This is a genomic window from Halomonas sp. MCCC 1A11062, from assembly GCF_021404355.1.
In the GTDB taxonomy this organism is placed as follows: Bacteria; Pseudomonadota; Gammaproteobacteria; order Pseudomonadales; family Halomonadaceae; genus Halomonas; species Halomonas aerodenitrificans.
This window is the reverse complement of record NZ_JABFTW010000005.1, coordinates 57546-271027: the sequence shown is the minus strand read 5'-3', so window position 1 is coordinate 271027 and position 213482 is coordinate 57546. Positions and strand designations below refer to the sequence as shown.

Sequence of the window (213482 nt, the reverse complement as noted above, 5' to 3'; positions counted from 1 at the left end):
CTTTCCTTGTTCGTGCAGCCTCACTCCGATTGGGGAGGGGCTTGGATACCATTCAAGCTATCGAGATAGTAGGCATCAGGGGGCATAATCTAAGTCCCAGGCTGTAGCGCCTCAGGCTCTGTGGATGCTCACCCTGATGCCAAGGCCTGCTGGTAGCTAATCAACAAGCCCGGAGAGACACAAGGCTATGTCTGAAAACTGTCTGCGCTTGGCCATACGGCGTTAAAAATCAGCTCAAAATACTCATTTACACACTACGTAAACTCCGTCTTTTCGCTGATTTTTGCCTTGTCTGGCCTTCGCTCGCCGACTTTTCAGACACAGCCTGTCTTTGCTTGTTGTTGTCTATATGGCGGCGATACTTCTGGCGGCTACAGGGTCAGCTGCATGCCGTCGTGGGCCACCTCGATGCCACGCCGGTTCAGCACGGCGCGCTCCGGGGAGGCCTCGTCGAGCACGGGATTGGTGTTGTTGATGTGAATCAGAATGCGCCGCGTTGTCTCCGGCAGCGCATCGAGCTCGGCGATCATGCCCGCTTCGCCGGCCAGCGCCAGATGCCCCATGTCGCGCCCGGTGGCATGGCCGATGCCGAGGCGAATCATCTCGTCGTCGTGCCACAGGGTGCCGTCCACCAGCACGCAGTCGGCCTGCTGCATCAGCTCCCGTGCCGCCTCGCTCGGCTCGCCCAGGCCCGGCCCGTAGAACAGCACGCCGCCCGTCAGCGTGTCGCGCAGCAGCAGCCCCAGGTTGTCGCCGGTGGCCGGTGCGCCGCGGCGCGGCGAATAAGGCGGCGCATTGGAGCTCAACGAGAGTGCGGTGATCTCGAGCCCGGGGCAGCTCGGCACCTGGAAGGTGCAGCGCTCACGCTCCCCTGCCAGCGGGATCTCGCGCCAGTTGAGTCCACCGTTCCAGTGGCGCAGCATGGGGAACAGCGGAAAGCCGCTGGAAAGGTCGTCATGCACGCTGGGCGTGCACCAGACGTCGAGCGGGCACCCCTCACGTAGTGACAGCAGCCCACTCACGTGATCGATCTGCGCATCCACCAGCAGCACCTCGGCAATGCCGGTGTGACGCAGGCCGCGCCTGGGAAAGAGCCCCGGAGAGACACCGAGCTGGGCACGGATGTCGGGCGAGGCGTTGCACAGCAGCCAGCGCTCGCCGTCTATGCTCACCGCTATCGACGACTGGGTTCTCGCCACGAAGCCGGGTTGGCCGAGACGCACGTCGCGGCAGTTGCGACAGTTGCAATTCCACTGCGGGAATCCACCGCCCGCCGCCGAGCCGAGTATCAGCACCTGCATGGCACTCTCCTGAAGCTGAAACACGGGACCTCTCGGCCCCGTGACGTCGGTCTATCAGCGGTTGGCAATGTACAGGGTGACTTCGAAGCCGAGGCGCAGGTCACGAAAGCTGGGCTTGGTCCACATGGCGGTTCCTCCAAGGTTGTTGTCGTGTCGAGTGGCACCGCGCCGATGGGCGACGGCAACCTCAGTAAAGCACTGGAGAGGTCTCGCCAAGACGGTACTTTGGAGGGAGAAACGCCCCTTCATTGGGCCCAGGTCCAACTTGAGGAGCCCGCTGGGTTTTCCTACGCTGGCAAGGGACCGGCGCTTCACGGCGTCTCTCCCTCATCTCGCCTGCAAGGAGCACCGCGATATGCAGTTCCATGGATTCTCATCCCATCCGCGCTTTACGCGCACCCCGCTCGCCCTCGCCGTAACCGGCGGCATGGCATTCGCCGGACTCGCCCACGCCGACGTCCAGGTCACCAATGAAGAGGTGGCCTCCGGCGTGGAGAGCGAAGAAGCCACCCTGACCGTGACTCAGGTGGTGGGCGGTATCGAACACCCCTGGGCCGTCGCCTGGCTGCCGGACGAGCGAATGCTGATCACCGCACGCCCGGGCAACCTGTATCTAGTCGACGGCGATGAGGTGACCGAGGTCGGCAATCTGCCAAAGATCGACACCGACGAAGATCAGAAGCCCGCCCCCGAAGGTGGCAACCAGGGCGGCCTGCTGGATGTCGTCGTACATCCCGATTACGACGACAACGGCTGGATCTACTTCACCTACTCCAGCCCCGGTGACGACGACTCGGTCATGGGCGACGACGAGTACGGCACAGGCACGGCGCTGGCCCGCGCCCGCCTGAGCGACGACGGCAGCGAGCTGACCGATCTCGAGACGATCTATGCCCAGGTGCCGCGCACCGCACCCGGCCGTCACTACGGTTCGCGCATCGTCTTTCCCGGCGACGGCAGCGTGATGTTCTCCATCGGCGACCGCGGCATTCGCTACCCTTCCCAGGATCTCACCGATCCGGGTGGCTCGATCATTCGCCTGCATGAGGATGGCGGCGCCTTCGAGGGCAATCCCTTCATCGAGGCGGAACCGGGCAACCTGCGTCCCGAGATCTTCTCCTACGGCCACCGCAACAATCAGGGGCTGGCACTGCACCCCGAGACCGGCGAGCTGTGGGCCATCGATCACGGTCCTTCGGGCGGCGGCGAGCAACTCTACGTCGCCGAGGCCGGCAGCAACCACGGCTGGCCACAGGTCTCCTTCGGACGGGAATACGACACCGACGAGTTCATCGGCATCGGCGAGGTGGCGCCCGGCGTCAAGCCTCCGGTACACGTCTGGGAAGACACCCTGGCGCCCTCGGGGCTGACGTTCTACACCGGGGATGAGTTCCCGGGCTGGCAAGGCAATCTCTTCATCGGTGCGCTCTATGCCGAGCGCCTCCATCGCGTGGTGCTGGACGGCGAAACCATCGCCCATGAAGAGATCCTGCTGGAGAACGAGCTGGGCCGTATTCGCGACGTGCGCCAGGGCCCCGATGGCATGCTCTATGTGCTCACCGACGAGAGCGATGGCGGGCTCTATCGCATCGAACCCGAGGCCTGACACTCGCTAGAGAGAGGTCACATCAGTCTTGGCAGGCACTCAGCCAGCTCTCCAGCGCCTCGAGGGTGACGGGAATGCTGGCCTGCAGGACCCTGAGCTCGACGGCCGCTTCGTCTTGCCGCTCATGCCGCGCGGCAAGCTCAAGGCGCCGGGCCGAGTCGGCTAACCTGCGCCCGCCAAGACTGCCCGACTCCCCTTTGAGCCGGTGTGCACGCGCGGCAAGAGCCGCTAGATCCCCCTGCTCGAAGGCCTGCTCCAGGCTCTCGGTGTGTTGCTGCAGCTGTTCACGATGCACCGCAAACAAGGCCGCCAGCGCCTCCAGTCCCAGCGACTCGCGCAACTCCCCGAGCACACCCTCATCCAGCATGTCGGCACCTACGCTTTCTTCCGCCCCCTCGGCCCGCTCCTTCCCGGACAGACCCTGGCGCAGCGCAGCTGCCAGTTCGGCGCGTCGCAGCGGCTTCGCGAGGTAACCGCTCATGCCAGTAACCAGACAGCGCTCGCGCTCGGCTCCCGGTCCCCCTGCCGTCATCGCCACGATAGGCACTTCGGCAAGCCAGCCCCCTCTCGAGCGCAGGCGACGAGTCGTTTCCAGACCGTCCATGCCGGGCATCTGTACGTCCATGAAGATCATGTCGAAACTCTCACGACCCGCCACTTCCAGGGCCTTCTCTCCGCTGTCTGCAACGCTGACCGTACAGCCGTGGCGTTCCAGCATCGCCACGGCCACCTGCTGGTTGACCGGGTTGTCTTCGACCAGCAGCACCTTCCCGCCTGCAGCGGGTTCCAGAATCGGTTGGAACACCGGTGATTCAGGCTCATTGGAAACCACCGTCTCCAGCGGCATCACGACCCAGAAGCGACTGCCCTGGCCGGGGGCGCTGTCGACCCCGATTCTGCCGCCCATGGCTTCCGTCAGGCGACGACAAATGGCGAGGCCCAGCCCGGTACCTCCGTAGCGCCTGGCCGTCGAGGCGTCTGCCTGTCTAAAGGGTTCGAAAAGCCAATCCTGCTTCTCCAGCGCAACCCCGGGCCCCGTATCTCTCACGGCGAGTACCAGCTCGCCCTGCTCGCTCAACGCCGCCTCGACACGGACCTCACCGTGTTCGGTGAACTTGATGGCGTTGGAGAGCAGGTTGAGCAGCACCTGACGCAACCGTGCCGGATCGCCCATCACGTGCTCAGGCAACGCCGGTGATAGCGCCGTCGTCAGTTTGAGCCCCTTGGCCTCGGCATGCGGCCCGAACAACCGACAGGCCTCGCCGATCAGCGTGGTCAGGCGAATCGGGCGCCGTTCGAGCTCCAGCTTGCCCGATTCAATCTTGGAGAAATCGAGTATGTCGTTGATCAGTTCCAGCAACCGTGCGGCGCTGACATGCAGGGTGCGGGCGTACTCCCGCGATTTCGGATCGATCGGCTGGTCCAGGAGCAGGTCGCTCATGCCGATGACCCCGTTCAACGGCGTGCGAATCTCGTGGCTGACGGTGGCCAGGAACTCCGATTTGGCCTGACTGGCGGCCTCGGCGCGATGCGCGGTAGCCTGTAGTTCGCGACTCAGCGACTCCAGCGAACGCCGAGCCTCGGCATTGTCGCGCGCCTCCCGCACCAGGAACACTACCACCATCAGCGCCGCCAGACTCATGGCCATGATCAGTGCCAGCAGCAGCGCATACAGCGTCTGCAGCGCCTCCCGGTCGCGGGTGGCCGATTCGGCAAGGTGGCCATTGACGGCGATGATCAGCTGCTCGGTCAGCCCCCCGACCCGCTCCAGCCGGTCGGACAACACCCAGCGTTCTTCCTGCCCCAACTGGTCGATTTCATCGAGCAGACTGTCGATGTCGGCCATGAGCACGATCAGGTCCGGCAGCAGCCGCTTGGCCAAGGGGATTTGCTGCAGCAGTTGGTTGACATCGCCACGCTGCAGCAGGTTGACCCGGCTGTAGATCAGTTCGAACCGCAGCCGCAGGGCTTCCAGTGAACGGGCACTGCCGACCTGCTGCACCAGATCGCTGCGCAACTGGATGATGTCGCGATCGAGCTTGTAGGCATGCCAGGCAGCATCGCCGATGACGCTCTGATGCAGCTCCTCCTGACGCCATGCTGCCAACCCCACCACCACCAGGGCAGCAGCGAAGAACAGCAGGGCCGACACCGCTCCCAGCTTCAGTCGCAGCGGATAGCGCAACATGCTTCAGCGCCTCGAACTAAGGCTTCGCCACGAGACCTCACTGCACATCGACGGTACCCACGTGCCAGACGGAGCGATGGCGGATGGTTTCGTTGAGCAGTTCGGGGCGCTCATCGAACGGATAGAGCACCAGCACGGGTCCCAGGTCGCGCACCGCGATGGGCTCGCCATCTCGCATGACGGCGAGAATCACGTCGTAATCGTGCAGATCGGACCAGGGTATCTCGATTTCGTACTCGTTCAGGGACGTTACCCGGACCCGCTCACCTTCCGCACCAGCCGCTTCCAGCACGGCGCGAAACAGCGGTCCCTCGAAGCGTCCGACTCCCTCCGTCCAGGGTGTGGCCGTCTCTATCACGTGTGGAGAGAGCGTCATCAACTGGTCCAGGTCAAGCTGCAGCTCGCCGTCAACGTTCGGATACTCGATATTGCCCGTCACCCTGAGCAGTATCTCACCCTCGGGTGGCGGCAGCGGCGCTGCCTGTACGGGTTGGAAGGTCGAGGAAATCAGCAAAGCGGCTACCGCCATTACACAGCTTGGCCATGATCGAGGCATAGTGGACTGTCCGAGTCATTGGGATGGGCCAAGCGTACGCGAAACTGAAGAAAAGTTCAGTTAGGAAAAGCGTATTCTGGACTGGCAGGAGGCGCCGGCCTCCTGCCAGGGGGGATCACGACTTCAGTTGCTCTACCGGCTCACAGCGAACCAGATCCTCATAAGCGTGCCAGCTGGCATGCCCCAGTACCGGCAGGATCAGCGCCAGGCCGATGTAGAACGTCATCATGCCAATCAGCACGCTGCCGGTCAGAATGACTGCCCACAGCAGCATCGGCTTGAAGTTGCGCGCAACGGTGCGCACGCTCGCTTCGATGCCCTCCATGAAAGTCAGGTCCTGGTCCATCAGCGTCGGAATGGCGACCACACTGATGGAAAAGGCACCGAAGGCCAGCACCGCTCCCGCCGCGGTGCCAACCGCGATCAGTCCGAGCCCTTCCGGCGTGGTCAGCAGAGAAGCGTAGAGCTCCGCCACACCCGGCGCCTCGAAGCCGAAGAAGAGCGCGAAGAGCAGGGTTGCCAGACGAATCCAGGCCAGGAAGAAGATCATCATCATCACGCCCATCATTGCCAGCTGCCCGGCATGGGGCCGCCAGGCGCCGAAGGCGTCGCCGAGATGCGGTACGCGCCCCGCCTCGAGCGCCCGACTGATCCCGTAGGAACCTACCGCGACCAGCGGGCCGATGAACATGAAACCGGCCACCAGAGGCAGTAGCCAGTGCCACAGATCGAGGACGATGGCCCCGGCCGTGACGGCGATACTCAAGCCGACCCAGAACATGCCGTAAGCGAGACTGACGGCCGTGGCCCGGCGGAAATCCTCGAAACCCGCTGCCAGCCAGGCTCGCGGTCTGTCCATGCCAATGGGGTTGATGGTGATCTTGACGTTGGGTGCGGAGCTCTGCCCTGATCTGGTCGCTGCATTCATTGTCGTACCCCGTTTGGTCGCCTTGGTAGGGACTGGCAAGCGTCTTTCCGGTCGGGAGGTCCAGACGACGTCTTGTTGTCTTCGTAATTTCCACTCTAGTTGACCGCACACAAGAGTGCCGCGCAAAGTTGTCAACGCTGCGCGCGAAACCGCCGCGATCCTTCCACGCTGCTTCGCCCGGACGGGCATCGTGTCCCTTGCGGGGCTTGCTGGAGAGCTTCAGGAATAACAGCGGCCCATTGTTGTATATTCAGTCATAAGAGAATGCCGAAGTATTCCTTCTGAGCCTCTGCCGTTGGCTTTAACATCCGGCTTACGGACAGTTGAACAACAGATAACGCAATCAGGAGCCTGTCGATGAAACGGTTCTTTCGCAGGGCGGCCGCACCGGTGCTGGGGGTGCTGCTGTTCGGGGGCATCGCCGCCAAGGGACTCGCCGAACCCAGCTTCTCCTCCGAGCAGGTTGACCTCATGGCCGCCGCCTGCGCCAACTGCCACGGCACCGATGGCCGCCTGGTAGGCAGTGTGCCGACCATCGCCGGGCGGCCTGCCTCAGTCCTCGAGGCGCGGCTACTCGCGTTCAAGCACGAGGAACAGAGCGATACCACCATCATGGATCGGATCGCCAAGGGCTTCACCGACGAGGAGCTGGCCGCCCTGGCGGCCCACTTTGCCGCCATCGACCCAGACGGCGATGACGATTCGCAAGCAGAACAAGAACCGCAGGAGTGAGGCGCGCCATGACACAGCATTCCCAACGTTCCGGCATCAACCGCCGGCAACTGATCAAGGGCCTGGGTGCCGCCTCGCTGCTGCCCCTGGTGGGCGGCGTCACGCCCTTCGCCATCGGCGGACAGCACGCCGGCAAGGTCGTCGTCGTGGGCGGCGGCTTCGGTGGTGCCACGGCGGCCAAGTATCTCAAGCGGGCCAATCCGGCCATCGAGGTGATACTGGTCGAGCCGGCCGAGACCTTCTACACCTGCCCGTTCAGCAACCTGCATCTGGGCGGACTGCGCAGCATGGATGAGATCGCCCACGGCTATGACGAGCTGCAGGATCGCTATGGGGTCCGCGTGATCCATGCCATGGTCGAGGACGTCGACGCCGCCGCGCACAAGGTCACCCTCTCCACCGGCAGCGAGCTCGACTACGACAGGCTGGTGCTCTCCCCGGGGATCGACATCCGCTGGAACGCGCTCGAGGGTTACGACGAAGCGGCTGCCGAGAAAGCGCCCCATGCCTGGAAGGCCGGCAGTCAGACGGAGAAGCTGCGTGCCCAGTTGGAAGCGATGGAAGACGGCGGTACCTTCGTCATGGTGGCCCCGGAAAACCCCTTCCGCTGCCCGCCAGGCCCCTACGAGCGCGCCAGCCTCGTGGCCAACTATCTGGCCCAGTACAAGCCCAAGTCCAAGGTGCTGATCCTCGACGCCAAGGACAACTTCTCCAAGCAGGGGCTGTTCATGGAGGGCTGGGAGCAGCTCTACGGCGATCGTATCGAGTGGGTAGGCCTCTCCAACGACGGCCGCGTCACTCGGGTGGACGCCGAGCGTCTGGAGGTGGAAACCGAATTCGGCACCGTGCACAAGGCCGACGTGCTCAACGTCATCCCGCCGCAGAAGGCCGGCTGGATCGCCGAACGTGCCGGCGTCACCGACGACTCCGGCTGGGTGCCGGTCAAGCCCGAGACCTTCGAGTCGCGGCAGGTCGAGGACATCTACGTGATCGGCGATGCCACCGTTGCCGCGCCGATGCCCAAGTCGGGCTTCTGCGCCAACGCCCAGGCAAAGGTCGTGGCGGCTGCCATCGCCGCTTCGCTCGAGTCGCGCCCGGCGCCCGAGGCCTACTGGACCAACACCTGCTACAGCCTGGTGGGTCCCGAGTACGGTATCTCGGTGGCCGGAGTCTACCGCGTGGTGGACGGCGCGATTGCCGAAGTGGAAGGCTCCGGCGGCGTGAGCCCGACAGGCGCTCCCAGCACCACGCGGGCGCTGGAAGCCCAGTACGCCGTCGGCTGGTACAACGCCATCTGCCAGGACACCTGGGGCACGCAGACCTGAACTCCATCGCGGCAAGGCGCTATACTGCTCGGCCACCCAAGGTGGCGTCATCGAAGGGCCGCCTGCGGGCGGTCCTTTTCATTAACTTTTTCATTACATCGTATTTCTCGAGGAGCTGCGCACCATGAGTCATACCGAGCTGGTCGTTTGGGCGGGGTTGACGATCGGCCTTGTCTTCGGCGCCGTCGGTCAGCTCTCCGGCTTCTGCCTGCTGCGCGGTGTGGTCAACGCCACGACACAGGGCGACTCACGCAAGCTGCGGGCCTTCGCCGTGGCCATGGGCGTGGCCGTGCTGGGCAGTCAGGGTCTGGCCGCAATCGGGCTGGTCTCGCTCAATGCCTCGCTGTACGCCGTCGACAGGTTCTCCTGGCTCGCCGTGCCGCTGGGCGGCCTGCTCTTCGGCTACGGCATGGCCCTGGCCAACGGCTGCGGGGCTCGCGCTCTGGTACTGCTCGGCAGCGGCAACCTGCGCAGCTTCGTGGTGCTGGTGTGCCTGGGCCTGGCAGCCTTCATGGTGCTATCGGGCGTGCTGGCCCCGTTGCGGCTGTGGCTCGAGGGAGCTACCACGCTACGTCTTCCCGCAGCCACCCTGCCGAATCTGATCGGCCTGCCGGGCTGGCTGCCGGCGCTGTTGGTGGGTGGCGGCCTGTGCGCCTGGGCCTTCACCAGCCAGGCCTTTCGTAACACTCCGCGAGAGTGGGCCAGCGGCCTTGCCATCGGCGGCCTGGTGCCTGCCAGCTGGTACACCACCGGCGTGCTCGGCTTCGACGACTTCGAACCGGTGCGCCTGGCCAGCCTCACCTTCGTCGCACCCATCGGCGAGTCGCTGCAGTACCTGATGCTCTCCACCGGCACCCGCCTGGGCTTCGGCGTCAGCGTTGTGGGTGGCGTAGTGCTGGGTGCGCTGGCAATGGCGCTGCTGCGGCGGGACTTTCGCCTGCATTCGTTCGACTCGCCTGCCCATATGCTGCGCAGCATGGCGGGGGGCATCCTCATGGGCATAGGCGGCGTGATGTCCCTGGGCTGCTCCATCGGCCAGGGGCTGTCGGGCTTCTCGACGCTGTCGCTCGCCTCGTTCCTCGCCGTGGCCGGCATCGTGCTGGGTGCGCGGCTGGGAATCCGCGGGCCGCTGGCGCTGTCAAAGCATTGATCAACTGGAGGAGTCCATGCATCCGTTCCGTTACTCTCGTCACGACGCCTCTCGCCGCCGTCTGCTGCGCGGGCTGACCCTGGCCTGCGCCGGCATCGGTCTGGCCAGTTTCGCCATGCCCGGGCTCGCCAACGAGCCGTGGCAGCGCCTGGAAGCCGCTCAGAGCGTGCTGGGCGAGAGCGAGCCCCGCACCGAGGGACTGACGCTCGACCTGCCGCACGTATCCGAAGACGGCTCCGCCGTGCCGCTCACCGTCAACTTCGACGGCGAACTCGCCGAGGGCGATTACATCGAGCGCATCGATCTGTTCGCCAACGGCAACCCCTATCCCGAGGTGGCCACCTTCCGTCTGACCCAACTGAGTGCCAAACCGGAGATCTCCACCCGGGTACGGCTGAACGAAACCCAGCAGGTCATTGCCATCGCTACCAGCCACCAGGGCGAGCGCTTCGCCACCTCACGCGAGGTTCGCATCACCGTGAGCGGCTGTCTGATGCGTAACGGCAACGATGCCAACGACGCGCTCTCCAATCCGCGCGTCAGCGTTTCCTCGGGGCTGTCCGCCGGGGAACCTGCCGAGGTACGCACACTGATCAACCACCCCATGGAAACCGGGCTGCGCGAAGGCGATGACGGAGAAACCCTGCCCCGCCACATCGTCGAGCGTTTCAGCGTCTCCATCGATGGCGACGTGGTGTTCGAGGCCGACCTGCATCAGGCGGTTTCCGCCAACCCCTACCTGCGCTTCTTTCTCACTCCCGCGGAGAGTGCAGAGGCGGAGTTCACCTGGCAGGACGACACGGGGGAAACGGCCCACCATGTCGCCGAGCTGGATCTGTCCTGATACCGCTCGACATGTACGCCTGAACGCAGAGACCCGGCCGATGGCCGGGTCTCTGCGTTTCCTGCATGACGACTCACGCACTCAGCGCACGATCATCACCGACATCTTGGTGTGATGGACCACGTGCTCGGCGTTGGGACCCAGCACGTAGTCGGCGAACTTGCGCTTGTTGTGCGATGCCATGACGATCAGGTCGACCTCGAGCTTCTTGGCCGACTTGACGATCGCCTCCCAGGGCGAGCCGTCGACGATCACCGACTGCACCTTGATGTCATCGGGCACGTGCTCCTCGATGAAACGGTGCTGGGCCTGGGAAATTGCCTCGTGGGCCTTCTTGGCGAAATCACGCGGGAAGTAGGAACCCACCAACGGCATGTGGTAATCCGGCAGCACCGTGACCACGTGCAACGATGCACCGAAGGTGCGGCACAGGGTCACCGCCGTGGGCAACGCCTTGGCCCACGACGACTCCTCGTTGAGATCCACAGCCAGCAGAATCTTGTCGTACATCTCTGCACCCTCCTCAGGCGTGGGCGGTCGACGACGGCTGCTGAAGCTTACGCCGACGCTGCAACAGCACCACCAGGCCGAACAACAGGAAGCCGGGGATCCACATCCACTCCTTGGCCCAGCGATCCACCGGCGCCAGTACCTCGATGATCTCCTGATCGAAGTCGAAGCCGATGTCCGCCGCCAGGCTACCGAACTCGACGAAGTCGACCGTAGCCTGATCGCCATCGACCCACAGCTCCATGCCCAGCCGCTCCATGCGCTCCTCGGCGCTGTCACCGCGTGGCACCGGCACCAGCAGGTAGGTGGTCATGGGATCGCCGAAGGCGTCCTCGCCGGCGATCTGTACGCGCAGCTGGCTGCCATCCTCGACCTGGCCCAGCACCTGGGCGAACTCGGCCGGGGGGATCGACTGATAGGGATCGTGGATGCGATCCATCCAGTAAGCGGGGCGGAACAGGGTGAAGGCCACCAGCAGCAGCAGGACCGATTCGTACCAGCGGCTGCGTACCAGCAGATAGCCCTGGGTCCCGGCGGCGAATATCAACATGGCGATGGTCGCTATGATGAATATCACGATGCCCTGGAGCCAACCGACGTCGATCAACAGCAGGTCGGTGTTGAAGATGAACAGGAACGGCAGCGCCGCGGTACGCAGGCTGTAGTAGAACGCCTGGAAGCCGGTGCGCAGCGGATCGCCGCCCGATACCGCGGCCGCAGCGAACGAGGCCAGCCCCACCGGCGGCGTCACGTCGGCCATGATGCCGAAGTAGAACACGAACAGGTGCACCGCGATCAGCGGCACGATCAGGCCGTTCTGCTGCCCCAGCATCACGATGACCGGTGCCATCAGCGCCGATACCACGATGTAGTTGGCGGTGGTGGGCAGCCCCATGCCGAGGATCAGGCTGAGCACCGCGGTGAGCAGCAGGATCAGCATCAGGTTGCCCATGGCCAGGATCTCGACCACGTCGGCCAGCACCAGGCCGACACCGGTCTGCGAGACCGCACCTACCACGATGCCTGCGGTAGCCGTCGCGATACCGATGCCGATCATGTTGCGGGCACCGGCGACCAGACCGTCCCACAGATCGAGAAAACCCTCCTTGATGTCGGCAGCGAGACGGCTACGGCCGCGGAAGAAGGCGGTGATGGGACGCTGAGTGATCATGATGAAGATCATGAACACCGTGGCCCAGAAGGCCGACAGCCCGGGCGACAGACGCTCCACCATCAGGCACCACACCAGCACGATCACCGGCAGGATGTAGTGCAACCCCACCATCACCGTGGGCTTGGTACGGGGCAACGTGACGACCCTGGACGTGGGATCGTCGAGCTCGAGCTCAGGATAGAACGAACCGAGCTTCAGCAGACCCACGTAGATGGCGGCCAGCCCCAAGCCGACGACCCAGGGCGTGGCATCGCCCAGCACCGGCTTGAGCCAGCCCAGGCCGTAGTAGACGGCAAACGACAGCGCCATCAGCAGGATCAGGCCGGTCAGGAAGCCCAACACTTTGTTGAGTAGCGGCCGTACCGGGTTGCTGGAAGGCAGCCCCTTCATGTCGGCTTTGAGCGCTTCCAGATGCACGATGTAGATTAGCGCGATATAGGAGATTACCGCCGGCAGGAAGGCGTGCTTGATCACCTCCACGTAAGAAATGCCGACGTATTCGACCATCAGGAAGGCCGCAGCCCCCATGACCGGCGGCATGATCTGCCCGTTCACCGACGAGGAGACCTCGACCGCACCGGCCTTTTCTGCCGAGAAGCCCACTCGCTTCATCATGGGGATGGTGAAGGTGCCGGTGGTCACGGTATTGGCAATGGAAGAACCGGAAATCAGGCCTGTCATCCCCGACGCCACTACGGCGGCCTTGGCCGGCCCGCCCTTGAAGTGACCCAGCAGCGAGAAGGCGACCTTGATGAAATAGTTGCCGGCCCCGGCCTTGTCGAGCAGGGCGCCGAACAGCACGAAGAGGAAGACGAAGCTGGTCGACACCCCCAAGGCGATACCGAACACGCCCTGAGCCGTGAGCCACTGATGGTTGATCAGGCCATACAGGCTGACCCCGCGATGGGCCAGAATGCCCGGCATGTAGGGTCCGAACAGCGAGTAGAGAAGGAATATCGAAGCGACGATTGCCAGCGGCGGCCCCAGGGCGCGCCGGGTCGCCTCGAGCAGTACCAGAATACCGACCACACCAATGATCACGTCGCGCAGAATGGGCGACCCGGGGCGGTCGGAAAGCTCCGCATAAAAAAGAAAGGTGTAGGCGGCGCAGAAGGCCCCTACCAGCGCCAGCAGCCAGTCCTGCAGCGGTATGCGGTCGCGCGGCGAACGCTTCAGCGCCGGATAGGCCATAAAGGCCAGAAACATGGCAAATGCCAGGTGAATGGAGCGCGTTTCGGCGGCATTGAATAACCCGATGCGGAAAATATAGGGCAGCGGCGAGGCGATCCAGAGCTGGAACAGCGACCAGGCGGCAGCCACACCGACCAGCAGCTTGCCGGGCACCCCCAGCGGCTTGCGCGCCCCGGTATCGCTGGAGGCAATCATGTCCTCCAGGTCGACCTCGGGTTTTCGTGGATTCGTCTTTTCGTCAGTCATTACCGTCGTGCCCCATTGGCTTGACTCCTGAGTGCAGTCACCGTAGGTAATGTCTCAGCGACTGACCCAAACAGATGCGCGGACCCGCAGGGTCCGCGCATTTTACCGAAGGGAGTGTTCCCCCCTGCCTCTCACTCGATCCAGCCACGCTCACGATAGTAGCGAGCGGCGCCGTCATGCAGCGGTGCGGTCAGACCCTCGGAGATCATGTCCTCTTCGTTGAGGTTCTCGAAGGCCGGATGCAGACGCTTGAAGCGGTCGAAGTTCTCGAACACCGCCTTGACGGTTTCGTAGACGACTTCTTCATCTACGTCAGCGGAAGTCACGAAGGTGGCCGCGACGCCAAAGGTTTCGACGTCTTCGTCGTTGCCACGGTAGAGGCCGCCGGGGATCACCGAACGGGTGTAGTAGGGGTACTCCTCGATCAGGGCATCGATTTCATCGCCGGTCACCGGGATGATGCGCGCGTCGATGGTGGTGGTGGCTTCCTGGATGGAACCGTTGGGGTGACCGACCACATAGACCATGGCGTCGATGTTGTTGTCGGACAGAGCCGCGGCCTGCTCGGCGGCATCCAGCTGCGACGCCAGCGAGAAGGTACCGGTATCCCAGCCCATGGCCTCCATCACCACGTTCATGGTGTTGCGCTGGCCGGAGCCCGGGTTGCCGATGTTGACGCGCTTGCCGGGGAAATCGGAGAAGTGCTCGATACCGGAGTCGGCACGCGCGACCACGGTCAGCGGCTCGCCGTGCATGGTGAAGACGGCACGCATCTCTTCCCAGGCGCCATCGGACTCGAAGTTGGCCTCACCGTGGTAGGCGCGGTACTGCACGTCGGACTGCACCACGCCCATGTCGAGCTCACCGCTCTTCATGCCGTTGACGTTAGCCACGGAGCCACCGGTGGAGGGGGCGTTACAGCGGATGTTGTGCTCGTCGCTGCCGCGATTCACCATGCGGCATACCGACTGGCCCACCACGTAGTAGACCCCGGTCTGACCGCCGGTGCCGATGGTGATGAAACGGTCCTGCGCCACGGCCGGGGCAGAGAACATAGCAGCGCCCAACAGGGCTCCCGAGAAGGCGGCTGCGGAAAAAGCATGACGTTTCATTAACACACCTCTTTAGACGTTATTGGCTAGCCGGTTTTCACCAGCTGCTTTGGCTGAAGCAAGATCCCTGGTGTGGCCAAGGCGCATGAACCTTGGCCAGCGGTTTCTACCGCTCTCATCTACTTTAGCGAAAAAAACGCCGTCATGATGGTCTTTTTCAACTGACCTAATTCTAGTAGGGATTTACGTTAAGTGTACGTTAATTCCTAAATTGCATGACTCATGAAATAGGGGTCTGCTCCTTGCCAGGGGCAGCTTAGAAATGGCATGAGCAAACGGTCAGGTCGCACTGGCGATCAGTTCCCGCTTGGCACGCTTCATGGCGGCGAAATCCGCCTCATAGAAGAACTCGTTCGCGCCCAGCGCGGGCTCGAGATGATTGAGCCAGGTGGCACGCTCGTCGTACTTGGCGAAGAACGGCCGCTGCACCCAGCTGGCTTCCCGGCCCTGGATGAAGCGCAGCACGAAGACCTTTTCGCCGTGGATCTCGGTGACGCCTTGTATCTCCACCTTGCCCGGGTCGGCGGACATGGATGGCCCCCGGGCGGTGCGCGCCAGTCCCGGCACCTGCTGCATGGCCTCGCGGTAGATCTCCCAGGCACGCACCAGCGGCACCTCGAAGTAGTGGCGGGCGCCGGTGTCGCGCTCGACGAACATGTAGTAGGGAATCATCCCCAGGCGCACCTGCGTCGTCCACATCCTCGCCCACTGGTCGGCATCGTCGTTGATGTGGCGAAGCAGAGGCGCCTGGGTGCGGATCTCGGCGCCGGTGGCACGGATGCGGCGGATCGCCTCGCGGCAGATGGGGGTATCCATCTCCTTCCAGTGGTTGAAGTGCGCCATGAAGGCGACGTGCTTGCCGGCGGCGGTCAGCTCACGGAACAGCGCGAGGATATCCTCGGCGTCCGGGTCGGTGACGAAGCGGTAAGGCCAGAAGGTCAGGCTCTTGGAGCCGATGCGAATGTCCTGGACATGGTCAAGCTCGGGGGCCATCAAGCCCTCCAGGTACATGCGCAGGTGCTTGGCCTTCATCACCATGGGGTCGCCGCCGGTCATCAGCAGGTCGGTCACCTCGGTATGCTCGGCCAGATAGCGATGCAGCGAGTCGGCTTCGCTGGCGGCGAACTTGAGATCCTTGTCACCGACGAACTGCGCCCAGCGGAAGCAGAAGGTGCAGTAGCTGTGGCACACCTGCCCCTGACTGGGAAAGAACAGCACTGTCTCACGGTACTTGTGCTGCATGCCGGACAGCGGTTCGCCGTCGAGGAGCGGCAGGTTGAGATCCATCTGGCCCGCCGGATGCGGGTTGAGTTCGGCACGAATGCGCTCGATCACCGGCTTCATCTCGGCGGCGTCGGCGTCGCGACGAACCAGCTCGGCCACCGCGTCGTAGTGCGCCGGCCTGAGCATGCCGCGCTGGGGAAAGGTGAGCTGAAAGACGGGATCGGCCGGCACGTCGTCCCAGTCGATCAGTTCCTCGATGACGTACTCATTGACCCGAAACGGCAGCACCTGGCTGACGACCCGCATGTCGAAACGCAGGTCTTCAGGCAGATTCTGAATCGCCTCGATCTTGTCCAGCTGACGGTGGGTGTAGACCTTGAATTGGCGGGCCTCGATGACCTCGGCCCCTGCATCGCCGAGCTCGATGTTCACACGCTGGTTCATCGTCTCCTCCTGTTGTCGTGGGCCACGGCAGCGCCCTGCGCGACGGCGCAAACACGCCGTCACGCCGACCGGGGGTCGGCGAGCCGTGACTTATCGGGGGAGCACATTGGTACCGTTCAGGCGGGCGACTTGCAAGTTTTTGCGTCCATTTGCAACGAATGTCACGAAAACAGAGCGAATACGCAACGATCCATTCTTTTACGCCGAACAGCGTGGGAACTTGTCGGCTTGTGGCCCTTACCACCAGACTGGAATGACATAGCAGAGGAGATAGCGAACATGTCCGCTCGCCTGGAGTGCCAGCAGGGAGACATCGCCAATCAGCCGGATATCGACGTCGTGGTCAACGCCGCCAACGCCCAGCTGCGCACCGGCGGCGGCGTGGCCGGTGCGCTGCACCGGGCAGCCGGCCCGGAACTCGAGCGCGCCTGTCGGCCGCTGGCGCCGATCGCGCCCGGTCAGGCAGTGATCACCGAGGCCTTCGGCCTGCCCAACCGCCACGTCATCCACTGCCTGGGGCCGGTCTACGGTCACGACAGGCCGGAAGCGGAGCTGCTGGCGGACTGCTATCGCAACGCGCTGGAGCTGGCCGAGCGGCACGGCCTTGCCAGCATCGCCTTCCCTGCCCTTTCGGCCGGCGCCTTCGGCTACCCCCTCGCGGAGGCCGCCCAGGTCGCCCTCACCACGGTGCAGGAGACGTTGCCTCGCTGCCCCGGCATCGAACGGGTGCGCTTCGTGCTGTTCGACGCCGGTAGCGCCACGCTCTTCCAGGACACGCTGGAGAGCCTACAAACGGCCTAAGATCAGGAAAAGCTCTGATGCGCGTCGCGAGCGAAGAGAGGTTGGCCGCCGCCGGAACGCAGCGACCGGAGTTGACTGACTGCTCAATGAGGATCGCGAGTACCGCCGGCGGTCAAGATATTGAGCGCAGCAGGGCATCAGAGTTTTTCAGACGTTGTAGCCGAGGGTGCGCGGTAACCACAAGGCAATTTCCGGGAAGATCGCCACCAGCGCCAGGGCGCTGGCCATGGCCAGCACGAACAGCAGCGCCCAGCCCACGGTCTGCTCCAGCCGTATCCTGGCAATGTTGGTGGTCACCATCAGATTGACCGCCACCGGTGGCGTGAACTGGCCGATGGCGATGTTCATCGCCAGCAGGATGCCGAACCACACCGGGTTCCAGCCGAAGTGCTGCATTACCGGGAGCAGGATCGGCATCATGATCAGATAGATCGAGATGGCGTCGAGCAGCATGCCGGCCAGCAGCACCGCCAGCATGATCAGGATCAGCAGCAGCACGCCGTTGTCGGTGAGCCCGATGATCCACTCCGCCAGGTGGCGGAAGGTACCGAGCATGGTGCCGGCCCAGGCGAAGATACCGGCCAGGGCGATGATCAGCATGACCACACCGGAGATCACCGCTGCCTCACCGAGCAGGCTCCACAGATCGCGCCAGCCGATCTCGCGAGTCAGGAACAGCCCGACCAGGGCACCGTAGGCCACGGCCACCACGGCCGCCTCGGTGGGCGTGAACAGACCCGAGCGCAGCCCGCCCAGGATCAGCACCGGGGCGAACAGCGCCGGCAGCGCCTGCTTGAAGGTCTCGCCCACCTTGAGCCGTTCCGCTCCCTCCACCGGCGTGCCGCCCTCCCAACCATAGCGCTTCGAGACCAGCAGCGCCGGCACCAGCAGCGCCAGACCGGCCAGGATGCCGGGAAACAACCCGGCCGCGAACAGCGCCCGCAGGTCGACCCCGGGCACCACGATGGAATAGAGGATCAGCGCCACCGAGGGCGGGATCAGAATGGCAGTGGAGGCGGACGCAGCGATCAGCGTGGCCGAGAAGGGCTTGGGGTAGCCGGCCTTGGTCATGCTCGGCAGCATTACCATGGCCACTGCCGCGGCGTCTGCCGGCCCGGAGCCGCTCATGCCGCCCATGATCATGCACACCAGCACCGCCACCAGCGCCAGGCCGCCATGACGAGGGCCGATCAGCGCCTGAGCGAAACGCACCAGACGCAGCGCGACCCCGGCGCGCTCGAAGATCAAGCCGGTCATGATGAACAGCGGGATGGCGATCAGCGGGTACTTGGCGATGCTGTTGTAGGTGTTGGTACCGAGGGTGGCCAGCATTTCCGGGGTGAGGCCGACGAGGATACCCACCGCGCCGGCCAGTGCCAGGGAGAAGGCCACCGGCACGCCGGCGATCAGCAGCCCGGCGAAGGCCAGGATCATCCACAGGTCAGGGCTCATCGTCGAGCCTCCCGCGCAGACGATCGACGGTCTGCTGCACCAGACGCACCAGCATCGCCGCCGACAGCAGCGGCAGCCACAGCAGGTACCACCACTGCGGCAGGCCGAGCCCCGGCGACAGCGACTCCCACTGGTACTCCTCCCAGGTGAGCTTGGCGCCGAACCAGGTGATCAGCCCCAGCACGATGGCGCCGCAAAGCCCCTGAAAGAGGATAAGTGCACGCCGCGGCGCAGCCGGCAGGGCCCGCTCGAGCAGGCCGATACGAATGTGGCCGTTGCGCCGTAGCGCCACCGAGGCACCGGCGAAGGTGAGCACCACCAGCAGGAACACCGAGAACTCCTCGGTGAAGGCCAGCGAGCCACCAGTCACGTAGCGCGTGATGACGTTGCCCAGACTGATCAGTGAAATGATCGCCAGCGCCAGCGAGCCCAGCCAACGCTCGGGCCTGGCATCGGGAGAGAACTTCATGGAAGCCTCGCAATTGAAGGTCCGGCTCCGATAGAACCGGACCTAGGCTTTGATGGGGCTCAGCGAGCCTCGATGGCCTGACGCGCAGCTTCGACCAGCTCCGGGCCGATCCGCGGAATCCACTTGTCGTGCACGCTGCGGGTGGCATTGACGAAGGCGGCATGCTGCTCTTCGGTCAGCTCGGTGACCTGCACGCCGCGTTCCTGGATGTCGGCCAGCCGCTCGCTCTCCTGCTCGCGGGTCATGGCGATCTCCCACTCGCCGGCCTCGACGGCGGTCTCACGCAGGATCTCGCGATGCTCTTCCGAGAGCGAATCCCATACGCGCTGGTTGACGGCGAAGATCAGCGGGTCGTTCATGTAGTTCCACAGGGTCAGGTGCTCCTGGCCCACCTGATCGATGCGCGCCACGTCGAACACCGACAGCGGGTTCTCCTGACCGTCCACGGCACCGGTGGTCAGCGCCGGCTGGGCATCGGTCCAGCTCATCTGGGTGGGGTCGGCCCCCAGTGCGGTGAAGGTGTCCTGGAACAGCGGCGAGCCCACCACGCGGATCTTCAAGCCGTTCAGATCGCCCGGTTCGCTGATCGGACCGCGGGAATTGGAGAGCTGGCGGAAGCCGTTCTCGCCCCAGGCCAGCGGAACCACGCCGCGGGACTCGATGGCCTCGAAAACCATCTCGCCGGCCTCGCCGCCGGTCACCGCATCGACCGCCGCCTCGTCGGGCATGAAGAAGGGCAGCGAGAAGAGGTTGAGCTCGGGCACCTGGGGCGACCAGTTGATGGTCGAGCCCACGGCCATGTCGATCAGACCGGAGCGCATGGCGGAGAATTCACGCGTCTGGTCGCCGGCCACCAGCTGCGAATTGGGGTAGACGCGCAGGGTCAACTCACCCCCTGTACGCTCTTCCACCAGTTCGGCCCACTTCTCCGCCGCCTGGCCCCAGGGGAAGGCATCGGAAAGAACGGTGGAAACGGAAAGCTCCCGCGCCTGGGCCGAGAGCGAGGCCGTGAGCACGGCGGCACCGGCCAGGGCCGCGGCGATACGGGTGATACGACGTGGTGAATTCATGACGTGTCCTTGCAGCAGGGGCCAGCTCCGACAGGGCCAGCCGTGATTATCGTTCTGGCGGGCATCGACAATTTCGCCTCGCCTCGACATTCTACGATGTCGGGCGTTGAATGGTAGTCCGTTAACGATATCGGCGACGCACGGCATCGGGCTGCCATCCTCGCCGGGGCGAATACGACAAGGAGCCAGCCGTGCCACTGCGCGACCTGCTGTTGGGCCTCTCGATCGTGATGATCTGGGCCTTGAACATCATCGTCATCAAATGGGGGGTAACGGAACTACCGCCGCTGCTACTCACCACCCTGCGCTTCATTCTGGTGGCGGCGCTGCTGGTGCCCTTCCATCCGGTGGCGCGTCGTCATCTGCCCTTCCTGCTGCTGCTCTCGGCCACTTTCGGCACCCTGCACTTCGCCCTGCTGTTCATCGGTCTGGGTCAGGCGGAAGCCGGCACCGGCGCCCTGCTGGTGCAAATGGGCACGCCCTTCGCCACGCTGCTGGCGGTGCTGTTCCTGGGCGAGCGCCTGAGCGTCAAGCGCGTGGTCGGCCTCGCGCTGTCGTTTGGTGGGGTAGTGGTACTGGCCGGCGGCCCCAGCCTGCCCTCGGCGCTACCCATGACGCTGCTGCTGCTCAGCGCCTTCGGCTGGGCCGTGTCGCAGCTGCTGATCAAGATGGGACCCAATATCCCGCCGTTGGCACTGGCCGGCTGGACGGCCCTGCTCGCCGTACCCCAGGTGGCCATCGGTTCCTGGTGGTTCGAAAGCGGCCAGATGAGCGCCATGGCCACCGCCGGCTGGTTCGGCTGGGGCGCAGTGTTCTATACCGCGGTAATGTCGTCGATCGTCGCTTACGGCATCTGGTACGGCCTGCTGCGGCGCCATCCGGTGAGCCGGCTGGCCCCGCTGAGCCTGATGGTGCCGATGGGCGCGGTGGTGCTGGGCATCGTACTGCTGGGCGAGAGCCTCAACGCCCACGTGCTGATCGGCGGCGTCATGGTCATCGCCGGCGTGGCACTGATCGTGATTCGCTTCCGCGCCCTGCTCGGTCGCTGACGGTCGAGACGGCGGCCCTTTTCAATCCGTCTCCGGCGCCGCTTCCGCACCGGCACCGCCCGGCCTGCGCGTACTTCCTCGCAGCATCGGTGTCACCGGCAGCATGATGTGCTCGGGCTCGGTATCGGCGTGAGCGATCTGCTCGAGCAACAGCTCCGTGGCCTTGACCACCATCTGCTCGACCGGCTGCTGCAGCGTCGTCAGCGAATGGCTTGGCCAGGTCGACATGGGGATGTCGTCGAAACCGATGACCGACACCTCTTCCGGCACCGCGAGGCCGAGCTCGTGGCGCAGCGTCTCCATGGCCGCAATGGCCATGAGATCGTTGGCGGCAAACAGCGCGTCGGGCACGCTGGGCGCAGCGAACAGGCGCCGCGTGGCCTGGCTGGCGTCGAGGTAGCGATAGTTGCCGACCTCGACGGCATGGCACTCCTGCCCCCGCGACGCCAGGCCCGCCAAGAACCCTGCGTAGCGCTGCTGGTTGGTCGAGGAGTCCTCCAGACCGGCCAGGTAGGCGATGCGCCGATGCCCCAGGCTGGCCAGGTAGCTGCCCGCCCAGAACCCGCCGCGGTGATTGTCGCAGCCGACCTGGCTGATGCCGGCGTAGTTGACGGTACGGTTGACGATCACTACGGGAATGCCGAAGTCCGCCACCGTTTCTGCCTGCTCGGTATCCAGGGTGATGGCGAGCATGAGCACCCCCTCGACCTGGCTTCTGATGATCTCCTCGATCACCGAGTCGAAGCCCCGGTCGGAGGGAGCGAAGAACAGCAGCAGGTGATACCCCTGCTTCTGGAAGAAGCGCGACGCGCGCTCCAGCACGAAGGTATAGAACGGGTTCTCGAGGCTGTAGGTCACCACCGCGATGGTGCGGCTCGAGCGTGTGATGAGCGAGCGGGCGATGGTATTGGGGCGATAACCCAGCTCGCGCGCCGCTTCCATCACCTTCTTGCGGGTCTTGTCAGAAACACTGGCATTGGGCGAAAAGCTGCGACTGACGGCCGACTGCGACACGCCGGCCAGTCGGGCCACATCACGGGACGTTACGGATTTCCTTTTCATGCATGGAGCTCGCAGCGGGCGGATACCGAAATGACGGGAATCGTACCACTTTGCCACGGCAGACGCCGGTAGCGGCTCAGAAGCCGACCCGGTCGCCGCCTTTCAATTCCAGGATCTCGCGCGCCTCGTCCGCTGTGGCCACGGCCAGCGAGAGCCCTTCCAGCAGCTCGCGCACCTTGCGCACCTGGCTGGCGTTGCTTTCCGCCAGCCGGCCCGGCCCGAGCCACAGGGAGTCCTCCAGCCCCACCCGTACGTGCCCGCCCATGGCGGCAGCCTGGGCCGCGATGCGCATCTGACTGCTGCCCGCCCCCAGCACGGACCAGGCATAGCCGTCGCCGAACAGCCTGTCGGCGGTGCGGCGCATGTGCATGACGTCCTCGGCGTGGGGGCCGATGCCGCCCAGAATGCCGAACACGCTCTGCACGAAGAGCCGCCCGCCCACGACGCCGCGATCCACCAGGTTGCGCAGATTGTAGAGATGGCCGATGTCGTAGCACTCGCATTCGAAACGCGTGCCGTTGCGTGCCCCTAGAGTCATGGTCTTCTCGATGTCGGCAAAGGTGTTCTTGAACACCAGGTCGCGGCTGTTCTCCAGGTGCTCGCGCTCCCACTCGTGCTCGAACGCCTGGAAACGCTCCAGCATCGGGAACAGCCCGAAGTTCATCGAGCCCATGTTCATCGAGGCCAGCTCAGGCTGGAACTCGATGGCGGGGCGCATGCGCTCCTCCACCGTCATGTGCGGGCTGCCCCCCGTGGTGAGGTTGATCACTGCATCGGTGGAGGCCTTGATCCGCGGCAGGAACTTCTCGAACACCGCAGGATCCTGGGTCGGCCTGCCGGTGCGGGGGTCGCGGGCATGCAGGTGCAGAATGGCGGCACCCGCCTCGGCAGCAGCGATGGCCGCCTCGGCGATCTCCTCGGGCGTCACCGGCAGATGGGGCGACATGGAAGGCGTATGGATGGCGCCGGTGACGGCACAGGTGATGATGACTCTACGTTGCGTCGCCATGAAAGACCTCGCTGTTGTGATTCAGGAATTCGTGGAGCCGCGCCACGCGCCAAGCCCTTACAGCGACTCGACGTTGGCGCAGACGCTGAGCGCCTGACCGGAAATGTTGGCGCCCCCGGGAGAGGCCAGGAACAGGGCCATGGCCGCGATGTCGCTGGGCTCGACCATCTTGCGCATGGACACCTTGGCCAGGTTCTCCTGCTCCATCTCGTCGCGACCGATGCCGCGCTGCGCGGCGCGGTCGGCGATCACCTGCTCGATGCGCGGGCCGCGTACGATACCCGGCAGGATCGCGTTGACCCTGACCCCCGCCGGGCCGAGCTCGCAGGCCAGGCTCTTGGTCAGCCCCACCACGCCCCATTTGCTGGCGGCATAGGGCGTGCGATAGGCGAAGCCGAGGCGTCCCGCCACCGACGCCATGTTGAGCAGCACGCCTCGGCTCTCACGCAGTGCGCCGGCGGCCCGCTTAGCCACGTAATATTGGCCGTTGAGATTGATGTCGATGGTCTGGCGCCACGCTTCGCTCTCGATCTCGTCGATCCCGGCCGTCGGCCCGGCTATGCCGGCGTTGTTGACCACCACATCCAGCCCGCCCAGGCCGGCCGCCTCGTCGAACAGGCGCGCCACGTCCGCCTCGCGGCTGACGTCCGCCCGGGTTGCCGCGATGCCCTCGGGCAGCGCCGCCAGGGCGGCTTCGTCGACGTCGCACACATGCACGCGCGCCCCGGCCTCATGGAAGGCCTGGGCAATGGCCAGGCCGATGCCATTGGCGCCCGCCGTCACCAGTACTCTCAGGCCCTGCCGCGGAATCAGGCTGTCTACCACTTTCATTGTCGTGTCTCCCGGATGGGTGGAACGGTCGTTGCCTCGCTAGCGCAGCGAGGGCAGCCAGGTGGAGAGGAACGGCACCACGCTGATGATGAAGAGATTGACCAGCACGATGGCGACGAAGGGCAGGATCGACCAGGTCAGCCGGGCCACGCCGACCTTGGAAATCTGCGACGCCACGAACAGGTTGAGGCCCACCGGCGGCGTGAACATGCCCATGGCCAGGTTGACCACCATGATGATGCCGAAATGCACCGGGTCGAAGCCGAAGCTCACCGCTATCGGCAGCAGGATCGGCACGAAGATCAGGATCGCTGCAGCGGCTTCGATGAACATGCCGGCCATCAGCAGCAGAACGTTGACCAGCACGATGAACAGCAGCGGGCTGTCGATGGCACCGATGACGAAGTTGGACAGCATCGACGGCACCCGCAGGCTCTGCAGGATCCTGCCGTACAACCCGGCGGCGCCGATGATGCTGAGCACCACGGCGGTGGTGACGGCGGCCTCCTGAAGGATGCCGACGATGTCCTTGAGCGTGATTTCGCGGTAGATCACGAAGCCGACGAGAAAGGAGTAGACCACGGCGATCACCGCCGCTTCCGTCGGCGTGAAGATGCCGCCGTAGATGCCGCCGAGGATGATGACCGGCATCAGGATCGCCAGCAGTGCCTTGCGCCCGGCCGTGAACATCTCGCGCCAGGAGCTTCGCTCGCCGCCGCCGTGACCGTGATAGCGGGCGTAGCCGTAGGCGAAAAGCAGCAGGCTGAGGGTGATCATGAGACCCGGCAGGACGCCGGCGACGAACATGTCGCCCACCGAGACGTTGGCGGCGATACCGTAGAGGATCAGCGGTATGCTCGGCGGAATGATCACCCCCAGCGCCCCGGAAGCCGCCTGATTGGCCGCCGCGTAGCCGGAGGCATAGCCCTTGGCGATCATCGCCGGTATCAGGATCGAGCCGATGGCGGCCGTGGTGGCCGCCCCGGAGCCCGAGATGGCGGCGAAGAACAGCGAGGTGATGATGGCCACCATGGCCAGCCCGCCGGTCATGCTCCCCACCATGGTATTGGAGAAATCCACCAGCCGCCGGGAGATACCGCCGCTCTGCATCAGGTAGCCCGCCAGGATAAAGAACGGGATCGCCATCAGCGGGAAGGAGTTGACCGAGGTGATGTACTGCTGGGCCACGATCAGCATCGGCATCAGCTCGCCCTGCCATACCGTGATGGCCGAGGCCAGGCCCAGCGAGAAGGCGATGGGCACGCCGATGACGAACAACACGATCAGCAGCAGGAAAAGCAGCAGCGCCATCAGCTTCTCTCCTCTTTGTCGTTGCCTACGACCTCATCGATCAGCAGCGCCACCGAATTGACCAGGATGACGATCCCGCCCAGAGGTACGGCCAGGTAGGGCCACATCATCGACACCCGGGTACTGGGCGCCGTCTGATTGGAAACCCGGCCCACCATCTCGAAACCGTACTTGACCAAGATGAAGGCGAACAGCGCCGAGGCCAGCACGACCAGGACGCGCATGACTCGCGCCAGCCTCGGCCCGGCGAATTCGAGTACGATATCGACCGAGATCATCAGCCCTTTGCGATAGGCATAACCGGCACCGATGAAGGTGAGCCAGATCATGGCGAAGCGGGCGATCTCGTCCGAGAAATAAAGCGGTCTTCCCACCACGAATCGCGCGAAGACCTGCCAGAAGATCAGCACGGTCATGACCAGCAACAGCCCGGCGAGCCCCCAGCCGACCAGGCGATTGAACAGGTCGATGCCCCTGTTGGTTTGCCGCAGTAACGTCTTCATGACTGCCTCGTGTCGCTAGTTGACGGCGCGGGCGGCAGACCGCCGCCCGCGGGCCACATCAATACTCGAAATTGATGGCAGCCTCGACGAGGTCCTCGCCCACGGTGGGAGCCCACTTCTCGATGACCGGCTGCACCGCCTCGCGGAAGGGGTCCAGTTCGGGCTCGGTGACGGTCATGCCCAGCTCCGCCAGCTGGACCAGGTAGCGCTGCTCGAGCTCCTGGCTGGCCTCACGCTGCACTGGCAGGGCAAGCTGCGCCGCTTCCAGGATGATCGCCTGGTCCTCTTCGCTGAACGAATTGAACAGGTCCAGCCCCATCATCAGCGGTGCCGGCGAATAGACGTGCTGGGTCATGTTCAGGTAATCCTGAACCTCGTAGAAATTGACGTCGTAGATGGTCGGCAGCGGGTTCTCCTGGCTGTCCATGACCCCCTGCTGCAAGGCGGTGTAGACCTCGGTCCAGGCCATCGGCGTGGCATTGGCGCCCAGCGCCTCCCAGGTATCCACCTGGACGCGGCTCTCCTGGGTGCGGTGATTGATGCCGCGCAGATCGTCCGGGTGATTCAGCTCCCGCACCGAATTGGTGTTGTGGCGGAAGCCGTTCTCCATCCAGGCCAGGATCTTGACGTTCATGCCCTCCTCGGCCAGCTGAGCGAGATGCTCGCCGTGCTCGCTGTCGAGAAAGGCATAGGCGTGGTCGTGGTTCTCGAAAATGTAGGGGAGATCGAAGAGCAGGAACTCGTCGACGAAGCCGCCCATGGGCCCGGTCGAGGAGATGCCGGCGTCGACGATGCCGAACCCCATGCCCTCGACGACCTCGCGCTCGGCACCGAGGGCATTGTCATAGTGGGGGTCGATGGAGAGGCGACCCTCGGAGAGGCGCTCCAGCTCCTCACCGAACTTCAGCACGCCGATACCCTGCTGCGAGTCGGGCCCCAGGGGCAGGCTGACGTCGATGACGCGCTCCGTGCCGGCCTGGGCAGCGGCAGCCATGGCAAGCGACAGCGCCATCGCCAACGGCGCCTTGAGGAAAACGGGGTGGATATTGTGACTCATGTTGCGCTCCTTTCGAGTTGTCGTTGTGGTCATCCTGGAATTCGTATGCATCTCCTTTCGCTCCCGCTATCAAAAGCGAGCTGCGTAACGTTTAGATCAAAATAGACTACGTATGCAAACCAGTTGAATAAAATCCACCGAAACCAGGCCGCAAGTCTATGATCGAAAAGAAAATATACTTTAGTATTAGAAATAGAATACGTATGCCAAAAATTGCAGGCATCGTCGTGCCGCGAGTACTCGCGCAGGCGCAGCTCAGGCTCGCAGCGAGCGAGCACTGCCATGCAATGCGCTGCAACGATAGCGGCGGCGTAGCGATTGATGTCAGGGGGCGCGATCGATGTCAGGGGTCGCGAGGCCGGGCGCACTCCGAGGCGCTGCCTGGCCAGGTCACGCAGTCGCCCACTTCGATATCGTGTGCCTCGAAATAGCCGGCATTGACCTCCAGCGCCGCATGATAGGTCACGCCCGCCAGGGTGACCGGGCAGTCGTAGGGATTCTGCGAGAGGCAAGGCTGCATGGTGGCCTTGGCCGCGATACGCCCTTCGGCGTCGAGGAAGGCGATGTCCAGCGGGATGCGGGTGCGGTACATCCAGAAGCCGCCCTGGGGCGACTGGGGCTCCGTGTAGAGAAACAGCATGCCGGCGTCCGCCTCGAGATGGTCGCGATCCATCAGCCCCTTCTGGCGCTCGGCCGAGCTGCGAGCCAGCTCCACCTCGAGCCGATGGCGCTCGCCCTCGGTCACGATCTCCAGCGGCGCACGTTCGAGCGTGAACGACTCCCCGGCCCCGGCCGGCCACTGCCAGACGAGCAGCAAGCCGACAAGCAGGGCCAGAACGACAGCCTGGGTCCCGCGGGTGCCGAGCGTCAGGCCTGCCGGGCGTTTCAAGGCATCGCACCCTCGCGCTGACCGAGAATCGCCATCAGGTCGATGCGAGTCTCTCGTGTGCTGAGGTCCAGCAGCCCTTCGAGCGCCTGAAGGTGCTCGTGGATGCAGCGCCGTGCCGCCTCACCGTCGCCGTCACGCAGGTGCGAGAGCAGCGCCGGATGATCCTCGGCCAGGTAGCAGCTCGCCAGGCCGGCCCGCTTGTACAGGGCGATGACGATGGAAGTACGCAGGATCAGGTCGGTGAGCATGACGCCGAGCACCCGGTTGGGAGAATGCTCGGCAAGCAGGTGGTGGATCGCCAGGGAGTGCTCGATGCGGGCCGCCTCGTCGCCGCGGGCATGGGCCTCGGCCTCTCGCTCGACGCGCGTGGCAACTTCCCTCAGCAACTCGGCGTCGAGCCGGCCCGCCAACAGGGCCGCCACCTCGCCCTCCACCAGGCGCCGTGCAGCGAAGGTCTCGCGGGTCTCCTCGATGCTCGGTGCGCGCACCCGGGCCACCTGGTTGGGCTGCTGGCTGACGACGTGGTCGGCAGCCAGCCGGGTCAGCGCCTTGCGTACCACCGAGCGGCTGACGCCGAAGATCTCGCCCAGCGCCACCTCGGGCAGACGCGTGCCCGGCGGCAGGCGCTGAGTCAGCACCGCCGCGCGCACCTTGTCGACGATGAAACGATCACTGATCCTGCCGCCTGCCCGGGTTTCGGCGGCAACCTCGTCCTGCCAGGTGGTGCTCATGGCTTGCCCTCTCGCCTTGTCATGGGCTTACCTTCGCACGTTTCCTCCATTCTGGCCACAGGAAAGCAGGCTTTCTGTATACAAAACCAAGCCGTACAAAATCAAGCCTGATGCTTCTCGGAAACGTCGAGAATCTTCAGGGTATTGGTTCCACCGTGGGCGTTCATGTGATCGCCCCGGGTCAGGATGACATGATCCCCCGGTTCGGCAATCCCCTGTTGCACCAGCAGCGCCAGCGCCCGGTCGTTGAGTTCGCTGGCCGCCATCGCACTGGTGTCGAACGGCAGCGAGACCACCCCGCGGTAGAGCGCCATGCGCCGCTGGGCGATGGGGCTGTGGGCCAGCCCGACGATGGGCAGCCCCGAGCGGATGCGCGAGGCGATCAGCGGCGTGTAGCCGGTGGAGGTCATGCAGGCGATGGCGGCCACCCCGGTGAGGTGGTTGGCGGCGTACATCGCGGACAGCGCGATGGTCTCGTCGATGCGCGAGAAGCCCTCGTGGATGCGGTGCCCCGACTCCTGGGCCACACGCTCGCGCTCGGCACCGAGGCACACCCGACGTATCGCTTCGAGGGTCTCCACCGGGTAGTCGCCGGCGGCGGTCTCGGCGGAGAGCATCACCGCGTCGGTGCCGTCGAGCACGGCGTTGGCGACGTCGAACACCTCGGCCCGGGTGGGCAGCGGCGAGGTGATCATCGACTCCATCATCTGGGTGGCGGTGATCACCGCACGGTTGAGGGTGCGGGCGCGCTTGATGATGCGCTTCTGCATGCCGATCAGCTTCTCGTCGCCGATCTCCACGCCGAGATCGCCGCGCGCCACCATCACCGCCTCGCTGGCCTCGATGATACCGTTGAGCGTTTCGTCGTCGGCTACCGCCTCGGCGCGTTCGAGCTTGGCGACCAGGCCGATCTCCTTGCCCGCTTCGCCGAGCAGGCGACGGGCTTCGCGCATGTCTTCGGCGTGGCGCGGGAAGGAGACGGCCAGATAGTCGACGCCGATCTCGATGGCGGTTTCGAGATCGGCCTTGTCCTTGTCAGTGAGGGCCGGGGCCGAGAGCCCGCCGCCCTGCTTGTTGATGCCCTTGTTGTTGGAGAGCTTGCCGCCGGTGACCACGATGGTATGCACCTGCTGGCCCTCGATGCGCTCGACGTCGAGCACCAGGCGGCCGTCGTCGAGCAGCAGGCGGTCGCCGGGGGCGACGTCGTCGATCAGCTGCTTGTAGTCGCAGCCGACGCGGCTGGCGTCGCCGGCATCGCTCTCCAGCGCCATGTCGAGCACGAAGGGCTGGCCCACCTCGAGGGTCACGGCGCCGTCACGAAAGCGGGCGATGCGGATCTTGGGCCCCTGCAGGTCACCGAGGGCGGCCACGCTGCGCCCCAGGCGGTCGGCGATCTGACGCACGGCGATCAGCCGGCGGCGGTGGTCGGCGGCGCTGCCGTGGGAGAAGTTGAGGCGCACCACGTCGACGCCGGTGCGGATCATGGCTTCCAGCACACCCTCGCGGTCGCTGGCCGGGCCCAGGGTGGCGACGATCTTGGTGCGGCGGATGGGGGCATGAATGGGAGCGTGTGGCGGAAGCGTCATGGTGTCCTCGGCAAGACCAGGATGGCACGGAAGTCGTTGACATTGGTGCGGGTCGGACCGGTGACGATCAGTCGATCCAATGCCTGGAAGAAAGTATACGCGTCGTTGCGTGACAGGTAATCGGCCGGCTGCAGCCCCTGCTCACGGGCATGGGCCCAGTCGTCGGGCGAGAACAGCGCACCGGCGTTGTCCTCCGAGCCGTCGATACCGTCGGTGTCGATGGCCAGGGCATGAATCCCCTCGGCGCCGGCCAGGGCCTCGAACAGCCCCAGCAAGTACTCCACGTTGCGCCCACCGCGCCCGTCGCCGTGCACGGTGACGCTGGTCTCGCCGCCGGAGAGAATCAGCAACGGCGCTTCGATCTCATCGCGTGCCTCCAGCGCCAGGCGCGCCTGGGCACGGCCCAGCTCGCGGGCCTCGCCTTCCAGGTCGTCGCCCAGCACCTTCACCGTCACACCGGCCGCTTCCGCCGCGGCCCGAGCAGCTTCCAGAGCATCATGAGCGCGGGCCAGGGTCACGCTGTCGTCACGCGCGAAGGCCGCGTCGTCGGGGGAAGGCGCTCCCTGGGCCTGCTCCAGATGGCGGCGCACGTGGTCTGGTATCTCGATGGCGTAGCGCTCGAGCACCGCCAACGCATCGGCCGGGGTCGAGCGATCCGGCAGAGTCGGCCCTGAGGCGATCTGCGTGGCCACGTCGCCGGGAATGTCGGAGATCAGCCAGGTCACCACCTGGGCGGGGTGTGCCGCCGCCGCCAGGCGCCCGCCCTTGATCGCGGAAAGGTGGCGGCGCACGGTGTTCATCTGCCCGATCGGCGCGCCGCAACGCAACAGCTCGCGATTGATGGCCTGCTTGTCGGCAAGCGATATGCCCTCGGCGGGCAGCGTCATCAGCGCCGAGCCGCCGCCGGAGATCAAGGCGATCACGCGGTCGTCCTTGCCCAGCTCCGCGACCGCCTCGAGCATGCGCCGGGCCGCCTTCTCGCCCAGATCGTCGGGCATCGGGTGGGAGGCTTCGAGCACCTCGATCACCTCACACTCCTCAGCATGACCGTAGCGAGTGACCACCAGGCCGGTGAGCGGCGCATCGGGGCAACGCTCCTGCCAGGCGCGCTCCAGAGCCGCGGCCATGGAAGCCGCCGCCTTGCCGGCACCGACCACAACGGTGCGCCCGGGGGGTGGATCGGGCAGCAGATCGGCGACCAGAGAATCCGGATGCACGGCAGTCACGGCCACGTCGGCAAGCCGACGCAGCCATGTCGCCATGTCTGTCGTGTGGTCCAGGGAAGGAAGTTGTTGTGACATGGGCACACCTCGAACGGATGACAGCAACGACGGTAACAGCAGGGTAGGCAGGAAAAAAGCCCGGCGGCGGGCGGGTTCCAACTGGGGATCCCGCCGCCGGGTGCAAGGGCCGCTGGCGCGGCCGGTTGGCAGGCGACGGCCTGACGCCTGCCAGGAGGGAACACCGGCTCTCCGTCTGCGCGACTGGCTGGCAGGGTGCTGCCTCCTCAGGTGGGACGGATCAGCTGCCCACCTCGTGATCGGCCAGGGCCTCCAGGGCACGCAGGATGCCGGCGTGATCCCAGTCTTCACCGCCATGCGCAACACAGGCCTGGAACAGCTGCTGGGCATTGGCGGTGCCGGGCAGCGCCAGGTTGAGGCTGCGCGCGCCTTCCAGGGCCAGGTTGAGGTCCTTCTGGTGCAGCTTGATCTTGAAGCCCGGGTCGAAGGTGCGCTTGATCATGCGCTCGCCGTGCACGTCGAGGATCTTCGACTGGGCCAGGCCACCGAGCAGCGACTCGCGCACCTTGGCCACGTCGGCACCCGCCTTCGAGGCGAACAGCAGGCCTTCGGCCACCGCTTCGATGGTGAGCGCCACCACGATCTGGTTGGCCACCTTGCAGGTCTGGCCGGCGCCGTGGCCGCCGATGTGGGTAATGGTCTTGCCCATCACTTCGAGGATCGGGCGGGCGCGCTCGAAGCCTTCCTGAGTGGCACCGACCATGATGGTCAGCGCGGCGTTGATGGCACCGCCCTCGCCGCCGGAGACCGGCGCATCGACGTACTCGCCGCCAGCTCCATGGATGCGCTTGGCGAAGCCCTGGGTGGCGATGGGGGCGATGGAGCTCATGTCGATCACCAGGGTGCCCGGCTTGAGCCCTTCGACGACACCATTCTCACCGAACAGCACCAGTTCCACGTCGGGGGTGTCCGGCACCATGGTGATGACGACCTCTGCCTGCTCGGCCACCGCCTTGGGGTTGGCCGCCACCCGAGCGCCCTTGTCAGCCAGCTCGCGGGGAATGGCGCTGCCGTGCTCGACGGTGATGATCTCGTGGCCGGCATCCAGCAGATGTCCCGCCATGGGACGGCCCATGATGCCGAGGCCAATGAAACCGATCTTGCTCATGATGATTCTCCTTTCAGCTTGTCTTTGTCGTTGCAACCTTGCCCGGCGGCTGTCGCATATGACGTCGCCACTCGGGGCTGATCCGTCGACAGGCCTGCGAGGAGGCGCTGTGAACCCATCCCTGGGCGCTACTTTTGCCATCCCTGGCAAAAGACCTCCTCTTCGGCCTGTCCCCGGCGCCCCTCGTCAAAAGTGCTGCAGCAATTTTCAGCCGCGGGCCTGATCCAGCCAGCCCAGACCTTCACGGGTCGTCGTCTTGGGCTTGTACTCGCAGCCGATCCAGCCGTCGTAGCCCAGCCGGTCGAGATGGGCGAACAGGAACGGGTAGTGGATCTCGCCGGTGCCCGGCTCATGGCGACCCGGGTTATCGGCCAGCTGCACGTGAGCGATGCTATCCAGGTGTTTCTCGATGGTCGGCGCCAGATCGCCCTCCATGATCTGCATGTGATAGATGTCGTACTGAAGCTTGAGGTTGTTACTGCCCACCTCGTCGAAGATCGCCAGGGCCTGCTCGGTGCGGTTGAGGAAGAAGCCCGGAATGTCGCGAGTGTTGATCGGTTCGGCCAGCAGCAGGATGCCGGCGGCTTCGAGCTTCTCCGCAGCGTAGCGCAGGTTCTCCACCAGGGTGCGCCGCGCCTGCTCCAGGCTCACGCCCTGGGGCTGGATACCGGCCAGGCAGTTGACCTGCTTGCAGCCAAGCACCGTGGCGTAGTCGATGGCCTTCTCCACGCCGGCACGAAACTCCTCGATCCGATCCGGGTGACAGGCGATACCACGCTCACCGGCGCCCCAGTCGCCAGCGGGCAGGTTGTGCAGTACCTGGGTCAGGCCATGCTCGTCGAGCCGCGCCTTGAGCTCGACGGCGGAATAGTCGTAGGGAAAGAGGTACTCGACGCCCTTGAAACCGGCCTCGGCGGCGGCCTTGAAGCGGTCGAGGAAATCCTCCTCGGTGAACAGCATGCTGAGGTTGGCGGCAAACTTGGGCATGGTTGTCTCCTGAGACGGTTTCCTAAGTGAGCTGGGCGATCGAGGTCGGCGCATCCGCCCCCTCGTCGGCCAGCGCCTCGAACTCGTTGATGGCGTCGAGATCGGTCCCCATGGCGATGTTGGTCACCCGCTCAAGGATCACCTCCACCACCACCGGCACCCGGTATTGGGTCATCAGCTCCTTTGCTTCCTTGAGGGCGGGCACGATCTCGTCCGGCCGGGTGACGCGCAGGGCCTTGCAGCCGAGCCCCTCCACCACCGAGACGTGGTCGACGCCGTACTCGTTGATCTCCGGGCAGTTGACGTTCTCGAACGAGAGCTGCACGCAGTAGTCCATGTCGAAGCCGCGCTGGGCCTGGCGGATCAGCCCCAGGTAGGAGTTGTTCACCAGCACGTGGATGTAGGGCAGGTTGAACTGCGCCCCCACGGCCAGCTCTTCGATCATGAACTGGAAGTCGTAGTCGCCGGAGAGCGCCACCACTTCCGCACTGGGGTCGGCCTTGCACACGCCGAGCGCGGCGGGAATGGTCCAACCCAGCGGGCCGGCCTGGCCGCAGTTGATCCAGTGGCGCGGCTTGTACACGTGCAGGAACTGAGCGCCGGCGATCTGCGACAGGCCGATGGTGCTGATATAGCGGGTGTTCCTGCCGAAGACCTTGTTCATCTCCTCGTAGACCCGCTGCGGCTTCACCGGCACCTCGTCGAAGTGGGTCTTGCGCAGCAGGGTGCGCTTGCGCTCCTGGCACGATTCGGCCCAGGCGCTGCGATCCTTGAGCGTGCCCGCCGCCTTCCTCTCGCGGGCCAGCTCGACGAACAGCTCGAGCGCCGCCTTGGCGTCGGAAACGATGCCGTAGTCGGGACCGAAGATGCGCCCGATCTGAGTCGGCTCGATGTCGACGTGAACGAATTTCCGTCCCTTGGTGTAGGTCTCGAGGTTGCCGGTGTGGCGGTTGGCCCAGCGGTTGCCGATACCCATCACAAAATCGGATTCGAGCAGCGTGGCGTTGCCATAACGATGCGAGGTCTGCAGCCCGACCATGCCGGCCATCAGCGGGTGGTCGTCGGCGATGCTGCCCCAGCCCATCAGGGTGGGAATGACCGGCACGCCGGTGAGTTCGGCGAACTCCTGGAGCAGCTCGCTGGCGTCGGCGTTGATGATGCCGCCACCGGCGACGATCAACGGCCGCTCGGCCTCGTCGAGCATGGCCATGGCCTTCTCCGCCTGAGCGCGGGAAGCGCGCGGCTTGTAGGCCGGCAGCGGCTCGTAGGTGTCCGGGTCGAACTCGATCTCGCTCATCTGCACGTCGATGGGCAGGTCGATCAGCACCGGTCCCGGCCGCGACGAACGCATCAACTGGAAGGCCTGCTGGAAGGCGCGCGGCACCTGGGCCGGCTCGAGCACGGTGACTGCCCACTTGGTCACCGGCCCGGCGATGGCCTGGATGTCGACGGCCTGGAAGTCCTCCTTGTGCAGTCTGGAGCGAGGCGCCTGGCCGGTGATGCACAGGATCGGGATGGAGTCCGCGCTGGCCGAATAGAGTCCGGTGATCATGTCGGTACCGGCGGGGCCGGAGGTGCCGATGCAAACGCCGATGTTGCCGGCCTGGGTGCGGGTGTAGCCCTCGGCCATGTGCGAGGCGCCCTCGACGTGACGCGCCAGCACGTGATCGATACCGCCAACCTTGCGCAGTGCGGCGTAGAACGGGTTGATGGCGGCCCCCGGCACGCCGAAAGCGACATCGACGCCCTCCTTCCTGAGCACGTGAACGGCGGCTTCTGCTGCGGTCATTCGAGCCATGACGGTTCCTCCCGTGGGTGGCCTTGTTCTTGTGGAGAGTTGTTTTTGGAAAATATTTCTGTATTTAGAGATTAGAAGTCGGAAGCCGCCTCGTCAACACAACATGGAAAATATTTTCATAATTTTTCTTGGGCACAAAAAACCCAGGCTAAAACAGCAGCCTGGGTCATTCTTTTTCGTCGGGTCAGAGGGTGATGCGCAGCGCCAGCGGATGCTCGTCGCAGTTGTTGCCCTCACCGCCGCGATCCACCACCAGGAACTCCCCTTCGCGCTCCAGTACGGACTGAATGGCGTGCCAGGTGCCGGCGCGATAGTTCACCCCCTGGCGGCCGTCGGTGACGAAAGCGCGCACCTCGGTCGGGTCGATGCTGTCACCCGGCGGTGCCACCACGATCACGAAGCGCTCCTCGTGCAGCGGCATGAAGGCCTGGCTGCCCTGGGGGTGACGTTCGAGGAAGTCGAGTTCCAGCGGGATCGACACCGGCTGACTGACGAAGATGCTGATCAGCGCCCTCGCCTGCTCGCCCAGGGTCTCGACCTTGGCCAGGTCGTGGTAGCGCCGGGTGCGTCCGGCATTGATGTGAAAGTAGTCCGCCGTACGGGTGTCGATGACGTCACCGAAAGGCGCAAAGGCCTCAGGCGTCAGCGGCTCGGCTTTGAGTTCCAGCATGTTAGCCCCTCGATTCATTCGGCAATCAGCCTATTCACCGGGGCTGATCCGGCGGCAGGCCGGCGCCCCTAACGTCGCTGAGATCGGAAAACTCGGCGACGTTACTGCAAGCCCCCTGCGCCTCAGCGAGTACCCAGCCGCAGCGCCGCGTGACGATTCACGTCCTTATAGAGCAAATAGCGGAACGGCCCCGGCCCCCCGGCGTAGCACGCCTGCGGGCAGAAGGCGCGCAGCCACATGAAATCGCCCGCCTCGACCTCGACCCAGTCCTGGTTGAGATGGTAGACCGCCTTGCCCTCGAGCACGTAGAGGCCGTGCTCCATGACATGGGTCTCGTCGAAGGGGATCACCGCCCCGGGCTGGAAGGTGACGATGTTGACGTGCATGTCGTGGCGTACGTCGTTGGGATCGACGAAGCGGGTGGTGGCCCAGCGCCCCTCGGTGCCCGGCATGGGGTTGGGTTCGAGGTCGTTCTCGTTGACCACGAAGGCCTGCGGTACGTCGATGCCCTCGACGAATTCGTAGGCCTTGCGCACCCAGTGGAAGCGCACCGGCGCATCCGATTCGTTGCGCAGCTGCCAGTGGCAGCCCGGCGGCAGGAAGGCGTAGCCGCCCGGCACCAACTGGTGGCGCTCGCCGGCGATGGTCAGAGTCATCTCTCCTTCTACCACGAACAGCACACCCTCAGCGGCGGGGTCGAGCTCGGGCTTCTCGCTGCCGCCGCCCGGCCCCACTTCCATGATGTACTGGGAGAAGGTCTCGGCGAAGCCAGAGAGCGGACGCGCCAGCACCCACAGCCGGGTCTGCTCCCAGAACGGCAGGTTGCTGGTCACGATGTCGCCCATCACGCCCTTGGGAATGAAGGCGTAGGCCTCGGTGAACACCGCCCGGTCGGAGAGCAATTGGGTCTGGGGCGGATGCCCGCCGTGGGGGGCGTAATAGGTGCGGTTGGTCATGAGCGGCTCCTCATAGGCGAAATCGGCCTAGGCATAGGCCAAAAAAACGTCCTTTCATGACTTGTGAAACTAACGTCTCACAAGTAACGTGTCTAGCAACTTTCGTTTCATTCGACGGCACAAGAGGGCTATCGGCATGTCCTTCCCCCATGCCCACCCGCCGAAGGTTGCAACGGCTCGCAGCGTCCCTGCTTCCGAATCAGGAAGAGAGTTCGTCCAACCCCTGGTAGAGCTCGCTGACTGCATCGATGCGCGCGCGCCCCTGGGCCAGCCGTTGGTGCAGCAGACCGTTGGCCAGCAGGCTGATCAGGCTCATGGCGCTGGCATAGCTGTCGAAGGCCGAGATACTGTCCAGCGAACACTCCAGCCACCAGTCGGTCCGCTCGGCATGACTCGCCGCGGTGGCATCACCGATCAACAGCACCCGGCAGGGCAGTGTCACGAGGGTCTCCACCAGCTCCTCGAACAATCGCGGACGCCGACGGAAACCAAACAGGATCACCAGATCCTCCGCACCCAAACCGACCAGTTCCTCAGCCAGGGACTGATTGGGCTGAGGCGCGAGGCTCACTTCTGCACGAGCCTGAATCAGTTGCTGGCGGAAATGCATGGCCAGGGGATAGCTGTTGCGAAACCCCACCAGCAGCAGCCGTCGCGCCTGGTCCATTGCCTGCAGGATCGCCTCGAAGGTATGCGGCTCGATGGCACCGAGCGTTCTACGCAGGTTCTCCTGCTCCCGTGCCAGATGACGCTTGAAACGTTCGCCGTCTCCGCTCGCCGCCTGAGCATCGGTGACCAGCGGCATTCCCAGATTGCGCAGCTGGCGAGCATGGTACTTCACCGCCTGGAAGCTTTCGAAGCCAAGGCGCTTGAACAACCGGCTGACTGTCGATTTCGACACCCCGGTAACCCGCGCCAGATCGGCAGCGCTATATACCGCCAAGTCGTCGAAATGCTCGAGAATGAAGGCCGCAACACGCTGCTCCTGAGCGCTCAGCTCGGCATATTGGGCCGATATTCGCTGACCGATGTGAGGCGTCATGGCCGTCTGATGCGTCCGCAAAAAAGCTCTCCTCTAGCTCGGCCACAGCGCCGAGTGCGCGCCCTCAGGCGTCATTATTCTGTACCCACAATGAGCGGAAGGAATCGCCACCACACTCGGCCTTACCGTCTCCGCCATCTCCCCGCGACGCTCGCTTCTCGAAGCGAAGCAGCGCCGCATCACTATAGCGACATCATCAACAACAACGCGAGGTGCCCCCATGACGAAACCCACTCCCTCAAACAGCCCAACAGGAGCCCAAGGCTCCAGGCGGTCTCATTGGCAGATACCGCATATCTACGTCATTCTCTTCGTATTCATCGCCATGGCAGCCGTTGCGACCTATTTCGTGCCCGCCGGCCAGTACGAGAGAGTGCCCGGACCCGAAGGCCGCACCACCATCGACGCAGAATCGTTCCAATACGTCGAGCAGAACCCGACGAGCCTCGTCGATTTCATGCTGGCGATACCCAATGGCTTGATGAGTGCCGGTGAAGTGGTGTTCTTCACCTTCATGATCGGCGGCATGTTCATGGTGCTGCGCCGTACCGGCATTATCGAAATCGGCGTCGACAAACTCAGCCGACGCTTCGCCAATCAAAGCCTGTTGATGATTCCGGTCTTGATGACGGTCTTCGCTCTGGTCGCGACGATCATCGGTACCCAAGAGCTGGCCCTGGTTTACGTGCCAGTCATTCTGCCGTTGATGATTGCCCTGCGTTTCGATTCGGTAACCGCTGCGGCCGTCGCGCTCTGTGCCACCACCGCTGGGTTCGCTTCGGGTGTGCTCAATCCGATCAATACCGGGCTCGGTCAGCAGCTCTCCGACCTGCCGCTCTACTCCGGCTTCGGCCTGCGAGCGGCCGCCTTTGCCATCATCCTGGGCGCTGCCATCTACTTCGTCATGCGCTATGCGCGCCAGGTTCGCGACAATCCCGAAGCGAGCCTGATGGCAGGCGACGAAACGGAAGAGGAAAAGCGCTCGCTCTATCAACATGCCACCGATGAGGGAGCTCTGACCGCCAACGGTCGCCAGAAACTGGCGGCTCTCGCCACCTTCGCCTTCTTCGGTCTGCTGGTCTACGGCGTGCTGCGTCAGGGCTGGTTCATGATGGAGATGGCCGGACTGTTCATCATCATGGGTATCGTCGTCGGCCTCATCGCCGGCCTGAGCACCACGGCCATCAGCGAAGCCTTCAACAAGGGCTTCCGCGACGTTCTGGTGGGGGCCATGATTGCCGGCGTGGCCCGTGGCGTGGCCGTCGTGCTGGAAGATGGCCAGATCATGGATACCCTGGTCATGGGACTCGGCAGCCTGGTTGGCGAACTGCCGACCATGCTGTCGGCCATCGGCATGTACTTCGCACAGCTTGCCTTCAACTTCGTGGTGCCCTCGGGCAGCGGGCAGGCGCTGGTCACCATGCCCATCATGGCCCCTCTCTCCGATCTGATCGGCGTGACCCGCCAGACTGCAGTGCTGGCCTTCCAGCTCGGTGACGGCATGGGCAACATCCTCTATCCCACTTCCGGCTATTTCATGGCGACTCTCGCCATTGCCGGCGTTCCCTGGCAGAAGTGGGTGAAGTTCTTCTTCCCGCTGTTCTGTCTCTGGGTGGCAATCGCCATCGGCTTCCTGGCTTTCGCACAAGCCATCCAGTGGGCCGGCTGAGCCTCTTCGCTCTACCCACCCACTACCCTGCCAAGCCCTGTCCGACATTGTCGGGCAGGGTCTGGTCATGACAGCCGGCATCCTCACCGGAACCTCAGCATTCATGCCTCAGCGCTCGCCAGATGCTCAGCGCGTCGGCGCCGGATGATGCTCCACCCAATGCCGCGCGATGTCCACCCGTCGGGTGACCCACACCCGGTCATGGGCCTCGATATGATCGAGGAAGCGCTGCAGGGCGCGGAAGCGGCCGGGGCGGCCGAGCAGCCGACAGTGCATGCCCACCGAGAGCATCTTGGGCGACTCCTCGCCCTCGGCGTAGAGCACGTCGAAGGCGTCACGCAGGTAGGTGAAGAAGTGGTCGGCGGTGTTGAAGCCCTGGGGCGCGGCGAAGCGCATGTCGTTGCTGTCCAGGGTGTAGGGCACGATCAGATGGTCGTGCTCGACGCCCTGGCTGTCGGCTTCACGGGTCCAGAAGGGCAGATCGTCGCCGTAATAGTCGCTGTCGTAGAGGAAGCCGCCCTCGTCGAGGACCAGCCGTCGGGTGTTGGGGCTGTCGCGGCCGGTGTACCAGCCTTGGGGCTTCTCGTCGTAGAGGCGCTGGAATATCTCCATGGCACGCTGCAGATGCTCGCGCTCGACGTGCTCGGGCACTTCCTGGTAGTGAATCCAGCGGTAGCCATGACAGGCGATCTCGTGGCCCAGCTCCTTGAACGCCTGCGCCACCTCCGGGTGGCGCTCCAGGGCCATGGCCACGCCGAATACCGTGAGAGGTAGGCCGCGCCGTTCGAACTCCCGCAGGATGCGCCACACGCCGGCCCGTGAGCCGTACTCGTAGATCGACTCCATGCTCAGGTGACGATCGGGATAGGCGGCCGCGCCAATGATCTCGGAGAGAAACTGCTCGGAGCCGGCGTCGCCATGCAACACGCAGTTCTCGCCGCCCTCTTCGTAGTTGAGCACGAACTGCACGGCGATCTTCGCCCGCCCCGGCCAGTTGGCATGGGGTGGGTTACGGCCGTAGCCGACCAGGTCACGGGGGTAATTAATGCTCATCTAGCACCTTCCTCTTTGTTCTGTGTCGCGCAGATGCGTGTTGCGCAGTTCTATGCCGCTGTACGAATAACGGGCCAGGCGGCTCCGCGAGCAAAATGTATACAGAATAGAAAATAGACTGTATCCACCATGGTTGCAACCAGACATACCAACCCACGCAGGCTAGCGCGAGGCTCTTGAGCTCAAGGCCAGCAGCGACGCGCTTCCCAGCAGCAGGCATTGTCGGAGAGTTGGTGCGCTAGAACGCCACCGTCCTATTTTTGTATACAAAAAATGAGATAGTGGCAAGCCAAGTTCATTCGCCTCGAGCCCCTAATCTCCTCGTGCTCAATGCCAAGACATATCGCAGGCGAAGCTGGGAAAAACTCCAACATGTATACAATAATCGTCACCCTCAGTACTCACATCCTCAGTGGCCTTCGCTTTCTCAGACCTATGTCTAACCACCAAGCCGCCTAGCACTCCTCCTCGAGCGGCAGCCACTCCCTTGATGGAAAAGGAAAAAATCTTCATTGATCCCGGGGATGACAAATTTCTTGCGCTGAAGAATTGCAACGCCTATTTTGTGTACAAAGACATTTCTTATTGTTCACAAAGAGAGAGCTGCATGCGACTGCGCGTCATCAACCCCAACACCACAGCCGCCATGACCCGCAAGATCGGCGAAGCGGCACAGCGAATCGCCGCCCCCGGCACGACCGTCGTCGCCACTCAGCCCGCAGACGGACCGGTGTCCATCGAGAGTCACTTCGATGAAGCGATCAGCGCCGTGGGCGTGCTGGAAGAGGTACTGGCGGGAGAGCGGGAAGGCACCGATGCCTATGTGATCGCCTGCTTCGGCGATCCGGGCCTGCTGGCAGCTCGTGAGCTGACCCGCGCCCCGGTGATCGGCATCGCCGAGGCGGCCTTCCATGCAGCCAGCCTGATCAGCACCCGGTTCTCGGTCGTCACCACCCTGTCGCGTACCGGCATCATCGCCGAGCACCTGCTGGAGCAGTACGGCTTTCGCCATCACTGCCGCCGGGTGCGTGCCGCCGAGATACCGGTGCTCGATCTAGAAGAGGACGGCTCGGCGGCGCTGGGCCGCATCATCGACGAGTGCCGCCGCGCCCGCGACGAGGATGGCATCGGCGCCATCGTGCTCGGCTGCGGCGGCATGGCCGACCTGACCCAGAGCATTTCCGAGGAAGTCGGGCTGCCGGTGGTCGAGGGCGTCACGGCTGCCGTGAAGCTGGCCGAAGCTCTCGTGGGGCTGGGCCTGGGCACCAGCAAGCATGGCGACCTGGCTTTCCCACGCCCCAAACCCTTCACCGGCCGCTTCGAAAGGTATTCGCAGCTCTCCAACGACCGCTGAAACGCATCACGACTACGAATCACCGCAACGCACCGCACCTTGAGCACGTCACGCCAAGCCCGCTGGCAGCATTGGGCACAAACACAACAGAGCCATGACCTGCGAGGATAGACACATGCAAAACAATAACCCGCACAGCACGGCGGCTCCCGCCACTGCCCCGGCATCGCCATCTGCCGGAACGACCGCTGGTGCCACCAAGGCTCCGGGGGCCGAATCACTCGCCCCTCAGCAAACCCGCATCATGGGGCGAACCTCCTACTTTCTGGCCTGGTTCGGCGGCTGCGTCTCCATCGGCACCTTCGCCATGGGCTCCAGCGTGGTCGGCACGCTGAACCTGATCCAGGCGACTCTGGCCATCGCCATCGGCTGCTTCGTGATCGGTATCGCGCTGGCCATCAATGGCGCCGCCGGCTACAAGTACGGCATTCCCTTCATGGTTCAGGCCCGCAGCGCGTTCGGCTTCGCCGGCACGCGCATTCCCGGCCTGGTGCGCGCGGTGCCGGCGGTGGTGTGGTACGGCTTCCAGAGCTGGATCGGCGCCGGCGCCCTGAACATGGTGTCGGCCACCCTGTTCGGCTTCGACAATCTGATCTTCTACTTCATCGCCTTCCAGTTCCTGCAGATCGGCCTGTCGGTGATGGGCTTCCAGGGCATCAAGTGGCTGGAAAACATCGGTAGCGTGTTCATCCTCGCCTCGCTGACCTACATGTTCTATGCCACGGTGCAGCGCTACGGCGACGAACTCTCGGCTAATCTGCTGACCATGGAAGGCTCCTGGGGCATGCCGTTCTGGGGTGCCACCATGCTGTTCCTCGGCATCTACAGCACCATGATGCTCAACGTCAGCGACTATTCGCGGGAACACAAGCACGGCACCCGCCCGAGCATCCTGACCACCATCTATGCCATGTCGATCCTGCCCTGCACCCTGTTCATGGGCCTGATCGGCTACATGGTGTCCGAGGCCACCGGCACCGCCGACCCCATCCAGGTGTTCGCCAACGCGGTGGACAACACGCCGCTGCTGATGACCACGCTGCTGTTCATCGCCTTCGCTCAGGTCACCACCAACGTGCTCAACAACGTGGTGCCGCCGACCTACGTGCTGATGGACGTGTTCAAGCTCAAGTTCGCCACTTCCACGGTGATCGTCGGTCTGCTGGCCTTCGCCACCTTTCCCTGGAAGCTGGTGCAGCCCGAATCCGCCGCCGGCCTGCAGCTCTTCGTGCAGACCTACTCCGCCTTCCTCGGCCCGATCTTCGCCATCCTGGTGGTGGACTACTACCTGATCCGCCGCCGCACGCTGGATCTCGGCAAGCTGTATGACGAAACCGGCCCCTATCAGGGCGTCAACTACGCCGCGCTCATCGCCACCCTGGTGGGTATCGCCGCCGCCCTCACCTTCTCCGCCATCTCCTGGTACGCCAGCCTGATCCCGGCCGGCCTGACCTACTACCTGCTGATGAAGCACTGGGCACCCTGCCAGCGCTTCCGCCAGTGACTCCCCGCACGTCTTCCCGCCCCTCATGGGCGGGAAGGCCGTCCTGACACAACGACAACGGTGACGACGATGAAAGAGAGTGAGCTGGACATACAGCGCATCGACCCGACGCTCTATAACGAGGACCTGGCCCCGCTGAAGCACAAGGACCGCAACTGGGGCGCCTTCGAGATCTTCAACGTCTGGTCCAACGACATTCAGAGCCTCTTCGGCTATACCCTAGCGGCCTCGCTGTTCCTGGCTTACGGCCTCAACGGCTGGGCGGTGATGGCGGCGATCATTCTCGCCGGCTTCATCGTCATGTTCCTGGTCAACCTGACCGGTAAGCCCAGCGTCAAGTACGGCATTCCCTTCCCGGTGATGGTGCGCGCCAGCATGGGCGTGCGCGGCGCCAACCTGCCGGCCATGCTGCGCGCCATCATCGGCATCTTCTGGTATGGGGTGCAGACCTACTTTGCCTCCACCGCGGTGGCGCTGCTGCTCGTGGCGCTGTTCGGCGCCGGCAACGGCGCCACCTTCCTCGGCCTCTCCGGGGTGGCCTGGATCTCGTTCGTCATCGTCTGGCTGTTTCAGATCGCGATCTTCTGGCAGGGCATCGAACGCATCAAGCACTTCCTCAACTGGGCCGGCCCCTTGGTCTATGTGGTGATGGTGGTGCTGATGATCGTGGTCTGGTACCAGGCCGGCAGCGACCTGTTGCCCGCGGTGAGCACCATCTTCAGCGCCGACGGCGAACGCAGCGGCAGCGCCGTGGCAGCCTTCCTGGCAATCGTCGGCACCATGGTGGCCTACTTCGCCGCGGTGGTGATCAACTTCGGCGACTTCACCCGCTTCGTGAAGACCGAGCGCCAGATGAAGCTCGGCAATCTGCTGGGACTGCCGCTCAACGTGGCGTTCTTCTCCTTCATCGCGCTGATCATCACCGCCGGCACCCTGGTGCTGTTCGGCGATGCCCTGACCAACCCGGCCGACATCGTCGAGCGGGTCGATTCGCTGCCGCTGACCATCGTCGCCGCGCTGACCTTCTTCGCCGCCACCGTGGGCATCAATCTGGTGGCCAACTTCATCCCACCCGCCTACGACCTGGCCAACCTCTTTCCCAGCAAGATCAGCTTCCGCGTAGGCGGATTGATCACCGCCGTGGTGGCCTTCTTCGTCGGCGCGCTGTGGGTCTCGCTGATCAGCCAGATCGGCGTGCCGGGCTTCGTCAACGCCCTGGGTGCCATCATCGCGCCCTTCTACGGCATCATCGTGGTGGACTACTACCTGGTGAAGCGCCAGCACCTCGACATGCAGCAGCTGTTCTCCTCCGAGCCGGGAACCACCTATTACTACGTGAAGGGCTGGAACACCCGGGCGCTGATGGCATTCGGCGGTGCCGCCCTGTTCTCCATCTCCACCGTGATCGTGCCTGCGCTCTCCGGCCTGGACGGCTTCGGCTGGATGATGGGTGCCGCGCTCGGCGGGCTGTTCTACTACGGCCTGATGCACAGCTATCGCGCCGTACCGGCGGTACCGGCGGCCTGAGCCGGAACCGTCCACCACGCACGGAAATGCAAGCCGCCGGACGCCTGGGCGTCCGGCGGCTTGGTCGTCTGGCTTGGGTGTCCATACCGTGGTGACGAACCATCAGCTCGCCGTTTTCTCGAGCCGCCAGCAGGCCGCCCGGTGGCCGTCGCCCAGCTCGCTCATGCCAGGCAGGGACAGCGTGCATGTCTCGTCGGCATGGGGGCAGCGCGGGGCGAAGGCACAGCCGGGCGGCGGCGCCGACATGTCCGGCGGCGCCCCGGGAATGGCACTGAGACGCTGCCCGCGCAGCTCGCCGGAGGCGCGCGAGTGCATCAGCCCCAGGGTATAGGGGTGGCGCGGCTGGGCGATGACGGTATCGACAGCCCCGGTTTCCACCAGCCGTCCGGCGTACATCACGGCAATGCGATCCGATATCTCGTTGGCCACGCCCATGTCGTGGGTCACGAAGATCACCGACATACCCAGCTCCCGCTGCAGCTCCCGAAGCAGCAGCAGGATCTGGATCTGTACCGTGGCATCCAGCGCGGTGGTCGGCTCGTCGGCCAGCAGCAGCTTGGGCCGGCACGACAGGGCCAGGGCGATCATCGCCCGCTGGCTCATGCCGCCTGAGAGTTCGTGAGGGTAGTTGGCCAGCCGCCGCTTGGCCGAGGGGATGCGCACCCGGTCGAACAGCTCCAGGGCACGTGCCAGCCCCTCGCGCCGGCTCACGCCTTCGTGGCGACATACGGTCTCGGCGATCTGATCGCCCACGCTGAACACCGGGTCGAACGCCAGCATCGGCTCCTGGAAGATCATCGCCGCCGTGCGACCGCGAAAGCGGGACAGCTCACGCCGCGACATGGCCAGCACGTCCTGACCGTCGACGTGAACGCTTCCCGTCAGGCGTGTCTTGCGCTCCGGCAGCAGGCGCATGAGGCTGCGCAGCGTGACGCTCTTGCCCGAGCCGCTCTCGCCCAGGATGGTCAGCACTTCGCCGCGAGCCAGGGTCAGGTCGACCCCGTTGACCGCCTGCACCTGACGCCGGGGCGTGCCGAAGTGCACGTGCAGGTCACGAATCTCAACCAGGGGCTCGGCGGGTGCTGCCATCGGCACCTGAACGGCCGTTCGAGTCATGACATCGGATTTCATCGAACGCTCTCCTCGACGCTGGGCTGCGGGCTCGACACCGCGGCTTGCACCTCGTCGGCCCGGTGACAGGCCGACAGGTGCCCGCCGCCCGGCAGCGCCGCAAGCTCGGGTTCGGTGCCACGGCAGAGATCCACGGCCAGGGGGCAGCGCGGACAGAACCGGCAGCCCGGCGGCAGGTCGATGGGATTGGGGGGATCGCCGGCCAGCGGCGCCGTCTGGGTGCGCCGCCCCGGTTCCAGCGACGGCATGGCCGACATCAGTGCCCGGGTGTAGGGATGGGCCGGGGCGCGGTAGAGCGCCTCGCTGTCACCCACCTCGGCCACCTTGCCCAGGTACATCACCATGACCCGGTCGCTGATGTAGCGCACCACGTTGAGATCGTGGGAGATGAACAGGTAGGTCAGCCCGTACTCCTGCTTGAGATCGCCGAGCAGATTGAGCACCTGGGCTTCCACCGACTTGTCCAGCGCCGACACCGCCTCGTCGAGAATCAGCAGGCGCGGCTCGAGCGCCAGCGCCCGGGCGATGTTGACCCGCTGGCGCTGGCCGCCGGAGAGCTCGTGGGGATAACGCTGCGCGAAGCGCTCCGGCAGCAGGCCTACCTGATCGAGCAGCCGTCGGGCGCGCTGGCGCGACTCACGCCGCCCGACGCCGTGCACCTGCGGGCCGAAGGCAATCGACTCCTCGATGGTCATGCGCGGGTTGAGCGAGGCGTAGGAGTTCTGGAACACCATCTGCATCTGGCGGCGCATCTCGCGCAGCGACAGGCCGCCCCGCGTGCCGACCGGGTCGCCGTCGAAGATCACCTCGCCGCCGTCCGGCTGCAGCAGATGCATCAGCAGGCGCGCGGTGGTCGACTTGCCGCAGCCCGACTCGCCGACGATACCGAGGGTCTCGCCCTTGCGCACCTCGAAGTCGATGCCGTCCACCGCATGCACACGGCTCAGCGGCCGCCCCAGCAGGTCCCGCTTGATCACGAAGTGCTTGCGCAGCCCCTTGACCCGCAGCAGCGGCTGGGCCTTGCCGCCGCGGTCGCGGGGATCGCTCGTCACCATCGGCGCGGCATTCATGCTGTCGTCTTTCCTGGCTTGATGACTCATAGCTTGGTGACTCATAGCTTGACGTCCATGGCAGAGCGCAGCCCGTCGCTGAGCATGTTGAAGCAGATCGACACGGTGAAGATCATCATGCCGGGCAGCACCGTCACCCACGGATTGACGTAGATCGCATCGCGCATGGTGTTGAGCATCAGTCCCCACTCCGGCATCGGCGGGCGCGCACCGAGACCGAGGAAGGAGAGCCCCGAGGCAAGGATCATGCTGACGCTGATCAGCGAGGTCGCGTAGACGAAGATCGGCCCCAGCACGTTGCCCAGCACGTGACGCCGAATGATGGTCAGGCTGCGTGCGCCGCTGGCTCGCGCCGCTTCGATGTAGTCGACGTTGCGCACCTGGGTGGTCACGCTCTCGGCGACCCGGGCGATGGGCGGGATGAACACCACCGTGAGCGAGAACAGCGAGTTGACCAGCCCAGCCCCCAGGGCGCCGGCCAGGGCGATGGCCAGCAGCACGGCGGGAAAGGCGTAGAACACGTCGATCACGCGCATGATCACGGTATTGGTACGCCCACCGACGAAGCCGGCGACGATGCCGATGGCGCTGCCGATGACGAAGGCGTTGATCACCGGCATCACGCCGATCAGCAGCGACAGCCGCGCACCGTGGATCAAGCGCGACAGCACGTCGCGCCCCAGCTCGTCGCTGCCCAATGGGAATCCCGGTGAGCCGATGGGCTGAAGGCGGTGCAGCATGCTGGTGCTGTAAGGACTCTGCGGCGCCAGCCAGGGGGCGAAGATCGCCATCAGCACGATGGCCAGCAGGATCAGGCCGGCGACCATGGCCACCGGGTCGCGCCGCAAGCGGGCGAATACGCTGCGCCAGTAGCCTTGCTCCGCGGGTGGTGCCGCCATGGGCGACACGGCAGTATCGAGAGTGAGCGACATGGGCGTGTCTCCTTGCGATCAGCTGCGCTGAATGCGCGGGTCCAGCCTGGCCTGGGCCAGATCGACGATGAGGTTGAGCAGCACGAAGAACAGCGCCAGCACCAGGATGGTCCCCTGCAGGATCGGCAGGTCGCGCTGGAAGATGGCGTTGTTGAGCAGAAGCCCCGTACCCGGCCAGGAGAACACCGTCTCCACCAGGATCGAGCCGCCGAGCAGGTAACCCAGCTGCAGCCCCATCACCGCCAGCGCCGTGGGCGCCACGTTCTTGACCACGTGCAGGAACACGCGCTTCTCGGCCAGCCCCTTGGCCCGCAGCGCCTCGACGAACTCATGGGCCAGGATCTCGGCCACCATGGCACGCACGGTGCGGGTCACCACCCCCATGGGGATCACCGACAGGGTCACGGCCGGCAGGATCAAATGGCGCAGGTAGGCCCACTCGAAGGCCCAGTCGTTCGAGCTTCCCGGCCCCGCCCCGGAGGAGGGCAGCCAATTGAGCTCCACCGAGAACACGATCACCAGCAGCATGCCCAGCCAGTAATGGGGCACGCTGACCCCGCCCACGGCAAAACCGGTGACGAGACGGTCGAGCAGCGAACCCTGCCAGTAGCCGGCCAACAGGCCGAAGGTGCACCCCAGGGTGAAGCCGATCAGAGAGGCCGCCAGGGCCAGCAGCAGGGTGTTCTTGAGCGCGGCGAACACCTCCGTGGTAACCGCCCGCCCGTTGGCCGCCGACAGCCCCAGGTCGCCCTGCAACGCACGACTCACCCACAGGGCAAACTGCTCGGGCAGCGGACGATCGAAGCCGTAGGCGCGCTCCACCATGGCCACCACCTCACGCGGGGCATCGGCCGACACCACCGCATCCATGGGATCGCCAGGCGAAAGGTGCACCAGCGAGAAGCAGAAGAAGCTCACCGCCAGGGTGATCGGCACCACATAGAGAATGCGCTTGAGGAAATAGGTACTCATCTTGCCTCCAGGCCGGCGGCGGCAGGCAAACTCTCACCTGCCGCCGCTGCGACTCACTCCTCGATGTAGACCGGGGTCAGGTCCTGGAACCAGTTCTTGGCCTGGACGAAGCCCTTGACCCGCGGCTGCATGGCGCGGGGACCCACGTCATGGGCCACCCACAGCCAGGCGGCGTCGTCGACCATGCGGGTGTGGAACTCGGCCAGAATGGCGTCCTGCGCCTCCTGATCGAAGGTCACCCGTGCCTCATCGAGTAGGCGGTCGTACTCGGGGTCGTCCATGTAGCCCCAGTTGAAGCCGTTGGGCGGCGCCATGCTCGAATGCATGAAGCGATAGAAGGCGGCGAACGGATCGAGCCAGCCGAAGGTGATGTTGGTGGCATGGGCGCCGCGGCTGCTCGGGTCTTCCGCACCGCGCCGCCAGTTGGGGAACAGCGACTCCCAGTCGAGCACCTCGAAGTCGAGGGCGATGCCGACCTCGGCCAGGTTCTGCTGGATGTACTCGTTCATGGCCAGGGGCTGCATCTGGCCGGAACCGGAGGTGGAGATCAGCACCTTGATCTCAACCGGGTTGTCCGGGCCATAGCCGCTCTCCGCCAGCAGGCGCATGGCCTCCTCCGGGTCGTAGCGGGTCTCGAACTCGGGCTCGCCGTACCAGGGGTGATCCGGCGTGACGATACCCGCCGCGGGCACCATCAGACCGCCCAGCAGGGCCTCGAGCCCCTCCCGGTCCACCGCCAGGTTGGCCGCCTTGCGCACGTTGATGTCACGCCACGGGCTGCCCTCGAGCATGGAGAACTGGTAGGGCCAGGTGTGCGGATAGGGGTTGCTGGTGATGGTCATGCCCCGGGATTGCATGCGCGGAATCGCGTCGGGTGCCGGGGTCTCGATCCAGTCGACCTGGTCCGACAGCAGCGCCGAGGTGCGGGTGCTCGACTCGGGCATGGGGATCAGCTCGATACGCTCGATGCGCGGTACGCGGTCGGCGTCCCAGTAATCGGCGTTGGGTTCGAGCACGGCCCGCTCCCGCGGCACCAGACGCGTCAACCGGAACGGCCCGGTACCGGAAGGCTCGCGGGCGAAGGCATCCCAGTCGCCGCCGAGCGCCTCCCACTGCGTCGGGCTCGAGAAGAGCAGGAAGGTGAGCTGATACGGGAACCAGGCGTCCGCCTCCCGCGTGGTGAAGCGGATGGTATGGTCATCGACCTTCTCGTACTGGTCCATGGCCGGAATGCGGCCGCGCACGTTGCCCGCCTGACGAGCGTCGAACTGCGGCGAGTCCTCATCGTAGACTTTGTCGAGGTTCCAGATCGCGGCGTCGGCGTTCCACTCGCTGCCATCATGGAAACTCACGCCCTGGCGCAGGGTGAAAGTCCACACCCTCGTATCCTCCTCGTCGACCTCCCAGGACTCGGCCAGGCCGGGGGTCAAGCCGCTGATCTCATCGGCAGACGAAAGATCCCAGTTGATGAGCGCGTCGTAGACCGTATAGCCCAGGAAGCGATAACCCTCGAAGCCGCTATCAGGCTGGCCGGTGGTCAACGGAATGTCCGAGGCGGTCATGGCGATGCGCAGCACCTGACCGTCGGCCATGGCCGGCATGGAGAGTACCGTCAGACTGACGGTGACCGCTGCCGCACGGCGAGCCTGGCGCAGGGCTGCTGCGATTTTTTTGTATACCATTTTTCACGCTCCCCCTCTTCTTGGTCGAAATGCCGGGCATCGTCGATGCTCAGCTCATCCTGACCAATGCAATTACGAGGCCAAAGGAGGCGATATCGGCGGAAGAATACGAAGGTGCGCAGAAATCAAAAATACAAGCTACTGAAATTTAGTATACAAACATGGTGATGGAAATTTTCCGCTCGTTCGGGAGAACACGGCAAAACACCGTGCTGCGATCAAGCACGGTGCTGACAGGCAAGGAATGAGAGCATAGGGGCGCACCGAGTCGGTGCAGGCAAAATAACGAGACGCACCGGCAACGTGCATCAAAGATTGAATATCTGGTGCAGGTCGGGTGCCTCCTGCTCCTCCTCGATGATCGACAGCGAGGCCGCGATGGCCTTCAAGTGGCGTCCCATGAAGGCGGTAGCCCGCTCGCCATCGCCCGCTTCGAGAAAGCCGATGAGATCGTCGTGGTCGTGGGACTCGCAGCCCAGGTGCCCCGAGCTGCCGTAGACGGCGAGAATCAAGGAAGAGCGCGAGCATAGCTGGCCGACGAAGGCCGCCAGGGTGGCATTGCCCGACAGCTGGGCCAGACGCTCGTGGAAGGCGGCGGAGAGCTTGATCGCGCGGCTCTGCTCGCCCGACTTGAGCGCCTCGCGCTCACGCCGGGCCATGTCGCGCAGTTCGCGCACGTCGTCGGGTTTGATGCGACGGGCGACCTCCGGCATCAGACCGCACTCCACCATCTGACGGGCATCGAACACGTCCTTGGCTTCCTCGGCGGTGGGCCGGGTGACGCTGGCACCGCGACGTGGCGTGAGGGTCACCAGCTGCTCCAGGGCCAGGCGCTGGAGAATCTTGCGCACTCCGGTACGGCTGATGCCGAACACCTCGGCCAGGGCATCCTCGCGCAGGCGCGCTCCGGGCTTCAGGCGGTGCTCGATGATGGCATCGCTGATGGTGCGATAGATCGCCTCGTGGCGCTCCGCCCCGTCGCCGTTCTTGCCCAGGCGCCGAGGTTTGGCCCCGCCCGGCTCGCCGGCATCGGTCACGCCCTGCCGCTGGTTCATGATCACCCTCCTCGCAGCCCATTCTTGGTTGCCATTGTATACGTATCTTCCTGGAAGTATCGAACCGACGGCAACGCCCCCGGCACCGCAAGCGAGCGGCCCGGGGGCGCACACGGGTAGCGCTCAGGGCTACTCCGACCAGGCGGCGATCACCTCGCGCTCCTCGTCGGTCATCCCGGTCATGTTCCCGAGCGGCATGTACTTGCTGGCCACCACCTGCTGGATCTGGTTCTTCTGGCGCAGGATCTGGTCCCAGTTGTCATAGGCCACGCCGGCCGGGGGTGAGGCAAAGCCGGGCTGCGTCGGCTCCCGCGAATGGCAGGCGACACAGTGCTGGTCGATCATGGCATGCACCTCCTCCTGGCTGGGCGCTTCGGCCGTACCGTTGGCGGCAGTGGTCGCCCCACCCGGCATCGCCAGCCAGAACGCCACCAGGATCAGCGCCGTCCCGGCCGCCGGATAGGCCGGCTGGATCTTGCCCGCATGCATCAGCACGAAGAACTGGCGAATCAGCGCGCCGGCGAAGATGAACAGCGCCATCAGCACCCAGGCGTATTCGTGGTTGTAGACGAAGGAGTAGTGGTTGCTGATCATCAGCAGCACCACCGGCAGGGTGAAGTAGGTGTTATGTACCGAACGCTGCTTGCCGCGCTTCCCGTCGAGCGGATTGGGCTGCTCGCCGGCCTTCATCGCGTTGACCATTCGCCGCTGGCCGGGAATGATCCAGAAGAAAACATTGGCCGACATGGCAGTGGCCATCACCGCCCCGGTCAGCAGGAAGGCCGCGCGGCCGGAGAACATCTGCACGCTGAGATAGGCCACCACGATCATCAGCACGGCGACCGCAAGGCTGAGGATACCGTCCCGCTCCATGTTGGGGCTGATGCGCTTGCACATCTCGTTGTAGACCACCCAACCCGCCAGCAGGAACGCCAGCGCCAGCACGTTGGCCTGCCAGCCGCTCATGTTGGCGGCCCACTCCCAGTTGCTCTCGGGATTGACCAGATAGAATCCCGGATTGGTCATGTACATCAGCACGAACAGGGCGAAGCCCGACAGCCAGGTGGTGTAGGACTTCCAGAACGACCAGTGCAGGTCCTCGGGCAACTTGGCGGGTGCGGTGGCATATTTCTGGTTATGGTAGAAGCCGCCCCCATGCACGGCCCACATCTCGCCGAAGACGCCCTTCTCACGATCCTCGGCGGCCTTGGGCTTGCGCAGGCCATTGTCCAGCATGACGAAATAGATCGACTCGCCGATCCAGGCGATGGCCGCGATGACGTGCAGCCAGCGCAGCATGAAATTGACGAATTCGAGTAGGTAAGCTTGCATCTGAAGGGTCTCGGTCGGTGTTGTTGTTCAGGGGCCCGGGGGCATCGCAGCCTGTCGTTAACTACCGCGGTAAGTGGAATAACCGTACGGTGAAAGCAACAGCGGCACATGATAGTGCTGGCTGGCATCGGCCACGCCGAAGCGCAGCGGGATGACATCCAGGAAGCGCGGCTCGTCGGCCTGAACGCCCTGCTGACGCAGGTAGTCGCCGGCGTGGAAGACCAGCTCGTATTCGCCGGCCTGGAAGTCGTCGCCCTCGAGAATGGGCGCATCGCAACGGCCGTCGTCGTTAGTGGTGACCGTCTTGAGCGGCGTACGCTCGCCGCCGGACAGCCGAAAGACCTCGATACGGATGCCCTCGCCGGGGCGGCCCTGGGCGGTGTCCAGAACGTGGGTGGTGAGTCGTCCCATTGCATTACTCCCTTTTCGTTGGCCCGAGAGTCGTGGAGCGGGTCCGGGCTGGTCAGTGCTGGGCGGACGCAAGGACCGCCATCGTTATGAAGACAGTTTTAGCTCTTTTGGTAGTACATTTCAAAATTTTTTTGTATACACTTTTACAAGGCACGGCCCGACAAGCATCCTGACTACGGAGACCACCATGACAGACACCTTTCTGGAACCACGCCCCAGCACGCTGACACGCGACGAATTCGTTTCCCGCTTCGGCGACATCTACGAACACTCGCCCTGGGTGGCAGAGCTGACCTGGGAGCGCGGGCTGCAGCCGGACCAGGACACGCCGGCCGGGCTGGCGGAAGCCATGGGGCAAACGCTGCGTGAGGCTTCCGAGGAGCGCCAGCTGGAAGTCATCCGCGCCCACCCCGACCTGGCCGGCAAGGCCGCCATTGCCGGAGAACTGACGGACGACTCGACCCGTGAGCAGGCCGGCGCCGGGCTGGACCAGTGCACGCCGGAAGAGATGGAACGCTTCGAGCGGTTCAACGGCGCCTACAAGGAGAAGTTCGGCTTTCCCTTCATCATGGCCGTGAAGGGCAGCAACCGGCATGCCATTCTCGCCGCCTTCGAGACCCGCCTGGAGAACACGCCCGCCGAAGAGCGGCGCACCGCCGTCGAACAGATCAACCGCATCGCCCGCTTCCGCCTGGACGACCGCGCGTCACGGCCGTGACCGCCAATGACAGCGCCGGCCCGTTCGGCGCTGTCTCTCTGCCCTCTCCTTTACTCTCTCCTCTTATTCTCTCCGCCTTCTCTCTCCGCTTCCCTTTCTTTCCTTTTTCCTTCTGCTGCTCCTTAGCTGCCTAGCCTGGAAACATGACCAAACGGTCAGAACAATATGTGTAATCCATTGATATAAAATAAATTTCTAAAAAGGTGGACAAAAATAACTGGAAATTGTCTTTTAAAGATCTATCGATTGTGTACATTAATTTCGGAATGTGGTGCACAGATGTGCACCACTCAGACAACAACAACCGAGAGCCTGACCATGACCGATGCTGGACCCTCTCCTCAGCCAACCAAGCCCTCTCGCACCGTCAATCAGAACCCGGATGCCATGCCGCCGCTGGGCAAGGCGATTCCGCTGGGCATCCAACACATCATGGCGATGTTCGCCGGCAACGTGACGCCGCCGATCATCATCGCCGGCGTCATCGGCGCCACTACCGGCGAGCAGATCTTCCTGATTCAGGTCGCCCTGTTCGTGGCGGGGATCGCCACCCTGATCCAAACCATCGGCATGGGTCCCATCGGCGCCCGCCTGCCCATCGTCCAGGGCACCAGTTTCGGCTTCCTGCCGGTGGCGCTGCCCCTGGCCGGCACCTTCGGCCTACCCGCCGTGCTGGGCGCCTCCCTGGTGGCCGGCTTCCTGCAGGTGGGGCTGGGGGCCTTTCTGAAGAAGATTCGTCACTGGTTCTCGCCGGTGGTGACCGGCATCGTGGTGCTGCTGATCGGCATCACCCTGATGCCGGTGGGCCTCAACTATGCCGCTGGCGGTGTCGGCGCCGATGACTTCGCCTCACCCACCAACCTGGGTCTGGCGCTTTTCGTGCTGGTGGTGACCATCATCGTTCACCAGTTCGGCCGTGGCTTCCTCAAGGCCGCTTCCATCCTGGTGGGCCTGGTGAGCGGTTATCTGGTGGCCATCGCACTGGGCATGGTCGACTTCTCCAGCGTCGCCAATGCCGCCTGGTTCTCCATTCCCAGGCCGTTGCAGTACGGCATGGAGTTCCAGCTGACCGCGATCATCGGCATGACCCTGATCATGTTCGTGGTGGGCCTGGAAACCATCGGCAACATCTCCGCCATTACCATCGGCGGCGCCGGTCGTCAGGCCAAGGACCGCGAACTCTCCGGCGGCGTGATGGCCGATGGCGTGGCCACCTCCTTCGCCGCGGTGTTCAACACGCTGCCCAATACCGCCTATGCCCAGAACGTGGGCCTGATCACCCTGACCGGCGTGGTCAGCCGTCACGTGGTGACCATCGGCGGCATCCTGCTGATCTGCATGGGCCTGTTCCCCAAGCTGGGCGGCCTGGTCGCGGCCATGCCCCATGCCGTGCTGGGCGGCGCCGGGGTGGTGATGTTCGGCATGATTGCCTCGGCGGGACTCAAAATCATCCAGGAGTGCGAGCTCAACCAGCGCGCCATGCTGATCATCGCCGTGGCCATGAGCCTGGGCATCGGCCTGCCGGCGGTGGAAGCCATCGCCGAGACCATGCCCGGCCAGGCCGGCCTGCTGCTGAAGTCGGGCCTGGTCCCGGCGGCACTCGCCGCGCTGTTGCTGGACGCCGTGCTGCCGGGCAAGCCGCAGCGAAAAGCGCCTGAGGAAGTCACAGCCAAAGGCGAAGAGGCAAGCTCCACCCCCTGAACGAAGGGGTCGGTCAGACAGGTTCCGACCGGCCCTACCCGCCCGTGCCCCTCCGCACTTCTCCTGCCGCCGCGCCCGACCGATGGGCAGGTGGCATCTACACTGGTGACACCACCACCAATGCGGAGGATGCGACATGTTTCGTGACCGCCTGGACGCCGCCGAGCATCTCGCCGAGCGACTCTCCCATCTCAAGGGCTCCAACCCTCTCGTGTTGGCCATTCCTCGCGGTGGAGTACCCATGGGGCGCTATCTGGCCGACGCCTTGGAAGGTGAGCTCGACGTGGTGCTGGTGCGCAAGCTGCGCGCGCCGGGCAACCCTGAGTTCGCCATTGGGGCCATCAGCGAGGATGGCACCATGAAACTCGACGAGGCGGCGGCGCACTATTCGCAAGCAGCCATCGAGCGTGAAGCCGAGCAGCAGCGCACGCTGCTGCAACAGCGGCGCCAGCGATACGCTCCGGTGCGCCCGCCGATTGCACCGGAAGGCCGAACGGTGGTGATCGTGGATGACGGTAGCGCCACGGGTGCCACCATGGAGGCGGCCCTGAAGACCCTGCAAGGCCGAGCCGAGCGCCTGATTGCCGCGCTCGGTGTCGCCTCGACTAGCGCCTTCGACAGGCTGGCGGCGGTGGCCGACGAAGTGGTTTGCCTGGAAGTGCCGTCACGCTTCATGGCGGTCGGACAGTTCTATGTCGACTTCGGCCAGGTCGAGGAAGAGGAAGTGATGGAGCTGCTCGAGGAGTGAGTGAGGCCAGCGTACGAAAAAAAGGCCGCCGCCCTGATGGGCGGCGGCCTCTCTCGATGCCGGCGGCGACTTACTTGGTCGCGGCGCTGGCGGCCTTGGCGTTCTGCTCTGCCAGCTGCTGGCCCTTCTGCAGGAACTCCTGGCTCAGGTCGACCACCTTCTTGGTGTCGCCCTGCAGACGCTCACCCAGCTCCTTGGCAGCTTTCTGCTGGGTGTCGAGAACCTGCTTGAGGCTATCGGAGTCCTTGACGTCGATCCAGGCACGGGCCTGGGCCAGGCTGAGGTCGGAGTAGCTACGGAAGGCTTCCATCTGGGCCGACAGCAGCTTCTCGTAGTATTCCAGCGTCAGCGAGCCATAGGCACGCGCCGGGGTGATGAACAGGCTTTCGAACTGTTGGGTCGCCTTGTCTTGGGTCTTGCTCATGAGACACCTCCTACGTTGCGTTGCCAAGGCAGGAATGAGCCTTGTTGCAGTGCAACATAGCAGCTCGTTTTGTGCAGTGCAACATTTTTTGCTTGCCAAGTACTCCCTAGAGCGACCTCAACGATAGGCGCCTTCGATGTCGGTTACTCTCATGGCCTTTCGCCCCAGGCCGTCGTGCAGGTCCAGCATTCGCTCGACCCACCCGTAGACTGGATCGGCATTCGATACCAAGTCGGCGCTGGACACCACCCGCGCCCACATGAAGGCGCCGAATACCAGGTAGTCAGCGGCGGCCGGCGACTGGCCATCGATAAAGTCAGCGTCGTTCAAGCAGCCTCGCAGCGGCTCGAGCGCAGCATCCAATTTGGCCAGCCCCTTGGCCGGCGAATGGAACTCCTCCAACGTGCGACCGAAGCGCTTTTCCCGCGTCTCGCGGAAATAGTCACGATCCCGGGGAGCGATCGCATTGAGCAGATCCATGACGATGGTCTGCATGATCGCCGGCTGCAGGGCACGCTCGGCATAGTGCTTGAAGAAGCGCGCCCGAGCCTCGGCGACACCCTCTCCCAGCAGCGGCCCCTCAGGGTAGGCGTCATCGAGATAGCGCAGGATCGCATAGCTGTCGGTGACCGTCGTCTCACCGTCGACGAGTACCGGCACCTTGTCGTAGTCGGCAAAGGCCAGGGCCGCCTTGTCGGTGAAGTGCCAGGCCCGCGTCTCGAAATCGAGCCGCTTATGTGCCAGCGCATAGCGTACGCGCCAGCAATAAGGGGAGAAGCGAAGTCCTTCATCGATACCGCAGAGATCGTAGAGAACCCGTGCCATGCCGCCTCCGATGGATGTGTTTTGTCGTTCTCGGATGTTTCGCCGTTCTCGGATATTGCCAGCCTTGCCCCTGGGATGCCAATCGAGCCGGGCTCGACTACGCTGGAAGCGGAAGCCTGTCCATTAGTCTAATAACGAATTCATCCCCGGCGGCTATCGGAACCCGCTACTCAGGCACATACATATGTTTTCATTGAGAAAAAAATCCTAATTTTAATTTTCGCACCGCACCATAGATTGGTAAGACCAATGATCCATGGATGGCAACTTGCGCTCGCTCTTCGTATCGTTGCCTCCCTTGCCGTCGAAGACTCGGCAGTGGCCTTGTCGGGTATCGCTTGCCCGACAGCTCTAACAAGGAGAAATCCGAGGAAACGTCATGACCGATACGACCCTAGCGCTACTAGCCTTCACGCCGCTGATACTTGCCGGCGTGCTGCTCATCGGCTTTCGCATGGCGGCCAAGACGGCCATGCCGATCGTCTACCTGGTCACGGCCGTCATCGCCCTGTTCGCCTGGGAGATGAGCTTCAATCGGGTCCTGGCCTCGACCTTTCAGGGCCTGATACTCACCGCCTCGATCCTGTGGATCATCTTCGGCGCCATCCTGCTGCTCAATACCCTGAAGCACTCGGGCGGCATCACGGCGATCCGTAACGGTTTCTCGGGCATCAGCCCCGACCGCCGCGTACAGGCGATCATCGTCGCCTGGCTGTTCGGCTGCTTCATCGAGGGCGCCTCGGGCTTCGGCACGCCCGCGGCCGTGGCCGCACCACTGATGGTAGCGCTCGGCTTCCCCGCGTTGGCCGCCGTCGTGGTCGGCATGATGATCCAGTCTACACCGGTCTCCTTCGGTGCTGTGGGCACGCCCATCGTGGTAGGCGTCACCGGCGGCATCAACCAGAGTGCCATCACCGAGCAGTTGGAAGCCGGCGGCTATACCTGGCTGGAGTACTTCCGGCTGATTGCGGCGGAAGTGGCTATCGTCCACGGCATCATCGGCATCCTGATGCCGCTGATCATGGTCGTGATCATGGTCAAGTTCTTCGGCGCCAACAAATCGTGGAAAGAGGGGCTCTCGATCACCCCCTTCGCCCTGTTTGCCGGGGTCGCCTTCGTGGTGCCCTACATGCTGGCAGGCGTGCTGCTGGGGCCGGAATTCCCGTCGATGATCGGTGCCATGGTCGGCCTGGCCATCGTGGTTCCCGCCGCCCGTCGCGGCTTCCTGATTCCGAAGGATACCTGGGACTTCCCCGAGCGCAGCAGTTGGCCCGACAACTGGATCGGCAAGATCGAGATCAAGATCGACGACATCGCCGGCAAGACCCCGCTCTCCACCTGGATGGGCTGGCTCCCCTACGTGCTGCTGGCTGTGTTCCTGGTCGCTTCGCGCACCATCGAGCCGCTGCGCGAAGCACTCAATGCCTGGACCTTCGGCTGGAACAACATCCTGGGCGAAGCCGGCGTCTCGGGCAGCCTTGCCCCGCTCTACCTGCCCGGCGGCATCCTGCTGATGGTAGTGCTGGTCACCGCCGTGATCCACCGCATGCGTGCCGGTGAGCTCAAGGCGGCTTTCGGCGAGTCATCGCGCACCATCTTCGGCGCCGGCTTCGTGCTGATCTTCACCATCCCGATGGTGCGTATTCTGATCAACTCCGGGGTCAATGCCGGCGATCTGGTCTCCATGCCGGTGGCCATGGCTCAGTTCGTGGCCGACGGGGTGGGCGACGTCTATCCCTTCTTCGCCCCCGCCGTGGGTGGCCTGGGGGCCTTCATCGCCGGCTCCAACACAGCGGCGAACCTGATGCTGGCCGAGTTTCAATTCAACGTTGCCCAGCAGCTCGGTCTCTCCACTGCCTTCATGGTGGCGCTGCAGGCCGTGGGTGCCGCAGCGGGCAACATGATCGCCATCCACAACGTGGTGGCGGCATCGGCCACCGTCGGCCTGCTCGGCCGTGAAGGCGAGACCATCCGCAAGACCATTCTGCCTACGCTCTACTACCTGGTGTTCGCCGGGGCGATCGCCATGATCGGCTTCTACGTGCTCAACGTCAGCGACCCGCTGATGGAAGTGGGCGCCACGGAGCCTGCAATCGTCGAGCAGATGGAGCAGGAGCCTGCGGAAGCGGCGGAACCGGACGAGGAAGCGGACGAGGAAGTGGAGCAGGAGGCGCCAGACGAGGCTGAGCCGGAGCCCTTCGAAGAGGCGGAGCTGGAAGACTGATCCGACCTGATCTTGCCCGCAAGCTTGCGCCCCCATGGCATTGCCATGGGGGCTTTTTTTCACGCCAGCGCCCGCTCCAGCAGCCGTGCCACGTGAATCGCCTCGCGGCCGCTGCCGTCGCGGATCTGGTGGCGACAGCTGGTGCCGTCGGCCACCAGTACGGTGTCGTCGTCGGCCTCGCGGATCGCCGGCAGCAGCGCCAGTTCGGCCATCTGCAGCGAGGCGTCGTAGTGCTCCGCCTCGTAGCCGAAGCTGCCCGCCATGCCGCAGCAGGAGGAGTCGACGGTCTCGACCGCGAGCTCGGGAATCCAGGACAGCACCTGCTCCACCGGACGCAGCGCGTCGAAGGCTTTCTGGTGGCAATGGCCGTGCAGCAGCGCACGCCCGGGCAGCGGCTTGAGGTCGAGCGAAAGCTCGCCCGACTGTCGCGCCTTGACCAGAAACTCCTCGAACAGCATCGCGGCATCCGCCAGGGCCCGCGCCTGTTCACCGAAGCCGTACTGCAGGAACTCGTCGCGCATGCCGAGCAGGCAGGAGGGTTCGAGCCCGACGACGGCTACGCCGCGCTCGACATGAGGCATCAGGGCGTCGAGCGTGCGCCTGGCCTCGGCTTTCGCCTTGTCGAACTGACCGGACGAGAGGTAGGTACGGCCGCAGCACAGCGGCCGCTCCCCCGGCTTGAGGTTGAGGTGAACGCGATAGCCGGCCGCCTCCAGCACCCGCTTGGCGGCCCGAGCGTTGTCGCTCTCCATGTAGTTGTTGAAGGTGTCGACGAACAGGACCACCTCGCCGGCAGCCAGGGCCGGCGTACCGTGGTATTCGCCAAGGAAATCTCCGGTAAAGGCCGGGAAACGGCGCTGCGGGGCGAAGCCCAGCGCCTGCTTCAGCGGACGCGCCAGGAAGTCCAAACGCTCCACTGCGCCCAGCAGACCCGCGAACCGTTTCGCCCACGGGGCGTAGCGCGGCATCTCGCCGATCAAACGATCGCGCAGGGCGATCCCCTTAGCGCGCACCCGGGCGGCACGCGCCTCGATCTTGAACTTGGCCATGTCGACGCCGGTGGGACAGTCGCGCTTGCAGCCCTTGCAGGAGACGCACAAATCGAGCGCCTCCTTGACCGCTTCGTCGGCCAGCCCCTGCTCGCCGAGCTGCCCGGAGAGCACCAGACGCAGGGTGTTGGCCCTGCCCCGGGTCAGGTGCTGCTCGTCCCGAGTGACACGGTAGCTGGGGCACATGGTGCCGGCGTCGAACTTGCGGCAGTGGCCGTTGTTGTTGCACATCTCCACCGCCATCGCCAGGCCATGGGTGGCGTCGCCGGCGCTGCCGGGCTCGCCCAGCTCGCCGGTGAGCGGGTCGCGGGTGACGTTCCAGGCCGACCAGTCGAACAGCGGCGTGAGCGGAATGCGCTGATAGCGGGTGGGAAAGCGGAAATAGCGCTCGTCGTCCATCTTCGGCGTATCGACGATCTTGCCCGGGTTGAGCAGGTTCTGCGGATCGAAGGCGCCCTTGATCGCCCGGAAGGCGTCGTTGAGGGTTTCGCCGAACTGCCAGGCCACCCACTCGCCACGGCACAGGCCGTCGCCGTGCTCGCCGGAGTAGGCCCCCTTGTATTGGCGCACCAGGGCGGAAGCCTCCTCGGCGATCTCACGCATCTTGCGCGCCCCGCCCCGGCGCATGTCGAGGATAGGCCGCACGTGCAGCGTGCCGACGCTGGCGTGGGCATACCAGGTGCCCTCGGTACCGTAGCGATGAAACACCTCGGTGAGCCGGTCGGTGTACTCGGCCAGATGTTCGAGGGGCACCGCGCAGTCCTCGATGAAGGAGACCGGCTTGCCGTCCCCCTTCATGCTCATCATGATGTTGAGACCGGCCTTGCGCACGTTCCACAGCGCCGCCTGCTCGGCGGCGTCGGGCATCTCCACCACGCTGCCGGGCAGGCCCAGATCGGCCATCAGCTCGGTGAGACGTTTGAGCGAGGCGAGCTGGGCCTGCCGCTCCTCACCGGCGAACTCCACCAGCAGCACCGCTTGGGGCTGGCCGATCAGCGCTTTCTCGATCACCGGGCGGAACGCCGGGTTCTCCAGCGACAGGTCGATCATGGTGCGATCGACCAGCTCCACCGCAGTGGGGTCGAGGGTGACGATGTGCTGGGTGAAATCCATCGCCTGGTAGAAAGTGGGGAAGTTGACCACGCCGAGCACCTTGTGCGCCGGTAGCGGCGAGAGCCGCAGCTTGATGCGTCGGCTCACCCCCAGGGTGCCCTCGGAGCCCACCAGCAGGTGGGCCAGATTGACGCGCCCCTGCGGGTCATAGGGCTTGGGATTCTGGCAGTCGAAGAGGTCCAAGTTGTAGCCGCCGACCCGACGCAGCACCTTGGGGAAGTGCTCGCGGATCTCGGCGGACACCCCCTCGGCAATGGCCTGGACCCGTTCGGCCAGTTGACGCTCGCGCCCCTTGAGCGGCAGCTCGTCGAAGAAGCCGAAGCGGCCCTCGCTGCCGTCGGCCAGCCAGGCCTCGACACCCAACACGTTGTGCACCATGTTGCCGTAGCGGATCGAGCGCGAGCCGCAGGAGTTGTTGCCGGCCATCCCCCCCAGGGTGCACTGGGCGCTGGTGGAAACGTCTACCGGATACCAGAGCCCGTGGGGCTTGAGCCAGGCATTGAGATGATCGAGCACAATGCCCGGCTCGACCACCACGGTACGCGCCTCGCGGTCGAACTCGACGATTTCCCTGAGCCAGCGGGTAGTGTCGATCACCAGCGCCTCGCCCACCGTCTGGCCGCACTGACTGGTACCGGCGCCCCGCGCCAGGATCGGTACCCGCGCATCGCGGGCGGCCTCCAGCACCGTCGTCAGATCGCGCTGGTGGCGCGGAATCACCACGCCCAGCGGCATCACCTGGTAGATAGAGGCATCGGTGGAGTAGCGACCGCGCGCGGCGTGGTCGAACAGTACCTCGCCCTCCATCTCCCGGGACAGCCGGGCCGCCAGTTCGGTGACCGGCTTGACCCGCGCATCCGGGGCAACGCTCTTGTCCGTCAGAGACGTCATCGTCCTTCCTCAGCGGTTGCAGGGAATCTCGACCTTCAGCGGGCGGTCGGCAGCGGGTTGTCCGCGAAGTATTCGAGCGCCGCCACCACACCGCTGCCGGCAAGGGGCACGCCGCAGAGCTTCATGCCGGCCTCGCAGCCGCCGAGGGTGGCGATCAGCGTCAGGTCGTTGCAGTCGCCCAGGTGGCCGATGCGGAACATCTTGCCCTTGGCCTTGCCGAGCCCCATGCCCAGCGACAGATCGAAGCGCTCATAGATGATCTTGCGCACGGCGTCGGCATCGATCCCTTGCGGCATCACCACCCCGGTGAGCACCGGCGAGTAGAGCGCCGGATCCTGGCACTGGATCTCCAGGCCCCAAGCCTCGACCGCCGTGCGCACCCCGGCGGCCCAGCGCTGATGGCGAGCGAATACGTGGTCGAGCCCCTCGTCGAGCAGCATGTCCAGCGCCTCGTTGAGGCCGTAGAGCAGGTTGGTGCTGGGGGTGTAGGGCCAGTAGCCGTTCTGGTTGGCCTCGAGAATCTCGTCCCATGCCCAGAAGCTCCTGGGCATTGTCGATTCGCGGCTGGCCGCGATGGCCTTGCCGGAAAGGGCGTTGAAGCTGATGCCCGGTGGCAGCATCAGTCCCTTCTGGGAGCCGGAGATGGTCACGTCGACGCCCCACTCGTCATGCCGGTAGTCGGCACTGGCGAGCCCCGAGATGGTATCCACCAGCAGCAGTGCCGGATGGCCGGCGGCATCGATGGCGCGACGCACCGCGGCGATATCGCTGGTCACGCCGGTAGAGGTCTCGTTGTGCACCACGCAGACCGCCTTGAGCCGATGCTCGGTATCCTCCCGCAGACGTGCCTCGATCATGTCGGCCTGAATGCCCTGGCGCCAGCCTTCATAGCCCGGCAGCCCGATGAACTCGGGCTCGAGCTGCAGGCGAAGTGCCATCTTGTGCCACAAAGCGGCAAAATGGCCGGTCTCGAACATCAGCACCCGGTCGCCGGGGGAGAGAACGTTGGCGAGTGCCGCCTCCCAGGCGCCGGTCCCCGAGGCCGGATAGATCATGACCGGCCCTGCGGTCTTGAACACCTGCTTGAGCTTGGTCAGCAGCTCCAGGCCCAGGGCGCCGAACTCCGGGCCGCGATGGTCGATGGTGGGCAGGCTCATGGCCCGCAGAATGCGATCCGGCACCGGTGACGGCCCGGGGATCTGCAGGAAGTGGCGGCCCGATGGGTGGAAGTCGAGGTTCAGCATCACAAGTGCTCCATGGTTGATCGTTGTCATTGGCCGCAGGCAGCCTGGCCATTGGATGCCACCCGGCTAGCGGTAAAAAAATTCCACCAACGCCATCGGAATGGCCGGGATGTAGGTCACCAGCAGCAGAATGAAGAGCAGCACGGAGATGAAACCGAGGTTCGAACGGGTCACCGACCACACATCCGTCTTGGCGATCGAGCAGGCCGTGATCAGCACGCTCGCCACCGGCGGGGTCTGCTGGCCGATGGCCAGGTTGAGACATACCACCAGGCCGAAGTGGACCGGATCGATGCCCGCCGCGCCGACCAGCGGCATGACGATGGGTACCACCAGGATGATCGCCGCCGCCGAGTGCAGGAAGAGCCCGATCAGCAGGAAGAAGACGTTCAGCATCATCAGAATGGCGTACTTGTTGTCGGTCAGGCTGAGCACCGCCTGGGCCAGCTGCTGGGGCATGCGCATCTCGGTCAGGAACACCCCGATCAACGCCGAAGCCGCCACCAGCAGCATCACCACGGCGGTCTGCTGGCCGCCATCGACGATGGCCTTGTACAGGGTACGCAGATCCAGCTCGCGGTAGATCACGGCGCTGATGAAGATCGCCGCCGCCACCGCCAAGCCGGCCCCTTCGGTGGCCGTCACGAAACCGCCGAAGATGGAGCCGAGGATGATGATCGGCAGGGTCAGCGCCCAACCGGCCTCCCTGGCGGTCTGTCGAACACGCTTGAACTGAAACACTTCCTCCACCGGCCAGTTGTACTTTCGCGCGTAGTAGTAGCTCAGCGCCATCAGGCCCGCGGCACCCAGCAGTCCGGGCACGATGCCGGCAACGAACAGCTGGACGATGGAGGCACCCGACATCACCCCGTAGAGGATCATCGGAATCGAGGGGGGAATGATGATCGCCAGGGATGCCGACGACGAGGTCACGGCCGCTGCGAAGGAGCTGGGATAACCGCGCTTCTTCATGGCCGGGATCAGCACCGAGCCGGTGGCGGCCACGTCGGCCACCGCCGAGCCGGAGATCTCGGCGAAGAACAGCGAGACGCCGATGTTGATCATCGCCAGCCCGCCGCGGATGAAACCGAACAGCGCCGAGGCAAAAGCGATCAGGCGCTTGGAGATGCCACCGGTGTTCATGATGGCACCGGCCAGCACGAACATCGGAATGGCCAGCAGAGGAAAACTGCTTGCCCCTTCGAACATCGTCAGGCCGATATTGGGCAGCATCTCCAGGCCTTGGAAAACCACGATGGCTACCGTCGCCACGATCGCCAATGCCACTGCGATGGGTAGCCCCATCAGGATCAGCCCCAGCAGGCCGATTATCATGAAGGGGAGCGTCATGGCAGGTCCCTCTTGGTCAGCGCATCCGCCGTGAAGCCGGCACGTGCATTGTCGCGCTCCGCCTCGGCGATAGCGTGACGAATCTCTTCCTCTTCCTGGGTCCGACCGGAGCGCACCTTGGCCAGGTGCGCCGGCATGCTGAGCAGTTGGGCGATGATGAACAGCGCCGCCCCGATGGGAATGACCGACTGGGTGAAGCTGAGCGGCACCCAGCGCAGGGTGATCAGTGCCATGCCCTGCATCACTTCGATCACCACCAGGCCAGCCCAACACAGTACGGCGAAGAAGCCGATGACCAGCGCTTCGGACAAGTAGGCGACCGGCATTCTAAACTTGACCGGCATGGCGGCCAGCACGCCATCGACGCCGATGTGGCCCCGTTTGAGCGCTGCCAGTGCCCCGGCGTAGTAGGTCAGCCACACCAGCATGATGGCGGCCACCTCGTCATACCAGGAAGGGGTACGCCAGGCGTAGCGGGTCACCACTGCGTAGAGCACCACCAGCGTGAGCGAAACCATCAGCACTACCGTGATGATCTCGAGCAGACGCTCCAGGATGCGGGAGATGCGATTCAAGGTACCCATGGCTCTCGACTCGTTCAGGAAGAGGGGTGGGCGACCCACGCCCCCTGTAAGGGCGTGGGCAGGCACTTTGCCGTTGAGGCAAGGAGGATCAGGAGCCTTCGCCAAGCTCCAGCACCCTGTCGATCAGCTCCTGAGAGCCGGGCACTTCGCGGGAGAAGGCTTCGTAGATCGCCCCGGAAGCTTCGATGAAGACCGACGTATCGACCTCGTTCACTTCGGTGTTCGCCTGGCGAATCACATCAATGAGGTCCTCGTCGAGCTGCGCGGCGTGCTCGTAGACGAACGCCTGTGTCTCCTTGGCCGCCTCGATGATGATCTCCTGCACCTCATCGGGAAGGTTGTCGAAGCGGCGCCCGGCAGTGAGGTAGGCCGGTGTATAGACGTGCCCGGTAAGGGAGAGGTAGTTCTGCACCTCCTGGAAGCGCTGTCCGGCGATCTGGGCCAGGGGGTTTTCCTGACCATCCATGACGCCGGTCTGCAGGGCCATGAATACCTCGGAAAGCGACATCGGCGAGGGCTCGGCGCCGTACTCCTCGAACATGCGTACGCGCCATACGCCCTGAGGCACCCGCAGCTTGATGCCACGCAGGTCATCCGGGGTATTGATCGCGCGGCGGTTGTTGGTGATGTGGCGGAAGCCGTTCTCCCACACGGCGAGAATGCGGTAGCCGTTCTGCTCGGCCAGAGGCGCCAGTTGCGGCCAGAACACCTCCTCCTCGACCCGCTTCATGTGCTCGCGGTCCTGGATCAGATAGGGCAGCTCGAAGAGGCCGAACTCGTCAGCCACCGAGGACATGATGGTCGAGGGCAGGGCCAGGTCGACGGTACCGAGCCGCATGCGCTGGAGCAGCTCCGAGTCGGTGCCCAACTGGCTGGAGCCGAACACCACCACCTCGTAAGGCTCCGGCAGGCGCTCGTTGACCAGCTCGGCGAAGTAGTCGGCGGAGTCGGCAAACAGCGAATCGGGGCCGCCGACGTGACCGAAGGTGATCTCGCGGGCCTGGAGGGGTGCCGAGACTAGGGCGACAGCGGCAGCAACCGCCGTGAGACGTAGGAGATACATGGCGTGTTTCCTCTTGTTCTAATGTTGGCTTTGCACTATCAGTCTTGCCATGAAACACTTACATAATGAATTCTTTATTCTAAATTCTTCATTGACAGTAGTCCTGCCATTGAACGCATGTCAAGCAGAGTGCCTCCCATGAATGGCTTCAGTCGGGCTCGAGCCCCGCGGCAAAGCCGGCCGCCCGGATACCCGCGAGAGCGGCGCTTTCGTCCTCGTCCGAAGAGGCGCCGCTGACCCCCACGGCGCCGATGACGTGCGCCTCCTCATCGAGGACCAGCACACCGCCGGCGACCGGAATGAAGTTACCGTCGGCAGCGGCAGCAACGCTGGCAAGAAAGGCAGGACGCTCGGCATTACGGCTGCCCACCACGCCGCTGGAGGCACCGTTACCGAGTGCGGCGAACGCCTTGCCACGGGCCACCGGAAAGCGCAGCGGTGCACAGCCGTCTTCACGCTCGGCGGCGACTACGTGACCGCCCCCATCCAGCACCACGACGGTGATAGGCTGCATATCCGCACTACGGCCATAGCCGAAGGCGCCGTCGATTATCATTCGCGCCTGCTGACGACCGAGCTGCACGCTACTGTGAAACACCTTGCCCGCCATAAGGCCTCCTCATGCGGTAATCGTCGTTCCGCCCGCCTCGCCCTGCTTCACTTGATCACCCCCTTGCGCCTCAGCTCCTCGCAGCGCGCCTCGTCGAGACCCAGCTCGGCCATGATCTCGTCGGTGTGCTGGGCATAGAGCGGTGCCGGACGGCGAATCTGCGGCGGCGTGCCGGAGAGCTTGCTGGCAAAGCCGATGGTCTTCATCCGACCGATGACCGGGTGCTCCATCTCCTGCACCATGCCGCGCGCCTGATAGTGCGGATCGTCCAGCGCCTGAGCGAAGTCGTTGATGGGGCCGGCGGGCACGCCCGCCTGGTCGCACTTGGCCAGCCAGGCTTCGCGGGTGTCCCGGATGAAGATCTCTTCGAGTACCGCCTCGAGCTCCTCTACGTTCTGCCCGCGCTGATAGTTGTTGATGAAGCGCGGGTCCTGCAGCAGATCGGGGCGATCGATCACCTCGTGGCAGAGCCGCTCCCAGGTGCGCTGATTGGCGCAGCCCAGCATGATGTAACCGTCGCGGACCTTGGTCGCCTGGTAGGGTGCCGATACGCGGTGACGCCAGCCGGTAGGCTCGGGCACGGTGCCTTCGGCGAAGAACGCCGCCGCCTCCCAGGTGAACCAGGGCAGGCCGCACTCGGCGATGGCCACGTCGACGTGCTGCCCTTCCCCGGAGCTCAGCTTGTGGATATAGGCAGCCAGGATCGAATAGACGGCGGTGATGCCCGCTCCGATGTCGTAGACGGCGATGCCGGTCTTCAGCGGGCGTCTCCCCGGCTCCCCGGTCATCGACATCAGCCCCGTCATGCCCTGGGCTACCAGGTCGAAGCCCCCCTTGTGGCTGTATGGGCCGGTCTGTCCATAGCCGGAGATGGAGCAGTAGATGATGCCGGGGTTGATGGCCTTGATGGTCTCGTAATCCACCTTCAGCTTCTTGGCCACGCCGGTGCGGTAGTTCTCGACGATGACGTCGGCTTCCTTGGCCAGGCGATAGAAGATCTCGCGCCCTTCTTCCTCCTTGAGGTTCAGCGAGATGCTCTTCTTGTTGCGGTTGATCTGGGCGAAACAGGTCGACTCGTCGTTGACGTAAGGTCCCATCTGGCGGCTGTCGTCGCCGCCGTTCTTCTCCACCTTGATGACGTCCGCCCCCAGGTCGCCGAGCACCATGGTGCAGTAGGGGCCGGCCATGATCTGGGAAATGTCGAGAACCTTCATTTTCATTAAGGGGAGCATGCTTGCCACCTCATTGTCATTGGGGGGTGTGCTGAGGAAAAACTCACGAAGCCGGCGCTACTCGCCGCGCCAGGCATGGGGGGTCTTGTCGACGAAGGCCTTGACGGCGCTCTTGAAGTCGCGACTGGTGTAACAGAGCGCGATCAGGTCCTCTTCGCTGCCTGCCGGTGGCCGCCGTGCCGCCAGCACACGGCTGACTCCCTCCTTGGAGGCGCGCAGCGTCAAGGGCGCAAAGCCACCCAGCCTCTCGGCCACCTGCCGGACCTCCGCTTCGATCTTCTCGGCGGCGACGACCTCGGTGACCAAACCCGCCTGCTTCGCCTCATCGGCACCGAACAGCTTGGCCAGCATCAGCACCTCCTTGGCCCTGGCGGCACCGACCAGATCGACCAGGCGCGACACGTTGGTAATGGAGACGCAGTTGCCGAGGGTCTTGGCGATGGGCACGCCGAAACGCAGATCGGGTGTGCAGTAGCGGAAATCGCAGGCCATGGCGATGGCCGCACCGCCGCCGACGCAGAACCCCTCCAGCAGCGCGATGGTGGGCTTGCCGAGCGATTCCAGGGCGCCAATGACCTCGTCGATGCGGTGCTCGTAGTCCAGCGCGTGCCGTGCCGTTTCGAAGCCGGTGAACTGCTTGATGTCGGTGCCGGCAACGAAGGCTTCACCGCCGCTGCCGCGCAGCACCACCACGTCCACCTCCGGGTCCTCGCTCAGGGCCTGGCAGTGCCGCTCGAGCGAGTCGTACATGCCCCAGGTCATGGCATTGCGCACCTTGGGGCGATTGAAGATCAGCCACGCGATGCGTCCATCCTTGATCAGTTCCAGCTCGGCCGTCGATTTCGGCTCCATTTGACCTCCTGCTTCATCAGCGGCTGGCAGCAGCCGTTAAGCCTCACCTGCCCTCTCAACCGGCGCCAGAGTCGATGTTGGCGCCTCTTTTTTGTAATTATGAACTCATAATTCATTTCATCAAGTTAGACTTTTGGCTAGCACCTGTACGAAGATGCAACCAATAAACCTGTAAAAACAATTAGGTAATGATTTCCGTATGGAAATGCAGAAAATTCGTTATGAATTCTGAATTATTGACGTTTCGAGTTTGGCTCCCTAAGTTGGAGCCATCCCTTGCATGAGCCACACCTCGGCGGCCCCACCGGCGGCAGCCCGAACGAACGACAACAAGGAGCAAACGCATGACGACGTATGTACTCGGAGAGACCCGCCCCAGCCACGACGACAGCGTATTCATCGCCCGCGAAGCGGCCGTGATCGGCGACGTAAGAATGGGCAAGGATGTCAGCATCTGGCCGGGCGCCGTGCTGCGCGGCGACAACGAGCCCATCAGCATCGGCGACAACAGCAACATTCAGGAGAATTGCGTGCTGCACACCGACCCGGGGTTCCCGCTGAGCATCGGCACCGACGTCACCATCGGCCATCTGGTGATGCTGCACGGCTGCAGCATCGGCAACGGTACCCTGATCGGCATGCAGTCCACCGTCCTCAACGGGGCGCGTATCGGCGAGAACTGCCTTATCGGTGCCGGGTCGCTGATCACCTCCAACAAGGAGTTTCCGCCCAACTCACTGATCATGGGCACGCCGGCCAAGGTGGTACGCACCCTGAGCCCGGAAGAGGTGGCCGGCCTGACCGCCAGCAGCCAGAGCTATGTGGAACGCAAGGCGCGCTTCCTGGCCGAACTGACACCGTTGGACGAATGATCGGCGGGCTGGCCGGGGACTCGTCACGACGATGAGGAGCGTTCGCTCGCCGCCTGGATGCGCCCTGCCCCCATCAGGTCGCCGGGATCGAACACCGCCTTGATGCCTGCCAGCAGGCGGCGCTCGGTGACCGTTAGGCGGTCGAGAAAGGCCGCCTGCTTGCTGCGGCCGATGCCGTGCTCGGCGCTGATGCTGCCACCGAAGCCATCCACCACCGTGAAGATCGCTCTCTCCAGGCGCTCGAACAGGGCCGGCAGCGCCTCTGCCGGCGTCTCGGCGGGTGGCAACACGTTGATATGCAGATTGCCGTCGCCGATATGGCCGTAGGCGATGACCTGCGAAGTGGGCGACAGGGCCGCGACCTCCGCCGTGGCCTGCTCAACGCACTCGGCAATCGCCGAGATCGGCACCGAGACGTCGGTGCGCAGGTGCTCGCCACGCAGCAGCTGCCCCTCTACCATGCTCTCGCGAATCGCCCACAGCTGACCGGCCTGGGCGACGCTGGAAGCCAGCACGCCGTCCAGCACCACCTCGTGCTCCATGCCCGCTTCCAGCAACCCTTCGAGCAGGCCAGGCAGGTCCACCGGTCCGGTGGCAGTCAGTTCGAGCAGCACATGGTAGGGATAAGCCTCGTCGAAGGGGTCGGCGAGCTGCGGTGCGGCCTCGAAGGCCAACTCCAGGCACAGGCGCGGCATCAGCTCGAAGGCGGAGAGCAGGTCGCTGCAGCGGCGTCTGGCCAAGGCATAGAGCCGCACAGCGGCATCCACTGAGGGTACCGCCAGCAGCGCGGTCTGCGACTGCTCGGGGCGCGGCGTCAGCTTGAGCACCGCCCCGGTGACGATGCCCAGCGTGCCTTCGCTACCCAGGAAGAGCTGCTTCAGATCGTAGCCGCGGTTGTCCTTGTGCAGCGCCTTCATGCCGTTCCAGATCTCGCCGTCGGGCAGCACCACCTCGAGACCCAACACCAGCTCGCGCATCATGCCGTAGCGCAGCACGTTGACCCCGCCGGCATTGGTGGCGATGTTGCCGCCGATCTGACAGCTGCCCTGGGCGCCCAGCGAGAGTGGAAAGAAACAGTCCGCCTCCTCGGCGGCACGCTTGACCTCCTCGAGAATGCAGCCGCCGTCCACCGCCATGGTGAAGTTGAGCGGGTCGAGTCCACGGATGCGCGTCATGCGTTCGAGGCTGATGACCACCTCGGGCGTCCGGACGTCCGGCAGCGCGCCCTTCACCAGACCGGTGTGCCCGCCCTGGGCCACCATGGCGATGCCGTGCCGGTGGCAGTAGCGCACCACCGCCGCCACCTCCTCGGTGCTCCGGGGGCGCACCACGGCCAGCGGCATGCCCAGGCGGGCACCGGCCCAGTCGCGCACGTAGCGCCCCTGGTCGGCGGCCTCGGTGATTACCCCGTTGGCTCCCAGCAGTTGGGTGAAGGCGGCGACGGCATCGTCGTGGTACGTCATGTCGGCATCTCTACTCAGAAGTCGTGAAGGTGGGTGGCGATGGGCCGCCTCATTCGGCCGTTGCCTTGTGGCCGCGCCGGCGCGCCATCACGAACAGCCGCTTGGCGAGCGGATAGAGCACGAACAGCAGGATCAACGTCAGCAGTGTGGCCGCTATCGGGCTTCTCAGAAAGATCATCGGATCGCCACGGGAGATGTCGAGCGCCTGGCGCAGGCTCGTCTCGAGACGAGGAGTGAGCACGAAAGCCAGCAGCAGCGGCGCGATCGGGTAGCGGGCGGCGGTCATGAAGAAGGCCACCACCCCGGCACCGAGCATGAACCAGACGTCGAACATGCTGTTGTTGACGCTGTAGGAGCCCACCACGCACACCACGGCGATCACCGGGATCATGATCGAGGCCGGGATCAGCAGCAGCTTGACCAGGAAAGGAATGATCGCCAGCGCCGCCAGTACCGCCATGACGTTGCCCAGGTACATGGACGAGATCAGCCCCCAGACGAAGTCGGGGTTGTTCTGGAACAGCAGCGGCCCGGGCTGCAGGCCCCACATCATCAGCCCGCCGAGCAGCACCGCCGCAGTGCCCGAGCCGGGAATGCCCAATGACAGCAGCGGCGCAAACGAGCCGGCGGCGGCGGCGTTGTTGCCCGCCTCCGAGGCCGCCACGCCCTGGATGCGCCCCTTGCCCAGCTCGGCGCCGTTGCGGCCCACCTTCTTCTCCAGCACATAGGAGAGAAAGGAGCCGGTGGTGGCCCCGGCGCCCGGTAGAATGCCCACCAGGTTGCCGAGCACCCCGGAGCGCAGCGAAACCGGCAAGATGCTGCGCGCCTCCTTGCGGTCGAGCAGGCTCTCCTTCAGCCCCAGCCGGCCGGTCAGCCCCTTGGCCGAGGGATCGACCCGGTTGACCATCATCACCAGTACCTGACTGAAGCCGAACATGCCGATCACCAGCGGAATGAAAGAGATGCCGTTGAGCAGATACATGGAGTCGAAAGTGAAGCGCGGCTGACCGAAGGCCGTGCCGATGCCGATCGTCGCCAGCATCACGCCGATGAAGGTCGAGATCAGGCCCTTGAGCGGGTTGTCCCCCAGCAGCCAGCCGATGGAGCAGAGCGCCAGCAGGATCAGCGCCGCCACCTCAGCCGGCCCGAACATGAGGCCCACGTGGGCCAGCACGGGCCCCATGAAGGTGAGCATGATGATGCCCACGGTACCGCCGATGAACGAGGAAATATTGGCGGTGAACAGGGCCTTGCCACCATGCCCCTGCTGCGACAGCGGATAGCCGTCCAGCGAGGTCACCACGGCCGGCGCATCACCGGGGATGTTGAGCAGAATGGCACTGTAGGAGCCGCCGTACATGCAGCCGTAATAGAGGGCCCCGAGCATGATGATGCCGGTGATGGGGTCCATCTGGAAGGTGAGCGGCAGCAGCAGGGCGATGCCGGTGACCGAACCGAGGCCGGGAATGGCCCCGACGATGATGCCGAGGCCGGCGCCGACCAGGGCCGCCAGGATGTTGCTGAACGTCAGCGAGGTGGCGAACCCCTGCATCAGGGACTGTAGGATATCCATACGCGACTCTTCGTTCGGTTAGGGAAACACTGCACATATGCCTGCGCGAGCGAATCGCTGCGTTGCGCGGTGCGCCTTGCGCTTCATCTCGCTCGTCGATTTGTTCAGCGTTTCCTTAGGTGAAAGGCGCCATGAGCGCGCCTTCGGGGAAAGCCACCATCAGCCACATGCCGAACAGCAGATAGATCGCACCGCCCGCACAGGCGCCGATCACCGTGGACTTGAGCCACGACTGCCGCTCGATCAGTGCCATCCACAGCACGATGAACAGCGTCATCGCCAGTACCATGCCGAACAGCGGTATGCTGGCGATGGCCAGCCCCATGGCCACGGCAGGCCATAGATTGCGCCAGCTCACGCGATCCGTCTCGAACCTGCGGCGCAGCAGCTCGTAGCCACCGAGCAGAGCGGCCCCCAGCCCCATCACCACGGGGAAGAAGCCGGCTCCGGGGCCGTTGTGCATCCATACCCCATACTTCCACCAACCGAAGCCGGCCCAGGCGAGCCCCATCACGATGATGCCCAGTGTGACCAGCGGAGAGAGCCAGGAGCGGCCCTCATGGGCCGGCTCTTGATTCACGCTTGACATAGTGTGCGCCTCTTGCGGTAGCGGCCGACCGGGAACAAACGAGGTGGCCGCAGCAACGACCGGGACGCGGCCACCCATCGGCAGCCGCGCCCCGCGAGCCTCAGTCGATCATGCCGGCTTCCTGGAACAGCACCCGGTAGCGCTCCTGCTCGCGCTGGTAGTACTCGGCGCTCTCCTCGGCTCCCATGAACGTCGGGATCAGGCCGTTGTTCTCGACGTACTCCTGGGTCCACTTGTCGGTTTCCGCAGCGGCACGGAAGACGTTCTCCCAGAACTCGACGGCCTCCTCGGGCATATCGGGCGGGCCGGCATAGCCACGGAAGATCATCAGCTCGAGGCCTTCATAGCCCAGCTCGTCGAAGGTCGGCACCTCGTCGAAGGGAGCGTCGAGGCGCTCCTCCGAATAGGTGGCCAGGAAGCGCACCATGCTCTGGTCGACCCGCGAGCCCAGCTTGAAGATGGCCGCATCGATATGGCCGCCCAGCAAGGCGGAGGTGACATCACCGGTGCCGTCGAAGGGAACGTACTGAAAGTCGACACCCAGGTTGTTGTCGAGCATGGCGAAGGCCAGGTGGTCCTCGCCGCCGCGGCCGGCCCCACCGACGGTAATGCCGCCGGGATCCTGCTCGGCGCGCTCGATCAGGTCGTCGAGATTCTCGATATCTCCCTCGGCCCTGACCCCCACGAATAGCGTATCCAGCGACAGCGTGGCGAGCGGCGTAAGGTCGTCGAGCTGCACCGAGGCGTCGTTGACCAACATGCTCATCATCTGACCGCCGTTGAAGGTCGTGATGATATGGCCATTGCCGCGCTGGCTGTAGGTGTAACTGTTGCCTACCGCGCCAGAGCCGCCGGGCCGGTTGTTGATCAGAATGTTGCGGTTGACCATGTCGGTCTCGCGAATCGCCTCGACCAGCATGCGCGCGTTGATGTCGCTACCGCCACCGGCGCTGTATGGCACCACGAATTCCACGTTGCGCTGTGGCTCCCAGGCGTGGGCGCCGCCAACCAGCGCCAGGCAGAGCACTCCGCAGAGTGCGGTCTTGCCGACCATCACTGTTTTCGTCATCTCTCGATCACCCTATTTGTCGTTGTCGGATCAGAAGCCGTCGCCAAGGCATGGCGGCAACCGGCGTGTTCACGGGTGCGGGTCGAATGGGCGTCTCCTCCCGCTCAATGTAATTATGAACTCATAATTCATTTCATCAATGTCGACTTTGGTCTAGCCGCTGCGAACGGCCAGCCGTCAGGAGGAGCGCGACACGCGCGGTCTGGCGAATGCCACCTGCCGGCGCAGCTCCGCGACCAGCTCAGCGGCGGCGCTGGAGAGCGGTTCATGCTTGCGGGTGATGATGCCGTAGTAGTCAAGCGGCTTGCCGATGGTCAGCGGCAGCACCGCATACTGGCCGCTGGCCAGGGGGCGCTTGAGCACCGACCAGGGCAACACCGCCAGCATCGGCGCGCTCAGCAGCAGCTGCAGGGTGGTCTGGGTCGAGGTGGTCTCGATGGTGTCGTCGGGCGAGGCGATGCCGGCGTCGGCCAGCGCGGCCTCGATGACCTGACGCATGGGACTGGAGGGAGGATGCAGGACCCATGGCCAATGGCGCAGCGCGGCGAGTTCGACCCGCTCCTGGCCGGCCAGAGGATGATCGTGAGCCACCACCACGCGCAGCGGCTCCTCAAGCAGCGGCTCGAAGTCGAACAGGTTGTGTTGATTCACCGCCGTGAGCCGGCCGATCACCAGATCGAGCTGCTTGTATTCAAGGGCCTGCAGCAGACGGTCGCTGCTCTGCTCATCGATGCTGACCGACAGCCGCGGCCGCCGTCCCTTGAGGGCGGCAATGGCTGCCGGCAGGATCTCGGGGGCGGCCGCCGGGATGGCACCGATCAGCAGCCGCCCATAGCCGCCTTCGCGCATGCGCTGGACGTCCTCGACCATGCGCTCGATATCGTTGAGCAGAATCTCGGCATGCCTCACCAGCTGAGCGCCCAGCTCGGTCGGCACCATCGCCCGCGGCTGGCGCTCGAAGATGGCAAAGCCGAAATGGGTCTCCAGGTCGCGCAGCATCTTGCTGGCTGCCGGCTGGCTGAGATGCATCTGCCGGGCGGCGGCACGCATGTTGCGGCGCTTGTCGAGGTGAAGCAGCAGCAGCAGGTGCTTGAAACGCATCCAGCCGCACAGGCCGGTCGATGACAGGTTGTCCACGTTTACCGGCCCTCTGATAACCTATGCCGATCAGCCAACATAGGCGCCGCTGCCAGCGGGATCAAGCAGCGCCCCGCTGCCGTCAGATGTCTCCCCTGCCGAGCAGACCGATCAACTCGGGGAGCGTGGCCTGAGCGTGCCCCGCCCCCTCGGCCTGCCCCAGCACCTCGTCGATGCCCGCTGCGGCCACCTTCGCCGCCCCCAGGTCGCCGGCCATGGCCAGGTAGTAGCCGAGGTCCTTGTGGGCGTTGGCGATGCTGAAACGGAAGCCCGAGGTGTCGCGCTCCTGAATGTAGGGCCGCAGCCGTTCGAGCACGGTGCCCGCCCCACCGCCCTTGGCCAGCACGTCGACGAAGACATGCGGGTCGATGCCGCCCCGTTCGGCGCAGGCCGCCGCCTCGGCAAGCACGGTGGAGAAGCCCACCGAGACGAAGTTGTGCAGCAGCTTGAGCTGATGACCGGCCCCCACCGGGCCGGCATGGGTGATGTTCTCGGCGAAGCTCTCGAGCAGCGGCTGCTGCGCCGCGAACAGTTCGGCATCGCCTCCCACCAGCAGGTTGAGACGACCCTCGGCAGCCTCCTTGGGCGTGCGCGTCATGGGGGCGTCGAGAAAACGCCCGCCCGCCTCCGCCACCGCCTCGGCGATGCGCTGCGTCGAGCTGGGAATCGCCGTGGAGCAGTCGATGATCACGCTGCCGGGCCTGAGCCCTTGCAGCACGCCATCCTCGCTCAGCAGCACCTCCTCGACCTGGGGCGAGCCGGTCACGCAGAGAATGATGACGTCGGTATGCCGGGCCAGCTCCGCCGCCGTGGCGAACGCCTGCGCCCCGTTCTCGAGCAGTGCCGCAACGGGCTGGTTACCGGGGTGCTCGAGAAAGGCCAGCGGCCAGCCGGCGCGCTGGACGTTGGTGGCGATGCCGTGGCCCATCAGGCCGATGCCGATCATGCCCACTCGCTGTTTCGACTGCGCGTCGCTCATGTCACAACCCACCCATGCAGAGATATTTGATTTCGATGTAGTCCTCAATGCCGTACTTGGAGCCCTCCCGTCCGATACCGGACTCCTTGACGCCGCCGAACGGGGCCAGCTCGCTGGAGATGATGCCTTCGTTGATGCCCACGATGCCGCACTCCAGGGCCTCGGCCACCCGCCACACCCGGCCCACATCGCGGGTATAGAAGTAGCTGGCCAGGCCATAGGGGGTATCGTTGGCCATGCGCACCACCTCCTGCTCGTCGCTGAAGCGCAGCAGCGGCGCCACGGGGCCGAAGGTCTCCTCGTTCATCAGCCGCGCATCGCTGGAGACGTCAGTGAGAATCGTCGGCTCGAAGAAGTTGCCGCCCAGCGCATGCCGCTGCCCGCCCAGGTAGACGCTGGCCCCGCGCTCGCGGGCGTCGGCGATGTGCTCCTCGACCTTGGCCACCGCGGCCTGATCGATCAGCGGCCCCAGAGTCACCCCTTCCTCCAGGCCATTGCCGACCTGCTGCGCCGCCACCGCTTGGGCGAGGCGCTCGGCGAAGGCATCGTAGATCCGCTCGTGGACGAAGATACGGTTGGCGCATACGCAGGTCTGGCCGGTGTTACGGAACTTGGAAGCCATCACCCCGGCCACCGCCTGGTCGAGATCGGCGTCATCGAAGATGATGAAGGGAGCGTTACCACCCAACTCCATGGAGACCTTCTTGACCGTCTGGGCACAGGCGGTGAGCAGCACCTTGCCCACCTCGGTGGAGCCGGTGAAGGAGAGCTTGCGTACCAGCGGGTTGGCGGTCAGCTCGTCGCCCACCGTGCGGGCACTGCCGGTGACCACGTTGAGCACTCCCCGGGGCACGCCGGCGCGCCCGGCCAGCTCGGCCAGGGCCAGCGCCGAGAAGGGCGTGCTGGATGCCGGCTTGACCACCACGGTGCAGCCGGCCGCCATGGCGGCGGCGGCCTTGCGGGTGATCATCGCGTTGGGGAAATTCCAGGGCGTGATGGCAGCCACCACACCGACCGGCTCCTTGGTGACCACGATGCGGCGATCCCTGGCATGGGCCGGAATGACGTCACCGTATACCCGCTTGGCCTCTTCGGCGAACCACTCGATGAAGGCGGAGCCATAAGCGATCTCGCCCCGGGCCTCGGCCAACGGCTTGCCCTGCTCCAGGGTCAGGATACGGGCCAGATCCTCCTGGTGCGCCATGCACAGCTCGTACCAGCGCCGCAGGATGGCGGCTCGCTCCTTGGCGGTCCTGGCCTTCCACTCCGGCAGGGCTCGCTCGGCTGCCTCGATGGCTTCACGCACCTGTGCCTGAGGCAGGCGGGGCACGCTGCCTAGCCGCGTGTCGCTGGCCGGGTCGATCACCTCGATGACCGCCTCGTCGCTGGCATCGACCCAGCCTCCATCGATGTAGGCATGCTGCCTGAACAGCGCCGGGTCCTGCAGCTGCGGCTGCCGACCACCGGTCGGGCTGTGATTTTCTCCACTCTCCTCGCGCATCTTCTCCTGCCTCCTCTCGCATCACGGTTTGTCTGATCACGGACTTTCTGAATACGGACTTTCTGACGTAGAACGATTCCGAGACTTTGAATTATGAATCCAAAATTAAGAATCATACTTTCGTCGAGAGGAAACCGGACGCGCCGCATCCTCGAGGGCCACGACAGGGCCTGCAGTGCGTTTCGATAACCCCTGGTTAACGTAGATACGAAAAAAACGATTGGAAGGTTATTGGATTGCCCACCAGGCTGGGTTGGACAACAAATCTTTACTTCTCTTAGACCTTGCTGGAATTGTCGCCATGACCACCATCACCCGTCTCGAGGTTCAGGACATCCGCTTTCCTACCTCACGCTCCCTGGATGGCTCCGATGCCATGAACGCGGCGCCGGACTACTCTGCCACCTATGTCACCCTGCACACCGATGCCGGGAACGGGCTCAGCGGCCACGGCCTGACCTTCACCATCGGCCGCGGTAACGAAATCTGCGTCAAGGCCGTAGAGTCGCTGGCCTACCTGATCGAGGGCCGCCGGCTCGACGACATCACCGCCGAGATGGGCCGCTTCTGGCGCGAGCTGACCAGCGGCGACAGCCAGCTGCGCTGGATCGGACCGGAGAAGGGCGCGATCCACCTGGCCACGGCGGCCATCGTCAATGCCGTCTGGGATCTGTGGGCCAAGGCGGAAGGCAAGCCGGTGTGGAAGCTGCTGGTCGACATGCCGCCCGAGCAGCTGATCCGCTGCCTCGACTTCCGCTTCGTCACCGACGCCCTGACTCCCGAGGAAGCGCTGGGGTTACTGCGTCGCAATGCAGCCGGCCGCGCCGACCGTGAACGGGAGATGCGCGAGCATGGCTACCCGGCCTATACCACCTCGGCCGGCTGGCTCGGCTACGACGATGACAAAGTGCGGCGCCTGGCGCGCGAGGCGCTGGCCGAAGGCTGGACGCACTTCAAGCAGAAGGTGGGCGGTAACCTGGAGGAGGACCGTCGTCGCGCCCAGATCCTGCGCGAGGAGATCGGCTGGGAACGCGCCCTTATGATGGACGCCAACCAGATGTGGGACGTCGACGAGGCGATTGCCAACATGCGCCGGCTGGCCGAATTCGATCCGCTGTGGATCGAGGAGCCGACCAGCCCCGACGACATCCTCGGCCACGCCGAGATTCGACGCCGGCTGGGCTCGATCGGGGTGGCCACCGGCGAGCACTGCCACAACCGGGTGATGTTCAAGCAGCTGCTGCAGGCCGGTGCCCTCGACTACTGTCAGGTCGATGCCGCCCGTCTCGGCGGGCTGAACGAGGTCATCGTGGTGCTGCTGCTGGCCGCCAAGCATGGCGTGCCGGTCTGCCCCCACGCCGGCGGCGTCGGTCTCTGCGAGTACGTGCAGCACGTCTCGCTGTTCGACTATATCGCCGTTTCGGGCTCTCTCGAGGGGCGCATCCTCGAATACGTCGATCATCTGCACGAGCACTTCGAGCACCCCGTGACGATCCGCAACGGCCGCTATCAGGTGCCGACCGCCCCCGGCTACAGCATCAGCCTCCACCCCGAGTCGCTGTCACGCCACCTCTACCCGGACGGCGCCGCCTGGCAGGACGGCTGACCCACTACGAAGGAGACCCAAGATGACCCAGTCAAGACCCTGCATCGCCGTGCCCCTGGGCGACCCGGCAGGCATCGGCCCCGAGCTCGTCGCCAAGCTGCTGGCCGACCGCCAGGCAATCGAAGGGAGCGACGTGGTGGTGGTGGGCGACCCCTGGCTGTGGCAGGAAGGCCAGCGGGTGGCCGGCACCGCGCTCACGCTGCCCGAGATCACCGCCTGGGAGCAGGCCCGCGGCCAGGCCGGCCCCGTACTGCTGCCGCTGAACACCATCCGGCCAGAGGAGGTCGAGTTCGGCCGGGTCGATGCCGCCTGCGGCGCCTCGGTGCTGAAGGTATTGGCCCACTGCCTGGAGGCCGCCCAGGCGGGGCGAATCGATGCCATCTGCTTCGCCCCGCTCAACAAGCTGGCCATGAAGCAGGGCGGCCTGCGCCATGAGGACGAGCTGCACTTCTTCGCCGAGTACCTGCAGGTCCCGGGCGAGGTGTGCGAATTCAATACCCTCGGCAACCTCTGGACCTCGCGCATCTCCTCCCACGTACCGCTCAGCGAGGCCGCCGGCTACGTTACGCCGGAGCGCATCCTGAACGCCACCCGCCTGATCCACGACGCCCTGGTGGCAGCGGGCGTGACGCAGCCGCGCATCGCGGTGGCGGCTATCAACCCCCACGCCGGCGAGGGCGGCACCTGCGGACGAGAGGAGATCGACGTCATCGCACCGGCCGTTGAGGCCTGCGTCGCCGCCGGCTACCCGGCCCAGGGTCCTTTCCCTGCCGACACCCTCTTTCGCCGCGCCCGCGACGGCGAGTTCGACGCTGTCGTCACCATGTACCACGACCAGGGCCAGATCGCCCTCAAGCTGCTGGGCTTCGAGCGTGGCGTCACCGTCCAGGGCGGGCTGCCGATTCCCATCACCACGCCGGCCCATGGCACCGCCTTCGACATCGTCGGCCAGGGCAAGGCCAGCGTCGAAGCCATGCGCCACGCCTTCACCATCGCCTGCCGCATGGGCACGCATCATGCCCTCAGCCGCAGCGCTTAGCCGAATCGACAAACATGAGTAGACGAAAGTATATATAAAAATAATGAATTATGAGTTCATAATGACATCAGCATATTGAAGGCACGTCCGCGCCCCTGGCGCCGAGCCAGGGGCGCGGCCCCCCTCTACAACAACAACGAGGTCCAGCATGAAGCTCAAACATCGGTTCCCTCTCACGCTAGCGGCAGCCTTTCTCCTTGGCCTTGCCTCCGCCTCCGTCTCCGCCACCACGCTGCGTTACGCCCACGTCGGTGCGGAAGGCGACGCACAGACCCGCTTCGCGTCGGAAGCCTCCGCCGCCATCGAGGAAGCCACCGATGGCGGGGTCAGCATCACCATCTTTCCGGCCAGCCAATTGGGTGGCGTAGCAGAAATGGTGGATGGCGTATCGCTGGGCTCCATTTCCATGGCCCATCACGAGTTCGCCTCCCTGGCGCAATCCGTACCGGATATCGCGGTGTTCAATGCGCCCTTCATCTATCGCGATGCGGAGCATGCCCTCAGGGCCACTGACCCGAACTCGCCGGTCATCAGCGAGATGAACGAGCAACTGATCGACGAGGCCGGCATGCGCATCATCGGCAGGATGTACCGCGGCGCTCGCCACATCACGGCCAACTTCCCCGTGGAATCACCCGACGATCTGGCAGGTAAGCCATTTCGTGCCGTACCGCTCGATATCTGGATCTCCATGGTCCGGGGCTTTGGTGCAGACCCTACCCCGGTAGAGGTCTCGGAGCTGCCCACCTCCCTGATGACCGGGCTGGTCGTGGGCCAGGAAAACCCCTTGACCATGATCCGTTCCGATAACCTGCACGAAGTGCAGTCGCATGTTTCGCTGACCGGCCACATGCACTCCATCCTCGCTGTCTTCATCAACGAGAACGTATGGCAGTCCCTGGACGAGGAATACCAGGAGGCCATCACCAACGTGTTGACAGAAAAGGCGGAAGAGTCGCTGCGCTGGGCGCAGGAGACCGAAGAGGAACTCATCGAAGAGCTGACTCAGCGCGGCATGACCATCATTACCGAAGAGGATGGGCTGGATATCGACGCCTTCCGCGAGCAGGTGCTGGCACAGATCAACCGCGACTACCCCAATTTCGAGCCCTACATCGAAATGATCGGGGAAGTGGAGTAACGGTACCGGCGAGGGGCGATGGCCTCTCGCCGGAACATGACCCGATGGGTGAAAAATGAGATACCCAAGAAAGTGGCTCGAGATTTTCTGCGCCCTGCTTCTCGCCGGCATGATCCTGGTGCCGTTCCTGCAAGTGCTCTCTCGCGACCTGCTCGGTACCTCGATCCCCGGCTCCGGCGAACTGACGCGCTTTCTCCTGATATGCCTCGTCTTTTCATCCTACCCGCTGGTCATCGCCAGCGGCGAAAACATACAGATGTCAGAGCTGCGCGACTCCCTTCCGGTCATGTCGAGACGATGGCTGAACCGGCTGATCATGGCAGCCTCCATCATCATCTGCCTGTTCGTTGCCTACTCCGCCGCCACCACCGTGCAGACGAATTTCAACAGAGCGACCCCGGTACTGAAGATCCCTTATTGGATCTTCTTCGGCACTACCGTTCTTGGCCTCTTGGGCGCAGCCCTGGTGCATCTTCTGCAAGGCGCGAGCACGACCGATAACAAATCCGACTCCGGCGTATAAGGCACCTCCATGGGCTTGATCATCCTTGGCATCTTTCTCGTTCTCTTTCTGCTCGGCTTTCCGGTCGTCTATGCAATCCTGATTCCTTCTGCGATATACGTATTACTCGAGGGCCTGCCGCTGGGCCTGATGGGACAGCGCGTCACCTATGCCCTGGACAGCTTTCCTCTGGTGGCCGTACCCATCTTCATCTTCGTCGGCAACCTGATGAACCAGGCGGGCATCACCGACCGTATCTTCCATTTCGCCAACACCCTGGTCGGCCGGGCGCCGGGCGGGCTGGCTCAGGTCAACATATTCTCCAGCCTGATCTTTTCCGGCATGTCGGGCGCCTCGCTCGCCGACGTCGGCGGACTCGGCAAGATCGAGATAGAGGCGATGAAGAAGCGCGGCTACGGAGCGCCCTTCTCCGCCGCCGTCACGGCCTCTTCCGCCGTCGTCGGTCCCATCTTTCCGCCCAGCATCCCGCTGATAGTCTACGGCTCGGTCACCAGCGTCTCGATCGTTCAGCTGCTGCTTGCCGGCATCGTGCCGGCGCTCATCTGCATCGTGCTGCTGATGATCACGGCGGCCCTGCTGGCGCTGCGCCACGACATGCCGAGGGCCGAGCGCTGGCCGACGTTGATGGAGCTCAACCGTGCCTTCATCCCCGCCCTGCCCGCCCTGCTGGCCCCGGTATTGATGATCTCCGGCATGCTCATGGGCCTGTTCACTCCCACGGAAGCGGCCGCGGTAACGGCAGCCTACGTCGTCTTCATCAGCGCCGTTCTCTATCGGGAGCTCACCTGGTCGCACCTCATGTTCTCGCTGCTGGCCACGCTCAGGACGACGAGCGCCATTCTGATCATCGTGGCGGCGGCGGCCATGTTCGGCTGGATCCTCTCCGTCGAGCAGATTCCCCAGCGCTTCGCTGCCTTCATACTGCAGATCTCCCACGAGCCGCTGATGCTGCTGCTGATCGCCAATCTCATCTTCCTGATCGCAGGGATCTTCCTGGATTCCACCACGGCGACCCTGCTGATCGTGCCGATCGTGGCCCCGCCCATGGTGCTCGCCGGCGTCGATCCCGTGCATCTAGGCATCGTGTGCATCTTCAATCTGATGATCGGCCTGCTGACACCGCCGATGGGCCTCTCGCTGTTCCTCGTCTCGTCCATCGCCAAGGTATCGCTGCGCCAGCTGTTGAAAGCGCTGATCCCCTTTTACATACCGCTCGTCGCCACCTTGGCCATCATCACCTTCGCCGCCGATCTGGTGCTGTGGCTGCCAAGTTTCATGCGCTGAGAATGCAAGGAGTTCACCATGACGATTTCCACCGTTGGTTTCATTGGACTGGGCAAGATGGGTAGCGGCTTCGTGTCGCGGCTGATCGACGAAGGCTATGCCGTGGTCGGCTACGACATCGAAGCGGCTCACTGCGAAGCGGCAAAAGCCCGCGGCGCCGACATCGCCGACTCGCCGGCCGCGGTGGCCGCACGGGCCGATCTCATCCAGATCTGCGTGACCACCAGCGCCGCCGTGGAGGCGGTGGTGCTCGGAGAGAACGGCATCGCCGAGGTTGCTCAGGACGGCGGCAAGGTCGTGGTCGATCACTCCACCACGGAGCTGGAGACCACCCGGCGCCTGGCAGCGGAGCTCGAGCGGCGCAACGGCATGGCGTTCGTGGATGCTCCAGTGTCCGGTGGGCCCGGCGCCGCCGCGGAAGGTCGCCTGGCCATCATGGCAGGCGGCACGACAGAGGCCATCGCAGCCGTAACGCCGGTCATGGAGCGGCTCGGCCAGTTCACTCATATGGGCGAGGTGGGGGCGGGCCAGGCCACCAAGCTGATCAACCAGGCGCTGGTGCTCTCGAACTACTGCGTGATCGCCGAAGCCTGCAACCTCGGCAACCGCTTCGGCATCGACGTGAGCAAGATCCCCGAGGCGCTCTCCTCGGGCTATGCCGGCAGCAACCTGCTAAACGACCTGCTGCCGCGCATGGTGGAGAGCGACTTCGAGCCGCGCGGCTATGCGCGTCAGATCCTCAAGGACCTACACATGCTGCAGGACGCGGCCAACGCGCTGAACGTCGCCATGCCCATGGCCGGCATGGCCAACTCGCTCTACAGCATGCTGATCGCCCAAGGCAAGGGCGAGCTCGATGGCGCCGCCATCGTCACCCTGCTGGAAGACCAAGCGCGACAGAACAATGCATGAGGGGCCATTAGCATGAACGACTTTCCTATCGTCGATGCCCATCAGCACTTCTGGGATCTCGAGCGCAACTACCTGCCCTGGCTGTGCGACAAGACGCCCATTCCCTTTCGCTACGGCGACTACAGCGCCATTCGCCGCAACTACATGCCCGCGGATTACCGCCACGACACCCGGGGCTTCAACGTGGTTGGCAGCGTGTTCGTGGAGACGGAGTGGGACCCTCGCACACCGGTGGCGGAGACTCGCTGGGTGCATGAGCTGGCCGAGCGCGAGGGGCTGCCGACGGTGATGGTCGCCCAGGCCCGGCTCGACCGGCCCGATGTGGAAGAGGTACTGGCTGCCCACTGCGACCACCCGCGCGTGCGCGGCATCCGCCACAAGCCCGCCGCCGCGAGCTCACCCGACAAGATGATCCCCGGCGCCACCGGCTCGATGGGCGACCCAGCCTGGCGCCGTGGTTTCGCCCTGCTCGCGGCCCATGGGCTCTCCTTCGATCTGCAGACGCCCTGGTGGCACTTCGAGGAGGCTGCCGAGCTGGCGGAGTCTCATCCCGCAACCCAGATCGTCATCAACCACACCGGGCTGCCGGCGGACCGCAGCGAAGCCGGGCTTGCCGGCTGGCGCCGGGCGATGGAGCGAGTGGCCGCCCAGCCCAACGTGGCGGTGAAGATCTCCGGCATCGGTGTACCGGGACAGCCCTGGAGCGTCGAGACCAATCGCCGCGTCGTGCTCGAAACCATCGAGGCCTTCGGCGTCGAGCGCTGCATGTTCGCCAGCAACTTTCCCGTCGACAGCCTGGTGGCGAGCTTCGAGACGATCTTCTCGGTCTTCCTGCGCATCACCGAAGGCTTCGCGCCCCAGGAGCGCCGCCTGCTGTTCCACGACAACGCGGTGCGTTACTATCGCATGCCGCTGGGGCAATGAGCACCAAACGCAGATGCCACCCCTGGGGGCGGCATCTTCGCACTGAGTGAACGGATCTGGGCAATCTGGCGCTACTCGGCCATCTCCTCAAGAGCCGACATCTCCACTTTGTTGCGCAGGTGACAGCGAAGGATCTCTCCGAGTGCAGCTCCATTACGAGCCCGCAGCGCTTCGACCATGGACTCGTGCTCACTAACCGCCTGAGACCAGTAGTCCTTGCTCAGCTCGGCGGTGAAGCGCACCCGGCGCACGCGATGGTTGAGATTCTTGTAGACGTCGATGAGCACGTCGTTCTGCGAGGCGACCACGATGGCTTCGTGAATCTGCTGATTGGTCAGCAGGTACTCCTGCATGTTGCCGCCCTTGTAATGCGCCAGCATCTGATAGTGCAGGGCTTCGATATTCGCCAGCTCCGCGTCGGAAATACGCGTTCCGGCCAGCTCGCCCGCCAGGGCCTCGAGGCTCTGCATCACTTCGAAGGTGTTCTTCAACGTGGTGCGGGTCAACTTGGCAACACGCGCGCCCCGATTGGGCAGCAGCTCGACGAAGCCTTCGTGAGCCAGCACCTTGAGCGCCTCGCGCAAGGGGGTACGGGAAACGCCGAACTGTTCGCACAGCTGCTTTTCGGGAACCCGGCTGCCGGGAGCCAACACGCCTTGCGCGATCAGATCGCGAACCCTTTCTGCCACTTCACCGTGAAGCGTACTCTGCCTGATCTTGTCCATTGGCTTCACTTCTATAACGAATAAATCTAATTATGCATTCAAAAAAAAGGAGCGTCAATTGAGTCGCGGCTCTCAGCCCCACTCGTCGAGACGCATGGCCGAACGCTCCAGGCGCTGATCCTCGGCCTCGATCTCGCGCAGCTGCGCCTCGATACCGTGAAGGTGATCGAGCGCCGCACGGCGGGCGGCCTGAGGCTTGCCCTCCATCACGGCCCGATAGAGCCGCGCATGCTGACGATTGATCATGGCTCGCGGTCTCTCACGATGATAGAGGTTCTTCACCGAGGCGAACACGGAGCTGAGCAGCAGATCGGTGAGCGACTGCAGCGTATGCACCAGCACCGGGTTGTGCGAGGCCTGACAGATCGCCAGGTGAAAGGCGTGGTCGAGATGGGCCAGCCGCTCCACGTCGATCGCCTGACCCGCTTCGACGTATTCCGCCATCGCTTCGTAGCGGCGCTGGATCAGCACCCGATCCGCCGGCGTGGCCCGCTCGGCCGCCAGCCGGGCCGACTCCCCTTCCAGCAGCGAGCGCACCTCCAGCAGATCGTAAAGGGTGCGCGGGTGGTCGCGGAAGAGATGCATCAGCGGGCTGTCGTCACGCCCGGCCACCAGTTCGGCCACCACCGAGCCCCGCCCCTGACGAGTGACGATGATGCCCTTGCTGCGCAGCACGCGCAGCCCTTCGCGCAGCGAGGTGCGCGACACGCCGAGGCGCTCGCACAGGCGCCGCTCCGAGGGCAGCAGCTGCCCGGGGCGAAATACGCCGTCGAGAATCAGCCGCTCCAGGCGTTCCGCCACCGCATCGGGCGTCAACGTCGCTGAGACGCGCTCATGTTCCTGCTGCATTGGTTCTCCCAGGGTCTCGTTCCAAGGCTGGCGCTCAAGCACAGTCCCTGCCATGCTGTATCATGAAAATAATTTCCAATATAATGCCAAACAACTGGTCATACCAGTAGACCGCAGGCTGGACAGGGGACACACCAGAGCGCACATTGAGCGCCTGACGTACGAACCCCTGCCGCATGACTCGCAGAGAGGCAATCATGAACATCCTCTATGACGAACGGCTCGACGGTCCGGCCCCGGAGATGGACAGGGCCGGCATCCGCGACGCGCTGCTGAAGGCCATCCCGGGCATGACCCTACTGCACCGCGAGGAGGACATGCGCCCCTTCGAGTGCGACGGCCTCTCCGTCTACCGTACCCTGCCGCTGCTGGTGGCGCTGCCCGACTCTCTCGACCAGGTCCAGCGCCTGCTGGTGGAGTGCCATCGCCTCGGCGTGCCGGTGGTCACCCGCGGCGCCGGCACGGGACTCTCCGCCGGCGCGCTGCCGCTCACCCACGGCGTGCTGCTGGTGATGTCGCGCTTCTCGCGCATTCTCGAGATCGACCCCGAGGCGCGCATCGCCAGGGTCGAGCCCGGCGTGCGTAACCTGGCCATCTCCGAGGCGGCCTCGCCCTACGGCCTCTACTACGCTCCGGACCCCTCGTCGCAGATCGCCTGCTCCATCGGTGGCAACGTGGCCGAGAACGCCGGCGGCGTGCACTGCCTCAAGTACGGCCTCACCGTGCACAACGTGATCAAGGTCGAGGTGCTCACCATCGAGGGCGAGCGCATGACCCTGGGCAGCGATGCCCTGGACGCCCCCGGCTTCGACCTGCTGGCGCTGTTCAACGGCTCCGAAGGCATGCTCGGCGTGGTCACCGAGATCACCGTCAAGCTGCTGCCCAAGCCCGAAGTGGCCAAGGTGCTGATGGCCAGCTTCGACGACGTGGAGAAGGCCGGCAACGCAGTCGGCGCCATCATCGCCGCCGGCATCATCCCCGGCGGCCTGGAGATGATGGACAAGCTGGCCATCATCGCCGCCGAGGACTTCATCGGCGCCGGCTACCCGGTGGACGCCGAGGCGATCCTGCTGTGCGAACTCGATGGCGTCGAGGCAGACGTCGACGACGACTGCGAAACCGTGCGCCAGGTGCTGGAGAAGGCCGGCGCCACCGGCATCCGCCAGGCCCGCGACGACGCCGAGCGGGCCAAGTTCTGGGCCGGGCGCAAGAACGCCTTTCCCGCAGTGGGCCGCATGTCGCCCGACTACTACTGCATGGACGGCACCATCCCCCGGCGCGAGCTGGCGCGAGTGCTCAAGGGCATCAGCGACCTCTCCGAGCGCTACGGCCTGAAAGTGGCCAACGTCTTCCACGCCGGCGACGGCAACATGCATCCGCTGATCCTGTTCGATGCCAACCGCGAGGGCGAGCTGGCCGTAGCCGAGGCGCTGGGCGGCGAGATCCTCGAACTGTGCGTCGAAGTGGGCGGCACCATCACCGGCGAACACGGCGTCGGCCGCGAGAAGATCAACCAGATGTGCGCCCAGTTCCGCCCCGACGAACTGGCCACCTTCCGCGCCGCCAAGGCCGCCTTCGACCCGCACGACCTGCTCAACCCGGGCAAGAACATCCCTACCCCGGCACGCTGTTCGGAGTTCCGCACCATCAAGAGCGCGGCGGCCGACACCACTTCCGTCGTGCAGCAGGGCGGACAGGAGTGACCATGACCAACGCAACGACTCCCAAGGACCACGACGCCAGCGCTGCCCTGGCCGAACGCATCCGCGAGGCCAATGCCGAGGGCGCGCCGCTGCGCATCGTCGGCGGCGACACCCGCTACTTCTACGGTCGCGAAGTGGAGGGCAGCGAGCTCTCCACCCACGAGCACCGCGGCATCAGCTTCTACGATCCGGTGGAGCTGGTGGTCTCGGTGCGCGCCGGCACACCGCTGGCCGAACTCGAGGCGGCGCTGGCCGAGCAAGGCCAGATGCTACCCTTCGAGCCGCCCCGCTACGGCATTGCCAGCACCGTGGGTGGCATGGTCGCCACCGGCCTCTCCGGTCCGCGCCGCCCCTGGGCCGGCAGCGTGCGCGACTTCGTGCTTGGCGCGCGAGTGATCAACCACGAAGGCATCGAGCAGCGCTTCGGCGGCGAGGTGATGAAGAACGTCGCCGGCTACGACCTGTCGCGGCTGATGGTGGGCGCCCAGGGCGGCCTGGGGCTGATCACCGAGGTCTCGTTCAAGGTGCTGCCCATTCCCGGCGCCACCCACAGCCTGCACCTGGAGCTCTCTCTCGACGAGGCCCGCCGGCGCCTGGCCGAGTGGGGTCGTGAACCGTTGCCGATCAGCGCCGCCGCCTGGCTCGACGGTGCTCTGCACCTGCGCCTGGAGGGCGGGCCGAGCTCGGTGGCCGCCACCCGCGCACGCATCGGTGGCGACGACCTCGACAACGGCTTCTGGACCGCCCTGCGCGACCAGCGCCTACCCTTTTTCAGCGAAGGTCGGGCGCCGTTGTGGCGGCTCTCGCTGCCCCACCGCACGCCAGAACTGGAACTGCCCGGTGTCGACGAGCGGCTGATGATTCACGACTGGGCCGGCGCCCAGCGCTGGCTGCGCGCCGAGCTCGATGCCGAGACCCTGCGCCGCGCCTGCCAGGCCGCCGGCGGCCACGCCACCTGCTATGGCCCGCGCCCGGCCGACGTGGAGCCCTTCACGCCGCTGCCCGAGGTGCTGATGAAATACCACCGCAACCTCAAGGCTCAGCTCGACCCCAAGGGCATCTTCAATCCCGGCCGGCTCTACGCGGCGCTCTGAGACGTACAGGACCGAGACATGCAGACGCATTTCACCGAGGAAGCCCTCAAGCAGCCGCACATTCAGGAGGCCGACCGCGTCCTGCGCAGCTGCGTGCACTGCGGCTTCTGCAACGCCACCTGCCCCACCTACCAGCTGCTGGGCGACGAGCGCGACGGGCCGCGCGGGCGCATCTACCTGATGAAGCAGATGCTGGAAAACCCGGATGACAGCGAAAACGTCACCGAGCAGACCCGCCTGCACCTGGACCGCTGCCTGACCTGCCGCAACTGCGAAACCACCTGCCCCTCCGGCGTGGAGTACCACAAGCTGCTCGACATCGGCCGCGCCGAGATCGAGCGTCGGGTGCCGCGCAGTACCGCCGAGCGCGCCCAGCGCTACGCCCTGCGCAAGGCCCTGGTGGAGCCCAAGCGCTTCCAGGCCCTACTCAAGCTGGGCCAGACCTTCAAGCCGCTGGTACCCGGCAAGCTCAAGGACAAGCTGCCGCCCAAACCGGTGGATGCCGGCACGCGCCCCGACCACCAGCGCCACGCACGGCAGATGCTGATCCTCGAAGGCTGCGTGCAGCCGGGGCTCTCGCCCAACACCAACGCCGCCACCGCGCGGGTGCTCGACCGCCTGGGCATCGGCCTCACGCCGGTGGCCGAAGCGGGCTGCTGCGGCGCCGTCGACTTCCACCTCAACGCCCAGGACGACGGCCGCGCCCGCGCGCGGGCCAACATCGACGCCTGGTGGCCGCATATCGAGGCCGGCTGTGAAGCCATCGTACAGACCGCCAGCGGCTGCGGCGCCTTCGTCAAGGAGTACCGCGACATCCTCAAGGACGATCCCTCCTACGCCGACAAGGCCAAGCGCGTGAGCGAACTGGCCAAGGACCTGGTCGAGGTGCTACGCGACGAAGAGCTGACGAGCCTCCAGGTCAACGAAGGCCGCCGGCTGGCCTTCCACTGCCCCTGCACCCTGCAGCACGCCCAGAAACTCGGCGGCGCGGTGGAGAGCGTTCTGGTCAAGCTCGGCTTCAGCCTCACTCCGGTCCAGGACGCCCACCTCTGCTGCGGCTCGGCGGGCACCTACTCGATCACCCAGCCGGAGCTGGCCACCCAGTTGCGCGACAACAAGCTCAACGCCCTCGAGGCGGGCAACCCGGAAACCATCGTGACCGCCAACATCGGCTGCCAGACGCACCTCAACGGCGCGGGGCGCACGCCGGTTAGGCATTGGATAGAGATTGTCGATGAGGCTCTGCCAACGCCCGTAAGCAGCTAGCCTCTGCGAATAGTCGCCCAAGGCGAGGGGCGCCGGGGACAGGCCGAAGAGGAGGTCCGATGCCATGGATGGCATCGGTAGCGCCCAGGGATGGGTTCACAGCGCCTCCTCGCAGGCCTGTCGCCGGAACAGCCCCGTGCTTCACCGGGAGAGCAACTAGCTCCGCATCGCCAATGTTCTTTATTTCAAAAGGAGAGCCCCATGAAGACCAAACCCGTACTCACCCTGAACGACGTCAACGCCATCCTCGATGCCGCTCAGCAAGAAGCGGAAGCCAATGGCTGGAAGGTGACCATTGCCGTGGCCGACGACGGCGGTCACCTGCTCGGCCTGCGCCGCCTCGACGGCGCCCCGGCCATGACCCCCGACATCGCCACCCAGAAGGCCCGCAGCTCAGCGCTCGGCGCCCGCGAGACCCAGGCCTTCGAGGACATGATCAACGGCGGTCGTAACGCCTTCCTCTCCGCGCCGATGCAGGGCCTGCTCGCCGGCGGCGTGCCGGTGATGGTCGAGGGCCAGATGGCCGGTACCGTGGGCGTTTCCGGCGTCAAGCCCGACCAGGACGTACAGGTCGCCAAGGCCGGCATCGCCGCCGTCGCCTGAGGCGAAACCGAAAAGGCCGGCCGCGCTCCCTGCCGATACAGGGTACCGCGGCCGGCCTTTTTCATGCGCAACCGTAGCGCCCGATCACGCCCTGCCGGAGCGACGGTGGCGCAGCTCGCCGTTCAACGCCTTGATGATGGTGTAACACATCAGCAGCATCACGATGGAGAACGGGATCGCCGTGGCCGTCACTCCCGCCTGCAGCGCGGCAAGACCGCCGCCGAGCAGCAGCACGATGGCGACCAGCCCCTCCACCACGGCCCAGAACATCCGCTGCGGCCGGGGCGCATCGATCTTGCCGCCGGCGGTAATGGTATCGATCACCAGCGAGCCGGAATCCGACGAGGTGACGAAGAAGATCAAGGCCAGCACGATGCCGACGGTCGACATCAGCGCGGTCAGCGGCAGCTCGTTGAGCATGCCGAACAGCGACAGCTCGGGGCGGTAGCTGTCGATCACGTACTCCTTGACCAGGCTGGTCTCCGGCGCGGCATAGAGCTGATCAAGAGCAACGCTGCCGAACACCCCCATCCAGATGAAGATGAACAGGCTGGGAATCAGCAGCACGCAGATTACGAACTCGCGTACCGTGCGCCCGCGCGAGACCCGGGCAATGAACATGCCCACGAACGGCGCCCAGCTCACCCACCAGGCCCAGTAGAAGATCGTCCAGTCCTGACGATAGGCGTCATCCTCACGGCCGAAGGGAGCCGACAGCGGCACGAACTCCGTCACGTAGGTCGCAAGCCCCGTCCAGAAACCGCTCAGCGCCACCAGCGTCGGGCCGGCCAGCAGCACGAAGAAGAAGAACAGCACCGCCATGGCCATGTTGAACTCGGAGAGTTTCTTCACGCCGCCCTCCAGCCCCCGCCACACCGACACCAGCGCCACCGCCGTGACCAGCAGGATGATGATCACCTGAGCGGTGGCGCTGACCTCGAGCCCGAAGACGAAATTCATCCCCGCGTTGGCCTGCTGCGCCCCCAGCCCCAGCGAGGTGGCCAGACCAAACAAGGTGGAGAACACGGCCAGGATGTCGATCACGTGCCCCCACCAGCCCCACACCCGCTCGCCGAGGATCGGGAAGAAGGCCGAGCGGATGGAGAACGGCAAGCCCTTATTGTAGGTGAAGATGGCCAGTGCCAACGCCATCACCACATAGACCGCCCAGCCGTGAATGCCCCAGTGCAGGTAGGTGCCGGCCAGGCCCAAGGCCGTCGCCTCGCCGATGGCTGCGGGGTCGAGTTCACCGTCGGCCCCGAATGGCGAGGCGATGCCCAACGGCAAGGAGACGTTGGCGTGATAGACCGGCTCCAGCACGCCGAAGAACAGCAGGCCGATGCCGATGCCGGCGGAAAACAGCATCGCGAACCAGGAGAGATAGCCGTAATCCGGACGGGCATCGGGACCGCCCAGGCGCACCGAGCCATAGGGGAGCAGCACGAGTGCGATACAGAACAGGATGAAGAAGTCCACCACCAGCATGAAGTACCAGTCGAGGCTGCCGGTGGCGAAGCCAACGATGGTCTGGAAGATGGCGCCCGCTCTTTCCGGGAACAGCAGAGTGAGGATGATGAAGACGACGGAGGCGAGTGCCGAGACGGCAAAGACCCGATTGTGGATGTCGAAACCGATAGGTCCCAGCCGCCCCTCGATATTGTCCTGCCCCACGGTGTAATCCGTCTGCATGTCGCTGGTCGATGCTGGATCGCCTGGACTACCCATAACGATATTCTTCCCTTCTATCTAAAATAAATAAGAATTTATTATACACCCTATGAACCCCACCCTCCTGTCACAAGCTCCTGTTGATTGCCGTTTCATCGTTTCGGTAGGAAGCGCAACGGCCATCTATACTGACAGCGCCAGACCAGAACACGGTGCGCCACCGGCCTGAGTGGCGCCCAGACGATAGCGGGATATCGACAAATTGCAGGGCCGGCCGAATGGCAATGACTGGGCTGCGCCCAACGGGAGGACCCCACCATGATCAAGAAGCTCTTTGCCGCCATGGTACTGCTAGCCTTTGCGTTACCCGCCTGGGCACACATGTGTCCTGCGCTGATGTCCGAGATCGATGAAGCACTGCAGGACGAGGAGAAGGTCGCCCAACTGAGCGAGGACGAACTGGAGCGCGTACACGAGCTGCGCGCCCAGGGCGAGCAGTACCACAACGACGGCGAACACGACCAATCCGTCGATGTCTTGAACGAGGCCAAGGAGATCCTCGGCGTCTAAGCCCTGTGCCGGGCGCCTCTCCTCGGCGCCCGACACCTGACGCCACACCACTCCGGCGTCGCCTGCAGGCCTACCCCTGCGGTGCGGCGCACTCCAGGATCCACTCCCACAGCGCCCGCTTCGCCTCACCCGGTGCATCCGGGCGCGCATCGACCACGCCATAGCCGCGTGCCGAGCGCAGCCTCATGTCGCTCAGGCCAATCAGCATGCCTTTATCCAGCAGATCGTCGACCAGGCCGCTCCAGCCCATGGCGATGCCCTGCCCAGCGATCGCCGCCTGGATCAGCAGCGTGTAGTTGTTGAACGTCAGCTCCGACGACTCGTGATAGGCGATGCCGCCCAGCTGCCGGAAGTAGCTCGGCCAGTCCAGCCAGCGCTGTCCCTGGTCGGCGGTCAGGGTCAACAGCGGCGCTCGGCTGAGCGCCTCGATGCTCTCGATCGGCCCATGCTGCTGCAGGAAACCGGGGCTGCAGACCGGAAAGACATCTTCGTGGAACAGCAGCGGAACGCCGCCGGCGAGCACCCGTTCGTCGCAGAACACGATGGCGACGTCCACCTCCTGGGTGCGCCAGTCGAGCACGCCCTGGTTGGTCACGATACGCACGTCCACGTGCGGGTAGCGCTCGCGGAAGCTCGGCAGCCGCGGCATCAACCAGTACGCCGCGAAGGAGAAGTCGGTCAGGATGTTGACGTGAGGGTGACGATGCTTGTGCTGCAGACGCTCGATGGTGCGATCGATGCCGGCAAAGCTCTCCTGCACGCTGACGAACAGCGCCTGTCCCGCCTCGGTCAACTTCACGCCCCGGTAGATACGCTCGAACAAGGGCAGACCCAGATGCTCTTCCAGTGCGCGAACCTGCTGACTGACCGCCGACTGCGTCGAGCGCAGCTCGCGTGCCGCCGCGGTGAAACTCAGGTGTCGGGCCGCCGTCTCGAACACCCGCAGGTTATTGAGCGACGCCGACCTAGCCATCCACGACATTAGCTGTCCTAATGTTTTCCATAAAAATTTAGCGAGTTTACAGGCGTTGAGATTAGCAGGGAGACTGTCGCGAAAGCCAGTCACGATACAAGCGTCAGCCCCTGAGAGAAGCCCCATGACCGATAAGCGACCCAACATCCTGTTCCTGATGGCCGATCAAATGACGGCCTCGGCGCTGCCCGTCTATGGCCATCCGCTGGTCAAGACACCGCATCTGTCACGCCTGGCGGCGGAAGGCGTGGTATTCGACTCGGCCTACTGCAACAGCCCGCTCTGCGCCCCCTCGCGCTTCACGCTGATGGCCGGCCAGCTGCCGTCGCGCATCGGCGCCTACGACAATGCCGCCGACTTTGCCGCCGATATCCCCACCTATGCGCACTACCTGCGCGATGCCGGCTACCTCACCGCCCTGTCGGGCAAGATGCACTTCTGCGGCCCCGACCAGCTCCACGGCTTCGAGGAGCGACTGACCACCGACATCTACCCGGCGGACTTCGGCTGGTTCGTCGACTGGGAGAATTTCGACGAGCGCCCGAGCTACTACCACAACATGTCCTCGGTGACCCAGGCCGGCCCCTGCGTGCGCTCCAACCAGCTCGATTTCGACGACGAGGTGGTCTTCCGCGCCAAGCGCTTCCTCTACGACCATGCCCGCAACAGTGCAGTGGGTGGCGGCGAACGGCGCCCCTTCTGCCTGACCGTATCGCTGACCCACCCCCACGATCCCTACATCATCCCGCAGGCGTACTGGGACCGTTATGACCACGACGCCATCGACATGCCGCGCGTGCCCTACTCGCGTGAGCTGATGGATCCGCATTCCCAGCGCCTGCGCCACGTCTACCAGCTCGACGAGGAGACTCTCAGCGAGGCGCAGATCCGTAACGCGCGCCACGCCTACTACGGGGCGATCAGCTATGTCGACGACCAGATCGGCGCCGTGCTGAAGGTGCTGGAGGAGACCGGCCTCGACGACGACACCATCGTCGTCTTCTCCGGCGATCACGGCGACATGCTCGGCGAGCGTGGCCTGTGGTACAAGATGAGCTGGTTCGAGGGCTCGGCCCGGGTGCCGATGATCGTCCACGCCCCGGGCCGCTTCACCCCGGGCCGGGTGCGTGAGTCGGTTTCCACCATGGATCTGCTGCCGACCTTTGCCGAGCTCGCCAACGACGGTGTCGCGCCGGAATACGCCGTACCCATCGACGGCCGCAGCCTGCTGCCGCACCTGACCGGCAGCGGCGGCCACGACGAGGTGATTGGCGAATACCTCGGCGAAGGCGCCATCGCGCCGCTGCTGATGATCCGCCGCGGGCGCTACAAGTTCGTGCACAGCGCGCCGGACCCGGACCAGCTGTTCGATCTCGAGGCCGACCCGCTGGAACTCCACAACCTGGCGCAGGAACCTGCCTATCTGGACCTGTGCAAGCAGTTCCGCGACGAGGTCGCCCGCCGCTGGGACTATGCACGGCTGCACGCCGAGGTAATCGCCAGCCAGCGGCGGCGCAAGCTGGTCTCCCGTGCGCTGATGAAGGGCAAGGTCACGCCCTGGGATCACCAGCCGACGTTCGACGCCAGCACCCAGTACATGCGCAACACCATCGATCTGGACGATCTCGAGCGGCGCGCGCGTTTCCCGGCCGCCAGCGTCGAATAAGCCGTAATGGAAACCGCGACCGACGTTCGCCGGCAGCCGGCCAGACTCGAGCGCTGGCTGCCATTTCTCGGCTGGCTGCCGCAGCAGACGTCGCGCTCACTGCGTGCCGATGCCGTCGCCGGCTTGACCGGTGCGGTGCTGGTCGTGCCCCAGGGGGTGGCCTACGCCCTGCTCGCCGGGCTGGCGCCCGAGTACGGCCTGTATACCGCCATCGTCCCGGCGATACTGGCGGCCCTGTTCGGCTCCTCGCGGCAGATGGTGAGCGGACCGACGGCGGCCCTGTCGATCGCGCTGTTCGCCACCCTGCAGCCCTTCGCCGAGGCGGGAAGCGGCGAGTTCATCTCCCTGGTGCTGACCCTGACCTTGCTGGCGGGGGTTTTCCAGCTGCTGCTGGGGCTGGCCCGGCTGGGCGTGCTGGTCGATCTCGTCTCGCATTCGGTGGTGACGGGTTTCACTGCCGGCGCGGCGTTGATCATCGCCACCAGCCAGCTCCCCTATGCACTGGGGCTAGCCCCTCTGGCGAGCGGTGGCTTCATCGACCTCTGGCCCCAGCTGTTCGCCAGGCTTGGCGACATCCGCCTCGATGCCGTGCTAATCGCCGCCTTCACGCTCACCCTCTGTCTGGCGTTCCAGCGCTGGCTGCCACGCTGGCCGGGTATGCTGCTGGCGCTGGTGGCGGCGTCGCTGCTGGCCGCCTGGCTGGACCCGACGCACAGCGAGATCCTGCGTATCGCCGAGGTGCCGGCAGGCCTGCCACCGCTCTCGCTGCCCGACGTTTCAGCCGACACCCTGCGCCTGCTGACGCCCGGCGCCATCGCCCTGGGGCTGCTGGGCCTGGTAGAAGCCGCCGCCATCGCGCGGGCCTTCGCCGCACGCTCGGGAGAGCGCCTGGACAGCAACCGGGAATTCATCGGCCAGGGGCTCTCCAACATCGGCGGCGCCTTCTTCTCCGCCTACGTCTCGTCGGGCTCGTTCACCCGCTCGGGGCTCAACGCCAGTGCCGGGGCCCGCTCACCGCTGGCGGCCGTGCTGTCCGCGGCGTTCCTGATACCGCTGATGCTGCTTGCCGCCCCTCTGCTGCACCACGTGCCGATGTCGGCCATGGCCGGCTTGCTGCTGCTGGTTGCCGCCAAGCTGGTCGACCGGCACAGCATTCGCGAGACCCTGAGGATCAGCCGCTCGGAAACAGCCATCCTGCTGATCACCTTTTTCAGCACCCTGCTGCTGGCGCTGGAGTTCGCCATCTACTTCGGCGTACTGGCCTCGCTGGCCGTCTACCTGCGCCGGACCACCCGCCCGCCGGTGGTCGCATGTGCACTGTCCCAAGCCCCTGCGGAGATTCAGCAGGCCCTGACGGAGCCAGGCTGCAGCGTCGTGCGGATCGACGGCTCGCTGTTCTTCGGCGCCTGCGAGTCGGTTGCCCGGCAGCTCGAGTCTCACGACCGGCCGAACCTGGTGGTACTGGCGGCGGGCATCAACTTCATCGACCTGAGCGGCATCCATCTGCTCCAGCGCCAGGCCCGCCGTTGCCGGGCTCGGGGCGGGAGGCTGTACCTGGTCTGGACCAAGCCCGACGTCCTGGCCCGCTTGCAACGAGCCGGCCTCGTCGCCGACGAGGGCGATCGGAATCACCACAAGCCAATGGCAATAACAATATGAGGCTTTCCCCATGACACACCCGCATCCCGACAACGAGTCGGTCAATCGACTCAACCCGGCCGTGTTCCACGGCTCGGTGGCCGGCATATTGCTCTTCCTGATCTATACCATCGCCTTCACCGATCACGCGACGGCCTTCTTCAACGCCGGGCTGGACTGGATCGGCAACACCTTCGGCTGGTACTACATGCTGGCGGTCGTTGCCTATCTGCTCTTCGTTGTGCTGATCGGCTTCTCGCGCTTCGGCAAGATCCGTCTGGGGCCCGATCACTCGCGCCCGGAGTTCTCGCTGCTGTCGTGGTCGGCGATGCTGTTCGCCGCCGGCCTGGGCGGCGCCATCCTGTTTTTCGTGGTCTCCGAACCGCTGACCCACTACCTGAATCCGCCCCTCGGCGAAGGCGGTACCGCCGAGGCCCAGCGGCAAGCCATCGTACAGACCTTCATGCACTGGGGCATCTCGGGCTGGGGGCTCTACGTGCTGATGGGCATGGCACTGGCCTATTTCAGCTACCGCCACCGCCTGCCACTGGCGATCCGCTCGACGCTCTATCCCCTGCTGGGCAAACGCATCTACGGCCCCATTGGCGATGCCGTGGACATCGCCGCGGTGCTGGCCACGGTGTTCGGCATCGCCACCGCACTGGGCATCGGCGTGATGCAGATGAACTACGGGCTGACCTATCTGTTCGGCATACCCGAGGGGCTGCCCGCACAGATCATGCTGATCCTGCTGGTAGTGACCCTGGCCACGCTGTCGGTGGTGAGCGGTGTGAAACGGGGCATCCGCCGGCTGTCCGAGCTCAACCTGCTGCTGGTGGCAGGCCTGGTGCTGTTCGTGCTGCTACAGGGCGATACGCTCCGGCTGCTCAACGCCCTGGTCATGAATACCGGCGACTACCTGGTGGCCCTGACCGGCAAGAGTTTCGACACCTACGCCTATGCCCCCGAAGCGCAGGGCTGGTTCAGCGGCTGGACGGTGTTCTTCTGGGGCTGGTGGATCGCCTGGGCTCCGTTCGTCGGCCTGTTCCTGGCGCGCATCTCACGCGGTCGCACCATTCGCGAGTTCGTCGCCGGCGCCCTGTTCATCCCGCTCATCTTCGTGATGGTCATGATGTCCGTGTTCGGCAACAGCGGCATTGACATGGTCGAACAGGGCCTGGTGGTACTCGGCGACCAGGCCGTGAACCGCCCCCCAGCCACTATCTACACCTTCCTCGAGCAGCTGCCCATGGTCGGCGTCACCGCCACCCTGGTGCTGATATTGAGCATCGTGTTCTTCGTCACTTCGGCCGACTCCGGCGCGCTGGTGCTGTCCAATTTCACCTACGTGCTGCGTGACGTGAACCACGACGCTCCCGCCCGGCTGCGCATCTTCTGGTCGGCGATCATCGGTCTGATCACCCTGGCACTGCTGTTCGCCGGCGGCCTGCGTACCCTGCAGAGCGCGGTGGTGATCGCCGCCCTGCCGTTCTCGGCGATCATCTTCCTGACCATGTTCAGCATGTACCGCTCACTGAAGGCCGAAACCGGCAAGGCCGACGTCCGCCATCAGGTGATCGCCAGCGCGGCCGCCAACAGCGACTGGCGTGAGCGTCTCGACCGCACCCTGGACGGCACGACGCAAAATGGCGCCGAGGCCACGCTGCGCCATGCCATTCGACCGGCGCTACTCGAGCTGGCCGAGGAGCTCACCCGCCGCGGCCAACAGGCCAGCGTTACCGAGCGGCAGGTAGAGGGCACTCAGCTGCTCTGCCCTACCCTGCAGGTCGACTTCGAAGGCGCCCCCAGCTTCATCTACGGCATACGCCCGCAGCGCATGCAGCCGCCGAGCTTCCTGCCCGCGGACGACGACTACTACCTGCGCCTCGACGTTCACCTCGCCGAGGGTGGCATGGGCCAGGACCTCAACGGCTATACCCGGCTCCAGGTCGTGCATGACGCACTCAACGAGTATCAGCGCCACTTGCGCTTCCTGGCCCATGCCAGCGCGGAAGGGTATCTGGCCAACATTCCCAGCAGACCAAGCCCGGAGGATACCCAGCCTCAGGCCGAGCCCGCTGGCTAGCCGGCCCGGTTTCCACACGCCATGACGCAATGAGCCCCATCTCGGTGGGGCTCACTGCGTTCGGCTCCGTGCATCGCGTGGGCGTTGGTCACTCGCCGGGCCCGGGGCAGCGCATCACAGTGACCTCGAAGTCCTCGCGGTCCAGGTAGGTCAGCGTCAGCACGTCATCTTCCGCCTCGTCTCCCGCTTCGAGCGACATGCGAATCCGTTCGTCCGTGGCCATGTCATCGGCCGGGCAATCGAGCTGGGCCTCCCAGACGTTGTCTCCCTCTTCCGTGACCTCCATGTCACACGAGGCCTCGCCGCCCTCAATACGTGACGGGCCAAGCGTAATGGCTTGATCCTCCTCGTCTCGCGCGCACAGGGCCGGCTCGGTCGCCCAGCGGCCCGCATAGGCGACGGCGTCCTCGAGGGCGGGATCGTCGCCGGGCGATTCGGCCTGCACGTGGCCAGCGAAGACGATCAGACCCAGTGCGGTACACAGTGCCATCCATCCGTAGTGTCGATGCTCCATGGTTCACCTCGACGTTAGCGTTGTGTGTGTTGGCATGACTCGCCCCTATCAGGGTAGACCAAGCCCAGCGAGCGCCAGCCCGAGGCCTGACAACCGGTTAGCTTCCTCATGATTTGCACCCACGCACCAGACCGATATCATGTGACTTTCGCGAGCCCCGGCACTGCGGGGCCACACCATGTCGAGAGGCACCATGCCGCTGCTCTATTTTCTGCCCCCGCTGGGTGCCGTGCTGATCTGGTCGGGTAACATGACCATCAATCAGCTCACCGTAGGCGCCATCGCCCCCAGCAGCATTGCCTTCCTGCGCTGGTTGTTGGCGCTGCTGGTGCTCACGCCCTTCCTGCTGCCAGCTGCCTGGCGCCACCGCCAGACCATCCGCCGCGAATGGGCCAAGCTCGCCACCCTGGGCCTGCTCGGCATGGGGCTGTGGCAGGGGCTGGCCTACGTGGCCGCCGAAACCACCTCGGCCACCAACATGGGCATCCTGGCCGCCATGGTGCCGCTGCTGACGGTGCTGCTCAGCGCACTGATCCTGCGCGAAGCACCCAGCCTCGGCGGCACCATCGGCGGGCTCGTCGCCCTGTTCGGCGTGCTGGTGCTGCTCGGTCGCGGCGACCCGCTCTCGCTGCTGGAGCTGGAGGTAGCGCTCGGCGACCTGCTGATGGTGGTCGCGGCGACCTGCTACGCCCTCTACGGTGTGATGCTCAAGCGCTGGCCGCTGGACCTGCCGCCCTGGGTGCTGCTCTACGCTCAGGTGGTGTTCGCCGTGCTGTTCCTGCTGCCCCCCTATCTGATGGGACCGATGACTCCGGTGGATGGCCACAACGTCTGGTTGATCCTGTATGCCGGCATCCCCGCCTCCATCGTCACCACCTATCTGTGGATGCGCGCCATCCGCCAGATCGGCGCCAGCCAGGCCAGCATCTTCATCAATCTGATGCCGCTGTTCAGCGCGCTGATCGCCATGGCCTACCTGGGCGAACGCATCGCCCTGTTCCATCTGGTCGGTGGTGTGCTGGTGCTGGCCGGTGTGCTCATGGCCCAGACCCTGACTCAGCCGCTCGTACGCAGAGCCACGCGCAACATATGACCGTCGATACCACTTCACTCAATCGGGAAAGGAACTTCTTCGCGAACGACCAGACGTTGTGGCTGTTCGGCTACGGCTCTCTGATCTGGAAGGCCGAGTTTCCTTTCCACGAGCGCCGTCCCGCCCATATCGAAGGCTGGGCGCGGCGCTTCTGGCAGGGCTCCCACGATCACCGTGGCACGCCGGGGGCGCCGGGGCGCGTGGCAACGCTGATCGAATCCCCCGGCGCGCTCTGCCAAGGCATGGCCTATCGTATCGACGCCGACGTGCTGGGCCCGCTCGACGTACGCGAGAAGAACGGCTACCTGCGTGAACGGGTGACGCTGCATTTCGCCGAGGGCGACCATGCCGAGGGGCTGATCTATCTTGCCACGGCGGACAACGCCGCCTTTCTCGGCGCCGCACCGCTCGACGAGATGGCTCGCCAGATCGCCGCCGCTCACGGCCCCAGCGGCGCCAACCGCGACTACCTCCTGCACTTGGCCGACGCACTGGAACAGCTCGGCGCCGAGGACCGGCATGTCTTCGGGCTGGCGACTCGGGTAAGAGGCATAAGAGAAGCATAAAAAGTCAAGTTAGGTAACGCGCGGCCGATATTCCTTCAGAGCACCATGATCGAGAACGGTGCCAGCGACGGGGGACCGGCCGTGAAAGAAACCTTGAGTGCGGTAGAGGCAGACCTGAGCAGGCCCTGGTATCGCCTGCGCTTCAGTTCTGCGGTTGAGGCCCGCTTCGAGGCCGATACCGCCACCCGGCGCAGCCGCCACCTGCTGATCGCCGGCATCGTGGCCCTGGTCATCTACAACCTGTACATCTTCAACGACTATGTCATCAGGCCCGAATCCCTGCTGATCTCCGCCGGGATTCGTTTCGGCCTGATGACGCCTCTGGGCCTTGCAGCCCTCTATGTCATCTACCGTGGGATATCGCCGACTCTGCGCGAAGCGACCATGGCGGCCACCATCGTCATCGCCATGCTGCTCTCCAGTGCGAACTTCTACCTCTCGGACTCGCCCCACTCGTTTCTCGACACTTTCTCGTTCGGCTTGATTCTGCTGGTAGGCAATATCGTTCTCTCACTGCGCTTCGGCTTCGCCCTGGCCTCATCGTTGCTCTGTGCCGTGATCATGACGAGCTTCGTGATTCCTTATGAACACACCGACAGTGCCGTAAAGATCAATACACTGGTCGTCTTCACCTCGAGTGCCATCTTCACGCTGCTGGCCAACTACCGACTGGAGGCCAGCGAGCGCCAGGCCTATCTGCTGCTCTTGCGGGAACGGCTCGGCAACGAAGCCACGCTGCAGTCCAATCAGGTCCTGACGAAGATCTCGACCACCGACCCTCTGACTGGCGTGGCCAACCGTCGCCATTTGGATGAGGTAATGACCCAACGCTGGCACGAGGCCATTGCCGAGCGAACGATGCTCGGCCTGCTGGTACTCGATATCGACTGCTTCAAGAACTACAACGACCGCTATGGCCATCTCGAGGGTGACGTCTGTCTGCGCCGGGTTGCGCAGGAAATACAGCACCACGTGCGTCACGAGCTCGACCTGGTGGTGCGCTATGGCGGCGAGGAGTTCGTGGTGCTGATGCCCAACGCCTCGGCGTCTTCGGCCTTTCAGGCCGCCGAGCGCATTCGCCAGGGCATCGAAGCGCTGGCCATACCCAACGCAGGTGTGTCTCACTCACCAGTGGTCACGATCAGCATCGGTGTTGCCGTGACTCGTCCCAACACGGCCCTTCCACCCTCGCTGCTGCTGTTGCAGGCCGACGAGGCGCTTTACCAAGCCAAGCGCGAGGGGCGCAACCGCTGCGTATTGGCGCAGTTGCAGGAGGGCCAGTCCTCGGCACAGGCGCACCGGGACACTCCCCATGCCACTGGCCTTGCGTCATCCGATGGCGAGACGAAACGGTGAGCTACAGAACGTACATGCGTAGCGGCATCCATAGCCCCATGCCGATCATGATCAGGTTTTCGGTCAGCGACACGAAGCCCAGCGGCACCTTGCTGTCGCCACCCACGCAGGCGCACTTGAGTTCGCGCTTGTCGATGTAGACCGCCTTGAACACCGAGACGGCACCTACCGTACCGATGAACAGCGCGACGGGGGCGGCCAGCCATACCAGGGCGCCGGCCAGCATCAAGATGCCTGCCAGCGTCTCGGCATAGGGGTAGACGTAGCCATAGCGCACCTGACGCTGCGCCAGCAGGTCGTAGTTGAGGAACATGGTGCTGAAGCTCTCCACATCCTTGAGCTTTTGCAGCCCCAGCAGGGTCATGGCAATGGCCACGAAGTACTCCGGCATCCTGGTGCTCACCAGCGAGCCTGTCGCAGTCCAGCTCACGGCAAACCCCATCAGCAGCGCCGTGGCGAACAGGGCGATCACCGGCTGGTAGCTGGTTGCATCATCTCCCGGTGTCGCCAGGCCGAAATGCTCGCGCAGCGCGTCGTAGCCACCGATACGCCGGCCATTGATGAAGGCCTGAGGCGTCGTATCGACCCCATGCTCTTCCTTGAACGCCTCCGTCTCCTCCCGCGTGGTCAGATGATGATCCTCGACCTCGAAACCTTTGCGCTCCAGCAGGTCCTTGCTCTTCAGGCCGAAGGGGCACAGGTGCTCCTCCATGACCATGCGGTATAGCTTGGCCTGCCCCACTGGCTGTCCGTGAGCCATGACATCTCTCCTTGGGTCATGCATTCACCCCAAGGGTAGTCAATGAGAACGTCAGCGAATCCCCGCCCTGAGGAACGACTGCACGAACTGGCGCTGGAACAGCAGGAAGGCGATCAGCAGCGGGGCGATGCTGAGCAGCGTGGCGGCGCTGACGGTGGCCCAGTTGACGCCGGTTTCCGGCGCCGAGAAGATGCCGAGCCCCACGGTGAGCGGGCGGCTCTCCACCGAGTTGGTGACCACCAGCGGCCACAGGAAGTTGTTCCAGTGATGGCTGATCGAGACCAGGCCGTAGGCCAGGTAGGTGGGCTTGGCCAGGGGCACGTAGACCTTGAGCAGGATCGCCATCCAGCCGCAGCCCTCCACCCGGGCCGCCTCCTCGAGCTCCCTGGGAATGGTCTTGAAGGTCTGTCGCAGCAGGAAGATGCCGAAGGCGCTGGCCACGTAGGGCAGCCCGATGCCGGTGATGGTGTCGACCAGCCCCAGGCCGCTGGCGATGCGGTAGTTCTCGACGATCAGCACCTCGGGGAAGACGAACAGTTGGATCAGCACCAGCATGAACAGCACGTCGCGCCCGGGAATGGGAAAGCGGGCGAAGGCGAAGGCCGCCAGGGTGCAGACCACGAACTGCGCCAGCACCACCCCGGTGACCAGCAGGAATGTGTTGAGGTAGTAGCGGGCAAACGGCGCCTGGGCCCAGGCGTTGGCGAAGTTGTCCAGCGTCAGCGGAGCGAACAGGTCGAAGCGCACCATGTAGGCCGGCGGATGGAAGGCGGCCCAGATCGCGTAGAGCAGCGGGAAGATCCAGATGATCGCCAGCAGCCAGGCAGCCGTGTTCTCGAGACTCGGCACACGCAGGGCGTAGCGGCTGGCAGCGGGGCTGATGGCTCGGTTCATTGCGCGGTTCATTGATAGTGCGTCCTGCGGTCTAGCACGGTGAACTTGAGCGTGGCCACCACCGCCAGCACCAGCAGGATCACCACGGTGATGGTGGCGGCATAGGTGCGGTCGAAGAACGAGAAAGCGTTCTCGTAGACGTAGTAGAGCAGCAGGTTGGTGGCGTTATTGGGCCCGCCCTTGGTCAGGATGAACAGGTGATCGACCACCCGCACGGCGTTGATCAGGGCATTGATCAGTACGAACAGCGTGGTCGGCATCAGCAGCGGGAAGGTCACCCGCCAGAAGAAGCTCCAGCGGCTGGTGCCCTCCAGGTCCGAGGCCTCCTTCAGCTCCGGCGGGATGCTCTGCAGCGCCGCCAGGTAGAAGATCATGAAGAAACCGGCCTCCTTCCACACCGTCATCACGATCACCGAGGTCAGCGCCACGCTGGGGTCGCCCAGCCAGTTGACCCCGGAGAGCCCCAGCGCGCCGAGCAGCTTGTTGAACAGGCCGATCTGCGGCGCGTAGAAGAACATCCAGATGTTGGCCGCGGCGATCATCGGCAGGATGGTCGGGGTGAAATAGGCCATGCGCACGAAGCCGCGCCCCGGCAGGCGGGCGTTGACGAACAGCGCCATGCCCAGCGCCAGGGCGATGGAGGTGGGAATGGTGCCGAAGGCATAGATCAGGTTGTTGCGCGCCACCCGCCAGAAGGTGCGATCCTCCACCAGCATGGCGTAGTTCTCCAGCCCGACGAACTCCGGCGGCGCGCCGCGAAAGCCGGGCAGGAAGAAGCTGTTGATCAGCGTCGCCACGGTGGGCAGGTAGGCGAAGGTGCCGAGCAGCACCGCCGCCGGCAGCAGCAACAGCGCACCGTAGATCTGCATGCGTCGGTCGGCGTTGTGGATTACCAAGACTTGACTCCTGCACCATCGCGGGCGCCGGGGATAGGTCAATGAGGAGGTCATTTGCCATGGATGGCAAATGTAGCGTCCAAGGAGGGATTCACAGCGCCTCCTCATTGACCTTTGTTCCCGGCGGCCTCGTCTGCGAAAGCTCGTCGAGTAGGCCTTTCCTCAACGTGAACGTGCGTAGCGGCGCAGCGCCGCATCGGCTTCGGCCTGGGCCTGCTTGAGCGCCTCCTCCGGCGACATCTGACCGGTCAGCGCCGCTTGCACGGCGTTGTCCAGCGCCCGGCGCACCCGCCCGCCCTGGTAGGTGGCCAGCTCCGCAGTGGCGTGCTCGAGCTGGTCGCGGGCTACCGCCGCCGGCGCGAACTCCTCGACGTAGTTGCGCAGCGCCTCGGTCTCGTAGGAGGCCGGGCTCACGCCCATGTAGCCGGTTTCGATCGACCAGGCCGCGGCGCGCTCGGGGTCGGTCATCCAGCGGATGAAGGTCATCGCCGCGCGCTGCTCCTCCTCGGTGCTGTCCTTGAACAGGTAGAAGTTGCCGCCGCCGGTGGGGCTGCCACGCTGGGTGTTCATGGGCAACATGGCCACACCGAAATCGAAGCCGGCCTCGTTGCGCACCGCGGTGAGGTTGCCAGTGGTGTGCCACATCATGGCCGTGGCCTGCTCGATGAAATTCTGGCGCAGCGTGCCCCACTCGATGGTGCCGTCGGGCATGGCCTGATGCTCCTGAGAGAGCGAGACCCAATACTCCAGCGCCTCGATGGCAGCGGGATCGTCGAAATAGACCTCGGTGCCCTCTTCGTTCATCAGCCGGTGACCGTTCTGGAAAGCGAAGGCCTGGAACATCCAGTAGGGGTAGCCGGTGGACGGCACCATCACGCCCCACTGCTGGCCGTTGCTCGCCTCGCGCACCGCGGCGGCCATCTCGGCCATCTCCTCCCAGTTCTCGGGCGGCGTCTCGGGGTCGAGCCCGGCGGCCTCGAAGGCGTCCTTGTTCCAGTAGAGCACGATGGTGGAGCGCTGGAAGGGGATGCCGTAGGTCTGGCCGTCGATCTGGCCGTTCTCCATCAGCCCGGGATAGAAGCCGTCGAGCCATTCACGCTCCTCGTCGGTTTCGATCACCGAGTCGAAGGAGACGATGGCGTCCTGCTCCAGCAGGTCGAACAGGTCGATGGAGAACAGCACCGAGAGCTGCGGCGCATTGCCTGCCTCGATGGCTGACATCGCCCGCACCCGGGTGTCGTCATAGTTGCCGGCATAGATGGCGTTCACCGAAATATCCGGGTGCTCGTTCTCGAACTCGGCCACCAGACCGTCGATCACGTCGGTCAAGGCCCCGCCCACGGCCACCGGGTAGTACATGGTCAGCTCGGTCTGGGCCTGGGCGTTCAGCGAGCCGGAGGCCAACAGCCCGGCCACCGCCGCGGCACCCAGTCTGCCGCCTGATAGAGAGAAGCGTGCGTTCATCGGTTCACTCCTGAAGAGTCGTTCCCTGCGGGATGGGACGAGGCTCGTGCCTCGCGTTCTTGGGTCGAAGCGCCGGCAAGGCCCGGCTCGAAGCGATGGCGCCCGGGCGGTGCGGCCAGGTCGTGCCCCGCAATCGCCAGCCGCTGCCCATCGCCTGCATCGAAGAAGTGCGCCGCCTCGCGCCGCCACTGCAGCCGACAGGGCGAGCCGGCAGCGAGCGACGGCCTGCCGTCGAGACGGGCGCGCAGCTGCTGGCTGCCCACCTTGAGCCGCACAATGCTGTCGGCACCGAGGTATTCGGCATCGATCACCTCGGCGGGCACGCCGGGAGCATCGGCCGGCAGCAGGCGGATCTCCTCCGGGCGCAGACCCAGCCAGTGTCCCTTGGCCTCGTGGGGTGCCACGCTGCAGCGGGGCTCGCCGTCGATCACCGCGCCGTCCGCCGCTGCGGCGAGCGCCACCAGATTCATCGCCGGGCTGCCGATGAAGCCGGCGGCAAAGGCGCTGGCCGGGCGCTCGTAGAGCTCGCTCGGGGTGGCGTCCTGCACGATGCGCCCATCCTGCATCAGGATCACCCGATCGCCCATGCTCATCGCCTCGACCTGGTCGTGGGTGACGTAGATCACCGTCATGCCGAGCCGCTGCTGCAGGGCCTTGATCTCGCGACGCATCTCGCCGCGCAGGCGGGCGTCGAGGTTGGACAGTGGCTCGTCCATCAGGCAGATGGGGTGTTCGGAGATGATCGCCCTTGCCAGCGCGACCCGCTGGCGCTGGCCACCGGAGAGCTGGGCCGGCTTGCGCTCGAGATAGGCTTCCAGATCGACCAACTGGGCCACCCGCGCCAGTCGCTCGCGGCGCTCGGCCTTGGGCACCTTGCGGCTGCGCAGGCCGAAGACGATGTTGTCGGCCACGCTCAGGTGAGGAAACAGCGCGTAGGACTGAAACACCATGCTGATGCCGCGGTCGCCCGGCGGCAGGTGGGTGACGTCGCGCCCGCCGATCTCGATGCGGCCGGAGGACGCCTGTTCGAGCCCGGCGATCATGCGCAGCGTGGTCGACTTGCCGCAGCCCGAGGGGCCGAGCAGGATGACGAACTCCCCCGGCGCCACGTCGAAGCCGATGGCGTCGACGGCAGCGGTATCGCCCCAGCGCTTGCTCACGGCCTCGAGCCGGATGCGCTGATGATCTCGCATGGTGGCGTGCGGGGCGGATGGCTGGCGCTGCGGGCCCTGATCCTGACCCTGATTATTGTTGTCTGGGTTCATACTGCTTCCGCGTTGCCCGTGAAGGCGTGGCATGGCTGTCATCGACTCTCCCGAAACTCAGCGTAGCCGCTAATTCGACGAAGTGCGGCCATGCTGACGACTTTCGATGACACCGCTATGACACGATGACGACCTCCGCCATGTTACGGAGGCAGCGAGCCCGGCATGCTAGACTGCTGGCTTTCCCCTGATCAGGAACCGAGCGCAATGTCCCTTGAAGACCTGCACCTCAATCTCCGCAACCTGACGCAGGACGATTACCCTCAGCTCAAGCAGCTGATGGATGCCGTCTACGACGACATCGGCGGGGCCTGGCCGCAGCACTCCATCGACCGGCTGATTCAGGAGTTCCCCGACGGCCAGATCGCCATCGAGGACGACGAGCGGCTGGTGGGCGTGGCGCTCACCGTACGGGTCGACTACGACGAGTTCTCCAACCCGCACAAGTACGACGATCTGGTGGGCAACCGCGAGATCATCTTGAACGACCCCGAAGGCGACGCCATGTACGGGCTGGACGTGCTGATCCATCCCGATTACCGCGGCTACCGCCTGGGCCGCCGCCTCTACGAGGCGCGCAAGGAGCTGTGCCGCTCGCTCAACCTGCGCTCGATCCTGGCCGGCGGACGCATCCCCCAGTATCACGAGCACGCAGAGGAGCTCTCGCCCGCCGAGTACATCGAGCGGGTGGCGCGCAAGGAGATCTACGACCCGATCCTGTCGTTCCAGTTGGCCAACGACTTCCAGGTCAAGCGGCTGCTGCGCAAGTACCTGCCCGAGGACGAGAAGTCCCAGGGCTACGCCACCCTGCTCGAGTGGAACAACATTCTCTATGAACCCGCCGAGCGGGTGCTGGAGAACCGCCCCACCCAGGTACGGGTGGGCGCGGTGCAGTGGCAGATGCGCGAGTGCGCCTCGGTGGAGTCGGTGCTGCAGCAGGTGGAGTACTTCGTCGATGCCATCTCCAGCTATCAGAGCGATTTCGCGGTGTTCCCGGAGCTGTTCAATGCCCCAGTGATGGGCCTGCAGGACCGCGCCACCCAGCAGGACCAGCTCGCCGCCATCCGCTACCTGGCCGGCTTCACCGAACGGTTCAAGACCGAAATCTCGCGCATGGCGGTCTCCTACAACATCAACATCATCGCCGGCTCGATGATCGAGGTGGGCGAAGACGACCGGCTCTACAACGTCTGCTACCTGTGCCATCGCGACGGCGACATCGAGAAGCAATCCAAACTGCACATCACGCCCCAGGAGCGCCGCGAGTGGGTGATCGAGGGCGGCGACGAGCTGCGCGTGTTCGAGACCGACGCCGGACGCGTCGGCATCCTGATCTGCTACGACGTGGAGTTCCCCGAACTCGGCCGGCTGCTGGCCGACCAGGACATGGACATCCTGTTCGTGCCGTTCTGGACCGACACCAAGAACGGCTACCTGCGGGTGCGCCACTGCGCCCAGGCGCGGGCCATCGAGAACGAGTGCTACGTGGTGCTGTGCGGCAGCGTGGGCAACGTACCGTCGATCCGCAACCTGGACATCCAGTACGCCCAGTCGTCGGTGTTCACGCCCTCGGACTTCGCCTTCCCCCACGACGCGGTGCTCTCCGAGACCACGCCCAACACCGAGATGGTGATCTTCTCCGACCTCGACCTCACCCGGCTCACCGTGGTGCGCGCCGAGGGCTCGGTGACCAATCTCAAGGACCGGCGCAAGGATCTGTTCGACCTGCGCTGGCGCGACTGGTCGTGGAAGTCCGGCTCGCGGCAGGAAGAGAGCTGAGGCCATGTTTCGCCACCTGCGCCGCTGGCGGGCCGAACGCTTCGAGGCCCGCCATCCGTTTCCCGCGGAAGCCTGGGCCGAGGCCCGCTCGCGCCTGCCGCTGCTGACCTTTCTCGGCGACGAGGAGGCCGAGCGCCTGGGCCGGCGCGCCTGGCACTTCCTGCACACCAAGCGCACCAGCATGCACCCCGACCTGGCCGCCCACACCACCTTCGACGAGCCCGCCCAGCTGGCTCTCGCGGCCCAGGCTTGCCTGCTGACCCTGGGCTGGTCGGACGACGACCACGACGAGGCGTTCAGCGGCTTCCACGAGATCCTTATCCTGCCGGACGCCTTCCACCGCCAGGTGGAGGAGATGGACGAATTCGGCGTGATGCACGCCTACGAGGACGAGCGCGCCGGTGAGACCTCGGCCCAGGGGCCGGTGGTGGTGGCCTTCCCCGACCTGATGGAGAGCGGCGACTTCAGCGGCTTCAACGTGGTGATCCACGAACTCGCCCACAAGCTCGACATGGGCAATTCGCTCGACGTCGACGGTTTTCCGCCGCTGCCCCGGGACATGGATCCCAAGGAGTGGCATCGCGTCTTCACCGCGGTGTGGGACGACCTGCAGGCGCACCTGGAACGCGGCGAAGAGCCGCCCATCGACGACTACGCCGCCACCCACCCCGGCGAGTGCTTCGCGGTGTGCTGCGAGGCCTTCTTCTCCGCCCCGGACGTGCTCAGCGGTGCCTACCCCGAGCTGTACGACCTGCTCACCCGCTACTTCCGTCAGGACCCGCTAACTCGCCTTCCCCCGCTCGAGCTCGAGGAAGCCTAGACTCTGCCGCAAAACTGCCTCAGCCACGTTCTAGCAACCCGACCAGCTCCGGCACCGGCTTGTCCGCATGGCCGGCGTCGCTGGCCTGGCGATAGAGCGCCAGCACCGCTTCGGCCACCCCGCCCTCGGCGGCGAGATCCTCGGTCATGGTGCGGTAGTAGCCGATGTCCTTGAGCGCGTTGGCCACGCTGAAGCGGAATCCGGATGGATCGCCAGCTTCGATGTAGGGGCGCAGCCGCTCCAGCACCACCCCACCGCCGCCGCCCTTGCCCAGCACGTCGAGCAGCGCCGCATCGTCGATGCCGGCCCGACGCGACGCCGCCGCGGCTTCGGCCAGCACCGCGGTGAAGCCCAGCGAGACGAAGTTGTGCAAGAGCTTCAGGGTATGCCCCGCCCCCACCGGCCCGGCGTGGGCGATGTTCTCGGCGAAGCATTCGAGCAGCGGGCGCACCTCGGTGAACAGCGCCTCGGGCGCGCCGACGATCAGGTTCAGTCGCCCCTCCTCGGCTTCCTTGGGCGTACGGGTCATGGCGGCGTCCATGAAGCGACCGCCCGCCGCCGTTACGCGAGCAGCGACTCGTTCGGTGGAACTCGGCAGCGCCGTGGAGCAGTCGATCACCAGCGTGCCGGGCGCCAGCCCTTCGAGCACCCCGCCCGGTTCGAACAGCACCGCCTCCACCTGAGGCGAGCCGGTCACGCACAGGATCACCACCTCGGCGGCCTCGGCCACCTCGCGTCCGCTGCCCTTGGCCACCGCACCGGCGCCGAGCAGGTCTTCCACCGGCTGGTTGCCCGGATGATCCAGAAAGCAGAGCGCATGGCCACCGCGCAGAATGTTGGCGGCAATGCCGTGCCCCATCAGACCGACCCCGACCAGGCCGACCCGGCGTGATGCCTTCATGTCTCTCTCCTCTCGCTGTGAATCGTTCGTCTCAACCATGCCGGATCGCCACGGTCTTCAGCCGGGTGTAGCTGCGCAGCCCTTCGAAGCCCTTCTCGCGGCCGTGTCCGGAGCGTCCCACACCGCCGAACGGCAGCTCGATGCCGCCACCCGCGCCGTAGTTGTTGATGAACACCTGACCGCTGCGGATGCCCTTGGCCAGGCGCAGCTGACGGCCGCCGTCGCGGGTCCACACACCGGCACAGAGGCCGAAGTCGGTAGCATTGGCCAGGCGCAGTGCCTCGGCCTCGTCGCGAAAGAGCTGCACCGCCAGCACCGGGCCGAACAGTTCCTCACGCAGCACGGCATGGCCGGCGGGGATGTCGGTGAGTAGATGGGGCACCACGAAATGGCCGCCCACGGGGGCTCCGGCGGCCAGCTCACCCTTCGCCGCCACCCGCACGCCATCGGCCTGGGCGGCTTCCAGGCGTGCCTCCAGGCCGGCCTTCTGGCGGGCGTTGATCAAGGGGCCGCAGTCGGCGTTGGCTTCGCCGGCATCGCAGCGCAGCGCCGCGAAGCGCTCGACTAGCTCGCCCAGCACCGCCTCGGCACAGCTCGCCTCCAGCAGCAGGCGGCTGCCGGCCGAGCAGGTCTGGCCGGCATTCTGGATGATGGCGCGCACCACCGTGTCCAGCACTTGCGGCATGTCGGCATCGGCGAAGACGATCTGCGGCGACTTGCCACCCAGCTCCAGGGTCACCGGCACATGGTGCGCCGCGGCGGCCTGAGCCACCTGAGTGCCCGTGACGGGCGAGCCGGTGAAGGAGAGATGATCGATGGCCGGGTGCGAGGCCAGCGCCGCACCCGCCTCACGCCCCAGTCCCGGCACCACGTTGAGCACGCCGGGCGGCAGGCCCGCCTCGCAGGCCAGCTCGGCCAGGCGCAACACGCTCAGGCAGGCGTCTTCGGCGGGCTTGAGCACCACGCTGTTGCCGGTGGCCAGCGCCGCCGCCACGCAGCGTCCGAAGATCTGCGCCGGATAGTTCCAGGGGATGATCTGAGCGCACACACCATAGGGCTCGCGCAGGGTGAGCACGGCAAAGCCTTCGTCGAACGGTATCGTCTCGCCGTGCAGCTTGTCGGCTCCGCCGCCGTAGAAGCGGAAGTAGCGTGCGCAGGCGCGAATATCGGCCTCGGCCTGGGCCATCGGCTTGCCGGTGTCGGCGCACTCCAGTGCCGCCAGGTTGGCGTGGTCGGCATCGATGGCGTCGGCGAACTGCAGCAGCCACTCGCCGCGCCGCTTCGCACTCCAGCGCGCCCACTCGCCCAGGCTGCCGCTGAAGGCGCGACGCGCAGCGTCGACGGCCACCATCACCTCTTCGGCCTGGCAGCGGGCGATCTGGGCGATGGTCTGGCCGCTGGAGGGGGCCTCCACGTCGAGCAGCGCCTGGGTCGGCACCCATTCGCCGCCGATCAGGGCGTGTCGGGGCGGAATCACGGGTAGCACGGTCATACATCCTCCTTGTCGTTGTCGTTGTCTTTGTCCTTGAGATCGTTCCTCAGTAGACCAGTCTCACCAGACCCAGCGAGATCCACGGCATGTAGGTGATCGCTATCAGGCAGGCCAGCACCACCAGCACGAAGCGCACCAGCCAGGGCAGCATCTGATCGATGGAGATCTTGGCCACCGCACAGGCGGCGAACAGGTTCACGCCCAGCGGCGGGGTGATCATGCCCAGCGCCAGGTTGACCACCATGATCAGACCGAAATGCACCGGGTGAACGCCGAACTGGATGGCGATCGGCGTCAGGATCGGCGCCAGCACCAGGATGGCGGCGGAAGTCTCTATGAACATGCCGACGATCAGCAGCAGCACGTTGACCGCCAGCAGGAAAGTCATGGGGCTGTCGAACACGCCGGTCACCCAACCGGCGATATGGCCCGGCAGGCCCGTCCGGCTGATCAGGAAGCTGAACAGCGAGGCCGCGGCAATGATCAGCATCACCGCGGCGGTGGAAATCACGCTCTGGCGCAGGATCGGCCACAGATCGGCCACCTTGAGCTCGCGATAGTAGAGCCCGCCCACCAGCAGGGCGTAGAACACTGCCACCGCCGAAGCCTCTGTGGGAGTGAATACGCCGCCGTAGATCCCGCCGATCACCACCACCGGCATCAGCAGCGCCGCCCAGGCGCGCTTGAACGAGATCACGAAGCTGGTGCTGTCCTTGTGGTCCTCCAGGCCGAAGCCGCGCACCTTGCAGAACAAATAGAGGAACAGGATCAAGGCAGTACCAATGAGCAGGCCCGGCCCTACCCCGGCCAGGAACAGCTGACCGATGGAGGTGTCGGTGCTTACGCCGAACAGGATCAGCGGGATCGACGGCGGGATCAGCACCCCGAGCTCCGCCGACGAGGCCTGGATCGAAGCCGCCAGCGGCTTGGGGTAGCCATGGCGCACCATGGCCGGAATCAGGATGGCGCCGATGGCGAAGGTGGTCGCCACGCTGGAGCCGGACACCGCGGCGAACATCATGCAGGTCAGCACGCAGGTCATCGCCAGCCCGCCCTGCACGCCGCCGACGATGGATTTAGCCAGGTCCACCAGGCGCTGGGAGATGCCGCCGGCCGCCATCAGATTGCCGGCGAGAATGAAGAACGGGATCGCCATCAGCGGGAACTTGTCGATGCCGATGAACATCTGCTGCGGCACCAGCAGCAGTGGCAGCCGGGTGAAGAACTCGATACCGATGATCGAGGCCAGCATGATCGACACGGCGATCGGCACGCCGAAGGCGAACAGGATGATCAATGACAGACCGATGACCAGGTTCATGAGCGCGGCCCTCTGCGTTCGACGTCCTCGGCGGTCTCGGGCATGGTACGGCGCAGGTCGTGCATTTCCACCTCGGGTGAGGCTTCGTCCAGGTCGGGGCCCACAGCCTCGCGGCCAGTCAACTGGGCCAGCAGCCGGGCAACGACCGAGACGATGGCGAAACCGGCGCCGATGGGAATGGCGGCGTAGGCGTAGGCCATGGAGATGTTCATGCCCGACATGGTCTGGTTGGCAACGCGCCGGGTCATGAGAATGCCGTAGTGGACCAGCACCGCCAGCACCAGCAGGCAGCACAGCACGATAGCGATTTCGAGCACCAGCAGCAGACGCTGCGGCACCAACTTGTAGATCGCCTCCACGGCCATCATGTAGCCGCCACGGAAGGTCGCGGCGGCGGCCATGAACACGCACCAGATCATCGCCGTGCGCGCCGCCACCTCGGTCCAGGTGGAGGGCGCATTGAAAACGAAGCGGGTCAGCACCTGATAGAAGCTGAACGACACCGACACCACCAGCATGACGACGGCGACGACCATGGCCAGGCGCGTCAGCTGACGTTCGAAACGAAGAAAGAGATCCACCATGGGCTCACGATTCCTGCCGACGCGCTCCCGCTATACACCGGGAGCGCAGTTGGGTAACTCAGCGTAGAGAAGTGCCCGCGCGACGCGGTGACGCCGCACGGGCATTCACGCTCTTCTCAGCAGCTGGCCGCCTTCTCCTGGATCCTCTCCAGCATCTCGCTGCCGTGCTGGCGGGTGAAGATCTCGTAGGCCGGCTCGACCGCCTGCTGGAAGGGGCCGATGTCGATCTCGGTGTTGACCGTCATACCGTTGTCGCGCAGCAGGGCCACGCCCTCCTCCTCGAGCCGCGACACCTCGCCGCGAGTCGCTTCGGCCGAGGCACGGGCGGCTTCGTGGAACCACTCGCGCTCCTCGTCGCTGAGCCCGTCGAGCAACAGCGGCGAGCCCAGCACGGCGGCGGGGGAATAGACGTGCCCGGTGAGCGAGAGATGGTCCTGCACTTCCCAGAAGTTGGTGGCGACGATCACCGTGATGGGATTCTCCTGGCCATCCACCACACCCTGCTGCAGCGCCGTGAAGAGCTCCGGGAAGGCCATCGGAGTGGGCCGTGCACCCATCTGGCGGAAGGCCTCCTGGTGCACCTCGTTCTCCATGGTGCGCACCCGCAGCCCTTCGGCATCGCTGGGGCTGGTCACTTCGCGGCGGCTGTTGGTGAGGTGACGGAAGCCGTTCTCCGACCAGGCCAGGCCGACCAGGTCGTGCTGCCCCATCTTCTCCAGCAGCTCGCCGCCGAGCTCGCTGTCGAGCACGCAGCGGGCCTGATCATAGCTCTCGAACAGGAACGGCAGGTCGAGCACGTAGGTCTCCGGCACGAAGTTGCCGAGCGGGCCGGTGGAGGTGATGACCACGTCCACGGTGCCGATCTGCAGGCCCTCGATCATCTCGCGCTCGCCGCCCAGCGCGCCGGAGGCGTATTCGGTGACCGTGAAGGCGCCGCCGCTGAGTTCTTCCAGGGTCTCCTTGAAGGCCTGGGCACCCACCGCATAGTGGGAGGTGGAAGAGAGGGTGTGACCCAGGCTGACCTCCTGGGCGGCCTGGGCATTGGCGACCAGAGCGGCGGCAGTGATGCCGCCGATGGCGGCGGTGAGGGCGTGGCGTACGAACTGCGTTTTCATTGTTGTGACCTCTTCGTCGTGAAACACCTCGGTGGTTGTCGGCGGCCTGTCGGCCGCGGCTATGTGCTCGCTATCGGCTGCGCTCCTCGATGAACGCCGTGACGATATCGTGCAGGCTGCGGTCGCCGGCGAAGCCCAGCTCCCGCGCCCGGCGGGTCTCGAAGCGTGCCGGCCAACTGGCGACGATCGCCTCGATACGCGGATCGGGCTCGTGGCGCACCCGCGCCAGCGCCTCCTCACCCGCGACCTGACGCAGGGAGTCGAGCATCTCGGCCACGCTGACCGTGATGCCCGGCAGCATGAAGGCGCGAAACGGTGCCAGCGCCTCACCCGACACCTCGGCGCCATGAATCAGCGCCTCGATCACCTTGGCTGGCGACATCACGAACAGCTCCAGGGAGGTGGCCACGGGACAGACGGCCTCCTCACCGTTGAGCGGCTCGCGCAGGATGCTGGAGGCGAAGCTCGAGGCGGCGGCGTTGGGTCGTCCCGGACGCACGATGATGGTCGGCAGACGCAGCACGCAGCCATCGATCAGGCCGCGTCGGCTGTAGTCGTTGATCAGCAGCTCGCACATCGCCTTCTGGGTGCCGTAGGAGTTCTGCGGCTGCAGCGCGGTCATGTCGTCGAGCACCGCGGGCAGCTCGCCGCCGTAGGCGGCAACCGAGCTCGCCATGATCAGACGGGTATTGGCCAGCCCCCGCTCGCGGCAGCCCTCCAGCAGTGCCCGGGTGGCATCGAAGTTGACCTCCATGCCGAGATCCAGGTCGGCCTCGGCGGCGCTGCTAACCACCGCGGCCAGGTGATACACGACCTGCGGACGCGCATCGAGCACTGCGTCCAGCGCACCGGGCTCGGTGATATCCAGCGCCAACCCTGCGACGTCTGCCGTGTCGCTGGGCGGGCACGGTGGCTCGACCTGATCGACCAGCGTCAGACGCTGAATGGCCTCACCTCTCAGCTCGCCGCGTGCCAGCAGCCGAGTAGCAAGACGCTGGCCGAGGAAACCGGCGCCGCCGGTAATGACGATGTGCATGTCTGGCATCCTGTCGTTGTCGTTGTGTTTGCCGTTGCGCTCAGACCATGAGCCCGTAGTCACGCCCCCAGCCCAATCCTTGCCGGGTGCCCGCCGTGGGCCGGTACTCGCAGCCGATCCAACCCTGGTAGCCGAGCCGCTCCAGCCGCTCGAAGAGGGCGGGATAGTGCACCTCGCCGACGTCCGGTTCGTGGCGCTCCGGTACGCCGGCGATCTGGATATGTGCAATGGCGGTGAACTGCCGTTCCAGATGACGGATCAGATCGCCCTCCATGACCTGGCAGTGATAGAGATCGAACTGCAGACGCAGGCTGCCGTTGGCCCCGACCTGCTCGAGCACCGCCATGGCCTGGGCCTGGCGCGAGAGGAAGTAGCCCGGCATGTCGCGGGTGTTGATCGGCTCGATCAGCACCTGGCGCCCCACCTTGGCCGCCTCGGCGGCGGCGAAGCGCAGGTTGCTCACGTAGGTAGCATGGTGGCGCGCCCGCGTCTCAGCATCGGCGCCGACCGGCAGCAGCCCGGCCATGGCGTGCACGCGGGGGCAGTCGAGGGCTTCGGCGTAGCGCAACGCCTCGACCACGCCGTCGCGAAATTCCGCCTCACGCCCGGGCAGACTGGCCAGACCGCGCTCGCCGGCCTCCCAGTTCCCCGGCGGCATGTTGAACAGCACCTGCTCGACGCCGGCTTCGCGCAGCGCACCAGCCAGCTCCTCGGGAGTGTAGGCATAGGGGAACAGGTACTCCACGCCGCGAAAGCCCGCCGCCGCAGCCGCCTGGAAGCGGTCGAGGAAGTCGTGCTCGGTGAACAGCATGCTGAGATTGGCGGCCAGTCGAATCATGTTTCGCGTCTCGTGTTCTTGGGTCGTGGGGCGGCATCAGTCACGGGGAAAACGGGCCTCCAGTTCGGCAACCTGCTCGGGCGTCAGTCCGCGCGGATTATGGCCGCGCAGCAGCAGGTAGAGCTTGGCGGTCTCCTCCAGCTCCTCGGTGGCGTAGACCGCCGCCTCCAGGTTCTTGCCCGCCACCACCGGGCCATGGTTGGCCAGCAGCACAGCGCTGTGCTTGCCGGCCAGGCCGCGCACGGCATCTCCCAGCGCCGGGTCTCCCGGCACGTGATAGGGCACCAGGGGCAGGCGCCCCACCCGCATCACGTAGTAAGCGGTGAGCGGCGGGATGCAGTCGCAGGGGTCGACGTCGGGCAGGCAGGAGACCGCCACCGAATGGGTCGAGTGCAGATGCACGATGGCACCGGCACGGGGGCGCTCGGCGTACATCGCCATGTGCAGGAAGTGCTCCTTGGTCGGGGCGTCGCCGTCGAGCAGGCAGCCGTCGCGGTCGAGGCGCGAGATCCTTGCCGGATCGAGCCGGCCCAGGCAGGCGTTGGTCGGCGTCATCAGCCAGCCGCCGTCTTCCAGGCGTACGCTGATGTTGCCGCTCGAGCCCATGGTCAGGCCGCGATCGAACAGCGACTTGCCGAGCGTGGCGATCTGCTCGCGCAGGCGATGGCAATCGGCCGTGCTCATGTCACACCTCCGCTGTCGCCGACGGTTGGCAGCACCTCGAAGGCGCGCAGGAAGAAATCCTCCCCGCCGAAGTTGCCCGACTTCAGCGCCAGCGACAGCGGCGCCTGGCGACCGGCCAGCATGGCCTGGGTCCAGGGCACGCCGGGGTCGATCTGCTCGCCGATGCGCAGGGCACAGACGCCCAGCGCCGACACCACGGCACCGGAGCTCTCGCCGCCCGCCACCACCAGGCGTCCCACGCCCTCGTCGACCAGCCGTCGGGCGAGTTCGCCCAGCGCCTTCTCCACCAGTTCGCCGGCCCGTTCGCGTCCCAGCATCTGCTGCACCCGGCGCACCCGCTCGGCATCAGCCGAGGCGTAGATCAGCACCGGGCGGCCACCGGCCAGGTGTCGGCGAGCGAAGGCCAGCGCCCGCTCCAGATGGTCGGGCCCTTCGGCCAATGAGGCCGGATCGAGAGCAAAGCCGGGAAAGCGCGTGAGAAAGGCGTCGACCTGGGCCAGGGTGGCCCGCGAGCAGCTACCCGACAGCACCAGAGCACTGCCCGACGCCGGCAGCAACGCCCCCGCCGCCGCGATCTCGCCCAGCCAGCCGCGCCGGCGGTACGCGGCGGGCAGCGTCTGCCCCAGCCCCGAGCCGCCGGTGACCAGCGGCAGGTCGGCCGTCGCCTCGGCCAACACGGCCAGGTCGCGCTCGTCGAGAGTGTCGCAGATCGCCTGGCGTACGCCCTGCCCGGCCAGTTCGTCGAGCCGTGCCCGGGCGGCCTCGGCGCCCTGAGCCAGCGTCGGCCACGGCAGCAGCCCTACGGGGTGCCGGCTCTGGCGCGCCAGCACGCGGACCAGATCGGCGTCGTGCATCGGGTTGAGCGGGTGGTGCTGCATGCCGCTTTCGTTGAGCAGCCGGTCGCCGACGAACAGATGGCCCTGATAGACGGTGCGACCGTTGGCCGGAAAGGCCGGCACCATGACGCTCAGCTGCGCGTCGAGGCGTTCCAGCAGCGCCTCGCCGACCGGGCCGATGTTGCCGGCCTCGGTGGAGTCGAAGGTGGAGCAGTACTTGAAGAAGAGCTGGCGGGCGCCCTCGCCGCGCAGCCACTCCAGCGCCGCCAGCGAATCGCGTATGGCCTCGTCGGCCGGGCAGGAGCGCGACTTCAGCGCCACCACCACCGCATCGATCCGCTTTGCGTCCTCGACCAGCTCGGCCAGGGGGCGCTCGGGCACGCCGATCAGCTGCACGCAGCGCATGCCGCCACGCACCAGGTTGTTGGCCAGGTCGGTGGCCCCGGTGAAGTCGTCGGCAATGGCGCCCAGCACGATCGCCATGCTCAAGCTCCCTCGTCGTTGGCCGCCTCGGGCAGGGCAATGCCCGAGAGGCGCTGGTAGACCTTGATCACCGCCGAGTCGTCCTCGCGGCCGAAACCGGCGCCCTTGGCGGCGGTGAACTGCTGCAGTGCGCTGGCGGCAATGGGAGTGGGCATGGCCAGCTCGCGGCCGGTCTCGTGAACGATGTTGAGATCCTTGACGAAGATGTCCACCGCCGAGAGCGGGGTATAATCGCCCTCGAGAATGTGCGGTACGCGGTTTTCGAACATCCAGGAGTTACCGGCGGATTGGCTGATCACCTCATACACGCGGCGCGGCTCCAGCCCCATGCGGACGCCCAGTGCCACCGCTTCGGCCGCGGCGGCGATATGCACGCCGGCCAGCAGCTGGTTGACCAGCTTCATGCTGGAGCCGATGCCCGGCGAAGCGCCCAGGCGATGCACGACCTCGGCCATGGCATCGAGTACCGGCCCGGCCTTGTCGAAGGCCTCGGCGCTACCGGATGCCATCACCGAGAGCCGACCAGCCCGCGCCTTGGCCGCCCCGCCGCTGATCGGCGCGTCGAGCATCAGCAGGCCGCGCTCGGCCAGCCGGGCGCCCAGCCCCTCGGCCAGGCTCGGCGCCACGGTGGCACACTGGATCACCAGCGCGCCAGGCGCCAGCGCATGGGCGAGTCCGTTCTCGCCGAACAGCACCTGCTCGACTTGGGCGGCATTGACCACCACGACCAGCACCACGTCGCACTGCGCGGCAAGCTCGGCAGGCGTCGCCACGCAGCGTCCGCCGGCCTCCTCGAAGGCGCGGCAGGCCGCTGCGGTCACGTCGCAGCCGACCACCGTCAGGCCACGCTCGTGCAGCGCCGTTGCCGTACCCAGGCCCATGGCACCCAGGCCGATGACGCCCACTCTTGGAGTCATACCGTCGCTCACCGCCGCTCTCCCCGTTCGTCTGTTCGCATTGGTGCTATTCGTTGTATTCGTTCTAGGCGTTCTGTCCGTTCTACCCATTCCAGCGACTCGCTCTACCCGTCTACCGGCTCGAAGTCCGTTGCTTCCGGTGGCGTTTTAGCGCTGGCTGATTTCGTTATGTTAGCGCTATCATGTTAGCGCTAACATCGTTGTAGTAGATTCACCGACTCGCAGCAAGGGGCGGCCAGGAGGATACGACCATTGTCTAACGATGCGCACAACTCGCGTCGACGACGCAGCACCGAGCAGCCCACACTCAAGCAGGTAGCCGACGCCGCCGGCGTCTCGGCCATCACCGCGTCGCGCGCACTGAATCGCCCCGATCAGGTCAACGAACTCACCCGTGCGCGGGTCCTCGAGGCCGTGGAGCGCCTGGGCTACGTACCCAATCTGGTGGCCGGCAGCCTGGCATCGGCCCGCTCACGCTTCATTGCCGTCATCGTGCCTTCGCTGGCCAACAGCGTGTTCATCGAAGTAATCCAGGGGCTGCAGGAAACTTTCGAGGCTCAGGGCTACCAGATCCTGCTGGGCAATACCGAGTACGACCTGGAGCGGGAGTACCAGCTGATTCGCACCTTCCTCGGCTGGTCCTGCTCGGCGCTGATCACCGCGGGGCTGCGCCATAACGAGGCCTGCCGCACCCTGCTCGCCAACTGCGACAAGCCGATCATGGAGGTCATGGAACTGGGCGAGGCGCTGGATCTCAACGTGGGGCTGGACCATACCGAAGCCGGCCGCTGCATGGCGCGACACCTGCTCGAGCGGGGCCATCGCCAGGCGCTCTTCATCGGCGCACGGCTGGCCGGCGACTATCGCGCCGGGATGCGCTACGAAGGCCATCGTGAAGTATTCGAGCAGGCCGGCCTCGCCGCACCGCTGCTCGAACTCGAACGGGGCGGGCTCGACGCCGGTGCTACCGGGCTGGAGCGGGCGCTCGCCGAGCACCCCGGCATCGGGGCGATCCACTTCGCCAACGACGACCTGGCCACCGGCGCCCTGCTCCACGCCCAGCGCCTGGGCCTCACGGTGCCGCAAAGAATTGCTATCGCCGGCTTCAACGGGCTGCCCATCGGCCAGCACATCACCCCGCGCCTGACTACCATTCGCTCCCCGCGCCAGGCCATGGGCGAACTCGCCGCCACGGCGGTGATTCGCCGCCTCGAGGGCCAGCGCGTAGTACGCCGACAGCACGACGTGGGCTTCGAGCTGCTGGTGGGAGATAGCACCTGAGACCACACCGCGTCGCCACTTGGTCAATGCAGTAGGGGCAGCCTATGCTGAAGCCACGTTTCCGTGCAGGCAGCCCGCATGTCCCGCAAGGTGCTTCTCGTTCTCGCCGCTCTGGTGACACTCGCCCTGCTGGGCTTCCTCTGGGGCTGGCTGGCCGCGCACGACCTGTTCGACGCCAACACCCTCTTCACCCTGCTACAAGGCTCGCTGGCCTGGCGCGATGCGCCCTGGGCCGGCGTGGTGGTGGTGGCGGCCTTTCTCGCCGCCTCGCTGACCCTGTTCCCGCTGAGCGTGCTGGTGGTGCTGGCGGGCCTGATGTTCGGCCCGTGGTGGGGATTTTTCTATTCGCTGATCGGCACACTGGTCGGCTCGATAGCGACCTACTGGCTGGGCCGCAGGCTCGGGCGCGATGCCCTGCTGTACTATGGCGGCACGCGCCTGATCAGCATGTCGCGTTATCTGGCCGGGCACGGGATACGCACCATGACCGTGCTCAACCTGCTGCCCCTGGCCCCCTTCACCCTCACCAATCTGCTGGCCGGCGCTTTCCACATCCGCTTTCGCGATTACATGCTCGGCACCTTCATTGGCGCCACGCCGGGGCTGGCCGGCATCATCCTGCTCAGCAGCCAGCTCGGCACCCTGCTGACCGCCGAGGACCGCCGCGAGCTGGCTTGGGCGGCCGCCGGCATCGTTCTCGCCCTGGCGCTGCTTTACGGACTCAAGCGCTATGCGGATGCGCGACAGCGCCGCCGCCGCGCCTGACCCCCGGTTGTCCGGCGCCGGGCATAGGCGGCACCCGCTCAGGCATCCGCTCCTCGAGAAACGCCACGAAGGCACGCAGGCGTGCCGGCACGTGACGGCGCTGCTGATAGACGGCATGGAAGTCGGCCGAGATGCCCCGCCACTGCGGCAGCAGCTCGACCAGCTTGCCGCTGGCCAGGTGCTCATGCACGTCCCACCAGGAGCGCAGCGCCACACCGTGGCCATCGAGCGCCATCTGCACGATCACTTCGCCGTCGTTGCTGGCCAGGGGGCCCGCTATCTTGACCGCCTGCTCGCGCAGCGGGTCGTCGCGATGCTGAAAGCGCCACACGGCGTAGTCGCTGTCGTTCTCGCGCAGGATCAGACAGGGGTGTGCGGCAAGTTCCGCCGGGGTCGTCAGCGCTGCCATGCGCGCCATGTAGCCGGGGGCGGCACATAGCACCCGCCGGTTGGCCAGGATGCGCCGCGCCACCAGGCGCGAATCGGGCGGCTCACCGACGCGAATGCCGACGTCGAAGCCCTGCTCGCCGAGGCTCAACGGATAGTTGGTGAGCTCGAGCACGCCCTCGACGCCGGGATTGAGGGTACAGAACGCCGACAGCAGCGGCGCCACGTGGCGGCGGCCGAAGCCGAAGGTGGCGTTCACCTTGAGCGGCCCCGAGAGTGCCGCCTGCTGTTCGCCGAGGGCCTCTTCCAGCTCGGAGAGCTCTTCGAGGATCGCCGAGCCACGGGTGAGATAGCGCTCCCCTTCCGCCGTCAGCGTCAGGCGCCGCGTGGTGCGGCTGGCCAGCTCGACGCCCAGGCGCGCCTCGAGCTGCTTGAGGCGCTTGCTCACCGCCGACAGCGAGAGACCCAGCTCCCGCGCCGTGGCCGTCAGGCTACCCGCCAGGGCCAGCTGGCGGAAGAAAACCAGGTCGTCGAGCTGAGCCATACGACTCTCCACTTTCAGTCAACAATACATTTCCATATAGCCTGATTATTCTCACCAAGCCAAGGGCTAGACTGGGGATAGCCAAAGATTCGGAGGAAGCACTCATGTTCGAGGGATTCCGCACGTTCGACATCGCCTGCGGCGACATCAACATCCATGGCCGCATCGGCGGCTCGGGACCACCGCTGCTGCTGCTCCACGGTCACCCCCAGAGTCATGTGATCTGGCACCGTCTGGCCGAACCGCTGGCAAGCCGCTTCACGGTGGTGGCCACCGACCTGCGTGGCTATGGCGATTCGTCCAAGCCACCCGGCGAGCCGGATCACGCCAACTACAGCAAGCGCGCCATGGCCGAGGATCAGGTCGCGGTGATGCGTGAGCTGGGCTTCGAACGCTTCTTGCTGTGCGGCCACGACCGCGGTGGACGCGTCGCCCACCGCCTGGTCATGGATCACCCGGACAGGGTGGAAAAGCTGATGCTGCTCGATATTGCCCCCACGCTTGCCATGTACGAGCAAACCGACCGTACCTTCGCCACCGCCTACTTCCACTGGTTCTTTCTGATCCAGCCCTCGCCGCTGCCGGAAACCCTGATCGAGGCTTCACCCAACGACTACATCATCCGCACCATGGGCGGGCGGCATGCCAGCCTCGACGCCTTCGATCCGGCAGCCATCGCCGAGTACCAGCGCTGCCTGGCCCAGCCCGGCGCCGCCCATGCCCTGTGCGAGGACTATCGCGCCTCGAACGCCATCGACCTGGAACACGACCGCGCCGACCGTGAAGCGGGACGCCGTATCGCCTGCCCGGTCAGCGTGCTGTGGGGCAAGCACGGCATCATCGAGCGTTGCTTCGACCCACTGGCGGAATGGCGCGCCGTGGCCGAACGGGTCGAGGGCGAGGCCCTGCCCTGCGGCCATTACATCCCCGAGGAGGCGCCAGAGGCCCTGCTCGACCGTATCAACCATTTCATGACCCACGCCTGACCAACACCACCCGAGGAACCCACCATGACCCATCGTATCGCTGTCATTCCCGGCGACGGCATCGGCAACGAAGTGATGCCGGAAGGCCTGCGCGTGCTCGAAGCCGTTGCCAAGCGCTTCGACATCGACCTCTCCTTCGAACACTTCGACTTCGCCTGCTGCGACTACTACGCCAAGCACGGCAAGATGATGCCCGACGACTGGTTCGAGCAGCTCAAGGACTTCGACGCCATCTTCTACGGCGCGGTGGGCTGGCCCGACACGGTACCGGATCACATCTCGCTGTGGGGCTCGCTGCTGCAGTTCCGCCGTCAGTTCGACCAGTACATCAACCTGCGTCCGTGCAAGCTGCTGCCAGGGATCAAGAGTCCGCTGGCCGACCGCAAGCCCGGCGACATCGACTTCTACGTGGTGCGCGAGAACACCGAGGGCGAGTACTCCAGCGTCGGCGGCAAGATGTTCGAGGGCACCGAGCGTGAGGTGGTGATCCAGGAGACGGTGATGACCCGTCACGGTACCGACCGGGTGCTCAAGTTCGCCTTCGAGCTGGCCCAGAGCCGGCCGCGGAAGAAGCTCACCTCGGCCACCAAGTCCAACGGCATCGCCATCACCATGCCGTGGTGGGACGAGCGGGTCGTGGCCATGTCGGACAACTATCCCGAGGTCAGCGTCGACAAGTTCCACATCGACATCCTCACCGCCAACTTCGTCATGCATCCCGACTGGTTCGACGTGGTGGTGGCCAGTAACCTGTTCGGCGACATCCTCTCCGACCTGGGCCCGGCCTGTACCGGTACCATCGGTGTGGCGCCCTCGGCCAACATCAACCCCGAGGGCACCTTCCCCAGCCTGTTCGAGCCGGTCCACGGCAGCGCTCCGGACATCGCCGGCAAGGGCATCGCCAACCCCATCGGCCAGATCTGGTCCGGCGCCATGATGCTCGAGCATCTGGGCCACAAGGAGGCCGCCGACGCCATCGTCGACGCCTTCGAGGCGGTACTGACGGAGGCCAACCCTGCCGTGCTGACGCCGGACATTCGCGGCCAGGGCACCACCCAGACACTGGGCCAGGCCATTGCCGAGCGGGTTGCCGGCTAGAACAAACTCCTTTATTGACCTGCATCAAGATAGCGCGAGAATCCAGAGGCGAGTCCTGCGGAAAAGACATAGGTTATAAGCATATAACAACAATCACATCAGACCTATCCCGCAGGAGACTCGCCTCCCATGTCCCGACACGATTCCGCCTCTTCATGCCTGGATCGCCGCCAGTTCCTGAAATATGGCGCTGGCGTCGGTACGGCCGGGCTGCTCTATGCAACAGGCCTTCAGGCCCGCCCCCTCTCGACCAACGTCCGCATCGTCATCCTCGGTGGTGGTGCCGGTGGCTTGGCCATGGCCAATCGGTTATCGCGCCGTCTGGATGGAGCCCGCATCAGCCTGGTCGAGCCCCGTGAGATACACCACTATCAGCCGGGCTGGACCCTGGTGGCCTCAGGCGTCTGGCGCCCAGAGAAGACCATGCGGCCGAACGCCCGATTCGTGCCGAATGGCGTCGACTGGGTGCGCCAGCCCGCCGCCGGCATCGATGCCGCCAATCGCCGGGTCGAGCTGGGAGACGGCGCATGGCTCGACTACGACTATCTGATTGTCGCCACCGGACTGCAGCTCAACTACCAGCTAATCGACGGAATGTCGCCCGAGCTGGTCGGCAGCCACGGCATCGGCAGCGTCTATGCCAGCATCGAAGGTGCCGTCCGCACACGAGATGCCATCGACACCTGGATCGCCCAGGGCAGCGGCAAAGGCATCTTCACCGCGGCCCCGACCCCGGTGAAGTGCGCCGGGGCCCCGCTCAAGATGACCTTCACCACCCTCTCCCGCCTCGAGGCGAGCGGGCGGCGCAATGCCTTCCAGGTGGAGTTCATGGCGCCCGGGGCGGCGCTCTTCACCCAGCCCTACATCAACGACTTCGTCAAACAGCGCTTCGACGATCAGGGGGTGACTCGTCGCCACCATTATCGGCTCTCCGCCATCGACCCGCAGGCACGCGAGGCGGAATTCACCTTCGTCGGCCCCGACAGCGAATTCACCTCGCACCATGAATTGCGCGAAGCGGAGTTCTCCCGCGAGGGCGAGCGCAAGGTGGTGACCGACTACGACTTCATTCACGTGGTGCCGCCGATGAGCGCGCCGGACTTCGTCAAGGCCAGCGACCTGATCGCTCAGGACGGCCCCTTCCGCGGCGAGTGGCTGGACGTGGACATCAACACTCTGCAGCACAACCGCTACCCCGAGGTGTTCGGCATCGGCGACGTGATCGGCGCCCCAATCAACAAGACGGCGGCCAGCGTCAAGGCCCAGGCCCCGGTGGTCGAGGCCAACCTGCTGGCGCAGCTGCAGGGTCAGGCGCTGCCGCGCCGCCACAACGGCTACACCTCCTGCCCAATGATCACGGGCATCGGCAAGGCGATGCTGGTGGAGTTCGGCTACGACGACAACTTCGCCTTCCTGCCCTCCTTCCCCTTCATCGATCCCAAGGATGAATCCTGGGTCGCGTGGGTCATGAAGGATCGCATGCTGCAACCCGCCTACTACGCGGTGCTGGAAGGCCAGGCCTGAGGAGAATCGACATGACCATTACTGGCGCTCTGACCATTCTGTGGTACGCCCTGGCCCCCTTCCTGTGGCTGATGGCAGCCGGCGTGGCGCTGCTGGTAGCCGTGCAGGTGCTGGCCCACCTGCGCGGCTACCGCATTCTCGGTTACCGTTGCCTGGCAGCCAATCTGGCCGCGATCGCAGCGGGACTATCCGGGCTGTGGTGGATTCCGCTCTTCACCCACTCCCGGCTGGCTTATGTTGCCAGCGTATTCGACTGGATTGCGTTAATTGGCGCCCTGGCCGGCCTGGCCGCAGTCGCCTGGCTGCTGCTGCATCCGCTCAGTTATCTGCTGCGCAGCAGGTCAGCAAGGCACGCCTGACCCACCCTCGTACACCCCAAGCCGGCCGGTACCCTGGCCGGCTTGCACTCGCACCTGGCTATGCATGGCCCGTATGGCCATCCCCGCCAATGTCGTTGAGGTTTGTTCACAGCCGGGGTTTCAGCCGGAAAGAAACAAAGCCTCTCCACGGTGAGTGTCTGCCTGACATTTTGTTTCCGATCGTAAGCCACGGCCAGTCATGCAGATTCTTCGTCTAGCCTGATGAGTGCAAGCTCGAGAGGGCAACGCGCAACAAAAGGAGGCACGGCATGAAAAGGACAGCAATTGCCATTGCAGTAGGCGCCCTGAGCACCGGACTCAGCCACGGCGTCCTTGCCCAGGACGTCCAGGACGAGGATCCGCAGCACCATTTGGGCGAACCGCAGCAGATGACTGATGAGGACGCCCAGGGCCAGGAGCAGTTCGACGAAGAGCAGGCGGGCGAACCGGGCGAGACCGGCTTCGATCCCCATGGTCAGGGCCAGCAGCCATACGCTGACGACAACGAATTCGACAACGACAAGTTCGAGAATACAGAGTTCGAGGACGAGGAAGAGGAGATCGGCACTGCCGACGATACCGATGATGACGACGGTCTGGATGAGGATACCCAGGTAGAAGCCAGTCCGGGCGAGACCGACGTCGAGGTCGACCAGGAGCCGGCCGAGATCGAGGTCGAGCAGGAGCCGCCTGAGGTCACCGTCGAGCAGCAATCGCCCGATGTGACCATCGAGCAGCCCGAGCCCGACGTCGAAGTCGATCAGGCCGAGCCGGATGTGACCGTCGAGCAGGAAGGCGAAGCGGACGTTCAGGTCGAGGAGGCCGAGGATGCCAGCGCCGAGATCCGCCAGCAGGACGACGAAGCCACCGAGGAAGAGCGCGACCAGGACGGCATATTCGATGACGACCAGAACGGCCAGGATCAGGCCGCACAGGATCAGGTCGGTCAGCAGCAGATGGACATGCAGGTCAGCGATCTCGAAGGTCGCGACATCGTTACCCAGGACGGCGATGAAGTGGGTGACGTCGAGCGAGTGGTGCGCGACACCCAAAGCAACGAAACCTACGTGATCGTCAGCGAGGGCGGCTTCCTTGGCTTTGGCGGCGACGAAGCGGCCTACCCGATCGAAAACCTGGAGATTCGCTCCGAAGGCGAGCTGATTCTGCAATCACAGAGCGGTGAGCGCTCCGTCGACGATTTCGAACAGGACAATCTCGAAGAGCTGGACGGTGACGAGCGCCTGATGGAAGACGATCAGAACATGAACTGATCCAATCGCCCGGCATCGGCCACCGAGCCGAGACCGATAAGGCGCGGCCCAGGCCGCGCCTTCTTGTTACCGTTTTAAATGCCTGCTGAGGGCCAGTCTCACGCGGCCAGCTTGGCCGCCTCTATCTCATGCGGCCAGCTTGGCCGCCTCAATCTCACGCGGCCAGCTTGGCCGCCACTTGGGCAACGCTGCGCCCCTGCAGCCTGGCAAGCTCCAGTTCGTGCTCGGTGGGCTGGCGCGAGCCATCCGCCCCGGCTAGCGTCGAGGCACCGTAGGGCGAGCCGCCCTGAACGCTGGAGATGTCGAACTGCGACTCGAGCCCGTAGCCCACCGGCAGAATCAGCATGCCCTGGTGGGCCAGGGTGGTCCACGACGTGAGAATGGTGGTTTCGTTGCCGCCGCCGGTGCCGGTCGAGGTGAACACGCTGCCCACCTTGCCACGCAGCGCCCCCTTGGCCCACAGGCCTCCGGTCTGGTCGAGGAAGTTGCGCATCTGCCCGGTCATGTTGCCGAAGCGGGTCGGGGTGCCGAAGATCACCGCATCGTAATCGGCCAGTTCCTGGGGCGTGGCCTCCGGCGTGTCGAAGGTCTTGCCGCCCGCCTTGGCAAAGGTTTCAGGGTCCATGGTTTCGGGTACGCGCTTGACGTCGACCTCCACGCCATCGACCTGCCTGGCTCCCTCGGCGACGGCTTGGGCCATGGTGTGGATATGGCCATACATCGAATGGTAGAGCACGAGTACCTTGGTCATCGTTCACCTCCTGTACATGAGCGCTAGGGAAACGACATCAGCCAAGCTGATGACAATCGTCAGGGTAGAAGGCAGGGCGGTGAAGAAAAGCAAAGCTTTTAGCACGTCAGGTTCGATTTCATCGACCGGTGCGCTGCCAGACACCGGCCAGCACGCGCACCTTTCCGGCTGCCAGGTTGTCGCGCAGGTTGCGCCCCATCATGGCAAAATCATCACCGAAGATCAGTGCCGGCCCCGGCAGCGCCCGGGCCGTCTGCTGCGTGCCGCTTTCGCCTTTGGCCCTGGTCTCACGCCAGCTCAGGGCGGCCTGCGTCACGTCCTCGATGGCGAGCGGCTCGAAGCCCGCCAGGGTCAGGGCCCGCTCCAGCTGCTCGCGGCTGCGCAGATGGCTGTTGGCGGGAGTGCGCGCCCAGGGTACGGGCAGCGCCAGCGGCTCGGAATTGTCGCCGGCCACCACCTCGTGCAGCAGCACCCGCCCGCCGGGCATCAGCAAACGCCGCCACTCGGCCAGCACCCGCGGCACCTGGGGCATGTTCATCAGCGCATGCTGACACCACACCACCTCGATGCTGCTTGTCGTCAGCGGCACGCTGGCGGCATCGCCACACACGAAGCGGGTGCGCCCGGCCAGTCCGGTGGCTCTGCTCAGCCAGCGTGCCACCTCGACGAAGGCGGCAGTGATATCGATGCCTACCACATCGCAGTCGTATTCGGCGGCCAGCAGACGGCTGGCGCCACCGGTACCGCAGCCGACGTCGAGCACCCGCTCGCCGCCCTGTATTTTCCCCCTCTCTGCCAGAGCGCGACTGGCACTGCGCCCACCGAGATGCAGCTGATCGATACCGGCGATGTCGTCGACACTCAGGCATTCGGGATCCCGCCCCGCAGCCAGGAAAGCCTCGCGCAGACGCACCTGCAGGGGGTGGCCTTGGCTGGCGCTGGCCGCATCGTAGTGGTCGTCGAGACGGCCGCCATGGCCGAACGAAACGTTACCCTGGGCAGTTGGCATGGCTGGCTCCTCGCCGTCAAAATGGTTCAGGCAGCTTAGACCCTGCCCGCCCGCGCCCACATTGGGCAAAGGTCGGCACGCAGGAGTCGTTTTCAATATCGCACCTGGGCTTTCACTAGCCCGACGCCCGTGCTTGAGATAATGCCCCGTCCGCAGGAAGGTAAGCGAGGACCCACAGCCCTGGACGCAGCATGTTGTCGGAATGGATCGAACTCAGCCTCGAAAATGCCTGCCCCGCGTCACACAGCGGTCGCCTGCGCGGCGGTCGCTATACGCTTCTCGCACCGGGTATCCTCGAGCTGACGCCTACCGAATGCCGCGAGACGGCGCGCGCCTGCGTGTTCTCGGTGGGCATCCACGGCAACGAAACGGCCCCCATCGAGTTGCTCGGCAGCTGCCTGGCCCGCATCGAAGCGGGGCTGCTGCCGCTGGGTGCCCCGGTGCTGGTGATCCTGGGCAATCTCGAGGCCATCCGCCGCGCTGAGCGCTACGTGAACACCAATCTCAACCGCCTGTTTCGTCGCGATCTTGACGAGACCGGCATGGAGCCGGACCGCGCCCGACAGCTGATGAGCGTCGTGGACGATTTCTACGCCCGTCATTCCGGTCGCGAGCGACTGCACTACGACCTGCACACGGCGATCCGCGACAGCCGCTTCCCGCGCTTCGTGGTCGAGCCCTTCGCCGATACCCCGATCCGCCCCGAGCAGTGGCGCTGGCTGGCTGAGGCCGGCATCCAGGCGGTGCTGCACCAGCACCGGCACAGTTGGACCTTTTCCCACTACTCCAAGCATTACCATCAGGCCCAAGCCTTCACCCTGGAGCTGGGGCGCGCCCTGCCCTTCGGCCACAACGATCTGGCTGCCCTGGCCCCCATGGCACGTCTTCTCGAAGCCCTGCTGGAAGGGCGCGAGCCGCGAGGCGCCGACCCGACACGTATGACGTTCTTCCGCGTCGCCCATGAGCTGATGCGGCAGTCACAGGACTTCCGCCTGTGCTTTCCCGACGACACGCCGAACTTCACCGAATTCGCTCCCGGCACGCGGCTCGCCGAAGATGCCAGCGCCGGCCCTTGCATCGTCCAGGACGAACCGCTGAGCGTGGTCTTCCCCAACGCGGCGGTGGAGCTCGGCGCCCGCGCCGCCCTGCTGGCCCGCCCTGTCACGCCGCCCGGCTAGCAACAGGGAAAAAGACCCCAAGCCCCAAACGCTTCAGAAATATTTTTTGCGATACAACAATAATCAGGAGCCTTTTGATGCTTTCCTTGTCTCACTTCCTCGACCATCGTCGCATGACGCGGGCTTTGCCTCCCTCTGCCCAAAGCCCTCAGGCCTGTTAGAATCGCCCCTTTTTCGTGCCTGCCCGATTGAACCGGCCCGTCGCCACCGGCGACCCGTCCCGACCTGGAGCCCGTCCCATGGCCGATACCCCGATTCCACTCGAAGTGCGCAACATCAAGAAGCGCTTCGGCGACACCGAAGTCCTCAAGGGCCTCTCCCTCGAGGCCCGCAAGGGCGACGTGATCACCCTGATAGGAGCCTCCGGCTCCGGCAAGAGCACCTTCCTGCGCTGCATGAACCTGCTGGAGCAGCCCGACGAGGGCGACCTGATCGTGCACGGTGAGGAGATCCGCTTCAAGCACACCAAACACGGTCGCGAACCCGCCGACTGGAAGCAGGTGGTGCGCATGCGCGCCCGCCTTTCCATGGTGTTCCAGAGCTTCAACCTGTGGTCGCACATGACCCTGCTGGAGAACATCATCGAGGCCCCCATCCATGTGCTCGGCAAGCCGAAGAGGGAGGCTATCGAGCACGCCCGCGCCCTGCTCGAGAGGGTCGGCCTGACCGCTCGGGCGGATGCCTATCCAGCGCAGATGTCGGGCGGCCAACAACAGCGCGGTGCCATTGCCCGGGCGCTGGCCATGGATCCCGAAGTGATGCTGTTCGACGAGCCCACCTCGGCGCTGGATCCGGAACTGGTCGGCGACGTGCTCAAGGTCATGCGCGACCTGGCCGAGGAAGGCCGCACCATGGTGGTGGTGACCCATGAGATGGGCTTCGCCCGCGACGTCTCCAGTCAGGTCATCTACCTGCACCAGGGGCTCGTCGAAGAAGCCGGCCCGCCCCAGGAGGTACTGGTCAATCCCACCTCACCCCGGCTCAAGCAGTTCCTGGCGCCGAAGTATTGAGGGTTCCCGCATGATCGATCTACATGGCTACGGGCCGCGACTGCTGGAAGGTGCCGGCGTCACCCTCCAGCTCGCCGTGCTGTCGCTGATTCTCGCCCTGATACTGGGACTGCTCACTGCCAGCGCCAAGATGTCGCGCAACTGGCTGCTGCACAAGGTGGCCACGCTCTACACCACAGTGATTCGTGGCGTTCCCGACCTGGTTCTGATGCTGCTGCTGTTCTTCGGCGGCCAGATGGCGCTCAACGTCGCCACCGATGCCATCTACGACCGCTTCGGGGTGGACTGGTACATCAACCTCAACGCCTTCGCCGCCGGGGTGCTCACCATCGGTTTCATCTTCGGCGCCTACATGGGCGAGACCTTCCGCGGCGCCTTCATGGCCGTGGAGCACGGCCAGATCGAGGCCGGCAAGGCCTACGGCATGAGCCCCTGGCTGGTGTTCCGGCGCATCCGCTTCCCGCAGATGATGCGCCACGCCCTGCCGGGCATCTCCAACAACTGGATGGTACTGCTCAAGACCACCGCGCTGGTCTCGGTGATCGGGCTCTCGGACATGGTGCGCGTGGCCGCCGAAGCCTCCCGCGCCACCCACGAGCCGTTCACCTTCCTGATCCCGGTGGCCGCCGCCTATCTGCTCATTGCCAGCGTGTCGGAGTGGATGTTCGCTCGACTGCAGAAGCGCTACAACGTCGGCTTCGGAGGGCACTGAGATGACAGAACTGACCTGGCTCAACGAGCTGCTCGCCGGCAACCGCATCTTCACCCCGCAGACCATCGGCTATTACTGGGACGGGCTGGTGCTCACCACCCAACTGGTGTTCCTGTCGCTGGTCGCCGGCTTGGTGCTGGCGATACCGCTGGCCATCGGGCGCAGCTCGAGCCGTCGCTGGATCAGCCTGCCGATCTACGTCTACACCTATGTGTTCCGCGGCACGCCGCTGCTGATCCAGCTCTACATCATCTACTACGGCGTGGTGTTCTTCGACGGCATCCAGCAGACCTTTCTCTGGCCGCTCCTGCGCGAGGCCTTCTACCCGGCACTGATCGCCTTCACCCTCAACACGGCGGCCTACAGCACCGAGATCTTCCGCGGCGCGATCAAGGCCACCCCGCGGGGCGAAATCGAAGCGGCCAAGGCCTACGGCATGTCGCAGGGGCTGATGATGCGGCGCATCGTGCTGCCCAGCGCCTTCCGCCGCGCCCTGCCGGCCTACGGCAACGAGGTGATCTTCATGCTGCATGCCAGCGCCATCGCCAGCGTGGTGACGCTGATGGACATCACCGGCGCGGCACGCTTCGTCTATGCGCGCTTCTATGCGCCGTTCGAGGCCTTCCTGTTCGCGGCGGCGATCTACCTCTGCCTGACCTTCGCCATCCTCTACTTCTTCCGCTATCTGGAGAAAAGGCTGTTGGCACACCTCAAGCCCCAGAGCGGCAATTGAACAACGTCAAACAGGCGTTGGAAAAAGCTCACCCCGGGGCTTTCGACCCCGGCGTGGCTGCGCTAAATTCAGGCGCGACGTCACCGAAACGGTGCCGAACGAAAACAAAGGGAAACGAAACATGAAAAAACTGCTGACAGTATCCCTGCTGGGTGTGGCCCTCGCAGCCGGTACCGCCCAGGCCCGCGATTACGATCACGTGCGCTTCGGCGTCGACGTACCCTACGAGCCGATGGAATACCGCACGCCGGACGGCGAGCTGACCGGCTTCGACATCGACCTGGGCAACGCCCTGTGCGCCGAGATGGGCGTCACCTGCGAGTGGATCGAGCAGGAGTGGGACGGCATCATCCCCGGCCTGCTGGCGCGCAACTACGACGCCATCATGTCCTCGATGACCATCAATGACGAGCGCCGCCAGACCCTGCTCTTCTCCGATCCCTACATCACCATTCCGGGTGCCTGGTTCGCCCCCGCCGGTAGCGATGTCGAAGGGATCAACGAAGAGACCGTAGCCGGCAAGAGCATTGGCGTGCAGCGCGGCACCACCTTCGACAGCTACGTCACCGACAACTACGGCCGCGTAGCCAACGTCAGCCGCTACTCCACCGCCGACGACATGGTGCTCGACCTCCAGGCGCAGCGTCTGGACCTGGTATTCCTCGAGTTCATCGTCGGTCAGGCCACCCTGCTCGAGAATCACAGAGGTGAGTTCGAGGTGGTCGGCGAAATGGTCACCGAGCCGGAAGAGTACTTCGGCGAAGGCTTCGGCATCGCCTTCCGTCCGCGTGACGAGGCTCTGGCCCAGCGCTTCAACGAGGCCCTGGCCACGCTGAAGGAAGACGGTACCTACGACGAGATCTACCAGCGCTATTTCGGCGAAGAGTAAGCTCGGCGAAGCGTCAGCGCTCGTGCGCCGCGCCCCTGGGCGCGGCGCCTCCAACCAAGACAATAACAAGGGATTGTCATGAAGAACGCTTTCCTTGCCTCGCTGGCCGGCATCGTGCTGGTTTTCGGCCAGGCACATGCCCGTGACAGCTACGATCACGTCCGCTTCGGCGTCGACGTGCCCTACGAGCCCATGCAGTACCGCACCCCAGCTGGCGAGTTGACCGGCTTCGACATCGACCTGGGTAATGCTTTGTGCGAACAGATGGGTATCACCTGCGAGTGGATCGAGCAGCAGTGGGACGGCATCATTCCCGGGCTGATGGCGCGCAACTACGACGCCATCATGTCCTCGATGACCATCAACGAGGAGCGCCGCGCTCAGGTGTTGTTCTCCGATGCGTACTTTACGCCGCCCTCGGCGTGGTTCGGCCCCGTCGATACCGATATCGAGATGCCCTCGGAGGAGAGCCTGGCCGGGCGCACCCTGGGCGTCCAGCGCGGCACCCTGCAGGACAGCTACGCCACCGACTTCTACGGCGACGTGGCCTCTGTACGCCGCTACTCGAGCGTGGACGACATGCTGCTGGACATGGAGTCGGGCCGTCTCGACCTGGTCTTCGTCAACTATCCGGTGGGCAAGACCACCCTGCTCGACAGCGAGCGGGGGGAGTATCGCGTGGTCGGCGAGATGATTCGCGAGCCCTACGAGTATTTCGGCGACGGTATCGCGATCGCCTTCCGCCCCCGCGATGAAGCCTTGGCGGAACGCTTCAACGAGGCGCTGGCCGCGCTCAAGGAAGACGGCACTTACGACGAGATCCACGACCGCTATTTCACGGACTAGGATCTTCAAGGACTCGATCTTCACGGAGTTGATCGCCGCTCCCCCGCCTTGGCCGGCAGCGGTCGAGGCGGGTGGTTGACAAGGCCCGCGACATCCAGGAAATTCGATGTTGTACGAAACGCATCAGGACACCGTCCATGATCGATTGCTTCCCACAGCCCATGTCTGAGGTTTATTGCTGTTACTTCGACAGCTTCTACCTCAGCGAGTGGTTCGACGAATAAGCCCCCTTCCCGCGGCCTTCCCGGTTGCATCGGCACGCTTGTGCCATCGACACGTCCTTGCCTGAACGGCAACGCTCGTGTGCCTTGTCGCGCTTGAAGCGCGACGACCCTGCCGTCTTCGGCAATCAAAACTCGTGAAAAACAACACCTTCCCAGGAGGAAGCCTCATGCGTGCTCTCAACGTGATTCTGGCTGCCACTCTGGCGGCCGGCCTGACCGCCGGTACCGCCCAGGCCCGCGACTATTCCGAAATCCGTCTGGGCGTCGACATACCCTACGAACCCTTCATGTACCGTCAGCCGGACGGTGAACTGACCGGCTTCGAGATCGAGCTGGGCAACGCCGTATGCGAGTACATGGAAGTCACCTGCACCTGGGTGGAGCAGGATTGGGACGGCATCATTCCCGGGCTCATGGCCCGTAACTACGATGCCATCATGTCGTCCATGGCCATCACCGAGGAGCGTGCCGAGCGCGTGCTCTTCTCCGAGCCCTACTACACCACCCCGAGCGCCTGGATCACCACGCGTGATCGCGACATCGACATCGAGGACCGCGATAGCCTCGCGGGGCTGGTGGTCGGCGTGCAGCGCGCCACGCTGCAGGACAATTATGTCAGCGAACTCTACGGCGATCTGGTGGAGATCCGTCGCTATACCAGCGCCGACGACGTCGTCACCGACATGCGTGCCGGTCGTCTCGACCTCACCTTCATGGACTACCCGGTGGCGGAAAACACCATGGGCATCGACACCTCGGGCAGCCATTTCAAGCGCATCAGCGGCTTCATCAAGGAGCCCGAGCACATCTTCGGCAAGGGTGTGGGCGTGGCCTTCCGTCAGCGCGACGAGGCCTTGGCCGAGCGCTTTAACGAGGCGCTGGCCGCGCTCAAGGAAAACGGCACCTATGATGAGATCATGGAGCGCTACTTCAACTACGACATCAAGCTGTAACCCATAGCGTCATTCTCCGCGAACGCCGGCTGCTGCCGGCGTTCGCCTTCACGAGGAGCCGGAATGCTGACCCTGCTGAAGAATGCCCAGCTGCATGCGCCACGCAGCCTGGGGCTCTGCCATCTGCTGATCGCCGACACACGCATCGCCGCCGTGGTGCCGGCCGACCAGCCACTGCCTGCCGCCGGCCCCGCCATCGAGGAGATCGATCTGGCGGGGCGTCGGGTCATCCCCGGCCTGGTCGACCCGCTGGTACACTTCATCGGCGGCGGCGGCGAGGGCGGCTTCGGCACGCGCACCGCCGAGCTGACCCTCGAGGACGCGCTGGCATCCGGCGTCACCACCCTGGTCGGCGCGCTGGGCACCGACGCCCTGACCCGCACGCCGGCCAACCTGCTGGGCAAGGCCCGCGAGCTGGCCGCCGGCGGTCTCACCACCTACTGCTATACCGGCTCCTATCAGCTGCCGCCGGTGACACTGACCGGCTCGGTGGGCAGCGACATCTTGTTCATTCCCGAATTCATCGGCGTGGGCGAGGTGGCGATCAGCGATCATCGCGGCTCGCAGCCCTCCGCCTTCGAACTGGCGCGCCTGGCCTCAGAAGCCCGCACCGCCGGCATGCTGGCGGGCAAGTCGGGCATCGTCTTCATCCATACCGGCGATGCTCCAACGCACCTGGAGCCGCTGCGCGGGGCAGCCCGCCACAGCGCCATTCCGCTCGCCCAGTTCCTGCCGACCCACATTAACCGTACCCCGGCGCTGTTCGAGGACGGCCTGCGCTTCGCCCGTGAAGGCGGGCGCATCGACTTCACCACCAGCACCACTGCAGAGCTGCTGGCCGGGGGCGAAGTGCCCGCCGCCGAGGCCGTGGCCCGTGCCCTGGAGGCCCGCGTCGAGCCGTCACGTATCACACTCTCCTCCGACGCCAATGCCTCGCTGCCGCGCTTCGACGCCGAGCGCCGCTTCATCGGGCTCGAACCCGGCCGCCTCGCCAGCCTGTTCGAGGTCGTCGGCGAATGCATCGAGAAGCACGGCGTGCCGCTGGAGCATGCCGTCGGTGCCGCCAGCACTCACGCCGCCGACGCCCTCAAGCTCACCGCCAAGGGACGCCTCGAGCCCGGCCGTGACGCCGACCTGCTGGTATTGAGCGATGGCGAGTGGGCCATCGACGAGGTGTGGGCCTTGGGCCGGCGGGTGTATCGACGCGGCTAGCCGCGCCGTATCAGGATTCCGCGTCCGGCGAAGAAACGCTCGAACACCGCTGGCGCGAGGCGGGCGTCCGCCTGATTCGCTCCGGGCAAACCGGAGGGATTGTGGAAGCGCAGACGCCCGCTCTCGTCGCGGCCGAAGAGATAGACCAGGTGGCCGCCCCGCTGCGGCGGGTCCTGCTCGGGGGTGCGAATCGATGGGTGCACCGAGGCGATGACGCGATGCCCCTCGTCCAACCATCCGGCCAACCGCTCGGCCTCGACGTGCTCCACGACCTCGGCCTGCAGCGCGTGACGCTCCCTCAGCAGTTGCACCAGGGGCCGGTAGTAAAGGCCCTTGATGCTCGCCTGCGAAACCACGTAACCGCCGACCTCCCGGCATCTTTCGAGCAGCTCGAACAGGGTCGCCCGCTCTCCACACAGCTCCTCGAGCAGCATCTTGGTGCAGGCCATGCCACAGATGTGCGAGGCCCAGCGCGCGTACGCTTCAGCGCTGGGTGCACCGGACTCGGCCCAGCGGGGATCGTCGGCAGCGTGCAGGCGTCCGGCCAGCAGGTCGGGAATACGCTCGCTGGAAGCCCATTGGGAGTAGTACGCAGGAACATCCCTATTCGACATCGGTGTCTCTCGATCAATGGCCCTTGTGGGGGCCCGGTACGTGACTCGGCTCACATGACTCGGCGAGCCTTTCCGCCACCGGCTGGGCCAGCTCCTGGAGGATGCCGCAGTGGCTGGAGTCGGTCTCGCCGTTGCAGCGCGAGCGCAGGGTGACGAGAGCCTCACGCAGCGCCTGAAGCTGCTCAATGCGCGCCTCGACGTGAGCCAGATGCTCGTCGATCAAGCCGTTCACCGCGTTGCACGGCTGCCGCGGACGGTCGTGATAGTCGAGCAGGGTGCGGATCTCCTCCAGCGTCATGTCCAGCGTGCGACAGTGACGAATGAAGCGCAGCCGCTCGGCATGGGGCTCCGCATAGAGGCGATAGTTGCCGCTGGAGCGGGCGGGCTCGGGCAGCAGCCCCTCACGCTCGTAGTAGCGGATGGTTTCCACCGCGCAGCCGATGCGGGTGGCCAGCTCACCGATTTTCATACCAAGCCTCGCATGTACTTCGGAAACACTCGAGAAATTGGCGCCCCTAACTTGACTCTGTAGCTACTACAGGGTGTGTCATCAGCCTATACGATGACACGGAGTCCTGCCATGACCGAACGCACCTGCTGCTCGAGCTGCACTGCGCCTGTTGCGCCAGCCGCACGGAAGAACGACCGGCTGCCGCCCGGCACGCAGTCGCTGCGCCTGCATATCGAAGCGATGGACTGCCCCACGGAAGAGGCGCTGCTGCGCCGGGCGCTGGGTGACACGCCGGGCATCGAGCGGCTCGATTTCGATCTGGTCAATCGCGTGCTGACGGTGCACCATCGCAATGTCACGGTAGAGGCCATCGAGCGCCGTATCGCCTCTACCGGCATGAGCGCGCGGCGCCACGATCCAGCCCAGCGCACGCCGACGGCCAGCAGCACGGAGAACTGGTGGAAGCTGGGCGCCGCCGCGATGCTGGCCCTGGCTGCCGAAGTCAGTCACTGGCTGGAACTGGCCGAGCCGTGGCTGGCCGCCGCACTGGCGCTGACGGCCATCGCCCTGGTCGGCCTGCCGACCTGGAAGAAAGGCTTCATCGCCCTGCGCCACCGCACGCTCAACATCAATGCGCTGATGAGCGTGGCGGTAACCGGCGCGCTGCTGATCGGCCAGTGGGCCGAGGCGGCCATGGTACTGGTGCTGTTTACCCTGGCCGAGCGCATCGAGGCGCGCTCGCTGGGTCGGGCGCGCAACGCCATTCGCGAGCTGCTCACGCTGGCCCCGGAGAGCGCCAGTGTGCGCCAGGCCGACGGGAGCTTTCTCAGCGTGGCAGCCAGCGAAGTCGCCGTAGGCAGCCTGGTGCGGGTGCGCCCCGGCGAGCGCCTGGCGCTGGACGGCAGCGTGACCGAGGGCCACCCGGCGCTGGACGAATCGCCCATCACCGGTGAGAGCCTGCCGGTGGACAAGGCCCCCGGCGCGACCGTGTTCGCCGGCAGCGTCAACCAGGGCAGCGAGTTTCTCTACCACACGACGCGTTCGGCAAGCGACACTACCCTGGCACGCATCATCCACACCGTGGAGCAGGCCCAGGCCAGCCGCGCCCCTACCCAGCGCTTCATCGACCGCTTCGCCGCCGTCTATACCCCGGCGGTATTCGCCGTCGCCCTGCTGGTAGGGCTCACCTGGCCGTGGCTGTTCGGCATCAGCTGGTTCGACGGCATCTACCGCGCCCTGGTGCTGCTGGTGATCGCCTGCCCCTGCGCACTGGTGATCTCCACCCCGGTCACCGTGGTCAGCGGTCTGGCTGCCGCCGCCCGCGCGGGCATCCTGGTCAAAGGCGGCAACTTCCTGGAGCAGGGCCATCGCCTGGTCGCCATCGCCTTCGACAAGACCGGCACCCTGACCCAGGGACGCCCCTCACAGCGGGCTTGGCACCCGCTCGAAGGCGCGCTGGACATGATCGCCCGAGAGCGCCTGCGAGCGCTGGCAGCAGGCCTCGCCGGGCGCTCCTCGCATCCGGTATCGGCGGCCCTGGCCCGCGCTGCTGAGGCCGATGGCATCACACCGCTGGAAGTCAGCGACGTGCGCGAGCTGCCCGGCCGCGGCGTGGTGGCAAGCCACGACGGACGTACGCTATGGCTCGGCAACCGCCGCCTGATGCAGCAGTTCGCCGCGCTGGACGAACCCCTCGACGCGCACCTCGCCGAACACGAGGCCCGCGGCGAGACACTGGTGATCCTCGGGGAAGAGGCGCGTCCGCTGGCGCTGTTCGCCGTCGGCGACCCGCTGCGTGAAGAGAGCCGCGAGGCCATCGAGGCGCTGCACCGGCTGGGCGTGACCACGCTGATGCTCAGCGGCGATACCCCGGCCAGCGTGGCGGCGGTGGCGGCCCAGGCCGGCATCGACGAGGCCCACGGCGCCCTGCTGCCGGAGGACAAGCTGGCAATGATCGAAGCGCGTGCTCAGCAGGGGCCGGTGGGCATGGTGGGCGATGGCATCAACGACGCCCCGGCGCTGGCCCGTGCCGACATCGGCTTCGCCATGGGTGCGCTGGGCAGCGATGCCGCCATCGAGACCGCCGACGTGGCACTGATGGACGACGACCCGCGCCGCCTGGCCGACTTCCTGTGCCTCTCGCGGGATACGCACAGGGTGCTGATGCAGAACATTGCCATCGCCCTGGGCCTCAAGGCGGTGTTCATGGTGCTCGCCTTCACCGGCCACGCCACCCTGTGGATGGCGGTATTCGCCGATATGGGCGCCAGCCTGATCGTAGTAGCCAACGGCCTGCGCCTGTTGCGCCATGGCAGGCGGCCAGGCGTTGACAAGCCGCAGCGTGAACTCAGGCATGATGAGACCACCGCGGGCAACACGCTGCACTGAGGGCTGTCATGAGGGAGTCATCGCAACACGCCGAGGTATTGGTCATCGGCGCAGGTATCGTCGGCCTGGCCTGCGCCTGGCACCTGCAGCGGCGAGGCTTCGAGGTCACCCTGCTGGACCCCGAGCCGCCGGGCTCCGCCGCCTCCTACGGCAATGCCGGACTCATGGCCAACTTCGCCATCGAGCCACTGGCCCAGCCCGCCATCTGGCGGCAGGCCCCGGGGCTTCTGCTATCGCCGCACTCGCCCTTTCACCTGCGCTGGCGACACCTGCCCGGGCTCGCCCCATGGCTGTGGCGCTTCATGCAGCGCGCCAACCGACGCAGTGCCGCCCAAGCCACCCAGATCCTGAGTGAGCTGCTGACGCCTTCGGTAAATGACTGGCTGGCCATCTTCGACGATCTGGAAGACAACGGCACCCTTTTGCAGCAGCGGGGCAGCCTGTGCTTCTATCTCAGCGCCAAGGGCTGGCGCGAGGCCCAGGCCGAGCTCGCCGAACGCGAGCGCTTCGGCATCACCCAGCAACGCCTCGACGCCAGGGCCCTGGCGGAGCTGGAACCGGCCCTCGCGGGCCGTGCCCAGGGCGGCATCCTGTTTCCCGACGCCTGCCATGTCAGCGACCCGCTGACGCTGGCCCAGCGGCTGGCCGAACGCCTGCAACGCCGCGGCGTAAACTTGGTACGCACCAAGGCACTGGGGCTCGAATCCCGCGCTGGCCGTATCGACGTCGCTACCGATCAGGGCTCCTGGCAGGCCGAGAAGGTGGTCGTCGCCGCGGGCACCTGGTCGCGACCGCTGGCGCTGGCCGCCGGCGACCGCATCCCGCTGATCTCCGAGCGCGGCTATCACTTGGAGTTCCGCACTGCCAGGGAGCTGGTCAGCCGACCCTGTAGTCCCGGGGAGTATGCCTTCTATCTCACCCCGATGCAGGGCCGCCTGCGCATCGCCGGCACCGTGGAGCTGGGTCACAACGACGACCCGATCAATCCCCGACGGCTCGACTACATTCGCCGTCACGCAGAGAGCTTGTTCGGCCCCCTCGGCGAGCCGAGCCACGCCTGGCTGGGCCTGCGCCCTTCGCTGCCCGACTCGCTGCCGGTGATCGGCCCCGCGTCAGCCCTGCCCGGCGTGAGCTATGCCTTCGGCCACGGCCACCTGGGGCTGACCCTGGCCGCCACCACCGGAAGGCTGCTGGCAGCCAGCCTCAAAGGCGAAGCGCCCGGCTGGTTGGCCGCCTGCAGCGCCGGGCGTTTTCGCTGAATCAGGCCATTCGTTCTCAGCCCCGCTCCTCTATTGCGCGGCGCAGAAAGTTCAATATCCAGCGCGCCATCAGCGTATCGTCCACCGGAGCGGCCAGCGACGTTTCTCCCTCGCTCACCCGCTCGTCGCCCACCAGCTCTCGGCGCAGCGCCATCAGGTCGCGGGAATAGGCCTTGGTGAATTCGGGGTGACCCTGCACGCCGAGGAAGTGCTCGCCGATCTGCATCAGGTAGTGGGGGCAGAAGTCGCTGCCGCCCACGATGGTGGCCTCGGGTGGCAGGACCTCGACCTGGTCTTGATGGCTGACCAGCAGGTCGATGCCCGCCTGCCATGGTTCCATCCACGACGCCCGCGTGGTGACGCGGTTGAACGACATGCCCACGCCCCAGCCCCGCTCGCTCTTGACCACCTCGCCGCCCAGCGCCTTGGCCATCAGCTGATGACCGAAGCAGATGCCCACCAGCGGCTTGCCGGCCCGCCACAGCTCGCGGACGAAGTCGCACAGCACATCGACCCAGGCCAGCCCGTCGTTGACGCCATGCTTGGAACCGGTGGTCATCCAGGCATCCACGGCATCGATATCGTCGGGGATTTCGCCGTCCAGGCAGCGCCAGACGCGAAACTCGAGCGTGGGATCGACCCGCTGGAACAGGGCCGCGAACATCTCCGGGTAGTTGCCGTGGGCCTCGCGCAGCTCCGGCGCCACGTCATCGCACTGCAGTAACCCGATGCGCATCGATCACTCTCCTGTCATGTCACCGTCCCTGGCGGCCCGGCCTGGGGCCGCGGCACTGCCAGACGAATCTCTTGGGCTTCGCCCGAAGGCGTTCAGGACGCAGCCTACAGTCGGCCCTCCACGGCAGCAACGAAGATGCCCCGATACTCGTCGGCGTCGAAGGCGACCGGGTTGGTACCCGACGATGGGTCTGCCACCGCCATGCGCCCTACCTTGTCGGCCTGGCGCGTATCGATGCCGAGCTCCGCCAGGGTGTGCGGGATGCCGAGCCGCTGGCGCAGGCCGAGCACCCACTCGATCACCGCTGCCGTACCCGGCTGATCCAGATTGAGATAGCGCCCCAGGCGCACCATGGGCTCGCCGATGGCCCGCTCATTGGCGCGCAGCACGTAGGGCATCAGTACCGCATTCAAGGTGCCGTGATGGGCGTCGTAGAGCGCCCCGAGCGGATGCGCCAGGGCGTGCATGGCGCCCAGGCCGCGCTGGAAGGCGGTGGCGCCCATGCTGGAGGCGACCAGCATGTTCATGCGCGCCTCGAGGTCGCTGCCATCGCTGTAGGCGCGCTGCAGGTAGAGGTCGATACGGCGCATGCCCTCCACCGCGATGCCCTCGGCCATGGGGTGATAGAGCGGCGAACACCACGCCTCCATGCAGTGCGACAGTGCATCCATGCCGGTGGCGGCGGTGACCGCCGGCGGCAGCCCTACGCTGAGCTCGGGGTCGAGGATCACCGTGGCCGGTACCATGCCGGGGTGGAAGATGATGCGCTTGACGTGCTCCGCCTCGTCGGTGATCACCGAGGCGCGCCCCACCTCGGAGCCGGTACCGGCGGTGGTGGGCACGGCAACGACGGGGGCGATGGCTCGGGGGTCGGCGTTCTTCCAGTTGTCGCCGATATCCTCCAACGACCACAGCGACAGCCCCTCGCGCTGGTTGGCCATCAGCGCCACCGCCTTGGCGGCATCCAGCCCCGAGCCGCCGCCGAAGGCGATCACGCCGTCGTGACTGCCGTTGCGGAAGGCATCGATGCCGTCGAGCACGTTGCGCCCGGTGGGGTTGCCCTTGATCTGGCTGAACACGGCGGTGCGCAGGCCGGCATCCTGGCACGCCTGCACGCAGGCCTGCACCATCGGCAGCGCTGCCAGGCCGGGGTCGGTGACCAGCAGCGGCGCGCCCATGCCCAGCGCCTTGCACGTCGCGGGCAGGTCGCGGATGCGCCCGGCCCCGGTGAGGATGTTCGAGGGGTAGTTCCAGCCCATGGTGAAGTGATCGATATTGTGGTTCATGGCGTTCTCCTGGGCCGGCTCAGGCGTGTTTGAGGTGGAACGACTTGGGTCGAGTCAGCGTCTCGTAGCCGACACGGGACAGCGAACAGCCGCGCCCCGACCGCTTGACGCCGGTCCAGGCTAGCTCCGGATCGAGGTAGTCGCAGCGGTTGGTGAAGACGGTGCCGGCCTGCAGACGCCGGGCAATGGCCTCGCCTGTCGCCAGGTCGCGGGTGTAGACCGCCGCGGTGAGGCCGAAGTCGCTGTCGTTCATCAGCCGCACGGCCTCGTCGTCGTCCGCCACCGGCATGATGCCGACCACCGGACCGAAGCTCTCTTCATGCATCACCCGCATCGAATGATCGACCTCGGTCAGCACCTGCGGCGCCAGGTAGGCGCTGCCCGGCCGCGACAGCGGATAGTCGCCAGGGTCGATCCAGGCCCTGGCGCCGGCGGCCACCGCCTCCTCGATCTGGCCGCGCACGAAGTCCGCCGCCGCCGGACGCACCAGCGGCCCCAGGGTGGTGTCGGGGTCAGAGGGATTGCCGAGTCGCAGCTGGCGCACCCAGGCCACCGCGCGCTCGACGAAGTCGTCGTAGATCGAGGAGTGCACGTAGATGCGCTCGATGCCGCAGCAGCTCTGCCCCGAGTTGAAGAAGGCGCCGTCCATCACCCCGGGCACCGCCTCGTCCAGGTTGACATCGGCGCGGAGGTAGGCCGGGTCCTTGCCGCCTAGCTCCAGGCCGGTGGCGATGAAGCGCCCGGCGGCGTTGCGCTCGACCATCGCCCCGCCGGCCACCGAGCCGGTGAAGGAGACGTGGGCGATGCGGGCGTCGCGAATCACCGCCTCGGCGGCATCATGGGAAAGGTGCAAGTGCTGGAACACACCCGCCGGCAGCCCGGCCTCGTCGAAGGCCTGCTGGATGCGCTCGGCGCACAGCGGGGTCTGGGCGGAGTGCTTGAGGATCACTGTGTTGCCGGCCATGATCGCCGGCACCACGGCATTCACCGCGGTCATGAAGGGGAAGTTCCAGGGCGCGACGATGAACGACACCCCCAGCGGCTCGCGGGTGATGTAGCGGGTGAAGCCCGGCCTGTCGGCCAGGCGGATCGGCGCCAGGGCCTCCTCAGCCATGGCGATCATGCTGCGCGCCCGGTCCTCGAAGCCGCCGATCTCGCCGCCGGCCACGGCAATCGGCCGGCCCATCTGCCAGGTCAGCTCCAGCGCCAGCTCGTCGCGCCGGGCGACGAAGGCATCGACCATCCTCGAACACAGCCGCGCGCGCTCGGCGAGGCTCGTCTCGCGCCAGGGCTGCTGCGCCGTTACCGCCCGCTCCAGTACCGCCTCGACCCGTGCCGGATCGGCCAGCTCCCGCTCGACGTAGACGGAGCCGTCGACCGGAGAAATCGTCTTCTGTATGCCCACTTGGCGTACTCCTGCTATCAAATCCGTTTCATCAACCCTTTCGGGGCCGAGCGAACGGCGTCAGAACAAGGCGGAGCAACGAGAAATCGCGGAGTTGGCTGTAGCCAATGAGCAGATTTCGAGGCGCTCCAACGCAGTGCTGGCGTCGTGCAGCCGGCCCAACCTCATATGATTTCGAAATAGCGGTCTAACTCCCAATCGGTAATATGGCGACGGAACTGGCGCTCTTCCCATTCACGGGTGGCCGCGAAGTGCTCGACGAAGGCATCGCCGAACAGGCTGCGCGCCGCGTCGGAAGCCTTCAAGCGCTGGGCGGCCTCCCACAGCGTGCGCGACAGCGCCTGATGCTCTGGGTGAGCCAGCTCGTAGGAGTTGCCGGTCACCATCTCGTCGGGCTCGAGCTGGTGCTCGATGCCGTAGAGGCCCGAGCCGATCGCCGCGGCCAGCGCCAGGTAAGGGTTGGCGTCAGCGCTGCCCAGGCGGTATTCGACCCGCTGCGACTTGGCACTGCCGGGAATCACCCGCAGTGCGGTGGTGCGGTTCTCCACCCCCCAGGTGGCATCGGTGGGCGCCCAGAAGCCGGGGATCAGGCGGGTGTAGCTGTTCACCGTGGGGGCGAACATGGCCAGGAATTCCGGCATCAGCTGCTGCTGGCCGGCGACGAAGTGGCGCTGGATGTCGCTCATGCCATGGGGCTTGTCGGCATCGAAGAAGGCCGATTCGCCGCTGTCGGTGCGATTCAGCGAGAGGTGGATGTGGCCGCTCTGGCCGGGGTAGTCCGGCGACCACTTGGCCATGAAGGTGGCCATCAACCCGCGTCGCTGCGCCCACACCTTGGTGAAGGTCTTGAACAGCGCGCCCTTGTCGCCGGCGGCCAACGCCTCGTCGACGCGGATCGCCGCCTCCAGCACGCCGGGGCCGGTCTCGGTGTGCAGCCCCTCGATGGGGAAGTCCATCGCTTCGGCCATGGCCAGCAGCTCGTGGTAGAGCTCGCCGTGCACCGAGCTTCTGAGCATCGAGTAGCCCATCATGTCCGGCGTGAAGGGCTTGAGGTTGCGAAAGCCCTTCTCGCGCACCGACTCGGGGGTCTCGTGGAACAGGAAGAACTCGTACTCCAGCGCGCCGCAGGCGGTAAAGCCCATCTCCTCGGCCTTGGCCAGCACCCGGCGCAGCAGCCCGCGGGGGCAGATCTCCCCGGCCGGGCCGATGAACTCGGCCAGGAACAGCAGCATGTCGCCCTCACAGGGCAGCTCGCGGCAGCTCTCGGGAATCAGCCGCAGCGCGGCGTCGGGGTAGCCAGTGTGCCAGCCGGTGTACTTCACGTTGTCGTAGAGCTCGTCCTTGCTGTCCCAGCCCAGCACCACGTCGCAGAAGGCGAAGCCTTCGCTCAGGGCGTGGAAGAACTTGTCGCGGCGCATGTACTTGCCGACCATCACGCCGTCGATGTCGAACATGCCTACCTTGACGTGGCTCAGCCCGCGCTGCTCGACGATACGCCGGGCGTCGTCGGCGTTTCTTACGTCTCTTGCCTGGAGTCGGCTCATCTTGGCTTCCTCACGCCTCTTGTCGTTGTCGTTATCGCTCGTTGCTTCGGTACTTCAGGCGGGGCGGGCACCAGGGCACCCGCCCCCTACCCTCAACCATAGCGGTAAGGCGGGCCCGCCTGCTGCATGGTCTGACGATAATCCTTGAGGATCTGCACCACCCGGGCGCTGCGCTCGCTCTCCTGAGCGATCTCGTCCCAGAAGGCCAGCGCCTCGTCCTCCAACTGCTGCCACTCCGATTCCGGTATCGAGGTCAGCTCCAGCTTGCCGCCGGTGGTGCGGTAGTGGGCCTCGCCCCACCAGTACCAGTGCTGGCGGTAGTAGTGGGAGCTGTCCATGCACAGCTTGAACAGGGTCTGCAGATGCTCGGGCACCTCGTTCCAGCGATCGGTGTTGGCGAAGTAGGAGCCGGCCCAGGCGCCGGAGATGTTGTTGGTCAGGTAGTAGTTGCTGACGTCGGCCCAGCCCACGGTGTAGGCCTCGGTGATGCCGGCCCAGGCGATGCCGTCGAGCTCGCGGGTCTGCATGGCGACCTCGATGTCCTCCCACGGCAGAGTCACCGGCACCACGCCGAAGCGGCTGAGGAAGCGCCCCGCGGTGGGGAAGGTGAACACGCGCTTGCCGCGCAGGTCCTCGAGGCTGCGGATCGGGTCGCGGGTGACGAAGTTGCAGGGGTCCCAGGCGCCGGAGCCGAGCCAGGTGACCCCGGGGATCTCGCCGTAGGCCTCCTCCCAGATCTCCTTGAGCCCGTAGTGATGGAACAGCGCCGGCACGTCGAGGCTGTAGCGCGAGGCGAAGGGGAAGTAGCCGCCGAACACCGAGACGTCCACCGGGGCGTTGATCGAGTCGTCGTCGCTCTGCACGGCATCGATGGTGCCGCGCTGCATGGCGCGGAACAGCTCGCCGGTGGGCACCAGCTGGTCGGCATAGTAGAGCTCGATTTCCATCTCGCCGTTGGCGGCCTTGTTGAAGGCGTCGATGGAGGGCTTGATCACGTGGGCGGCCAGCGCCGGGCCGGCATAGGTCTGCAGGCGCCAGCGGATCGGCCGGCGCTGGGCATGCACGTAGGGCGCCGCAAGGGTCGAGGCCCCTACGGTGGCGGCGGTGGCCAGGCCCGCCTTCTTTAGGAAATCGCGACGGTTGGTCATCTCTCTTCTCCTGCTTTTCTGCTTGTTGTGGAAACTGCGGGAAGAAATCGTGGGAAGAAACGCACTGCTCGTTCGTCGTGCCGGGTTCACCTCCAGGGTCAGTAGCCGCGATAAAGATGCGGCAGCCACAGCGCCAGCTGCGGGAAGATGGTGATCAGCGCCAGCCCGATCAGCATGATGCCGACGAAGGGCCAGACGCTGCGGTAGATGTCGCCGAGCGACACCTCCGGCGGCGCCATGGCGCGCATCAGGAACAGGTTGTAGCCGAACGGCGGGGTCATGTAGGCGATCTGCACGGTGATGGTGTAGAGCACGCCGTACCAGATGGGGTCGAAGCCGAGACTGATCACCAGCGGCACGTAGAGCGGCGCCACGATCACCAGCATGGCGGTGTCGTCGAGGAACATGCCGAGCAGGATGTAGGAGAGCTGCATCATCACCAGTATCTGCCACGGGCTCATGCCGACCCGGTCGAGGAAGACGTTCTCGATGGCGCGCACCGCGCCCAGGCCGTCGAACACCGCGCCGAAGCAGAGCGCCGCCAGGATGATCCACATGAACATGCAGCTGATGCCCAGGGTCTTGCGCACGGTGCTCTCGATCACCTTCCAGGTGAGGCGGCGCTTGATCAGCGCCGCCAGGGTTGCCGACACCGCCCCCACCGCCGAGCTCTCCACCAGGCTGGTCACGCCCATCAAGAACAGCCCGGTCATGAAGAAGAAGATCAGCAGCGGCAGGATGCCGGCGCGCAGCAGCTTGAGCTTCTCGCCCAGGCTCATCTGGCGCTCCTCGGCGGGCAGCGCCGGCCCCAGATGCGGCTGCAGGTGACAGCGAATGACGATATAGAGTACGAACAGCCCGGCGAGGATAAGCCCCGGAATGGCCCCGGCCAGCCATAGCTGGCTGACCGGCTGGCGCGCGATCATGCCGTAGAGCACCAGCACCACGCTGGGCGGCACCAGTATGCCCAAGGAGCTGCCGGCCTGGATCACCCCGGTGACCATCACCTTGTCATAGCCCCGCCGCAGTAGCTCCGGCAGGGCGATGGTGGCGCCGATGGCCATGCCCGCCACGCTCAGGCCATTCATCGCCGAGACCACCACCATCAGCCCGATGGTACCCACGGCAAGACCGCCCTTGAGCGAGCCCATCCAGACGTGGAACATCTCGTAGAGTTCGCCGGCGATGCCCGACTCGGAGAGCATGTAGCCCATGTAGATGAACAGTGGCAGGGTCAGCAGCGGGTACCAGTTCATCAGCTGAATGGCGGCGCTGAACGGCATCTCCACCCCACCCTGACCCCACAGCAGCAGCGCCGCGGTGGCGCCGACGAAACCGATCACGCCGAACACCCGCTGCCCGGTGAGCAGCAGCAGCATCATGGTGGAGAACATCAGCAGAGCGATCATCTCGTAGCTCATTCGCCCGCCCCTTTCTCCACGGCACCATACGTTCGGTCCAGGGGGACGCCGCGCGCACGGGCGATGTCCTTGAACAGGGTCGAGACGCTCTGCAGCAGCATGAGGAACACGCCGAAGGTCATCACGATCTTGATCGGCGCCAGCCGTGGCGCCCAGGCGGAGTAGCTCTTCTCGCCGTAGCGCAGGGCGTACTCGGTGCTGGAAATGCCGCCAAACAGCAGCGCACCGAGAAAGACGATGAGCAGCATGATGGTAAGTGCATCGACCCAGGCGCGAGTGCGGTCGGACCAGCGTGAGTAGAACAGGTCCATGCGCACGTGGGCGCCCATCTGCATGGCGTAGGCGCCGCCCAACAGGTAGTAGGAGGACATCAGGAACTGCGAGACCTCGATGCTCCAGATCAGCGGGCTGTTGAAGGCGGTACGTGCCACCGAGGCGTAGAGCAGCACACCGATCATCACGAAGATCATGAACATGACGATGCGTCCCACCACCCGGTTGAACGCATCCACCCAGCGCACGTAGAGCATTATTGTTCTTGGCATCGTCCGGCACCGATCCTGGTTTCGTCCCGTATCGATGCAGTCTTTGCGCATGTAACGAAAAGGCGCAAAGAGCATCGGCAATCGGGACGACGGCACTATGGGTAAAATCGATAGTGCCCCGTGACGCAGCAGACGCGACGGCCGATGCACGCGTTCGACGCAACGCAGCGATTCGCTCACGCAGGCATTTGTGCACTTAGGGCTGGACGGAAACCTCGGGCGCCAGCCAGGGCAGCACCCGCTCCAGTTGGGTACGGAAACGCTGCTCCAACAGGCGACGGCTGTCGCGGGCCAGCAGCGCTGGCAGCTCACCCAGCTCGTCGCGCCTCGCCACCAGGGTCAGTTCCCGGGTCAGCGGCGCCAGCGGTAGCGGCGCCACGGTGACCTGCAGGCTGTCGAGTCCGGCCTGATAGAGACACAGCGGCGTGGTGATGGTCCAGCCCGCGCCGGCACTGACCAGGCGCAGCACGGCGAAGGTGTTGTCGAGATGCAGCCGGGCCGGCAGCTCCAGCTGATTAAGGCGCAGATGACGCTCGATGGCCTGTCCGATCAGCGACTGCGGCGTATAGCGCACGAAGTCCAGATGACGGGCCAGCCAGCGCAGGTTGTCCAGCGGGCCGCTCCAACTGAGCGGCACCACCAGCACGAAGGGCTCGCGCAGCAGGGCGTGGCGCTCCAGGCCATCGTAGTTCTCCAGGCGGTCATCGGAAATGATGATATCCACATGGCGCGTGAGCAGGGAGTGGCCGTGCATGTGCGACAACCCCGTGGTCAGGGTATAGTCGCGGGTGTAGCGGCGGATCAGTTCGATCAGGGGCTGGCCCACGGCGGTGGCCAGCGAGTCGACCAGTGCCAGACGCACCTGATGCAGCTGACCGAAACCGCCGCTGACCAGTTCGCGGCGGGTGGTGCGTGCCTCGTCGAGCAGGCGCTTGGCACGGTCGTAGAAGAAGCGCCCTGCGCTGGTCGGCTCGAGGGGGCGGGTGTGGCGCTTGAACAGCGACACGCCCATGCTCTCCTCCAGATTGGCCAGACTCTGCGATACCGAGGACTGCTTGAGCCCCAGCCGCCGAGCCGCCGCACTCTGGCTGCCCTGCTCCAGGGTCTCGACGAAGATCTCCATGCTGCGAAGATCGAAACCGAAGCCGCTGCGCATTGCCTTGATTCTCCGTGCATTGCCCTGTTTCCAGTGGAACTCTGCCGGTGCGACTCGGTCACAGGGGATTGTTATAATGAGAGTTTCATTGCCGACAAGGAGGTCAGGATGACCGCACAGGCCGCTTCCAGCACGGCGCCGGATCGCCCCATCTCCACCTGGACGGGCTGGGGGCAGTGGCTGGCTCTTGCCACCATGACCGTCGATCACCTGACCCGCTACGTCTTCCCCAGTGCCTGGGAGCTCGGCTGGGCCGGCTCATCCATCGGCCGTATCGCCTTTCCGCTGTTCGCTGCCATGGTCGCCTGGCATGGTCTGTTCAATACCCGTAACCCGCTACGTTACGCACGGCGCATCCTGATCATCGGCATCGCTGCCCAACTGCCCTACATGATGATGCCGCGGGCCTCGGATGCCTTCATCCTCAATGTCTGCTTCACCCTGGCGCTGGGGCTGGCCTGGGGCGCCTGGCTACGCGATCTGCTCGCACGCCACCGCAGCGGCAGTCTGGGCAGCGTCTGGTTAGGGGCCGCAGTGGCCGCCACCCTGGCGCTCTGGTATCTGCTAGGCGGCTGGGTCGAATACGGCCACCGCGGCCTGCTGCTGATCCCCTTGTTCATGCTCGCCATGCATCATTTGCACGGTGCCGGGGAAGGCCTGGCCGAACGCCTGCAGGCGGTAGCGCTGGCGGCGCCGGTGCTGATCGTAGCGGGCCTGATGAACAGCTCCGACATGGCCAAGTCGTTCACCGTGGCCACCTGCCTCGCCGTGCTGTGGCTTGCCGCCGGTGCCCATCGCCTGACGCCCGACGTGCCCCTCGCCATGCCCCGTCGCCTATGGCTGACCTGGTATCCGGGCCACTTCGCCCTGATCGCACTGTGGCTCTGGGCCAGCGGCGCGCTGGGCTGAGCCGGCCATTCAGAGCCTAGCCCTCGCCGACCTCGGTCTCGACTTCACTGCCGGTCAGCAGCTCCTCGAACGCCTCGACGCTCATGGGCTGGTAGAAAAGGTAGCCTTGGAACAGGCGGCAGCCCCGAGCCAGCAGGTACTCCTGCTGCGCCCGATTCTCAACCCCTTCCGCCACCACGTCGATGCCGAGATGCTGGGCCATGGCCAGCACCGTTTCCACGATGGCGGCATCGTTGCCGTCGGTATCGAGGTTGCTGACGAAACTGCGGTCGATCTTGAGCTCGTCCAGCGGCAGCGACTTCAGATAGGCAAGTGAAGAAAAGCCGGTACCGAAATCGTCCAGCGCCAGCTTGACCCCTAGTCGCTTGAGCGCCCGCATACGCTCGACGGCATCCTGCAGCCCGTCGATCATGATGCTCTCGGTCAGCTCCACCATCAGCCGCGCCGGGTCGATGCCGTGGGTGCCCGTCACCCAGGTGAGCCCCTCGACGAAGCCGGGCTGGCTGAAGTGGCGCACGCTGATGTTGACCGACAGGCGTGGAAGAACCGCCACTGGCAGGTGCGCCAACAATTTGCAGCAGCGGTCCAGCATCCAGGTTTCCAGCTCGACGATGAGATCGCTCTCCTCGGCGATGGCGATGAATACCTCGGGCGAAACCGAGCCATGGCGGGGATGCTTCCAGCGCATCAACGCCTCAGCGCCGATGATCCGCTCCTGCTCGTCGAGCTGGGGCTGGAGGGCGATACTCAATTGATCCTCCGACAGGGCGCGGCGCAGCGCCTGCTCCATTTCGAGGCGCCAGCTGAGCTGGGTCTGCATCGCGGGCTCATAGCCACAGATCTGGGCTCGCCCTTTGAGCTTGGCCTGATACATGGCGGTGTCGGCATGGCGCAGCACGTCGCCGACGTCTTCGTCGCCCAGCGGAAAGAGGGTGTAGCCGATACTCGGCGTCACACTGATTCGCTGCCCGCCGAGGTCGTAGGTGCGACGCAGGGTCGACAGCAGGCGTTCGGCCCGGTGCTCGGCCCGCTTCAGCTCCATCTCCCGGTCGGCACTCAGCGCCGGCATTAGCACGACGAATTCGTCGCCGCTGAGCCGCGCTGCCATGGCGTCCTTGTCGATACTCAGCAAGAGCCGCTTGCTCACCTGACGCAGCAGCTCGTCACCCACCGCGTGGCCAAGAGTGTCGTTGATGATCTTGAAGCGGTCCAGGTCGAGGAACAGCACCATGCCGACGCGACCGTCATCGCGCCGGTCACGAATGGTGGAGGCCAGCGTCTCGATCAGCAGGCGGCGATTGGGCAGTTCCGTCAGCGGGTCGAAGTAGGCCTGGCGATGGATGGTCTCCTCGGCCAGCTTGCGCTCGGTGAAGTCTTCGATGATTCCGACCCCGCCCACCACGTCGCCCGACTCGTTGCGCAGCGCGCTGTAGAAGGCTCGCAGCGGCGTCTGCTTGCCGCTGACCACGGCGCGATAGGTACCCTCGAAGTAGCCGGTGCCGCTTTCCAGGGCATCGCGTATCGCGCCGCTCACACGCTCGTCGTTCAGTTGGGTCAGCAGGTTCAATCCCAGCAGCCGTTGCCGGCTGGTGCCGAGGATGTCGAGACACATCTCGTTGCAGTCCACTACTTGCCCTTCGCGGTCGAAATGCATGACGCCGAGCGGGGTGTGGCGGAAGATGGCGCGATAGCGCGCCTCGCTGACGCGCAGCTGCTGTTCGCGGGAGGAGACGATCAGACGCAGGGCGATGTTGTCGGTGATGGTGCGATTCAAGCGGCGGCTGGTCACCAGCACCAGCCCCAGAAACAGCACCACCATGGCGGCCAGCAGCCAAGAGAGCGAGGTCCCTTGGAGCAGCAGTTGCCCCAGCAGCGGGAGCATGGTGGGTAGCACGAACAGCGGCGCCATCCAGGCAACCGAGGAGAGCGTGGTCACGCCTCCCGCCGCGATACCGGTCAGCACGATGGCCAGCGCCGCCAGCTGTCCCTGATGCTCGGTGGTAAACATCGTAAGCCCAGCCGCTCCCCAGAGCAGGCCGGCGATACCGGCCCCCCAGGCAAAACGAAACAGCCAGCGGCGGCGCTGCCGATGCCAAGCCGGCTGGCGGTGGTAGAACCAGGCCAGCCACAGGCGCGCTCCCGACACCACCGCCAGCGCGGCGAACCAGCCCAGGAGGATGCCGGGCGACATGATCGACCACATGGCGGCCACCAGCAGCGAGGCCGCCAGCACGCTCGCCAGGACCGGCTGCCACAAACGCTCATACAGCAGGTGCACCTGCTCGTGGGCCAACCGGCGCCGATGGGAGATGTCCGTTAGCGGCGCGCCATCGAGTTCGCGGTGCTCATCCTGAAGCGGGAGAGGCATGCAAGGGTCCGAGAGTGTAATTGTTAGACCGAACTATATTTACTTGATACCGCCACCATTAGCGAGCCATCCCCCTCAACGCAAGCCGCCGCCAGCACAGGCGGCGGCCCCACCTCCGCCGCACCTGCTAGGGCCAGGCATAGACACCGCGGTTCAAGGCATCACGAATGGCCGAGATCACCTTGGCACCACGCAGGGTCGCTCCGCTGTAGCCATCGATGTCATCCACCAGCGACTCGGGCTCGTAGAGAGCGAAAATCCGGGTGACCGGTGCGCCCTCCAGACGCTCGGCTATCTGACGATGCTGCAGCATGACCGGATACAGCTCATCGCCCTCTTCCAAGGCCAGATAATCCACCCCACGGTAAGCCAGGTGGCGATAGGCCAGCGATTCGATGTGGCCATCGCGCAGATCGAACGTGACGTTGACCTGAATGCTGCCCCGGTCGGTGAAGGCACCGCGATAGTGTCCGTCGAGCGGTAGCCCCAGCAAGGCGCGCGCCAGACGCTCATCCTGGGCCGGCGACGTCGCTTCTCCGGCCTGCCTCTCCACCACGGCGCCAGCGGGCTCGCTCGCTCCGGGCTCGAGAGGCTCGGCCGTGTCATCCACCAGTCGGCCGATCAGGTAGCGCTCGAGCATCGCCTCGGCCCTGGGGCTGTGGGGTACACCGGGGCGCTTGTTGTCCCAGCCCTCGGTGGACTCCCGTCCGCACCACTCGAGCAGGACCTCTTCCTCGGTGGGATGATCGGGCACGTAGTCGGTGATGTCGTAGACCCGACCATGAATGGCCTTCCAGCAGCTCTCGGCGCTGCCATGTTCGGCCAGCTCCTCCATGGTGATCGACTCCAGGTCGGAGTCCTCGACCGTCTCCCGGTCGCTGCCGGAAAGCGCATTGACGGAGACAAGGGTGATGAGGCTGGCCACGAAGGCAATGAAGGCGCTGTAAGCGATCTTGTTCATAGGAAATCGAAGACCTCGCTGTGAATGCGTGCAGCGGGAATGCCCTGCTCGATCAATAGCCGCTGCAGATAAGCGTTCATGCCGGGCGGGCCGCAGAGATATATCTCCCGTTCGGCGCAGTCGGGACAGTGCTCACGCAGGAATGCCTCGGTGAGAGGTCCATGATCGCGATGGTAGTGCTGGGTATAGGCGAACCCCTCGACTCGCGCGGCAATCTCGCAGAACTCTTGCCGGTAATAGGCACGATCCGGGTTATTGGCCAGATAGAACAGATGCACGTGCACGTCGGGAACGGATCCGGCACCCAGGTTACGGGCACCGGCAACGAACGGTGTGATACCGATGCCGCCGCCGAGCCAGAGCATGTCGCGCTGCGGGAAGCGCCGCTCGAAGAACTCCCCGTAGGGGCCTTCGATCAATACCCGTGTTTCCGGCATCACAGTCTGCAGGGCGTGGCTGGCATCGCCCAGATCCTTGATACCGATGCGCAGCCGCGAATCCGAGGGCGCCGAGGCGATGGTGTAGGGGTGCTCCTCACCGCGTCCGGCAGCAAGCCGCTCGTCCAGCGGGGTGAGATAGACGAACTGCCCCACCGCATGGCGAATGCCGCTCCCCTCGGGGCGCAGCACCAGCTCGACCACACCGCGGGCCAGTGACACCACCTGCTCGATGCGGTAGGGATGGCGCCGCTGCGGCGCTACGCCCTTGCGCCAGGCAATGGCACCCAGCCCGGCAATGCCGAGCAGCCACCACGGCCAGGTCTCTCCGGCCAGCAGCAAGGCATGCCACAGCCCCAGCAGCAGCGCCGCTGCCGAGACCAGGTGCAGGCGCTTCCAACGCTGATAATGGGGCTTGCCGAAGAAGCCGAAGGTCGGCGCCAGAAACACCACCATCGCCACCCAGGCCAGCCAGCCGAGCCATATCGCGCCCTGGGCAGGCGGCGGGAACAGTGTGGCCACCGCGGCCTCCAGGGATGCCGGAACTGCCGCCAGCCCCATCGCCAACGCATGGACCATGACCAGGATGAATGCCGCGAAACCCAGCCAATGATGCATTCGCCAGAGTCGTGCCAGCCCGCCAAAAGGTCTGTCAAAACCCGGCACCCGGCAACTCACCAGCCCGGCCAGCAGCATCATGGCCAGCCCCAGGATGCCCGTGACACGACCGAGCCAGGTCAACCACAGCTCGGGCGGCCCACCCAGCCCACCCAGGCGCGGCAGCGCCACCGCCAACGGCAGCACCAGTGCCACGATCAGGGCAATGTCGCCCAGTCTTGGCAGTCGTCGCATGATCTCTCCCCGGGGCAGAACTGACATCAGTGTCGTCTAATGGCGCCAGGCTTCAAGGCCTGACGCCATTTATCCACACACACTTGATCCATATCAGATGGTGCAACGCCGCGTCATCGAAGCGCCACCAACCGGTCATGCCGCTGTAACGCCCAGTCGCCACTCTCTTCGGGCGAAGACCCACTAGCCTTCGGCAAGCGCCATGCAGCATGCCTCCAGGAGAAACAAGCCATGACCCAGCCTCATCTCCCCGGTCACGTCGACCCCATACTGGCCGCCGGCGACGAGCCGACGAGCAACGCCTCCGGCAACGCCTATTTCGGCGATATCCTGGCAGCGCGCATGAGTCGCCGCACGCTGCTGCGCGGCAGTCTGGCTGCCGCCATTGCCGGGGCCATGGCCACCAGCCTGCCCTTCGGTCGCGCCCTGGCCGCCGGCGTCCCGTCGCCGAGCATCGGCTTCAAGGCGATTCCCGTCGGCGCCGGCGACAGCGTAGTGGTGCCGGAAGGCTACCGGGTACAGGCCTTCATTCCCTGGGGCACGCCGATCAGCGGCAGCATGCCGGCCTTCTCTCTCGATGCCAGCGGCGAGGACCAGGCTCACCAGATCGGCAGCCACCATGACGGCATGCACTACTTCGCCATCGACGGCAGCTCCCGCGACGGCCTGCTGGTGCTCAACCACGAATACGTCGAGCCGCGCTTCCTGCACGCTGCGGCGTCAGGGCTGGCCCTGGACGCCGACGGCTTCCCGCAGCACGAGGACGGCTCCCGCGATACCGACCAGGTGCGCAAGGAACTCAACGCTCATGGCGTTTCGGTAGTGCGGGTGCGCCAGGGTGACGACGGCCAGTGGCAGGTGGTACAGGATCGTCACAACCGTCGCGTCACCGGGCTCACGCCGATGCAACTGGCCGGGCCGGTGGCAGGCACCGAGCACGTGGTGACGAAGTACAGCCCCGACGGCAGCATGACCCGCGGCACCCTGAACAACTGCGCCCATGGTGTCACGCCGTGGAACACCTACCTGGCCGCCGAGGAGAACTGGGCCGGTTACTTCGCCAACGAAGATGCCGAGATCGATCGCCGCCAGACCCGTTACGGCATCGCCACCCGTGCCGAAGGTCGCTACCAATGGCACCGCGCCCAGGGCGGCGCCGACGAGTTCGTGCGCTTCGATGCCACCTCCCGCGGCGCCTCATCCAGCGAGGACTACCGCAACGAGCCCCACGCCTTCGGCTACATGGTGGAGATCGACCCCTTCGATCCGCAGAGTACCCCGGTCAAGCGCACCCACCTGGGCCGCTTCGCCCATGAAGGGGTGATCTTCGCTCCGGCCGTCGAGGGCCAGCCGGTGGTGGCCTACTCCGGCGACGACGCCCGCTTCGAGTACATCTACAAGTTCGTCTCGGCGCGGCCCTATCAGGCCGCCAGCGCCGATGGCTCGCTGCTCGACGAAGGCACGCTCTACGTTGCCAAGTTCAACGACGACGGCAGCGGCGAGTGGCTGGCCCTGGCCCCGGGCCAGAACGGCCTGACCCCGGAGAACGGCTTCGCCGACCTGGCCGACATCCTGGTCAACACCCGCAGTGCAGCCGACTTCGTCGGCGCGACCAAGATGGACCGCCCCGAGTGGGGCGCCGTCGACCCGGCTACCGGCCAGGTCTACTTCACCCTGACCAACAACACCCGCCGCAGCGAAGAGCAGGTCGATGCCGCTAACCCCCGCGCCGAGAACCACTTCGGCCATATCGTTCGCTGGCAGGAGGACGGCACCCACGCCGCCGAGCGCTTCGCGTGGGATATCTTCGTCCTGGCCGGCGATGAGGAGAGCGGTCGCGACCTGGCCGGCGAGCCGCTGGGTCAGGAGGCGATCTTCGCCAGCCCCGATGGGTTGTGGATCGATGCAGACCGTCGCGTATGGATCCAGACCGACATCAGCGAGTCGGTGATGAATACCGGTATCCACGAGGTGTTCGGCAACAACCAGATGCTCGTCGCCAACCCTGAGACCGGCGAGATCCGCCGCTTCCTCACCGGCCCCATCGGTCAGGAGATCACCGGGGTGATCACCACACCCGACCAGCGCACCATGTTCGTCAACGTGCAGCACCCCGGCGCCACCACCAGCGCCGAGGCGTTCGCCGCCGGCGAGTCGGTCAGCCACTGGCCGGACGGCGGAAGCGCCATTCCGCGTTCGGCGACGCTGGTGATTACCCGAGAGGACGGCGGTATCATCGGCGCATAAGCGAGAGGCAAAAAAACAGCGGGCCCCGCCAATGGCGGGGCCCGCTGCGTTGCGTCTTGCGTCGTTAGAGGTTGCCTTGGCGGAACGCGTCCTCGAAGCTGAAGCGCGGCTCCGGCGCCTCGGGCAGCAGCCAGGCGCAAGCGTGTACCTTCTCCAGCAGCTCGCCGTGGGTCGGCGCCAGCAGGTTGACGTGGGCGAGCTTGCGCCCGGGGCGCTCGCTCTTGTCGTAGCGGTGCAGATGGGCGTCGGAGATGGCGAGTATGGCCGCCGGATCGCCCTCCTGGCCGATCACGTTGACCATGCAGGTCGGCATGCGTGCCGAGGTGTCGCCCAGGGGCAGGCCCTGAATCGCACGCAGGTGGTTCTCGAACTGGCTGGTCACCGCGCCGTCCATGGTCCAGTGGCCGGAGTTGTGCACCCGCGGCGCCATCTCGTTGGCCAGCAGCTTGCCGTCGCGGGTCTGGAACAGCTCCAGGGTCAGCACGCCGACGTAGTCGAGCTCGTCGAGCAGCGCGCGGATGTAGCCATCGGCGGTCTGCTGCACTGCCTCGTCGAGATCCGGCATCGGCGCCAGCGAATAGCGCAGGATGCCGTCCACGTGCAGATTCTCGGCCATAGGGTAGAAGGCCATCTCGCCCTCGCGGCCGCGCACGGCGATGATCGACACCTCGCGCACGAAGTCGACGAAGGCCTCGACGATCAGCTTGGGATGATTGATCGAACGCCAGGCCTCGGCCGCCTCGGCCGGGTCGCGCAGCACCGCCTGGCCCTTGCCGTCGTAGCCCTCGGTGACCGACTTGGCCACCACCGGGGTGCCCAGCTCGCGGGCCGCCGCTTCCAGCGCCTCGGCGCTCTCGACGATACGGTAGGCGGGAGTGGGAATGGCCAGGCGGTCGAACAGCGCCTTCTCCTCGGCACGGTTCTGGCAGATGCGGATCGCCTCGCTCGAGGGGTAGACCGGCTTGACCTCCTCGATGGCCTGCACCAGCGCCACGGGCAGGTGCTCGAACTCATAGGTGACCAGGTCGACCTTGGCCAGGAAGTCGTCGAGCAGATGATGCTGATCGGTGTAGATCATGACATCACCGATCCCGGCGCTGGGGTGGCCGGTGGTGTCGAGGAAGGTGAAGCGGTTGGCCAGCGGGTAGCCGGCCAGCGCCAGCATGCGGCCGAGCTGGCCGGCACCGAGTACGCCGATATTCATGTCGCTGTCTCCTCTCGCTGGCTCATGCGGGTTCGCCGGCTCATTCGTCTGCGGGCCGGGGGTCGGGGTTGTCGAGCACCGACTGGGTCTGCTCGGCGCGGAAGGCCTCGACGGCAGCACGCACCTTGGCATCCTGCAAACCGACGATCTGCGCTGCCAGCAGGCCGGCGTTGGTCGCCCCGGCCTTGCCGATGGCCAGCGTGCCCACGGCGATACCGCCCGGCATCTGCACGATGGAGAGCAGCGAGTCGAGGCCCTTCAGCGCCTTGGACTCCACCGGCACGCCCAGCACCGGCAGCGCCGTCTGCGAGGCCACCATGCCCGGCAGGTGGGCGGCCCCACCGGCACCGGCGACGATCACTTGCAGGCCGCGCTCGGCAGCACTCTTGGCGTAGTCGAACAGCAGATCCGGGGTGCGATGCGCCGAGACCACGCGGGTCTCATAGGCCACGCCCAGGCGTTCGAGCATCGCCACGGCATGCTCCATGACCGGCCAGTCGGATTTCGACCCCATGATCACGCCTACGCGTGGCTGCTCGCTGGATGACATTTTGCGGTTCCCCGTGATGAGGCTGGTTGGCGAAGGGCAGGTATTCTAACGGCGCCCGCAGGCGCCGTCATCTTGACCAGTCGGGCAATTGGCCGCCCGCTCGCGCAGGCGGCCTCCGCCGTCACGTCGTCCCGGCTCCGGCCGAGTGAATTTCACGCCGGCTGGCCAGCCAGTTGGCGCCGAGGGCGAGTATCATCACCGCCACCCCCACGGCCTCCACCATGAAGTTGGGATAGAACACCGCCACGATGGCACCGGTAATCGCGATACGCGGTAGCCACGACATACGCGTGAAGAGATAGCCCTCCAGCGCCGCGGCAAAGGCACCAAGCGCCAATATCGCGATCAGCCCGTTCCAGGCCAGGATGTGCAGCGGGCCGCCCATGATGATCTCAGGATTGAAGACCATGAACATCGGGATCAGGTAGAGCCCCTTGGCGAACTTCCACGCCTGGACCCCGGTCGCCATCGGTTTGGAGCCGGCGATCGCCGCCCCGGCGAAGCCGGCCAAGGCTATCGGTGGCGTGACGTTGGAGTCCTGGGAGTACCAGAACACCACCAGGTGAGCGATCAGCAGCGGAATGCCGAACTCGGCGGTCAGGGCCGGGCCCACCAGCACGATCAGCACGATGTAGCTGGCGGTGACCGGCAGTCCCATGCCCAGAATCAGGCTGGCCAGCAGCACCATCAGCAGCGCCAGCACGATGTTGCCGCCGGAGAAAGCCATCATCATGGCGGAGAACTTGAGCCCCAGGCCGGTGAGCCCCACCACGCCGACGATGATGCCGGCCACGGCACAGGCCAGGGAAACCGACACGGCATTGCGCGCGCCCAGCTCCAGCCCTTCGATCAGCTTGACGAAGCCGGCCCAGATCACGCGTCCGGTGCTGGCCAGGGTGACGGGCTGCCCCTGGCGCGGTGCAACGAAGAAGAACCATATCGTATAGCGCAGCGCGGCCACGGCAACCATGGTCACCACCGCGTAGAAGCCCACCCGCATCGGCGACATGTGCATCGCCAACAGCCACACCAGTACCGCCAGTGGCAGCAGGAAGTGCCAGCCCTCGCGCAGCACGTCGCGCATCTGCGGCAGCTCGCTGCGGGGCAGACCCTGCATGCCCTGCTTGAGAGCGATGATGTGCACGAACAGATAGACGGTGGCGAAATACATGATCGCCGGCAGGATGCTCACCTTGACCACGTCCAGGTAGGGCGTATTGGTGTACTCGGCAATCAGGAAGGCACCGGCCCCCATCAAGGGCGGCATGATCTGACCGCCGGTGGAAGCCGCAGCCTCGATGCCGCCGGCCTGATGCGGCTTGTAGCCCAGACGCTTCATCAAGGGGATGGTGAAGGCGCCGGTAGTCACCACGTTGGCGATGGCGCTGCCGGAGATCGAGCCCATGCCGGCGGAGGCGATGACAGCGGCCTTGGCCGGGCCGCCGCGCTGGCGGCCGGTGGCAGCGTAGGCCATGTCGATGAAGAACTTGCCGGCGCCGGTACTCTCGAGGAAGGCGCCGAACAGCACGAAGACGAAGATGAAGGTGGCCGCCACCCCCAGCGGCAGGCCGAAGATACCCTCCTGGCCCAGATAGAGCTGCCCCACTACCCGATCGAGGTTGTAGCCGCGGTGCTCGAGAATGCCGGGCATGAACTGACCCAACCACGGCAGCTCGCCGCGCGGGCCGGCAAAGGCGTAGAGAATGGCGATGACACCGATGATGGTCATACCCAGGCCTACCGCACGGCGGCTGGCCTCGAGCACCGTGACCACGGCAATGCAGCCGACGATGATGTCGGTCTGGCTCCAGAACCCGGCGCGGCGGATGATTTCATCCAGGTAGAGCACCATGTAGCCACCGGTGATCAGGGCCCCGGCGAAGAAGGCCATATCGATCAGCCCGCCCAACACGCCGCGTTTGCGGTGGGGGCCGAACACCGGAAAGATCAGGAACGCCAGCATCATGATCAGCATCAGGTGAACGCTGCGCTGATAGAACAGACCCAGCGGCTGGATGCCGGCGGAGTAGAGCTGGAACAACGACAGCCCCACGGCGACCAGGGTGATCAACCACAGGATCGGTCGGGGCTGAATGGCATTGCCACCGGGTACGGTGACGGGCGGGTTGGCAGATTCGCTCATGCGCGCCTCTCAGGGGGTGGAATCAGGGGTGCGCAGGTGGATCGTCACCCGCTCGCCGGCCGCCAGTTCGCTCAGGCTGATCCGACGTCCCTCATGCAGCAGTCTATGGTCGACTCTGGCAGAGCCGACCCTCAATCGATAGCGGTTGCCGGGCACCGGCTCGTCGATGTCCTCGATCCAGTAGCCGCCCTGGCCGTCCGAGACCTGACGGCCCCGGCCTGGCACGTGGCCAAGCCCAGCGGCGAAGTCCGGCTGGTGGCTACGCTCCAGTACCATGTTCCCTTGGTGATGGCGATAGCAATCCTGCACGCGAATGCCGGTCACGGAGTGATTCCACTCCATGCACCAGCGCTCGCCTTCCGGCATCGGCAGCGAGACCAGCGCCTGACCGTGATCGTCGAGCACTTCCAGATGCGAGGCATCGGACCAGGCCGCGATACTCGTAGCGCATAGTGTCAGCATGCAGAAAGTCGCCGGCCCGAGGGCTCGGCGACTCCTGCGCAGGTTCGCAGCAAGCATCGTGGATGCCTGACTGAACGAGCCTTACGGACGCTGGTGGTCGGCCACTTCGGCGCCCACTTCCTCATAATAGCGCAGCGCGCCATCGTGGAACGGGACCGGAGTGGAGTCGATGCTGAACTCGACGGTGGTGTCGTTGGCCGCCGGATGGACGGCGATCAACTCATCGATGTTCTCGAACAGCAGCTTGGTCAGCTCATAGGCCAGCTCTTCGTCCATGTCGGCATTGACGACCAGCACGTTGGGAATGCTGATGGTCTGCACCGCCTCGTCCATGCCGTCGTACATGCCGGCACGCAGCTCGTAGGCAGCGAAGGTAGGCTCGACTTCACGGGCGTTCTCGATCTCCTCCTCGCTGAAGCCGATCAGGCGAATGCTACGGGTCGCCGCCAGGTTGAGGATCGAGCTAGTGGGCGGCCCCACGCTCCAGAAGCCGGCGTCGATGTCGCCGTCGCGGATGGCGTCGGCGGTCTCGTTGAAGTTCAGACGCTGAGGACGGAAGTCGTCATAGGTGATGCCGTTGGCTTCCAGCAGGGCGCGAGCGTTGAGCTCGGTACCGCTGCCCGGTGCGCCGACTGAGACGCGCTTGCCACGCAGGTCTTCCAGCGACTGGATGTCGGAATCGGCCAGGGTGACCAGTTGCACGGCGTTGGGATACACGGACGCCAGTGCGCGGGTGTTCTCGATCTGACGCCCCTCGAAATCACCCGTGCCGTTGTAGGCCTGATAGACGGTATCGGCGAGGGCCAGGGCGAGGTCGGCATCGCCGCGCATGATCAGGCCCATGTTCTCCACCGAGGCGCCGGTCACTTCCGCCGTGGCGCTAGCCCCTTCTATGTGGTTGTTGATCATCTCGGCGAAGCCGCCACCGATCGGATAGTACACGCCGCCGGTACCGCCGGTAGCGATGGAAAGCTGCTGAGCGGCAGCCAACGGAGCCGTGGCCATCAGCGAAGCGGCAGCGACATATTTGAGAGCGCGCATGAATCTCCTCCGTCCTGAAACCGGATCGTTTATGGTTGTTTCGGAGCGTACCGGGCGAGCCCGACCGCTTACCTGACAAAAGCTAGCACGCCCCTGCGTAAAGAGGCTAATCGACAGTTTCTACGTTATTGAGAATTTTCGGCAATTCCACCAAGGTCGGCTTAGCCCGGCAAGCCATCGGGGCGAGCACTGAGCAGCATGCGGGCGAAGCTCAGCGCATAGAGCCAAAAAGCGAACCCCCAGCACAACGCAGGGAGCACCACGCTACCGAGCAGGTAGTGCTGCGGCCAGAGCGCCGGTACTGCACTGCGCGCTACGGTGCCCAGGAATAGACAGGCGAGAACGAGCCAGATGGTGCGTGGCAGCACCAAGGGCCGACCGGTATGGCGCAGCCCGGCAATGCAAAACACCGCCAGCACGGCGCCGGCTACCGCTCCCACGAACAGCAGATGCCGCCCAGCGTAGGCTGGTAAGCTTTCCCCCAGCGCCGCTACGCCCACCACGGCCAGTCCCAGCATCAGCCACACGTAGGCCAGCGTGAGCAGCAGCAGATAGAGCTTGGTCATGGCGCGCCCCCAGGGCCACTCACTGAGCCGGTCAGCTTGAGCGGCGGCGGCGGCCAGTGCGACCCAGCCGCTGACGGGATGCCCCCGAGCCACCAGATCGGCGCAGACGAACAGGCACAGTGTGGCCACCGCCAAGTGCTCACGGGCAGGAGTGAAGCGCAGCGACCGCCGACTCCCGCTCTCCCCTACCGCCACCTGCGAAACCACCCGCACGATACGAGTGGCAGTCACAGCGATCATCACCAATAGCAGGTTGGCCGCCAGATGCAGCATGTCCAGCGCACCCAGGCGCCCCGGCAGCAGGCCCAGCCAGGCTAGATAGAAGCCCCCCTGGGCCAGCACGAAGAGCAGCGCCAGAGTGCCCAAGCTGAGGTGCCGGCGCCCTTCGGGCGAGAGCAGCGCCGGCAGTGCCCAGGCCAGCACGCAGAGAGAAAACGCCAGGTTGATGGTCGCCACCAGCCAGCCCGGCAGCGAGCCGGCGAACCAGAACGCCAGACGTCCGGCCAGCCACAGTGCCACCAGGCCGGCCAACCTGGCACCGATCAGCGGCTCGACCTTGGCCCAGGAAGGCACCGCCGTGAGCAGAAAGCCGGCCAAGGCCGCCGCGACGAAGCCGAACAGCATCTCGTGCCCATGCCAGAGCAGCGGTGACATGCCGAGCGGCAGCGATACCTGATGCAGCAATAGCCCCACCCACGGCAGTAACGTCAGCGGGGCATAGAGCGCGGCCAGCAGGAAGAAAGGGCGAAAGGCGTAGGCCAGGATCGGCCACGGCTGGCCGGCGCGTAGGGCTGCGGTGGTCGTCATGCCACGCTCCCTAACCGGCTGCCGCCGGCCCATCGACGAGGTAGAACCCCTCGTCGGGCAGGCCGCCGCCAATGAAGCCCGGGGAGAGTTCGGCCAGGGCGCCTAGGAATCCCTCCAGCTCGGTGCGCGCTTGAGCGGCGCTGCGCATCTCCAGCCGCGTGCGTAAGATGGCACCTTCGATCACCTGGGCGGGCAGCGGCGAATGCTGGGCACCGAGCTGACCGGCCTCGGCCGGGTTCGACGCTACCCAGGCTACGGCCTCGGCCACCGCCACCTGGATGGCGGCCACCCACTCGGGGTGCGCCTCGAGCAACTCACGTCGGCAGATGGTGCCCGCCTGAGGCAACGCCGGGGCTGCCCCCGTCAGCCGCGCCCACTCCTGCTGTAGGTCGAGCTCGGCGACGGTCAGGCCGAGCGAGGCCGTTTGCAGCCGTGCCGAGGTGCGTACCGGCTCGGGCAAAACGGCGGCGTCGATGCGCTGGGCCAGGAAGGTCTGCACGGTCTCGAAGGGGCTGGCCTGATAGGTGATACGCAGGTCGCGGCTGACTTCCAGCCCCTCCCGAGCCAGCAGGTAGCGCAGCACCAGGTCGGGCATGTCGCCACGCCAGGGCACGCCGACATGGCGCCCGGCAAGCTCCGCCAGGCTTGCCAGCGGCACGCCGTGGGCCAGGATGCCCAGCGTACCCCACACGTTGACGTTCAGGAGCACCACCGGCACCCCGCGGTTGTAGAGGTTGGCCGCCACGTTGGTCGGCGTCGCGGTGAGCTGAACCTCGCCGCCGGCGATCCAGGCCCGCAACTGGTCCGGGTCGCGCCAGGTACGCAGCTCGCTCTCACCGATCAATTTGAGCAGCCGCGCATCCTGCAACGCCCGCGCCAGAATCACCTGAGGCAGGCCAAGCGGCGCGGCCATCCGCAACCCACCGGCCGCCGCCAGGCCCAAGCCGGGAAAGGCAGCCAGGGTGGCCGAAGCCAGGGCGAGCTGCAGCAAACGGCGACGTTGAGAATCGATCATGGACTTACCTCGGTTTGACGAAACAGGAAGCTCTCGGCCACCGAGGCCTGCCGCAGCAGAGCACCGGCGGCCTCGTAGAGAAAAGCGGTGTCGCGCTCGACGAAGGGCCGCGCGATGCGCTCCTCGTGCACGATGCGCCCCGGCGACGGCGACATCACCAGCACCCGGTGCCCCAGACGCAGGGCCTCGGTCAGGTCATGGGTGACCAACAACGAAGCGATGCCGCGCCGGGCCAGCAGTTCGAGCAGCAGCGTCTGGGCCTCGCTGCGAAGGCCCACGTCGAGGGCGCTGAAGGGCTCATCGAGCAATAGCAGGTCGGCATCCACGGCCAAGGCTCGAGCCAGCGCCACCCGCTGCTGCATGCCGCCGGAGAGTTCATGGGGAAAGTGGTGATGACGCTCGGCCAGTCCCAGCTCGTCGGCCAGGGCTCGCGCACGAGCCAGGCGCTCCCGGCGCGGCACGCCCTGCACCTTGAGCCCCAGAGCGATATTGTCGAGCAGGCGCCGCCAGGGCAGCAGGCGCGGCTCTTGAAACACTACAGTGCTGCGATGGAAGGCGTCGCTGACGCGTCCCTCGCTGGGCGTGACCAGGCCGGCGGCAATACGCAGCAGCGTGGTCTTGCCGCAGCCCGAAGGACCCACCAGGCACACCGACTCCCCTGGCACGATGGCCAGGTCGATGCCCGCCAGCGTACGCTCGCGACCGAAGTCGTGACCCACCGCTTCGAGTTTGAGCATTACCTCGCTCCTCGCCCGGTCTGACGCCAGGGCTCCATGCGCCGCTGCAGCGGACGCAGCAGGCCGTGCTCGGCCGCCAACAGTAGCGCCACCACGAGCACGATCCAGGCCATGGCCGCAGCAGTGTCAAGGTTGACCCGGGCCATGGCGAGCCCGGCGCCGATGCCATCCTCGGTGGCGAACAGCTCGGCCATCACCGCCACCTTCCAGGCCACCCCCAGTGCCGTTATCAGCGCTGGAAACACATATGAGGCGATGTGCGGCAGATGGAAGTCGACCAGCCGCATCAGCGGCGGAACGGCGAAGACGTCGGCCATCTCCTGCAGACGCCGGTCGCGGGTCAGCGCCCCCATTTGAGCGCCGGCGAAGCTGACCGGCAGTGACGTGGCCATCACCGTATAGACCGTGGCCAGCGAGCCGCTGCCGAACCAGAGAATGGCCAGCACGATCCAGGCGATCGGTGGTATCCCCAGCAGCACCGTGGAGACCGGCTCCAGCGCCCGTCCCAAAGTGCGCGACAACCCGGCCAGAATGCCCAGTGCGGTGCCGATCACCGCCGCCAGGGCGAAACCCAGCATGGCGCGCCAAGTGGTGGCCCAGACCGCCGCCAGGGCGTCCGCCTGCCACAGCCGGGCAAGCGCGGCCAGTGCATCCCGCGGCCCGGGTAGCAGGAAACTGCCGTAGAGCTGGCTGCCCCACTCCCATAGCGCCACGAACAGCAGCACCCCGGTCAGGCTTCCGCCCCAGCCCAACAGCGTTTCGATGCAGTGCGTCGGCAGTGATCGCTTCATGGCTCCTCATCCATTCCTACCCCATGACATAAGCCTGCCCGAGTCGACGACACCGCTTGATGATCCAGATCAAACAAGAACGATTATAAGATGCATTACATTTACCACATTAACCAGAGGAGTCCCCCATGCACCTGCTACGCCCCGCTCTGCCCACCAAGTCCCTCTTCGCCCTGCCCCCTCTTGCCCTGGCCCCTCTTGCCCTGGCTGTCGGCGCGGCGCTGAGCCTGCCGGCCCAGGCCGACGGCGGTGCCGCCTTCGACCTGCCGAGCGTTACGGTCACCGCCAAGGGCTACGAAGCCGACGAGCTCGACACCCCCAGCGCCACCCTGCGCCTCGACGCCACTCAAGCCCCGGCTACCCAGAGCGTGGGCAGCCTGTTCCGCGGCCAGCCCGGTACCGCCGTGCACGGCGACGGCAGTTGGGGCCAGAATCCCGTGCTACGCGGCCTGAAGAAGGAAAGCATCGTGCTGCAGGTGGACGGCGTACGGCTCAACTCGGCACAGCCCCAAGGGGCGCTGGCCTCGTTCGCCAGCCTCGGCCTGCTCGACAGCATCGAAGTGGTGAAGGGACCCGGCTCGGTACTGCACGGCTCCGGGGCATTGGGCGGCGCGGTGAACCTGCGCACGCCGGAAGCCGAATTCAGCGACCGGCCCAGCATCGGCGGACGCTTCTCGACCAGCGCCGGCAGCGTCGACGACAGCGTTGGCGGCGGCGCCATCCTGCAGCTTGCCAATGCCGATCACGCCCTGGTGCTGGGCGCCACCGGACGCGACGTAGGCGACTACGACACGCCTGAAGGCCGGGTGGATAATAGCGGCTTCGAATCGGGAGCCTTTCTGCTCAAGTACGCTTTCCGACTGGCCGACGGCCACCGCCTGAAGCTCAACGTGCAGGGCCAGGAGGACCGCAACGTCTGGTACCCCGGCTCGGCCAAGCCGGGGCCCAACCCGGCCCTTGGCACACTGACCATTCACTCTCCGCGCCAGGAGCGCGAGCTCTACGAGGTGGCCTACGAGGGCGAGGTGGGCCCAGGTACGCTGGAAACCAGCCTCTATCGCCAGGAAGTATTCCGCCAGATACGCGCCTGGTCGAGCGGACTGGAGCGCAACCAAGTGTGGAATGACGTCACCTTCATCACCGACGGTGGGCGCATCCAGTACCGCCTGCCGCTGGGTGAGCGCCATCTGCTCACCCTCGGGGTGGAAGCTTGGGAGATGACCGGCGACCCCGAACGCTTCCAATACACCCCACCGCTCTCCGACAACGCCGTAGCCACCTCACCGTTCCGCAACGGCGTGATCGAGAGTCGTGGCGTATTCCTGCAAGACGAGATCATGTTCGACGACTGGACACTGATGCTCGGCGCCCGCTACGACAGCGTGACCGGCGACGCCGACGTCAAGGGCAGCGGGCCCAATGCCACCAGCGAAGGACTGCGCAACGAGAGCGACACGCTTTCCTGGTCCGTGGGCGCCATCTACAACGCCTCACCGATGCTCAACCCCTACGTCAGTCTGGGCAGCGCCTACCGCGCCCCGGACATGCGCGAGCGTTTCGAGGATGCCGCCCGCGGGGATGGCTATTTTCACATCGGCAACCCTCAGCTCGACCCGGAGCGCTCCACCAGCCTGGAACTCGGTGTGAAGGGGCGCAGCGAGCGTGGCGAATACCGCCTGGCCGCCTTCCACACCCGCATCGACGACTACATCGCCGGCCGCATCACCGGCGCCACCAACGCCCAGAACCAGCCGATCAAGCGCACCGAGAATCTCGACCGGGTCGAGATACAAGGCGTGGAGGCAGGCTTCGTACTGCCCCTCGACGGCCGGCTGGCAGGGGGTCACTGGCAGCTCGACGGCAGCCTCACCTGGTTGCGCGGCACCAACAAGCAGGACGACGAGCCGCTCTATCAAGTGCCGGCGCATGAAGCGACCCTGGGCATCGGCCAGCAGCCCCCAGCCGGCTTCCACTGGCACGCCCAGGTACGCGGCGTAGCCAGCCAGGACCGCACCGCCGACATTTTCTCCAACGGCACCGAACGGACCACGCCGGGCTATGCCACTGCCGACCTAGGCCTGGGCTGGCGCTTCGGGCCGGCCGCAGGGCTTTCCAGCCTGGAGGTGGGGCTCGAGGTCAATAACCTGTTCGACCGCGGCTATCGCGAGCACCTCATCGACCAGCCCGAGGGGGGAGAACTGCTGGCGCCAGGACGCGGCGCGGTGGCGACACTGCGCGGACGTTTCTGACCGTTCGACACCGCTGCCCGCCCCGCCGGGCAGCAGTCATCATGGCGTCACGAAAAAGTCGTCAAACGGCACTGGCAAATTTGGCGAAATGCCCCCATGATGTGGTTGTCGCAATCGCCCACTGGAGCATCATGAGTACGGCACGACATTCTTCCAACGCGGAACTCCTCGACCCCCCGCGAAGCTGCCCTGACCTCGACGTCAGGGACTTGGAAAAGCGCACACGTCTGATGCGCATCGTTACACGGCTCATCGCCGTATCCGACCTCGGTTGCCGCGAGATCGCTCGCCGCGCCGGACTTCCGGCACAGAAGATCAGCGATCTGCTGGCCGGCCGCCTCGAACACCTCTCGCTCGATGAGCTGCGCCTCGTTTATCACAGCATCGATCCGGAAGGCGCCTTGAACTATTAGCGCCAGAAGCTCCGCGTAGCGCCAGAAGTTCCGCGTTTCGATCGACCTGATAGGGATCGCCCCGGATACAGCGACGCCTCGTCCCAGGACGAGGCGTCGGTTTGGCGTGCGTGCAAATTGCCGGCCGTCACTCCTCTTGCTGCTCGAACTCCTCGGCTACGCGAATGGCTTCGGCTTCGGTCTCATGCTCGGAGATGACGACCTCATTGCTGGGATCCGTCTCGTCGATGACGTGCCAGCCCGTGACCGGCAGATTGATGTCCTCGGCATCGCGAATCGGCTCGACACGCGCCTGCTTGGGTCCGCTCTTGGGCATGCTGCCTCCTTGCTGTTGCCATGAGTGGTTGAGCCTGATGCCTCATCAAGCTAGCCAAGCCCGTGGCGGCAAGCCAAACGCAGCCAACCGGCTCGCCAATCCCTTATGCCAAGCCCCTCATGCCAAGCCCTCATGCCTCCGGCGGCAGATCGGTCAGCGCCCCGGTGGAGGCCGAACTGACCGTGCGCGCGTACTTGGCCAGCACGCCGCGGGTATAACGCGGCGGGGGCTGGCGCCAGGCGGCTCGCCGTCGTTCCAGCGTCTCAACGTCCACGTGCAGCTCGATGGTGTCGGCCTCGGCATCGATGGTGATGGTGTCGCCATCCTCGACCAGCGCCAGCGGGCCGCCATCGAAGGCCTCGGGCGAAACATGCCCCACCACGAAACCATGACTGCCGCCGGAGAAGCGGCCGTCGGTGATCAAGGCCACGGAGTCGCCCAGGCCACGTCCCATGATCGCCGAGGTGGGCGTCAGCATCTCACGCATGCCGGGGCCGCCCTTGGGGCCTTCGTAGCGGATCACCACCACGTCGCCGGCCGTCACCGTGCCGTCGTTGATGCGCGCCTGGGCCTCCTCCTCGGAGCCGAACACCCGCGCGCTGCCGGAGAAACGCGTGCCCTCCTTGCCGGTGATCTTGGCCACCGCACCTTCGGGCGCCAGATTGCCGTAGAGGATGCGCAAGTGGCTCTCCTTCTTCAGCGGGGCGTCCAGCGGCGTGATGATGGCCTGCTCTGCCGGGTAGGGAGCTACCCCTGCCAGGTTCTCGGCCAGGGTCCGCCCCGTCACCGTCAGACAGTCGCCGTGAAGCATGCCGGCATCGAGCAGCGTCTTCATCAGCGGCTGGATGCCGCCGATCTCGACCAGCTCGCTCATCATGTAGCGCCCGCTGGGGCGCAGATCGGCCAGCACCGGCACACGCCGGCCGATCTCGGTGAAATCGACAAGGGAGAGCGGCACGCCCACGGTGTTGGCCATGGCGATCAGATGCAGCACCGCGTTGGTGGAACCACCCAGGGCGATCACCACGGTGATGGCGTTCTCGAAGGCCTGACGGGTCATGATGTCCGAAGGCTTGATGTCGCGCTCGAGCAGTGTCAGCACTGCCGCGCCGGCCGCCTCGCAGTCGGCGCGCTTGGCCTGGGACACGGCGTTCTGCGCCGAGCTGCCCGGCAGGCTCATGCCCAGCGCCTCGATGGCCGAGGCCATGGTGTTGGCGGTGTACATGCCACCGCAGGAACCCGGGCCGGGTATCGCCGTCTCCTCGATCTGCTTGAGCTCGATCAGCTCCATGTCGCCGCGGCTGTGGGCACCCATGGCCTCGAACACCGAAACGATATCGGTATGGTTCTTGCCGGGTTGGATGGTGCCGCCATAGACGAACACGCTGGGCCGGTTCAGGCGTGCCATGCCCATCACGCAGCCCGGCATGTTCTTGTCGCAGCCGCCGATGGTCACCAGACCGTCGAAGCCCTCGCAGCCGGCTACGGTCTCGATGGAGTCAGCGATCACCTCCCGCGAGACCAGCGAATACTTCATGCCCTCGGTACCGTTGGCGATACCGTCGGAGATGGTCACAGTGTTGAAGATCACGCCCTTGCCGCCGGCCGAATCGGCACCGTCGCGGGCCCGCTCGGCGAGCTCATGAATATGGCTGTTGCAGGGAGTGACCATGCTCCAGGTGGAGGCAATGCCCACCTGGGGTTTGGTGAAGTCCTCGTCGGTAAAGCCCACCGCACGCAGCATGGCACGGCTGGCCGACTTGCCGACGCCGTCCACCACCGGGGCGGAGTGGCGGCGACGCGGGTCCGGGGAATCGCTCATGGAAGTGGCTCCTTCGTTTCGCTTATCAATCTACGAAGGGTGGTTGGCCAAAAGCTTCCTGGCAAATTCCCATCTGGCTGTCGCCGGACCGAGGAGCTAAAGCCCAAAGCCACCTGGCCGATATGACCTGGAGCTCATGCAGTGATATAACAGCGAAAAAGCCAATACGACTTCTCCCCCGCAGGGAACCGCCATGCCTTTCAGTGAAGCCAAGGAACACGCCCCCGGGCATCTGCACCATATCTTTGCCGACCCCTACTCCGCCTTCGACAACCTGAACGTCGAACGCCAACTGCATCTGCGGGTCGCCCTGCAAGCGCTGGTGTGCGAGCCGATGGCCAGCGGAGCACTGACGCTTCGGGTCATTCACGGCTGGGAGAATGGTGGCTTCGAGCCCGGCGATCTCGCCCACAGTGACCACCCCATCGCCACGCTCGACGCATTGGAGCAGATACGCACCAGCTATCAGCACGCCATCGAGAGCGCTGCTCCGCTGCCCCGCGACGACGCTTCGCTGCTGGCCGGCCCGCTGGCAGAAGCCATCTCTGCCGCCGAGGCCAAGGGGCAGGCGCTCGAAGAGGAAACTCGCACCATCCCCGCACGCTGGCCCGCCTTCGAGAGCGGTCTCTCGCTCTATACCTTCTTCAAGGTCTATCACCGTCTCACCTACGGCGAAGACGACAGCTACCGCTCGATCCAGTGCCAGACGCCGCAAGGCTCCAGAGAAATTCACGAATTCCATCTGGAAGAGGGCGAGTTCGCCGTGATCCGCCCCGCCGAAAGTGCTGGCAGCGACAGCGTGCTGGTACTGCACGTCAGTCAGCTCGAACCGGTACAGTTGCTGCTGGCAACCTGCTGCGCCTGAGCGCAGCGGTGTTCTAGCTGGTGGCGGGCTTCTCTCGCGGCACCCGGCCCATCAGGTAGAACTCCGGATTGGGCGGGGTACCGGTGAGGGTGACCAGGCGGTTGGAGAGACAGAAGAAGGCGGTGATGGCGCCGATGTCCCAGATGTCGTCGTGAGTGAAGCCCGCCTCGGTGAGACGAGCCTGCCACTCATCGGTGAGCTCGCCGATCTCCAGCCCGCAGTGCAGGGCGAAATCGAGCATCACCCGATGGCGCTCGCTGATCGGTGCGGTGCGGTGGTTGATGGCCACCTGATCGGCCAGCAGCGGGTCCTTGCTGTAGATACGCACCAGCGCGCCATGGGCTACCACGCAGTAGAGACAGCGATTGCGGGCGCTGGTGGCCACTACGATCATCTCCTTCTCCGCCTTGGTGAGCGTGTCGGATTCTCGCTCCATCAGGGCATCGTGGTAGGCGAAGAACGCCCGAAACTCATCGGGGCGGTGTGCCAGCATCAAGAACACGTTGGGCACGAAGCCGGCCTTCTCCTGCACCTCGAGGATACTCTTGCGAATATCCTCGGGCAGATCCTGGATCGACTCGGGGATGGGAAAGCGGCTGATCGGTGTTGTCATGACGGGACCTCTGGCGTCGTTGTTATGCCTGGACGAATCCAGTTAACGTCAACGTAAAGAAGAAGTCCACGGGACATCCGCTCATGCCGTCACCGACAGCGAGCATGTGACCACCCGGTTGCGGCTGATCTGCTTGGCCTCGTACATGGCCTGGTCGGCCTGGCGGTAAATGGCCATGGCCGTCGGCACCTGATCGTAGTCACTGCAGCAAACCAGCCCGAAGGAGCCGGTCACCACCCCGTGCCGCGACGCCTCGTGGGGAATCCGCAACTGCTGCAGGGCATGGCGAAAGCGCTCCAGTGCGAAACGACCCGCCTCCATCGAATCGGCTTCGAGCAGGACGCCGAACTCCTCGCCGCCCAGTCGAAAGAGCCGGTCGCCGGCGCGGCGAAAATGGGCCTTGAGCAGAGCGGCGACTTCGATGAGCACTTCATCGCCGGCCTGGTGACCGTAGGTGTCGTTGAAGAGCTTGAAATCATCAATGTCCATCATGGCGAACATCAGCGGCTTGCCGTCACGCTGACGGCGCTGGATCTCTTCGTTGATCAGCGTCTCGAACTGGCGCCGATTGAGCAGTCCCGTCAGCGGGTCGGTGCGCACCATGGCCGCCAGCTTGCGGTTGGCCTGCTCCAACTCCTGGGTACGTTGATGGACCTTGGTCTCGAGCTGGTGATTGAGGGTACGCTGCAGCTCGTAGGTCTCGCGTTCCGCTTCCAGCTTGGCGCGTTTCAACCGGTTTATCTTGCAGGCCAGACCGAAGGCCATCAGCAGGAAGCCGAAGCCCGCCCCCATCTCCAGTGCGTACTCGGTGGCCAGCCCATAGGGCACGAAGCCACCAAGACGCAGCGAGTAGAGCAATCCCCCTACCAGCAGGCCGCTCCAGCCCAGCAGGAATATCTGCGCCAGCCGGTCACCCTTGAGACAAAGCCAGACGCTGGTGCCGAGCAACAGCAACGCATAGCCGATGCTCAGCGGCACCAAGGCACGCAGCACCCAGGCAAAACGATCTGCGAGGCCTGGCAACACGCTGAGCACCAAGAGCCCCGTGAGCAGCATAAGGCCTTTGGCCAGGCGCGGCGCCTGCCGCTTGAGGTTCAGATAGTCGAGGCTGAACAGGGTGAGCGCCACGTACAACAGCCCCGCGCTGAGTAGTAAGACCTGCTGATTGAAGCGCGGCCACTCCGGCCACAGGTACTGATAGCCGAACCCTCGCAGTGAGAGGTTGAACAGCAGAAATGCGCCTAGATAGAAGACGGAATGCAAAAACGCCTTCTCGCGTGTGGCAAGAAAGGTCAGCAGATTGTAGAGCAGCAGTGCCAGCAGCCCGCCATAAAGCACGCTGTAGGCCATCAGCTCGCTCTGGGTACGCTCGAGGAAGCTGACGTCGTCCATCAGCCGCAGAGGCGTGGCGGGCACCAAGCCATCGTGGCTCGCCAAGCGGATGTACACCTGTCGCGTTTCGTTCGCGCCCACGTATACCGGCAGCACGAAGGCGTGATGCCGCACAGGGCGAGAGGCGAATGGGCGCCGGCTGCCGGTGTTCCACTGTTGCAGCACCCTGCCCTCGGCATCGACGGCATAGGCATCGATGAAATCGGGCAGCGGCGAGGCCAGCTCGAGCAAGCGCCGCAGGGGAGCATGGGAGTCATTGGCGAGCTCCAGCTTCAGCCACCAGGCCGAGTGGGTGAAGCCGAAGTTGGGCACCTCCTGCTCCAACAACCGCCAGGGTAGCACCTCGGCACGATCCAGGATCTGCTCGATACCGAGCTGAGCGGTATCATCCTCGAACACCGCAACCTGGGGAGCAGGATTGATCACGGTGGAAGGCGTGGTGATGTCGACAGCGGCCTGGGCCTGCCACACGAGCAGCCACGAGAATGACCAGATTAGAGCGGCCATCCATTTGGCCATGCCGGTATGGGCACCGGCGAGCGCGCAGCGCATCGGTACACTGCCTCCTATCGTGTCCTTACGATCCCTCCACTCTAGCAGGTCTAGTCTGAAAAACTCTTAACTTACGCAAAGCGCCCCACCCCGAAGGGATGGGCGCTTTGCCAGTCGGCAAGTGTCAGCTCAGCGAAATGGTGCTGTTGATGCCGCTGGAGACGTTCTCGGGCTCGAACCAGCGCGCGGTGACGGTCTTGGTCTGGGTCCAGAACTGGATCGCCTGCTTGCCGTTGGGGCCCAGGTCGCCGAGCTTCGAGGCCCGCGAGCCGGTGAAGCTGAAGTAGGCCACCGGCACCGGAATCGGCACGTTGATGCCCACCTGGCCGACGTCGATGTCGGTCTCGAAGCGGCGCGCCACCCAGCCGGAGTTGGTGAAGATCGAGGTACCGTTGCCGTTGGGGTTGGCGTTGATGAAGGCGATCGCCTCGTCCAGGGTATCGACGCTGACCACGCACAGCACCGGGCCGAAGATCTCCTCGCGATAGATGGTCATCTCGGGTTTGACGTCGGCGAACACGGTGGCACCGACGAAGTTGCCGTCGGGATAGCCCTCCACCTGGTAGCCGCGGCCATCGACCAGCAGCTTGGCACCCTCTTTCTCGCCGGCATCGATCAGGCGCTCCACGCGCTCCTTGGCTGCCGGAGACACCAGCGGGCCGAGATCGGCATCGCGCTGGGTGCCCGGACCCACCTTCATGTTGCGCGCGCCCTCGACGATATCGTCGAGCCACTGGTTGGCTTCGCCCACCAGCACCACCACCGAGTTGGCCATGCAGCGCTGCCCGGCGGCACCGAAGGCAGAGCCCAGCAGGTTGTTGATGGCCTGGCTGCGGTTGGCATCGGGCATCACGACACAATGGTTCTTGGCGCCCATCATCGACTGCACCCGCTTGCCCGCCTCGGAGGCGCGGCGGTAGATGTGGGTGCCCACGTTGGTGGAGCCGATGAAGGAGAGCGCCTTGATGTCCGGGTGGTCGCAAATCTGGTTGGCCACGTCGGGGCCGCCGTGCACCACGTTGAGCACGCCGGCCGGCACGCCCGCCTCATGGGCCAGTTCGACCAGACGCATGGTGGAGCTGGGGTCCTGCTCGGAGGGCTTGAGCACGAAGGTGTTGCCGGTGGCGATGGCCAGCGGGAACATGAAGCAGGGCAGCATGATCGGGAAGTTGAAGGCGGTAATGCCCGCGCCCACCCCCAGCGGCTGGTTGAGGGTGTAGACGTCGACCTCGCTGGCCGCGTTCTCGGCCAGCTCGCCCAGTTGCAGCGAAGTAATGGAACAGGCGTGCTCCACCACCTCCAGGCCCCGGCCTACCTCACCGGCGGCGTCGGGCAGGGTCTTGCCGTGTTCCTCGGTGATCAGCGCGGCGAGCTCTTCGGTGTGCTCGCGGATCAGCGCCTGCAGCGTAAGCATGATGCGCATGCGCTTGGCCAGCGGCGTCTTGCGCCAGGTCTTGAACGCCTCCTTGGAGCTGGCCACGGCGCGGTCGACCTCCTCGGCGGTGCAGAACGGTACCCGTGCCACCACTTCCTGTGTGGCGGGGTTGATCACGTCGCGCCACTCCTGGCTCTGGGACGGGACGGGCTGGCCGTCGATGTACATGGGGATTTCACGAATGGACATGGCGAACTCCTGTTGTGCTTGTAGTCGTTGTACGGTTGACACTGCGATGTAGACCTTGTGTGTAGAAACACACGAAGTGTGATGAATTCGAGTCTATATAGCCGCGAGCCAGCGTGACAACGGGCACTTCTTCACATGCCTTGTGCAATAATGCACAAGCAACCCCCGCGAGGTGCGAACCGTGCTCGACTGGCAGGACATCCAGATCTTTCTCGAAGTGGCGCGCAGCCAGCGGCTCACCGACGCCGCCCGGCGCCTGGGCCTGGACCACTCCACGCTGTCGCGGCGCACCCGGCGCTTCGAGCAGAAACTCAATACCCAGCTCTTCGAGCGTAGCACCCATGGCTACCACCTGACCGAGGCCGGCCAGCAGTTGCTGGCCCACGCCGAGGAGATGGCCCGCCACGCCTTCGAGGCGGGCGAGAGCCTGGCCGACAAGAACCGCCAGCTCGGCGGCCAGATTCGCCTCGGCGTAACCGAAGGCTTCGGCACCTGGGTCGTCGCCCCGCTGCTCTCGGCCTTCTGCGAACGCCACCCGGGCATCACCCTGGACCTGCTGGCCCTGCCGCGGGTGGTCAACCTGAGTCGCCACGAGGCGGACCTGGCGATCACCGTGGAGCGCCCGGCGAGTCAGGGGCTGGTGATCTCGCGGCTGTGTGACTACCGCCTGCGGCTCTACGGCAGCGAGAGCTACTTCCATTGCCACGGCCGCCCCACACGGCTCGACGAGCTGGGCCAGCACCGGCTGATCGGCTACGTCGACGACCTGATCTTCAGCGAACAGCTTAACTATCTCGACCCGCTGCTCGATCCAGCGGTGGTGGGCACGCCGCCGCACTTCTCGATTCGCAGTACCAGCGTCACCACCCAGCACGCGGCGACCCTGCAGGGAGCCGGGCTCGCCGTGCTGCCCTGCTTCATGGCCGAGACCGGCAGCCGGCTCGAGAGCGTACTGAACGATGAGGTGGAGATCGTGCGTCAGTTCTGGATCACCGCGCGCCAGGAGCAGCGGCGCCTGGCGCGGGTGAGGCTACTGTGGGACTTCCTGCGCGAGGCGCTGGAGGCCAACCGGGCGCTACTGATGGGCGAGGCGGATGGCTCAACGCTCCGCGTCCCTTCCGGTTGAGCTCAGGCATGACTACCGCCGGTGTCCGAGGAGCGGCTTGAAGTGACCGCGCTGCCATGCACGACCACGCTGTTTCGCCCTTGCCTCTTGGCTTCGTAGCTCGCGGCGTCGGCCCGCACCAGAATCTCCTCGAGACTCTCGTCACCTTCATGGAAAGCGGTCAGGCCAATGCTCGCCGTCACGGCGTATTCCTTGCCCTCATGGGCGACACTGACCTGGCCGATGGCGACGCGCAGCGACTCGGCGATTGTCGCGGCCTGGCTGAGTGTACAACTCGGCAGCAGCAGGCCGAACTCATCTCCGCCCTGCCTGGCAACATGGTCGCTGCGTCTCACCTCCCACACCAGCACCTGGGCTACTCGGCGCAGCAGCTCGTCACCTAACGCATGCCCACCCTCATCGTTTACCGGCTTGAAGCGATCCAGGTCGAAGAGAATCACGGCCGATGGCGTACCGAGCTTGGCAAAGTCGGCCATTGCATCTTCCAGGCGCCGCAGGTAACCGCGACGATTGAGCAGGCCGGTCAAGGGGTCATGCTCCGCTTCCCAACGTTGCAACGCCTCCTGGTGCTGCCGCTCGGTGATGTCCTTGATCGTGCCTACTATCCCAAGCGGCCCCTCGCTGCCCTCGACCCGGCTGGCATGGATTTCGACCCACAGCATGTTGCCCTTGTCATCCCGCATGCGCAGCTGTCGCAGGAACTCGCTGTTCCGGCTCATGGCATGCAGCCACATGTCATGGGCATCTTCGCGATCATCCTCATGGATGAGCTGCCAGAGGTCATGGGTCGACGCACCGGCCAGGTGGCCCAGCATGGTCGACAGAGCCGGGTTAAGATAAATGAGGTCACCCTCTTGATCGGCCACGAACATGCCGGCTGGGGTCGAGCCGAGTACGGCATCGAGAAACGCCTCGCGATGCCTCAGGTGCTGCAAGGCATCCTTGCGCTCTTGCTCGAGCCTGTTGAAGGCGTCGGAGATTTGCGTCAACTCCCTCAGGCCGGTCGCCAGCGCCAGGCGCTGGCGCACTCCGGAGCCGATTTCCAGGATTTGCCTTTCGAGCCGATGCAACGGCTTGAGCTGATGCCCGACCAGCCAGCGAATGAGGACCAACAGCACCAAGGCAATCACCAGCCAGGTCCACCACAACCGTTCCAGAAAATTCTGAAACGGCGCCAATACCGAATGACGTGGCATCAGCATGGCCACTACCCAATTGGCCTCCCACACCTGGCGGTAACTCACCAGCACGTCCTCGCCATCCAGCTCGTGGAGCGTTTCGCCCTGCCACCCGTCGAGGGCCAACTGGAAATCCAGTGGATCGAGGTGCTGGAGCGACCCGACATGGTGGCTGATTGGCCCTGGCACGAACAAAGGCACACCGGCGGCGGTAAAGATGGCGATGTGGCCGCTATGCTCGAAGGTGAGCGCGGAAATGCTGCTGAAAAACTGGCCATGAGCGAAGTTCAGGAGCCCACCAACCACCCCGTCGAACTCCCCCTGGGGGGTATAACGAGGCACCAGCATCATTACCAGAGGCTGGTGACTGGTCCGCCCAAAGAAGGGACGGCTGACGTACGGCCAGCGGGAGTTGCTCACCATGGCGAAGTACTCGGTGTCGTCAACGCCAAAACCAACGCGTCCCGGCACCTGAGGCAGATCGGCAATGATCTCGCCGTCGGCGTCGCTGACGATGATGCCTTCGAAGTAAGCCAGCAGGCTGGGATTCTGCTGCAGCAGAAGCCGAGCGTCCTCGTGCGACACATCGGTGAGCTGCGCAGAGAGCATTTCCAGCGCGGTAAAGCGCAAGTTCAGGCGGTCCCGCAGTTCTCGGCTCAATATTTCTGCCTGATACCCCAAGTGGGAAAGAGTGGCCTCATGCATCAGTCTCTGACCGCTGCCCCACGCAACGACCAGCAGCAACCCGATGATGACGAGCCAGGTCATTACCAGCCCACCCAGCAGACGCCTCTGCAATGTATTGAGGCGGCGCCATACTGCGCCAGGAGTACTTTGTGGCAAGCCGCCTCTCCTCGAAGGCCAAGTGGTTCATGTAACGTCAGAGTGACAGGTTAACGAACCATTACCGTTAACTTTACAAGCCATTCGGTAACAAAAAGTTGTTGCGCCGCTTAAAGATCGCACATCGACGCGCCGAGTGGGCGCCAAGTTCCGCCCGGGATGAAGAGTGCTTAGGCAGAGAAGTACCTAGTCAGAGAAATGCTGAGTGAGAGGAGCGCTCAGTGAAGTTGCGCAGGATATCATGGCGAGGCGCGGGAGCTGACGCTGCCTGACGCCTCGCTGTAACGAAAGCGAACGTTTACGCGGCCGAGTCGCAGCTGAGCTGACGGGCGGCCTCGCGCCCGGCAATGGCGCCCAGTACCACGGCGCTGAGCAGACCGTTGCCGGAGAGATAGCCGCTGTCGCCCGAGCCGGAAACCCCGCGCGCCGCACCGCCGGCGGCGAACAGATTGGCGAATAAGCTACCGTCCTGGCGCAGCACTCGAGCCTGGGTATTCACCTCGAGCCCGCCCTGGGTGTGGAACAGCGCACCGGTGACCTTGATCGCGTGATAGGGCGCCGTCAGCAGATCCTCGCTGCTGAAGGTGCGGCCGAAGGCATCGGCTGCGCCGCTTTCGGCCAGGGCCTGCATCTCGGCGAAGGTCTCACGCAGCGCCTCCAGCGGCAGCTCCAGCCCCGCTGCCATGGCCTCCAGGCTGTCGAAGGTGCGCACTGCCCCGGCAATGTGGGCGTTGCGGTAGTCCTCGAACTCCAGCGCAGCCTGATGGATGCGCCGATCGAACAGGTTCCAGGCCATGCCGCCCGGCTGGGCCAGCACCTTGGCCGCCTGCTCCGAGTAGCCGCCGTGCTCGTTGGAAAAGCGCCGGCCCTCACGATTGAGCTGCACCCCGCCGCGCATCATCACCGCCCAGGTGATCAGGGTCTGATGCGGCATCGCCAGCGAACCGTGGCCCTGGCAGGCGCCAAGGTCCTTGAGGCTCGCGCCCATCGCCTCGCCCCACAGCAGGGCGTCGCCCTGGTTGCCTTCGTGGCCGAAATAGAGTGCATCCTTCAGCGCCGGCAGGTGGCGCGCCACCAGTTCGGGATTACCGCCATAGCCGTTGCAGGCAAGGATCAGGGCGTCGCAACCGATGGCCTCCCGGCTGCCGTCGGGGCGTTCGAGGGTCACGCCATGTACCCGGCCGCCATCGTCCACATGCAGGTCGACCACTCGCGCCTCGGTGAGCAGGTCGACGCCTGCCGCCTCTACGGCGTTGAGCAGGCTGCCCATCAATTCCTCCCCGGTGCGCCGTGGGGTGGCATGCATGCGCATGCGGCTATGGCCCGGGTAGAGGAAGCCCTCCACCAGGTCGAAAGGCACCCCGTGGTCGTCGGCCAACCACTCCACCACTCCGGCCGAGGCCTCGGTCAGCGCACGCACGATGGCCGGGTCGGCCTGGTGTCCGTTCTTGCGCTGGATGTCCTCGGCCATCAGCGCCGGGCTGTCCGTCACTCCACGCCGCTCCTGAAAGCGCGTGCCCGCCGCCGGGATGAACCCCTGAGACATGGAGGTGCTGCCCCGCGGCAGCGCATCGCGCTCCAGCACCACCGCCTCCATACCGAACTGCTTGGCGGCGAGGGCCGCCACCAGGCCGCAGGCGCCCGCCCCGACGATCACCAGCGGCACGTGCGCTTCGAACTCTTCTCCGCTGCCAAAGGCCACGATAGGCATGACGTTTCTCCTCAGTGGTTGCCGCCGGCCTGAGCCCGGTAGGCATCGAGAATCTCTCCCGCCGGCGCCTGCCACACCTCGGCATGGCCGGCGATGTGATCGAGCACCGCCTCCAGGCAGCCGATACGATGGGGCTGACCCACCAGCCAGGGATGAAGGTTGAGCGCCAGCAGCCGTCCGCCCTGTTCCCGCCCTTCCTGCAGCAGGAAGTCGAAGGCGTCCGTCACCTGAGCCACCCAGCTGTCTTCAGAGTGCAGGTTCTGGCACATCACGAACTGGTCTTCGATCTCGGTGGAAAGCGGCAGCATGGTCAGCTCGCCCTGGTCGGTGACGAAGGCGTAGGGTATGTCGTCGTTGACCCAGTCGCAGCAGTACTCGATGCCGTTCTCGACGAGCAGCTCCGGGGTGTTCCAGCTCTGGTGCTTGGCCGGGCTCAGCCAGCCGCGAACGGGTTGTCCGGTCAGTTCACGCAGCGTGGCGACCGAGCGGCGCACGATCTCGGCCTCCTCGTCGCGATCCTGACCGCCGTAGTGCAGGTGATCCATGTTCCAGCCATGGCACAGGAACTCGCCGCCGTATGCTTTCAGGCGATTCAGCAGGTAGGGGTGCTGCTCGGCGAGCTGGGCGTTGATCGCCCAGGTGGGACGAATGCCGCGCTGCTCGAATGCCGCGAGCATGCGGTAGATGCCCACCCGGTTGCCGTAGTCGCGCAGCGAGTAGTGGCGCAGGTCCGGGTAGGGCATGGTCATGCCGTTGGGTACCTTGAACGGCACACCGCGCTGGTTGAGCGGGTAGAACTGCAGCGAGACGTTGATCCACACCGCCAGCGTCTTGCCGCCAGGCCACTGGATCGGCTGGCGCTCACCCAGCATCGACCAGGCGTAGCGCTCGTGATCGTAGCCGTGGCGCCGCCAGGGGTAGCGCAGGTAGTCCGAATCGAGAGCCATGACTCAGTTCCTCCCCGACTTGGCATCGATGTCGCGCAAGGCGTCGTCGTAGTGGTGAGCGAGATAGTGCTGGGCGATCTCGCGCCCAGTGGTAACCCACACGTCGCTGCGACCGGTGATGTACTCCAGCGCCTCCTCGAAGGCCTTGATGCGGTGCGGGCAGCTGATCTGATAGTTGTGGGTGGGAATGCACATCACCGTGCCCGACTCGGCGCCCTCGGTGTAGAGCCGGTCAAAGTGGCGCTTGAGCATGGTCAGGTAGTGGCGCGGCTCCACCTTGTTCACCGCGTAGACGATGGTGTCGTTCATCTCGAGCGAATAGGGCATGGAGATGAAGCGCCGCCCCGAGCGCAGGCGGATCGGCGTGGGCTGGTCGTCGTGGAACAGGTCGCAGGTATAAATGCCGCCTTCCTCGCCGAACAGCTCCTGACCCACCTCGGCGAACAGGTCGAGGGTGTGCTCGGAGTGGGACAGCGCCGGCGCCAGGTAGCCGGCGCACTTCTGCCCGGTATGACGCTGGATCGTCTCGATGCCGTCGCGAATCATCTCCCGCTCCTGGGCCTCGCTCATGCCGTAGGTGTAGCGGGTGTTGTAGATACCGTGGCTGAAGAATTCCCAGTCGCGCTCGCGGCACATCGCGACGATCTCGGGGTGGTGCTCGCACAGCGCCACCGAGAGCGACACCGAGCCGCGAATGCCGTACTTGTCGAGCAGCGCCATCTGGCGCTGGTGGCCGACCCGATTGCCATAGTCGCGAATGCTGAAGCCCGGCACCGAGGGGTGCGGCGTGGGCCACGGCTTGCGCTGGGGATTGGCCGGCGGATCGAGTTCATAGTATTCGATGTTGGGTGCCACCCAGAAGGCCACCCGAGCCCCGTTCGGCCAGGCGATCTTCGGCCGGTTCTCGTAGGGCCAGTAGTCGTAGGCGCCCAGTCTCTCTTTCAGCTCTGCCTGCATGTCAGCCTCCCCGCCGCTCAGGCCTTGTCGCTCGCGCGTGCCTCGAGCCAGGCCAGCACGTCGGCCACGTTCATCACGTCGGCGTACTTCAAGTGCAGGTCGGTGAGGTTGGCGTAGTGGTAGCTCTCGTGCTTGTCGGCCACGCACTCCATCGGCACGATGGTGCGGTAGCCCCGCGACAGACTGTCCACCGCAGTGGCGCGAATGCAGCCCGAGGTGGAACCGCCGGTGACGATCACGGTGTCGACCTGGTGCCACACCAGCAGCGACTGCAGCGGGGTCTCGAAGAAGGCCGAGGGCATACGCTTGGTATAGACCACATCGCCCTGCTCGATCTCGACCCGCTCGTCGAAGGCGGCGCGGTCGGAGCCGTACTTGATGTTCTGCAACGAATCCGGGGTGTCGGTACGCGTGCCCCATACGCCGGCATCCTCGGCGGAGTCGAGAAAGGCGACATGGGTCCATACCACCGGCCAACCGAGCTTACGGAAGCCGCGTGCCAGCTGGTTCACGTAGTCGAGCTGGTTGGGGTCGGTCTCGTAGGCAGTCTTGTAGAGATCGGTGCGGGTGTAGGCCTTCTGCGGATCGACGTTGACCAGCACCGCCTTGTTGCCGAAGCCGAACGGCACGCGCTGAGGGTTGGCCATCACCTCGAAGAAGATCTCCTTGGCGGTTTTATCGGTCGTGATCATGCGCTCTCTCCTGTGTCTTTGTCCTTGTGATCAGCGGGCGTCATACTTCTCGCCCAGCTCGAGCATCTTGCGGGTGCCGAGCACCTCGTTGAGCTGACTGAAGTCGAGCATGCGCTCACGGAAGGCATCGGTGGTGCCGTCGCGGCGCAGGGTGCCGAAGAACTGGCTCGCCATGTGGGTGAAGGCACGTACCAGAGCACCGGGGAAGATCACCAACGAGAAGCCCAGCGCTTGCAGCGCCTGGGCGTTCTGCAGCGGCGTGTCGCCCCCCTCCACCATGTTGGCCATGATCGGGATCTTGCCGCGGAACTCGGCCATGATGCTGGCGATGTCGTCGTCGCTGCGAATGCCTTCGATGAACAGCACGTCGACACCGGCCTCGCGGTAGGCATGGGCACGCTCGATGGCCCGGGCCGTACCCTCCACCGCCACTGCATCGGTGCGCCCGATGATCAGGGTCGCATCGCTCGCCCGAGCGTCCAATGCGGCCTTGAGCTTGCCCACCATCTCGCCTTGCGGCACCAGGGTCTTGCCGCGCAGGTGGCCGCAGCGCTTGGGGTAGGTCTGATCCTCGAGTTGGATGGCGTTGGCCCCGGCGCGCTCCAGCATGCGCACGCTGCGCATGACGTTCATGGCGTTGCCGAAGCCGGTGTCGCAATCCACCACCACGGAGAGCTCGGTGCGCTCGCGGATGTGCGCCATCACGTCATTGACCTCGCTGACGCTGACCAGGCCGATGTCGGGGCGGCCGAGCTGGGTGTAGGCGATGCTGGCCCCCGAGAGGTAGACGGTATCGAAGCCCGCCTCGGCGGCGAGCGAAGCGCTCAGGGCGTCATAAACGCCAGGTGCTACGACGATCTCGGGAGCGTGCAGTCTGGCCTTGAGGTCGCTGGCATCAACAGTCATGACGGGTGAATTCCTCATGTTCGGAAAGTCGGTAAGTGGTACGTCGCCCCTGTTCAGCGACGTGCCAGCGCCAGGTCGTTCCAGACCTGCTGTCGCACTATCCGGCCGTGGCGCAGCTCGAAGCGGTCGATGAAACGCACCCCGGCAAAGGGAGTGCCGTCGGGCCACTCGCCGTCGAGCTCGCCATGGCAGAACACCGCTGTGACGCCATTGCCATCACAGGTTTCCACCGCGGCGATGCGCTTGCGCACGAAGCGGTAGCGGTCGGCGGCCCAGGCCACCAGCTCTTCGAGGCGATGCATCTCGCCACTGCCCGGAAAGACCATGCTGAACTCCTCGTCGAGCAGGGCACCGGCACGCTCGAGCTCGCGCGCCTCCATTGCCGCCAGGAAGTCGCGCACGACCTCTTCGGGGGCAGCAGCAGGCTTGTTGGCAGGCATAGGGGTCTCCAGGGAAGAAGCCTTTGTCGTTGTTTGGCGCTATTCTTCGAGTTGCATGGCACACAAAGCTGTCCTATGCATAATACATTTCTATGTCCACCCCGACCCTTCCGTCAAGCGCTTCATCGCAACCGACAACAATGCACAAGGATCGAACCATGAACGATACGCATGCGAATTCCGTTGGGGGCACCAAGTCCCATCGCATCTATCTGCTGCTCAAGGACGCCATTCTAAGCGGCCGGCTGGCGCCGGGGCGCAAGCTGCCCGGCGAGCTGAAACTGGCCGAGCAGTACGGTGTGTCGCGGGTCACGGTCCGGCGCGCCATGCAGGCGCTCAACGAAGCGGGACTGGTGGCACGCAAGCCCGGACTCGGCACCGTGGTGCTGGAGCAACCGCTGGATGCCACGGTGATGACCGCCAGCGTCGCCAACCTGCTTCCCAACATGGTCAAGATGAGCAAGGCCTCACGGGTACGGCTGCTGGAGTTCTGCTACGCCAAGCCGCCGGAGCCGGTGCGCGAGAGTCTGGGGCTGCACGAGGGCGACAAGGTGCAGCGCTCGATTCGCGTGCGCATGGCGGATGGCAAGCCGTTCTCCTACCTGGTAACCCACGTGCCGGAGTACATCGCGCTGCACTACAACGAAGCCGACCTGTCGCAAACGCCACTGTTCGCCCTGCTCGAGCGCAGCGGCGTGAAGGTCGACCACGCGGCTCAGACCATCTCGGCCACCCTGGCCACCCACGAGGTGGCCGACGCACTGGAGGTCTCGGTGGGCTCGCCGCTGATCTCGCTGACCCGAGTGGTGTACGACGAAGAGGGCCGCGGCGTGGAGCATCTCGACGCGCTCTACCGCCCCGACCGTTACCGCATTCAGATCGATCTCAACCGCACCGGTGACGAAGCGGCACGCTACTGGGAACCGATGGCACCGGAACCCCGGCAGGCGGAAGCGGAGCAGCAGGCATGAGCGTAACGCAAACCAAATGTGCTATTTTTAATACATTTAAATCACAATCAAAAATACATTTGACCTGTGATATCGGTCTGGGATAGATGTATTTGTACAAGGATGTATTTGGACAAGAATGACGCAACCCCGTTGAAGCGACCGACATGACAATGCCAACGACACTGTTCGACAAGGTGTGGGATGCCCACGAGATTCTGCGCGGCGAAAGCGGCCAGAGCCTGTTGTGGATCGACCGCCATTTCGTGCACGAGGGCTCTTTCCACGCCTTCAACAAGCTGCACGAACGCGAGCTGTCGGTGGCACGCCCCGACCTGACCTTCGGCATTGCCGACCACTACGTGCCGACCCTGACCCGCCGGCTCGATGCCATCGGCGACGTCAAGGTGCGCGGCATGATCGAGCAGTTGGCCGACAACACCCGCAAGCACGGCATCACTCTGTTCGGCCTCGACGACCCGCGCCAGGGCATCGTGCACGTGCTCGGCCCCGAGCAGGGCCTGACCCAACCCGGACTGCTGATGGTGTGCGGCGACAGCCACACCTCCACACACGGCGCCTTCGGCAGCATCGCCTTCGGTATCGGCGCTTCGGAAGTGGCCCACGTGCTGGCGACCCAGACTCTGTGGCAGAGCCGCCCCAAGAAGATGCGCCTGACCGTCGAGGGCGAGCTGGCACCGGGCATCACCGCCAAGGACATCGCGCTCACCTGGATCGCCCGCCTGGGGGCCGACGGCGCCCGGGGCTACGCCATCGAATACGCCGGCAGCGCCATCCGCAGCCTGTCGATGGAAGCGCGCCTGACGCTGTGTAACCTCTCCATCGAGGGCGGCGCCCGCTGCGGCATGATCGCCCCCGACGCGACCACCTTCGATTATCTGCGCGGTCGCCCCTTCGCCCCGCGGGGGGAGCAATGGGAGCAGGCGCTGGCCTACTGGCAGACGCTGAAGAGCGACGATGGCGCCCATTTCGACCGCGAAGAAACGCTCGCCGCCGCCGAGATCGCCCCCACCGTGACCTGGGGTGTCTCGCCGGAAGAGGCCCTGCCCATCGATGCCTGCATACCCGATCCGGCCGACCAGCACGATGCCGGCAAGGCGCGCCAGCTGCGCGACAGCCTCGACTACATGGGCCTCGCTCCCGGCCAGAAGCTGACCGACATCGTCATCGATCGGGTCTTCATCGGCTCCTGCACCAACGCGCGCCTGGAGGACCTGCGCGCCGCGGCCGCGGTATTGCGCGGCCGTCGCAGCCGGGTGCCGGGCATCGTCTCGCCAGGCTCCACCCAGGTGAAGCGCCAGGCCGAAGCCGAGGGGCTGGATGCCGTGTTCCGCGAGGCGGGCCTGGAGTGGCGTGAGTCCGGCTGCTCCATGTGCGTGGGCATGAACGGCGATCTGGTGCCGCCCGGCGAGCGCTGCGCCTCCACCACCAACCGCAACTTCAAGGGCCGCCAGGGGCCGGGCGCCAGAACCCATCTGATGTCGCCGGCCATGGTGGCCGCGGCGGCCGTGGCCGGCCGCCTTGCCGACCTACGCCAGCTGTGACAGGAGCCGAGTGATGGAACCGATCAAGATCATCGACGCCCCGGCCTGTCCGCTGCCGCTGGCCAATGTGGATACCGACCAGCTGATTCCGGCGCGCTTCATGAAGGAGCCGCGTAGCGTCGGCTACGGGCGCTTCCTGCTCCATGACCTGCGCCACGACGAAAGCGGCCGACCGGTCGAGGATTTCATCCTCAACCACCCGCAGGCGGGTGAGGCGAAAACCCTGGTGGCAAGGCGCAATTTCGGCGCCGGCTCGTCACGCGAGGCCGCCGTCTATGCGCTGGTGGACTTCGGCTTTCGCTGCGTGATCGCGCCGAGCTTCGGCGACATCTTCGCCTCCAATGCGGTCAACAACGGCCTGCTGCCGGCCACGGTCAGCGAGGCTGACGCCGAGACACTGCTTGCCGCGCTGGGAGAAGCCCCTGGAGCGCTGCACATCGACTTGGAAGCGCAGCGCATCACCATCGGCGAGCTGAGCGTTGCCTTCAGCATCGCGCCGACCTGGCGCACCAAGCTGCTCAACGGCTGGGACGACATCGACATGACTCGTCAGCACGCCGAGGAGATCGAACGCTTCGCCACCCGCTATGCCAGCCAACGGCCCTGGCTCGATGCCGCACCGCCACCGCTGATCACACGGGGCTGACTGGCCTCCGGCCCCAGGACCAAAGACAAGACCGCAAGACAACCAACGCTGAAGATTGAAAGGAGAACAACTATGAACAAGCCTCTCATCGCTTCCCTGGGCCTCGCTGCCCTGGTCGCTTCCGGCCAGACCCTGGCCGTGGAGCGCATCACTGCCGTCCACGCCTTTCCGCCGTCGCTGATTTATACCCAGAGCTTCCTCGAGTTCGTCGACAAGGTGAACGAGCGCGGCGAAGGCGTGGTGCAGATCAATGTACGTGGCGGCCCCGAGGTGATCGGTCTCTCCGAGCAGCCCGACGCGGTTCGCAACGGAGTGGTCGACATGGCCTACACCGCGGCCAGCTTCTATGCCGGCACCGTGCCCGAACGCGACGCCATGGTGGCCTCCAACACCAACGCCATCTATACCCGTGAGAACGGCGGCATCGACCTGCTCAACCAGATCCACCAGGACAAGATGGGGGTCTACTACCTGGGCTGGTTCGACAGCGGCGTGAGCTACAACCTCTACACTATCAACGAGCCGCGCCTGGACAGTGAGGGCAACCTCAGCGTCTCCGGCATGACCCTGCGCAGCAACCCGGTCTACGACGCCTTCTTCCAGGACTACCTCGGTGCCCAGCCGATCAGCCTGCCTACCACCGACGTCTACTCGGCGCTGGAGCGCAACGTGGTCAACGCCACTGGCTGGACCCAGATCGGCCTCAAGGACCTCAACTGGGACCGTTTCCTCAACTACCGCATCGATCCCGATTTCTTCTCCACCGACATGGGCGTGATCGTCAACCTGGACAGCTGGAACGGCCTGAGCGAGGAGGCTCGCGAGATCCTGCAGGAAGTGGCCATCGAGCACGAGCGTGCCAGTGCCGAACGCTTCGAGGTGCTGGCCGAGGAGCAGCAGGCCGAGCTGGAAGCGGATGGCATGCAGGTCTTCCGTTTGGAAGGCGAGGCCGGCGAGCGCTTCTCCGAGGCCGCCCGCGAAGCCACCTGGGAGCGTATGCGCCGCCAGATGGAGCGTCATCCCATGGGGCTCGAGCACTACGACGAGCTGATCGAGAAGTTCAACGACCTGTAAGCGCGGGGGCCGGTCGCCAGCGGCCGGCCCACTGCTGCTCGTCGTCGGTTCGTTCGGCCCTTTTCATCGCGCCCGGGGAGGCTTATGCGTTACGCCAGTCGTGCTTACCTGCTGCTGCTCAACGGCATGGCCCTCGCTGCCGCCATCATGCTGGTATGGCTGATGGTCGCCATCGTGCTCTCGGTGGTGATCCGCAACCTGGGGCTGCAGCCCTCGGCGTGGTTCTTCCTCTCCACCGAATACGCCATGTTCTATCTGACCCTGCTGGGCGCCCCCTGGCTGGTGCGACACAAGGGCCACGTGCACATCGAACTGCTCACCTCGATCCTGTCGCCCATGGCCCTGCAGGTGGTTAGCCGCCTGGTGGCCCTGCTGTGCGTGGCGGTGTGCGTGGTGCTGGCCTGGAAGGGCTATGACCTGGTGTCGATGAACATTGCGCGCAACGACTACGACGTGCGCGCCTTCTTCGTGCCCAAGTGGATCCTCACCATCGCTTACCCGGTGTGCTTTTCCATGATGGCCATCGAATTCGCCCGCTTCGTGGTCGGGCGCGACATCCTTCACAGCGGCGAAGCGGGGATCAAGGAATAATGGAATGGTATCTGGCCCTGGCCTTTCTGCTGGCCCTGATTCTCGGCTTCATGGCCATCGGTACGCCGATCGCCCTGGCCTTTCTTGCCGCCAACGTCATCGGTGCCTGGCACTTCATGGGCGGCCAGAACGGTCTCATCCAATTGCTCAACAACGGCTTCGGCGCCCTCTCCAGCTTCAACCTGGTGCCGATCCCGCTGTTCCTGCTGATGGGTGAGCTGTTCTTCCGCACCGGCCTGGGCATGCGCATGTTCAACGCCATCGACCAACTGATGGGCAAGGTGCCCGGCCGGCTCTCCTACGTCACCGTGGTGGGCGGTACCGGCTTCTCGACCCTTAGCGGCTCTTCGATGGGCTCCACCGCGCTGATGGGCTCGCTGCTGGTGCCGGAGATGGAGCGTCGCGGCTACCAGAAGCGCATGGCCATCGGCCCGATCCTGGGTACCGGGGGGCTTGCGATCATCATTCCACCCTCGGCGCTTGCCGTACTGCTGGCCACCCTGGCCAAGGTCGACATCGGTGCCCTGCTGATCGCCGGCATCATGCCCGGCCTGGTGCTGGCCGGGTTCTATATTGCCACCATCTGGATCCAGACCCGGCTCGATCCGGACGCGGCGCCCAATTACGAGCTGGAGCCGGTGCCGCTGGGCCAGAAGCTCAAGCTGGTGCTCACCGACATCCTGCCGATGATCAGCGTGATGATCTTCATCGTCGCGCTGATGCTGATGGGCTTCGCCACGCCCTCCGAGGCGGCGGCCTTCGGCGCCCTGGGCGCCATCGTGCTGGCGGTGATCTTTCGCTGCATGACCTGGGAGGCATTCAAGCTCTCGGTGATCGGCGCGCTGAAAGTCACCCTGATGGCCTACCTGATCGTGTTCGGCTCGGCCACTTTCAGCCAGCTGCTGGCCTTCTCCGGCGCTTCCAGCGGGCTGATTCAGTGGGCCACCGGCTTCGACCTGGCGCCGATCCTGATGCTGCTGGCGATGTTCGCCGTGCTGCTGGTGCTCGGCACCTTCATGGAGCAGATCTCGATCATGATGCTCACGGTGCCGTTCTTCTTCCCGTTGGCCCAGGTACTCGGCTTCGACCCCATCTGGTTCGGCATCATCATGCTGCTGGCGCTGGAGATCAGCTTCTCCACACCGCCGCTGGGGCTGCTGCTGTTCGTGATGAAGGGCGTGGCACCCAAGGGCACCACCATGCGCGAAATCTATTCCGCAGCGATTCCCTACATCCTTTGCTCGATGCTGCTGGTCGCGCTGCTGATCGTGTTCCCCGGCATCGCCACCTGGCTGCCTGGGATGATCAACTAGCGGAAAGCAGATTCCGCCACTTGCTGAGCCCGTTCGGCCATATCAGGACAAAACGCGGCTCAGCGAAGCGACGGATCCATGAAGACCCGGGCAAACTGCCTGAACTGGTCGAGATGATCGCGACAGATGGCGAAAACCACCTGCCAGTTAACGGCTTCGTAGTTGTGAACCACGATGTTGCGGAAGCCGACCGATTTTCTCATGTCATCGGCCAGCGCACGGCTGATCACATCTCGCTCGGCAAGTACATCGAAGCTTTGCCCCATGGTGATAGGAGACGTCAGCTCGTGGTGCTCCGCGATCCAGTGTGCCGCTATGTCCACGCAGAGCTGAACGGCACGGGTCAGGTTCAGCGCCAGGATATCCTGAGCATCGAGATCCGCTTCCAAGGCCTCGACGCTGCTCGGGCAGCGGCTTTCGAGCCGCATGACGCAACGCCGCAGCGACTCCAGCTTCTGGTTGATCAGGAGTTGATCCATGCCGCCTGCCTCGCCTTGAGGATTCTCTGCTGCAATGGCACGAAATCCTCGTTGTCGATGATGTTGCGGTAGACCAGGCGGGCCCATGCCGAATCGCTGCCTTGCAGGCGTACTCCCGAGGTGACGATCTGCGTCAGCAGCGGCTGGCCGGCCGTCTTGAGATCGACCAGATCCACAGGGCGGGAGCACGCCAGGGCCAACGCCTCGATGAGGGCGATCTTCTTGTCGCTGGTCAGCGGGTGGCGAGCCTCCACCGCAAGGTCGAGGTCGCTGTCGGGCCTGGCGCGCCCCTTGGCAAGCGAGCCGAACAGCACGACCTGCTCGATCTCTTCGAACGGCGCAAGCGCCCGTAGGATCGACTGGTGAAGCTCAGTGTCATCACGACGATGCGTGGAAGGCATGTCACGACCTCGAAACGTCAGTTACGACCAGTGTACCCCCAAGCGCCGATACCGTGCATGAAAGCCTACGGAATCCGTCGATGACCTGGGCAATCCGACTCAGGTCACCGCCCCGCGCTGCTGAAAGCACGGGGCCAGATACTCGCCTTCGCTCAGCACTTCGCGCAGATGCTGCGCCGCCTGCCAGACGTCCTCATGGCTCAGGTAGAGCGGCGCGAAGCCGAAGCGCATCAGCCCCGGCTCGCGGTAGTCGCCGATCACGCCGCGCTCGATCAGCGCCTGGACGATGGCATAGCCGTGTTCTCTTTCCACCAACCCTACCTGGCTGCCGCGCTGCGCCTCGTCCGGGGTGATGTCGGCAATGCTGTGCTCCGCCAGGCAGTCACCCAGCGACTCGCGAAACAGCTCGATCAAGCGCTGGCTCTTGCGCCGCAGCTGAGCGAGGTCCACCTCCTGCCACAGCGCCAGCGACGCTTCCAAGGCAGCAAAGGCCAGCGGCGAGTGGGTGCCGGTACGAAAGCGCGAGATACCCGGCGCAGGGGCATAGTCGACCTCGAAAGCGAACGGCGAGGCGTGGCCCAGCCAGCCCGACAACGGCTGCCAGGCCCGGTCCTGGCAATCGCGCCGCACATAGAGAAAGGCCGGCGCACCGGGGCCGCCATTGAGGTACTTGTAGGTGCAGCCCACCGCGTAGCGCACGCCACAGGCGGCGAGATTCACCTGCAGAGCGCCGGCCGAGTGGGCCAGGTCCCAGACCACCTCGCCGCCGCTGGCATGCACCTGGCGGGTGATCGCCGCCATGTCGCGCAGACGCCCGGTGCGATAGTGCACATGGCTGAGCACCACCGCCGCCACCCGCTCGTCGAGATAGGCATCCAGCGCCTCGCCCTCCGGCACCACCCGATGCTCGAAGCCGCCGAAGCGACAGAAGCCCTGTGCGATGTAGCCGTCGGTGGGGAAGTTGCCGCCTTCGCTGAGGATCACCGGCCGCGCCCGGCTCTGTCCTTCAGTGCCTCTTTGCCCTTCAGTGCCTCTTTGCCCTTCGGTGATATAGCCCAGCAGCTTGAAGATGTTGTGGGTGATGGTGTCGGTCACCAGCACCTCGCCCGGCCCGGCTCCCAGCAGCGGCGCCAGCCGGTCGCCAAGCCGCTCCGGCGCATCGAACCAGCCCTGGTTCCAACCCTGGATCAGCGAGTCGCGCCATTGGCTCATCAGGCCGTCGACGGCGGCCACGGCAGCGCTGGGCTGGGCGCCCAGGGAGTTGCCGTCGAGATAGATCGTGCCTTGCGGCAGGGTGAAGCGGCTTCTGAAGGTGGCCAGCGGGTCCTGGCGGTCCAGCTCGCGAACGTCATCGAGAGTCAGGGGCATGGTCGGCTCCAGCACAAGGAGAAAACGGAATCGGGAAAGCGCTTGTCAGCTCGCGTAGCTATCAAGCCAGCTCGCGCCGCTATCAAGCCAGCTCGCGCAGAAGGGCCCGCACCGGCGAGGCATCGGCCCCGGCCAGCTTCAGCGGCAGGGCGATCAGCTCATAATGGCCCGGCGGCACCGCATCCAGCACCAGCCCTTCGAGAATCGCCATACCGTGCTGGTGCACCCGCCAATGCGCCAGCAGCTTGCTGTCCACCTCGGGGTCGAGCGAAGGACTATCCACGCCGATCAACCGCGCGCCGCGCTCGGCCAGCAGGTCGATGCTCTCCGGCGCGATGGTGGTGAAGTCACTGCGCCAGCGCTCATGGGGAAAATGCTCCCAGGTGCGCAGCAACACCCGCTCGACGCGCGGCGGCAGCACGGGCAGCAGATGCTCGGGCTCGACCCTCGGCGCGGCATGGCGCATGTCCAGCACCACGCATAGGCCAAGGTAGGTGGTGAGTTCCACCTCGTCGATGGCCCTGCCATCGGCGGCGTAGTGGCTGGGCGCGTCGGCATGGGTGCCGGTGTGGGTGGAGAGCGTCAGGCGCGAGACGTTGACCGGGCACTGCCCGTCGAGCACCCAGGTCGGCTCATGGGCAAACGGCGTATCGCCGGGCCATACCGGAATGTCGGCGCGCAGCGGCTGGGAGATGTCGTAGAGCCGGCTCATGAGGCGCCCTCCTCCAGCGTGGTGCGCACCGACCACAGCTCGGGGAAGAACTGCAGGTCCAGCGCCTTGGCGAGATAGGAGGCCCCGCCGGTGCCACCGGTGCCGGGCTTCTGTCCGATGATGCGCTCCACCGTCTTGAGGTGGCTGAAGCGCCACTGGTGGAAGTGGTACTCGGTATCGACGAGCTTTTCGGCCAGTTCGTAGAGCTCCCAGTAGCGGCCGGTATCGCGGTAGATATCCGCCCAGGCCTGCTCCACCTCGTCACAGGGCCGATAGGGCTCCGACCAGTCCCGCGCGATGACCGACTCGGGAAGTGCGAAGCCGCGCCGGGCCAGCAGCTGCAGGCTGATGTCGTAAAGGCTCGGAGCGTGGAGTACCTTGCTGAGGCGCCGGTAGCGCTCGGGATGGCGACGGTGCACTTCGATCATCGCCGCATTCTTGTTGCCGAGCAGGAACTCCAGCTCGCGATACTGGAACGACTGGAAGCCCGAACTCTGGCCGAGGCTGTCACGAAAGCGCGCGTAGTCGGCGGGAGTCATGGTCACCAGCACCTCCCAGGCATTGATCATCTGCGCCTGGATTCGCGCCACCCGGGTGAGCATCTTGAACGCCGGGCGCAAGCGGTCGGATGCGATGTGTGCCGCGGCGGCGTGGGCCTCGTGCAGGCACTGCTTGAGCCACAGCTCCGAGACCTGATGGATGACGATGAACAGCATCTCGTCATGCTCCGCGGTACCCGGCCGCTGGGCCGACAGCAGCGGCCCCAGCTGCAGGTAATCGCCATAGCTCATCGGCTGGTCCCAGTGCACCCCCTCCTGCGAGAGGTCCACGCTGGTGCTGCGTGCCTGCCCTTCCTTCCGCTTGGCCATGGTCGCCCTCCTTCGTCGTCTTTCCGTCAGTTTACGAAGGTGTCGAAGACATTTAAATTTGATAAAAAGACGGCTTTCCATGAAATAAAATAATATGACAACGCGACTCAGCACCCGCCAGATGCAGATGATGGTGGCCATCGCCGATGCCGGCAGCATCTCCGACGCAGCCGTTCAGCTCGGCCTGACCCAATCGGCGCTCAGCCACCGGCTCAAGGAGGCGGAACGGCTGCTGGGCGCCCTGCTCTTCACCCGCGGCCAGCGCCGGCTCAACCCGACCTCCGCCGGCAAGCGCCTGCTGCACGCCGCCCGCGGTGTGCTGGCGGAACTGGAGCGGGCCGAACAGGACATTCAGCGTCTGGCGGTGGGGGTCGAACAGGTGGTACGGGTGGGCGTCGAGGCGTGCGGCGGCTACCACTGGCTACCGACCGCCCTGGCCGCCTTCAACCGCAGCCACCCCCATATCGGCGTGGAAATCGTCCCGGATGTCTCGCTGGAACCCTGCCGCGCGCTCAGGCGCGGCCATGTGGACCTGGCGCTGGTGGCAGGCAGCCATCCGCCCATCGGCTTCGATACCACGGTGCTGAAGCACGACGAGCTGCGTCTGGCGGTGCGCCACGACCACTCGCTGGCCCGCCAGGCATGGGTCGGCGCCGAAGACGTCGCCGCCGAGCCCTATGTCGCCTATCACACCACCCCGGAGAAGGGGCGCGAATACGAACAGCTGTTCAGCCCTGCCGGCGTGCTGCCGGCCAGGGTGATCAGCGCCGGGGTGACCGAGGCCGTGCTGAGCCTGGTGCGTCACGGCCTGGGGGTCAGCGTTTTACCGGCCTGGACGCTGGAGCCACATCTGACCACGGGCGATCTGGCCTCGCTGCGCCTCACCGAACAGGGGCTCTACCTGAACTGGTATCTGGTCATGCGCCAGGGCGAAGCCGAGGGCTCGGCGGCAGAGGCCCTGGCACATACGCTGCAGGCCGTCATTACAGGTCGCCGAGAGTGCGAGTAAGGCACCGCCTCAGGTCCCGCAGAAGGTGCGGAACACCCGCTCGGTGGGCTCGGCCGGCCGCATGTACTCCTCGCGCCCGGGCTGGTCGTCGAACGGGTGGGTGATGATATCGAGCAGGGTCTCGAAGGGGCCGTAGTCGTTTTCGTCCATGGCCGCGGTCAACGCCTGCTGCACGCGGTGGTTGCGCGGGATGAAGGCCGGGTTGGCCAAACGCATGCGCTGCGCCCGTTCGCTCTCGCCCTGCTCTTCCTGAGCAAGACGCTCGCGCCACTCCTCCAGCCAGCCGGCAATCTCCTCGGGGCGTTCGAACAGCTCGACCAGCGAGGCTTCCGCCGCAGCGCTCTCGGCAACGTCCGCCAGCCGACGGAAAGTCAGGGTGAAGTCGGCACGGCCACGGTGCATGGCCGCCAACAGCGACTCGATCAGCGCCTTGTCGCCGGGCTTCTCGCTGGTCAGGCCGAGCTTGGCACGCATGACCGCCAGCCACTCCCGTTCGTACTGCTCCGGGAAGCGCTGCAACAGCTCGGTGGCCCGCTCCACCGCGCGCTCGCTGTCGTCATCGATCAGCGGCAGCAAGGTCTCGGCCAGCCGCGCCAGGTTCCACTGGGCGATCCACGGCTGGTTGGAGTAGGCGTAGCGCCCGCCCTCGTCGATGGAGCTGAACACCATCTTCGGGTCGTACTGCTCCATGAAGGCGCAGGGGCCGAAGTCGATGGTCTCGCCGGAAATCGAGGTGTTGTCGGTGTTCATCACGCCATGAATGAAGCCCACGCCCATCCACTTGGCGATCAGCGCCGCCTGGCGCGCCTGTACCGCTTCCAGCAGGCCCAGATAGCGCTCGCCGTCCTGGCGTGACTCAAGCGCCGGATAGTGACGCTCGATGACGTGCCCGGCCAGCTCGCGTACGCCGTCGATATCGCCGCGGGCGGCGAAGTACTGGAAGGTGCCGACGCGGATATGACTGGAGGCGACCCGGGTGAGAATGGCCCCGGGCTCCGGAATGCCGCGCATGACCCGCTCGCCGGTGGTCACCGCGGCCAGCGCCCGGGTAGTGGGGATGCCCATGGCGTGCATCGCCTCGCTGACCAGATACTCGCGCAACACCGGCCCCAGAGGCGCCCGGCCATCGCCGCCGCGGGAGAACGGGGTGCGCCCCGCTCCCTTGAGCTGGATGTCGCGCAGCCCACCGTCGCGGTCGGTCACCTCGCCCAGCAGCACCGCACGGCCATCGCCCAGCTGCGGCACGAAGCCGCCGAACTGATGCCCAGCATAGGCCTGGGCCAGCGGCTCGGCGCCGTGGGGCACCACGTTGCCGGAGAACCATACCGCCGCCTCTTCGGCATCGAAGGCAGCGAGGTCGAAGCCCAGCGCCTCGGCCAGCGGCCGATTGAAGGCCACCAGGTGCGGCTCACGCACGGGCACCGGCTCGAAGTGGGCGTAGAAGCGTTCCGGCAGGCGGGCATAACGCAGAGTGAACGGGGGAAACATGGTAACTCCAGCAGTCTTCATGCCGCTCACTGTAGGCGCGGGGGCGGCGAAAATCGAGCGCCGTTGCCCCCCCTTATAAGGGACTGGTCACGAGCGACTCGTTACGAGCGGCTAGCCGGTAGCGGAAACCGGTCGCTCGAACTCGCGAATGCTGGCCACGAAGTCGCTGAAGCGCTCGCCCTGGATCAGCACGTGATCGCGCAGGGCATGTTCCGCTGCCGCCGGGTCGCCCGCTTCGATGGCTGCCACCACGTCCCGATGCTCGCGCAGCGAGCTGTGCATGCGCTGGCGAACCTTCAACTGCAAGCGACGATAAGGCTTGAGCCGCTGCTTTAGCTGGCGCGCCTCACCGAGCAGAAAGGTGTTGTGGCTGGCCCGGTAGATGCAGTCGTGGAAGGCCTCGTTCTCGTAGTAGTACTCGTCGGTGTCTCCGGCCCGAGCGGCCGCCTCGCAGCGCTCAAGTGCATCACGCAGCTCGGCGAGCTCGGCATCGCTGATGCGCCGCGCCGCCAGGCGCCCGCACATGGCCTCCAGCTCCGCCATCACCTCGAACATCTCGATCAGCTGATCGATGCCCACCTTGGCCACGAAGGTGCCCTTCTTGGGCGAGACCGTCACCAGCCCGCTGGCGACGAGTTGCTGGATCGCTTCACGTATCGGGGTACGGGAAACATTGAACTCCCGGCCCAACGCCTCCGGGTCCAGCCTTTCGCCGGGCAGCCGGCGACCGTTGATGATGTCGTTCTCCAGCGAGTCGCGCAGGCGCTGTGCATTGGAGCGCTTGGTGCTGGTCATGGCCACCTCCTCGGTCGCGGCATTCAAGAGCGGGTCTTTTTACTGTAACGGATTTGACACGAGTATATACAACGTCTATTGAAGTATACATCAGCACGCCTGATGGATATAAAAACGACACTTCAGTACAACAACAATCCCAAGGAGACGCCCAATGCAACGCCACACCCTAGCTACCCTGGCCGCGACGCTCGGCCTGGCCCTCGCCTTCAGCAGTGCCGCTGCCGCCAACACCGTACTGCGCGCCTCGCACCAGTTCCCCGGTGGTCAAGGTGATGTCCGCGACGAGATGGTGCAGCTGATGGCCCGCCAAGTGGCAGAAGCCGATGTGGGGCTCGAGATTCAGGTCTACCCCGGTCAGTCGCTGTTCCGTGCCAACGAGCAGTGGGGCGCGCTGGTACGCGGCCGCCTGGATCTGACCCTGCTGCCGCTGGATTACGCCAGCGGCCGCCATCCGGAGTTTTCCGCCACCCTGATGCCGGGCCTGGTGCGCAACCACGAACACGCCGCGCGCCTCAACGAGTCCGAGTACATGGACATGATCAAACAGGTGATCATGGACAACGGTGCCCGAGTGCTGGCCGACAGCTGGCTCGCCGGCGGCTTCGCCTCCAGCGAGCAGTGCATCACCGCCCCCGACACCGTGCGCGGCCAGAACATCCGCGCCGCCGGCCCGGCCTTCGAGCAGATGCCGCAGGCGGCAGGCGCCTCCATCGCCTCGATGCCCTCTTCCGAGGTTTATACCGCCATGCAGACCGGCGTGCTGGATGCCGCCAACACCTCGTCGATGTCGTTCATCTCCTTCCGCCTCTACGAACAGGTGGAGTGCCTGACCGAACCGGGCGATTTCGCGCTGTGGTTCATGTACGAGCCGATTCTCATCTCGGAGCAGGTGTGGCAGCGCCTCAACGAGGAGCAGCAAGCCGCGCTGATGGAAGCCGGCAAGGCCGCCGAGGAGTTCTTCGCCGCCGAGGCCGCGGCCATCGACGCCAAGATGGTCGAGGTCTACGAGCAGAACGGCATCGAGGTGGTGCGCATGAGCGAGGAGGACTACAACGCCTGGATCGAGATCGCCCGTGAGACCTCCTACAAGAACTTTGCCGAAAACGTACCCAATGGCCAGGCCATCATCGACGCGGCCCTCGCCGTCGATTGAGGCCCAGCTCTTCCCAGTGAGTCGGGCCACCCGCCACGGGTGGCCCCCGTTTCGAACCCCGGGAGGACTACACGGCCATGGCCCACTCTCAATCCCTTGCTCAACGATCCGGTGTCATCGGCGGCTATATCCGCCTGATGGACACCCTGTCACGCGCCAGCGCCTACCTGGCGGCCGTGCTGTTCATCGCCGGCGTGGTGGTGATCTGTCAGATGGTCTTCATTCGTTACGTGCTCGGCATGAGCACCAGTTGGCAGACCGAGTTCACGGTGTTCTCCGTTACCGGCGCCATGCTGATGGGTAGCCCCTACGTGCTGATGACCGGCGGCCACGTGGCCATCACCATTCTGCCCGACGCCCTGGGTGGCACGGCACGCAAGATCATGCGCCTGGTAGCCGCGCTGATCGGTCTGGCCTTCTGCGCGGCGCTGGCCTATGCCTCCTGGGTCTACGTGATCGAGGCCTACCAGTACAACTGGCGCACCGGCACCGTGTGGAACCCGCGGCTGTGGCCGGGACTGATGCCGATGGCGGTGGGCACCAGCCTGCTCACGCTGCAGTACGTCGCCGAAATCCTGCGCGGGGAGGTGTGAACATGGATCCGATCACCATGGGCATCATCGTCGCCATCGCGCTCATCGTGTTGATGGCCATCGGCACACCCATCGCCTTCGCCCTGGGCGGCGTGTCGCTGCTGGCGCTGATGTACGACCGCGGTCTGCCGGAGCTGATCTACTTCGGCGAGACCTTCTTCGACCGCATCGCCGAATTCGGCTTCGTCGCCATCCCCATGTTCATCCTGATGGGCGCCGCCGTGGCTTCCTCGCCTACCGGCCGCGACCTCTACCGCTCGCTGGACCTGTGGATGGGCCGTCTGCCGGGTGGGCTCGCCGTTTCCAACATCGGCGCCTGCACCATCTTCTCGGCGCTCTCCGGCTCGTCGCCGGCCACCTGTGCCGCCATCGGCAAGATGGGCATTCCCGAGATGCGCACCCGCGGCTATCCCGACGGTGTGGCCGCGGGCTGCATCGCCGCCGGTGGCACGCTCGGCATACTGATCCCGCCCTCGGTGACCATGATCATCTACGGCATCTCCACCGAGACCTCCATTGGCCGCCTGTTCATGGCGGGGGTACTGCCCGGGCTGATGCTGGCCGGTCTGTTCATGATCTGGACCATGATCGCCTGCCGCCTGGCCGGCGGTTACGCCAACCCCATGGCCAAGGCCGCAGCCCAGGTGAAGCAGAACATCAAGGCCAACGTCGACACCAACCTCAAGGCGCTGGTGCGTGTAGTGCCCTTCATGCTGGTGATTGCCGGCATCCTGTTCGCCCTCTACGGCGGTGTGGCCACGCCCTCCGAGGCGGCCGGTGTCGGCGCCTTCCTGTGCGTGGCGCTAGCGGTGGTGATCTATCGCATGTGGCAGGTCAAGCCGGTCAAGCTGATCATGCGCGACTCTCTGCGCGAGAGCGTGATGATCATGCTGGTCATCGCTACCGCCGAAGTGTTCGCTTATGCCCTCTCCTCGATGTTCATCACCCAGACCGTGGCCGCCGCCATCGCCAACATGGAAGTGAATCGCTGGGTGCTGATGGGCATCATCAACCTGTTCCTGCTCGTCGCCGGTTTCTTCCTGCCGCCGGTGGCGGTGATCGTGATGACCGCGCCGATCCTGCTGCCGATCATCCTGGCCGCCGATTTCGATCCCTACTGGTTCGCGGTGATCCTGACCATCAACCTGGAGATCGGCCTGATCACCCCACCGGTGGGCCTGAACCTGTTCATCATCAAGGGCATCGCGCCGGACATCTCGCTGCGCAACATTCTGCTGGGCAGTCTGCCGTACGCCCTGTGCATGGTGCTCGGCATCGTCCTGCTGTGCTTCTTCCCGGGCATCGCCCTGTGGCTGCCCAACCTGATCATGGGCTGACGGAGAGCCGACATGAACATGACCTTCCTGCAGGAGCTGTTCAACAGCATCACCCAGCGCGACGCGCGGCTGTGGCGGCGCCAGGGCGAGGCCGGTATTCCCGACCACGGCCAGGTGCTCGCCGCCTGCCGGGCGCTGCTGGAGAGCGACGGCGAGGCCTCGAGCATCAGCCTGGCCAGTCGCGCGCTCTCCATGTACAACCGCCTGACGCGGGAGGAGCGCACCCGCTTCTTCGAGGGGCTTTCCAGCGAGTTCGCCGCCGACCCGGCGCGCATCGACCAAGCCTACGAGGCCTACCGCGAGCAGCGCGACAACTCCCGCCTGCAGGCCCTGTTCGATGCCTGCGAACCGCGCCGCCAGGAGCTGTTCCGGCGCCTCAACCTGGCCACCAACGGCACCTACGAGCTGGTACGCATGCGCGAGGGCTTGCTGGCTTTGCTGCACGAGTGGAGCGGCGACAAGCAGGAGCTCGCCGCCATCGATGCCGACTTCGCCCACCTGTTCGGCTCCTGGTTCAACCGCGGTTTCCTGGTGCTCAAGCGCATCGACTGGAACACGCCGGCCTCTATTCTGGAGAAGATCATTCGCTACGAGGCGGTGCACGAGATTCGCGACTGGGACGACCTGCGCCGCCGCCTCGACGCCCGCGACCGCCGCTGCTTCGCCTTCTTCCACCCCGCCATCGGCGACGAGCCGCTGATCTTCGTCGAAGTGGCGCTATGCCGGGGCCTGCCCGACCGCATCCAGCCCATCCTCTCGGGAGAACCCAGCGGTGAGCGCGACATCGACGACCCCGAGGCCGCCGATGCTGCCGCCTTCTTCGGCATCAGCAACTGCCAGACCGGCCTGCGCGGCATCTCCTTCGGCAACTTTCTGATCAAACAGGTGGTCCAGGAGCTGAAACTGGAGCTGCCCCAGCTCAAGCACTTCGTCACGCTCTCGCCGGTGCCGGGCTTTGCCGCCTGGCTCAATGAGCGCCGCGATGACGAGATCTTGCCCGACGAGCTGCGCCAGGTGCTGCACGAGCTGGACTCCCCCGACTGGCATCTCGACCCGGCCCACAGCGAGCGCCTCGCGGCAGTGGTCAAGCCGCTTGCCGCCCGCTATCTGGTCGAGGAGAAGAACGCTCGCGGCCTGCCGCTCAACCCGGTGGCCCGCTTCCACCTCGGCAACGGCGCCGAGCTGCATCGCATCAACTGGCTCGGCGACATCTCACCCAAGGGCTTGAAGCAGGCTGGCGGACTGATGGTCAATTATCTCTACGTACTCGACGACATCGAGCGCAACCACGAGAACTACACCGCCAACGCCACGGTGGTATGTTCCAATGCAGTTCGCGATCTCAATCGCCGCGCCCGGAAAATGGCCAAAGGAGAGCCTGCCAAATGAGTCACAACCTCTTTGAAACTTTCGCCGCCCGCATGCGCGACCGTAGCGACGCCGACTTCATCACCACCCGTGAAGGTCGGCGCTACTCCTACCGCGATGCTCTGGACGCCAGCGCCCGCCTGGCCGGTGCGTTGAAAGCGCTGGGCGTGGCCCCCGGCGACCGCGTTGCGGTGCAGGTCGACAAGAGCCCAGAGGCGATCCTGCTCTACCTCGCCTGCCTGCGCATGGGCGGCGTTTATCTGCCGCTCAACACCGGCTATACCGCCGATGAGATCCGCTACTTCCTCGACGACGCCGAACCGGCGCTGTTCGTCTGCCGCCCCGCCGCCCTCACCGAGGCGCGCACGGTGGCCGGCGAGACCGGCTGCCCCGCGGTGGAGACCCTCGGCACCGATGCCGACGGCAGCCTGCTGGCGCTGGCCGAGCGTGCCGAAGCGTACACCGGCATCGAACCGCGCGAGCACGACGACCTTGCCGCCATTCTCTACACCTCGGGCACCACCGGTCGCTCCAAAGGCGCCATGCTGACCCACCGCAACCTCGGCTCCAACGCTGCCACCCTGGTGGAAGCCTGGCGCTTCACCGCCGCGGACCGACTGATCCATGCCCTGCCCATCTTCCATACCCATGGCCTGTTCGTCGGCTGCAACGTGACCCTGATGGCGGGCTCGAGCATGCTGTTCCTGCCCAAGTTCGATGCCGACGTGATCTTCGAGGAGATGCCCCACGGCAGCGTCATGATGGGCGTGCCCACCTTCTACACCCGCCTGGTGGCCGATGAGCGCCTCACCCCGGAAGCGACCGCCAACATGCGCCTGTTCGTCTCCGGCTCGGCGCCGCTCACCGCCGAGACCCACCAGGCGTTCGAGGCCAAGACGGGGCACGCCATTCTCGAACGTTACGGCATGACCGAGACCAACATGAACATCTCCAATCCCTACGACGGCGAGCGCCGCGCCGGCACCGTGGGCATGCCGCTGCCAGGGGTGGAGTACCGCATCACCGACCGCGAGACCCATGCGCCGGTGCCCCAGGGCGAGATCGGCATGCTCGAGATCCGCGGTCCCAACGTCTTCATCGGCTACTGGCGCATGCCCGAGAAGACCCGCGAGGAGCTGCTGGAGGACGGTTTCTTCATCACCGGCGACCTGGCCATGGCCGACGAACAGGGCTACGTGCACATCGTCGGCCGCGACAAGGACCTGGTGATCTCGGGCGGCTACAACGTCTATCCCAAGGAGGTCGAGCAGGTGATCGACGAGCTGGAAGGCGTGGTGGAATCGGCGGTGATCGGCCTGCCCCACCCGGACTTCGGCGAGGGCGTCACTGCCGTGGTGGTGTCGCAGCCGGGCGTCACGCTGGGGGAACGCCAGGTGCTCGACCATCTCGAAGGACGACTGGCGAAATACAAGCAGCCCAAGCGGGTGTTCTTCGTCGATACCCTGCCGCGCAACACCATGGGTAAGGTGCAGAAGAACGAGCTGCGCAAGCAGTATCAGGACACCTATCGCTGACAGCCGCACCAGGCGTGGCCGGCCGGTGGATACCGGCCGAGTCGGTGGGCAGTCGCCTCAAGCCAAGGGCAGGCAGGCAAGCGCAATGACATCGTTGCAATAGCCATCGGTGACCTTGTATTCCCGATAGCCGGCGGAAGCGGTCAAACCCATCAGATAACTCCGACCGCCGTGCTCGAGCCATTGGGTACGGCGCTGCCCCGGCGCCATACCCACCAAGGATACCGGGAGGTAAGCATCCAGCCGCTCCCCCACCGGCCAGCAAGCCTCACTGGTGGCAAGGATGGTCGTATCCGGCTGCACCAGCAGGCCGAAAGCAGCCGCTCCAGCGGAAGCCGGCGATGGCAGGTTGTCGGTGACGATCTTGCTCAGCTCCGGGGCAGCGTCGAACACCGTCGCCATGCCACCCAGCACCCGGCCATCTTCAGCAGAGGTCACTCTGGCCATGTAGAGGTAAGTGGCCTGGCCATCGTACAGCGGCGTGGGTGCGAAAGCCGATACCGCATAGGCTTGGCTCGAACCCAGAGCAAGGCAGGCCTGCAGCGACAACGCCTCAGGCAGACGAGTCCCCACTAGAGCACTCGACTCGGGCGAGGAAACCGCGCGAATGACACCTTCCGTGTCGAACACGAGCAGGTTGGTATAAACGGTATAAAGACGGTTGATGTACTCCAGCACCCTGGTCATGTGCCTGCCGGCTTCCGCGCCGCCAACCTGCATCCAGTGCCGGATGCGGTTATCCAGCGCCCACCAGCGTACGTCATTGGCACGCTCATAGAGGTTTCGATCCATGATGTCGATCATGCTGAACGAGCGCATGGCGGCATCCGCCAGAGTGACCTGCGTCATCGCGTTCTGCAGCGAGGCAATGGATTCGTCGAACACCTGGCGGGTCTGGTAACCGATCTCGCGCACCTGCTGCAACACCGGTGTCAATTCGGTCAGTCGGCACTGCGCCGAAGTGATTCGCCCATTGAGCACGGTAAGACTGAGCCGCTGCGCCACGTCTGCCGCTTCATCGCAAATCTCCGCCAATGCGCCCTGGCGGTGATCTGCCGTCGCCTCGCCCCCGGTGGCCATGAGCGTCGTCACACCGGCATCGCCCCGGGCAAAGGCGTCCCTCTGCTCCAGCAGCGCCATGCAACGCCAGCCCAGCCCGGCATAACCTTGATAAGGGTGCCCCTCCACCGCGCGACAAAGGTAGCGCCGCCCTTGGAGGGTGATGGCCTCAACCCGTCCACGCCCCGGGTCGCCCAACGACATCCCGGCAGGCAGGGCTGCCAGACTGGAAGCAACGACATGGCCATCCGGTGTCAGCAGCACCAGATGCTGCTGCGCGTCGCAGAGCTGGTCGAACAAGCGTGCCATCTCGTCCTGCAAATTGAAGCTCAGGCACAGCAGGCCGAAGCAGCGGCTTCCAGGCTGGTCATCGGCCAGCACCGGCGCCAGGAACAGGTGCGCCTCAGGCAGGGCCGGCAGCAGCGGTGAGGGGCGGCAGACCTCCAGATAGTCGGCCCTGCTGCGAGCAAGATCTGCCATCAGCGCGGCGTCGCGCTGCGCTTCCGGGCAGGCCTGCAGCGCCCAACGTACCTCGCCCTGGGACGAGAGCAGCAGGACGTTGTCGTAGACCGAATACTTGGCCACGTACTCCTCGAGCCGCTCGGCCAGATTCGCCTCGCTCGGTGCCGACTCGCCATCGGCAAGAAAGGCTCTGAGCATCGGGTCGGTGGCGAGAAACCCGACATCGGCGGTGCGCTCGAAGAGGTTGCGAATCAGAATATCCACCGCCACCTGCGCCAGGGAGCCGAGCTTCATCTCGAGTTCGCCGGCATGGGCTTCCACCAGCGCGGACACGAGCTTCTCGCGCAGGGCACGAAAGCGCTCACGAGTCGTGTTGACGCTGTCGTACAGCGAGACGGCTCCGGTGGGACTGGTAACCTTGCCTATCAGGGTGACCGTGGCCAGCCAGCTGTCGAGATGCTGCAAACGCTCCCCACAGGCTCTCACCTGAGGCGGCACCTCATCGGATAGACGGGACGTATCGAAAGAGGAAAGCAACATGGTGCCGTTGTCCTTCAGGCAGAGGAAGATGAAGCAACGAACGCCTCCGGCCATCGCTCTTTGCCGGTAATGAACTTATCGGCGACTCCCGGAGCCACTTCAATCCGGCGTTTCAACGCTGCTTCTCTTCCACTACCCCTGGCCCACGACTCCTGTTCCACTAACCTTATCCACTAACCCTCTGCAAGCAACCCAGTCAGAACAGCAGAGGCGTCGGCAATGTGACGCCGATCATCCTGACGAACAGCAGCCATACCGCCGCCCCCACCAGCAGCGGGACGATCAGCAGGCTCTTGTAGGTGGCGTTGGGCGCCAGCATGGCCACCAGCACGCCATTGAACGCCACGGTAGCGACCACCAGCCCCACGTTGAGCACCAGCCAGAAGTAGACCACGGCGCCGCCGAGCATCAAGGCCACGGCGACCCCGACACCCACCAGATCCTGATTCTCGGCACCGGGCCGCTCCAGCGCGCTGAGCCGGCCCTTCAGGGCGAACAAGCCCAGGGCGGCCAGCACCCAGACGCCGGCGGCGAGCAGGAAGTAGTACGCCGTCTGCGGCATGATGTAGGAAGGCACCAGCGGTGCCGGGCGCCAGGCGCCGTACTGGATATGCAATAAGCCAGCGATGCCCAGCGTCAGCATCAGGGCTGCCGAAAGCAGCTCTTTCACCATCGTGCGGTTCATTTCCCGGCCCTCATTCATTTCCTCGCCCTCAGGGCGAAGGTGAATAGCATGATCAGCGCAAAGGCGGCGACGTAGAAGCCGATGGCGATGGGGCTCTTGAGCAGCACCCACCAATCGCCTCCGCCCATGATCATCGACTGCCGTAGCGCCCGCTCGGCCCCGGGCCCGATGATGAAGCCGAGTACCAGCGGCGCCAGCGGGAAGCTCATCAGTCGCAGCGTCACACCGAGCAAACCGGCGAACAGCAGCACCCACACGTCCATCACCGAGTTGTTGGCCGCGAAGGTACCGACGATCGCTAGGATGAAGACTGCCGGGATCATGTAGCCGGGCTGAATCATGGCGATGCGCGAGTAATAGGGCAGCAGGACCTTGCCCAGCAGCAGGTTCACCAGGTTGGCGAAGATCAGCGTGAAGAACAGCGCATAGATGATCGCCGTATGGTCGGTGAGCAGGCTCGGCCCCG

At 65.3% G+C, this 213482-nt stretch carries 192 protein-coding genes (1 of these 192 only partly in view); 71 read left to right on the top strand and 121 right to left on the bottom strand.

The genetic code is table 11. The features are described from left to right. Nucleotides 1-371 precede the first annotated feature (371 nt). The gene (pqqB, locus tag HOP58_RS07995; RefSeq protein WP_234260038.1) at nucleotides 372-1301 is read right to left on the bottom strand and encodes a pyrroloquinoline quinone biosynthesis protein PqqB; all 930 of its coding nucleotides are present in this window, start codon (nucleotides 1299-1301) and stop codon (nucleotides 372-374) included. A 54-nt stretch (nucleotides 1302-1355) separates the two neighbouring features. Beyond that, entirely contained in the window at nucleotides 1356-1427 is a 72-nt protein-coding gene (pqqA, locus tag HOP58_RS07990) for a pyrroloquinoline quinone precursor peptide PqqA (protein WP_010627037.1), read from the bottom strand. Between the two features lie 229 nt (nucleotides 1428-1656). Between pqqA and HOP58_RS07985 the strand changes: the two genes are divergently transcribed. After that, nucleotides 1657-2907 (top strand): PQQ-dependent sugar dehydrogenase, encoded by a 1251-nt coding sequence (locus HOP58_RS07985; protein ID WP_234260037.1) that lies wholly within the window; start codon nucleotides 1657-1659, stop codon nucleotides 2905-2907. A gap of 22 nt (nucleotides 2908-2929) precedes the next feature. Here the strand turns inward: HOP58_RS07985 and HOP58_RS07980 are convergent, their stop codons facing one another. The 3 genes from HOP58_RS07980 to HOP58_RS07970 all read right to left on the bottom strand — a co-directional run bounded on the left by HOP58_RS07980 (nucleotide 2930) and on the right by HOP58_RS07970 (nucleotide 6579). Beyond that, nucleotides 2930-5095 carry an ATP-binding protein gene (locus HOP58_RS07980; protein ID WP_234260036.1) on the bottom strand — a complete coding sequence of 722 codons (2166 nt, stop codon included), beginning with the start codon at nucleotides 5093-5095 and terminating at the stop codon, nucleotides 2930-2932. Between the two features lie 37 nt (nucleotides 5096-5132). Further along, on the bottom strand, nucleotides 5133-5609 hold the full coding sequence (locus HOP58_RS07975; protein ID WP_234260035.1) for a molybdopterin-dependent oxidoreductase: 477 nt from the start codon (nucleotides 5607-5609) through the stop codon (nucleotides 5133-5135). 157 nt (nucleotides 5610-5766) lie between these two features. Continuing rightward, nucleotides 5767-6579, bottom strand: coding sequence for a DUF2189 domain-containing protein (locus tag HOP58_RS07970; RefSeq protein WP_010627033.1), 813 nt, complete (start codon nucleotides 6577-6579; stop codon nucleotides 5767-5769). A 357-nt stretch (nucleotides 6580-6936) separates the two neighbouring features. Between HOP58_RS07970 and HOP58_RS07965 the strand changes: the two genes are divergently transcribed. The 4 genes from HOP58_RS07965 (at nucleotide 6937) to soxZ (ending at nucleotide 10630) form a co-directional block, all read left to right on the top strand. Beyond that, nucleotides 6937-7311 (top strand): cytochrome c, encoded by a 375-nt coding sequence (locus tag HOP58_RS07965; RefSeq protein WP_234260034.1) that lies wholly within the window; start codon nucleotides 6937-6939, stop codon nucleotides 7309-7311. Nucleotides 7312-7319: 8 nt separating this feature from the next. Continuing rightward, nucleotides 7320-8636, top strand: coding sequence for an NAD(P)/FAD-dependent oxidoreductase (locus tag HOP58_RS07960; protein WP_234260033.1), 1317 nt, complete (start codon nucleotides 7320-7322; stop codon nucleotides 8634-8636). A gap of 124 nt (nucleotides 8637-8760) precedes the next feature. Beyond that, entirely contained in the window at nucleotides 8761-9786 is a 1026-nt protein-coding gene (locus HOP58_RS07955) for a YeeE/YedE family protein (protein ID WP_234260032.1), read from the top strand. A gap of 16 nt (nucleotides 9787-9802) precedes the next feature. Then, nucleotides 9803-10630: a thiosulfate oxidation carrier complex protein SoxZ gene (gene soxZ / locus HOP58_RS07950; RefSeq protein WP_234260031.1), complete on the top strand. Its 828-nt coding sequence runs from the start codon at nucleotides 9803-9805 to the stop codon at nucleotides 10628-10630. A gap of 81 nt (nucleotides 10631-10711) precedes the next feature. Here soxZ and HOP58_RS07945 read toward each other — a convergent pair whose 3' ends face one another. The 4 genes from HOP58_RS07945 to HOP58_RS07930 form a co-directional block, all read right to left on the bottom strand. Further along, nucleotides 10712-11140, bottom strand: coding sequence for a universal stress protein (locus tag HOP58_RS07945; RefSeq protein WP_010627028.1), 429 nt, complete (start codon nucleotides 11138-11140; stop codon nucleotides 10712-10714). Nucleotides 11141-11153: 13 nt separating this feature from the next. Then, nucleotides 11154-13751: a TRAP transporter permease gene (locus HOP58_RS07940; protein ID WP_234260030.1), complete on the bottom strand. Its 2598-nt coding sequence runs from the start codon at nucleotides 13749-13751 to the stop codon at nucleotides 11154-11156. A 131-nt stretch (nucleotides 13752-13882) separates the two neighbouring features. Further along, nucleotides 13883-14863, bottom strand: a complete 981-nt coding sequence (locus HOP58_RS07935) for a TAXI family TRAP transporter solute-binding subunit (RefSeq protein WP_234260029.1) — start codon at nucleotides 14861-14863, stop codon at nucleotides 13883-13885. 279 nt (nucleotides 14864-15142) lie between these two features. After that, entirely contained in the window at nucleotides 15143-16531 is a 1389-nt protein-coding gene (locus HOP58_RS07930) for a lysine 2,3-aminomutase (protein ID WP_234260028.1), read from the bottom strand. A gap of 279 nt (nucleotides 16532-16810) precedes the next feature. Here HOP58_RS07930 and HOP58_RS07925 point away from each other — a divergent pair, with 279 nt between their 5' ends. Further along, the gene (locus HOP58_RS07925; protein ID WP_234260027.1) at nucleotides 16811-17332 is read left to right on the top strand and encodes a macro domain-containing protein; all 522 of its coding nucleotides are present in this window, start codon (nucleotides 16811-16813) and stop codon (nucleotides 17330-17332) included. A gap of 147 nt (nucleotides 17333-17479) precedes the next feature. Here HOP58_RS07925 and HOP58_RS07920 read toward each other — a convergent pair whose 3' ends face one another. Genes HOP58_RS07920 through HOP58_RS07910 form a run of 3 tightly spaced genes read right to left on the bottom strand, consistent with a single transcriptional unit; the run spans nucleotide 17480 to nucleotide 20323 of the window. Further along, nucleotides 17480-18784 carry a TRAP transporter large permease gene (locus HOP58_RS07920; RefSeq protein WP_086510160.1) on the bottom strand — a complete coding sequence of 435 codons (1305 nt, stop codon included), beginning with the start codon at nucleotides 18782-18784 and terminating at the stop codon, nucleotides 17480-17482. Continuing rightward, entirely contained in the window at nucleotides 18774-19253 is a 480-nt protein-coding gene (locus HOP58_RS07915) for a TRAP transporter small permease (RefSeq protein ID WP_010627022.1), read from the bottom strand. Before HOP58_RS07915 ends, HOP58_RS07920 begins: the two co-directional genes overlap by 11 nt. Before the next feature lie 59 nt (nucleotides 19254-19312). Continuing rightward, a complete protein-coding gene (locus HOP58_RS07910; protein ID WP_234260026.1) occupies nucleotides 19313-20323 on the bottom strand; it encodes a DctP family TRAP transporter solute-binding subunit in 1011 nt (336 codons plus the stop codon). A gap of 191 nt (nucleotides 20324-20514) precedes the next feature. Here HOP58_RS07910 and HOP58_RS07905 point away from each other — a divergent pair, with 191 nt between their 5' ends. Next, nucleotides 20515-21372 (top strand): EamA family transporter, encoded by an 858-nt coding sequence (locus tag HOP58_RS07905; RefSeq protein WP_234260025.1) that lies wholly within the window; start codon nucleotides 20515-20517, stop codon nucleotides 21370-21372. A gap of 21 nt (nucleotides 21373-21393) precedes the next feature. Here the strand turns inward: HOP58_RS07905 and HOP58_RS07900 are convergent, their stop codons facing one another. From HOP58_RS07900 to HOP58_RS07825, 16 genes are all read right to left on the bottom strand, one after another. After that, nucleotides 21394-22434, bottom strand: coding sequence for a LacI family DNA-binding transcriptional regulator (locus tag HOP58_RS07900; RefSeq protein ID WP_234260024.1), 1041 nt, complete (start codon nucleotides 22432-22434; stop codon nucleotides 21394-21396). Nucleotides 22435-22510: 76 nt separating this feature from the next. Then, a complete protein-coding gene (locus tag HOP58_RS07895) occupies nucleotides 22511-23443 on the bottom strand; it encodes a 3-keto-5-aminohexanoate cleavage protein (RefSeq protein ID WP_010627018.1) in 933 nt (310 codons plus the stop codon). Between the two features lie 57 nt (nucleotides 23444-23500). After that, a complete protein-coding gene (locus HOP58_RS07890) occupies nucleotides 23501-24274 on the bottom strand; it encodes an SDR family oxidoreductase (RefSeq protein WP_234260023.1) in 774 nt (257 codons plus the stop codon). A 39-nt stretch (nucleotides 24275-24313) separates the two neighbouring features. Next, the gene (locus tag HOP58_RS07885) at nucleotides 24314-25585 is read right to left on the bottom strand and encodes a TRAP transporter large permease (protein WP_010627016.1); all 1272 of its coding nucleotides are present in this window, start codon (nucleotides 25583-25585) and stop codon (nucleotides 24314-24316) included. Further along, a complete protein-coding gene (locus tag HOP58_RS07880) occupies nucleotides 25585-26088 on the bottom strand; it encodes a TRAP transporter small permease (RefSeq protein ID WP_010627015.1) in 504 nt (167 codons plus the stop codon). Before HOP58_RS07880 ends, HOP58_RS07885 begins: the two co-directional genes overlap by 1 nt. A gap of 58 nt (nucleotides 26089-26146) precedes the next feature. Then, nucleotides 26147-27145 carry a TRAP transporter substrate-binding protein gene (locus tag HOP58_RS07875; RefSeq protein ID WP_234260022.1) on the bottom strand — a complete coding sequence of 333 codons (999 nt, stop codon included), beginning with the start codon at nucleotides 27143-27145 and terminating at the stop codon, nucleotides 26147-26149. A 343-nt stretch (nucleotides 27146-27488) separates the two neighbouring features. After that, a complete protein-coding gene (locus HOP58_RS07870; protein WP_234260021.1) occupies nucleotides 27489-28034 on the bottom strand; it encodes a DUF192 domain-containing protein in 546 nt (181 codons plus the stop codon). After that, complete coding sequence (locus tag HOP58_RS07865; protein ID WP_010627012.1) at nucleotides 28031-28765, bottom strand: GntR family transcriptional regulator; 735 nt, start codon at nucleotides 28763-28765, stop codon at nucleotides 28031-28033. The genes HOP58_RS07870 and HOP58_RS07865 overlap by 4 nt, the downstream gene beginning before the upstream one ends. A 101-nt stretch (nucleotides 28766-28866) precedes the next feature. Then, complete coding sequence (gene pyk, locus HOP58_RS07860; protein WP_234260020.1) at nucleotides 28867-30351, bottom strand: pyruvate kinase; 1485 nt, start codon at nucleotides 30349-30351, stop codon at nucleotides 28867-28869. Further along, on the bottom strand, nucleotides 30348-31652 hold the full coding sequence (locus HOP58_RS07855) for a glycerate kinase (protein ID WP_141638539.1): 1305 nt from the start codon (nucleotides 31650-31652) through the stop codon (nucleotides 30348-30350). The genes pyk and HOP58_RS07855 overlap by 4 nt, the downstream gene beginning before the upstream one ends. 220 nt (nucleotides 31653-31872) lie before the next feature. Beyond that, complete coding sequence (locus HOP58_RS07850; protein WP_234260019.1) at nucleotides 31873-32760, bottom strand: 2-hydroxy-3-oxopropionate reductase; 888 nt, start codon at nucleotides 32758-32760, stop codon at nucleotides 31873-31875. Between the two features lie 207 nt (nucleotides 32761-32967). Further along, the gene (gene hyi / locus HOP58_RS07845; protein ID WP_010627007.1) at nucleotides 32968-33747 is read right to left on the bottom strand and encodes a hydroxypyruvate isomerase; all 780 of its coding nucleotides are present in this window, start codon (nucleotides 33745-33747) and stop codon (nucleotides 32968-32970) included. A gap of 22 nt (nucleotides 33748-33769) precedes the next feature. Further along, nucleotides 33770-35545, bottom strand: coding sequence for a glyoxylate carboligase (gcl, locus tag HOP58_RS07840; RefSeq protein ID WP_234260018.1), 1776 nt, complete (start codon nucleotides 35543-35545; stop codon nucleotides 33770-33772). Nucleotides 35546-35729: 184 nt separating this feature from the next. Further along, nucleotides 35730-36215: an ureidoglycolate lyase gene (locus HOP58_RS07835; RefSeq protein WP_234260017.1), complete on the bottom strand. Its 486-nt coding sequence runs from the start codon at nucleotides 36213-36215 to the stop codon at nucleotides 35730-35732. Nucleotides 36216-36337: 122 nt separating this feature from the next. Further along, entirely contained in the window at nucleotides 36338-37171 is an 834-nt protein-coding gene (locus tag HOP58_RS07830) for a bifunctional allantoicase/(S)-ureidoglycine aminohydrolase (protein WP_234260016.1), read from the bottom strand. 199 nt (nucleotides 37172-37370) lie between these two features. Beyond that, entirely contained in the window at nucleotides 37371-38213 is an 843-nt protein-coding gene (locus HOP58_RS07825; protein WP_234260015.1) for a MurR/RpiR family transcriptional regulator, read from the bottom strand. 220 nt (nucleotides 38214-38433) lie between these two features. Here HOP58_RS07825 and HOP58_RS07820 point away from each other — a divergent pair, with 220 nt between their 5' ends. Next, complete coding sequence (locus HOP58_RS07820; protein ID WP_026037944.1) at nucleotides 38434-39882, top strand: TIGR00366 family protein; 1449 nt, start codon at nucleotides 38434-38436, stop codon at nucleotides 39880-39882. A gap of 126 nt (nucleotides 39883-40008) precedes the next feature. On the opposite strand, the gene puuE is transcribed toward HOP58_RS07820, so the two are convergent. Then, nucleotides 40009-40935 (bottom strand): allantoinase PuuE, encoded by a 927-nt coding sequence (gene puuE / locus HOP58_RS07815; protein ID WP_234260014.1) that lies wholly within the window; start codon nucleotides 40933-40935, stop codon nucleotides 40009-40011. 607 nt (nucleotides 40936-41542) lie between these two features. Between puuE and HOP58_RS07810 the strand changes: the two genes are divergently transcribed. The 3 genes from HOP58_RS07810 to HOP58_RS07800 all read left to right on the top strand — a co-directional run bounded on the left by HOP58_RS07810 (nucleotide 41543) and on the right by HOP58_RS07800 (nucleotide 45320). Beyond that, on the top strand, nucleotides 41543-42289 hold the full coding sequence (locus HOP58_RS07810) for an aspartate/glutamate racemase family protein (RefSeq protein WP_234260013.1): 747 nt from the start codon (nucleotides 41543-41545) through the stop codon (nucleotides 42287-42289). A 115-nt stretch (nucleotides 42290-42404) separates the two neighbouring features. Next, nucleotides 42405-43793 (top strand): NCS1 family transporter, encoded by a 1389-nt coding sequence (locus HOP58_RS07805; protein ID WP_234260012.1) that lies wholly within the window; start codon nucleotides 42405-42407, stop codon nucleotides 43791-43793. Nucleotides 43794-43862: 69 nt separating this feature from the next. Next, nucleotides 43863-45320, top strand: a complete 1458-nt coding sequence (locus tag HOP58_RS07800) for an NCS1 family nucleobase:cation symporter-1 (RefSeq protein WP_234260011.1) — start codon at nucleotides 43863-43865, stop codon at nucleotides 45318-45320. A gap of 102 nt (nucleotides 45321-45422) precedes the next feature. Here HOP58_RS07800 and HOP58_RS07795 read toward each other — a convergent pair whose 3' ends face one another. The 8 genes from HOP58_RS07795 to uraH all read right to left on the bottom strand — a co-directional run bounded on the left by HOP58_RS07795 (nucleotide 45423) and on the right by uraH (nucleotide 53905). After that, complete coding sequence (locus HOP58_RS07795; protein WP_234260010.1) at nucleotides 45423-46451, bottom strand: ABC transporter ATP-binding protein; 1029 nt, start codon at nucleotides 46449-46451, stop codon at nucleotides 45423-45425. Continuing rightward, entirely contained in the window at nucleotides 46448-47521 is a 1074-nt protein-coding gene (locus HOP58_RS07790) for an oligopeptide/dipeptide ABC transporter ATP-binding protein (RefSeq protein ID WP_234260009.1), read from the bottom strand. The genes HOP58_RS07795 and HOP58_RS07790 overlap by 4 nt, the downstream gene beginning before the upstream one ends. 41 nt (nucleotides 47522-47562) lie before the next feature. Then, nucleotides 47563-48453 carry an ABC transporter permease gene (locus tag HOP58_RS07785; protein WP_234260008.1) on the bottom strand — a complete coding sequence of 297 codons (891 nt, stop codon included), beginning with the start codon at nucleotides 48451-48453 and terminating at the stop codon, nucleotides 47563-47565. A gap of 18 nt (nucleotides 48454-48471) precedes the next feature. Then, nucleotides 48472-49425 (bottom strand): ABC transporter permease, encoded by a 954-nt coding sequence (locus tag HOP58_RS07780; protein ID WP_010626991.1) that lies wholly within the window; start codon nucleotides 49423-49425, stop codon nucleotides 48472-48474. A 53-nt stretch (nucleotides 49426-49478) separates the two neighbouring features. After that, nucleotides 49479-51107, bottom strand: a complete 1629-nt coding sequence (locus tag HOP58_RS07775; RefSeq protein ID WP_234260007.1) for an ABC transporter substrate-binding protein — start codon at nucleotides 51105-51107, stop codon at nucleotides 49479-49481. A gap of 308 nt (nucleotides 51108-51415) precedes the next feature. Continuing rightward, nucleotides 51416-52162 (bottom strand): GntR family transcriptional regulator, encoded by a 747-nt coding sequence (locus tag HOP58_RS07770; protein ID WP_234260006.1) that lies wholly within the window; start codon nucleotides 52160-52162, stop codon nucleotides 51416-51418. 129 nt (nucleotides 52163-52291) lie between these two features. Continuing rightward, nucleotides 52292-53494, bottom strand: coding sequence for a urate hydroxylase PuuD (locus HOP58_RS07765; protein ID WP_234254496.1), 1203 nt, complete (start codon nucleotides 53492-53494; stop codon nucleotides 52292-52294). 57 nt (nucleotides 53495-53551) lie between these two features. After that, nucleotides 53552-53905: a hydroxyisourate hydrolase gene (gene uraH, locus HOP58_RS07760; protein ID WP_234260005.1), complete on the bottom strand. Its 354-nt coding sequence runs from the start codon at nucleotides 53903-53905 to the stop codon at nucleotides 53552-53554. A 187-nt stretch (nucleotides 53906-54092) separates the two neighbouring features. Here uraH and uraD point away from each other — a divergent pair, with 187 nt between their 5' ends. From uraD to HOP58_RS07745, 3 genes are all read left to right on the top strand, one after another. Beyond that, the gene (uraD, locus tag HOP58_RS07755; RefSeq protein ID WP_234260004.1) at nucleotides 54093-54623 is read left to right on the top strand and encodes a 2-oxo-4-hydroxy-4-carboxy-5-ureidoimidazoline decarboxylase; all 531 of its coding nucleotides are present in this window, start codon (nucleotides 54093-54095) and stop codon (nucleotides 54621-54623) included. 318 nt (nucleotides 54624-54941) lie between these two features. After that, entirely contained in the window at nucleotides 54942-56324 is a 1383-nt protein-coding gene (locus tag HOP58_RS07750; protein WP_234254495.1) for a nucleobase:cation symporter-2 family protein, read from the top strand. A gap of 136 nt (nucleotides 56325-56460) precedes the next feature. Continuing rightward, nucleotides 56461-57072 (top strand): phosphoribosyltransferase family protein, encoded by a 612-nt coding sequence (locus tag HOP58_RS07745; RefSeq protein WP_010626984.1) that lies wholly within the window; start codon nucleotides 56461-56463, stop codon nucleotides 57070-57072. Nucleotides 57073-57142: 70 nt separating this feature from the next. Here HOP58_RS07745 and HOP58_RS07740 read toward each other — a convergent pair whose 3' ends face one another. Further along, nucleotides 57143-57496 carry a phasin family protein gene (locus HOP58_RS07740; RefSeq protein ID WP_234260003.1) on the bottom strand — a complete coding sequence of 118 codons (354 nt, stop codon included), beginning with the start codon at nucleotides 57494-57496 and terminating at the stop codon, nucleotides 57143-57145. 117 nt (nucleotides 57497-57613) lie between these two features. Continuing rightward, nucleotides 57614-58321 (bottom strand): glutathione S-transferase N-terminal domain-containing protein, encoded by a 708-nt coding sequence (locus HOP58_RS07735; protein ID WP_234254494.1) that lies wholly within the window; start codon nucleotides 58319-58321, stop codon nucleotides 57614-57616. Between the two features lie 379 nt (nucleotides 58322-58700). Between HOP58_RS07735 and HOP58_RS07730 the strand changes: the two genes are divergently transcribed. Continuing rightward, nucleotides 58701-60545, top strand: a complete 1845-nt coding sequence (locus HOP58_RS07730) for an L-lactate permease (RefSeq protein ID WP_234260002.1) — start codon at nucleotides 58701-58703, stop codon at nucleotides 60543-60545. 59 nt (nucleotides 60546-60604) lie between these two features. On the opposite strand, the gene HOP58_RS07725 is transcribed toward HOP58_RS07730, so the two are convergent. The 8 genes from HOP58_RS07725 to HOP58_RS07690 all read right to left on the bottom strand — a co-directional run bounded on the left by HOP58_RS07725 (nucleotide 60605) and on the right by HOP58_RS07690 (nucleotide 70533). After that, nucleotides 60605-63598, bottom strand: coding sequence for an FAD-binding and (Fe-S)-binding domain-containing protein (locus HOP58_RS07725; protein ID WP_234260001.1), 2994 nt, complete (start codon nucleotides 63596-63598; stop codon nucleotides 60605-60607). Nucleotides 63599-63633: 35 nt separating this feature from the next. After that, nucleotides 63634-64842 carry an aminotransferase class V-fold PLP-dependent enzyme gene (locus HOP58_RS07720; protein ID WP_234260000.1) on the bottom strand — a complete coding sequence of 403 codons (1209 nt, stop codon included), beginning with the start codon at nucleotides 64840-64842 and terminating at the stop codon, nucleotides 63634-63636. Nucleotides 64843-64908: 66 nt separating this feature from the next. After that, nucleotides 64909-66192 carry a TRAP transporter large permease gene (locus tag HOP58_RS07715; protein ID WP_010626978.1) on the bottom strand — a complete coding sequence of 428 codons (1284 nt, stop codon included), beginning with the start codon at nucleotides 66190-66192 and terminating at the stop codon, nucleotides 64909-64911. After that, on the bottom strand, nucleotides 66189-66776 hold the full coding sequence (locus tag HOP58_RS07710; RefSeq protein ID WP_010626977.1) for a TRAP transporter small permease: 588 nt from the start codon (nucleotides 66774-66776) through the stop codon (nucleotides 66189-66191). The genes HOP58_RS07715 and HOP58_RS07710 overlap by 4 nt, the downstream gene beginning before the upstream one ends. 88 nt (nucleotides 66777-66864) lie before the next feature. Beyond that, a complete protein-coding gene (locus HOP58_RS07705; RefSeq protein ID WP_010626976.1) occupies nucleotides 66865-67839 on the bottom strand; it encodes a TRAP transporter substrate-binding protein in 975 nt (324 codons plus the stop codon). Between the two features lie 148 nt (nucleotides 67840-67987). Next, entirely contained in the window at nucleotides 67988-68449 is a 462-nt protein-coding gene (locus tag HOP58_RS07700; protein WP_010626975.1) for a heme-binding protein, read from the bottom strand. 47 nt (nucleotides 68450-68496) lie between these two features. Next, nucleotides 68497-69669: a CoA transferase gene (locus tag HOP58_RS07695; protein WP_234254490.1), complete on the bottom strand. Its 1173-nt coding sequence runs from the start codon at nucleotides 69667-69669 to the stop codon at nucleotides 68497-68499. A 69-nt stretch (nucleotides 69670-69738) separates the two neighbouring features. Then, a complete protein-coding gene (locus HOP58_RS07690) occupies nucleotides 69739-70533 on the bottom strand; it encodes an enoyl-CoA hydratase/isomerase family protein (RefSeq protein ID WP_234254489.1) in 795 nt (264 codons plus the stop codon). 344 nt (nucleotides 70534-70877) lie between these two features. On the opposite strand from HOP58_RS07690, the gene HOP58_RS07685 reads away from it, so the two are divergent. Next, nucleotides 70878-71405 (top strand): gamma carbonic anhydrase family protein, encoded by a 528-nt coding sequence (locus HOP58_RS07685; RefSeq protein WP_234259999.1) that lies wholly within the window; start codon nucleotides 70878-70880, stop codon nucleotides 71403-71405. A gap of 23 nt (nucleotides 71406-71428) precedes the next feature. On the opposite strand, the gene HOP58_RS07680 is transcribed toward HOP58_RS07685, so the two are convergent. From HOP58_RS07680 to gabD, 7 genes are all read right to left on the bottom strand, one after another. Beyond that, nucleotides 71429-72868: an FAD-binding oxidoreductase gene (locus tag HOP58_RS07680; RefSeq protein ID WP_234259998.1), complete on the bottom strand. Its 1440-nt coding sequence runs from the start codon at nucleotides 72866-72868 to the stop codon at nucleotides 71429-71431. Between the two features lie 49 nt (nucleotides 72869-72917). Beyond that, nucleotides 72918-74441 (bottom strand): tripartite tricarboxylate transporter permease, encoded by a 1524-nt coding sequence (locus tag HOP58_RS07675; protein WP_010626970.1) that lies wholly within the window; start codon nucleotides 74439-74441, stop codon nucleotides 72918-72920. Between the two features lie 115 nt (nucleotides 74442-74556). Continuing rightward, nucleotides 74557-75030, bottom strand: a complete 474-nt coding sequence (locus HOP58_RS07670) for a tripartite tricarboxylate transporter TctB family protein (protein ID WP_010626969.1) — start codon at nucleotides 75028-75030, stop codon at nucleotides 74557-74559. Nucleotides 75031-75130: 100 nt separating this feature from the next. After that, nucleotides 75131-76099 carry a tripartite tricarboxylate transporter substrate binding protein gene (locus HOP58_RS07665; protein WP_141638538.1) on the bottom strand — a complete coding sequence of 323 codons (969 nt, stop codon included), beginning with the start codon at nucleotides 76097-76099 and terminating at the stop codon, nucleotides 75131-75133. 177 nt (nucleotides 76100-76276) lie between these two features. After that, entirely contained in the window at nucleotides 76277-77236 is a 960-nt protein-coding gene (locus HOP58_RS07660) for a LysR family transcriptional regulator (protein ID WP_234254486.1), read from the bottom strand. A gap of 82 nt (nucleotides 77237-77318) precedes the next feature. Continuing rightward, nucleotides 77319-78215, bottom strand: coding sequence for an NAD(P)-dependent oxidoreductase (locus HOP58_RS07655; protein ID WP_234254485.1), 897 nt, complete (start codon nucleotides 78213-78215; stop codon nucleotides 77319-77321). 1 nt (nucleotide 78216) lies between these two features. Continuing rightward, nucleotides 78217-79716: an NADP-dependent succinate-semialdehyde dehydrogenase gene (gabD, locus tag HOP58_RS07650; protein ID WP_234259997.1), complete on the bottom strand. Its 1500-nt coding sequence runs from the start codon at nucleotides 79714-79716 to the stop codon at nucleotides 78217-78219. 301 nt (nucleotides 79717-80017) lie between these two features. Here gabD and HOP58_RS07645 point away from each other — a divergent pair, with 301 nt between their 5' ends. The 7 genes from HOP58_RS07645 (at nucleotide 80018) to HOP58_RS07615 (ending at nucleotide 87145) form a co-directional block, all read left to right on the top strand. Continuing rightward, nucleotides 80018-81322, top strand: a complete 1305-nt coding sequence (locus HOP58_RS07645; RefSeq protein WP_010626963.1) for an L-fuconate dehydratase — start codon at nucleotides 80018-80020, stop codon at nucleotides 81320-81322. 22 nt (nucleotides 81323-81344) lie between these two features. Further along, nucleotides 81345-82361 carry a 4-hydroxythreonine-4-phosphate dehydrogenase PdxA gene (locus tag HOP58_RS07640; protein WP_234254483.1) on the top strand — a complete coding sequence of 339 codons (1017 nt, stop codon included), beginning with the start codon at nucleotides 81345-81347 and terminating at the stop codon, nucleotides 82359-82361. A gap of 148 nt (nucleotides 82362-82509) precedes the next feature. Further along, nucleotides 82510-83502: a TRAP transporter substrate-binding protein gene (locus tag HOP58_RS07635; RefSeq protein WP_010626961.1), complete on the top strand. Its 993-nt coding sequence runs from the start codon at nucleotides 82510-82512 to the stop codon at nucleotides 83500-83502. Nucleotides 83503-83557: 55 nt separating this feature from the next. Beyond that, on the top strand, nucleotides 83558-84025 hold the full coding sequence (locus HOP58_RS07630; protein WP_010626960.1) for a TRAP transporter small permease: 468 nt from the start codon (nucleotides 83558-83560) through the stop codon (nucleotides 84023-84025). A 9-nt stretch (nucleotides 84026-84034) separates the two neighbouring features. Further along, nucleotides 84035-85309: a TRAP transporter large permease gene (locus tag HOP58_RS07625; RefSeq protein ID WP_010626959.1), complete on the top strand. Its 1275-nt coding sequence runs from the start codon at nucleotides 84035-84037 to the stop codon at nucleotides 85307-85309. An 18-nt stretch (nucleotides 85310-85327) separates the two neighbouring features. Continuing rightward, complete coding sequence (locus HOP58_RS07620; RefSeq protein ID WP_234259996.1) at nucleotides 85328-86221, top strand: NAD(P)-dependent oxidoreductase; 894 nt, start codon at nucleotides 85328-85330, stop codon at nucleotides 86219-86221. 12 nt (nucleotides 86222-86233) lie between these two features. Continuing rightward, the gene (locus HOP58_RS07615; protein WP_234259995.1) at nucleotides 86234-87145 is read left to right on the top strand and encodes an amidohydrolase family protein; all 912 of its coding nucleotides are present in this window, start codon (nucleotides 86234-86236) and stop codon (nucleotides 87143-87145) included. Nucleotides 87146-87216: 71 nt separating this feature from the next. Here HOP58_RS07615 and HOP58_RS07610 read toward each other — a convergent pair whose 3' ends face one another. Both HOP58_RS07610 and glcC read right to left on the bottom strand, forming a co-directional pair. Next, nucleotides 87217-87870 (bottom strand): GntR family transcriptional regulator, encoded by a 654-nt coding sequence (locus HOP58_RS07610; protein WP_010626956.1) that lies wholly within the window; start codon nucleotides 87868-87870, stop codon nucleotides 87217-87219. A gap of 72 nt (nucleotides 87871-87942) precedes the next feature. Further along, a complete protein-coding gene (glcC, locus tag HOP58_RS07605) occupies nucleotides 87943-88719 on the bottom strand; it encodes a transcriptional regulator GlcC (protein ID WP_010626955.1) in 777 nt (258 codons plus the stop codon). Between the two features lie 197 nt (nucleotides 88720-88916). On the opposite strand from glcC, the gene glcD reads away from it, so the two are divergent. From glcD to HOP58_RS07585, 4 genes are all read left to right on the top strand, one after another. Continuing rightward, nucleotides 88917-90422: a glycolate oxidase subunit GlcD gene (gene glcD, locus HOP58_RS07600; RefSeq protein ID WP_234259994.1), complete on the top strand. Its 1506-nt coding sequence runs from the start codon at nucleotides 88917-88919 to the stop codon at nucleotides 90420-90422. Nucleotides 90423-90424: 2 nt separating this feature from the next. Further along, on the top strand, nucleotides 90425-91516 hold the full coding sequence (glcE, locus tag HOP58_RS07595; protein ID WP_234259993.1) for a glycolate oxidase subunit GlcE: 1092 nt from the start codon (nucleotides 90425-90427) through the stop codon (nucleotides 91514-91516). A gap of 18 nt (nucleotides 91517-91534) precedes the next feature. Continuing rightward, nucleotides 91535-92782 carry a glycolate oxidase subunit GlcF gene (gene glcF / locus HOP58_RS07590; RefSeq protein WP_234259992.1) on the top strand — a complete coding sequence of 416 codons (1248 nt, stop codon included), beginning with the start codon at nucleotides 91535-91537 and terminating at the stop codon, nucleotides 92780-92782. Nucleotides 92783-92983: 201 nt separating this feature from the next. Beyond that, nucleotides 92984-93385 (top strand): heme-binding protein, encoded by a 402-nt coding sequence (locus HOP58_RS07585; protein ID WP_010626949.1) that lies wholly within the window; start codon nucleotides 92984-92986, stop codon nucleotides 93383-93385. An 84-nt stretch (nucleotides 93386-93469) separates the two neighbouring features. Here HOP58_RS07585 and HOP58_RS07580 read toward each other — a convergent pair whose 3' ends face one another. Continuing rightward, a complete protein-coding gene (locus HOP58_RS07580) occupies nucleotides 93470-95074 on the bottom strand; it encodes a BCCT family transporter (protein WP_234259991.1) in 1605 nt (534 codons plus the stop codon). 297 nt (nucleotides 95075-95371) lie between these two features. Between HOP58_RS07580 and HOP58_RS07575 the strand changes: the two genes are divergently transcribed. Continuing rightward, complete coding sequence (locus HOP58_RS07575; RefSeq protein ID WP_010626947.1) at nucleotides 95372-95623, top strand: hypothetical protein; 252 nt, start codon at nucleotides 95372-95374, stop codon at nucleotides 95621-95623. A 70-nt stretch (nucleotides 95624-95693) separates the two neighbouring features. On the opposite strand, the gene HOP58_RS07570 is transcribed toward HOP58_RS07575, so the two are convergent. Then, nucleotides 95694-96605 carry a LysR substrate-binding domain-containing protein gene (locus HOP58_RS07570; protein ID WP_234259990.1) on the bottom strand — a complete coding sequence of 304 codons (912 nt, stop codon included), beginning with the start codon at nucleotides 96603-96605 and terminating at the stop codon, nucleotides 95694-95696. 115 nt (nucleotides 96606-96720) lie between these two features. Here HOP58_RS07570 and betC point away from each other — a divergent pair, with 115 nt between their 5' ends. The 3 genes from betC to betT are packed head-to-tail and all read left to right on the top strand — an operon-like array spanning nucleotide 96721 to nucleotide 101986. Next, complete coding sequence (gene betC / locus HOP58_RS07565) at nucleotides 96721-98262, top strand: choline-sulfatase (protein WP_234259989.1); 1542 nt, start codon at nucleotides 96721-96723, stop codon at nucleotides 98260-98262. Between the two features lie 6 nt (nucleotides 98263-98268). Beyond that, entirely contained in the window at nucleotides 98269-99921 is a 1653-nt protein-coding gene (locus HOP58_RS07560; protein ID WP_234259988.1) for a SulP family inorganic anion transporter, read from the top strand. Nucleotides 99922-99931: 10 nt separating this feature from the next. After that, complete coding sequence (gene betT, locus HOP58_RS07555; RefSeq protein WP_234259987.1) at nucleotides 99932-101986, top strand: choline BCCT transporter BetT; 2055 nt, start codon at nucleotides 99932-99934, stop codon at nucleotides 101984-101986. An 88-nt stretch (nucleotides 101987-102074) separates the two neighbouring features. On the opposite strand, the gene HOP58_RS07550 is transcribed toward betT, so the two are convergent. Continuing rightward, nucleotides 102075-102500 (bottom strand): hypothetical protein, encoded by a 426-nt coding sequence (locus tag HOP58_RS07550; protein WP_234254472.1) that lies wholly within the window; start codon nucleotides 102498-102500, stop codon nucleotides 102075-102077. Nucleotides 102501-102693: 193 nt separating this feature from the next. Between HOP58_RS07550 and HOP58_RS07545 the strand changes: the two genes are divergently transcribed. The 3 genes from HOP58_RS07545 (at nucleotide 102694) to HOP58_RS07535 (ending at nucleotide 105515) form a co-directional block, all read left to right on the top strand. Continuing rightward, the gene (locus HOP58_RS07545; protein ID WP_234260042.1) at nucleotides 102694-103593 is read left to right on the top strand and encodes a DMT family transporter; all 900 of its coding nucleotides are present in this window, start codon (nucleotides 102694-102696) and stop codon (nucleotides 103591-103593) included. Next, complete coding sequence (locus HOP58_RS07540) at nucleotides 103590-104159, top strand: gamma-glutamylcyclotransferase (protein ID WP_010626940.1); 570 nt, start codon at nucleotides 103590-103592, stop codon at nucleotides 104157-104159. Before HOP58_RS07545 ends, HOP58_RS07540 begins: the two co-directional genes overlap by 4 nt. 81 nt (nucleotides 104160-104240) lie before the next feature. Then, nucleotides 104241-105515, top strand: a complete 1275-nt coding sequence (locus HOP58_RS07535; RefSeq protein WP_234259986.1) for a diguanylate cyclase — start codon at nucleotides 104241-104243, stop codon at nucleotides 105513-105515. A gap of 1 nt (nucleotide 105516) precedes the next feature. Here HOP58_RS07535 and HOP58_RS07530 read toward each other — a convergent pair whose 3' ends face one another. From HOP58_RS07530 to HOP58_RS07510, 5 genes are all read right to left on the bottom strand, one after another. Next, entirely contained in the window at nucleotides 105517-106275 is a 759-nt protein-coding gene (locus HOP58_RS07530) for a glutaredoxin (RefSeq protein ID WP_234259985.1), read from the bottom strand. A 51-nt stretch (nucleotides 106276-106326) separates the two neighbouring features. Continuing rightward, complete coding sequence (locus tag HOP58_RS07525; RefSeq protein WP_234259984.1) at nucleotides 106327-107169, bottom strand: carbohydrate ABC transporter permease; 843 nt, start codon at nucleotides 107167-107169, stop codon at nucleotides 106327-106329. An 8-nt stretch (nucleotides 107170-107177) separates the two neighbouring features. Then, nucleotides 107178-108038, bottom strand: coding sequence for a sugar ABC transporter permease (locus HOP58_RS07520; protein ID WP_234260041.1), 861 nt, complete (start codon nucleotides 108036-108038; stop codon nucleotides 107178-107180). Between the two features lie 189 nt (nucleotides 108039-108227). Then, a complete protein-coding gene (locus HOP58_RS07515; protein ID WP_010626920.1) occupies nucleotides 108228-109529 on the bottom strand; it encodes an ABC transporter substrate-binding protein in 1302 nt (433 codons plus the stop codon). Next, nucleotides 109526-110722, bottom strand: coding sequence for an ABC transporter ATP-binding protein (locus tag HOP58_RS07510; RefSeq protein ID WP_276574758.1), 1197 nt, complete (start codon nucleotides 110720-110722; stop codon nucleotides 109526-109528). The genes HOP58_RS07515 and HOP58_RS07510 overlap by 4 nt, the downstream gene beginning before the upstream one ends. Nucleotides 110723-111001: 279 nt before the next feature. Here HOP58_RS07510 and HOP58_RS07505 point away from each other — a divergent pair, with 279 nt between their 5' ends. Both HOP58_RS07505 and HOP58_RS07500 read left to right on the top strand, forming a co-directional pair. Then, nucleotides 111002-112573, top strand: coding sequence for a bifunctional GNAT family N-acetyltransferase/carbon-nitrogen hydrolase family protein (locus HOP58_RS07505; RefSeq protein ID WP_234259983.1), 1572 nt, complete (start codon nucleotides 111002-111004; stop codon nucleotides 112571-112573). Nucleotides 112574-112577: 4 nt separating this feature from the next. Further along, complete coding sequence (locus tag HOP58_RS07500) at nucleotides 112578-113393, top strand: M90 family metallopeptidase (RefSeq protein ID WP_234259982.1); 816 nt, start codon at nucleotides 112578-112580, stop codon at nucleotides 113391-113393. A gap of 19 nt (nucleotides 113394-113412) precedes the next feature. Here the strand turns inward: HOP58_RS07500 and HOP58_RS07495 are convergent, their stop codons facing one another. The 10 genes from HOP58_RS07495 to ltnD form a co-directional block, all read right to left on the bottom strand. Then, a complete protein-coding gene (locus HOP58_RS07495) occupies nucleotides 113413-114294 on the bottom strand; it encodes an NAD(P)-dependent oxidoreductase (RefSeq protein WP_234259981.1) in 882 nt (293 codons plus the stop codon). A 31-nt stretch (nucleotides 114295-114325) separates the two neighbouring features. Next, nucleotides 114326-115786, bottom strand: coding sequence for an aldehyde dehydrogenase family protein (locus tag HOP58_RS07490; RefSeq protein ID WP_234259980.1), 1461 nt, complete (start codon nucleotides 115784-115786; stop codon nucleotides 114326-114328). Between the two features lie 46 nt (nucleotides 115787-115832). Beyond that, nucleotides 115833-117107, bottom strand: coding sequence for a TRAP transporter large permease (locus HOP58_RS07485; RefSeq protein ID WP_010626913.1), 1275 nt, complete (start codon nucleotides 117105-117107; stop codon nucleotides 115833-115835). After that, on the bottom strand, nucleotides 117104-117691 hold the full coding sequence (locus HOP58_RS07480) for a TRAP transporter small permease (RefSeq protein WP_234259979.1): 588 nt from the start codon (nucleotides 117689-117691) through the stop codon (nucleotides 117104-117106). Before HOP58_RS07480 ends, HOP58_RS07485 begins: the two co-directional genes overlap by 4 nt. 116 nt (nucleotides 117692-117807) lie before the next feature. Further along, the gene (locus HOP58_RS07475) at nucleotides 117808-118806 is read right to left on the bottom strand and encodes a TRAP transporter substrate-binding protein (RefSeq protein ID WP_234254460.1); all 999 of its coding nucleotides are present in this window, start codon (nucleotides 118804-118806) and stop codon (nucleotides 117808-117810) included. Between the two features lie 70 nt (nucleotides 118807-118876). After that, entirely contained in the window at nucleotides 118877-119842 is a 966-nt protein-coding gene (gene denD, locus HOP58_RS07470) for a D-erythronate dehydrogenase (protein WP_234259978.1), read from the bottom strand. 40 nt (nucleotides 119843-119882) lie between these two features. Continuing rightward, entirely contained in the window at nucleotides 119883-120680 is a 798-nt protein-coding gene (otnI, locus tag HOP58_RS07465) for a 2-oxo-tetronate isomerase (RefSeq protein WP_234259977.1), read from the bottom strand. A gap of 36 nt (nucleotides 120681-120716) precedes the next feature. Next, a complete protein-coding gene (gene otnC / locus HOP58_RS07460) occupies nucleotides 120717-121364 on the bottom strand; it encodes a 3-oxo-tetronate 4-phosphate decarboxylase (protein ID WP_234259976.1) in 648 nt (215 codons plus the stop codon). Then, a complete protein-coding gene (otnK, locus tag HOP58_RS07455; protein ID WP_234254520.1) occupies nucleotides 121361-122683 on the bottom strand; it encodes a 3-oxo-tetronate kinase in 1323 nt (440 codons plus the stop codon). The genes otnC and otnK overlap by 4 nt, the downstream gene beginning before the upstream one ends. 2 nt (nucleotides 122684-122685) lie before the next feature. Then, nucleotides 122686-123600: an L-threonate dehydrogenase gene (gene ltnD, locus HOP58_RS07450; protein WP_234260040.1), complete on the bottom strand. Its 915-nt coding sequence runs from the start codon at nucleotides 123598-123600 to the stop codon at nucleotides 122686-122688. 252 nt (nucleotides 123601-123852) lie between these two features. Here ltnD and HOP58_RS07445 point away from each other — a divergent pair, with 252 nt between their 5' ends. Together HOP58_RS07445 and HOP58_RS07440 are read left to right on the top strand one after the other, a co-directional pair. Further along, nucleotides 123853-124881, top strand: coding sequence for a LacI family DNA-binding transcriptional regulator (locus HOP58_RS07445; RefSeq protein WP_234259975.1), 1029 nt, complete (start codon nucleotides 123853-123855; stop codon nucleotides 124879-124881). Between the two features lie 78 nt (nucleotides 124882-124959). Continuing rightward, on the top strand, nucleotides 124960-125646 hold the full coding sequence (locus tag HOP58_RS07440) for a VTT domain-containing protein (RefSeq protein WP_010626903.1): 687 nt from the start codon (nucleotides 124960-124962) through the stop codon (nucleotides 125644-125646). Here HOP58_RS07440 and HOP58_RS07435 read toward each other — a convergent pair. Then, nucleotides 125603-126577, bottom strand: coding sequence for a LysR family transcriptional regulator (locus tag HOP58_RS07435; RefSeq protein WP_010626902.1), 975 nt, complete (start codon nucleotides 126575-126577; stop codon nucleotides 125603-125605). The genes HOP58_RS07440 and HOP58_RS07435 overlap by 44 nt on opposite strands. Nucleotides 126578-126681: 104 nt before the next feature. On the opposite strand from HOP58_RS07435, the gene HOP58_RS07430 reads away from it, so the two are divergent. The 5 genes from HOP58_RS07430 to HOP58_RS07410 all read left to right on the top strand — a co-directional run bounded on the left by HOP58_RS07430 (nucleotide 126682) and on the right by HOP58_RS07410 (nucleotide 131815). Further along, nucleotides 126682-127563, top strand: coding sequence for an alpha/beta hydrolase (locus tag HOP58_RS07430; RefSeq protein WP_010626901.1), 882 nt, complete (start codon nucleotides 126682-126684; stop codon nucleotides 127561-127563). 24 nt (nucleotides 127564-127587) lie between these two features. Further along, nucleotides 127588-128661, top strand: coding sequence for a tartrate dehydrogenase (locus tag HOP58_RS07425; protein ID WP_010626900.1), 1074 nt, complete (start codon nucleotides 127588-127590; stop codon nucleotides 128659-128661). Between the two features lie 129 nt (nucleotides 128662-128790). Beyond that, nucleotides 128791-130185, top strand: coding sequence for an FAD/NAD(P)-binding oxidoreductase (locus HOP58_RS07420; RefSeq protein ID WP_010626899.1), 1395 nt, complete (start codon nucleotides 128791-128793; stop codon nucleotides 130183-130185). An 11-nt stretch (nucleotides 130186-130196) separates the two neighbouring features. Beyond that, nucleotides 130197-130544 carry a DUF5368 family protein gene (locus HOP58_RS07415; protein WP_234259974.1) on the top strand — a complete coding sequence of 116 codons (348 nt, stop codon included), beginning with the start codon at nucleotides 130197-130199 and terminating at the stop codon, nucleotides 130542-130544. 269 nt (nucleotides 130545-130813) lie between these two features. Further along, nucleotides 130814-131815 (top strand): PRC-barrel domain-containing protein, encoded by a 1002-nt coding sequence (locus tag HOP58_RS07410; RefSeq protein ID WP_234259973.1) that lies wholly within the window; start codon nucleotides 130814-130816, stop codon nucleotides 131813-131815. Between the two features lie 154 nt (nucleotides 131816-131969). Here the strand turns inward: HOP58_RS07410 and wrbA are convergent, their stop codons facing one another. Then, entirely contained in the window at nucleotides 131970-132566 is a 597-nt protein-coding gene (gene wrbA / locus HOP58_RS07405) for an NAD(P)H:quinone oxidoreductase (RefSeq protein ID WP_010626896.1), read from the bottom strand. Between the two features lie 118 nt (nucleotides 132567-132684). Then, nucleotides 132685-133575, bottom strand: coding sequence for a class I SAM-dependent methyltransferase (locus tag HOP58_RS07400; protein ID WP_010626895.1), 891 nt, complete (start codon nucleotides 133573-133575; stop codon nucleotides 132685-132687). 191 nt (nucleotides 133576-133766) lie between these two features. On the opposite strand from HOP58_RS07400, the gene HOP58_RS07395 reads away from it, so the two are divergent. From HOP58_RS07395 to iadA, 8 genes are all read left to right on the top strand, one after another. Beyond that, nucleotides 133767-134753 carry a succinylglutamate desuccinylase gene (locus HOP58_RS07395; protein ID WP_010626894.1) on the top strand — a complete coding sequence of 329 codons (987 nt, stop codon included), beginning with the start codon at nucleotides 133767-133769 and terminating at the stop codon, nucleotides 134751-134753. A gap of 239 nt (nucleotides 134754-134992) precedes the next feature. Next, nucleotides 134993-135763 carry an ATP-binding cassette domain-containing protein gene (locus HOP58_RS07390; RefSeq protein ID WP_234259972.1) on the top strand — a complete coding sequence of 257 codons (771 nt, stop codon included), beginning with the start codon at nucleotides 134993-134995 and terminating at the stop codon, nucleotides 135761-135763. A 10-nt stretch (nucleotides 135764-135773) separates the two neighbouring features. Beyond that, nucleotides 135774-136475, top strand: a complete 702-nt coding sequence (locus HOP58_RS07385) for an ABC transporter permease (protein WP_234254449.1) — start codon at nucleotides 135774-135776, stop codon at nucleotides 136473-136475. 1 nt (nucleotide 136476) lies between these two features. Then, nucleotides 136477-137208, top strand: coding sequence for an ABC transporter permease (locus tag HOP58_RS07380; protein ID WP_234254448.1), 732 nt, complete (start codon nucleotides 136477-136479; stop codon nucleotides 137206-137208). 121 nt (nucleotides 137209-137329) lie between these two features. Beyond that, the gene (locus HOP58_RS07375; RefSeq protein WP_234259971.1) at nucleotides 137330-138097 is read left to right on the top strand and encodes a transporter substrate-binding domain-containing protein; all 768 of its coding nucleotides are present in this window, start codon (nucleotides 137330-137332) and stop codon (nucleotides 138095-138097) included. Nucleotides 138098-138175: 78 nt separating this feature from the next. Further along, nucleotides 138176-138943, top strand: coding sequence for a transporter substrate-binding domain-containing protein (locus HOP58_RS07370; RefSeq protein ID WP_010626889.1), 768 nt, complete (start codon nucleotides 138176-138178; stop codon nucleotides 138941-138943). 391 nt (nucleotides 138944-139334) lie between these two features. After that, the gene (locus HOP58_RS07365; protein WP_234259970.1) at nucleotides 139335-140120 is read left to right on the top strand and encodes a transporter substrate-binding domain-containing protein; all 786 of its coding nucleotides are present in this window, start codon (nucleotides 139335-139337) and stop codon (nucleotides 140118-140120) included. A 63-nt stretch (nucleotides 140121-140183) separates the two neighbouring features. Beyond that, on the top strand, nucleotides 140184-141332 hold the full coding sequence (gene iadA, locus HOP58_RS07360) for a beta-aspartyl-peptidase (protein WP_234254444.1): 1149 nt from the start codon (nucleotides 140184-140186) through the stop codon (nucleotides 141330-141332). On the opposite strand, the gene HOP58_RS07355 is transcribed toward iadA, so the two are convergent. Next, entirely contained in the window at nucleotides 141329-141946 is a 618-nt protein-coding gene (locus tag HOP58_RS07355) for a C39 family peptidase (protein ID WP_234254443.1), read from the bottom strand. The genes iadA and HOP58_RS07355 overlap by 4 nt on opposite strands. Nucleotides 141947-141959: 13 nt before the next feature. Next, nucleotides 141960-142415: a Cd(II)/Pb(II)-responsive transcriptional regulator gene (cadR, locus tag HOP58_RS07350; protein WP_234254442.1), complete on the bottom strand. Its 456-nt coding sequence runs from the start codon at nucleotides 142413-142415 to the stop codon at nucleotides 141960-141962. 111 nt (nucleotides 142416-142526) lie between these two features. Here cadR and HOP58_RS07345 point away from each other — a divergent pair, with 111 nt between their 5' ends. Further along, nucleotides 142527-144785 (top strand): heavy metal translocating P-type ATPase, encoded by a 2259-nt coding sequence (locus HOP58_RS07345; protein ID WP_234259969.1) that lies wholly within the window; start codon nucleotides 142527-142529, stop codon nucleotides 144783-144785. An 8-nt stretch (nucleotides 144786-144793) separates the two neighbouring features. After that, nucleotides 144794-146044 carry an FAD-dependent oxidoreductase gene (locus HOP58_RS07340; protein WP_026037931.1) on the top strand — a complete coding sequence of 417 codons (1251 nt, stop codon included), beginning with the start codon at nucleotides 144794-144796 and terminating at the stop codon, nucleotides 146042-146044. Between the two features lie 16 nt (nucleotides 146045-146060). Here HOP58_RS07340 and HOP58_RS07335 read toward each other — a convergent pair whose 3' ends face one another. The 8 genes from HOP58_RS07335 to HOP58_RS07300 form a co-directional block, all read right to left on the bottom strand. Continuing rightward, entirely contained in the window at nucleotides 146061-146780 is a 720-nt protein-coding gene (locus tag HOP58_RS07335; RefSeq protein WP_010626884.1) for a GMP synthase, read from the bottom strand. A gap of 104 nt (nucleotides 146781-146884) precedes the next feature. Continuing rightward, nucleotides 146885-148066, bottom strand: a complete 1182-nt coding sequence (locus HOP58_RS07330; protein ID WP_234259968.1) for an iron-containing alcohol dehydrogenase — start codon at nucleotides 148064-148066, stop codon at nucleotides 146885-146887. Nucleotides 148067-148085: 19 nt separating this feature from the next. Continuing rightward, nucleotides 148086-149471 (bottom strand): aldehyde dehydrogenase family protein, encoded by a 1386-nt coding sequence (locus HOP58_RS07325; protein WP_234254440.1) that lies wholly within the window; start codon nucleotides 149469-149471, stop codon nucleotides 148086-148088. Between the two features lie 164 nt (nucleotides 149472-149635). Beyond that, on the bottom strand, nucleotides 149636-151015 hold the full coding sequence (locus HOP58_RS07320; protein ID WP_234254439.1) for a glutamine synthetase: 1380 nt from the start codon (nucleotides 151013-151015) through the stop codon (nucleotides 149636-149638). 92 nt (nucleotides 151016-151107) lie between these two features. Beyond that, nucleotides 151108-152163 (bottom strand): twin-arginine translocation signal domain-containing protein, encoded by a 1056-nt coding sequence (locus HOP58_RS07315; protein WP_234254438.1) that lies wholly within the window; start codon nucleotides 152161-152163, stop codon nucleotides 151108-151110. Nucleotides 152164-152261: 98 nt separating this feature from the next. Then, nucleotides 152262-153584 (bottom strand): TRAP transporter large permease subunit, encoded by a 1323-nt coding sequence (locus HOP58_RS07310; RefSeq protein WP_234254437.1) that lies wholly within the window; start codon nucleotides 153582-153584, stop codon nucleotides 152262-152264. After that, entirely contained in the window at nucleotides 153581-154129 is a 549-nt protein-coding gene (locus HOP58_RS07305; protein ID WP_234254436.1) for a TRAP transporter small permease subunit, read from the bottom strand. The genes HOP58_RS07310 and HOP58_RS07305 overlap by 4 nt, the downstream gene beginning before the upstream one ends. 196 nt (nucleotides 154130-154325) lie before the next feature. Beyond that, nucleotides 154326-155285, bottom strand: a complete 960-nt coding sequence (locus tag HOP58_RS07300) for a LysR family transcriptional regulator (RefSeq protein ID WP_234259967.1) — start codon at nucleotides 155283-155285, stop codon at nucleotides 154326-154328. A gap of 108 nt (nucleotides 155286-155393) precedes the next feature. Between HOP58_RS07300 and HOP58_RS07295 the strand changes: the two genes are divergently transcribed. Next, entirely contained in the window at nucleotides 155394-156194 is an 801-nt protein-coding gene (locus tag HOP58_RS07295; protein WP_234259966.1) for a TraX family protein, read from the top strand. A 16-nt stretch (nucleotides 156195-156210) separates the two neighbouring features. Here the strand turns inward: HOP58_RS07295 and HOP58_RS07290 are convergent, their stop codons facing one another. From HOP58_RS07290 to HOP58_RS07280, 3 genes are all read right to left on the bottom strand, one after another. Continuing rightward, the gene (locus HOP58_RS07290) at nucleotides 156211-158562 is read right to left on the bottom strand and encodes an EAL domain-containing protein (protein ID WP_234254433.1); all 2352 of its coding nucleotides are present in this window, start codon (nucleotides 158560-158562) and stop codon (nucleotides 156211-156213) included. Nucleotides 158563-158689: 127 nt separating this feature from the next. After that, nucleotides 158690-159523, bottom strand: coding sequence for a cytochrome b5-like heme/steroid binding domain-containing protein (locus HOP58_RS07285; protein WP_234259965.1), 834 nt, complete (start codon nucleotides 159521-159523; stop codon nucleotides 158690-158692). After that, nucleotides 159520-160812 (bottom strand): ferredoxin reductase family protein, encoded by a 1293-nt coding sequence (locus tag HOP58_RS07280; RefSeq protein WP_234259964.1) that lies wholly within the window; start codon nucleotides 160810-160812, stop codon nucleotides 159520-159522. Before HOP58_RS07280 ends, HOP58_RS07285 begins: the two co-directional genes overlap by 4 nt. 231 nt (nucleotides 160813-161043) lie before the next feature. Between HOP58_RS07280 and HOP58_RS07275 the strand changes: the two genes are divergently transcribed. Continuing rightward, nucleotides 161044-163059, top strand: a complete 2016-nt coding sequence (locus HOP58_RS07275; RefSeq protein ID WP_010626872.1) for a PhoX family phosphatase — start codon at nucleotides 161044-161046, stop codon at nucleotides 163057-163059. Nucleotides 163060-163123: 64 nt separating this feature from the next. Here the strand turns inward: HOP58_RS07275 and HOP58_RS07270 are convergent, their stop codons facing one another. The 9 genes from HOP58_RS07270 to HOP58_RS07230 form a co-directional block, all read right to left on the bottom strand. Next, the gene (locus HOP58_RS07270; RefSeq protein WP_010626871.1) at nucleotides 163124-164263 is read right to left on the bottom strand and encodes a 5-(carboxyamino)imidazole ribonucleotide synthase; all 1140 of its coding nucleotides are present in this window, start codon (nucleotides 164261-164263) and stop codon (nucleotides 163124-163126) included. A gap of 40 nt (nucleotides 164264-164303) precedes the next feature. Further along, the gene (gene purE, locus HOP58_RS07265) at nucleotides 164304-164813 is read right to left on the bottom strand and encodes a 5-(carboxyamino)imidazole ribonucleotide mutase (protein ID WP_010626870.1); all 510 of its coding nucleotides are present in this window, start codon (nucleotides 164811-164813) and stop codon (nucleotides 164304-164306) included. Between the two features lie 121 nt (nucleotides 164814-164934). Next, nucleotides 164935-166956, bottom strand: coding sequence for a TRAP transporter permease (locus HOP58_RS07260; RefSeq protein WP_010626869.1), 2022 nt, complete (start codon nucleotides 166954-166956; stop codon nucleotides 164935-164937). A 9-nt stretch (nucleotides 166957-166965) separates the two neighbouring features. Further along, a complete protein-coding gene (locus HOP58_RS07255; RefSeq protein ID WP_010626868.1) occupies nucleotides 166966-167418 on the bottom strand; it encodes a DUF1850 domain-containing protein in 453 nt (150 codons plus the stop codon). Nucleotides 167419-167499: 81 nt separating this feature from the next. Beyond that, complete coding sequence (locus HOP58_RS07250; RefSeq protein WP_010626867.1) at nucleotides 167500-168459, bottom strand: TAXI family TRAP transporter solute-binding subunit; 960 nt, start codon at nucleotides 168457-168459, stop codon at nucleotides 167500-167502. Nucleotides 168460-168620: 161 nt separating this feature from the next. Next, the gene (locus HOP58_RS07245) at nucleotides 168621-169832 is read right to left on the bottom strand and encodes an NnrS family protein (RefSeq protein WP_234254426.1); all 1212 of its coding nucleotides are present in this window, start codon (nucleotides 169830-169832) and stop codon (nucleotides 168621-168623) included. Nucleotides 169833-169842: 10 nt separating this feature from the next. After that, nucleotides 169843-170847: an MqnA/MqnD/SBP family protein gene (locus HOP58_RS07240; RefSeq protein WP_234259963.1), complete on the bottom strand. Its 1005-nt coding sequence runs from the start codon at nucleotides 170845-170847 to the stop codon at nucleotides 169843-169845. After that, nucleotides 170844-171584 carry an ATP-binding cassette domain-containing protein gene (locus tag HOP58_RS07235; protein ID WP_234259962.1) on the bottom strand — a complete coding sequence of 247 codons (741 nt, stop codon included), beginning with the start codon at nucleotides 171582-171584 and terminating at the stop codon, nucleotides 170844-170846. Before HOP58_RS07235 ends, HOP58_RS07240 begins: the two co-directional genes overlap by 4 nt. Continuing rightward, the gene (locus tag HOP58_RS07230) at nucleotides 171584-172375 is read right to left on the bottom strand and encodes an ABC transporter permease subunit (RefSeq protein ID WP_234254424.1); all 792 of its coding nucleotides are present in this window, start codon (nucleotides 172373-172375) and stop codon (nucleotides 171584-171586) included. Before HOP58_RS07230 ends, HOP58_RS07235 begins: the two co-directional genes overlap by 1 nt. 128 nt (nucleotides 172376-172503) lie before the next feature. Between HOP58_RS07230 and HOP58_RS07225 the strand changes: the two genes are divergently transcribed. Next, nucleotides 172504-174624, top strand: a complete 2121-nt coding sequence (locus HOP58_RS07225; RefSeq protein WP_234259961.1) for a TonB-dependent receptor — start codon at nucleotides 172504-172506, stop codon at nucleotides 174622-174624. A 209-nt stretch (nucleotides 174625-174833) separates the two neighbouring features. Continuing rightward, a complete protein-coding gene (locus HOP58_RS07220) occupies nucleotides 174834-175037 on the top strand; it encodes an XRE family transcriptional regulator (RefSeq protein WP_234254422.1) in 204 nt (67 codons plus the stop codon). Nucleotides 175038-175164: 127 nt separating this feature from the next. Here the strand turns inward: HOP58_RS07220 and HOP58_RS07215 are convergent, their stop codons facing one another. Both HOP58_RS07215 and ilvD read right to left on the bottom strand, forming a co-directional pair. Further along, on the bottom strand, nucleotides 175165-175353 hold the full coding sequence (locus HOP58_RS07215) for a hypothetical protein (RefSeq protein WP_234254421.1): 189 nt from the start codon (nucleotides 175351-175353) through the stop codon (nucleotides 175165-175167). 130 nt (nucleotides 175354-175483) lie between these two features. After that, nucleotides 175484-177175: a dihydroxy-acid dehydratase gene (gene ilvD / locus HOP58_RS07210; RefSeq protein ID WP_234259960.1), complete on the bottom strand. Its 1692-nt coding sequence runs from the start codon at nucleotides 177173-177175 to the stop codon at nucleotides 175484-175486. Between the two features lie 193 nt (nucleotides 177176-177368). Between ilvD and HOP58_RS07205 the strand changes: the two genes are divergently transcribed. Next, entirely contained in the window at nucleotides 177369-178040 is a 672-nt protein-coding gene (locus HOP58_RS07205; RefSeq protein WP_234259959.1) for a hypothetical protein, read from the top strand. Nucleotides 178041-178053: 13 nt separating this feature from the next. On the opposite strand, the gene HOP58_RS07200 is transcribed toward HOP58_RS07205, so the two are convergent. The 3 genes from HOP58_RS07200 to HOP58_RS07190 form a co-directional block, all read right to left on the bottom strand. Continuing rightward, nucleotides 178054-178653: a peroxidase-related enzyme gene (locus HOP58_RS07200; RefSeq protein ID WP_010626857.1), complete on the bottom strand. Its 600-nt coding sequence runs from the start codon at nucleotides 178651-178653 to the stop codon at nucleotides 178054-178056. Nucleotides 178654-178734: 81 nt separating this feature from the next. Then, the gene (locus tag HOP58_RS07195; RefSeq protein ID WP_010626856.1) at nucleotides 178735-180597 is read right to left on the bottom strand and encodes a diguanylate cyclase; all 1863 of its coding nucleotides are present in this window, start codon (nucleotides 180595-180597) and stop codon (nucleotides 178735-178737) included. Nucleotides 180598-180721: 124 nt separating this feature from the next. Then, nucleotides 180722-182221 (bottom strand): CoA-acylating methylmalonate-semialdehyde dehydrogenase, encoded by a 1500-nt coding sequence (locus tag HOP58_RS07190; RefSeq protein WP_010626855.1) that lies wholly within the window; start codon nucleotides 182219-182221, stop codon nucleotides 180722-180724. Nucleotides 182222-182402: 181 nt separating this feature from the next. Here HOP58_RS07190 and HOP58_RS07185 point away from each other — a divergent pair, with 181 nt between their 5' ends. Continuing rightward, nucleotides 182403-183347 (top strand): LysR family transcriptional regulator, encoded by a 945-nt coding sequence (locus HOP58_RS07185; RefSeq protein WP_010626854.1) that lies wholly within the window; start codon nucleotides 182403-182405, stop codon nucleotides 183345-183347. A gap of 2 nt (nucleotides 183348-183349) precedes the next feature. Here the strand turns inward: HOP58_RS07185 and HOP58_RS07180 are convergent, their stop codons facing one another. The 7 genes from HOP58_RS07180 to HOP58_RS07150 all read right to left on the bottom strand — a co-directional run bounded on the left by HOP58_RS07180 (nucleotide 183350) and on the right by HOP58_RS07150 (nucleotide 191021). Next, a complete protein-coding gene (locus tag HOP58_RS07180) occupies nucleotides 183350-185368 on the bottom strand; it encodes a diguanylate cyclase (RefSeq protein ID WP_234254409.1) in 2019 nt (672 codons plus the stop codon). Between the two features lie 298 nt (nucleotides 185369-185666). Next, on the bottom strand, nucleotides 185667-187079 hold the full coding sequence (locus HOP58_RS07175) for an FAD-dependent oxidoreductase (RefSeq protein WP_010626852.1): 1413 nt from the start codon (nucleotides 187077-187079) through the stop codon (nucleotides 185667-185669). A gap of 11 nt (nucleotides 187080-187090) precedes the next feature. Further along, the gene (locus tag HOP58_RS07170) at nucleotides 187091-188026 is read right to left on the bottom strand and encodes a polysaccharide deacetylase family protein (RefSeq protein WP_234259958.1); all 936 of its coding nucleotides are present in this window, start codon (nucleotides 188024-188026) and stop codon (nucleotides 187091-187093) included. 3 nt (nucleotides 188027-188029) lie between these two features. Next, the gene (locus HOP58_RS07165) at nucleotides 188030-188983 is read right to left on the bottom strand and encodes a polysaccharide deacetylase family protein (RefSeq protein WP_234259957.1); all 954 of its coding nucleotides are present in this window, start codon (nucleotides 188981-188983) and stop codon (nucleotides 188030-188032) included. A 17-nt stretch (nucleotides 188984-189000) separates the two neighbouring features. After that, nucleotides 189001-189675 (bottom strand): isochorismatase family protein, encoded by a 675-nt coding sequence (locus tag HOP58_RS07160; protein WP_010626849.1) that lies wholly within the window; start codon nucleotides 189673-189675, stop codon nucleotides 189001-189003. A gap of 30 nt (nucleotides 189676-189705) precedes the next feature. Beyond that, nucleotides 189706-190581 carry an oxaloacetate decarboxylase gene (locus HOP58_RS07155; RefSeq protein ID WP_010626848.1) on the bottom strand — a complete coding sequence of 292 codons (876 nt, stop codon included), beginning with the start codon at nucleotides 190579-190581 and terminating at the stop codon, nucleotides 189706-189708. A 53-nt stretch (nucleotides 190582-190634) separates the two neighbouring features. After that, nucleotides 190635-191021 (bottom strand): nuclear transport factor 2 family protein, encoded by a 387-nt coding sequence (locus HOP58_RS07150; RefSeq protein WP_234259956.1) that lies wholly within the window; start codon nucleotides 191019-191021, stop codon nucleotides 190635-190637. A 158-nt stretch (nucleotides 191022-191179) separates the two neighbouring features. Here HOP58_RS07150 and HOP58_RS07145 point away from each other — a divergent pair, with 158 nt between their 5' ends. The 6 genes from HOP58_RS07145 (at nucleotide 191180) to HOP58_RS07120 (ending at nucleotide 197160) form a co-directional block, all read left to right on the top strand. Then, entirely contained in the window at nucleotides 191180-191992 is an 813-nt protein-coding gene (locus HOP58_RS07145) for a GntR family transcriptional regulator (RefSeq protein ID WP_234254408.1), read from the top strand. Between the two features lie 146 nt (nucleotides 191993-192138). Then, complete coding sequence (gene leuC / locus HOP58_RS07140; RefSeq protein WP_234254407.1) at nucleotides 192139-193536, top strand: 3-isopropylmalate dehydratase large subunit; 1398 nt, start codon at nucleotides 192139-192141, stop codon at nucleotides 193534-193536. A gap of 13 nt (nucleotides 193537-193549) precedes the next feature. Then, on the top strand, nucleotides 193550-194182 hold the full coding sequence (leuD, locus tag HOP58_RS07135) for a 3-isopropylmalate dehydratase small subunit (RefSeq protein ID WP_234259955.1): 633 nt from the start codon (nucleotides 193550-193552) through the stop codon (nucleotides 194180-194182). 72 nt (nucleotides 194183-194254) lie between these two features. Then, nucleotides 194255-195256: a TRAP transporter substrate-binding protein DctP gene (gene dctP, locus HOP58_RS07130; protein WP_234259954.1), complete on the top strand. Its 1002-nt coding sequence runs from the start codon at nucleotides 194255-194257 to the stop codon at nucleotides 195254-195256. An 84-nt stretch (nucleotides 195257-195340) separates the two neighbouring features. Beyond that, nucleotides 195341-195847 carry a TRAP transporter small permease subunit gene (locus HOP58_RS07125; RefSeq protein ID WP_010626842.1) on the top strand — a complete coding sequence of 169 codons (507 nt, stop codon included), beginning with the start codon at nucleotides 195341-195343 and terminating at the stop codon, nucleotides 195845-195847. Beyond that, a complete protein-coding gene (locus HOP58_RS07120) occupies nucleotides 195847-197160 on the top strand; it encodes a TRAP transporter large permease (RefSeq protein ID WP_234259953.1) in 1314 nt (437 codons plus the stop codon). Before HOP58_RS07125 ends, HOP58_RS07120 begins: the two co-directional genes overlap by 1 nt. Before the next feature lie 59 nt (nucleotides 197161-197219). On the opposite strand, the gene HOP58_RS07115 is transcribed toward HOP58_RS07120, so the two are convergent. The 5 genes from HOP58_RS07115 to kynA all read right to left on the bottom strand — a co-directional run bounded on the left by HOP58_RS07115 (nucleotide 197220) and on the right by kynA (nucleotide 200989). Continuing rightward, complete coding sequence (locus tag HOP58_RS07115; RefSeq protein ID WP_010626840.1) at nucleotides 197220-197639, bottom strand: DUF86 domain-containing protein; 420 nt, start codon at nucleotides 197637-197639, stop codon at nucleotides 197220-197222. Further along, nucleotides 197624-198040, bottom strand: a complete 417-nt coding sequence (locus HOP58_RS07110; RefSeq protein ID WP_010626839.1) for a nucleotidyltransferase domain-containing protein — start codon at nucleotides 198038-198040, stop codon at nucleotides 197624-197626. The genes HOP58_RS07115 and HOP58_RS07110 overlap by 16 nt, the downstream gene beginning before the upstream one ends. Before the next feature lie 99 nt (nucleotides 198041-198139). Further along, entirely contained in the window at nucleotides 198140-199408 is a 1269-nt protein-coding gene (gene kynU / locus HOP58_RS07105; protein WP_234254402.1) for a kynureninase, read from the bottom strand. An 82-nt stretch (nucleotides 199409-199490) separates the two neighbouring features. Further along, nucleotides 199491-200120: an arylformamidase gene (gene kynB, locus HOP58_RS07100; protein ID WP_234259952.1), complete on the bottom strand. Its 630-nt coding sequence runs from the start codon at nucleotides 200118-200120 to the stop codon at nucleotides 199491-199493. After that, nucleotides 200117-200989 (bottom strand): tryptophan 2,3-dioxygenase, encoded by an 873-nt coding sequence (gene kynA / locus HOP58_RS07095; RefSeq protein WP_010626836.1) that lies wholly within the window; start codon nucleotides 200987-200989, stop codon nucleotides 200117-200119. Before kynA ends, kynB begins: the two co-directional genes overlap by 4 nt. A gap of 94 nt (nucleotides 200990-201083) precedes the next feature. Here kynA and HOP58_RS07090 point away from each other — a divergent pair, with 94 nt between their 5' ends. Next, nucleotides 201084-201998 (top strand): LysR family transcriptional regulator, encoded by a 915-nt coding sequence (locus tag HOP58_RS07090; RefSeq protein ID WP_010626835.1) that lies wholly within the window; start codon nucleotides 201084-201086, stop codon nucleotides 201996-201998. A 9-nt stretch (nucleotides 201999-202007) separates the two neighbouring features. Here the strand turns inward: HOP58_RS07090 and HOP58_RS07085 are convergent, their stop codons facing one another. After that, a complete protein-coding gene (locus HOP58_RS07085) occupies nucleotides 202008-203486 on the bottom strand; it encodes a protein adenylyltransferase SelO (RefSeq protein ID WP_010626834.1) in 1479 nt (492 codons plus the stop codon). A 111-nt stretch (nucleotides 203487-203597) separates the two neighbouring features. Beyond that, nucleotides 203598-204281 (bottom strand): GntR family transcriptional regulator, encoded by a 684-nt coding sequence (locus HOP58_RS07080; protein ID WP_026037922.1) that lies wholly within the window; start codon nucleotides 204279-204281, stop codon nucleotides 203598-203600. Nucleotides 204282-204435: 154 nt separating this feature from the next. Between HOP58_RS07080 and dctP (HOP58_RS07075) the strand changes: the two genes are divergently transcribed. The 5 genes from dctP (HOP58_RS07075) (at nucleotide 204436) to HOP58_RS07055 (ending at nucleotide 210270) form a co-directional block, all read left to right on the top strand. Next, a complete protein-coding gene (gene dctP / locus HOP58_RS07075; RefSeq protein ID WP_234259951.1) occupies nucleotides 204436-205437 on the top strand; it encodes a TRAP transporter substrate-binding protein DctP in 1002 nt (333 codons plus the stop codon). Between the two features lie 77 nt (nucleotides 205438-205514). After that, nucleotides 205515-206030: a TRAP transporter small permease gene (locus tag HOP58_RS07070; protein ID WP_010626831.1), complete on the top strand. Its 516-nt coding sequence runs from the start codon at nucleotides 205515-205517 to the stop codon at nucleotides 206028-206030. Between the two features lie 2 nt (nucleotides 206031-206032). Further along, nucleotides 206033-207367: a TRAP transporter large permease gene (locus tag HOP58_RS07065; protein ID WP_234254398.1), complete on the top strand. Its 1335-nt coding sequence runs from the start codon at nucleotides 206033-206035 to the stop codon at nucleotides 207365-207367. 12 nt (nucleotides 207368-207379) lie between these two features. Beyond that, nucleotides 207380-208756, top strand: a complete 1377-nt coding sequence (locus tag HOP58_RS07060) for a malonyl-CoA decarboxylase (RefSeq protein ID WP_234259950.1) — start codon at nucleotides 207380-207382, stop codon at nucleotides 208754-208756. Next, complete coding sequence (locus tag HOP58_RS07055; protein ID WP_234259949.1) at nucleotides 208753-210270, top strand: malonyl-CoA synthase; 1518 nt, start codon at nucleotides 208753-208755, stop codon at nucleotides 210268-210270. The genes HOP58_RS07060 and HOP58_RS07055 overlap by 4 nt, the downstream gene beginning before the upstream one ends. Nucleotides 210271-210327: 57 nt before the next feature. Here the strand turns inward: HOP58_RS07055 and HOP58_RS07050 are convergent, their stop codons facing one another. The 3 genes from HOP58_RS07050 to HOP58_RS07040 all read right to left on the bottom strand — a co-directional run. After that, on the bottom strand, nucleotides 210328-212331 hold the full coding sequence (locus tag HOP58_RS07050; RefSeq protein ID WP_234259948.1) for a hypothetical protein: 2004 nt from the start codon (nucleotides 212329-212331) through the stop codon (nucleotides 210328-210330). Between the two features lie 196 nt (nucleotides 212332-212527). After that, entirely contained in the window at nucleotides 212528-213016 is a 489-nt protein-coding gene (locus HOP58_RS07045; RefSeq protein WP_234259947.1) for a tripartite tricarboxylate transporter TctB family protein, read from the bottom strand. 14 nt (nucleotides 213017-213030) lie between these two features. Continuing rightward, nucleotides 213031-213482, bottom strand: partial view of a tripartite tricarboxylate transporter permease gene (locus tag HOP58_RS07040; protein WP_234259946.1) — the end only. Its footprint extends 1063 nt past the window's final position; the window shows 452 of its 1515 coding nt (coding positions 1064-1515); the start codon falls outside the window, past its right edge; the stop codon is at nucleotides 213031-213033.

What these genes read in the sequence shown, in the direction of transcription:
- pqqB (WP_234260038.1), bottom strand. Translation starts at nt 1,301, where the DNA reads ATGCAGGTGCTGATACTCGGCTCGGCGGCGGGCGGTGGATTCCCGCAG.
- HOP58_RS07985 (WP_234260037.1), top strand. Translation starts at nt 1,657, where the DNA reads ATGCAGTTCCATGGATTCTCATCCCATCCGCGCTTTACGCGCACCCCG.
- HOP58_RS07980 (WP_234260036.1), bottom strand. Translation starts at nt 5,095, where the DNA reads ATGTTGCGCTATCCGCTGCGACTGAAGCTGGGAGCGGTGTCGGCCCTG.
- HOP58_RS07970 (WP_010627033.1), bottom strand. Translation starts at nt 6,579, where the DNA reads ATGAATGCAGCGACCAGATCAGGGCAGAGCTCCGCACCCAACGTCAAG.
- HOP58_RS07965 (WP_234260034.1), top strand. Translation starts at nt 6,937, where the DNA reads ATGAAACGGTTCTTTCGCAGGGCGGCCGCACCGGTGCTGGGGGTGCTG.
- HOP58_RS07960 (WP_234260033.1), top strand. Translation starts at nt 7,320, where the DNA reads ATGACACAGCATTCCCAACGTTCCGGCATCAACCGCCGGCAACTGATC.
- HOP58_RS07955 (WP_234260032.1), top strand. Translation starts at nt 8,761, where the DNA reads ATGAGTCATACCGAGCTGGTCGTTTGGGCGGGGTTGACGATCGGCCTT.
- soxZ (WP_234260031.1), top strand. Translation starts at nt 9,803, where the DNA reads ATGCATCCGTTCCGTTACTCTCGTCACGACGCCTCTCGCCGCCGTCTG.
- HOP58_RS07945 (WP_010627028.1), bottom strand. Translation starts at nt 11,140, where the DNA reads ATGTACGACAAGATTCTGCTGGCTGTGGATCTCAACGAGGAGTCGTCG.
- HOP58_RS07940 (WP_234260030.1), bottom strand. Translation starts at nt 13,751, where the DNA reads ATGACTGACGAAAAGACGAATCCACGAAAACCCGAGGTCGACCTGGAG.
- HOP58_RS07935 (WP_234260029.1), bottom strand. Translation starts at nt 14,863, where the DNA reads ATGAAACGTCATGCTTTTTCCGCAGCCGCCTTCTCGGGAGCCCTGTTG.
- HOP58_RS07930 (WP_234260028.1), bottom strand. Translation starts at nt 16,531, where the DNA reads ATGAACCAGCGTGTGAACATCGAGCTCGGCGATGCAGGGGCCGAGGTC.
- HOP58_RS07925 (WP_234260027.1), top strand. Translation starts at nt 16,811, where the DNA reads ATGTCCGCTCGCCTGGAGTGCCAGCAGGGAGACATCGCCAATCAGCCG.
- HOP58_RS07920 (WP_086510160.1), bottom strand. Translation starts at nt 18,784, where the DNA reads ATGAGCCCTGACCTGTGGATGATCCTGGCCTTCGCCGGGCTGCTGATC.
- HOP58_RS07915 (WP_010627022.1), bottom strand. Translation starts at nt 19,253, where the DNA reads ATGAAGTTCTCTCCCGATGCCAGGCCCGAGCGTTGGCTGGGCTCGCTG.
- HOP58_RS07910 (WP_234260026.1), bottom strand. Translation starts at nt 20,323, where the DNA reads ATGAATTCACCACGTCGTATCACCCGTATCGCCGCGGCCCTGGCCGGT.
- HOP58_RS07900 (WP_234260024.1), bottom strand. Translation starts at nt 22,434, where the DNA reads ATGAAAAGGAAATCCGTAACGTCCCGTGATGTGGCCCGACTGGCCGGC.
- HOP58_RS07895 (WP_010627018.1), bottom strand. Translation starts at nt 23,443, where the DNA reads ATGGCGACGCAACGTAGAGTCATCATCACCTGTGCCGTCACCGGCGCC.
- HOP58_RS07890 (WP_234260023.1), bottom strand. Translation starts at nt 24,274, where the DNA reads ATGAAAGTGGTAGACAGCCTGATTCCGCGGCAGGGCCTGAGAGTACTG.
- HOP58_RS07885 (WP_010627016.1), bottom strand. Translation starts at nt 25,585, where the DNA reads ATGGCGCTGCTGCTTTTCCTGCTGCTGATCGTGTTGTTCGTCATCGGC.
- HOP58_RS07880 (WP_010627015.1), bottom strand. Translation starts at nt 26,088, where the DNA reads ATGAAGACGTTACTGCGGCAAACCAACAGGGGCATCGACCTGTTCAAT.
- HOP58_RS07875 (WP_234260022.1), bottom strand. Translation starts at nt 27,145, where the DNA reads ATGAGTCACAATATCCACCCCGTTTTCCTCAAGGCGCCGTTGGCGATG.
- HOP58_RS07865 (WP_010627012.1), bottom strand. Translation starts at nt 28,765, where the DNA reads ATGAGCACCACCTGGCAGGACGAGGTTGCCGCCGAAACCCGGGCAGGC.
- pyk (WP_234260020.1), bottom strand. Translation starts at nt 30,351, where the DNA reads ATGACGCTTCCGCCACACGCTCCCATTCATGCCCCCATCCGCCGCACC.
- HOP58_RS07855 (WP_141638539.1), bottom strand. Translation starts at nt 31,652, where the DNA reads ATGTCACAACAACTTCCTTCCCTGGACCACACGACAGACATGGCGACA.
- HOP58_RS07850 (WP_234260019.1), bottom strand. Translation starts at nt 32,760, where the DNA reads ATGAGCAAGATCGGTTTCATTGGCCTCGGCATCATGGGCCGTCCCATG.
- hyi (WP_010627007.1), bottom strand. Translation starts at nt 33,747, where the DNA reads ATGCCCAAGTTTGCCGCCAACCTCAGCATGCTGTTCACCGAGGAGGAT.
- gcl (WP_234260018.1), bottom strand. Translation starts at nt 35,545, where the DNA reads ATGGCTCGAATGACCGCAGCAGAAGCCGCCGTTCACGTGCTCAGGAAG.
- HOP58_RS07835 (WP_234260017.1), bottom strand. Translation starts at nt 36,215, where the DNA reads ATGCTGGAACTCAAAGCCGAGCCGCTGACGCCTGAGGCCTTTGCGCCT.
- HOP58_RS07830 (WP_234260016.1), bottom strand. Translation starts at nt 37,171, where the DNA reads ATGACCAACCGCACCTATTACGCCCCCCACGGCGGGCATCCGCCCCAG.
- HOP58_RS07825 (WP_234260015.1), bottom strand. Translation starts at nt 38,213, where the DNA reads ATGACGCCTCACATCGGTCAGCGAATATCGGCCCAATATGCCGAGCTG.
- HOP58_RS07820 (WP_026037944.1), top strand. Translation starts at nt 38,434, where the DNA reads ATGACGAAACCCACTCCCTCAAACAGCCCAACAGGAGCCCAAGGCTCC.
- puuE (WP_234260014.1), bottom strand. Translation starts at nt 40,935, where the DNA reads ATGAGCATTAATTACCCCCGTGACCTGGTCGGCTACGGCCGTAACCCA.
- HOP58_RS07810 (WP_234260013.1), top strand. Translation starts at nt 41,543, where the DNA reads ATGCGACTGCGCGTCATCAACCCCAACACCACAGCCGCCATGACCCGC.
- HOP58_RS07805 (WP_234260012.1), top strand. Translation starts at nt 42,405, where the DNA reads ATGCAAAACAATAACCCGCACAGCACGGCGGCTCCCGCCACTGCCCCG.
- HOP58_RS07800 (WP_234260011.1), top strand. Translation starts at nt 43,863, where the DNA reads ATGAAAGAGAGTGAGCTGGACATACAGCGCATCGACCCGACGCTCTAT.
- HOP58_RS07795 (WP_234260010.1), bottom strand. Translation starts at nt 46,451, where the DNA reads ATGAAATCCGATGTCATGACTCGAACGGCCGTTCAGGTGCCGATGGCA.
- HOP58_RS07790 (WP_234260009.1), bottom strand. Translation starts at nt 47,521, where the DNA reads ATGAATGCCGCGCCGATGGTGACGAGCGATCCCCGCGACCGCGGCGGC.
- HOP58_RS07785 (WP_234260008.1), bottom strand. Translation starts at nt 48,453, where the DNA reads ATGTCGCTCACTCTCGATACTGCCGTGTCGCCCATGGCGGCACCACCC.
- HOP58_RS07780 (WP_010626991.1), bottom strand. Translation starts at nt 49,425, where the DNA reads ATGAGTACCTATTTCCTCAAGCGCATTCTCTATGTGGTGCCGATCACC.
- HOP58_RS07775 (WP_234260007.1), bottom strand. Translation starts at nt 51,107, where the DNA reads ATGGTATACAAAAAAATCGCAGCAGCCCTGCGCCAGGCTCGCCGTGCG.
- HOP58_RS07770 (WP_234260006.1), bottom strand. Translation starts at nt 52,162, where the DNA reads ATGAACCAGCGGCAGGGCGTGACCGATGCCGGCGAGCCGGGCGGGGCC.
- HOP58_RS07765 (WP_234254496.1), bottom strand. Translation starts at nt 53,494, where the DNA reads ATGCAAGCTTACCTACTCGAATTCGTCAATTTCATGCTGCGCTGGCTG.
- uraH (WP_234260005.1), bottom strand. Translation starts at nt 53,905, where the DNA reads ATGGGACGACTCACCACCCACGTTCTGGACACCGCCCAGGGCCGCCCC.
- uraD (WP_234260004.1), top strand. Translation starts at nt 54,093, where the DNA reads ATGACAGACACCTTTCTGGAACCACGCCCCAGCACGCTGACACGCGAC.
- HOP58_RS07750 (WP_234254495.1), top strand. Translation starts at nt 54,942, where the DNA reads ATGACCGATGCTGGACCCTCTCCTCAGCCAACCAAGCCCTCTCGCACC.
- HOP58_RS07745 (WP_010626984.1), top strand. Translation starts at nt 56,461, where the DNA reads ATGTTTCGTGACCGCCTGGACGCCGCCGAGCATCTCGCCGAGCGACTC.
- HOP58_RS07740 (WP_234260003.1), bottom strand. Translation starts at nt 57,496, where the DNA reads ATGAGCAAGACCCAAGACAAGGCGACCCAACAGTTCGAAAGCCTGTTC.
- HOP58_RS07735 (WP_234254494.1), bottom strand. Translation starts at nt 58,321, where the DNA reads ATGGCACGGGTTCTCTACGATCTCTGCGGTATCGATGAAGGACTTCGC.
- HOP58_RS07730 (WP_234260002.1), top strand. Translation starts at nt 58,701, where the DNA reads ATGACCGATACGACCCTAGCGCTACTAGCCTTCACGCCGCTGATACTT.
- HOP58_RS07725 (WP_234260001.1), bottom strand. Translation starts at nt 63,598, where the DNA reads ATGACGTCTCTGACGGACAAGAGCGTTGCCCCGGATGCGCGGGTCAAG.
- HOP58_RS07720 (WP_234260000.1), bottom strand. Translation starts at nt 64,842, where the DNA reads ATGCTGAACCTCGACTTCCACCCATCGGGCCGCCACTTCCTGCAGATC.
- HOP58_RS07715 (WP_010626978.1), bottom strand. Translation starts at nt 66,192, where the DNA reads ATGACGCTCCCCTTCATGATAATCGGCCTGCTGGGGCTGATCCTGATG.
- HOP58_RS07710 (WP_010626977.1), bottom strand. Translation starts at nt 66,776, where the DNA reads ATGGGTACCTTGAATCGCATCTCCCGCATCCTGGAGCGTCTGCTCGAG.
- HOP58_RS07705 (WP_010626976.1), bottom strand. Translation starts at nt 67,839, where the DNA reads ATGTATCTCCTACGTCTCACGGCGGTTGCTGCCGCTGTCGCCCTAGTC.
- HOP58_RS07700 (WP_010626975.1), bottom strand. Translation starts at nt 68,449, where the DNA reads ATGGCGGGCAAGGTGTTTCACAGTAGCGTGCAGCTCGGTCGTCAGCAG.
- HOP58_RS07695 (WP_234254490.1), bottom strand. Translation starts at nt 69,669, where the DNA reads ATGAAAATGAAGGTTCTCGACATTTCCCAGATCATGGCCGGCCCCTAC.
- HOP58_RS07690 (WP_234254489.1), bottom strand. Translation starts at nt 70,533, where the DNA reads ATGGAGCCGAAATCGACGGCCGAGCTGGAACTGATCAAGGATGGACGC.
- HOP58_RS07685 (WP_234259999.1), top strand. Translation starts at nt 70,878, where the DNA reads ATGACGACGTATGTACTCGGAGAGACCCGCCCCAGCCACGACGACAGC.
- HOP58_RS07680 (WP_234259998.1), bottom strand. Translation starts at nt 72,868, where the DNA reads ATGACGTACCACGACGATGCCGTCGCCGCCTTCACCCAACTGCTGGGA.
- HOP58_RS07675 (WP_010626970.1), bottom strand. Translation starts at nt 74,441, where the DNA reads ATGGATATCCTACAGTCCCTGATGCAGGGGTTCGCCACCTCGCTGACG.
- HOP58_RS07670 (WP_010626969.1), bottom strand. Translation starts at nt 75,030, where the DNA reads ATGTCAAGCGTGAATCAAGAGCCGGCCCATGAGGGCCGCTCCTGGCTC.
- HOP58_RS07665 (WP_141638538.1), bottom strand. Translation starts at nt 76,099, where the DNA reads ATGACGAAAACAGTGATGGTCGGCAAGACCGCACTCTGCGGAGTGCTC.
- HOP58_RS07655 (WP_234254485.1), bottom strand. Translation starts at nt 78,215, where the DNA reads ATGAGCGACGCGCAGTCGAAACAGCGAGTGGGCATGATCGGCATCGGC.
- gabD (WP_234259997.1), bottom strand. Translation starts at nt 79,716, where the DNA reads ATGCGCGAGGAGAGTGGAGAAAATCACAGCCCGACCGGTGGTCGGCAG.
- HOP58_RS07645 (WP_010626963.1), top strand. Translation starts at nt 80,018, where the DNA reads ATGACCACCATCACCCGTCTCGAGGTTCAGGACATCCGCTTTCCTACC.
- HOP58_RS07640 (WP_234254483.1), top strand. Translation starts at nt 81,345, where the DNA reads ATGACCCAGTCAAGACCCTGCATCGCCGTGCCCCTGGGCGACCCGGCA.
- HOP58_RS07635 (WP_010626961.1), top strand. Translation starts at nt 82,510, where the DNA reads ATGAAGCTCAAACATCGGTTCCCTCTCACGCTAGCGGCAGCCTTTCTC.
- HOP58_RS07630 (WP_010626960.1), top strand. Translation starts at nt 83,558, where the DNA reads ATGAGATACCCAAGAAAGTGGCTCGAGATTTTCTGCGCCCTGCTTCTC.
- HOP58_RS07625 (WP_010626959.1), top strand. Translation starts at nt 84,035, where the DNA reads ATGGGCTTGATCATCCTTGGCATCTTTCTCGTTCTCTTTCTGCTCGGC.
- HOP58_RS07620 (WP_234259996.1), top strand. Translation starts at nt 85,328, where the DNA reads ATGACGATTTCCACCGTTGGTTTCATTGGACTGGGCAAGATGGGTAGC.
- HOP58_RS07615 (WP_234259995.1), top strand. Translation starts at nt 86,234, where the DNA reads ATGAACGACTTTCCTATCGTCGATGCCCATCAGCACTTCTGGGATCTC.
- HOP58_RS07610 (WP_010626956.1), bottom strand. Translation starts at nt 87,870, where the DNA reads ATGGACAAGATCAGGCAGAGTACGCTTCACGGTGAAGTGGCAGAAAGG.
- glcC (WP_010626955.1), bottom strand. Translation starts at nt 88,719, where the DNA reads ATGCAGCAGGAACATGAGCGCGTCTCAGCGACGTTGACGCCCGATGCG.
- glcD (WP_234259994.1), top strand. Translation starts at nt 88,917, where the DNA reads ATGAACATCCTCTATGACGAACGGCTCGACGGTCCGGCCCCGGAGATG.
- glcE (WP_234259993.1), top strand. Translation starts at nt 90,425, where the DNA reads ATGACCAACGCAACGACTCCCAAGGACCACGACGCCAGCGCTGCCCTG.
- glcF (WP_234259992.1), top strand. Translation starts at nt 91,535, where the DNA reads ATGCAGACGCATTTCACCGAGGAAGCCCTCAAGCAGCCGCACATTCAG.
- HOP58_RS07585 (WP_010626949.1), top strand. Translation starts at nt 92,984, where the DNA reads ATGAAGACCAAACCCGTACTCACCCTGAACGACGTCAACGCCATCCTC.
- HOP58_RS07580 (WP_234259991.1), bottom strand. Translation starts at nt 95,074, where the DNA reads ATGCAGACGGATTACACCGTGGGGCAGGACAATATCGAGGGGCGGCTG.
- HOP58_RS07575 (WP_010626947.1), top strand. Translation starts at nt 95,372, where the DNA reads ATGATCAAGAAGCTCTTTGCCGCCATGGTACTGCTAGCCTTTGCGTTA.
- HOP58_RS07570 (WP_234259990.1), bottom strand. Translation starts at nt 96,605, where the DNA reads ATGTCGTGGATGGCTAGGTCGGCGTCGCTCAATAACCTGCGGGTGTTC.
- betC (WP_234259989.1), top strand. Translation starts at nt 96,721, where the DNA reads ATGACCGATAAGCGACCCAACATCCTGTTCCTGATGGCCGATCAAATG.
- HOP58_RS07560 (WP_234259988.1), top strand. Translation starts at nt 98,269, where the DNA reads ATGGAAACCGCGACCGACGTTCGCCGGCAGCCGGCCAGACTCGAGCGC.
- betT (WP_234259987.1), top strand. Translation starts at nt 99,932, where the DNA reads ATGACACACCCGCATCCCGACAACGAGTCGGTCAATCGACTCAACCCG.
- HOP58_RS07550 (WP_234254472.1), bottom strand. Translation starts at nt 102,500, where the DNA reads ATGGAGCATCGACACTACGGATGGATGGCACTGTGTACCGCACTGGGT.
- HOP58_RS07545 (WP_234260042.1), top strand. Translation starts at nt 102,694, where the DNA reads ATGCCGCTGCTCTATTTTCTGCCCCCGCTGGGTGCCGTGCTGATCTGG.
- HOP58_RS07540 (WP_010626940.1), top strand. Translation starts at nt 103,590, where the DNA reads ATGACCGTCGATACCACTTCACTCAATCGGGAAAGGAACTTCTTCGCG.
- HOP58_RS07530 (WP_234259985.1), bottom strand. Translation starts at nt 106,275, where the DNA reads ATGGCTCACGGACAGCCAGTGGGGCAGGCCAAGCTATACCGCATGGTC.
- HOP58_RS07525 (WP_234259984.1), bottom strand. Translation starts at nt 107,169, where the DNA reads ATGAACCGAGCCATCAGCCCCGCTGCCAGCCGCTACGCCCTGCGTGTG.
- HOP58_RS07520 (WP_234260041.1), bottom strand. Translation starts at nt 108,038, where the DNA reads ATGCAGATCTACGGTGCGCTGTTGCTGCTGCCGGCGGCGGTGCTGCTC.
- HOP58_RS07515 (WP_010626920.1), bottom strand. Translation starts at nt 109,529, where the DNA reads ATGAACGCACGCTTCTCTCTATCAGGCGGCAGACTGGGTGCCGCGGCG.
- HOP58_RS07510 (WP_276574758.1), bottom strand. Translation starts at nt 110,722, where the DNA reads ATGCGAGATCATCAGCGCATCCGGCTCGAGGCCGTGAGCAAGCGCTGG.
- HOP58_RS07505 (WP_234259983.1), top strand. Translation starts at nt 111,002, where the DNA reads ATGTCCCTTGAAGACCTGCACCTCAATCTCCGCAACCTGACGCAGGAC.
- HOP58_RS07500 (WP_234259982.1), top strand. Translation starts at nt 112,578, where the DNA reads ATGTTTCGCCACCTGCGCCGCTGGCGGGCCGAACGCTTCGAGGCCCGC.
- HOP58_RS07495 (WP_234259981.1), bottom strand. Translation starts at nt 114,294, where the DNA reads ATGAAGGCATCACGCCGGGTCGGCCTGGTCGGGGTCGGTCTGATGGGG.
- HOP58_RS07490 (WP_234259980.1), bottom strand. Translation starts at nt 115,786, where the DNA reads ATGACCGTGCTACCCGTGATTCCGCCCCGACACGCCCTGATCGGCGGC.
- HOP58_RS07485 (WP_010626913.1), bottom strand. Translation starts at nt 117,107, where the DNA reads ATGAACCTGGTCATCGGTCTGTCATTGATCATCCTGTTCGCCTTCGGC.
- HOP58_RS07480 (WP_234259979.1), bottom strand. Translation starts at nt 117,691, where the DNA reads ATGGTGGATCTCTTTCTTCGTTTCGAACGTCAGCTGACGCGCCTGGCC.
- HOP58_RS07475 (WP_234254460.1), bottom strand. Translation starts at nt 118,806, where the DNA reads ATGAAAACGCAGTTCGTACGCCACGCCCTCACCGCCGCCATCGGCGGC.
- denD (WP_234259978.1), bottom strand. Translation starts at nt 119,842, where the DNA reads ATGCACATCGTCATTACCGGCGGCGCCGGTTTCCTCGGCCAGCGTCTT.
- otnI (WP_234259977.1), bottom strand. Translation starts at nt 120,680, where the DNA reads ATGATTCGACTGGCCGCCAATCTCAGCATGCTGTTCACCGAGCACGAC.
- otnC (WP_234259976.1), bottom strand. Translation starts at nt 121,364, where the DNA reads ATGAGCACGGCCGATTGCCATCGCCTGCGCGAGCAGATCGCCACGCTC.
- otnK (WP_234254520.1), bottom strand. Translation starts at nt 122,683, where the DNA reads ATGGCGATCGTGCTGGGCGCCATTGCCGACGACTTCACCGGGGCCACC.
- ltnD (WP_234260040.1), bottom strand. Translation starts at nt 123,600, where the DNA reads ATGACTCCAAGAGTGGGCGTCATCGGCCTGGGTGCCATGGGCCTGGGT.
- HOP58_RS07440 (WP_010626903.1), top strand. Translation starts at nt 124,960, where the DNA reads ATGTCCCGCAAGGTGCTTCTCGTTCTCGCCGCTCTGGTGACACTCGCC.
- HOP58_RS07435 (WP_010626902.1), bottom strand. Translation starts at nt 126,577, where the DNA reads ATGGCTCAGCTCGACGACCTGGTTTTCTTCCGCCAGCTGGCCCTGGCG.
- HOP58_RS07430 (WP_010626901.1), top strand. Translation starts at nt 126,682, where the DNA reads ATGTTCGAGGGATTCCGCACGTTCGACATCGCCTGCGGCGACATCAAC.
- HOP58_RS07425 (WP_010626900.1), top strand. Translation starts at nt 127,588, where the DNA reads ATGACCCATCGTATCGCTGTCATTCCCGGCGACGGCATCGGCAACGAA.
- HOP58_RS07420 (WP_010626899.1), top strand. Translation starts at nt 128,791, where the DNA reads ATGTCCCGACACGATTCCGCCTCTTCATGCCTGGATCGCCGCCAGTTC.
- HOP58_RS07415 (WP_234259974.1), top strand. Translation starts at nt 130,197, where the DNA reads ATGACCATTACTGGCGCTCTGACCATTCTGTGGTACGCCCTGGCCCCC.
- HOP58_RS07410 (WP_234259973.1), top strand. Translation starts at nt 130,814, where the DNA reads ATGAAAAGGACAGCAATTGCCATTGCAGTAGGCGCCCTGAGCACCGGA.
- wrbA (WP_010626896.1), bottom strand. Translation starts at nt 132,566, where the DNA reads ATGACCAAGGTACTCGTGCTCTACCATTCGATGTATGGCCATATCCAC.
- HOP58_RS07400 (WP_010626895.1), bottom strand. Translation starts at nt 133,575, where the DNA reads ATGCCAACTGCCCAGGGTAACGTTTCGTTCGGCCATGGCGGCCGTCTC.
- HOP58_RS07395 (WP_010626894.1), top strand. Translation starts at nt 133,767, where the DNA reads ATGTTGTCGGAATGGATCGAACTCAGCCTCGAAAATGCCTGCCCCGCG.
- HOP58_RS07390 (WP_234259972.1), top strand. Translation starts at nt 134,993, where the DNA reads ATGGCCGATACCCCGATTCCACTCGAAGTGCGCAACATCAAGAAGCGC.
- HOP58_RS07385 (WP_234254449.1), top strand. Translation starts at nt 135,774, where the DNA reads ATGATCGATCTACATGGCTACGGGCCGCGACTGCTGGAAGGTGCCGGC.
- HOP58_RS07380 (WP_234254448.1), top strand. Translation starts at nt 136,477, where the DNA reads ATGACAGAACTGACCTGGCTCAACGAGCTGCTCGCCGGCAACCGCATC.
- HOP58_RS07375 (WP_234259971.1), top strand. Translation starts at nt 137,330, where the DNA reads ATGAAAAAACTGCTGACAGTATCCCTGCTGGGTGTGGCCCTCGCAGCC.
- HOP58_RS07370 (WP_010626889.1), top strand. Translation starts at nt 138,176, where the DNA reads ATGAAGAACGCTTTCCTTGCCTCGCTGGCCGGCATCGTGCTGGTTTTC.
- HOP58_RS07365 (WP_234259970.1), top strand. Translation starts at nt 139,335, where the DNA reads ATGCGTGCTCTCAACGTGATTCTGGCTGCCACTCTGGCGGCCGGCCTG.
- iadA (WP_234254444.1), top strand. Translation starts at nt 140,184, where the DNA reads ATGCTGACCCTGCTGAAGAATGCCCAGCTGCATGCGCCACGCAGCCTG.
- HOP58_RS07355 (WP_234254443.1), bottom strand. Translation starts at nt 141,946, where the DNA reads ATGTCGAATAGGGATGTTCCTGCGTACTACTCCCAATGGGCTTCCAGC.
- cadR (WP_234254442.1), bottom strand. Translation starts at nt 142,415, where the DNA reads ATGAAAATCGGTGAGCTGGCCACCCGCATCGGCTGCGCGGTGGAAACC.
- HOP58_RS07345 (WP_234259969.1), top strand. Translation starts at nt 142,527, where the DNA reads ATGACCGAACGCACCTGCTGCTCGAGCTGCACTGCGCCTGTTGCGCCA.
- HOP58_RS07340 (WP_026037931.1), top strand. Translation starts at nt 144,794, where the DNA reads ATGAGGGAGTCATCGCAACACGCCGAGGTATTGGTCATCGGCGCAGGT.
- HOP58_RS07335 (WP_010626884.1), bottom strand. Translation starts at nt 146,780, where the DNA reads ATGCGCATCGGGTTACTGCAGTGCGATGACGTGGCGCCGGAGCTGCGC.
- HOP58_RS07330 (WP_234259968.1), bottom strand. Translation starts at nt 148,066, where the DNA reads ATGAACCACAATATCGATCACTTCACCATGGGCTGGAACTACCCCTCG.
- HOP58_RS07320 (WP_234254439.1), bottom strand. Translation starts at nt 151,015, where the DNA reads ATGAGCCGACTCCAGGCAAGAGACGTAAGAAACGCCGACGACGCCCGG.
- HOP58_RS07315 (WP_234254438.1), bottom strand. Translation starts at nt 152,163, where the DNA reads ATGACCAACCGTCGCGATTTCCTAAAGAAGGCGGGCCTGGCCACCGCC.
- HOP58_RS07310 (WP_234254437.1), bottom strand. Translation starts at nt 153,584, where the DNA reads ATGAGCTACGAGATGATCGCTCTGCTGATGTTCTCCACCATGATGCTG.
- HOP58_RS07305 (WP_234254436.1), bottom strand. Translation starts at nt 154,129, where the DNA reads ATGCCAAGAACAATAATGCTCTACGTGCGCTGGGTGGATGCGTTCAAC.
- HOP58_RS07300 (WP_234259967.1), bottom strand. Translation starts at nt 155,285, where the DNA reads ATGCGCAGCGGCTTCGGTTTCGATCTTCGCAGCATGGAGATCTTCGTC.
- HOP58_RS07295 (WP_234259966.1), top strand. Translation starts at nt 155,394, where the DNA reads ATGACCGCACAGGCCGCTTCCAGCACGGCGCCGGATCGCCCCATCTCC.
- HOP58_RS07290 (WP_234254433.1), bottom strand. Translation starts at nt 158,562, where the DNA reads ATGCCTCTCCCGCTTCAGGATGAGCACCGCGAACTCGATGGCGCGCCG.
- HOP58_RS07285 (WP_234259965.1), bottom strand. Translation starts at nt 159,523, where the DNA reads ATGAACAAGATCGCTTACAGCGCCTTCATTGCCTTCGTGGCCAGCCTC.
- HOP58_RS07280 (WP_234259964.1), bottom strand. Translation starts at nt 160,812, where the DNA reads ATGCGACGACTGCCAAGACTGGGCGACATTGCCCTGATCGTGGCACTG.
- HOP58_RS07275 (WP_010626872.1), top strand. Translation starts at nt 161,044, where the DNA reads ATGACCCAGCCTCATCTCCCCGGTCACGTCGACCCCATACTGGCCGCC.
- HOP58_RS07270 (WP_010626871.1), bottom strand. Translation starts at nt 164,263, where the DNA reads ATGAATATCGGCGTACTCGGTGCCGGCCAGCTCGGCCGCATGCTGGCG.
- purE (WP_010626870.1), bottom strand. Translation starts at nt 164,813, where the DNA reads ATGTCATCCAGCGAGCAGCCACGCGTAGGCGTGATCATGGGGTCGAAA.
- HOP58_RS07260 (WP_010626869.1), bottom strand. Translation starts at nt 166,956, where the DNA reads ATGAGCGAATCTGCCAACCCGCCCGTCACCGTACCCGGTGGCAATGCC.
- HOP58_RS07255 (WP_010626868.1), bottom strand. Translation starts at nt 167,418, where the DNA reads ATGCTGACACTATGCGCTACGAGTATCGCGGCCTGGTCCGATGCCTCG.
- HOP58_RS07250 (WP_010626867.1), bottom strand. Translation starts at nt 168,459, where the DNA reads ATGCGCGCTCTCAAATATGTCGCTGCCGCTTCGCTGATGGCCACGGCT.
- HOP58_RS07245 (WP_234254426.1), bottom strand. Translation starts at nt 169,832, where the DNA reads ATGACGACCACCGCAGCCCTACGCGCCGGCCAGCCGTGGCCGATCCTG.
- HOP58_RS07240 (WP_234259963.1), bottom strand. Translation starts at nt 170,847, where the DNA reads ATGATCGATTCTCAACGTCGCCGTTTGCTGCAGCTCGCCCTGGCTTCG.
- HOP58_RS07235 (WP_234259962.1), bottom strand. Translation starts at nt 171,584, where the DNA reads ATGCTCAAACTCGAAGCGGTGGGTCACGACTTCGGTCGCGAGCGTACG.
- HOP58_RS07230 (WP_234254424.1), bottom strand. Translation starts at nt 172,375, where the DNA reads ATGAAGCGATCACTGCCGACGCACTGCATCGAAACGCTGTTGGGCTGG.
- HOP58_RS07225 (WP_234259961.1), top strand. Translation starts at nt 172,504, where the DNA reads ATGCACCTGCTACGCCCCGCTCTGCCCACCAAGTCCCTCTTCGCCCTG.
- HOP58_RS07215 (WP_234254421.1), bottom strand. Translation starts at nt 175,353, where the DNA reads ATGCCCAAGAGCGGACCCAAGCAGGCGCGTGTCGAGCCGATTCGCGAT.
- ilvD (WP_234259960.1), bottom strand. Translation starts at nt 177,175, where the DNA reads ATGAGCGATTCCCCGGACCCGCGTCGCCGCCACTCCGCCCCGGTGGTG.
- HOP58_RS07205 (WP_234259959.1), top strand. Translation starts at nt 177,369, where the DNA reads ATGCCTTTCAGTGAAGCCAAGGAACACGCCCCCGGGCATCTGCACCAT.
- HOP58_RS07200 (WP_010626857.1), bottom strand. Translation starts at nt 178,653, where the DNA reads ATGACAACACCGATCAGCCGCTTTCCCATCCCCGAGTCGATCCAGGAT.
- HOP58_RS07195 (WP_010626856.1), bottom strand. Translation starts at nt 180,597, where the DNA reads ATGCGCTGCGCGCTCGCCGGTGCCCATACCGGCATGGCCAAATGGATG.
- HOP58_RS07190 (WP_010626855.1), bottom strand. Translation starts at nt 182,221, where the DNA reads ATGTCCATTCGTGAAATCCCCATGTACATCGACGGCCAGCCCGTCCCG.
- HOP58_RS07175 (WP_010626852.1), bottom strand. Translation starts at nt 187,079, where the DNA reads ATGCCTATCGTGGCCTTTGGCAGCGGAGAAGAGTTCGAAGCGCACGTG.
- HOP58_RS07170 (WP_234259958.1), bottom strand. Translation starts at nt 188,026, where the DNA reads ATGGCTCTCGATTCGGACTACCTGCGCTACCCCTGGCGGCGCCACGGC.
- HOP58_RS07165 (WP_234259957.1), bottom strand. Translation starts at nt 188,983, where the DNA reads ATGCAGGCAGAGCTGAAAGAGAGACTGGGCGCCTACGACTACTGGCCC.
- HOP58_RS07160 (WP_010626849.1), bottom strand. Translation starts at nt 189,675, where the DNA reads ATGATCACGACCGATAAAACCGCCAAGGAGATCTTCTTCGAGGTGATG.
- HOP58_RS07155 (WP_010626848.1), bottom strand. Translation starts at nt 190,581, where the DNA reads ATGACTGTTGATGCCAGCGACCTCAAGGCCAGACTGCACGCTCCCGAG.
- HOP58_RS07150 (WP_234259956.1), bottom strand. Translation starts at nt 191,021, where the DNA reads ATGCCTGCCAACAAGCCTGCTGCTGCCCCCGAAGAGGTCGTGCGCGAC.
- HOP58_RS07145 (WP_234254408.1), top strand. Translation starts at nt 191,180, where the DNA reads ATGAACGATACGCATGCGAATTCCGTTGGGGGCACCAAGTCCCATCGC.
- leuC (WP_234254407.1), top strand. Translation starts at nt 192,139, where the DNA reads ATGACAATGCCAACGACACTGTTCGACAAGGTGTGGGATGCCCACGAG.
- leuD (WP_234259955.1), top strand. Translation starts at nt 193,550, where the DNA reads ATGGAACCGATCAAGATCATCGACGCCCCGGCCTGTCCGCTGCCGCTG.
- dctP (WP_234259954.1), top strand. Translation starts at nt 194,255, where the DNA reads ATGAACAAGCCTCTCATCGCTTCCCTGGGCCTCGCTGCCCTGGTCGCT.
- HOP58_RS07125 (WP_010626842.1), top strand. Translation starts at nt 195,341, where the DNA reads ATGCGTTACGCCAGTCGTGCTTACCTGCTGCTGCTCAACGGCATGGCC.
- HOP58_RS07120 (WP_234259953.1), top strand. Translation starts at nt 195,847, where the DNA reads ATGGAATGGTATCTGGCCCTGGCCTTTCTGCTGGCCCTGATTCTCGGC.
- HOP58_RS07115 (WP_010626840.1), bottom strand. Translation starts at nt 197,639, where the DNA reads ATGGATCAACTCCTGATCAACCAGAAGCTGGAGTCGCTGCGGCGTTGC.
- HOP58_RS07110 (WP_010626839.1), bottom strand. Translation starts at nt 198,040, where the DNA reads ATGCCTTCCACGCATCGTCGTGATGACACTGAGCTTCACCAGTCGATC.
- kynU (WP_234254402.1), bottom strand. Translation starts at nt 199,408, where the DNA reads ATGCCCCTGACTCTCGATGACGTTCGCGAGCTGGACCGCCAGGACCCG.
- kynB (WP_234259952.1), bottom strand. Translation starts at nt 200,120, where the DNA reads ATGAGCCGGCTCTACGACATCTCCCAGCCGCTGCGCGCCGACATTCCG.
- kynA (WP_010626836.1), bottom strand. Translation starts at nt 200,989, where the DNA reads ATGGCCAAGCGGAAGGAAGGGCAGGCACGCAGCACCAGCGTGGACCTC.
- HOP58_RS07090 (WP_010626835.1), top strand. Translation starts at nt 201,084, where the DNA reads ATGACAACGCGACTCAGCACCCGCCAGATGCAGATGATGGTGGCCATC.
- HOP58_RS07085 (WP_010626834.1), bottom strand. Translation starts at nt 203,486, where the DNA reads ATGTTTCCCCCGTTCACTCTGCGTTATGCCCGCCTGCCGGAACGCTTC.
- HOP58_RS07080 (WP_026037922.1), bottom strand. Translation starts at nt 204,281, where the DNA reads ATGACCAGCACCAAGCGCTCCAATGCACAGCGCCTGCGCGACTCGCTG.
- dctP (WP_234259951.1), top strand. Translation starts at nt 204,436, where the DNA reads ATGCAACGCCACACCCTAGCTACCCTGGCCGCGACGCTCGGCCTGGCC.
- HOP58_RS07070 (WP_010626831.1), top strand. Translation starts at nt 205,515, where the DNA reads ATGGCCCACTCTCAATCCCTTGCTCAACGATCCGGTGTCATCGGCGGC.
- HOP58_RS07065 (WP_234254398.1), top strand. Translation starts at nt 206,033, where the DNA reads ATGGATCCGATCACCATGGGCATCATCGTCGCCATCGCGCTCATCGTG.
- HOP58_RS07060 (WP_234259950.1), top strand. Translation starts at nt 207,380, where the DNA reads ATGAACATGACCTTCCTGCAGGAGCTGTTCAACAGCATCACCCAGCGC.
- HOP58_RS07055 (WP_234259949.1), top strand. Translation starts at nt 208,753, where the DNA reads ATGAGTCACAACCTCTTTGAAACTTTCGCCGCCCGCATGCGCGACCGT.
- HOP58_RS07050 (WP_234259948.1), bottom strand. Translation starts at nt 212,331, where the DNA reads ATGTTGCTTTCCTCTTTCGATACGTCCCGTCTATCCGATGAGGTGCCG.
- HOP58_RS07045 (WP_234259947.1), bottom strand. Translation starts at nt 213,016, where the DNA reads ATGAACCGCACGATGGTGAAAGAGCTGCTTTCGGCAGCCCTGATGCTG.